This window comes from Arcobacter peruensis (assembly GCF_003711085.1).
GTDB classification, from domain to species: domain Bacteria; phylum Campylobacterota; class Campylobacteria; order Campylobacterales; family Arcobacteraceae; genus Poseidonibacter; species Poseidonibacter parvus.
Genome location: NZ_CP032363.1, coordinates 2,479,878 through 2,710,563 on the forward strand (window position 1 = coordinate 2,479,878; position 230,686 = coordinate 2,710,563).

Annotated in this window: 226 protein-coding genes, 7 tRNA genes, 3 rRNA genes and 1 other RNA gene (2 of these 237 only partly in view); 163 read left to right on the forward strand and 74 right to left on the reverse strand. The window is 28.1% G+C overall.

Going from position 1 to position 230,686, the window contains the following annotated elements:
- The 5 genes in view from rfbB to D3Z07_RS12270 are tightly spaced (each overlapping or abutting the next) and all read left to right on the forward strand, a layout consistent with a single transcriptional unit that may run on beyond the window.
- Nucleotides 1-294 carry the end of a dTDP-glucose 4,6-dehydratase gene (rfbB, locus tag D3Z07_RS12250; protein ID WP_122894021.1) on the forward strand. It extends 741 nt beyond the left edge of the window, so 294 of the gene's 1,035 nt are visible here — the last part of the coding sequence; its start codon lies off the left edge, out of view; the stop codon is at nt 292-294.
- On the forward strand, nt 284-1,117 hold the full coding sequence (locus D3Z07_RS12255) for a glycosyltransferase (RefSeq protein WP_122894022.1): 834 nt from the start codon (nt 284-286) through the stop codon (nt 1,115-1,117). The genes rfbB and D3Z07_RS12255 overlap by 11 nt, the downstream gene beginning before the upstream one ends.
- Nucleotides 1,107-2,069, forward strand: a complete 963-nt coding sequence (locus D3Z07_RS12260; RefSeq protein WP_122894023.1) for a glycosyltransferase family 2 protein — start codon at nt 1,107-1,109, stop codon at nt 2,067-2,069. Before D3Z07_RS12255 ends, D3Z07_RS12260 begins: the two co-directional genes overlap by 11 nt.
- Nucleotides 2,066-4,078: a capsular polysaccharide biosynthesis protein gene (locus D3Z07_RS12265; RefSeq protein ID WP_228200551.1), complete on the forward strand. Its 2,013-nt coding sequence runs from the start codon at nt 2,066-2,068 to the stop codon at nt 4,076-4,078. The genes D3Z07_RS12260 and D3Z07_RS12265 overlap by 4 nt, the downstream gene beginning before the upstream one ends.
- A complete protein-coding gene (locus tag D3Z07_RS12270) occupies nt 4,079-5,257 on the forward strand; it encodes a capsule biosynthesis protein (RefSeq protein ID WP_122894025.1) in 1,179 nt (392 codons plus the stop codon). It abuts the gene before it with no gap.
- On the opposite strand, the gene D3Z07_RS12275 is transcribed toward D3Z07_RS12270, so the two are convergent.
- The 3 genes from D3Z07_RS12275 to D3Z07_RS12285 are packed head-to-tail and all read right to left on the reverse strand — an operon-like array spanning nt 5,248 to nt 8,160.
- Nucleotides 5,248-5,610 carry a hypothetical protein gene (locus D3Z07_RS12275; protein WP_122894026.1) on the reverse strand — a complete coding sequence of 121 codons (363 nt, stop codon included), beginning with the start codon at nt 5,608-5,610 and terminating at the stop codon, nt 5,248-5,250. The two genes, D3Z07_RS12270 and D3Z07_RS12275, sit on opposite strands and share 10 nt — an antisense overlap.
- Complete coding sequence (locus D3Z07_RS12280; protein WP_122894027.1) at nt 5,610-6,995, reverse strand: cytochrome P450; 1,386 nt, start codon at nt 6,993-6,995, stop codon at nt 5,610-5,612. Before D3Z07_RS12280 ends, D3Z07_RS12275 begins: the two co-directional genes overlap by 1 nt.
- 1 nt (nt 6,996) lies before the next feature.
- A complete protein-coding gene (locus tag D3Z07_RS12285) occupies nt 6,997-8,160 on the reverse strand; it encodes a DUF829 domain-containing protein (RefSeq protein ID WP_122894028.1) in 1,164 nt (387 codons plus the stop codon).
- 108 nt (nt 8,161-8,268) lie between these two features.
- On the opposite strand from D3Z07_RS12285, the gene D3Z07_RS12290 reads away from it, so the two are divergent.
- From D3Z07_RS12290 to rrf, 8 genes are all read left to right on the forward strand, one after another.
- Nucleotides 8,269-8,838, forward strand: a complete 570-nt coding sequence (locus D3Z07_RS12290) for an anthranilate synthase component II (RefSeq protein WP_122894029.1) — start codon at nt 8,269-8,271, stop codon at nt 8,836-8,838.
- Nucleotides 8,835-10,025: a glycosyltransferase family 39 protein gene (locus D3Z07_RS12295; RefSeq protein WP_122894030.1), complete on the forward strand. Its 1,191-nt coding sequence runs from the start codon at nt 8,835-8,837 to the stop codon at nt 10,023-10,025. Before D3Z07_RS12290 ends, D3Z07_RS12295 begins: the two co-directional genes overlap by 4 nt.
- A gap of 5 nt (nt 10,026-10,030) precedes the next feature.
- Nucleotides 10,031-10,651, forward strand: coding sequence for a type II secretion system protein (locus D3Z07_RS12300; protein WP_076088298.1), 621 nt, complete (start codon nt 10,031-10,033; stop codon nt 10,649-10,651).
- 353 nt (nt 10,652-11,004) lie between these two features.
- Nucleotides 11,005-12,521 (forward strand): 16S ribosomal RNA (locus D3Z07_RS12305).
- A 98-nt stretch (nt 12,522-12,619) separates the two neighbouring features.
- Nucleotides 12,620-12,696: transfer RNA gene (locus tag D3Z07_RS12310), tRNA-Ile, on the forward strand.
- Nucleotides 12,697-12,737: 41 nt separating this feature from the next.
- Nucleotides 12,738-12,813 (forward strand) — tRNA-Ala (locus D3Z07_RS12315).
- Nucleotides 12,814-13,113: 300 nt separating this feature from the next.
- Nucleotides 13,114-16,029: ribosomal RNA gene (locus D3Z07_RS12320) — 23S ribosomal RNA — on the forward strand.
- 167 nt (nt 16,030-16,196) lie between these two features.
- Nucleotides 16,197-16,312, forward strand: a 5S ribosomal RNA gene (gene rrf, locus D3Z07_RS12325).
- The 16S, 23S and 5S rRNA genes sit together here with 2 tRNA genes alongside, the layout of an rRNA operon.
- Before the next feature lie 161 nt (nt 16,313-16,473).
- Here rrf and D3Z07_RS12330 read toward each other — a convergent pair.
- Nucleotides 16,474-16,974: a peptidylprolyl isomerase gene (locus D3Z07_RS12330; RefSeq protein ID WP_076088296.1), complete on the reverse strand. Its 501-nt coding sequence runs from the start codon at nt 16,972-16,974 to the stop codon at nt 16,474-16,476.
- 10 nt (nt 16,975-16,984) lie between these two features.
- Entirely contained in the window at nt 16,985-18,862 is a 1,878-nt protein-coding gene (locus tag D3Z07_RS12335) for a peptidoglycan D,D-transpeptidase FtsI family protein (protein WP_122894031.1), read from the reverse strand.
- Between the two features lie 28 nt (nt 18,863-18,890).
- On the opposite strand from D3Z07_RS12335, the gene D3Z07_RS12340 reads away from it, so the two are divergent.
- A complete protein-coding gene (locus D3Z07_RS12340) occupies nt 18,891-20,138 on the forward strand; it encodes an FtsW/RodA/SpoVE family cell cycle protein (protein ID WP_076088292.1) in 1,248 nt (415 codons plus the stop codon).
- A gap of 1 nt (nt 20,139) precedes the next feature.
- Nucleotides 20,140-21,168: a UDP-N-acetylglucosamine--N-acetylmuramyl-(pentapeptide) pyrophosphoryl-undecaprenol N-acetylglucosamine transferase gene (locus D3Z07_RS12345; protein WP_076088290.1), complete on the forward strand. Its 1,029-nt coding sequence runs from the start codon at nt 20,140-20,142 to the stop codon at nt 21,166-21,168.
- On the opposite strand, the gene D3Z07_RS12350 is transcribed toward D3Z07_RS12345, so the two are convergent.
- Entirely contained in the window at nt 21,133-21,918 is a 786-nt protein-coding gene (locus D3Z07_RS12350; RefSeq protein ID WP_076088288.1) for an undecaprenyl-diphosphate phosphatase, read from the reverse strand. The genes D3Z07_RS12345 and D3Z07_RS12350 overlap by 36 nt on opposite strands.
- A gap of 12 nt (nt 21,919-21,930) precedes the next feature.
- The gene (locus D3Z07_RS12355; protein ID WP_122894032.1) at nt 21,931-22,578 is read right to left on the reverse strand and encodes an MqnA/MqnD/SBP family protein; all 648 of its coding nucleotides are present in this window, start codon (nt 22,576-22,578) and stop codon (nt 21,931-21,933) included.
- A 70-nt stretch (nt 22,579-22,648) separates the two neighbouring features.
- On the opposite strand from D3Z07_RS12355, the gene D3Z07_RS12360 reads away from it, so the two are divergent.
- The 5 genes from D3Z07_RS12360 (at nt 22,649) to glnA (ending at nt 26,917) form a co-directional block, all read left to right on the forward strand.
- Nucleotides 22,649-22,870, forward strand: coding sequence for a MoaD/ThiS family protein (locus tag D3Z07_RS12360; protein WP_076088284.1), 222 nt, complete (start codon nt 22,649-22,651; stop codon nt 22,868-22,870).
- Between the two features lie 15 nt (nt 22,871-22,885).
- Entirely contained in the window at nt 22,886-23,329 is a 444-nt protein-coding gene (locus tag D3Z07_RS12365) for a molybdopterin synthase catalytic subunit (RefSeq protein WP_076088282.1), read from the forward strand.
- Between the two features lie 17 nt (nt 23,330-23,346).
- On the forward strand, nt 23,347-24,576 hold the full coding sequence (locus D3Z07_RS12370; protein WP_228200593.1) for a GGDEF domain-containing response regulator: 1,230 nt from the start codon (nt 23,347-23,349) through the stop codon (nt 24,574-24,576).
- Nucleotides 24,573-25,364 carry a histidinol-phosphatase HisJ gene (gene hisJ / locus D3Z07_RS12375; RefSeq protein ID WP_122894033.1) on the forward strand — a complete coding sequence of 264 codons (792 nt, stop codon included), beginning with the start codon at nt 24,573-24,575 and terminating at the stop codon, nt 25,362-25,364. Before D3Z07_RS12370 ends, hisJ begins: the two co-directional genes overlap by 4 nt.
- Before the next feature lie 125 nt (nt 25,365-25,489).
- Entirely contained in the window at nt 25,490-26,917 is a 1,428-nt protein-coding gene (glnA, locus tag D3Z07_RS12380) for a type I glutamate--ammonia ligase (RefSeq protein ID WP_076088276.1), read from the forward strand.
- Nucleotides 26,918-26,999: 82 nt separating this feature from the next.
- Here glnA and D3Z07_RS12385 read toward each other — a convergent pair whose 3' ends face one another.
- From D3Z07_RS12385 to gpmI, 3 genes are read right to left on the reverse strand one after another with little or no spacing between them, the layout of a single operon-like run.
- Entirely contained in the window at nt 27,000-28,973 is a 1,974-nt protein-coding gene (locus D3Z07_RS12385) for a transglycosylase domain-containing protein (RefSeq protein ID WP_122894034.1), read from the reverse strand.
- Between the two features lies 1 nt (nt 28,974).
- Nucleotides 28,975-29,670 carry an ATP-binding cassette domain-containing protein gene (locus D3Z07_RS12390; RefSeq protein WP_076088272.1) on the reverse strand — a complete coding sequence of 232 codons (696 nt, stop codon included), beginning with the start codon at nt 29,668-29,670 and terminating at the stop codon, nt 28,975-28,977.
- A gap of 6 nt (nt 29,671-29,676) precedes the next feature.
- On the reverse strand, nt 29,677-31,158 hold the full coding sequence (gene gpmI / locus D3Z07_RS12395; RefSeq protein WP_122894035.1) for a 2,3-bisphosphoglycerate-independent phosphoglycerate mutase: 1,482 nt from the start codon (nt 31,156-31,158) through the stop codon (nt 29,677-29,679).
- Between the two features lie 68 nt (nt 31,159-31,226).
- Between gpmI and mraY the strand changes: the two genes are divergently transcribed.
- The 23 genes from mraY (at nt 31,227) to D3Z07_RS12510 (ending at nt 50,743) form a co-directional block, all read left to right on the forward strand.
- Complete coding sequence (mraY, locus tag D3Z07_RS12400; RefSeq protein ID WP_076088268.1) at nt 31,227-32,288, forward strand: phospho-N-acetylmuramoyl-pentapeptide-transferase; 1,062 nt, start codon at nt 31,227-31,229, stop codon at nt 32,286-32,288.
- Between the two features lie 16 nt (nt 32,289-32,304).
- The gene (gene murD / locus D3Z07_RS12405) at nt 32,305-33,480 is read left to right on the forward strand and encodes a UDP-N-acetylmuramoyl-L-alanine--D-glutamate ligase (protein ID WP_122894036.1); all 1,176 of its coding nucleotides are present in this window, start codon (nt 32,305-32,307) and stop codon (nt 33,478-33,480) included.
- A 39-nt stretch (nt 33,481-33,519) separates the two neighbouring features.
- Nucleotides 33,520-33,595, forward strand: a tRNA-Phe gene (locus tag D3Z07_RS12410).
- 12 nt (nt 33,596-33,607) lie between these two features.
- Nucleotides 33,608-33,685, forward strand: a tRNA-Thr gene (locus D3Z07_RS12415).
- Between the two features lie 57 nt (nt 33,686-33,742).
- Nucleotides 33,743-33,827: transfer RNA gene (locus D3Z07_RS12420), tRNA-Tyr, on the forward strand.
- An 11-nt stretch (nt 33,828-33,838) separates the two neighbouring features.
- Nucleotides 33,839-33,915: transfer RNA gene (locus tag D3Z07_RS12425), tRNA-Gly, on the forward strand.
- A gap of 227 nt (nt 33,916-34,142) precedes the next feature.
- The gene (tuf, locus tag D3Z07_RS12430; RefSeq protein WP_076088264.1) at nt 34,143-35,351 is read left to right on the forward strand and encodes an elongation factor Tu; all 1,209 of its coding nucleotides are present in this window, start codon (nt 34,143-34,145) and stop codon (nt 35,349-35,351) included.
- Between the two features lie 10 nt (nt 35,352-35,361).
- Nucleotides 35,362-35,532 carry a 50S ribosomal protein L33 gene (gene rpmG, locus D3Z07_RS12435; protein WP_076088262.1) on the forward strand — a complete coding sequence of 57 codons (171 nt, stop codon included), beginning with the start codon at nt 35,362-35,364 and terminating at the stop codon, nt 35,530-35,532.
- 44 nt (nt 35,533-35,576) lie between these two features.
- Nucleotides 35,577-35,652: transfer RNA gene (locus D3Z07_RS12440), tRNA-Trp, on the forward strand.
- Between the two features lie 176 nt (nt 35,653-35,828).
- Nucleotides 35,829-36,011, forward strand: a complete 183-nt coding sequence (gene secE / locus D3Z07_RS12445) for a preprotein translocase subunit SecE (protein ID WP_076088260.1) — start codon at nt 35,829-35,831, stop codon at nt 36,009-36,011.
- Between the two features lie 11 nt (nt 36,012-36,022).
- Complete coding sequence (gene nusG, locus D3Z07_RS12450) at nt 36,023-36,550, forward strand: transcription termination/antitermination protein NusG (protein ID WP_076088258.1); 528 nt, start codon at nt 36,023-36,025, stop codon at nt 36,548-36,550.
- A gap of 101 nt (nt 36,551-36,651) precedes the next feature.
- Nucleotides 36,652-37,077: a 50S ribosomal protein L11 gene (rplK, locus tag D3Z07_RS12455; RefSeq protein ID WP_076088256.1), complete on the forward strand. Its 426-nt coding sequence runs from the start codon at nt 36,652-36,654 to the stop codon at nt 37,075-37,077.
- Between the two features lie 84 nt (nt 37,078-37,161).
- Nucleotides 37,162-37,851: a 50S ribosomal protein L1 gene (gene rplA, locus D3Z07_RS12460; RefSeq protein WP_076088254.1), complete on the forward strand. Its 690-nt coding sequence runs from the start codon at nt 37,162-37,164 to the stop codon at nt 37,849-37,851.
- A 156-nt stretch (nt 37,852-38,007) separates the two neighbouring features.
- A complete protein-coding gene (rplJ, locus tag D3Z07_RS12465; RefSeq protein WP_122894037.1) occupies nt 38,008-38,496 on the forward strand; it encodes a 50S ribosomal protein L10 in 489 nt (162 codons plus the stop codon).
- Nucleotides 38,497-38,545: 49 nt separating this feature from the next.
- Nucleotides 38,546-38,917 (forward strand): 50S ribosomal protein L7/L12, encoded by a 372-nt coding sequence (rplL, locus tag D3Z07_RS12470; RefSeq protein ID WP_122894038.1) that lies wholly within the window; start codon nt 38,546-38,548, stop codon nt 38,915-38,917.
- A gap of 176 nt (nt 38,918-39,093) precedes the next feature.
- The gene (rpoB, locus tag D3Z07_RS12475; RefSeq protein ID WP_122894039.1) at nt 39,094-43,239 is read left to right on the forward strand and encodes a DNA-directed RNA polymerase subunit beta; all 4,146 of its coding nucleotides are present in this window, start codon (nt 39,094-39,096) and stop codon (nt 43,237-43,239) included.
- Complete coding sequence (rpoC, locus tag D3Z07_RS12480) at nt 43,232-47,761, forward strand: DNA-directed RNA polymerase subunit beta' (protein WP_122894040.1); 4,530 nt, start codon at nt 43,232-43,234, stop codon at nt 47,759-47,761. The genes rpoB and rpoC overlap by 8 nt, the downstream gene beginning before the upstream one ends.
- A 38-nt stretch (nt 47,762-47,799) precedes the next feature.
- Complete coding sequence (locus D3Z07_RS12485; RefSeq protein WP_122894041.1) at nt 47,800-48,186, forward strand: hypothetical protein; 387 nt, start codon at nt 47,800-47,802, stop codon at nt 48,184-48,186.
- A gap of 101 nt (nt 48,187-48,287) precedes the next feature.
- Complete coding sequence (locus D3Z07_RS12490) at nt 48,288-48,575, forward strand: YciI family protein (protein WP_122894042.1); 288 nt, start codon at nt 48,288-48,290, stop codon at nt 48,573-48,575.
- A gap of 1 nt (nt 48,576) precedes the next feature.
- On the forward strand, nt 48,577-49,143 hold the full coding sequence (locus D3Z07_RS12495) for a GNAT family acetyltransferase (protein ID WP_122894043.1): 567 nt from the start codon (nt 48,577-48,579) through the stop codon (nt 49,141-49,143).
- Nucleotides 49,144-49,184: 41 nt separating this feature from the next.
- On the forward strand, nt 49,185-50,000 hold the full coding sequence (locus tag D3Z07_RS12500) for a DUF2971 domain-containing protein (RefSeq protein ID WP_122894044.1): 816 nt from the start codon (nt 49,185-49,187) through the stop codon (nt 49,998-50,000).
- A 52-nt stretch (nt 50,001-50,052) separates the two neighbouring features.
- Entirely contained in the window at nt 50,053-50,541 is a 489-nt protein-coding gene (locus D3Z07_RS12505; RefSeq protein WP_122894045.1) for a hypothetical protein, read from the forward strand.
- Between the two features lie 7 nt (nt 50,542-50,548).
- On the forward strand, nt 50,549-50,743 hold the full coding sequence (locus tag D3Z07_RS12510; protein ID WP_206423319.1) for a YwbE family protein: 195 nt from the start codon (nt 50,549-50,551) through the stop codon (nt 50,741-50,743).
- Here the strand turns inward: D3Z07_RS12510 and D3Z07_RS12515 are convergent.
- Complete coding sequence (locus D3Z07_RS12515) at nt 50,738-51,889, reverse strand: MFS transporter (protein WP_122894047.1); 1,152 nt, start codon at nt 51,887-51,889, stop codon at nt 50,738-50,740. The genes D3Z07_RS12510 and D3Z07_RS12515 overlap by 6 nt on opposite strands.
- Before the next feature lie 283 nt (nt 51,890-52,172).
- Here D3Z07_RS12515 and rpsL point away from each other — a divergent pair, with 283 nt between their 5' ends.
- The 17 genes from rpsL (at nt 52,173) to D3Z07_RS12600 (ending at nt 67,427) form a co-directional block, all read left to right on the forward strand.
- The gene (gene rpsL / locus D3Z07_RS12520; protein WP_076088232.1) at nt 52,173-52,547 is read left to right on the forward strand and encodes a 30S ribosomal protein S12; all 375 of its coding nucleotides are present in this window, start codon (nt 52,173-52,175) and stop codon (nt 52,545-52,547) included.
- Nucleotides 52,548-52,563: 16 nt separating this feature from the next.
- Nucleotides 52,564-53,031, forward strand: coding sequence for a 30S ribosomal protein S7 (gene rpsG / locus D3Z07_RS12525; protein ID WP_076088230.1), 468 nt, complete (start codon nt 52,564-52,566; stop codon nt 53,029-53,031).
- Nucleotides 53,032-53,040: 9 nt separating this feature from the next.
- A complete protein-coding gene (gene fusA / locus D3Z07_RS12530) occupies nt 53,041-55,149 on the forward strand; it encodes an elongation factor G (RefSeq protein ID WP_122894048.1) in 2,109 nt (702 codons plus the stop codon).
- Between the two features lie 235 nt (nt 55,150-55,384).
- Nucleotides 55,385-56,251: an NAD(+)/NADH kinase gene (locus tag D3Z07_RS12535; protein ID WP_122894049.1), complete on the forward strand. Its 867-nt coding sequence runs from the start codon at nt 55,385-55,387 to the stop codon at nt 56,249-56,251.
- Between the two features lie 4 nt (nt 56,252-56,255).
- Nucleotides 56,256-57,791 carry an AAA family ATPase gene (locus D3Z07_RS12540; protein ID WP_122894050.1) on the forward strand — a complete coding sequence of 512 codons (1,536 nt, stop codon included), beginning with the start codon at nt 56,256-56,258 and terminating at the stop codon, nt 57,789-57,791.
- A 297-nt stretch (nt 57,792-58,088) separates the two neighbouring features.
- Nucleotides 58,089-59,414: a sulfite dehydrogenase gene (soxC, locus tag D3Z07_RS12545; RefSeq protein WP_122894051.1), complete on the forward strand. Its 1,326-nt coding sequence runs from the start codon at nt 58,089-58,091 to the stop codon at nt 59,412-59,414.
- The gene (locus tag D3Z07_RS12550; RefSeq protein ID WP_122894052.1) at nt 59,395-60,468 is read left to right on the forward strand and encodes a c-type cytochrome; all 1,074 of its coding nucleotides are present in this window, start codon (nt 59,395-59,397) and stop codon (nt 60,466-60,468) included. Before soxC ends, D3Z07_RS12550 begins: the two co-directional genes overlap by 20 nt.
- Nucleotides 60,469-60,481: 13 nt before the next feature.
- Nucleotides 60,482-60,832, forward strand: coding sequence for a sulfur oxidation c-type cytochrome SoxX (gene soxX, locus D3Z07_RS12555; RefSeq protein WP_122894053.1), 351 nt, complete (start codon nt 60,482-60,484; stop codon nt 60,830-60,832).
- A gap of 17 nt (nt 60,833-60,849) precedes the next feature.
- Nucleotides 60,850-61,299 (forward strand): thiosulfate oxidation carrier protein SoxY, encoded by a 450-nt coding sequence (gene soxY / locus D3Z07_RS12560; protein WP_122894054.1) that lies wholly within the window; start codon nt 60,850-60,852, stop codon nt 61,297-61,299.
- A gap of 62 nt (nt 61,300-61,361) precedes the next feature.
- Nucleotides 61,362-61,667, forward strand: a complete 306-nt coding sequence (gene soxZ / locus D3Z07_RS12565; RefSeq protein ID WP_122894055.1) for a thiosulfate oxidation carrier complex protein SoxZ — start codon at nt 61,362-61,364, stop codon at nt 61,665-61,667.
- A gap of 35 nt (nt 61,668-61,702) precedes the next feature.
- Entirely contained in the window at nt 61,703-62,638 is a 936-nt protein-coding gene (gene soxA, locus D3Z07_RS12570; protein WP_122894056.1) for a sulfur oxidation c-type cytochrome SoxA, read from the forward strand.
- A 12-nt stretch (nt 62,639-62,650) separates the two neighbouring features.
- Nucleotides 62,651-63,094 (forward strand): hypothetical protein, encoded by a 444-nt coding sequence (locus D3Z07_RS12575; RefSeq protein WP_122894057.1) that lies wholly within the window; start codon nt 62,651-62,653, stop codon nt 63,092-63,094.
- Between the two features lie 80 nt (nt 63,095-63,174).
- Nucleotides 63,175-63,828 (forward strand): rhodanese-like domain-containing protein, encoded by a 654-nt coding sequence (locus tag D3Z07_RS12580; protein WP_122894058.1) that lies wholly within the window; start codon nt 63,175-63,177, stop codon nt 63,826-63,828.
- 26 nt (nt 63,829-63,854) lie between these two features.
- The gene (gene soxB, locus D3Z07_RS12585) at nt 63,855-65,633 is read left to right on the forward strand and encodes a thiosulfohydrolase SoxB (RefSeq protein WP_122894059.1); all 1,779 of its coding nucleotides are present in this window, start codon (nt 63,855-63,857) and stop codon (nt 65,631-65,633) included.
- Between the two features lie 100 nt (nt 65,634-65,733).
- Nucleotides 65,734-66,540, forward strand: coding sequence for a thioredoxin family protein (locus tag D3Z07_RS12590; protein WP_122894060.1), 807 nt, complete (start codon nt 65,734-65,736; stop codon nt 66,538-66,540).
- The gene (locus D3Z07_RS12595; protein WP_122894061.1) at nt 66,541-66,987 is read left to right on the forward strand and encodes an MOSC domain-containing protein; all 447 of its coding nucleotides are present in this window, start codon (nt 66,541-66,543) and stop codon (nt 66,985-66,987) included.
- 2 nt (nt 66,988-66,989) lie between these two features.
- Nucleotides 66,990-67,427: a DsrE family protein gene (locus tag D3Z07_RS12600; RefSeq protein ID WP_122894062.1), complete on the forward strand. Its 438-nt coding sequence runs from the start codon at nt 66,990-66,992 to the stop codon at nt 67,425-67,427.
- A 14-nt stretch (nt 67,428-67,441) separates the two neighbouring features.
- On the opposite strand, the gene D3Z07_RS12605 is transcribed toward D3Z07_RS12600, so the two are convergent.
- Nucleotides 67,442-68,755 (reverse strand): MBL fold metallo-hydrolase, encoded by a 1,314-nt coding sequence (locus tag D3Z07_RS12605; protein WP_122894063.1) that lies wholly within the window; start codon nt 68,753-68,755, stop codon nt 67,442-67,444.
- Between the two features lie 68 nt (nt 68,756-68,823).
- Here D3Z07_RS12605 and D3Z07_RS12610 point away from each other — a divergent pair, with 68 nt between their 5' ends.
- The 3 genes from D3Z07_RS12610 (at nt 68,824) to D3Z07_RS12620 (ending at nt 73,838) form a co-directional block, all read left to right on the forward strand.
- Nucleotides 68,824-69,603 (forward strand): alpha/beta hydrolase, encoded by a 780-nt coding sequence (locus D3Z07_RS12610; protein ID WP_122894064.1) that lies wholly within the window; start codon nt 68,824-68,826, stop codon nt 69,601-69,603.
- Between the two features lie 42 nt (nt 69,604-69,645).
- Nucleotides 69,646-70,809: an HD-GYP domain-containing protein gene (locus tag D3Z07_RS12615; RefSeq protein WP_122894065.1), complete on the forward strand. Its 1,164-nt coding sequence runs from the start codon at nt 69,646-69,648 to the stop codon at nt 70,807-70,809.
- A 137-nt stretch (nt 70,810-70,946) separates the two neighbouring features.
- Complete coding sequence (locus D3Z07_RS12620) at nt 70,947-73,838, forward strand: methyl-accepting chemotaxis protein (protein ID WP_122894066.1); 2,892 nt, start codon at nt 70,947-70,949, stop codon at nt 73,836-73,838.
- Between the two features lie 14 nt (nt 73,839-73,852).
- Here D3Z07_RS12620 and D3Z07_RS12625 read toward each other — a convergent pair whose 3' ends face one another.
- Entirely contained in the window at nt 73,853-74,527 is a 675-nt protein-coding gene (locus D3Z07_RS12625; protein WP_076088189.1) for a rhodanese-like domain-containing protein, read from the reverse strand.
- Nucleotides 74,528-74,665: 138 nt separating this feature from the next.
- On the opposite strand from D3Z07_RS12625, the gene D3Z07_RS12630 reads away from it, so the two are divergent.
- From D3Z07_RS12630 to rimM, 12 genes are all read left to right on the forward strand, one after another.
- Nucleotides 74,666-75,946 (forward strand): peptidase U32 family protein, encoded by a 1,281-nt coding sequence (locus D3Z07_RS12630; RefSeq protein ID WP_122894067.1) that lies wholly within the window; start codon nt 74,666-74,668, stop codon nt 75,944-75,946.
- Between the two features lie 14 nt (nt 75,947-75,960).
- A complete protein-coding gene (locus D3Z07_RS12635) occupies nt 75,961-77,265 on the forward strand; it encodes a glycosyltransferase family 9 protein (protein WP_122894068.1) in 1,305 nt (434 codons plus the stop codon).
- Nucleotides 77,266-77,302: 37 nt separating this feature from the next.
- Nucleotides 77,303-77,797, forward strand: coding sequence for a 5-(carboxyamino)imidazole ribonucleotide mutase (gene purE / locus D3Z07_RS12640; protein ID WP_076088183.1), 495 nt, complete (start codon nt 77,303-77,305; stop codon nt 77,795-77,797).
- Between the two features lie 154 nt (nt 77,798-77,951).
- A complete protein-coding gene (gene glyQ / locus D3Z07_RS12645) occupies nt 77,952-78,833 on the forward strand; it encodes a glycine--tRNA ligase subunit alpha (RefSeq protein WP_076088181.1) in 882 nt (293 codons plus the stop codon).
- A gap of 6 nt (nt 78,834-78,839) precedes the next feature.
- Entirely contained in the window at nt 78,840-79,595 is a 756-nt protein-coding gene (locus D3Z07_RS12650; protein WP_076088178.1) for a Nif3-like dinuclear metal center hexameric protein, read from the forward strand.
- Nucleotides 79,588-80,307: a zinc ribbon domain-containing protein gene (locus tag D3Z07_RS12655; protein WP_122894069.1), complete on the forward strand. Its 720-nt coding sequence runs from the start codon at nt 79,588-79,590 to the stop codon at nt 80,305-80,307. The genes D3Z07_RS12650 and D3Z07_RS12655 overlap by 8 nt, the downstream gene beginning before the upstream one ends.
- 2 nt (nt 80,308-80,309) lie before the next feature.
- A complete protein-coding gene (gene waaA, locus D3Z07_RS12660) occupies nt 80,310-81,461 on the forward strand; it encodes a lipid IV(A) 3-deoxy-D-manno-octulosonic acid transferase (RefSeq protein ID WP_228200552.1) in 1,152 nt (383 codons plus the stop codon).
- On the forward strand, nt 81,445-82,197 hold the full coding sequence (locus tag D3Z07_RS12665; protein WP_122894071.1) for a pseudouridine synthase family protein: 753 nt from the start codon (nt 81,445-81,447) through the stop codon (nt 82,195-82,197). Before waaA ends, D3Z07_RS12665 begins: the two co-directional genes overlap by 17 nt.
- 174 nt (nt 82,198-82,371) lie before the next feature.
- Complete coding sequence (locus D3Z07_RS12670; RefSeq protein ID WP_076088167.1) at nt 82,372-83,724, forward strand: signal recognition particle protein; 1,353 nt, start codon at nt 82,372-82,374, stop codon at nt 83,722-83,724.
- Nucleotides 83,725-83,817: 93 nt separating this feature from the next.
- A complete protein-coding gene (rpsP, locus tag D3Z07_RS12675; protein ID WP_076088164.1) occupies nt 83,818-84,045 on the forward strand; it encodes a 30S ribosomal protein S16 in 228 nt (75 codons plus the stop codon).
- Between the two features lie 17 nt (nt 84,046-84,062).
- Entirely contained in the window at nt 84,063-84,302 is a 240-nt protein-coding gene (locus D3Z07_RS12680) for a KH domain-containing protein (RefSeq protein ID WP_122894072.1), read from the forward strand.
- Nucleotides 84,303-84,306: 4 nt separating this feature from the next.
- Complete coding sequence (gene rimM / locus D3Z07_RS12685) at nt 84,307-84,837, forward strand: ribosome maturation factor RimM (protein ID WP_122894073.1); 531 nt, start codon at nt 84,307-84,309, stop codon at nt 84,835-84,837.
- Between the two features lie 7 nt (nt 84,838-84,844).
- Here the strand turns inward: rimM and D3Z07_RS12690 are convergent, their stop codons facing one another.
- From D3Z07_RS12690 to flgG, 3 genes are read right to left on the reverse strand one after another with little or no spacing between them, the layout of a single operon-like run.
- Nucleotides 84,845-85,795 (reverse strand): hypothetical protein, encoded by a 951-nt coding sequence (locus tag D3Z07_RS12690; protein ID WP_122894074.1) that lies wholly within the window; start codon nt 85,793-85,795, stop codon nt 84,845-84,847.
- Between the two features lie 14 nt (nt 85,796-85,809).
- On the reverse strand, nt 85,810-86,214 hold the full coding sequence (locus tag D3Z07_RS12695; RefSeq protein ID WP_076088155.1) for a hypothetical protein: 405 nt from the start codon (nt 86,212-86,214) through the stop codon (nt 85,810-85,812).
- Between the two features lie 16 nt (nt 86,215-86,230).
- Nucleotides 86,231-87,019, reverse strand: coding sequence for a flagellar basal-body rod protein FlgG (flgG, locus tag D3Z07_RS12700; RefSeq protein WP_076088154.1), 789 nt, complete (start codon nt 87,017-87,019; stop codon nt 86,231-86,233).
- A 165-nt stretch (nt 87,020-87,184) separates the two neighbouring features.
- Between flgG and D3Z07_RS12705 the strand changes: the two genes are divergently transcribed.
- From D3Z07_RS12705 to D3Z07_RS12900, 39 genes are all read left to right on the forward strand, one after another.
- Entirely contained in the window at nt 87,185-87,556 is a 372-nt protein-coding gene (locus D3Z07_RS12705; protein WP_122894075.1) for a response regulator, read from the forward strand.
- A 14-nt stretch (nt 87,557-87,570) separates the two neighbouring features.
- Nucleotides 87,571-88,596, forward strand: coding sequence for a hypothetical protein (locus D3Z07_RS12710; RefSeq protein ID WP_122894076.1), 1,026 nt, complete (start codon nt 87,571-87,573; stop codon nt 88,594-88,596).
- A 10-nt stretch (nt 88,597-88,606) separates the two neighbouring features.
- Complete coding sequence (locus D3Z07_RS12715) at nt 88,607-89,326, forward strand: flagellar hook-basal body protein (protein ID WP_076088148.1); 720 nt, start codon at nt 88,607-88,609, stop codon at nt 89,324-89,326.
- Nucleotides 89,326-89,730, forward strand: coding sequence for a flagellar basal body rod protein FlgB (gene flgB / locus D3Z07_RS12720; RefSeq protein WP_076088146.1), 405 nt, complete (start codon nt 89,326-89,328; stop codon nt 89,728-89,730). Before D3Z07_RS12715 ends, flgB begins: the two co-directional genes overlap by 1 nt.
- A gap of 16 nt (nt 89,731-89,746) precedes the next feature.
- On the forward strand, nt 89,747-91,465 hold the full coding sequence (gene fliF / locus D3Z07_RS12725) for a flagellar basal-body MS-ring/collar protein FliF (RefSeq protein WP_122894077.1): 1,719 nt from the start codon (nt 89,747-89,749) through the stop codon (nt 91,463-91,465).
- Nucleotides 91,466-91,468: 3 nt separating this feature from the next.
- Nucleotides 91,469-92,470 carry a flagellar motor switch protein FliG gene (gene fliG, locus D3Z07_RS12730; protein WP_076088140.1) on the forward strand — a complete coding sequence of 334 codons (1,002 nt, stop codon included), beginning with the start codon at nt 91,469-91,471 and terminating at the stop codon, nt 92,468-92,470.
- Nucleotides 92,470-93,138: a FliH/SctL family protein gene (locus D3Z07_RS12735; protein WP_076088138.1), complete on the forward strand. Its 669-nt coding sequence runs from the start codon at nt 92,470-92,472 to the stop codon at nt 93,136-93,138. Before fliG ends, D3Z07_RS12735 begins: the two co-directional genes overlap by 1 nt.
- Before the next feature lie 90 nt (nt 93,139-93,228).
- Nucleotides 93,229-93,516, forward strand: a complete 288-nt coding sequence (locus tag D3Z07_RS12740) for a FliM/FliN family flagellar motor switch protein (protein ID WP_076088136.1) — start codon at nt 93,229-93,231, stop codon at nt 93,514-93,516.
- Nucleotides 93,517-93,525: 9 nt separating this feature from the next.
- The gene (locus D3Z07_RS12745; RefSeq protein WP_076088134.1) at nt 93,526-94,209 is read left to right on the forward strand and encodes a flagellar hook capping FlgD N-terminal domain-containing protein; all 684 of its coding nucleotides are present in this window, start codon (nt 93,526-93,528) and stop codon (nt 94,207-94,209) included.
- Between the two features lie 8 nt (nt 94,210-94,217).
- Nucleotides 94,218-95,678, forward strand: coding sequence for a flagellar hook-basal body complex protein (locus tag D3Z07_RS12750; protein WP_122894078.1), 1,461 nt, complete (start codon nt 94,218-94,220; stop codon nt 95,676-95,678).
- Between the two features lie 81 nt (nt 95,679-95,759).
- Entirely contained in the window at nt 95,760-98,195 is a 2,436-nt protein-coding gene (locus D3Z07_RS13915) for a flagellar hook-basal body complex protein (protein WP_206423282.1), read from the forward strand.
- A 60-nt stretch (nt 98,196-98,255) separates the two neighbouring features.
- Nucleotides 98,256-98,585 (forward strand): hypothetical protein, encoded by a 330-nt coding sequence (locus tag D3Z07_RS12765; protein WP_076088128.1) that lies wholly within the window; start codon nt 98,256-98,258, stop codon nt 98,583-98,585.
- A 10-nt stretch (nt 98,586-98,595) separates the two neighbouring features.
- Nucleotides 98,596-100,599 carry a tetratricopeptide repeat protein gene (locus D3Z07_RS12770; RefSeq protein WP_228200553.1) on the forward strand — a complete coding sequence of 668 codons (2,004 nt, stop codon included), beginning with the start codon at nt 98,596-98,598 and terminating at the stop codon, nt 100,597-100,599.
- A 60-nt stretch (nt 100,600-100,659) separates the two neighbouring features.
- Complete coding sequence (locus D3Z07_RS12775) at nt 100,660-100,968, forward strand: flagellin (protein WP_122894080.1); 309 nt, start codon at nt 100,660-100,662, stop codon at nt 100,966-100,968.
- Between the two features lie 11 nt (nt 100,969-100,979).
- Nucleotides 100,980-101,852: a FliM/FliN family flagellar motor switch protein gene (locus D3Z07_RS12780; RefSeq protein ID WP_122894081.1), complete on the forward strand. Its 873-nt coding sequence runs from the start codon at nt 100,980-100,982 to the stop codon at nt 101,850-101,852.
- A gap of 3 nt (nt 101,853-101,855) precedes the next feature.
- Nucleotides 101,856-102,611: a motility protein A gene (locus D3Z07_RS12785; protein WP_076088119.1), complete on the forward strand. Its 756-nt coding sequence runs from the start codon at nt 101,856-101,858 to the stop codon at nt 102,609-102,611.
- A gap of 12 nt (nt 102,612-102,623) precedes the next feature.
- Nucleotides 102,624-103,397, forward strand: coding sequence for an OmpA/MotB family protein (locus D3Z07_RS12790; RefSeq protein ID WP_122894082.1), 774 nt, complete (start codon nt 102,624-102,626; stop codon nt 103,395-103,397).
- Complete coding sequence (locus D3Z07_RS12795; protein WP_122894083.1) at nt 103,397-103,693, forward strand: rod-binding protein; 297 nt, start codon at nt 103,397-103,399, stop codon at nt 103,691-103,693. The genes D3Z07_RS12790 and D3Z07_RS12795 overlap by 1 nt, the downstream gene beginning before the upstream one ends.
- Nucleotides 103,694-103,703: 10 nt before the next feature.
- Nucleotides 103,704-104,081 carry a hypothetical protein gene (locus D3Z07_RS12800; protein ID WP_122894084.1) on the forward strand — a complete coding sequence of 126 codons (378 nt, stop codon included), beginning with the start codon at nt 103,704-103,706 and terminating at the stop codon, nt 104,079-104,081.
- On the forward strand, nt 104,068-104,460 hold the full coding sequence (locus tag D3Z07_RS12805) for a hypothetical protein (RefSeq protein ID WP_206423283.1): 393 nt from the start codon (nt 104,068-104,070) through the stop codon (nt 104,458-104,460). The genes D3Z07_RS12800 and D3Z07_RS12805 overlap by 14 nt, the downstream gene beginning before the upstream one ends.
- Nucleotides 104,457-105,608: a flagellar biosynthesis protein FlhF gene (gene flhF, locus D3Z07_RS12810; RefSeq protein ID WP_076088107.1), complete on the forward strand. Its 1,152-nt coding sequence runs from the start codon at nt 104,457-104,459 to the stop codon at nt 105,606-105,608. Before D3Z07_RS12805 ends, flhF begins: the two co-directional genes overlap by 4 nt.
- A gap of 3 nt (nt 105,609-105,611) precedes the next feature.
- Nucleotides 105,612-106,433 (forward strand): P-loop NTPase, encoded by an 822-nt coding sequence (locus D3Z07_RS12815; protein WP_076088104.1) that lies wholly within the window; start codon nt 105,612-105,614, stop codon nt 106,431-106,433.
- A gap of 67 nt (nt 106,434-106,500) precedes the next feature.
- The gene (locus tag D3Z07_RS12820) at nt 106,501-106,833 is read left to right on the forward strand and encodes a hypothetical protein (RefSeq protein WP_076088102.1); all 333 of its coding nucleotides are present in this window, start codon (nt 106,501-106,503) and stop codon (nt 106,831-106,833) included.
- A 10-nt stretch (nt 106,834-106,843) separates the two neighbouring features.
- Complete coding sequence (gene fliE / locus D3Z07_RS12825; protein ID WP_076088100.1) at nt 106,844-107,137, forward strand: flagellar hook-basal body complex protein FliE; 294 nt, start codon at nt 106,844-106,846, stop codon at nt 107,135-107,137.
- Nucleotides 107,138-107,146: 9 nt separating this feature from the next.
- Entirely contained in the window at nt 107,147-107,608 is a 462-nt protein-coding gene (flgC, locus tag D3Z07_RS12830) for a flagellar basal body rod protein FlgC (RefSeq protein ID WP_076088098.1), read from the forward strand.
- A 3-nt stretch (nt 107,609-107,611) separates the two neighbouring features.
- Nucleotides 107,612-110,134 (forward strand): flagellar hook-length control protein FliK, encoded by a 2,523-nt coding sequence (locus D3Z07_RS12835; RefSeq protein ID WP_122894086.1) that lies wholly within the window; start codon nt 107,612-107,614, stop codon nt 110,132-110,134.
- A complete protein-coding gene (locus D3Z07_RS12840) occupies nt 110,134-110,883 on the forward strand; it encodes a flagellar biosynthetic protein FliR (RefSeq protein WP_076088094.1) in 750 nt (249 codons plus the stop codon). Before D3Z07_RS12835 ends, D3Z07_RS12840 begins: the two co-directional genes overlap by 1 nt.
- A gap of 11 nt (nt 110,884-110,894) precedes the next feature.
- Complete coding sequence (gene flhB, locus D3Z07_RS12845) at nt 110,895-111,944, forward strand: flagellar biosynthesis protein FlhB (protein WP_122894087.1); 1,050 nt, start codon at nt 110,895-110,897, stop codon at nt 111,942-111,944.
- A 3-nt stretch (nt 111,945-111,947) separates the two neighbouring features.
- Nucleotides 111,948-113,942: a tetratricopeptide repeat protein gene (locus D3Z07_RS12850; protein WP_122894088.1), complete on the forward strand. Its 1,995-nt coding sequence runs from the start codon at nt 111,948-111,950 to the stop codon at nt 113,940-113,942.
- Nucleotides 113,942-115,246 carry a flagellar protein export ATPase FliI gene (gene fliI / locus D3Z07_RS12855; protein WP_122894089.1) on the forward strand — a complete coding sequence of 435 codons (1,305 nt, stop codon included), beginning with the start codon at nt 113,942-113,944 and terminating at the stop codon, nt 115,244-115,246. Before D3Z07_RS12850 ends, fliI begins: the two co-directional genes overlap by 1 nt.
- Entirely contained in the window at nt 115,243-116,379 is a 1,137-nt protein-coding gene (locus D3Z07_RS12860) for a flagellin N-terminal helical domain-containing protein (RefSeq protein ID WP_122894090.1), read from the forward strand. Before fliI ends, D3Z07_RS12860 begins: the two co-directional genes overlap by 4 nt.
- 17 nt (nt 116,380-116,396) lie before the next feature.
- On the forward strand, nt 116,397-118,508 hold the full coding sequence (gene flhA / locus D3Z07_RS12865; protein WP_122894091.1) for a flagellar biosynthesis protein FlhA: 2,112 nt from the start codon (nt 116,397-116,399) through the stop codon (nt 118,506-118,508).
- Between the two features lie 2 nt (nt 118,509-118,510).
- Nucleotides 118,511-119,971, forward strand: coding sequence for a BatD family protein (locus D3Z07_RS12870; RefSeq protein WP_122894092.1), 1,461 nt, complete (start codon nt 118,511-118,513; stop codon nt 119,969-119,971).
- Between the two features lie 11 nt (nt 119,972-119,982).
- Nucleotides 119,983-120,690, forward strand: coding sequence for an efflux RND transporter periplasmic adaptor subunit (locus D3Z07_RS12875; protein WP_122894093.1), 708 nt, complete (start codon nt 119,983-119,985; stop codon nt 120,688-120,690).
- A complete protein-coding gene (locus D3Z07_RS12880) occupies nt 120,677-122,398 on the forward strand; it encodes a molybdopterin-dependent oxidoreductase (RefSeq protein WP_122894094.1) in 1,722 nt (573 codons plus the stop codon). The genes D3Z07_RS12875 and D3Z07_RS12880 overlap by 14 nt, the downstream gene beginning before the upstream one ends.
- Nucleotides 122,376-123,557 (forward strand): MFS transporter, encoded by a 1,182-nt coding sequence (locus tag D3Z07_RS12885; RefSeq protein WP_076088077.1) that lies wholly within the window; start codon nt 122,376-122,378, stop codon nt 123,555-123,557. The genes D3Z07_RS12880 and D3Z07_RS12885 overlap by 23 nt, the downstream gene beginning before the upstream one ends.
- A complete protein-coding gene (locus D3Z07_RS12890; RefSeq protein ID WP_076088074.1) occupies nt 123,548-123,772 on the forward strand; it encodes a hypothetical protein in 225 nt (74 codons plus the stop codon). The genes D3Z07_RS12885 and D3Z07_RS12890 overlap by 10 nt, the downstream gene beginning before the upstream one ends.
- On the forward strand, nt 123,773-125,776 hold the full coding sequence (locus D3Z07_RS12895; protein ID WP_122894095.1) for a sensor histidine kinase: 2,004 nt from the start codon (nt 123,773-123,775) through the stop codon (nt 125,774-125,776).
- Nucleotides 125,777-125,887: 111 nt separating this feature from the next.
- Nucleotides 125,888-126,454 (forward strand): flavin reductase family protein, encoded by a 567-nt coding sequence (locus D3Z07_RS12900; RefSeq protein ID WP_076088070.1) that lies wholly within the window; start codon nt 125,888-125,890, stop codon nt 126,452-126,454.
- A 38-nt stretch (nt 126,455-126,492) separates the two neighbouring features.
- Here the strand turns inward: D3Z07_RS12900 and mscL are convergent, their stop codons facing one another.
- The 8 genes from mscL to bioD form a co-directional block, all read right to left on the reverse strand.
- Nucleotides 126,493-126,930 (reverse strand): large conductance mechanosensitive channel protein MscL, encoded by a 438-nt coding sequence (gene mscL, locus D3Z07_RS12905; protein WP_076088068.1) that lies wholly within the window; start codon nt 126,928-126,930, stop codon nt 126,493-126,495.
- 79 nt (nt 126,931-127,009) lie between these two features.
- Nucleotides 127,010-127,843 (reverse strand): DUF5718 family protein, encoded by an 834-nt coding sequence (locus D3Z07_RS12910; RefSeq protein ID WP_076088066.1) that lies wholly within the window; start codon nt 127,841-127,843, stop codon nt 127,010-127,012.
- Between the two features lie 179 nt (nt 127,844-128,022).
- Nucleotides 128,023-129,516 (reverse strand): fumarate hydratase, encoded by a 1,494-nt coding sequence (locus tag D3Z07_RS12915; RefSeq protein ID WP_076088064.1) that lies wholly within the window; start codon nt 129,514-129,516, stop codon nt 128,023-128,025.
- A 203-nt stretch (nt 129,517-129,719) separates the two neighbouring features.
- Nucleotides 129,720-130,703: an HpcH/HpaI aldolase/citrate lyase family protein gene (locus D3Z07_RS12920; protein WP_076088062.1), complete on the reverse strand. Its 984-nt coding sequence runs from the start codon at nt 130,701-130,703 to the stop codon at nt 129,720-129,722.
- Nucleotides 130,704-130,754: 51 nt separating this feature from the next.
- Nucleotides 130,755-131,825 carry a MaoC family dehydratase gene (locus D3Z07_RS12925; RefSeq protein ID WP_228200554.1) on the reverse strand — a complete coding sequence of 357 codons (1,071 nt, stop codon included), beginning with the start codon at nt 131,823-131,825 and terminating at the stop codon, nt 130,755-130,757.
- A 10-nt stretch (nt 131,826-131,835) separates the two neighbouring features.
- Nucleotides 131,836-134,355: an aldolase/citrate lyase family protein gene (locus D3Z07_RS12930; protein WP_122894096.1), complete on the reverse strand. Its 2,520-nt coding sequence runs from the start codon at nt 134,353-134,355 to the stop codon at nt 131,836-131,838.
- A 15-nt stretch (nt 134,356-134,370) separates the two neighbouring features.
- Nucleotides 134,371-135,501 (reverse strand): HpcH/HpaI aldolase/citrate lyase family protein, encoded by a 1,131-nt coding sequence (locus tag D3Z07_RS12935; RefSeq protein ID WP_076088057.1) that lies wholly within the window; start codon nt 135,499-135,501, stop codon nt 134,371-134,373.
- A 308-nt stretch (nt 135,502-135,809) separates the two neighbouring features.
- A complete protein-coding gene (bioD, locus tag D3Z07_RS12940) occupies nt 135,810-136,442 on the reverse strand; it encodes a dethiobiotin synthase (RefSeq protein WP_122894097.1) in 633 nt (210 codons plus the stop codon).
- A 69-nt stretch (nt 136,443-136,511) separates the two neighbouring features.
- Here bioD and D3Z07_RS12945 point away from each other — a divergent pair, with 69 nt between their 5' ends.
- The 5 genes from D3Z07_RS12945 (at nt 136,512) to D3Z07_RS12965 (ending at nt 141,021) form a co-directional block, all read left to right on the forward strand.
- Complete coding sequence (locus D3Z07_RS12945) at nt 136,512-136,811, forward strand: ATP-dependent Clp protease adaptor ClpS (protein WP_076088053.1); 300 nt, start codon at nt 136,512-136,514, stop codon at nt 136,809-136,811.
- A 1-nt stretch (nt 136,812) separates the two neighbouring features.
- On the forward strand, nt 136,813-139,029 hold the full coding sequence (clpA, locus tag D3Z07_RS12950) for an ATP-dependent Clp protease ATP-binding subunit ClpA (RefSeq protein ID WP_076088051.1): 2,217 nt from the start codon (nt 136,813-136,815) through the stop codon (nt 139,027-139,029).
- A gap of 103 nt (nt 139,030-139,132) precedes the next feature.
- Nucleotides 139,133-139,972, forward strand: a complete 840-nt coding sequence (locus D3Z07_RS14370) for a c-type cytochrome (protein ID WP_322898827.1) — start codon at nt 139,133-139,135, stop codon at nt 139,970-139,972.
- 79 nt (nt 139,973-140,051) lie between these two features.
- Nucleotides 140,052-140,723, forward strand: a complete 672-nt coding sequence (aat, locus tag D3Z07_RS12960; protein WP_228200555.1) for a leucyl/phenylalanyl-tRNA--protein transferase — start codon at nt 140,052-140,054, stop codon at nt 140,721-140,723.
- Nucleotides 140,724-140,796: 73 nt separating this feature from the next.
- The gene (locus tag D3Z07_RS12965) at nt 140,797-141,021 is read left to right on the forward strand and encodes a restriction endonuclease (protein ID WP_076088047.1); all 225 of its coding nucleotides are present in this window, start codon (nt 140,797-140,799) and stop codon (nt 141,019-141,021) included.
- 22 nt (nt 141,022-141,043) lie between these two features.
- On the opposite strand, the gene D3Z07_RS12970 is transcribed toward D3Z07_RS12965, so the two are convergent.
- The 4 genes from D3Z07_RS12970 to D3Z07_RS12985 are packed head-to-tail and all read right to left on the reverse strand — an operon-like array spanning nt 141,044 to nt 143,451.
- Nucleotides 141,044-142,078 carry a sensor histidine kinase gene (locus D3Z07_RS12970; RefSeq protein WP_122894098.1) on the reverse strand — a complete coding sequence of 345 codons (1,035 nt, stop codon included), beginning with the start codon at nt 142,076-142,078 and terminating at the stop codon, nt 141,044-141,046.
- Entirely contained in the window at nt 142,065-142,709 is a 645-nt protein-coding gene (locus D3Z07_RS12975) for a response regulator transcription factor (protein WP_076088043.1), read from the reverse strand. Before D3Z07_RS12975 ends, D3Z07_RS12970 begins: the two co-directional genes overlap by 14 nt.
- The gene (locus D3Z07_RS12980) at nt 142,706-142,963 is read right to left on the reverse strand and encodes a hypothetical protein (RefSeq protein ID WP_076088040.1); all 258 of its coding nucleotides are present in this window, start codon (nt 142,961-142,963) and stop codon (nt 142,706-142,708) included. The genes D3Z07_RS12975 and D3Z07_RS12980 overlap by 4 nt, the downstream gene beginning before the upstream one ends.
- Nucleotides 142,960-143,451: a hypothetical protein gene (locus D3Z07_RS12985; RefSeq protein ID WP_122894099.1), complete on the reverse strand. Its 492-nt coding sequence runs from the start codon at nt 143,449-143,451 to the stop codon at nt 142,960-142,962. The genes D3Z07_RS12980 and D3Z07_RS12985 overlap by 4 nt, the downstream gene beginning before the upstream one ends.
- A 132-nt stretch (nt 143,452-143,583) precedes the next feature.
- Here D3Z07_RS12985 and D3Z07_RS12990 point away from each other — a divergent pair, with 132 nt between their 5' ends.
- Nucleotides 143,584-143,805: a VF530 family protein gene (locus D3Z07_RS12990; protein WP_076088036.1), complete on the forward strand. Its 222-nt coding sequence runs from the start codon at nt 143,584-143,586 to the stop codon at nt 143,803-143,805.
- 65 nt (nt 143,806-143,870) lie between these two features.
- Nucleotides 143,871-144,617, forward strand: coding sequence for a ferredoxin-thioredoxin reductase catalytic domain-containing protein (locus tag D3Z07_RS12995; protein ID WP_122894100.1), 747 nt, complete (start codon nt 143,871-143,873; stop codon nt 144,615-144,617).
- A gap of 30 nt (nt 144,618-144,647) precedes the next feature.
- Here the strand turns inward: D3Z07_RS12995 and D3Z07_RS13000 are convergent, their stop codons facing one another.
- The 3 genes from D3Z07_RS13000 to panB are packed head-to-tail and all read right to left on the reverse strand — an operon-like array spanning nt 144,648 to nt 147,531.
- Nucleotides 144,648-145,694, reverse strand: a complete 1,047-nt coding sequence (locus D3Z07_RS13000) for an AI-2E family transporter (RefSeq protein WP_076088021.1) — start codon at nt 145,692-145,694, stop codon at nt 144,648-144,650.
- Nucleotides 145,691-146,719 (reverse strand): Holliday junction branch migration DNA helicase RuvB, encoded by a 1,029-nt coding sequence (gene ruvB / locus D3Z07_RS13005; protein WP_122894101.1) that lies wholly within the window; start codon nt 146,717-146,719, stop codon nt 145,691-145,693. Before ruvB ends, D3Z07_RS13000 begins: the two co-directional genes overlap by 4 nt.
- 2 nt (nt 146,720-146,721) lie before the next feature.
- On the reverse strand, nt 146,722-147,531 hold the full coding sequence (gene panB / locus D3Z07_RS13010) for a 3-methyl-2-oxobutanoate hydroxymethyltransferase (RefSeq protein ID WP_076089359.1): 810 nt from the start codon (nt 147,529-147,531) through the stop codon (nt 146,722-146,724).
- 148 nt (nt 147,532-147,679) lie between these two features.
- Here panB and trpA point away from each other — a divergent pair, with 148 nt between their 5' ends.
- The 4 genes from trpA to D3Z07_RS13030 are packed head-to-tail and all read left to right on the forward strand — an operon-like array spanning nt 147,680 to nt 149,777.
- On the forward strand, nt 147,680-148,435 hold the full coding sequence (gene trpA / locus D3Z07_RS13015; protein ID WP_122894102.1) for a tryptophan synthase subunit alpha: 756 nt from the start codon (nt 147,680-147,682) through the stop codon (nt 148,433-148,435).
- A gap of 2 nt (nt 148,436-148,437) precedes the next feature.
- A complete protein-coding gene (locus tag D3Z07_RS13020) occupies nt 148,438-149,175 on the forward strand; it encodes an arginyltransferase (protein ID WP_122894103.1) in 738 nt (245 codons plus the stop codon).
- Nucleotides 149,165-149,395: a hypothetical protein gene (locus tag D3Z07_RS13025; protein ID WP_122894104.1), complete on the forward strand. Its 231-nt coding sequence runs from the start codon at nt 149,165-149,167 to the stop codon at nt 149,393-149,395. The genes D3Z07_RS13020 and D3Z07_RS13025 overlap by 11 nt, the downstream gene beginning before the upstream one ends.
- Nucleotides 149,388-149,777 (forward strand): hypothetical protein, encoded by a 390-nt coding sequence (locus D3Z07_RS13030; protein WP_076089357.1) that lies wholly within the window; start codon nt 149,388-149,390, stop codon nt 149,775-149,777. The genes D3Z07_RS13025 and D3Z07_RS13030 overlap by 8 nt, the downstream gene beginning before the upstream one ends.
- A gap of 21 nt (nt 149,778-149,798) precedes the next feature.
- On the opposite strand, the gene feoB is transcribed toward D3Z07_RS13030, so the two are convergent.
- Nucleotides 149,799-151,904, reverse strand: a complete 2,106-nt coding sequence (gene feoB / locus D3Z07_RS13035) for a ferrous iron transport protein B (RefSeq protein WP_122894105.1) — start codon at nt 151,902-151,904, stop codon at nt 149,799-149,801.
- Nucleotides 151,894-152,121, reverse strand: coding sequence for a FeoA family protein (locus D3Z07_RS13040; RefSeq protein ID WP_076088006.1), 228 nt, complete (start codon nt 152,119-152,121; stop codon nt 151,894-151,896). Before D3Z07_RS13040 ends, feoB begins: the two co-directional genes overlap by 11 nt.
- A gap of 178 nt (nt 152,122-152,299) precedes the next feature.
- Between D3Z07_RS13040 and D3Z07_RS13045 the strand changes: the two genes are divergently transcribed.
- The gene (locus tag D3Z07_RS13045) at nt 152,300-152,737 is read left to right on the forward strand and encodes a Fur family transcriptional regulator (protein ID WP_076088004.1); all 438 of its coding nucleotides are present in this window, start codon (nt 152,300-152,302) and stop codon (nt 152,735-152,737) included.
- A gap of 31 nt (nt 152,738-152,768) precedes the next feature.
- Here D3Z07_RS13045 and D3Z07_RS13050 read toward each other — a convergent pair whose 3' ends face one another.
- The 6 genes from D3Z07_RS13050 to D3Z07_RS13075 all read right to left on the reverse strand — a co-directional run bounded on the left by D3Z07_RS13050 (nt 152,769) and on the right by D3Z07_RS13075 (nt 156,688).
- Nucleotides 152,769-153,266, reverse strand: a complete 498-nt coding sequence (locus tag D3Z07_RS13050; RefSeq protein WP_122894106.1) for a flavodoxin — start codon at nt 153,264-153,266, stop codon at nt 152,769-152,771.
- 9 nt (nt 153,267-153,275) lie between these two features.
- Nucleotides 153,276-154,046, reverse strand: a complete 771-nt coding sequence (locus D3Z07_RS13055) for a hypothetical protein (protein ID WP_122894107.1) — start codon at nt 154,044-154,046, stop codon at nt 153,276-153,278.
- Nucleotides 154,046-154,375: a DUF2325 domain-containing protein gene (locus tag D3Z07_RS13060; protein WP_122894108.1), complete on the reverse strand. Its 330-nt coding sequence runs from the start codon at nt 154,373-154,375 to the stop codon at nt 154,046-154,048. Before D3Z07_RS13060 ends, D3Z07_RS13055 begins: the two co-directional genes overlap by 1 nt.
- 234 nt (nt 154,376-154,609) lie before the next feature.
- Nucleotides 154,610-155,683 (reverse strand): Opr family porin, encoded by a 1,074-nt coding sequence (locus D3Z07_RS13065; RefSeq protein WP_076087996.1) that lies wholly within the window; start codon nt 155,681-155,683, stop codon nt 154,610-154,612.
- A 188-nt stretch (nt 155,684-155,871) separates the two neighbouring features.
- Entirely contained in the window at nt 155,872-156,177 is a 306-nt protein-coding gene (locus tag D3Z07_RS13070; protein ID WP_076087994.1) for a hypothetical protein, read from the reverse strand.
- A 55-nt stretch (nt 156,178-156,232) separates the two neighbouring features.
- Nucleotides 156,233-156,688, reverse strand: coding sequence for an NUDIX hydrolase (locus D3Z07_RS13075; RefSeq protein ID WP_322898852.1), 456 nt, complete (start codon nt 156,686-156,688; stop codon nt 156,233-156,235).
- Nucleotides 156,689-156,829: 141 nt separating this feature from the next.
- On the opposite strand from D3Z07_RS13075, the gene D3Z07_RS13080 reads away from it, so the two are divergent.
- Genes D3Z07_RS13080 through D3Z07_RS13090 form a run of 3 tightly spaced genes read left to right on the forward strand, consistent with a single transcriptional unit; the run spans nt 156,830 to nt 157,908 of the window.
- Nucleotides 156,830-157,420: a ParA family protein gene (locus D3Z07_RS13080; RefSeq protein WP_076087990.1), complete on the forward strand. Its 591-nt coding sequence runs from the start codon at nt 156,830-156,832 to the stop codon at nt 157,418-157,420.
- A gap of 21 nt (nt 157,421-157,441) precedes the next feature.
- The gene (locus D3Z07_RS13085) at nt 157,442-157,702 is read left to right on the forward strand and encodes a hypothetical protein (protein ID WP_076087987.1); all 261 of its coding nucleotides are present in this window, start codon (nt 157,442-157,444) and stop codon (nt 157,700-157,702) included.
- 11 nt (nt 157,703-157,713) lie between these two features.
- On the forward strand, nt 157,714-157,908 hold the full coding sequence (locus D3Z07_RS13090) for a CPXCG motif-containing cysteine-rich protein (protein ID WP_122894109.1): 195 nt from the start codon (nt 157,714-157,716) through the stop codon (nt 157,906-157,908).
- Between the two features lies 1 nt (nt 157,909).
- On the opposite strand, the gene D3Z07_RS13095 is transcribed toward D3Z07_RS13090, so the two are convergent.
- Nucleotides 157,910-158,257 (reverse strand): hypothetical protein, encoded by a 348-nt coding sequence (locus D3Z07_RS13095; RefSeq protein WP_076087983.1) that lies wholly within the window; start codon nt 158,255-158,257, stop codon nt 157,910-157,912.
- A 110-nt stretch (nt 158,258-158,367) separates the two neighbouring features.
- Here D3Z07_RS13095 and D3Z07_RS13100 point away from each other — a divergent pair, with 110 nt between their 5' ends.
- Nucleotides 158,368-158,646, forward strand: a complete 279-nt coding sequence (locus tag D3Z07_RS13100; protein WP_076087981.1) for a hypothetical protein — start codon at nt 158,368-158,370, stop codon at nt 158,644-158,646.
- A 123-nt stretch (nt 158,647-158,769) separates the two neighbouring features.
- Here D3Z07_RS13100 and D3Z07_RS13105 read toward each other — a convergent pair whose 3' ends face one another.
- The 3 genes from D3Z07_RS13105 to D3Z07_RS14395 all read right to left on the reverse strand — a co-directional run bounded on the left by D3Z07_RS13105 (nt 158,770) and on the right by D3Z07_RS14395 (nt 160,155).
- Complete coding sequence (locus D3Z07_RS13105; RefSeq protein ID WP_122894110.1) at nt 158,770-159,531, reverse strand: hypothetical protein; 762 nt, start codon at nt 159,529-159,531, stop codon at nt 158,770-158,772.
- On the reverse strand, nt 159,521-159,877 hold the full coding sequence (locus tag D3Z07_RS13110) for an ArsR family transcriptional regulator (protein WP_122894111.1): 357 nt from the start codon (nt 159,875-159,877) through the stop codon (nt 159,521-159,523). Before D3Z07_RS13110 ends, D3Z07_RS13105 begins: the two co-directional genes overlap by 11 nt.
- A gap of 122 nt (nt 159,878-159,999) precedes the next feature.
- Entirely contained in the window at nt 160,000-160,155 is a 156-nt protein-coding gene (locus D3Z07_RS14395) for a helix-turn-helix transcriptional regulator (protein ID WP_228200556.1), read from the reverse strand.
- Nucleotides 160,156-160,724: 569 nt separating this feature from the next.
- Between D3Z07_RS14395 and D3Z07_RS13120 the strand changes: the two genes are divergently transcribed.
- The 13 genes from D3Z07_RS13120 to D3Z07_RS13180 are packed head-to-tail and all read left to right on the forward strand — an operon-like array spanning nt 160,725 to nt 180,954.
- The gene (locus D3Z07_RS13120; RefSeq protein ID WP_122894112.1) at nt 160,725-161,921 is read left to right on the forward strand and encodes an exonuclease SbcCD subunit D C-terminal domain-containing protein; all 1,197 of its coding nucleotides are present in this window, start codon (nt 160,725-160,727) and stop codon (nt 161,919-161,921) included.
- The gene (locus tag D3Z07_RS13125; RefSeq protein ID WP_122894113.1) at nt 161,918-165,505 is read left to right on the forward strand and encodes an AAA family ATPase; all 3,588 of its coding nucleotides are present in this window, start codon (nt 161,918-161,920) and stop codon (nt 165,503-165,505) included. Before D3Z07_RS13120 ends, D3Z07_RS13125 begins: the two co-directional genes overlap by 4 nt.
- 16 nt (nt 165,506-165,521) lie before the next feature.
- The gene (locus D3Z07_RS13130) at nt 165,522-166,760 is read left to right on the forward strand and encodes a hypothetical protein (RefSeq protein ID WP_122894114.1); all 1,239 of its coding nucleotides are present in this window, start codon (nt 165,522-165,524) and stop codon (nt 166,758-166,760) included.
- Nucleotide 166,761: 1 nt separating this feature from the next.
- Nucleotides 166,762-168,579: an ATP-binding protein gene (locus tag D3Z07_RS13135; protein ID WP_122894115.1), complete on the forward strand. Its 1,818-nt coding sequence runs from the start codon at nt 166,762-166,764 to the stop codon at nt 168,577-168,579.
- The gene (locus D3Z07_RS13140) at nt 168,569-169,375 is read left to right on the forward strand and encodes a potassium channel family protein (RefSeq protein WP_122894116.1); all 807 of its coding nucleotides are present in this window, start codon (nt 168,569-168,571) and stop codon (nt 169,373-169,375) included. Before D3Z07_RS13135 ends, D3Z07_RS13140 begins: the two co-directional genes overlap by 11 nt.
- A 12-nt stretch (nt 169,376-169,387) precedes the next feature.
- Nucleotides 169,388-170,275, forward strand: coding sequence for a DUF2971 domain-containing protein (locus D3Z07_RS13145; protein ID WP_122894117.1), 888 nt, complete (start codon nt 169,388-169,390; stop codon nt 170,273-170,275).
- Between the two features lie 17 nt (nt 170,276-170,292).
- Nucleotides 170,293-171,774 carry a DUF2779 domain-containing protein gene (locus D3Z07_RS13150; RefSeq protein WP_206423284.1) on the forward strand — a complete coding sequence of 494 codons (1,482 nt, stop codon included), beginning with the start codon at nt 170,293-170,295 and terminating at the stop codon, nt 171,772-171,774.
- A complete protein-coding gene (locus D3Z07_RS13155) occupies nt 171,771-172,715 on the forward strand; it encodes a hypothetical protein (RefSeq protein ID WP_122894119.1) in 945 nt (314 codons plus the stop codon). Before D3Z07_RS13150 ends, D3Z07_RS13155 begins: the two co-directional genes overlap by 4 nt.
- On the forward strand, nt 172,708-174,192 hold the full coding sequence (dgt, locus tag D3Z07_RS13160) for a dGTPase (protein WP_122894120.1): 1,485 nt from the start codon (nt 172,708-172,710) through the stop codon (nt 174,190-174,192). Before D3Z07_RS13155 ends, dgt begins: the two co-directional genes overlap by 8 nt.
- Nucleotides 174,193-174,237: 45 nt before the next feature.
- Complete coding sequence (locus D3Z07_RS13165; protein WP_122894121.1) at nt 174,238-175,596, forward strand: Wadjet anti-phage system protein JetA family protein; 1,359 nt, start codon at nt 174,238-174,240, stop codon at nt 175,594-175,596.
- Nucleotides 175,593-176,300 carry a DUF4194 domain-containing protein gene (locus tag D3Z07_RS13170; RefSeq protein WP_122894122.1) on the forward strand — a complete coding sequence of 236 codons (708 nt, stop codon included), beginning with the start codon at nt 175,593-175,595 and terminating at the stop codon, nt 176,298-176,300. Before D3Z07_RS13165 ends, D3Z07_RS13170 begins: the two co-directional genes overlap by 4 nt.
- On the forward strand, nt 176,290-179,808 hold the full coding sequence (locus D3Z07_RS13175) for an SbcC/MukB-like Walker B domain-containing protein (RefSeq protein ID WP_122894123.1): 3,519 nt from the start codon (nt 176,290-176,292) through the stop codon (nt 179,806-179,808). Before D3Z07_RS13170 ends, D3Z07_RS13175 begins: the two co-directional genes overlap by 11 nt.
- A 3-nt stretch (nt 179,809-179,811) precedes the next feature.
- Nucleotides 179,812-180,954, forward strand: a complete 1,143-nt coding sequence (locus D3Z07_RS13180) for a Wadjet anti-phage system protein JetD domain-containing protein (protein ID WP_122894124.1) — start codon at nt 179,812-179,814, stop codon at nt 180,952-180,954.
- Nucleotides 180,955-181,232: 278 nt separating this feature from the next.
- Here D3Z07_RS13180 and D3Z07_RS13190 read toward each other — a convergent pair whose 3' ends face one another.
- The 15 genes from D3Z07_RS13190 to ssrA all read right to left on the reverse strand — a co-directional run bounded on the left by D3Z07_RS13190 (nt 181,233) and on the right by ssrA (nt 191,285).
- The gene (locus tag D3Z07_RS13190) at nt 181,233-182,135 is read right to left on the reverse strand and encodes an IS3 family transposase (protein ID WP_122893061.1); all 903 of its coding nucleotides are present in this window, start codon (nt 182,133-182,135) and stop codon (nt 181,233-181,235) included.
- A complete protein-coding gene (locus tag D3Z07_RS13195) occupies nt 182,111-182,407 on the reverse strand; it encodes a transposase (protein ID WP_076083151.1) in 297 nt (98 codons plus the stop codon). Before D3Z07_RS13195 ends, D3Z07_RS13190 begins: the two co-directional genes overlap by 25 nt.
- Nucleotides 182,408-182,463: 56 nt before the next feature.
- Nucleotides 182,464-183,021 (reverse strand): tyrosine-type recombinase/integrase, encoded by a 558-nt coding sequence (locus tag D3Z07_RS13920; RefSeq protein WP_206423285.1) that lies wholly within the window; start codon nt 183,019-183,021, stop codon nt 182,464-182,466.
- Between the two features lie 3 nt (nt 183,022-183,024).
- Complete coding sequence (locus tag D3Z07_RS13925; RefSeq protein WP_206423286.1) at nt 183,025-183,447, reverse strand: integrase arm-type DNA-binding domain-containing protein; 423 nt, start codon at nt 183,445-183,447, stop codon at nt 183,025-183,027.
- A gap of 570 nt (nt 183,448-184,017) precedes the next feature.
- A complete protein-coding gene (locus D3Z07_RS13205) occupies nt 184,018-184,335 on the reverse strand; it encodes a hypothetical protein (protein WP_164707234.1) in 318 nt (105 codons plus the stop codon).
- A complete protein-coding gene (locus D3Z07_RS13210; protein WP_122894126.1) occupies nt 184,328-184,741 on the reverse strand; it encodes a hypothetical protein in 414 nt (137 codons plus the stop codon). Before D3Z07_RS13210 ends, D3Z07_RS13205 begins: the two co-directional genes overlap by 8 nt.
- Nucleotides 184,731-185,042 (reverse strand): hypothetical protein, encoded by a 312-nt coding sequence (locus D3Z07_RS13215; RefSeq protein ID WP_122894127.1) that lies wholly within the window; start codon nt 185,040-185,042, stop codon nt 184,731-184,733. The genes D3Z07_RS13210 and D3Z07_RS13215 overlap by 11 nt, the downstream gene beginning before the upstream one ends.
- A 63-nt stretch (nt 185,043-185,105) precedes the next feature.
- Nucleotides 185,106-185,702, reverse strand: coding sequence for a hypothetical protein (locus D3Z07_RS13220; protein ID WP_164707235.1), 597 nt, complete (start codon nt 185,700-185,702; stop codon nt 185,106-185,108).
- A gap of 74 nt (nt 185,703-185,776) precedes the next feature.
- Nucleotides 185,777-185,962, reverse strand: coding sequence for a hypothetical protein (locus tag D3Z07_RS13225; RefSeq protein WP_122894129.1), 186 nt, complete (start codon nt 185,960-185,962; stop codon nt 185,777-185,779).
- A 114-nt stretch (nt 185,963-186,076) separates the two neighbouring features.
- A complete protein-coding gene (locus tag D3Z07_RS13230; RefSeq protein ID WP_122894130.1) occupies nt 186,077-187,645 on the reverse strand; it encodes a DNA primase family protein in 1,569 nt (522 codons plus the stop codon).
- Nucleotides 187,638-188,666, reverse strand: a complete 1,029-nt coding sequence (locus D3Z07_RS13235) for a hypothetical protein (RefSeq protein ID WP_122894131.1) — start codon at nt 188,664-188,666, stop codon at nt 187,638-187,640. Before D3Z07_RS13235 ends, D3Z07_RS13230 begins: the two co-directional genes overlap by 8 nt.
- Entirely contained in the window at nt 188,663-188,941 is a 279-nt protein-coding gene (locus D3Z07_RS13240) for a hypothetical protein (protein WP_122894132.1), read from the reverse strand. Before D3Z07_RS13240 ends, D3Z07_RS13235 begins: the two co-directional genes overlap by 4 nt.
- A gap of 6 nt (nt 188,942-188,947) precedes the next feature.
- Nucleotides 188,948-189,139, reverse strand: coding sequence for a helix-turn-helix transcriptional regulator (locus tag D3Z07_RS13245; RefSeq protein ID WP_122894133.1), 192 nt, complete (start codon nt 189,137-189,139; stop codon nt 188,948-188,950).
- Nucleotides 189,140-189,452: 313 nt separating this feature from the next.
- Complete coding sequence (locus D3Z07_RS13250; protein ID WP_122894134.1) at nt 189,453-190,697, reverse strand: tyrosine-type recombinase/integrase; 1,245 nt, start codon at nt 190,695-190,697, stop codon at nt 189,453-189,455.
- Nucleotides 190,698-190,895: 198 nt separating this feature from the next.
- Nucleotides 190,896-191,285: a transfer-messenger RNA gene (gene ssrA, locus D3Z07_RS13255) on the reverse strand.
- A 79-nt stretch (nt 191,286-191,364) separates the two neighbouring features.
- Between ssrA and D3Z07_RS13260 the strand changes: the two genes are divergently transcribed.
- Genes D3Z07_RS13260 through ppk2 (D3Z07_RS13280) form a run of 5 tightly spaced genes read left to right on the forward strand, consistent with a single transcriptional unit; the run spans nt 191,365 to nt 195,978 of the window.
- Nucleotides 191,365-192,573 carry a saccharopine dehydrogenase family protein gene (locus tag D3Z07_RS13260; protein WP_076087954.1) on the forward strand — a complete coding sequence of 403 codons (1,209 nt, stop codon included), beginning with the start codon at nt 191,365-191,367 and terminating at the stop codon, nt 192,571-192,573.
- A gap of 33 nt (nt 192,574-192,606) precedes the next feature.
- Nucleotides 192,607-192,774, forward strand: coding sequence for a rubredoxin (rd, locus tag D3Z07_RS13265; protein WP_076087952.1), 168 nt, complete (start codon nt 192,607-192,609; stop codon nt 192,772-192,774).
- The gene (gene nspC / locus D3Z07_RS13270; RefSeq protein WP_076087950.1) at nt 192,761-193,909 is read left to right on the forward strand and encodes a carboxynorspermidine decarboxylase; all 1,149 of its coding nucleotides are present in this window, start codon (nt 192,761-192,763) and stop codon (nt 193,907-193,909) included. The genes rd and nspC overlap by 14 nt, the downstream gene beginning before the upstream one ends.
- A gap of 12 nt (nt 193,910-193,921) precedes the next feature.
- Nucleotides 193,922-194,848, forward strand: coding sequence for a polyphosphate kinase 2 (gene ppk2 / locus D3Z07_RS13275; RefSeq protein ID WP_076087948.1), 927 nt, complete (start codon nt 193,922-193,924; stop codon nt 194,846-194,848).
- Nucleotides 194,849-194,850: 2 nt separating this feature from the next.
- Nucleotides 194,851-195,978 carry a polyphosphate kinase 2 gene (gene ppk2 / locus D3Z07_RS13280; protein ID WP_076087945.1) on the forward strand — a complete coding sequence of 376 codons (1,128 nt, stop codon included), beginning with the start codon at nt 194,851-194,853 and terminating at the stop codon, nt 195,976-195,978.
- Nucleotides 195,979-196,014: 36 nt separating this feature from the next.
- Here the strand turns inward: ppk2 (D3Z07_RS13280) and D3Z07_RS13285 are convergent, their stop codons facing one another.
- Nucleotides 196,015-197,760, reverse strand: coding sequence for a vWA domain-containing protein (locus tag D3Z07_RS13285; RefSeq protein ID WP_122894135.1), 1,746 nt, complete (start codon nt 197,758-197,760; stop codon nt 196,015-196,017).
- Between the two features lie 90 nt (nt 197,761-197,850).
- Between D3Z07_RS13285 and tig the strand changes: the two genes are divergently transcribed.
- From tig to def, 3 genes are read left to right on the forward strand one after another with little or no spacing between them, the layout of a single operon-like run.
- The gene (gene tig / locus D3Z07_RS13290) at nt 197,851-199,152 is read left to right on the forward strand and encodes a trigger factor (RefSeq protein ID WP_076087941.1); all 1,302 of its coding nucleotides are present in this window, start codon (nt 197,851-197,853) and stop codon (nt 199,150-199,152) included.
- Nucleotides 199,153-199,177: 25 nt separating this feature from the next.
- Nucleotides 199,178-199,762 (forward strand): ATP-dependent Clp endopeptidase proteolytic subunit ClpP, encoded by a 585-nt coding sequence (gene clpP / locus D3Z07_RS13295; RefSeq protein WP_076087939.1) that lies wholly within the window; start codon nt 199,178-199,180, stop codon nt 199,760-199,762.
- Nucleotides 199,763-199,770: 8 nt separating this feature from the next.
- A complete protein-coding gene (def, locus tag D3Z07_RS13300) occupies nt 199,771-200,289 on the forward strand; it encodes a peptide deformylase (protein WP_122894136.1) in 519 nt (172 codons plus the stop codon).
- A gap of 29 nt (nt 200,290-200,318) precedes the next feature.
- Here def and D3Z07_RS13305 read toward each other — a convergent pair whose 3' ends face one another.
- Together D3Z07_RS13305 and D3Z07_RS13310 are read right to left on the reverse strand one after the other, a co-directional pair.
- Nucleotides 200,319-200,696 (reverse strand): hypothetical protein, encoded by a 378-nt coding sequence (locus tag D3Z07_RS13305; protein ID WP_076087935.1) that lies wholly within the window; start codon nt 200,694-200,696, stop codon nt 200,319-200,321.
- Between the two features lie 99 nt (nt 200,697-200,795).
- Nucleotides 200,796-202,085 (reverse strand): APC family permease, encoded by a 1,290-nt coding sequence (locus D3Z07_RS13310; protein ID WP_122894137.1) that lies wholly within the window; start codon nt 202,083-202,085, stop codon nt 200,796-200,798.
- Between the two features lie 118 nt (nt 202,086-202,203).
- On the opposite strand from D3Z07_RS13310, the gene D3Z07_RS13315 reads away from it, so the two are divergent.
- The 7 genes from D3Z07_RS13315 to folE all read left to right on the forward strand — a co-directional run bounded on the left by D3Z07_RS13315 (nt 202,204) and on the right by folE (nt 209,466).
- The gene (locus tag D3Z07_RS13315) at nt 202,204-203,724 is read left to right on the forward strand and encodes a YifB family Mg chelatase-like AAA ATPase (protein ID WP_076087931.1); all 1,521 of its coding nucleotides are present in this window, start codon (nt 202,204-202,206) and stop codon (nt 203,722-203,724) included.
- Between the two features lie 79 nt (nt 203,725-203,803).
- Nucleotides 203,804-204,688: a GTPase Era gene (gene era / locus D3Z07_RS13320; RefSeq protein ID WP_076087929.1), complete on the forward strand. Its 885-nt coding sequence runs from the start codon at nt 203,804-203,806 to the stop codon at nt 204,686-204,688.
- Nucleotides 204,689-204,803: 115 nt separating this feature from the next.
- A complete protein-coding gene (locus D3Z07_RS13325) occupies nt 204,804-205,691 on the forward strand; it encodes a hypothetical protein (protein WP_122894138.1) in 888 nt (295 codons plus the stop codon).
- Nucleotides 205,669-206,340: a hypothetical protein gene (locus D3Z07_RS13330; RefSeq protein WP_122894139.1), complete on the forward strand. Its 672-nt coding sequence runs from the start codon at nt 205,669-205,671 to the stop codon at nt 206,338-206,340. The genes D3Z07_RS13325 and D3Z07_RS13330 overlap by 23 nt, the downstream gene beginning before the upstream one ends.
- The gene (locus D3Z07_RS13335) at nt 206,333-207,688 is read left to right on the forward strand and encodes a GspE/PulE family protein (RefSeq protein ID WP_122894140.1); all 1,356 of its coding nucleotides are present in this window, start codon (nt 206,333-206,335) and stop codon (nt 207,686-207,688) included. The genes D3Z07_RS13330 and D3Z07_RS13335 overlap by 8 nt, the downstream gene beginning before the upstream one ends.
- On the forward strand, nt 207,688-208,881 hold the full coding sequence (locus D3Z07_RS13340) for a type II secretion system F family protein (protein WP_122894141.1): 1,194 nt from the start codon (nt 207,688-207,690) through the stop codon (nt 208,879-208,881). The genes D3Z07_RS13335 and D3Z07_RS13340 overlap by 1 nt, the downstream gene beginning before the upstream one ends.
- 12 nt (nt 208,882-208,893) lie before the next feature.
- Nucleotides 208,894-209,466, forward strand: a complete 573-nt coding sequence (folE, locus tag D3Z07_RS13345; protein ID WP_076087918.1) for a GTP cyclohydrolase I FolE — start codon at nt 208,894-208,896, stop codon at nt 209,464-209,466.
- 39 nt (nt 209,467-209,505) lie between these two features.
- Here the strand turns inward: folE and mgtE are convergent, their stop codons facing one another.
- Both mgtE and D3Z07_RS13355 read right to left on the reverse strand, forming a co-directional pair.
- Nucleotides 209,506-210,858 carry a magnesium transporter gene (gene mgtE, locus D3Z07_RS13350; protein ID WP_076087916.1) on the reverse strand — a complete coding sequence of 451 codons (1,353 nt, stop codon included), beginning with the start codon at nt 210,856-210,858 and terminating at the stop codon, nt 209,506-209,508.
- A gap of 12 nt (nt 210,859-210,870) precedes the next feature.
- Nucleotides 210,871-212,058 (reverse strand): peptidoglycan DD-metalloendopeptidase family protein, encoded by a 1,188-nt coding sequence (locus D3Z07_RS13355; protein WP_122894230.1) that lies wholly within the window; start codon nt 212,056-212,058, stop codon nt 210,871-210,873.
- A gap of 78 nt (nt 212,059-212,136) precedes the next feature.
- On the opposite strand from D3Z07_RS13355, the gene D3Z07_RS13360 reads away from it, so the two are divergent.
- Both D3Z07_RS13360 and purL read left to right on the forward strand, forming a co-directional pair.
- Nucleotides 212,137-213,099, forward strand: coding sequence for a L,D-transpeptidase family protein (locus tag D3Z07_RS13360; RefSeq protein WP_228144664.1), 963 nt, complete (start codon nt 212,137-212,139; stop codon nt 213,097-213,099).
- Between the two features lie 65 nt (nt 213,100-213,164).
- A complete protein-coding gene (purL, locus tag D3Z07_RS13365; RefSeq protein ID WP_122894142.1) occupies nt 213,165-215,378 on the forward strand; it encodes a phosphoribosylformylglycinamidine synthase subunit PurL in 2,214 nt (737 codons plus the stop codon).
- A 46-nt stretch (nt 215,379-215,424) separates the two neighbouring features.
- On the opposite strand, the gene D3Z07_RS13370 is transcribed toward purL, so the two are convergent.
- From D3Z07_RS13370 to D3Z07_RS13420, 11 genes are all read right to left on the reverse strand, one after another.
- Nucleotides 215,425-215,874, reverse strand: coding sequence for a hypothetical protein (locus tag D3Z07_RS13370; protein WP_076087912.1), 450 nt, complete (start codon nt 215,872-215,874; stop codon nt 215,425-215,427).
- 8 nt (nt 215,875-215,882) lie between these two features.
- The gene (locus D3Z07_RS13375) at nt 215,883-216,521 is read right to left on the reverse strand and encodes an ABC transporter ATP-binding protein (protein ID WP_076087909.1); all 639 of its coding nucleotides are present in this window, start codon (nt 216,519-216,521) and stop codon (nt 215,883-215,885) included.
- A 1-nt stretch (nt 216,522) separates the two neighbouring features.
- Entirely contained in the window at nt 216,523-217,428 is a 906-nt protein-coding gene (locus tag D3Z07_RS13380) for a NapH/MauN family ferredoxin-type protein (RefSeq protein ID WP_076087907.1), read from the reverse strand.
- Between the two features lie 24 nt (nt 217,429-217,452).
- Entirely contained in the window at nt 217,453-217,947 is a 495-nt protein-coding gene (locus tag D3Z07_RS13385) for a c-type cytochrome (RefSeq protein WP_076087905.1), read from the reverse strand.
- Nucleotides 217,944-218,549 carry a c-type cytochrome gene (locus D3Z07_RS13390; RefSeq protein WP_076087902.1) on the reverse strand — a complete coding sequence of 202 codons (606 nt, stop codon included), beginning with the start codon at nt 218,547-218,549 and terminating at the stop codon, nt 217,944-217,946. Before D3Z07_RS13390 ends, D3Z07_RS13385 begins: the two co-directional genes overlap by 4 nt.
- On the reverse strand, nt 218,546-219,289 hold the full coding sequence (locus D3Z07_RS13395) for a 4Fe-4S dicluster domain-containing protein (protein WP_076087900.1): 744 nt from the start codon (nt 219,287-219,289) through the stop codon (nt 218,546-218,548). The genes D3Z07_RS13390 and D3Z07_RS13395 overlap by 4 nt, the downstream gene beginning before the upstream one ends.
- A gap of 10 nt (nt 219,290-219,299) precedes the next feature.
- Nucleotides 219,300-220,511 (reverse strand): nitrous oxide reductase family maturation protein NosD, encoded by a 1,212-nt coding sequence (locus D3Z07_RS13400; protein ID WP_076087898.1) that lies wholly within the window; start codon nt 220,509-220,511, stop codon nt 219,300-219,302.
- Between the two features lie 8 nt (nt 220,512-220,519).
- A complete protein-coding gene (locus D3Z07_RS13405) occupies nt 220,520-221,305 on the reverse strand; it encodes a cytochrome C (protein ID WP_076087896.1) in 786 nt (261 codons plus the stop codon).
- Between the two features lie 176 nt (nt 221,306-221,481).
- The gene (gene nosZ / locus D3Z07_RS13410; RefSeq protein WP_076087894.1) at nt 221,482-224,079 is read right to left on the reverse strand and encodes a Sec-dependent nitrous-oxide reductase; all 2,598 of its coding nucleotides are present in this window, start codon (nt 224,077-224,079) and stop codon (nt 221,482-221,484) included.
- 206 nt (nt 224,080-224,285) lie between these two features.
- A complete protein-coding gene (locus tag D3Z07_RS13415; protein WP_076087892.1) occupies nt 224,286-224,780 on the reverse strand; it encodes a nitrous oxide reductase accessory protein NosL in 495 nt (164 codons plus the stop codon).
- Nucleotides 224,781-224,788: 8 nt separating this feature from the next.
- Nucleotides 224,789-225,616 (reverse strand): ABC transporter permease, encoded by an 828-nt coding sequence (locus D3Z07_RS13420; protein ID WP_076087889.1) that lies wholly within the window; start codon nt 225,614-225,616, stop codon nt 224,789-224,791.
- Nucleotides 225,617-225,780: 164 nt separating this feature from the next.
- Here D3Z07_RS13420 and purH point away from each other — a divergent pair, with 164 nt between their 5' ends.
- The 3 genes from purH to bioA all read left to right on the forward strand — a co-directional run.
- On the forward strand, nt 225,781-227,313 hold the full coding sequence (gene purH / locus D3Z07_RS13425; protein WP_076087887.1) for a bifunctional phosphoribosylaminoimidazolecarboxamide formyltransferase/IMP cyclohydrolase: 1,533 nt from the start codon (nt 225,781-225,783) through the stop codon (nt 227,311-227,313).
- Between the two features lie 107 nt (nt 227,314-227,420).
- The gene (locus D3Z07_RS13430) at nt 227,421-230,021 is read left to right on the forward strand and encodes an ABC transporter substrate-binding protein (RefSeq protein WP_228144663.1); all 2,601 of its coding nucleotides are present in this window, start codon (nt 227,421-227,423) and stop codon (nt 230,019-230,021) included.
- A 65-nt stretch (nt 230,022-230,086) separates the two neighbouring features.
- Nucleotides 230,087-230,686: the 5' end (the start) of an adenosylmethionine--8-amino-7-oxononanoate transaminase gene (bioA, locus tag D3Z07_RS13435; protein WP_076087885.1), read on the forward strand. It continues 669 nt past the right edge of the window; the window shows 600 of its 1,269 coding nt (coding positions 1-600); it begins with the start codon at nt 230,087-230,089; its stop codon lies beyond the right edge, outside the window.

Here is a 230,686-nt window from a genome sequence, read left to right on the forward strand (position 1 = left end):
GTTTATCATACAGGAAAAACAGCAAATACCTATAATATTGGTGGAAGAAATGAAAGAACAAATCTTCAAATAGTAGATGCAATTTGTACTATTCTTGATACAAAAGTTCCATCAAAAACTCTAACTTCTTATAAAGAACTAATTACATTTGTAGAAGATAGAGCTGGACATGATAGAAGATATGCTATTGATGCTACAAAACTAGAAGATGAGCTTGGTTGGAAAGCTGATGAGAACTTTGATACTGGGATTGTGTTGACTGTTGATTGGTATTTAGGGAAGTATGAATCTTAAGCTTTGCGGCGTAGTAATACTATATAAACCAGATTATGAAGAAGTATTGAAAAATATTTCTTCATATCTTAATAGTTTAGAAAAACTATATGTTATAAATAATTCAAAAATAGATAATTCTTTTGTATCTAAACTAAATAAATTTGATAAAATACAACTTATAAATCCAGATTCAAATATAGGTATTTCTAAAGCATTAAACTTAGCATTAAATATCTCAAATAAAGATGGTTTCTCTTGGCTTCTTACAATGGATCAAGATACATCTTTTTTTAATAATAGTTTTGATACTTTCCTAGAATCATTTAAAGAAATCGATAAAAAATCATTGATTATTTATTCTCCTATTCATAATAAAAAGTTTCTTTCAAAAGAAAAAAGTACACATATAGAAAAAGATTTTGTTATGACATCAGGTAATATTTTAAATATTGCATTTGCAAAAGAAATAGGTGGTTTTGAAGAAAAATTCTTTATTGATGAAGTTGACCATGAATTTTGCTTCAAGGCTATAAAGAATAAATATAAGATTCTTCAAAATATGAATATTTCAGTAGATCATGAACTTGGCGAAAAGATAAATAGTTTTACGATTTATAAACCTTTTAGATTGTATTATATGATACGTAATTATCTTTATTTTAGAAAAACCTATTTTTCTGCTCATGAAGCATTTTTCAAAAAAAGAGATAAATATTTATTAAAGTTTTTTTCAAGACATATTCTTTTTTCTAAAGAAAGAATAACTTGTATAAAAATGCTTTTTTTAGGTTTTACTGATTATAAAAATAAAAAATTTGGGAAGTTAAATAATGACTACTAATCCATTGGTTTCAATTGCTATGGCTACTTATAATGGAGAGAAATACTTAAAAAAACAATTAGATTCTATTTTAAACCAATCTTATAAAAATATTGAAATAATAATATGTGATGATTTATCAACTGATAATACAGTGAAAATAATAAAAGAATATATGAAAAAAAATAGTTTTATTAAATTAACTATTAATAATAAGAATTTAGGATATGCAAAGAATTTTGAACAAGCAATTAGTCATTGTAATGGAGAATTTATAGCACTATGTGATCAAGATGATATCTGGAACCTAAATAAAATAGATTTACAGCTAAATGCAGCCTTAAGTTTGTCAAATGAATTCCAAAATTTTCCAATTATGATTCATTCTGATTTAGAAATGATAGATGATAATGACAAAATCATAAATTACTCTTATTTTGATTTTAGAAAATATAAACTTAAAAAAGAAAAAGATTTAGGACATATTTTAGGTCCATGTGGAGTTATGGGTAATACACTTTTTTTTAATAAAAAATTAAAAGAAAAAATTTTACCTTTCCCTGTTGATATAGAAAATCATGATTATTGGATATCTACTATTAATGAATTATTTGGGAAAAGAGTTACTTTGGATGAAAAACTAACTAAGTATAGAATTCACTTTTCAAATTGTAGTAATAGTATAAACAAAATTAACAAGTCAAATAAAACTATTTTACTAATAAAACAAATCTTAAAAAGAGAATTTTATTTACCCTATATGAAAACTAAAAGAATAAAAGTTATTGAGCATATTAAATTAAATTATAAACTTGACACAAAAGATTTATTGATTTTAGATAAATTTACAGAATATTTGTCTCCCGAAACTTCTAAATTAAAAAAAATATACAATGCACTTAAATATTCTTTTTTTAAAAGGGATATACTGTACAGGATTATATTTTCATTAGGGATATTAATAAGAAAATGAAATTAAACAAAAACTATTATTTATATAATATTGTGCAAATATTCAAAGAAAGAAACTTTGAAGGTTGGGGAAGAAAAAGAACAGGTAATTTTGCAATTTTCTGTAAAAAAATATTTAATGGAGAAATAAAACTCTTAGAAGATGGTTTTATTAAATCCTCTATTTCAGGTAAGAGTAAACATATATTCTCTTTTGTCGAAGATAAAAAAGGTATTTACTATGATGCTACAAAAGAAAGTGATTTAGAAAATATACTAAATACTTATGATTTTAGTCAAGATGAGCTTTTGTTAAAACAGTCAAAAGAAGCCATATCTTTAATTAAAGAGTTTAATATATCTAAATATAATCATTCTTCTGATATCAAAAAAGATTATTTCAAATCAAATGAAAAAAAAATACTAGTAATTGCACAGACATTTGATGATAAATCTTTAAAATATGGATTAACAGAAGAATTTTCTACTAATGAGATTATAAATACTGCAATCATTGAGAATCCAGACTGTACAATTTACATTAAAATTCATCCAGATGTTATACTTAAAAATAAAAAATCTGATATTAATATCAATGATATTGATAAAAGATGTAAAATCATATCAGAAGATATAAATTCAATATCATTGCTTAAACATTTTGATAAGGTTTATACTAAAACATCACAAATGGGTTTTGAAGCTGTGTTGCTAGGATCTACTTGTGTATGTTTTGGAATGCCTTTTTATGCAGGATGGGGAATTACTGATGATAGAGTTAAATGTTTAAGAAGAAAGAAAAAACTAACAAAAGAAGAAGTTTTTGCAGCTTCATATATTTTATATACAAAATATTATAATCCATATACTAAAAGTCAGAGTGATATTATTGATACTATAAAATCTATTGTAAGATTTAAGGAGTTAGAAAATAAAATTGACCAAAAAATATTTTTATTTGGTTTTTCTAGATGGAAACATAACTTCGTAAAAGCTTTTTTAAAAGAATATAAAGAAGAAAATATAATATATATAAATCCAGTTAAAAGTACACATCTTGAATTAGCTTTAAAAAAAGGTCTAGATAAAACAAGTGGGATTTTTATTTGGGGGAAAAAAGACTTTTCCAAAATTGAAACTTTTGCAATTAAAAACAATATAAAAATTACTAGAGTTGAAGATGGATTTATACGTTCTGTAGGCTTAGGTTCAGATTTAACTAGACCTTACTCTTTAGTCATTGATAAAGAAGGAATTTATTTTGACCCTACAACATCAAGTTCTTTAGAAACTTTACTTAATACTTACGATTTTAAAGCAGATACCAAGTTAATTGAAGAAAGTATAATTTTACGTAAAAAAATATTAGAATCAAAAATATCTAAATACAATACTTCAAATCATAAAAACCTAGATTTACCAAAAGATAAAATAAAAATACTAGTATCAGGGCAAGTTGAAGATGATGCTTCAATTAAATTTGCTGCAGATAATATGACAAATCTAGAACTATTAAAACAAGTGAAAAAAAGCAATGATGATGCTTATATTATATATAAACCCCATCCTGATGTACTTAGTGGGAATAGAATAGGAAATGTAGAAGAAAAAGTAGCTTTAGAATATTGTGATGAAGTAATAAGTGATATAAGTATGTCTTCTATTTTAATATCAATTGATGAAGTGCATACAATGACATCTTTAACAGGTTTTGAGGGTTTACTTTATGGAAAGAAAGTTGTTACTTATGGCTTACCTTTTTATGCGGGCTGGGGATTAACATTTGATAAAAGAAAATGTGATAGACGAAATAGGAATTTAACTTTAGATGAGTTATGTGCAACAGTATTAATCTTATATCCAAGATATATTGATCCTAGAACGTTAGAATATTGTTCTCCTATTGTATTACTTAATGAATTAGAAAAAGAAAAAGAAAAGATAAATAACTCTATAATATATAAATTAAAAATTAAAATATTTACTTATATTAGTAGATCAAGTCAAAAAATAATAAGTTTGGTGAAATAAGTGCAGATAAATAAAATAATAGGAGAAGTAAAAGATAAGAATATTCTTTTACTTCAAGGTCCTATGGGAAGTTATTTTAATACCCTAGATAAAAGATTTTCTAACGATGGTGCAAATACTTATCGTATTGGTTTTAATGCAGGAGATGAATATTTTGCACAAGCAAATCACTATACTGGATATAAAGACGTTAAAGAGAATTGGAATAATTTCATTTATGAATATTTTATAAAGTATAAAATAAATAAACTTTTTGTTTTTGGAGATTGTAGGTTTTATCAAAGTACCGCAATAAAAGTTGCAAAAGAAAACAATATTGAGATATATGTATTTGAAGAAGGATATATTAGACCTAATTTTATCACATTAGAAAAACATGGAGTAAATGCAAATAGTATTCAGCCAAAAAATAGAGAATTTTATGATAATTTAGATCTTAAAGAATTTCCTCTTCACGCTGAAAAAAAGTTTCCTTCCACATTTAATAAAATGGCACGAGAAGCTATAACATATTATTGGATAGCTAATCTTTTAAGTAATAAGTATCCTTATTATGAACATCACAGATGTTTTTCATTATGGAAGGAGTATAAAGCAGGTTGCTTAAATATATTTAGAAAATATAAATATAAAGTTACAGAAAGAGGGTTCAATGATAAATTTAAAACAACTCTTTCAAAAATGTATTATCTAGTGCCTCTTCAAACACATGGAGATTTCCAAATTCTTGAACATTCTTCTTATCGTTCAATAGAGGAATTTATAAAAGAAGTCTTAACATCTTTTTCCAAAAATGCACAAAAAGATAAGTTTATTGTTTTTAAACATCATCCTGTAGATAGAGGAAGAAAGAATCATGCTAAGTATATTAAAAATATTGCTTACAATTTAGGAATAAAAGATAGAGTTATTATTACTTGGGATGTTCATCTTCCAACATGTTTAAAAAATGCAATTGGAACTATTATAATAAATAGCACCGTGGGTTTATCTTCTTTATATCATAAAACACCAACTATTTGTTTAGGTGATGCAATATATGATATTGAAGGTCTAACAACTATTTCTTCAATTGATCAGTTTTGGGAAAATTATACTGAAGTTGATGTTGAATTATTTAAAAAATACAGAAGGTATTTAATTAATACTACACAAGTAAATAGTAATTTTTATTTATGATTTTTATTTTTACCTATGGTTTGTTCATTTAGTTTTCGTGCTAAAATAAAATCTATAACAGGTTGTTCTCTTCTGTTTGAACGTTCACAATGATCTTTTTGGAACTTATTCGTAACATTTATAATGATCTTTGCCCATTTTTTATCTTTTTCTCTCCAAGCATGAGAAGATAGTGATTCCCATGCATAGCCATTAAAAAGTGTTGCATTTACAAAGTGATCAAGTGCACGAACACCTTGTCTTACTCGTGATACCTTTCCAAAAGTTCCTACAATGACTATAAAAAGATAACTAATAACTGCGAGAGGGACTATGGCACAAAGTAGAATAGTCCCTGCTAATTTTTCTTTCATTATTTATTATCTTCTCTTTTTGTTAAAATTATATTCATACCATTTGCAGATCGTACTGTTAAACGTCCTACAACATCAGGAACAAATCCCTCTTCAAGTTCTAACTTATAGTTTTTAAGAATTGAAGAAAGTATTAGTATAGATTCTTGCATAGCAAAACCTTGTCCAATACAAACTCTCTCACCCATACCAAAAGGAAGATAAGTGTCTTTTTTAATCTCTTTACCTTTTTCGTATCTTGTTGGATCAAAATCATTTGGATTATCCCAATACTCTTCATGTCTATGAATAAGCCAAGGAGCTACAACAATAGCAGCACCTCTTTTAATATCTTTACTTCTCATTACAATATGCTCTCGTTTTGATTCTCTTGCGTAAAACCCAACAGGAGGATAAAGTCGTAATGATTCTTTAAATATATTTGTAAGGTATTTCATTTTTCTAATATGTTGTATTGTAATCTCTTCATCACCAATTATATCTTGCACTTCTTTATATGCAAGTTCTTGCTCTTCTTGGAACATACTAAGTAAATATAAAGTCCAAGTAAGAGAACTCGCAGTTGTCTCATGTCCTGCTAAAAACAACATAGCAACTTGATCTAAAATTTCTTCAAAAGAAAATCTTTTATTTGTATCACAATCAACTACTTGTAATAGTGTAGATAAAATATCTTCTTCTTTAATCTCTTCATTATTTGTAATAGCATCATATCTAGGTCTTATGATATTTGCAAGAACTGTTCTTATTTCTTCTCCTGCTGCTAATCTTCTTTTTTCACCTAAAAAGTACGAAATCCATCTAGGAAAACAAAACATCTTCCTCATAGCTGCACGCGCAGTTTCTTCTTGAAAAGTAATAAATGCATTAATTACTTTTTTACCTTCTTCTCTATCTAAACGCTCAGACATAATAGTTCTAAAGATAACATCAGCTGTAGTATAAGTCATCTCTTCATCTACTTCAACAACTGAGCCGTTTTTATTTTTATCCAAATGCTCTATTAAATCATTTGCTGCATTTTTCATATGATCAAAAACTCTAGAAATTCTTGTCATCTCAAAAGATGGCTTAATCAAATCTCTTTGCTTTTCCCACTCTTTATCGTTTGTCGTAAAAATACTATTACCTAATAAAGGATTTAATAGTTCATGAAGTAGTTCACTTTTAGGAAACTCTCTTACTTCATCAACCATAATTCTTCGTACTTCCTTAGGATCATTTACAACATGCAAATCAAGTCCTGGCATTTTAACTCTACCCATCTTCATTTTATAACTTTTCTCATATAAGCCATCAAGCCATGATCTTCGTTTTAGAAATAGAGTAGTAAAAAGCGAAGCTTTATTTTTATGTGGTTTTGGGTGAAAAGGACATTGTGCCATTTTAGTTTTCCTTTTTGTAGTTTTGTATTCGGTATTCAAGTGCTTTATTCCCAGCAGTTATATCAAAATAGTCATAATTACCTGATAAATCAGTAGCTGTTAGATATAAAAAGTGAGCTTTATATTTCTCTTTTTTGATTTTTTTATAATTCTCTTTTGTAAAGAGTTTAAAAAATCTTGTAGATTGTAAAATAGGTCCACAATCTTTTTCTCTTTTTATTCCAGAAGATACAATTGGATCAACCATAGGGAAACAAGCTCCATCAATAGTAGCTGTATAATCAAGCCAAGTGAAGTTTTTTGTTTTTCCTAAAAGCGCAAGATCTTTTCTGAACTCAAAAAAATTCTTTTGATAACATACAAGGGGTAAACAATTTCCTAAAGTTAAAAGTTTAAAGTTTGAATAATCTATATTTTCTTTTATACATTTTCTAATAACATTACTTGTAATTCTAATAGCAAGAATAGTTCCAACACTATGAGTCGATAAGATAAATTCTTTTTCATTATTTGTATTATTTTTGATTTTTTTAAAAATATGATTAGAAAATAGTTCTATTCTTTCATCAATATTTTTTATCTTTTTCTCAGAAAATCTTGCACAAAAAGCATAAATTCTTGATAGCCAAAAAACAGCGACTTTATCACCAACTTTTTCTATGAGTTTAATACCTAAAAGAAAAAGAGCCGAAGCTAAAATTACGGATATCAGATTATTGATATACTCACTAAAAATTTCATAACTATAAAATGATAAATAAGCAGTAATAAATATTGTAATAAATAAATAAACCAAAGGATACGAACCCGCTATAATCTGTCGTGGTGATTCTTTTGCAACTTTTGTATATATTCCTGTAAGCATATACATCTTTATAAAATAAAGAGTATCCAAAAAGTTTTTCAAAAAACCTTCAGCCCAAGTTTGTTTTACAATATCATTCCAAGAAAAAAAGTTGTATGTAGTATGTGTATTTTTATCTGTAGTTATTTCACATGAAGAAATATAATCATTTATTATTTTTGTTTTTGATAGTTTTATATTTAAATTATTTATTTTATTTTGCTTTTTGGCATTTTTCTTATATAAAGAATAATAGTATCTATAACCTCTAGGGTCATATCCTGCTATATAAAAAACTTCTCTTTCTTGTATTTCTTTCATTTATAACTTTAATTAATAATTTATTAATATTATATAAAAAATTACCCAAAAGTTTTATGTAAAACCTAAAGTAAATAAGATATAATCTCGTAATAAGGATAAAATAAAATGATTTTAATGATTGATAACTACGATTCATTTACATACAATATTGTTCAATACTGCTTAGAATTAGGAGCAGACTTAAAAGTTATAAGAAATGATGAGTTAAGTATAGAAGAAATAGAAAAATTAAATCCAGAAAAGATTATAATCTCTCCTGGACCAGCAACACCCAATGATGCTGGAGTTTGCTTAGATGTGATAAAACATTTTTCTAACAAAATACCAATATTTGGAATTTGCTTAGGTCATCAAAGTATCGCACAAGTATTTGGTGCTGAGGTGATTCGTGCAAAAAATATGATGCATGGAAAAACTTCAAAAGTAAAAGTTTTAAAAGATACTGTTATTTTTAAAGATTTACCAAATGAATTTATAGAAACAAGGTATCATTCACTAACAGTGAACAAAGATAATTTACCGGATGTTGTAATTCCTACATCAATGAGTCTTGATGATGATGAAATCATGTCATTAGAAATAAAAGACAAACAAATATATGGAGTACAATTTCATCCAGAATCAATTATGAGTGAACATGGATATGAAATGATAGATAACTTTTTAAAATTATGATGAATACAAACAGATACAACTACTACTTTTATTTATTACTATCAATATTAGTGCTTGTACTGCTGTTTGTTTCTAACACTCTTAGTATTTCATACAAAGAAGCTTTAAATGTATTTGTAAATAACTCAGTATTAACTTATGTTACAAATACATCACTTTATATTTTTGGGCAAAATGATATAGCCTTACGTCTACCCTTTATACTCTTTTATATTTTAAGTGTTTTAATGATGTATAAAATTACAGAAAATTACTTTAATAAAGAAAGTGATAGATTTATATCTATTTGTATTTTTATGCTTTTACCCGGAGTTTTAAGTGCTTCTTTATTAGTAAATAGTGCAATTATTGTAACTTTCCTTACTTTACTATATTTGTATTATTATAAAATCACAAATAAACATTCCTATGTTCTTTTGTGTTTATTTGTCTTTATTGATAATTCTTTTGCTATATTATTTTTAGCACTATTTTTTTATTCATTAAAAGATAAAAAAAGTTTATTACCTTGGATTTCATTAATTCTTTTTTCTTTATCAATGTATATTTATGGTTTTTCAACAATAGGAAAACCAAGAGGTTTCTTTCTTGACACGTTTGCAATTTATGCATCGATTTTTTCTCCACTACTTTTTTTATACTTCTTTTATAGTATTTATAGAATTGGTTTTAAAGAAAAAGAAAAATCATTAACATGGTATATTTCTACTACTGCATTAATTTTATCTTTCTTATTTTCTTTTAGACAAAGAGTGTATATTGAAGATTTTGCACCTTACGTTGTAATATCCCTACCTTTTATGTTAAAGATATTTTTCCATTCATATAGAGTAAGATTGAAAGAATTTAGAAAAAAACATAATATTGCCGTGGTGCTAGTTCTATTTATGCTTTTTATAAATGTATTTTTTACAATTGTAAATAAACCTTTATACTTAGTGCTTCCAAATGCAAAAAAACATTTTGTTTACAAATACCATTTTATAAAAGAATTAGCAGAAGAACTCAAACGAAATAATATCGATATGATTTCTAGTAATGATGAGCAATTACTATTAAGATTGAAATTTTATGGAATAAATGAAGGGACAAAACATTATATTAGCTTAGATGAATTTGATTCATATAAATTAAAAATGACTGTAAGTTACTATAATAAAGATCTTTATAAAGTTTATATTAAATAAATTAAATGAAAAAATCTTTTACTCTTTTAGAACTAGTGTTAATAATTTCTCTATTAGGCTTTTTATATACAGCTTTTATACCAAAAACTAAAATTAGTAATATAGATGAATTGGCAAATAGACTTGTATTGTATTTAAAACAAACAAGATACCAATCTATGATAAATGACAAATTTGATAATAACAATAATCTCTGGCACAAAAAAAGATGGACTTTGAAGTTTTTTAGATGTCGAGAAAGTGTAGGCGGAATTTACTATTCAATTTATAGTGATAAAAACAATTCAGGTCATCCAAGTATTGAAGATAGTTTAAAAGATAGTCTTACTTTAAAAAATATATATAGTACAAATCATTGTAAAGAAAATATTAAAAATAGTAAATACGTATTAATCACACAAAATTTTAATATCAAGTCTGTAAATGTTTCATGTAATGAAACAAGTTCTCTAGGACAATTATCTTTTGCAAGTGATGGTAAAATATATTCAAAACTAAGTAATATCTCAAATGATTCAAATTCATATGAAATCATGAATAACTGTAAGATAGAATTAGTAGATAATTTAGATCAAAAAAGAACTATAAATCTAGAAAGTAAAACAGGATATATCTATAAAGAATAAAACCCAAAAAAACACAAATCTAAAAATTTAAACAGAATTTAAGTTATACCTCTTGACAAAGCATAAAAAATTCTCTATAATTCCCGTCCAATTTAAGTAGAGCGCAAGCGACACATAAACGGATGATCTTTAACAATGTAATGAAGTTTGTAAAGTAATCTTTATAAACTGAATATAATACTCTAATATATAATCTAAAAGAAATAGATTTAAAAAAAATAAAAAAATTATAACAAGAATTAATTCTTGTCTATAAATTTGAGTGATAATTTTGTATAACAATACAAATTTGTCAGTATCAAACTAGACGCGTTTATAAAACTTGACATTAAGTCAACTTTGTATCGCACTTCTTTATGGAGAGTTTGATCCTGGCTCAGAGTGAACGCTGGCGGCGTGCTTAACACATGCAAGTCGAACGAGAACGGATTAAAGCTTGCTTTAATTGTCAGCTAAGTGGCGCACGGGTGAGTAATATATAGGTAACGTGCCTTCAAGAAGGGGATAACAATTGGAAACGATTGCTAATACCCTATATGCCTTTAAGTCTTAAGACTGCAAGGGAAATATTTATAGCTTGAAGATCGGCCTGTACAGTATCAGTTAGTTGGTGAGGTAATGGCTCACCAAGACAATGACGCTTAACTGGTTTGAGAGGATGATCAGTCACACTGGAACTGAGACACGGTCCAGACTCCTACGGGAGGCAGCAGTGGGGAATATTGCACAATGGACGAAAGTCTGATGCAGCAACGCCGCGTGGAGGATGACACATTTCGGTGCGTAAACTCCTTTTATATAGGAAGATAATGACGGTACTATATGAATAAGCACCGGCTAACTCCGTGCCAGCAGCCGCGGTAATACGGAGGGTGCAAGCGTTACTCGGAATCACTGGGCGTAAAGAGAATGTAGGCGGATAGAAAAGTCAGAAGTGAAATCCAATAGCTCAACTATTGAACTGCTTTTGAAACTTTCTATCTAGAATATGGGAGAGGTAGATGGAATTTCTGGTGTAGGGGTAAAATCCGTAGAGATCAGAAGGAATACCGATTGCGAAGGCGATCTACTGGAACATTATTGACGCTGAGATTCGAAAGCGTGGGGAGCAAACAGGATTAGATACCCTGGTAGTCCACGCCCTAAACGATGCACACTAGTTGTTGTGAGGCTAGACCTTGCAGTAATGCAGTTAACACATTAAGTGTGCCGCCTGGGGAGTACGGTCGCAAGATTAAAACTCAAAGGAATAGACGGGGACCCGCACAAGCGGTGGAGCATGTGGTTTAATTCGACGATACGCGAAGAACCTTACCTGGACTTGACATAGATAGAATATAACAGAGATGTAATAGTGCTAGCTTGCTAGAACTATCATACAGGTGCTGCACGGCTGTCGTCAGCTCGTGTCGTGAGATGTTGGGTTAAGTCCCGCAACGAGCGCAACCCTCGTCATTAGTTGCTAACAGTTCGGCTGAGAACTCTAATGAGACTGCCTGGGTAACCAGGAGGAAGGTGAGGACGACGTCAAGTCATCATGGCCCTTACGTCCAGGGCTACACACGTGCTACAATGGGGTATACAAAGAGCAGCAATACCGCGAGGTGGAGCAAATCTCAAAAATATCTCCCAGTTCGGATAGCAGTCTGCAACTCGACTGCTTGAAGTTGGAATCGCTAGTAATCGTAGATCAGCAATGCTACGGTGAATACGTTCCCGGGTCTTGTACTCACCGCCCGTCACACCATGGGAATTGAACTCATTCGAAGCGGGAATGCTAAAGTAGCTACCCTCCACAGTGGATTCAGTAACTGGGGTGAAGTCGTAACAAGGTAACCGTAGGAGAACCTGCGGTTGGATCACCTCCTTTCAGAGATATGAACTTAGATTCGTTTCTAAGTTCGTCAAGAAAAACAATAAAGAGTATTATGTTCGGTTTATAAAGATTATTTATTTAATAGGTAATAGGGGCCTATAGCTCAGCTGGCTAGAGCGCTCGACTGATAATCGTGAGGTCCCAGGTTCAAGTCCTGGTAGGCCCACCATTCTTAAATAATCTATAACTTAATAATTAATATACTACGATGGGGAATTAGCTCAGCTGGGAGAGCGCCTGCCTTGCACGTAGGAGGTCAGCGGTTCGATCCCGCTATTCTCCACCATCATATAAACCAAATTACACTGATAAAAGTTTAGTTGCTAAACTAAATATAAGTACTTATTAAAAGTATTTATATTTGGTTTTATACCAAAATGATATTTAAAAATATAATGTTAAAGTCTTTTAATTTTTTCATTAATTAATACTAATTTATTAGTAAAGATTAATAAACAATTTTAAAAACTATCTAAGAAATTAGATAGAACACAATTTATTATTTTATGAAATATGCATTAAAGTATGTTTAATAAGATAGTAGCCAAAGAATAATTATCAAATGCGACAGATTAAATTCTGTTTATTATAAGCTATTAAGGGCTAATGGTGGATGCCTAGACTGTAAGAGGCGATGAAGGACGTACTAGACTGCGAAAAGCTACGGGGAACTGTCAAGAAGTTTTGATCCGTAGATATCCGAATGGGACAACCCAGCTAATAGAGATATTAGTTACACGAAAGTGGGCAAACCTGGTGAAGTGAAACATCTCAGTAACCAGAGGAAGAGAAATCAAAAGAGATTCCCAAAGTAGCGGCGAGCGAAATGGGATTAGGACAAACCCTATGCTTGCATAGGGGGTTGTAGGACCAAGATGTGAGACTAGAGAATATAGATGAATAACCTGGAAAGGTTAAGCGTAGAAGGTGATACTCCTGTAATCGAAATGTTCAATAGCTCTATTGGTATCCTGAGTAGGACGGAACACGTGATATTTTGTCTGAATCTAGGGGGACCACCCTCTAATCCTAAATACTACTTACAGATCGATAGTGAACAAGTACCGTGAGGGAAAGGTGAAAAGTACTCCAGCGAGGAGAGTGAAATAGAACCTGAAACCATTAGCTTACAATCATTCGGAGCCCTATGATTTATCAGGGTGACGGACTGCCTTTTGCATAATGAGCCTGCGAGTTGTGGTGTCTGGCAAGGTTAAGCCAAGTGCGAAGCCGTAGCGAAAGCGAGTCTTAATAGGGCGACTTAGTCAGATGCTGCAGACCCGAAACGAAGTGATCTATCCATGAGCAGGTTGAAGCTGGTGTAAGAGCCAGTGGAGGACCGAACCGGTGTGCGTTGAAAAGTGCTCGGATGACTTGTGGATAGGGGTGAAAGGCCAATCAAACTTCGTGATAGCTGGTTCTCTCCGAAATATATTTAGGTATAGCCTTGCGTAGTAGCATATAGGGGTAGAGCACTGAATGGGCTAGGGCTGCTTACCGCGGTACCAAACCCTATCAAACTATGAATACTATATGTGTAATCGCAGGAGTCAGGCGTAGGGTGATAAAATCCTATGTCGAGAGGGGAACAACCCAGACTAACAGCTAAGGTCCCAAAGTCATATCTAAGTGGAAAACGATGTGGAGTTACTGTGACAACCAGGAGGTTGGCTTAGAAGCAGCCATCCTTTAAAGAAAGCGTAACAGCTCACTGGTCTAGTGATTCTGCGCGGAAAATATAACGGGGCTAAGATATGCACCGAAGCTTTAGATTCAATATTTTATATTGAGTGGTAGGAGAGCGTTCTATTCAGCGTTGAAGATGTACCGGTAAGGAGCGTTGGAGCGGATAGAAGTGAGCATGCAGGCATGAGTAGCGATAATTGAGGTGAGAATCCTCAACGCCGAAAACCCAAGGTTTCCTACGCGATGCTCGTCATCGTAGGGTTAGTCGGGTCCTAAGTCGAGTCCGAAAGGGGTAGACGATGGCAAATTGATTAATATTTCAATACCAACAAACAAGCGTGATGTGGGGACGCATAGAGTTAATCGAGCTCACTGATGGAATAGTGGGTCGAAGGACGTAGGTCGTAATTTAGGCAAATCCGGATTACATGAGACCGAGATCTTACAGGCTCCTGACACTCTTCGGAGGAGATGGAGAATCGATGATACTGTCGTGCCAAGAAAAGCCACTAAGCATATTGTTTGTTGCCCGTACCGTAAACCGACACAGGTGGGTGGGATGAGTATTCTAAGGCGCGTGGAAGAACCCTGGTTAAGGAACTCTGCAAACTAGCACCGTATCTTCGGTATAAGGTGTGCCTACTTTGGTATAGGAATTTACTTCCGAAAGCTAGAGAGGTTGCAACAAAGAGTCCCTCCCGACTGTTTACCAAAAACACAGCACTTTGCTAACTCGTAAGAGGATGTATAAGGTGTGACGCCTGCCCGGTGCTCGAAGGTTAACTGATGATGTTAGATTTATCGAAGCATTTGATTGAAGCCCGAGTAAACGGCGGCCGTAACTATAACGGTCCTAAGGTAGCGAAATTCCTTGTCGGTTAAATACCGACCTGCATGAATGGCGTAACGAGATGGGAGCTGTCTCAACCAGGGATCCAGTGAAATTGTAGTGGAGGTGAAAATTCCTCCTACCCGCGGAAAGACGGAAAGACCCCGTGCACCTTTACTACAGCTTGACACTGTAGCTTGGATATTCATGTGCAGGATAGGTGGGAGGCTATGAAACTAGGATGCCAATTCTAGTGGAGCCATCCTTGAGATACCACCCTTGAATATTTGAGTTACTAACTGGGACGAGTTATCCTCGTTCAGGACAATGTCTGGTGGGTAGTTTGACTGGGGCGGTCGCCTCCTAAAAAGTAACGGAGGCTTACAAAGGTTAGTTCATGGCGGATGGAAATCGCCAGTTGAGTATAATGGCATAAACTAGCTTGACTGTGAGACATACAAGTCGAACAGAGACGAAAGTCGGTCATAGTGATCCGGTGGTTCTGTGTGGAAGGGCCATCGCTCAAAGGATAAAAGGTACGCCGGGGATAACAGGCTGATCTCCCCCAAGAGCTCACATCGACGGGGAGGTTTGGCACCTCGATGTCGGCTCATCGCATCCTGGGGCTGAAGCAGGTCCCAAGGGTATGGCTGTTCGCCATTTAAAGCGGTACGCGAGCTGGGTTCAGAACGTCGTGAGACAGTTCGGTCCCTATCTTCCGTGGGCGTAGGAAAGTTGAGGAGATTTGTCCCTAGTACGAGAGGACCGGGATGAACGTACCACTAGTGTACCAATTGTTCTGCCAAGAGCATCGTTGGGTAGCTACGTACGGATGAGATAAGCGCTGAAAGCATCTAAGCACGAAGCCAACTCCAAGATTAACTTTCCCTGAAGATCCCAGCAAGACTAGCTGGTTGATAGGCTAGATGTGTAAGCGTTGTAAGACGTTTAGCTGACTAGTACTAATAGATCGTTTGGCTTATTTATAATTCAAATTTAGTATTCTTTGGTTTACTATCTTATTAAGTGTACAGTATGTATGAATAAAAAATAAAATGTGTTGACTTTAACATTATTAATATCTTTACTCACAGATTAAGTTGAGTAATGAGTATACTAGCATTTTTGCAATGGTATATTGATTACTCAGTTTTGCTGGTGGTTATAGAGAAGAGGAAATACCCAGCTCCATTTCGAACCTGGAAGTCAAGCTCTTCATCGCTGATAATACTGCAGGGTCCCCTTGTGGAAACGTAGGCCGCTGCCAGCTCTTGAGTATTTATTTACAAGCTTTTAGCTATTTGAACTTTGTTCTTTTAGCTGAAAGCTTTTTTTTTAGCCTCTTTTTTGCTTCGTTTTTTTCTTTTAAATTTTACATAAAAAAAGGCTAACCTTTCGATTAACCTTTTTTATTTTTATATATATTAAAACTTATATTGATTCTAATATTTCAATTGAAATTATTTCATCTTTTTGCTCAATCGAGTCTAAAACAGAAAAACTATCACTATCATCTGCTTGTATTTCACCAAATACTGTATGATGTCTATCTAAATGAGGACAAGGTACAAAACAAATAAAGAATTGACTTCCACCTGTATTTGGTCCTGCATGAGCCATAGATAAGCTACCTTTATTATGTACTTGTTTCTCTTTATCTACTTCACATTCAATTGCCCAATCTGGTCCACCAGTACCAGTTTTATTTGGGCATCCACCTTGTGCCATAAATCCATCAATTACTCTATGAAAGTTAAGACCATTATAAAAATCATCATTTGCTAAAGTTGCAAAGTTAGCAACTGTATTTGGTGTTTCTTCATTGAATAATTTAATTAAAATTACTCCCTTACTTGTAGTAAATTTTGCATATTGGAATTTTGCTAATTCTTCTGCTGTATAATCATATTTTTTTAATTTTTTTCCGAACATTATATACCTTTTATTTATTTTTTGAAATTATATCGTTTTTAGGTGTAAGATAGTTTAATTTAATTAAATTTTGTACAATTTCTTTAAATACTGGTACTGCTGAAGATGAAGCATATCTATAGTACCAATATTTACCTGTTGAATTTGGATTCATCACTGTAACACCTATGGTATAAGAATTTTCGCCATCACTAACAAAACCAAAAAATGAAGAAATATATTTTTTTAGATATTTCCCACCTCTTGCAATTTGTGCTGTACCAGTTTTCCCACCAATTTCAAGACCTTCTATTTTTGCAGCTTTTCCTGTTCCTTCTTCAACAGTTTGTATTAATAGTTTTTTCATTCTAAGAGCAGTTTCTTTTGAAATCACTTTTTCAGGTTTGTTGTCATAAGCTTTATACTTACTATTGTCATGTAATAAGTGTGAAACTATTTTTGGTGTAGACATATATCCTTCGCTATTAAAAACTGTATAGGCTTTCATCATTTGCATAAATGTTGCTGTAATACCTTGTCCGTAAGAATCTGTAGCTTTAAAAATATTATCTTCTTTATCTCTATCTCCAGCTGAATATTGTCTTACACTATGAATCACTCCTTTTTTCTCATATGGCAAGTCTATTCCTGTTTTTCTAGCTAAACCAAATCTTTTATAACCTTCATAAAACTCTGGACCTGTTAATCTTTGAGCAATCTTTAATGTACCAATATTAGAAGAGTAAATTACAACATCTTTTAATGTTAAGTAGTGTTTTTTAAATCTATGATCATCACCAATCGTATATCGGCCTAATTTATATTTACCTTTTGGAAATTCACCTTTACTATTTGCTTTACCTTTTGTATTATATGCAAAAAAGAGTTCATTTTTTTTAATTCTATTTTTATCCATTACAAGTGATATCGAGATTGGTTTGACAATTGAACCTGGTTCAAATTGATATTCTATTGCATTTACATTTAATGATGGTATATCTTTTTGTCTAATTTTCTCTGGGTTAAATCTATTAGAACTTGCAAGTGTTAAAACTTCACCTGTTTTACTATTCATTATTGATACCATTATTTCATCTGCACTTAGTTTCTTTTTATGAACATCAAGTGTTAATTCATTGTTTTTTTGCAGTTTAAGTGGAATATTTAAGTTTAGAGTAGCTCCATCAATTCTTTTCCTAATTACTGAGTCTTTATCAAATGCAATATATGAAAGAACATCTCTATTTCCTTGTAAGATGCCATCTTTTGATTCATTTAAAACTTTATTGTAACTTTTTTCTAAACCTTTAATTCCTTTTACTTTTGTTGTTCCTTCTTTACTCTCAAATTTTGATATATACCCAATTACTGGAGTTAGCGTTTCTTCGTAGGAGAAAAGTCTTTTTTCTCCACTTTCTCTAATACTCAAACCTCTTAAGATTTTTCCACCTTTAACTTTTCTTGAAATAAAAACATCAAGACGTCTAAGTTTAAATGCAAGTTCTTTTAAGTTTTTAGCTGTTCTTGAATCAATACTATAAGATAATACTAAATTCCCAGGTTTATTTTTAGCTTTTTGTAGTTTCTTCTTTAATTTTTTATATGGAATTTTGCTATAAATTGAAAATAGTTGCAAAAAGAGTTCTTTTTTATCTTCTGATAAATGTCTAGTATCAATTGAGGCCTTATAAAGTTTCTTAGAAGATGCAATTTTGAAATTATCAGAACTTACAATATCACCACGCACAGATAGTTCTTTTTTTTCACTCTGAAGAGTCGGCATGTGCCTATATTCAGTTATTGTTCTAAATACTGAAATAATTAGTATTAACAAAAATAAGAAAATAATCATAAATAATATTGCTATTTTCTTTGTTTTATTTATTTTTTCGATTTTGTTTGAAGACATCTTTATCCATAATATTATATAATAAGATATGTATTCTAACAAAAATAAGATTAAAGCACTAAAAAATAATTTAAATTGTCAACAAGCTGACTATCCTTTACTTATTTTAGTATCTTTATTAATTTCATTAAGCGTTGTTTTCTCCTATTCTTTAAGTATTTATACTGTTGAATATTATGGATATAGTCAATTTCATTTTTTTATTAGACAAGCTATGGTTGCTGTTGTTGCAATACTTATAATGTGGTCTTTTTCATTAATTCATCCTGATAAATTAGTAGGAAAAGTGGGAATGAGTTTATTTTTACTATTTTTCTTTCTTATGGCAATAATGCCAGCTCTTCCAGCCTCAATGGTAACAGCATCAGGAGGTGCAAACAGATGGATAAGAATGCCTGGTTTTTCTTTGTCTCCTGTAGAGTTTTTCAAAATAGGTTTTATATATTTTCTATCATGGTCTTTTCATAGAAAAGTTATGGACCAACCTAAAAAAATTGGCTTAAAAAAAGAGTCATTACTTTTAGCACCATATTTTTTAACATTTTTTGCTGTTGTATTTATTGTGGCTTTTTTACAAAAAGATTTAGGTCAAGTTGTTCTTTTAGGAATAATATTAGTTGTTCTTTTAATTTTTGCAAATAGGTCTTTTAAAATATTTCTAGTTTTAGGAGCGGGAGCACTTTTAGGTTTAGTTGGATTGATTCTTGCGGCTCCTCATAGAATTCAGAGAATTTATTCTTGGTGGGCTATGGTTCAAGATGGTATTTTATCTGTACTACCTTCTTGGGCTGAATCATATTTAAGAATTGATGAACTACCTGAACCTTATCAGGTTTCACATTCTTTAAATGCAATGCATAATGGAAGTTTTTTAGGTCAAGGTATTTCAAATGGCGATATTAAAGTTGGATTTTTATCTGAAGTTCATACAGATTTTGTTTTAGCAGGTATTACTGAAGAAGTTGGACTTCTTGGATTAATGTGTATTATTGGAATAATGTTTTCTATAATTTGGAGAATATTTAGAATAAGTAGACGTGTTAAAAATCCTATTTATCATCTTTTTACATTAGGAATTGCTTTAATGATAATAATCGCATTTTTAATCAATTCTTATGGAATATCAGGAATGATACCAATTAAAGGTATTGCAGTACCTCTTCTTTCTTATGGTGGTTCTTCTATGCTATCCATGTCTATTGCTATTGGTTTAGTTTTATCCATAAGTAGAGTTGTAAGTGATGAAGATATAAAAATAAATGAGAAAAAGGTATAAAATGAGAGGAAGTGTTGTAGTAACTGGAGGAGGTACAGGTGGACATTTAAAAGTTGCTGATGCTTTTGTTGATGAATTTAATAAAAGAGGTATACCTGTAATATTTATTGGCTCTTCAAATGGTCAAGATAAACAATGGTTTGAGAATGATAAGAGGTTTAAAAAAACATATTTTCTAGATACAAAAGGTGTAGTAAATAAAAATGCACTTGGAAAAGTAAAATCATTATTTAATATTCTTTCTAAAACTGCTTATTGCTTAGGTTTATTTACAAAATATAATGTAAAAACTGTTATCTCTGTTGGTGGTTTTTCAGCAGCAGCTGCTACATTTGCTTCAATTGCAAAGCTGGATTGTAAGCTTTATATTCATGAACAAAACTCTGTAATGGGAAGTTTAAATAAGCTTACTTCAAAATTTGCTACTGAAGTTTTTTCTTCTTTTTTAAAAAGTTCTAAAATTAAAGATTATCCTGTTTCTCAAGAGTTCTTTGAATTAGGTAGAATTAGAGAAGAAGTTAAAACAATAGCATTTTTTGGTGGTTCTCAAGGAGCCTTAGCTATCAATGATTTTGCATTAAAAGTAGCTTTTAAATTAAATGAAATGGATATTAAAATTATTCATCAAGCAGGAAAGAATGATTTTCTAAGAGTAAAAGATGAATATGAAAAATTAAATATAAAAGCTGATGTTTTTGATTTTTCTAAAGAAATTCCTTTAAAAATGCAAGAAGCGGATTTTTGTGTAAGCAGAGCTGGGGCTTCAACTTTATGGGAACTTTGTGCTAATTGTTTACCAACATTTTTTATTCCTTACAAATATGCAGCAGGAGATCATCAGTTTTATAATGCAAAAGATTTAAAAGATAGAGGTTTATGTTTTTTACAAAGAGAAGAAGATTTGAATGAAGAAGATTTCTTTAAAGCAATAAATAGTGATATTCATACTATTAGTAAAAATCTAGCTTCATCAATTAATTCAAATGCTGTTTCTTTAATATGTAATATTATAGTTCAAAATAACAAGTAATAAAACACCAAATAAAATTCTATAGATACCAAAAGCTACAAAAGTAAAATTTTCTAAAAATTTTAAAAACAGTTTTATTGCAACAAATGCAACAAGAAAAGAGACAACAAAACCAACTGCTAAGTTCATTATATTTGCATCTGTAAATAGTTCTTTATAATGCTTTAATAAATCATAAGCAGTTGTAGCACACATAACAGGAAAAGCTAAAAGAAAAGAAAACTCAGCACTTGCTTTTCTATTTAATCCCACTAACATAGCTCCAATAATACTAGAACCTGCTCTTGAAGTTCCTGGAATTAATGCAAATATTTGAGCAAACCCAATCCATGCAGCTTGTTTATATGTAACATCTTCAACATCTAAAGTATGAGTTTCATTTTCTTTGTAGAATTTTTCTACAATTAAAAAGATAATACCCCCAACTATAAACATATATGCAACTATTTCAATTGAGAACATAGCTTTTACTTGCTTTGAAAATATAAATCCAATTATAGCTATTGGTAAAAATGCAATCATAACTTTTGTCCACAAATCTACGTGTTTAAAAGTAAATTTTGATGGATAATTTAATACTACTGCTAGAATTGCTGCAAATTGAATAATTACTTCAAAAGCTTTATTAATATTTGTTTGCTCAATTCCTAAAAATTCACTTGCTACTATTAAGTGTCCTGTTGAAGAAATTGGAAGAAATTCTGTAATTCCTTCAATTATTCCTAAGATTATAGTATCAAATATTGTCATACATCTTTCCCTTTATTTTGTTAGTTTTAAAAAAAGTTTTAAACTTCTTTTTTCTTTTATTCCAATTTTATAATCAATTTTTTTCAGATATTCCAAAATATTTTTATTTGAGATACCTGTTCTTTTAGAATATTGATTTAATATATATGTTGGAATTTTTATATGGTTTTTATTAAAGTTTTTTGTGATTTTTTCAAGTTGTTTTTTATGTGATGAATAACACAAAACTGCAAAAACAAATGGTAAATTGTATTTTTTATTCCATTCTTCTGCTAAATCAATAAATTTTTTATCTTTATCTTGATGATAAAATTTTAGTGCTTTATCTCCGATTATTACTTTTCCTTTTAAGTTTAAAACTTTTGCAAGTGCATTCGATGTGTCACTTTGAAAATCTTTTTCGTCTTTTCCTGGAATTAATAATACTGATAATACATCTTTTTTTGCAACAATTCCTAAGTTTAATTTTTTTTCATGTCTTGAAGCAATTGATGAAATAAAAGCTGAATCAACTTTTCTTTTTTTAAATTTTTTATTTATAGCAGATGGGTATGATTTTTTATATTCAATTATTGCTTTTGTTTGAGTTGATCTAATATGTTTTTTTATATATACATGAAAGGGTAATAAATTGATAAAATCTATTTTTGCGAAAACCATGAAAAGGTAATTCCTTTAACTTAAAATTCTTTTGGTATAATAATCAAAAAACAATAAATAAGGGGTTAAAGTGGTTAAAGTTGAATTCCTAGGACCAATAAATAAAGAATCAATGAATCTTGACATTTCTAATCTTTCACAACTAAGTGAAGTATTAAAAAAAGATAATGAAGTGGCAACATGGTTACAAACATGTGCAGTAGCTATAAATGATACTTTAGTTTCGAGTAAAGATGTAAAATTAAACTCTGGAGATAAAATTTCATTATTACCTCCTGTTTGTGGTGGATGAGATTAAAGGTTTAATGTGGAAAATTTAGAACTATTTGAAGGTAAATTACCTGTAGAAAAAATTACAAATGCATGGTATGATAAATACAGAAATTCAAATTATGGTGCAATAATTACATTTGTTGGTGTTGTTCGTGATGAGAATAAAATTGATGGTTTATCATTTGATATTTATGAACCTATATTAAATTCTTGGTTTAATTCTTGGGAAGAAAAAGCAAAAGAGCTTAATGCAATTGTTTTAATGGCTCATAGTCGTGGTGATGTATTAAATCATGAAAGCTCATACATTGCAGCAGTTTGTTCTCCAAAAAGAAGAGTTGCTTTAGAATTAATTGATGAGTTTGTAGAAGATTTTAAAGCTCAAGCTCCTATTTGGAAATATGATATTATTAAAGGTGATAGAGTTTATGCTGAAGATAGAAGTACTTCTATCAAAGGGTCAGGGTTATTAGCATAAAATATAAAGTATTAGTTATTGATGATAGTATATCAATAGGAAAAACCTTAAAGAATTTAATTGAAAGTAATATAAATATTGAAGTTTACATTGCTAAGACAAAAAAAGAAAGTGCACAATTAATTCTTGAGCATAAAGGAAAATTTGATGTAATCTTAGCTGATTTGGGTTTACCTGATGCTCCTAATGGTGAAGTAGTTGATTTCTTGGCTAAATTTACTACACCAATTGTAATTTTAACTGGTTCTGATAATATTGATATTGAAAATAATTTTAGAAACAAAAACATTGTCGATTATATTGTAAAAGATGGTATTTCAGCGTTACAATATGCTGCTTCTATAGTAAATAGAATTATTAAGAATCAATATATAAAAATACTTGTTGTTGATGATTCTAAAACTTTTCTAAAACAAGCAGAAGATTTTATAAATAGATATAAACTTATTCCATTACTTAGTACAAATGGTGAAGATGCTTTAAAAACTTTAAAAGAAAATAAAGATATTAAAATTGTATTAACAGATTATTTGATGCCTAAAATGGATGGGATAGAACTAACTAAAAGAATTAGAAGTAATTATTCTAAAGATGAACTTTCTATTATAGTTACATCAAATGCCTCAGATAGTAGAATTCCTTCTAAATTTTTAAAATTAGGTGCGAATGATTTTTTATATAAAGGGTTTTCTAAAGAAGAATTTTTTGTTAGAATAAATTCTAATTTAGAGATTATTGAACTTTTTGAAGATATGAAAAATAAAGTAAATAAAGATTATATGACAGGCTTATATAATAGAAGATATTTTTTTGAATTTGGTAAAAAGATATATGAAGATAATAAAAAAGCTAATAAGTCATTAGCTTTATCTATAATTGATATAGACAATTTTAAAAATATTAATGACTCTTATGGACATGATGTAGGTGATGAAGCTATAAAAGAAGTAGCAAAAATTTTAAATAAAAATATAATTTCTAATTCTTTAATTGCAAGATTAGGTGGAGAAGAATTTTGTATTCTTTTTTATAATAGAACAAAAGATGAAATTGAAAAACTTTTAGAAGTTATTAGAAGAAATTTTGAAAATAATTTTATTGAAATTAATGAGCTAAAGATTAATTATACAGTATCAATTGGATGTAGTTTTGAATATGGAAAAAATATTGATGATATGCTACAACTTGCAGATAAAGGATTATATGATGCAAAAAAAAATGGAAGAAATCAAGTGAGATATAGATGAGAGTAGACTTACACAATCATACAACATTATGTAATCACGCAAGTGGTACTACAGAAGAATATATATTAAGAGCAGTTGAATTAGGAATTGATGTTTATGGCTTCTCAGATCATGCACCTATGAATTATGATCCAAAGTATAGAATGGATATATCTTCAAAGCCTTTATATGAAAAAGAAATATTAGATTTAAAAGATAAATATAAAAAAGATATTGAAATATTATTAGCTTATGAAGTTGACTATTTAGATGGATATTTATTAGACGAAATACTAAATGCTAAAGTTGATTACTTAATAGGTTCTGTTCATTTCTTAAAAAATAAAAATGATATGTGGGGTTTCGATAATCCTGAATTTATTGGAGTATATGAATCTAAAGATATTGATACTATTTGGAGTGAATATTTTGATGCTATTGAAGCAATGGCAAAAACTAATCTTTTTGATATTGTAGGACACTTAGATTTAATTAAAGTATTTAAATTTTTACCAAAAAAAGATATTAGATTATTAGCTAAAAATGCACTTATTGCTATTAAAAAATCTAACATGGCTTTAGAAATTAATCCTGCTGGTTTAAGAAAGCCAATAAAAGAAACATATCCTTCAAGGACTTTACTTGAATTAGCTTATGAATTAGATATAAATATAACATTTGGTTCTGATGCACATGCTGTAGATCAAGTTGGTTTTAAATATGAAGAAGTAAAATCACTTGCTCAAGACATAGGCTTTACTAAATGTTTAACTTTTTCTAATAGAGATTCGAAACTAGTACAGTTTTAATTTTGGGTATATAAGGAAAAAATATACTTTTTTCTCTTACTTGTATACTTTTTATACAATTAATTTAGCTTAGTTTATTTTATTTTTGATAGAATTATTATATATAAATTCAAGGAGATATACCAATGGGTAAATTTGTTAACAATACAGAAGAGTTTTTTAAATATTGTGAAGAAAATGAAGTAAAGTTTGTAGATTTTAGATTTACAGATATGAAGGGAATGTGGCATCATATTTCTTATATGATGAGTGCAGTTACTCAAGATCAATTAAATTTTGGTATGCCTTTTGATGGTTCATCTGTTGATGCTTGGCAACCAATTAATAAATCAGATATGATTTTAAAGCCAGATGTTGGAACTTCTTTCTTAGATCCTTTTACTGCTGATTCAACTATTATTATGATTTGTGATGTTTATGATATCTATAAAGGTGAAATGTATGAAAAATGTCCAAGATCTATTGCTAAAAAAGCATTAACACACTTAAGCGAGTCTGGTATTGGTGATGCTGCATACTTTGGACCAGAAAATGAATTCTTTATTTTTGACGATGTGAAAATTGTTGATAATATTAATGAATCATACTACAAAGTAGATTCTGAAGAAGGTGAATGGGCTTCGTCAACTGATTACGAAGGTGGAAATATGGGTCACAGACCTGGAACTAAAGGTGGTTATTTCCCAGCACAACCAACTGATTCAATGGTAGATTTAAGAGCTGAAATGATGTTAGTTCTTGAGCAAGTTGGATTAGAAGTAATTTTAGGACACCATGAAGTTGCACAAGCACAAGGTGAAATTGGTATTGTATTTGGAGACTTAATTGAAGCTGCAGATAATGTACAAAAATATAAATATGTATGTAAAATGGTTGCACACTTAAATGGTAAATCTTGTACATTTATGCCTAAACCACTTTATGGTGATAATGGTAATGGTATGCATGTTCACCAATCAATTTGGAAAGATGGTAGAAACTTATTCTATACAGAAGGTGAATATGGTAACCTTTCTGAAATGGCTAGACATTATGTTGGTGGTGTATTTAAACACGCTAGAGCAGTTGCTGCATTTACTAACCCTTCAACTAACTCATACAAAAGATTAATTCCAGGATTTGAAGCACCTTCAATCTTAACTTATTCTTCTCAAAATAGATCTGCTTCTTGTAGAGTTCCTTATGGTGCTGGTGAAAAAGCAACTAGAATTGAAATGAGATTCCCAGATTCAACTGCTTGTCCTTACTTAGCATTTGCTGCTATGTTAATGGCTGGACTTGACGGAATTAAAAATAAATATGAACCAATTGGTCCAATGGATGAAGATTTATTTGAAATGTCTTTATCTGAAATTAGAGAAAGAAAAATCCCTCAAATGCCTCATACTTTAAGAGGTTCATTAGAAGCATTAATCAGAGATAATGATTTCTTACAACCAGTATTTACTAAAGAAATGGTAGATACTTACCAAGAGTACAAATTTGATACACAAGTTCTACCTGACGAAGCTAGACCAACAGCATTTGAATTTAAATCAACTTATTCTTGTTAATAACTAAGAATAAATTATAAAAAAAAGGTAAGTTCATATGAACTTACCTTTTTTTATGTCTTTTAAATTATCTTAATAGAATTTAAAACTCGATTACTTCTTCTCCTGGATTTTCAGGAGGAATAACAATTTCAATTTCGGGTAGTGGAGAAACATCAGTATAATACTCAGTTTTCCCATTTATTTTAGATGAATAAACTTTTGTTGGTTTAATAAAGGTTCTAGGAATTTCAGGATGTGATTCTAGATAGTTTTTGTAAAAGTATGAAAAGACTGGAGCTGCAATTTTTCCACCTGTTTCTGTTCTTCTCATTGGAGTATTATCATCATTACCAAACCAAATTATTGTTTGAATTGAAGGTGAATATCCTGCAAACCAAGCATCAACATTTTTATTTGTTGTACCTGTTTTTCCTGCTAATTCAATTCCTGAAACTTTTGCTCTTGTCGCTGTTCCTCTCGTAACAACATCTTTTAGTATTGATGTTATTAAAAATGTTTGCTCAGGAGTGTTTATTGGTGTAGTTTGTGGCTCAAAGGTAATTGTTTCTCCTGCTTTATTTGTAATTTGTTCAATAATATAAGGTTTTACTTTTGTTCCATTATTTGCAAATGCACTAAAGTATTCACTAAATTCTAATGGAGATACAGACATTGTTCCAAGTGTGATTGATAAATCATTTGGTAAATTACTAAATCCATACTCTTCTAAACCTTTATAAACAATTCCAACTCCTGTATCAGTAACAAGATTAATTGTAGATAGATTTCTTGAGTATACTAAAGATTCACGAAGATTAACAACTCCTTTGAAATTTCCACCATAGTTTTTTGGTTGCCATTTTTTATTTACATTATTTACTTTATAATCATAAGTTCTTGAAATATCAACAAGTTCAGAAGCTGGATTTAATCCTTCATTCAGACCTATTTGATATAAGAAAGGCTTTATTGCACTTCCTGGTTGTCTTTTTGATTGGACTGCACGATTGAACATTGATTTTTTATAATCAATACCTCCTACAAGTGCTAAAATTTTACCTGTACTACTTTCTATTGAAACTACAGCTCCATTTAAATTTTTAATATATGAATCATTATCAATCTTTTTAGTTTTCTTCCTTATTGCTAAATCTCTTTTTACAGCTTCTTTATGTGAGTTGTTTAATGCTTTTTGCGCTATTTCTTGTGCATCTAAATCAACTGTAAGTTTAATTTTATATCCACCTGATTTAATATCAGGAATATCATCTTTTAATAGTTTAAGAACATAATCAACAACATAAGGTGCTTTATTTTTTGTAAGTGTTTGTTTATGAATTGTTGGTACTTCTTTTATTGCTCTTTCATATTGTTCTTTATTAATCCAACCAAGTGTGTTTAATCTTGTAATAACTTGATTTGCTCTTGCTAGTGATATTTTTAAGTTTTTAGTAGGTGCATAAAAACTAGGAGCTCTTGGAAGTCCTACTAAAATTGCCATTTCTTTTAATGATAATTCATATAAATCTTTATTAAAATATCCTCTTGCTGCTGTTCTTACTCCATAATATCCATGACCAAAATATACATTATTTAAATATCTTTCTAATATTTCTTCCTTTGTAAGTATTGTTTCAAGTCTAATTGCAAGAAGTGCTTCTTTAATTTTTCTAATAATCTTTTTTTCACTTGATAAAACTAACATTTTTACTAATTGTTGAGTTAAAGTACTAGCTCCTTCAACAAAAGCACGTGCTTTTATATCTTTAATAATCGCTCTACTAATTGCATCAGGATTTATTCCAATATGCTCAAAGTACTGTGTATCTTCAATTGCTACTAGTCCTTCAACTATTCTTGCTGGAATATCATCATATTTAACATATTCTCTATTTTCTCCTACAAAAGTATTTGCAATTAACTTTCCATTCTTATCAAAGAATTGTGTACTTTGTTTTGGTGCATAATTTATTACTACATCAATATCATGTTTAATTTCTTCATATAAATTATATAGCCATCCTGCAATAACTAATCCTACAAGCAGGAAAAAGCCAAAAATATATTTAATCATATTATTTCCTAAAATCTTTATTTTTAAATGTTGAGTTTATTAATGTTTTTGTATAATCGTGTGTTGGATTACTTAAAACACTTTTTGTATTTCCTTGCTCTATTATAAGTCCATTTTTAATTATAACTATCTCTTCACAAATATCTTTTACTGATTCAATATCATGTGTTACAAAAAGAATTAGTATTTTTAAATCTTTTCTTAGATTATCAACTAAATTGATAATATTATTTCTATTTTCAATATCAAGAGCAGTCGTAGGTTCATCAAGTAATAAAAATTTGATTTCTTTACTTAATGCTATTGCTATTATTACTCTTTGTATTTGTCCACCACTTAATTGACTTGGGAACTTATCTAATACCCAAGTATCCAAATCAACTAATTTTAATACTTCTTCTTTTTTTTCTTTTTTGCAAAAGAATTGTTTATTAATTTTAGTCATTGGAGATAATGAAGTAAAAGGGTTTTGAGGAATAAAACCAATTGAATTAAAATCTAAGTCAAAATTTGAATTGATTTCTTTTTCGCAATCTAGTGAGCTTGGTAAAAGATTTAGTAAAGCTTTTAATGTTAAAGATTTACCGCTTCCACTTTCACCAATTAATGCAGTTGATTTTGTGATTTTAAAAGATATATCAAGCAAGATTTTTTCTTGGCTTTTTACTTTTAGTTTCTGTATTTCAATATTTAGCATCAGTAATTAACTTTTTATTAAAGTTTCATCCATTTCTTCTGGTATTTGTAAATCCATTAGTTTTAATACAGTTGGAGCAATATTATTTAGACTTCCACTTTTTACTTCTTTAACTTTTTCTGACATAATAAAACAATAAACATCACCTACCGTATGGTTTGTTAAAGTATTTCCATCTTCATCTCTCATTCTTTCACAGTTTCCATGATCAGACGTTAAAATTAGATTATACCCTTGCTCTTTAACTTTCTGAATAATAAGTCCTAGTTCAAAATCTACTGCTTCAACTGCTTTTTTACTTGCTTCAAAACTACCTGTATGACCTACCATATCACCATTTGCAAAATTAACTACTATAAAATCAGTATTATCATCCATTGCAGCTCTTACATTTTCTCCAACTTGTGGTGCTGACATTTCAGGTTGTAAATCATAAGTTGCTACATTTGGAGACGGAGTTAAAACTCTTGTTTCATTTAAGAATGGTTCTTCAACTCCACCATTAAAGAAAAAAGTTACATGTGCATACTTTTCAGTTTCTGCTGTATGAAGTTGATTTAGACCTGCATTTGATATTACTTCAGCCAGAGTGTTTTTTGGTGTTTCTTTTGGAAATAAAATAGGTATTGGAATATTTTTATCATATTGTGTCATAGTTGCAATATTTAATTTTTCAGTAAATTTTGTAAAATGTGAAAAATCATTACCTGCAAATACAGATGATATTTCTCTCATTCTATCTGATCTAAAATTACAGAAGATTATTGAATCATTATCTTTTAATCCTTCATAATCATTAAAAGCTGTTGGTATAATAAACTCATCGTAAATATCTTTTTTATATGAACTTTCAACAAAATCAATTGGAGATAATAAAGTTTTTGGATTTGCAAAGGCAATGGCATCATGACCTTTTTGTATTCTATCCCATCTATTATCTCTATCCATTGTATAATATCTACCTGCAATAGTAGCAATTTTAATATTTTCATCACAAATATTGATTATTTCTTGTATATATTTCTTTGCACTATCTGGTGCTACATCTCTTCCATCTGTTATCATATGAATGAAAACTTTTTTATTTTCTGTTTTTGCAATTTTTGCCATTGCAATAACATGGCTAATATGAGAGTGAACTCCTCCATCACTTAAGAGTGCAACTAAATGAATATTATTAGAGGCATTCATACAATCTTTAAAAACCTTATTATCTTTTAATGTGTTTTCTTCAATGGCGATATTTATTTTTACTAAATCTTGATATAAAACCCTTCCTGAACCAATTGTCATATGTCCAACTTCAGAATTACCCATTTGGCCATTAGGTAAACCAACATGTTTACCATATGTATGTATTAGTGAATATGGTGTATTTTTAAATAAATTATCATAAGTAGGAGTTTTAGCTTGCGAAAAAGCATTAAAATCTGATGATTCGTTATGTCCAATACCATCAGTAATCACAAGAATAGTTTTGTTTGTCATTGTTTAAACCTTTTAAAAAGTATAATATAATATAATCGCACACATTATATCAAAATGAAGGTTTGAGTTTGTTTTACTGGTTCTATAGACATTTAGACATAAATATTTTCCAATATATCTCAGTACGTGCTGGGATTAGTTTTATAATAGCATTTTTTTTAACAATGTTTTTATTACCAAAGTTTATTAAATGGGCTAAATCAAAAAATGCATCTCAGCCAATATATGAGCATGCACCTGAAGGTCATCAAGAAAAAGCAGGAACCCCTACAATGGGCGGAATGGTTTTTATTTTTGCAACTATAATTGCAACACTATTATCTGCAAAGTTAAATAACTTTTATATAATAGGTGGGCTTGTAACAATTGGATTGTTTTCATTAATTGGGATTCAAGATGATTATTCAAAAATAGCAAAAAATCAAAATTCTGCTGGCTTAAGTGCTCGTGCAAAACTACTATTACAGTTTGTTTGTGCAGGAATTGTAGGTTTTATTATATATTATTATAGTCATACAACTACATTATATACACCTTTTTACAAGTTGCCACTATTTGATATGGGAATTTTTGCTATTTTATTTTGGATGCTAATAATGGTAGCTGCTTCAAATGCAGTTAATCTTACGGATGGATTAGATGGTTTAGCTACAGTTCCATCAATAATGGCCTTTTTCACATTATCAGCTTTAGTGTATGTAACAGGCCATGCAATTTTTTCTTCTTATCTTTTAGTTCCAAATATTAAACTAGCAGGTGAATTAGCAATAATGGGTGCAGCAATTTCTGGTTCATTAATTGCATTTTTATGGTTTAATTCTCACCCTGCAGAAGTTTTTATGGGAGATTCTGGTTCTTTGCCATTGGGGGCTTTTATGGGTTATATGGCAATTGTGGCGAAGTCAGAAATTCTTTTAGCAGTTATTGGATTCATATTTGTATTAGAAACTGTCTCGGTTATCTTACAAGTTGGTTCTTATAAACTACGACAAAAACGTGTTTTTTTAATGGCTCCAATTCATCATCATTTTGAACAAAAAGGCTGGAAAGAGAATAAGATTATTGTAAGGTTTTGGATAATTTCTTTTATGACAAACTTACTTGCATTAATGAGCTTAAAAATCAGATAAACAAAAAAGAGTATATATGAATACAAATGAGAAAATCAGAGTCCTTGGAAAAGGACTTACTGCTCAAGCTATAAAAGAAAAGTTTCCAAATGCACTTCTTTATGATGATAATGACTTCAAAGATTATGATTTGTCTTCATGTGAAAAAACCATAGTAAGTCCTGGAATACCTCCATATAATGAAATGATTACAAAAGCTAAAAATGTTCAAAGTGATTATGATTTATTTGATGAAGTAATGCCTTTTTCTATTTGGATATCAGGTACTAATGGTAAAACTACTACTACACAAATGTGTCAACATATACTAAATGAAAGAAACTCCGTTTGTGGTGGTAATATAGGTACACCTCTTAGTAAATTAGATACTAATGCATCAATATGGATACTTGAGACATCATCTTTTACCTTGCATTATACAAATACTGCAAAACCTAATTTATATTTATTACTGCCAATTTCTGAAGATCATATTACATGGCATGGCTCATTTGAAGAGTATGAAAATGCAAAATTAAAACCTCTTTCATTGATGAAAAAAGGTGAAATTGCAATAATTCCCCAATGTTATAAAGACTACAAAAGCAATGCACATAAAATCACTTATAAAGATAGTGATGATTTATGTGAGAAATTCGGAATTGATAAAAGCAAAATAAAGTTTAAAGAACCATTTTTATTGGATGCACTTTTAGCACTTGCTAGTAAAAAGATAATATTCGATGAAATTGATTATAAGAAAATAAATACATTTACTATTGATGAACATAAAGTAGAAGAGTTTATTGATAATAAAAATAGAGTTTGGGTTAATGATTCAAAAGCTACAAATGTGGATGCTACTATAAATGCCTTAGTACCTTATAAGGACAAGAATATACATTTAATTCTGGGTGGTGATGATAAGGGTGCAAATTTACTACCTCTTTTTGAAGTAATAAAAAAATTAAATATTAAAGTTTATGCAATAGGAAGTAATAATAAAAGAGTAGAAAAGTATTGTAATGAATATAATATCGAAGTTGAAAATTGTGAAATATTAAAAAATGCAGTAATTAAAATAAATAAAAATCTAAAAGATAATTCTATTGGAATACTGTCTCCATCAGCTGCCTCTCTAGATCAATTTAAATCTTATGCACAAAGAGGAAAAACTTTTAAAGATTTAGTTTTAGATTTAAGTAAACTTTAATTATCTTATGTGTATACTTCCACTCCAATTTAAGGAAATGGCGCGATAGCTCAGTCGGTAGAGCAAAGGATTGAAAATCCTTGTGTCGACAGTTCGATTCTGTCTCGAGCCACCATTTAAATTAGGCGCTGGTGTAGCTCAGCTTGGCTAGAGCAGCTGATTTGTAATCAGCAGGTCGGGGGTTCAAGTCCCTTCACCAGCTCCATTTATATAGTGCCTAATTCTTATTAGAATAACACTAAACGAAACAATAATTTTCAACGGGAAGGTTGGAGAGTGGTCAAATCCTACGGATTGTAAATCCGTCGCCTACGGCTTCGAAGGTTCGAATCCTTCTCTTCCCACCATTATAATGAGCGCGGGAATAGCTCAGTTGGCTAGAGCCTCTGCCTTCCAAGCAGATTGTCGCGAGTTCGAGTCTCGTTTCCCGCTCCATTAATTTATTGATTATTGGGAGCTTAGTTTTAAGCACAAATTTTATAACTCTTTATAAATATTTATCCCACTAAGTTTTTTTTTAGTATTAATTTAATATAATACACGCACAAATTTTACAGATACTTAAATATTTGTAACTATAATAATAAATCCCCTCTGAATAGAGAAGCTAGTGGGCTTATCTACTCAGAGGGCAACAACCTAAAAACTAGAAGGAAAATTCTATGGCAAAAGAAAAATTCGAACGAAGTAAACCGCACGTAAATATCGGTACTATTGGTCACGTTGATCATGGTAAAACTACATTAACAGCAGCTATCTCAGCAGTTTTAACTAACGCGATGGGTGGAGAAATGATGGATTACGATCAAATCGATAATGCACCAGAAGAAAGAGAAAGAGGAATTACTATTGCTACTTCTCACATTGAGTATGAAACAGCTACTAGACACTACGCTCACGTAGATTGTCCAGGTCACGCCGATTATGTTAAGAACATGATTACTGGTGCTGCACAAATGGATGGAGCTATCTTAGTTATCGCTGCTACTGATGGACCTATGGCACAAACTAGAGAGCATATCTTATTATCTAAGCAAGTAGGTGTTCCTTACATTGTTATCTTCATGAACAAAGAAGATCAATTAGATGACGAAGATAAAGAAGAAATGTTAGAATTAGTTGAAATGGAAATTAGAGAATTACTTTCTGATTACGATTTCCCAGGTGACGATACTCCAATCATCGCTGGATCTGCATTCCAAGCATTAGAAGAAGCTAAAGCTGGAACAAATGGACCATGGTCTGCAAAAATTATGGAATTAATGGATGCTGTTGATTCTTACATCCCAACTCCAGTAAGAGATACTGATAAAGATTTCTTAATGCCTGTTGAAGATGTTTTCTCAATCTCTGGAAGAGGTACAGTTGTAACTGGTGCTATTTCTAAAGGTAGAATTAACTTAGGTGATCAAATTGAAATCGTAGGTTTAAAAGACACTCAAACTACTACTGTAACTGGTGTTGAAATGTTTAGAAAAGAAATGGAATATGCAGAAGCTGGTGATAATGCTGGTATCTTAATTAGAGGTATTAAAAAAGAAGACGTTCAAAGAGGACAAGTTCTTATTAAGCCAGGTACAATTACTCCACATACTGAATTCAGATGTGAAGTGTATATCCTTTCTAAAGAAGAGGGTGGTAGACATACTCCATTCTTCTCTGGATACAGACCACAATTCTATGTAAGAACAACTGACGTAACTGGTTCTTGTACTCTTCCTGAAGGTACTGAAATGGTTATGCCTGGTGATAACGTTGAAATGACAGTAGCATTAGTTGCTCCTATCGCTCTTGAAAAGGGAACACAGTTCGCTATTAGAGAAGGTGGAAGAACTGTTGGTGCTGGTGTTGTTGCTGAAATCCTTAAGTAAGGATTGATTTATGGCAAGCGGAACTAGAATCAAAATTGGATTAAAATGTCAAGAGTGTGGTGATATTAACTACACTACTATGAAAAACCCTAAGACTCATACTGAAAAGTTTGAGACTAAGAAATATAGTCCAAGATTAAAAAAACATACTTTACACAAAGAAGTAAAATTAAAGTCATAAGACTTTAGGAAGAAGCACTTAGCTTCTTCCATTTAAATTAAATTAGGTCAGTAGCTCCAATGGTAGAGCGCCGGATTCCAAATCCGACGGTTGTGGGTTCGAGTCCCTCCTGGCCTGCCATTTTTTTATACAAAAATCCCATCACACTTTATTTATAAAAAATATTATATAAGCTAGTTCAAAGTTTATTTAGATATAATTCCCGTCCTATTAAAGATTTAAAATTTTTTTAAAAGTAGTCTCAACTTTTTTTAAAAGAATTTAAAAGCTTATTATTATTTTATCCGGAGTCAATAGTGAATAAATTAAAAACATATTATAAAAATGCAAAAGAAGAACTGTTTAAAGTAATTTTCCCAATTAAAGAACAAATTAGATCAGCATATCTTTCAGTATTTATAGTTGTAACAGTTATATCTTTATTTTTAGCTCTTATTGATGCGGTAATGTCATTAAGCTTATCTTCTATAATGAACTAAGGAATAATATAATGGCACACAAATGGTACGCAATTCAAACTTACTCTGGTAGTGAACTAGCAGTAAAAAGAGCTTTAATTCAATTATCAGAAGAAATGGCTGATGGTAAAATAGCTGAAGTATTAGTTCCAACAGAAGATCTAATTGAAGTTAAAAAAGGTAAAAAGTCGATTGTTGAAAGACCTTTATATCCTGCTTATGCATTTGCAAAAATTGATTTAGATACTGCACTATGGCATGGAATTCAGGCAATGCCAAAAGTTGGAAGATTCATTGGCGAATCGAAAAAACCAACACCATTATCTGAAAAAGATATTACAGCTATTTTAGATAAAGTTAATAATAGAGCAGCTGCAAAACCAAAAGTTTCATTTGATGAAGGTGAAATGGTAAGAGTTAATGAAGGTCCATTTGCGAACTTCAATGGTATTGTTGAAGACTTTGACATGGCATCGGGAATATTAAAATTAAATGTTTCAATTTTCGGAAGAAATACTCCAGTTGAAATTTCATATACACAAGTTGAAAGAGTAGTATAATTATTACTCTTTAGGCATTAGGCAAAAAAACTTCGCTTCCAATAGAGTTTTTTTGCCTAATGCCTAATCATTAAAAATCATTAAAATATAAAAGGAATAGTATGGCTAAGAAAGTAGAAGGTAAACTTAAATTACAAATACCTGCTGGTGCAGCAAACCCATCACCACCTGTAGGACCTGCATTAGGTCAAAGAGGTATCAATATCATGGAATTCTGTAAAGCATTCAATGAAAAGACTAAAGATAAAGCTGGATTTAACATTCCTGTAGAAATTACAGTATATGCTGACAAAAGTTTTACATTTGAGTTAAAGCAACCACCAATGACTGATTTAATTAAAAAAGTATCTGGAATCAAAAAAGGTTCTGATAATCCTTTAAAAAATAAAATTGGTAAATTAACTAAAGATCAAATTATGGAAATCGTTGATATGAAAATCGCTGATTTAAATACTGATGATAAAGAACAAGCTGCAAAAATCGTTGCTGGTTCTGCAAGATCTATGGGAATTGACGCAGAATTATAGTATTCGCTATAAACTGAAACAAGTCTTACCAGCAGACTTCGTAAACGCTGGTAGCAAACAAATAAAATATTGCGGAGAATTAAAATGGCAAAAAGATATAAATCATTAAAAGAAAAAATTGAACAAAGAGATTACTCTCTTGCTGAGTCATGTGAATTATTAAAAGAATTAAAATCAACTAAATTTGACGAAAGTGTTGAAGTTGCACTTAACTTAAATGTTGATCCAAGACATGCTGACCAAATGATTAGAGGTGCAGTTGTACTTCCTAATGGAACTGGTAAAACTGTTAGAGTTGCAGTTTTTGCAAAAGGTGTTAAAGTTGATGAAGCTAAAGCTGCTGGTGCTGATATTGTTGGTAACGACGATTTAGTTGAAACAGTTATGGCTGGAAACATTGATTTTGATGTTTTAATTGCTACTCCTGATTGTATGGGACTAGTTGGAAAATTAGGTAGAGTTTTAGGACCAAAAGGTTTAATGCCTAATCCTAAAGTTGGAACAGTTACTATGGACGTTACTAAAGCAGTTAATGATGCTAAAGGTGGTCAAGTAGCATATAGAGTTGATAAAAAAGGTAATATGCAAGCAGCAGTTGGAAAGATTTCATTCTCAACTGAAGCAATCAAAGAAAATATTGAAGCATTTATTGCAGCTGTTAACAAGCAAAAACCAGCTTCTGCAAAAGGTAGATTTTATACTAATGCAGCAGTTTCATTAACTATGTCACCATCAATTAATGTTGATGCATCAGAATTAATGGATATTAAATAAGGAATTTTCCTTATTTAATAAAACATTCAATAGTGTTGATCATAGGTCGATATTTTTGAGTGTTCAAAGCACTGAAATAAAAACTGAAGACAGTGGGTTAAAAACTTCCCGTTTTTAATAAGTCCTACCGAAGTCGATGTTTTGAAGGGAGAAATAATGAATAAACAACAAAAACTTGAAATAATTGAAAATTTAACATCTGAATTTAAAGATTCTCAAGCTATCGTAGTATGTGGATATAATGGAGTAACTCATAAAGAGTTAGAATCATTAAGAATCGATGCTAGAGCTAATGGAACTAAAGTTCAGGTTGCTAAAAATACTCTTGTAACTGTAGCAGTTAAAAATGCTGAGTTAGGAGATGTTGCCTTAACTGGTACAAATATTTTCTTATGGTCTGAAGATCAAATTTCTGCTTGTAAAGTAGCTGATAAATTTGCAGCAACTAAAAAAGATAAATTTGAAATCAAATCAGGGATTATTGAAGGTGAGATTGCAGATCTTGCAACTGTTAATGCATTCGCTAAGTTACCATCTAGAGATGAACTTCTTGGTATGCTTGCAGCTACTTGGATGGCACCACTTACAAACTTTACTATTGGGCTTGATGCACTTAGAAAGAAAAAAGAAGAAGAAGCGGCTTAATAATATTAAGTTAACAAAAAATAAAATATAAAGAAATAAGGAATAATAAATGGCAATTTCTAAAGAAGACGTACTAGAATATATCTCTGGATTATCTGTACTTGAATTATCAGAATTAGTTAAAGAATTTGAAGAAAAGTTTGGTGTATCTGCACAACCTGTTGCAGTTGCTGGTGGAGCTGTTGCTGCTGCTGATGCTGCTGAAGAAAAAACTGAATTTGATGTAATCATCAAAGATGCTGGTGCTAAAAAAATTAACGTTATTAAAGCAATTAGAGCGTTAACTGGTTTAGGATTAAAAGAAGCAAAAGCAATGGCTGAAGAAGCTGGAGCTGTAGTTAAAGAAGGTGTTTCTAAAGAAGACGCTGAAGCTGCAAAAGCTGATTTAGAAGCTGCTGGAGCAACTGTAGAAGTTAAATAATTACACTCGTAATTTTATAAACTTGTTATACAAGGCTTTAATGCCTTGTATAAAGAATAGCATCTTTGAAGGCTAAGGTTAGAATTTGATCAAATTTTAACCCTATCCTTTACGGATGCTTTTGTGCTTTATACGCTATAAAGCTTAACTAACCAAAATTTACTACAAGGCCGATAATGTTAAACTCTTTAAAATCTGGTAATAGACTTAGAGTTGATTTTGCAAAAAATCCTCAACAAATCGAAATTCCGAACTTATTACAATTACAGCAAAACTCTTATGAAACATTTTTAAAAGTTGGTCAAGAAGATAGATCTACTGCTGGAATAGAAAAAGTATTTAAGTCAATTTTCCCAATCCATGATGCCCAAAACAGAATTACTTTAGATTACTTAGGTAGCGATGTTGGTAAACCAAAATACGATGTTAGAGAATCAATGGTAAGAGGTCTTACTTATTCGATTCCATTAAAAATTAATATTAGATTAACTTTATGGGATTTAGACGAAAAGACTGGTGAAAAAATCGGCGTTAAAGATATGAAAGAACAAGCTCTATTTATTAGAGAAATTCCTTTAATGACTGATAGAACTTCATTTATTGTAAATGGTGTTGAAAGAGTTGTTGTTAATCAACTTCACAGATCTCCAGGTGTAATTTTCAAAGAAGATGAATCAAATACAGCAGATAACAAACTTATCTATACAGGTCAAATTATTCCTGATAGAGGTTCTTGGTTATACTTTGAGTATGATGCTAAAGATATTCTTTATGTAAGAATTAATAAAAGAAGAAAAGTTCCTGTTACTATTTTATTTAGAGCACTTGGTTATTCTAAAGAAGATATTATCAAATTATTCTACCCAATATTAAATGTTAAAATTAAGAATAATAAGTTCTTAACAAAATTTAACCCAGAAGACTTTACTGGAAGAATTGAATTTGATGTTAAGGATGAAAAAGGTAATTTAATTGTTGCTGCTGGAAAAAGACTTACTGATAGAAAAGCTAAAGCTTTAGTTGAAGGTGGTCTAGAATTAGTTGAATATCCAATTGAATTATTAATGGAAAGATATACTGCAAATACTATCTTTGATCCAGAGTCTGGAGAAGTGTTATTTGACGCATTAACTAATTTAGATGAACTAAAATTAAAGAAATTATTAGATTTAGGTTTTGATTCATTTGATATTGCAAATGATTTAGCAACTGGTGTTGATGATTCTATTATTAATGCATTTAAAGCAGATGCAGAATCTTTAAAACTATTAAAACAAACAGAACAGTTAGATGATGAGAATGATTTATCAGCTATTAGAATTTATAAAGTAATGAGACCAGGTGAGCCTGTAACTAAAGAAGCTGCTAAAGAATTTGTTAAAAAATTATTCTTCGATCCAGAAAGATATGACTTAACAAAAGTTGGTAGAATGAAAATGAACCATAAACTTGGTGTTAATGTTCCTGAATATGTAACAGTTCTTACTTATGAAGATGTTATTAAAACAGTTCAATATCTTGTAAAAGTTAAGGCTGGGCATGGTCATATTGATGATAGAGATCACTTAGGAAATAGAAGAATTAGAGCAATTGGTGAATTATTATCAAATGAATTACATTCTGGTTTAATTAAGATGCAAAAAGCTATTAGAGATAAAATGACTACGTTATCTGGTACATTAGAAGATATTATGCCTCATGATTTAGTTAACTCTAAAATGATTACATCAACAATTACTGAGTTCTTTACATCTGGTCAATTATCTCAATTTATGGACCAAACTAACCCATTATCTGAAGTTACTCATAAAAGAAGACTTTCTGCACTTGGTGAAGGTGGACTTGTTAAAGAGAGAGCTGGATTTGAAGTAAGAGATGTTCACGCAACTCACTATGGAAGAATTTGTCCAGTTGAAACTCCAGAGGGTCAAAATATTGGTCTTATTAATACATTATCTACTTTCTCTAAAGTTAATGAATTAGGATTTATTGAAGCTCCATATAAAACTGTTGTTGATGGTGTTGTAAGTGATGAAATTAAGTACTATACTGCAACTCAAGAAGAGGGTTTAATTATTGCTCCAGGATCAACAAAAATTGATGATAATGGAAAGATATTAGAAGCTTTAACGGAAGCTAGAAAAGATGGTGAAATTTTATTAGTTGACAAAAATAAAATTAATTTAATTGATATCTCTTCTCAAATGGTTATGGGTGTAGCAGCTTCATTAATTCCATTCTTAGAACATGATGATGCCAACAGAGCCTTAATGGGATCGAATATGATGAGACAAGCTGTTCCATTATTAAGTCCTAATGCTCCTGTAGTTGGAACTGGTTTAGAAAAAACAGTTGCAAGAGATGCATGGGAAGCTATTAAAGCTAATAGAGCTGGGGTTGTTGAAAAAGCTGATGCAAAAAATGTATATATTAGAGGTGAAGATGAAAACGGTGCTTTCATTGATCACTATAATGTTTCTAAAAATGTTAGAACAAATAATAATACTTCATTCGGTCAAAGAATTGGTACTAAAGAAGGTTCAATTGTTGAAGCTGGGCAAGTAATTGCTGATGGTCCTTCTATGGATAATGGTGAGTTAGCTGTTGGTGTTAATGCTATGGTTGCATTCATGCCTTGGAATGGTTATAACTATGAAGATGCGATTGTTCTTTCTCAAAGATTAATTAAAGAAGATGCATTTACTTCTATTCATATTTATGAAAAAGATGTTGAATGTAGAGAGCTTAAGCATGGTAATGAAGAAATTACTAGAGATTTACCAGGTGTTAAAGAAGAATCAATTGGTCACTTAGATAATTCTGGAATTGTTAAGGTTGGAACTTATGTTAAACCTGGAATGATTTTAGTAGGTAAAGTTACACCAAAAGGTGAAATTAAACCAACTCCAGAAGAAAGACTATTAAGAGCTATCTTTGGTGAAAAAGCAGGTCACGTTATTAATAAATCATTAGTAACTCCAACTTCAATGGAAGGAACAGTTGTTGACGTTAAAGTATTCACTAAAAAAGGATATGAAAAAGACGAAAGAGCAGTTGCAGAAATTGAAGCAGAAAAAGCAGAATTAGATGTTAAGCATCATGATAAATTATTAATGCTAGATAGAGAAGAGATCTTAAAAATTAATGACTTATTATCAAAAGCTGTTTTATCAAAAGCTGTTGAATTAGATGATGTTAAATATGATAAAGGTGCAAATATACCTTTAGAAGTATTAGAATCTGTTAATAGATTTGCAATGAAAAAAGTAGTTGCTTCTTTTGGTTCTGATATTGAAAAAACATATAATGACATTAAAGAACACTTTATTAAGCAAAAATCTCAATTAAGAGATGATCATGAAGAAAAACTTCAAGTATTAGAGCATGATGATATTTTACCTTCAGGTGTTATTAAACAAGTAAAAGTTTATGTAGCAACTAAGAGAAAAATTAAAGTTGGGGATAAAATGGCAGGACGTCACGGAAACAAAGGTATTGTTTCTAATATTGTTCCTCAAGTTGATATGCCTTACTTAGAAGATGGTTCTACTGTTGATGTTATTCTTAACCCACTTGGAGTACCTTCAAGAATGAACATCGGGCAGATTCTAGAAGTTCACTTAGGTTTAGTAGGAAAAAGACTTGGAGCACAAATTCAAGATATATTTGATGCTAAGAAAGTTGATTTCATTAAAGAACTTAGAGCTAAGATGACTGATATTGCACAAGTTGCAAAACTAATGAATGGAAAAGAATTTATGGATTCTTTATCTGATGAAGAATTAGTTAAATATGGTCAAGATTGGACTAAAGGTGTTAGATTTGCAACTCAAGTATTTGATGGTGTAAAAGAAGATGAGTTTGTAAAATTATTTGAATTAGCAAAAGTTGATTTAGATGGTAAAACTACATTAACAGATGGTACAACTGGTGAAGTTATGAAAGAAAGAGTTAACGTTGGATATATGTATATGCTTAAACTTCATCACCTTGTTGATGAAAAAGTACATGCAAGATCTACTGGACCTTACTCACTTGTAACTCAACAACCAGTTGGTGGTAAAGCACTATTTGGTGGTCAGAGATTTGGGGAAATGGAAGTATGGGCTTTAGAAGCATATGGTGCAACTAATGTACTTAAAGAGATGTTAACAACAAAATCTGATGATATCGAAGGTAGAACAAAAGCATATAGAGCAATTGCTAATGGTGAAAACGTTCCAGCTTCTGGTGTTCCAGAAACATTCTTTGTATTAACTAAAGAGCTTAAAGCTCTTGGACTTGATGTAGAGATCTTTGAAGAGGTAGAAACTAATGAGTAAAACTGAAAAAATATTACAACCTATTGAAATTAAAGAATTAGAAAGACCGACAGACTTTTCGGCCTTTCAATTAAGACTTGCAAGTCCTGAAAAGATTCTTTCATGGTCATCTGGTGAAGTTAAAAAACCTGAAACTATTAACTATAGAACACTTAAACCTGAAAGAGATGGTTTATTTTGTGCTAAAATTTTTGGACCTGTAAAAGATTACGAATGTCTTTGTGGTAAATACAAAAAGATGAGATACAAAGGTGTTGTATGTGAAAAATGTGGTGTTGAAGTAACTTCTTCGAAAGTTAGACGTCACAGAATGGGTCATATTGACTTAGTTTCTCCTGTTGCGCACATTTGGATGGTATCATCACTTCCAACTAGAATTGGTACTTTATTAGGTGTTAAATTAAAAGACTTAGAAAGAGTTTTATATTATGAAGCATACATCGTATCTGATGCTGGTGATGCTTACTATGATAATGAAAAAACTAAAAAAGTTTTAAAATATGATATTTTAAATGAAGAACAATATAGAACTATTTCTGATTTATTTGAACATACAGGTTTCCATGCAAATATGGGTGGACAAGTTGTAAGAGATTTATTAGAAACTATGGATCTTTTTGAATTACTTGCAAAACTTAAAGAAGATATGAGTGCTACTAAATCAGAAGCAAAAAGAAAAACTTTAATCAAAAGATTAAAAGTTGTAGAAAACTTTATTAACTCTGGTAATAGACCAGAATGGATGATGTTAACTCAACTTCCAGTTCTTCCACCTGATTTAAGACCTCTTGTATCACTTGATGGTGGAAAATTTGCTGTTTCTGATGTTAATGATTTATATAGAAGAGTTATTAACAGAAATAACAGACTTAAAAGATTAACAGAACTTGACGCACCTGAAATCATTATCAGAAATGAAATGAGAATGCTTCAAGAAGCAGTTGATGCTTTATTTGATAATGGTAAAACTGCAAATGCAGTTAAAGGTGCTAATAAAAGACCTTTAAAATCTTTATCTGAAATTATTAAAGGTAAGCAAGGTCGATTTAGACAAAACTTACTTGGAAAAAGAGTTGACTTCTCTGGTAGATCTGTAATTGTTGTTGGACCTACATTAAACATGGACCAATGTGGTATTCCTAAGAAAATGGCTTTAGAGTTATTTAAACCACACTTAATGGCTAAATTAGAAGAAAAAGGTTACGCAACTACTTTAAAATCTGCAAAGAGATTAATTGAGTCTGAGACTAATGAAGTTTGGGAATGTTTAAATGAAATCGTTGATGAATATCCTATTTTATTAAATAGAGCACCAACATTACATAAATTATCTATTCAAGCATTTCACCCTGTTTTAATTGATGGTAAAGCTATTAGATTACATCCATTAGTATGTGCTGCATTTAATGCCGATTTTGATGGGGATCAAATGGCAGTTCACGTTCCATTATCACAAGAAGCAGTTGCAGAAGCAAAAATTCTTATGATGTCTTCTATGAATATTCTTTTACCTGCATCAGGTCGTGCAATTGCCGTACCTTCTCAGGATATGATTTTAGGGATTTACTACCTATCATTAGAAAAAGATGGTGTTAAAGGTGAGCATAAATTATTTACAGGTGTTGATGAAGCTTCAATTGCTTTAGATATGAAACAAGTAGATTTACATGCGAAAATTAGAACACAAATTGATGGAAAAGTTATTCATACTACTGTTGGTAGATTAATTATTCATGATATCTTACCTGATTTTGTTCCAGTTAATTTATGGAATAAAATTTTAAAGAAAAAAGATATTGGTATTTTAGTTGATTATATTTACAAACATGGTGGATATGAAGTAACTCCTAAATTCTTAGATAATCTTAAAAACTTAGGTTTTAAATATGCTACAAGTGCTGGTATTTCAATTTCTATTGATGATATTAATGTACCTGAATCAAAAGTTGGTCACGTTACGAAATCTAAGAAAGAAGTTATTGAAGTTCAAAAACAATTCTCTCAAGGTTTATTAACTGAGCAAGAAAGATATAATAAGATTATTGATATCTGGACTGAAGTAAATAATAAACTTGGTTCAGAAATGATGAACTTAGTTGAAGCTGATAAAGATGGATTTAATTCTATTTATATGATGGCTGATTCAGGGGCTAGAGGTTCTGCTGCTCAAATTAGACAGCTAGCAGGTATGAGGGGTCTTATGGCTAAGCCAGATGGGACTATTATTGAAACACCAATTATTTCAAACTTCCGTGAAGGTTTAAATGTACTTGAGTACTTTATTTCTACTCACGGTGCTAGAAAAGGACTTGCGGATACAGCCTTAAAAACTGCGAATGCTGGTTATTTAACAAGAAAATTAATTGATGTATCTCAAAATGTAAGAATTACAATTGAAGATTGTGGAACTCACGAAGGTATTGAAATTACTGATATTACTTCTGGTAATGAATTAATTGAAGCATTAGAAGAGAGAATTACTGGTAGAGTTATTGCTGAAGATATTATTGACCCAATTTCAAATGAAATTTTATTTACTGAGGGTACATTAATTACTGAAGAAGATGCAAAAGTTGTTGCTGAAGCTGAAGTAAAAGCTGTTACTATTAGAACTCCATTAACTTGTAAAGTTGAACATGGTTTATGTTCTAAATGTTATGGTCTTAACTTAGGTGAGCAAAGAAAAGCAACTCCAGGTGAAGCTGTTGGTGTTGTTGCTGCTCAATCTATTGGTGAGCCAGGAACACAACTTACACTTAGAACTTTCCACGTTGGGGGAACTGCAAGTGCAACTCAAACTGAAAGAGAATTAAAAGCTGATAAAGAAGGGTTCATTAGATATTACAATATCAAAAAGTACACTAATTCATCAGGTCAATCGATTGTTGCAAATAGAAGAAATGCAGGTATATTACTTGTTGAACCTAAAATTAATGCACCATTCAAAGGTAAAGTTACAGTTGAAACTTTACATGAAGATACAATCTTAACTATTACTAATGGTAAAGATAAAAAAGAATTCTACCTAAGAAAAAATGATGTTGCTAAAGCAAATGAATTAGCAGGTGTTTCTGGTAAAATTGAAGGTAAACTATACTTACCTTATAAAGATGGTGAAGAAGTAGAAGAAAACGAATCAATTGTTGAAATGATTAAAGATGGTTGGAATGTTCCAAACAGAATTCCTTTCGCATCTGAATTAAGAGTTGAAGATGGAGCACCAATTACATCTAAGATTACATCTGGAGCAAAAGGTTTCGTTAAATACTATAAATTAACTGGTGATTACTTAGAAAGAAGAGATGACATCAAATCTGGAGATAAAGTTAGTGATAAAGGTTTATTCTCTGTTATTGTTGATGGTGAAGGTAGAGAAGCTTTAAGACATTATATTGCAAGAGGTTCTATTGTTGAACTTAATGATAATGTTGAAGTTGAAAAAGATTCAGTTATTGCAGTTCCAGAAAATGCAGAGCAAGTTGTGATTGCAGAATGGGATCCATATGCGAATCCTACAATTGCTGAAAAAGCTGGTACAATTTCTTTTGAAGATATTATTCCAGGGATTACAGTTGCAGAACAATTTGATGAATTAACTGGTACTTCTAAGTTAGTTGTTAATGAGTATATTCCAAGTGGATATAAACCAACTGTTGTATTAGCAACTGAAAATGATGAAATTATTAGATATTCTTTAGATCCTAAAACATCTTTAAATATTTCTGAAGGTCAAAAAGTTCAAATTGCTGATATTATTGGTAAAACACCAAAAGCAACACAAAAATCAAAAGATATTACTGGTGGTCTTCCAAGAGTATCTGAGTTATTTGAAGCAAGACGACCAAAATCAATTGCTCTTTTATCTTCATTTGATGGTATTGTTTCTTTTGGTAAACCATTAAGAAATAAACAAAGAATTATTGTTACTGATGAAGTTGGTAATAAAGCAGAGTATTTAGCTGAGAAATCTAAGCAAATTCTAGTACATGAAGGTGAGTTTGTTCATGCTGGTGAAGCATTAACAGATGGTCAAACATCTCCTCATGATGTATTAAGAATCTTAGGTGATAAAGCACTTCACTACTTTATTGTTTCTGAAGTACAACAAGTATATAGATCTCAAGGGGTAAATATTGCTGATAAACATATTGAGGTTATTACATCTCAAATGTTAAGACAAGTATCAATCCTTGATGGTGGTGATACTAAGTTTATTATTGGTGATATGATTTCTAAGAAAAGATTTAAAATTGAGAATGAAAGAATTATTAAATTAGGTGGAGAACCTGCTATTGCTGAACCTTTATTATTAGGTATTACAAGAGCTGCTGTTACATCTGATTCTATTATCTCAGCTGCATCTTTCCAAGAGACTACTAAAGTATTAACAGAAGCTGCAATTTCGGCTAAAATGGATATGTTAGAAGACTTAAAAGAAAATGTTGTTATTGGTAGAACTATTCCTGTTGGAACTGGTTTATATAAAGACCAAAAAATTAAATTCTCTTCAAGCGAACACTAAAACAATAAGGCTTTTGCCTTATTGTTTAACTCTTTAAAATGGATTTACTCTCACTTTTATTAATTTTTATTGCAGTAGAGATTTTTGAGTCAAATTGGCAAAAAGCTGATTCTATGTATGGCTTAATTTCAAATAACTTCAAAATCTATCAGAAAAACATATTTTTATACTTTACTTTACACTTATCATTTTTTTATACTATTTTTGTATCTTTGTACTTAAATAATTTCTCTTTTTGGATGAGTTCAATTTTAGTAATCAAATTTTTAGATATTGCTTTTAAACTAAATATGATGCAAAAAATATCAAATGGCTCAAGTATTGAAGAAGTGATGCCTATTAATGTAAAAATGACTCCAATATTTAGATATATGAATGTTTTAATTTATCCTATATCTTTTGTTTTTGCTGTTGGACTAATTTAATAGTTTTACACTAAAAGTATATTTCTAAATAAAATTTCAAAATTAAATTTTATCATACTTATATTTTGCTAATATAGTAAAATAAATAAAAAGGAATATATATGCAATATTTAGTAATCGCTTACGATAATGAAAACTCACTTGATAAAAGAATGGAAGCAAGACCTGCTCACGTTGAAGCTACTCAAAAATTAATGGCAGAAGGTAAAATTGTAACAGCTTGTGCAATGATTGAAGAAGAACAAATGGTTGGATCTACTGTTATAACTAATTTTGAAAATGATGATGAATTAAATGACTGGTTAGAGAGTGAACCTTATGTAAAAGCTGGTGTTTGGAATATGGATGAAATTCAGATCGTACCTGTAAAAGTTATGCCAAAGTCTTAATATGTACGAATTTAGAAAAGGTAGAATTATTGATATTCCTGAAGTATTAACACTTCATTCAAAATATCAAATTGATTCTATTAAAGAAGAAGATAAAAAAGATGGGTTTGTTACAACTGCTTTTACTATTGAAGAATTAACTTCTTTAATTGAAAAAGAAGATGGCCTATTTTTGTGTCTAAAAGATAATATTATCGTTGCATATGTAATGTGTGCATCTTGGCAGTTTTGGTCTGTTTGGCCAATGTTTAAACATATGTTAAATGATTTAGAATCTTTATCATATAAAGGTACACAATTAACGGAATTCAATTCATATCAATATGGTCCAATTTGTATAGATAAATCTGTAAGGGGAACGGATGTTCTTCCTTTGTTATTTGATTTTGCAAGAGATGTTATGAGTTTAAAATACCCAATATTAGTTACATTTATAAATAAAAACAATCCAAGATCTTTTAATGCTCATACAAAAAAGTTAGGACTTGAAGTAATTAACGAATTTGAATTTAACAACAATAATTATTACGAGTTAGTTTATGACACTAGTGTAAGCTTGCTTAAATAAAAAAGCAATTTATAGTATAATATTTCTAATAGGAGTTTTCTATGGGAAATATTATCTATCATTACTGTAGTGTTGAAGCATTTAACGCTATTATTCAAAATAAAAGATTATGGTTAAGCTCTGTTTATAATCTAAATGACTACAAAGAAATCCATTGGATAAAAGACAAAATATTCAAAAAAATTAAAGATTCAATCAACAAAGACAATTTTCAAAAGTATAAGACTTTTGAAGAATTATACTCAACACAATTACCAAATGTTTATATTGCATCATTTTCACAAGGCTCTGATTTACTAAGTCAATGGAGAGCTTATGCAAATGATGGTTATGGGGTTGCTATTGGTTTTAATAGTGATTATTTTGAAAAAAATAAAATGGTTAAAACTTCAAAAGTACTTTATAATGAAAAATCTCAAGAAAAGCAAATAAATTTAATATTAGAGCCTCTAGCAAAATTAGATAATGATATTGATATTAACTCAAAAAAATTTGAAAAAACATGTAAGGATATAATTGTAGAAATTAATAACTTATCTGCAAAATCAAAGAATCAGCTTTTTAAAGAAGAACAAGAAGTAAGATTGATTCACAATCCTAAAATAATTAATGATAAAGAGAAAAAACAGTTTATTTTTAAAGATAATTTATCAAAAATGAAATTTAGGTCTGTATGTGGAAACCTAATTCCTTATTTTGAATTAAAATTCAAAAAAGAGATAAAAGATACTCCTGCAATTTTAGAAATAATAAAGGGTCCTAAAAATAAATTTATAGACCAGGAAGTGAAAATATTTCTTTCCTTAAATGGCTTTTATAGTGTAGATATAAAAAGTTCAAAATCCTCATACCGATAATATAATAGATTTATTTAGATATACTTGCAAATATAAAAACACTAGGAATAATATGAGATTTAATGATTTAGATTTAAATACAAAAAAACAATTAAATACACAATTAGTAGATTATGCTAAAAGTATAGGAGGAATGAACTTTTTTTTACAAATGATTGAAGATATAAGAGAAGAAAAACCAAGTTCATTATTAAATAAAACAGCAATTTATCATTACAAGCATGGAAAAATCACTTGGGGTAAATCTATATATAAAGATACTTTAACACTATTATTCTCAGCTATGAGAAAAGAAGAAAAAGATGGAGATATGTTAAATGGTTTAAGTCCTAAAGCTTATAAAGAGACTATGAATATGATGAGAGCATTAAAGCCTGTTACTATTTCTGTAACATCGAATGATGATGAAAGTGCTCATGGCTTTACATTTAATATTTTAGATTCAAGTGAAGCTAAAAAAACTAAAATTGATTTAATATTTAAAATCATTTATTTTTATAATATAGAGTTTGCAAAAGATGCATTAACTTTTAAAGCTTAAGGTAAAAATTATGGATGGAAAAAAAAGAAGTAATATCAAAGCAGGAAGTACAGTTAATATTGTTTTAAAAGAAGATCAAAGAACCGGTAGACTTACAAAAGGTGTTGTTCAAGATATCTTAACAAAATCTCCTACTCATCCTCATGGGATTAAAGTTAGAACTACTTTTGGTGAAGTTGGAAGAGTACAAGAGATTTTATAAATCATTCTTGTACCTTTTATAAAATATCATACATAAAATCATTCCAATAAATGCCATTGCGGCACCTACAAGTGACGGATAATTAAAAGCATAACCAAATAACAATGGAATACCACCTAAAAATGCTCCAAGAGAGTTTGCAACATTAAATCCTGCTTGAATAAAAGCAGCACCCAAAAGTTGTGAATGTTTAGCACTTTTTAACATAATCATATTTATAGGTGAACTAATAGAGGTAGCAAGAGCACCACATAAAAATGTAAGTATTATTGCCATTATTTTATTTTCTGAATATAAAAATACTAATATTAATGATACAACCATAAGTGCAAGAAGTATTATTGAAACTATAACTGGATCTTTTTTATCAGCTAAATACCCACCAAATATATTTCCAACAACCATTCCAAATCCAGCTACAACCATCATATAAGAAACACTTCCTACATCAAAACCTGAAATATTTATTAAAAGGGGTGCTATATAACTAAACCATGCAAATAATCCTGCAAAACCAATTGAAAGTATTGTTAGTATATGCCAAGCTTTAATTGTTTTAAAAAATTCTAATTCTTCTTTAAAAGTAATTGTTCTTAAACTATCTAGGTTTGGTAAGAAAAGATGTAAATAAAATATTGTTAATAAACCTAAAATTGTAACAACAACAAAAGCGTATCTCCAGTTTAGATTATGTCCTAAATAAGTTACAAGTGGAACCATTAATAAAATAGCTAAAGTAAGTCCTGTAAATATGGAAGCTATATCTTGAGCAGCTTTTCCTTCTTTTGCTAATTTTGAAGCAACAACAGTAGCAACGCCAAAAAAAGCACCATGAGGAAGTCCAGATAAAAATCTAGTGACTAATAAAGTAGTATAATCAGGTGCAATAATAGAAAGAGCATTAAAAACAGTAAACATAATCATTAAAGCTATTAAAATATATTTGGGTTTAAATTTTGCACTTAATGCAACTAATGTAGGAGCACCAACAACCACACCAAAAGCATATGCTGAAATTAAATAGCCAGCAATAGGAATTGATACATTAAGTGAAGTAGATATATCAGGAAGCAAGCCCATAACTGCAAATTCAGTTGTACCAATTGCTAAACCACCTAATGCCAATGGAAATAAATGTTTTTTCATATTTTTTATCTTGATTAGTTTTTTGAAATAATAGTATTTAAATTTAAATTTTTAACTTAAAACTATGAATAAATTTAAGCTAATAAATTATTAAGTTTCCTTTCAGTATAATCCGTAACTTTTTAGAAAACCTAATTGTTTCTCTAGAATGGAAGTATCGTTTCAGCAATATGCTGAAGTCAAGCGAGAAGCATGAGCATTGCTTTAATTGCTCTAACCAAATTAAATAGAGAGTCTCATATAATATTATAATAGATTACTCTACAACATACAAAGGGAAAGAATGCCAACTATCAATCAACTTGTTAGAAAAGAGCGAAAAAGAGTGATTAAGAAATCAAAATCACCAGCACTTGACAAATGTCCACAAAGAAGAGGAGTTTGTACTAGAGTATATACTACAACTCCAAAAAAACCTAACTCGGCTTTAAGAAAAGTTGCAAAAGTTAGATTAACTACTGGTTTTGAAGTTATTTCATACATCGGTGGAGAGGGTCACAACCTTCAAGAACACTCGATTGTGTTAGTAAGAGGGGGTAGAGTTAAAGATTTACCTGGTGTTAAGTATCACGTTGTTAGAGGTGCCTTAGATACAGCTGGTGTTGCAAACAGAACTGTTGCAAGATCTAAGTATGGTACTAAGAAACCAAAGAAATAAGTAGAAGGATAATAAAATGAGAAGAAGAAAAGCTCCAGTTAGAGAAGTAATGGCTGATCCTATCTACAATAGTAAAGTGATCACAAAATTTATTAATACAGTAATGTTAGACGGTAGAAAATCTACTGCACAAAAAATTATGTATGGTGCAATTGCAAACTTAGATGCTAGAGGTGAAGAATCTGGTATTGAAGTATTTGAAAAAGCTATCGAAAATGTTAAGCCACTTTTAGAAGTTAAATCTAGAAGAGTTGGTGGAGCAACATATCAAGTTCCTGTTGAAGTTAGACCTGTAAGAAGACAAACTTTAGCTCTTAGATGGTTAGTTGACGCTGCTAGAAAAAGAAATGAAAGAACTATGGTAGAAAGATTAGCAAACGAATTATTCGAATGTGCTAATGATAGAGGTGCATCATTCAAGAAGAAAGAAGATATGCATAGAATGGCAGAAGCTAATAAAGCATTTGCTCACTACAGATGGTAGGGAATTAAAATGGCAAGAAAAACACCACTTAACAGACTTAGAAACATCGGTATTGCTGCACACATTGATGCAGGTAAAACTACAACAACTGAAAGAATTTTATTCTATACAGGTGTTGAGCACAAAATTGGTGAGGTTCATGATGGAGCTGCAACTATGGACTGGATGGAGCAAGAGCAAGAAAGAGGTATTACAATTACTTCTGCTGCTACTACTTGTAACTGGACTCACCCAAAGACTAACGAAGAATTAATGATTAACATTATTGATACTCCAGGTCACGTTGACTTTACTATTGAAGTTGAAAGATCTATGAGAGTACTTGATGGTGCTGTTGCTGTATTCTGTTCAGTTGGTGGGGTTCAACCACAATCTGAAACTGTTTGGAGACAAGCAAACAAATATAGAGTTCCAAGAATGATTTTTGTTAACAAAATGGATAGAACTGGTGCTGATTTCTTTAACGTTGAATCTCAAGTTAATGAAAGATTAAAATCTAATGCTATTCCAATTCAAATTCCTATTGGTGCTGAAGAAAACTTCCAAGGTGTTGTTGATTTAGTACAAATGAAAGCTATTGTTTGGGATCAAGATGCTGCAATGGGTTCTAATTACCACGTTGAAGATATTCCTGCTGAATTACAAGAAAAAGCTGAAGAATATAGAGAAAAAATGGTTGAAGCAGCTGCTGAAGCTGACGATGCATTAATGGAAAAATATCTTGAGGGTGAAGAATTAACTGAAGATGAAATTGTTGGAGGTCTTAAAAAAGGTTGTCTTAATATGACAGTTACTCCAATGACTTGTGGTACTGCATTTAAAAACAAAGGTGTTCAAACTTTACTTGACGCAGTTGCTATGTACTTACCATCTCCATTAGAAGTTGAAGACATTAAAGGTGAAACTCAAGATGGTGAAGCTGTAATTGTACCTTCTACTGATAACGGTGAAGTTGCAGGACTTGCATTTAAAATTATGACAGATCCATTTGTTGGTCAATTAACTTTCACAAGAATCTATAGAGGTGTTCTTAAGTCTGGTACTTATGTAATGAACTCAACTAAGATGAAAAAAGAAAGAATTGGTAGACTTTTAAAAATGCATGCTATCAAAAGAGAAGAAGTTACTGAATTATATGCTGGTGAAATCGGTGCAGTTGTTGGTTTAAAATCGACAATTACAGGTGATACATTAGCTTCTGATGTAGATCCAGTTATCTTAGAAAGAATGGATTTCCCAGAACCAGTTATTTCTGTTGCAGTTGAGCCAAAAACTAAAGCTGACCAAGAAAAAATGGGTATTGCATTAGGAAAATTAGCTCAAGAAGATCCATCATTTAGAGTTGCTACTGATGAAGAATCTGGACAAACTATTATTTCAGGAATGGGTGAATTACACCTTGAAATTCTTGTTGATAGAATGAAAAGAGAATTCGCAGTTGAAGCTGAAGTTGGTGCTCCTCAAGTTGCATATAGAGAAACTATTAAAAACGCAGTTCAACAAGAGTACAAATATGCTAAACAATCTGGTGGTAAAGGTCAATACGGTCACGTATACTTAACAATTACTCCAATGGCTGCTGACTCTGAAGAGAACTACATCTTTACATCATCTATCAAAGGTGGTTCTGTACCAAAAGAGTACGTTCCTGCAGTTGATAAAGGTTGTCAAGAAGCTATGGCTGGTGGTATCTTAGCTGGTTATCCATTAGTTAATATTTCAGTTGATTTATATGATGGTTCTTACCATGATGTTGATTCATCTGAAATGGCGTTTAAATTAGCTGCTTCAATGGGATTCAAACAAGGATGTAGAAGTGCTGCTGCACAACCTGTAATTCTTGAACCAATTATGAAAGTTGAGATTGAAACTCCTGAAGATTATATGGGTGACGTTATTGGTGACGTTAACAAAAGAAGAGGACAAGTTCAATCTATGGATGACAGAGCTGGTGTTAAACTAGTTGTTGCAATGATTCCATTAGCTGAAATGTTCGGTTACTCTACAGACTTAAGATCTATGTCTCAAGGTAGAGCAACTTACTCAATGATTTTTGATAACTACATGGACGTTCCTAAAAATGTTTCTGATGAAATTATTAAAAAGAGAAATGGTTAATAGCGTTAAATAAACGAGCTTTGTCTTGTTCAATAGAAATCTTTGATTTCGTAATTGAACGACAAAGGTCTGAATAAAACAACTGTAATATTCAAATCTCTAAAAAGCTTTGCCTTTTGCAAAGCTTTTTTTTTGTTCAATTTTTAATTAAAATATAACAAATTGTAATATATACATTAATCTTAAAAGAACTTATTATATACTATTGTATAAATACATATATATAGAGGTAAACTTGAGATTAAATAAAAGCAATGAACTACTCACTTCTTTTTCAAAAGCAGGAATAATACTAAGACCTTCAAGTCCAGAATTAAAACCAATATATGAGAATATAAAATCAATATTTGAAAAATATAATATAGAAGTTTTTTTAGAAAATAATTCTGCAAAAATGATTAAAAAAAAAGGTCTTCAATTAGATGAATTATGCGAAAAAATTGATTTTTTAGTTTCTGTGGGTGGAGATGGTACTTTATTATCAGTGGTACGAAAATCTTATAATTATAAAAAACCTGTATTAGGTATAAATCTAGGTACTTTAGGTTTTTTAACAGATATTTCTATGAATGAAATTGAAAACTTTTTAAAAAATTTTACTAATAAAAATTATAGAATAGATAGTCGAATGTTAATTGAAGGTACATTAAATTTAAATAGTTTTGTTGCATTTAATGATATTGTAATTACAAGAAAATCTATTTCTTCTATGATAAAAATTGATGCAAAAATCGATGATAAACATTTTAACTCATATTATGGTGATGGGATAATTATATCTACGCCTACAGGTTCTACTGCGTATAATTTATCAGTTGGAGGTCCTATCTTATATCCTTTAACAGAGGCTTTTCTGGTAACTCCTGTTGCCCCTCATTCTCTAACACAAAGACCATTAGTAATGCCTGCAGATTTTGAGATAGAGTTTACAATTACAGATTCTCAAGGTGCTGTAGTAATTGCAGATGGTCAAGATATATATGAATTAGAGCAAAACGATTCAATAAAAATTAAAATAGCAAAACAAAATGCAAAAATGATTCACAGATGTGAAAGAAACTATTTTGATGTATTAAGTGAAAAATTAAGATGGGGAAATTAATTTTATGATTAATAGAATTTATATAAAAGATTGTTTGTCTTTTAAAGAAATAGATTTAGAATTTAATACAGGTTTAAATGTATTTACCGGTCCAAGTGGTGCAGGTAAATCTATATTAATGCAGGCAATTTTATCTTTATTTGCTCTTAGTGATGTGAAAGCCAGTTTAGGTGAAGTTTTAATCAGTGATTCAAAAATTAGCGATGAATTATATGATTTACAAAGTAATGATGATATTGTAATTAAAACTATAAAAAAAGAAAAAGTAAGATTTTTTATCAATAATCAAACTATTTCTAAAAAAAACCTAAATACTTTCTCTTCTAAATTAATTAAGCATTTAAATTTAAGAGATACTTCTGATTTTGAAAGTGTAAAACTATTAAACTTCCTTGATAAAGTGTGTTACAAAGATTATAAAGATTTTTCTTCGAAAAAAGAAAAATTTGATTTATTATTCAAAGAAGCTAGTAAGCTTCAAAAAGATTTAAATAAAATTATTGAAGATGAATTAAAAATTGAAGATTTAAAAGAGTTTAGCAAGTTTGAAATTGAAAAAATTGAAGCAATAAACCCTAGTATTGATGAGTATGAAGAATTAAATTTATTAAAAAGAAAACTATCAAAAAAAGAAAAAATTGAAGATGCAATCAAAAGTGCATCAGAAATCTTAAATTTTAGGCAAAGTGTTTCTAATAGTTTAGAGCTTTTGGAAGAAGATTCTAGTTTTTTTGATGAAACAATGAATGAACTTAATAATATATTTGAAAAATTTAATGATTCATTATATGAATTAGAAGATATCGATATAGAAACTGTTCTTACAAGAATTGAAAAGCTTTCTTCTCTACAAAAAAGATTTGGTTCAATAGCTGAAGCTTTAGAATATAAAGAAGAAAAGAAAAAAGAATTAGATTCTTATGAGAATATTACATTTGAAAAATCTATATTAGAAAAGAAAATTTCTATTATTACTTTAGAAATAAATGATTTAGCAGAAGAAATATCTAATTATAGAAAAAAAAGTTTAGTTGTACTTGAAGAAAAAATAAATAAGTATCTAAAGTTTTTATACTTATCAAATGCAAGAATTAATCTTAAAAATAAAAAATTAGATTCTCATGGTATTGATGAAGTAATTTTTGAGTTAAATGGAGTTAGTTTAAATACAATTAGTTCAGGGGAATATAATAGACTAAGACTAGCACTTCTTACATCAATGAGTGAATTTGATATTATTGATAATGGTGTTTTATTTTTAGATGAAATTGATGCTAATTTAAGTGGAAAAGAAAGTGATGCTATTGCTAATGTTTTATCCACACTATCTAAATCTTATCAAATCTTTGCAATATCTCATCAACCACAATTAACATCAGTGTCTTCTCAACATTTTTTAGTCGATAAAAATGATGGAATATCTACAATAAAACTTCTAAAAAAAGAAGAAAGAATTAATGAAATCGCTAGAATGATTAGTGGAGAAAAAATTACTACAGATGCAATAAAATTTGCAAAGAATCTTTTAATAAAAAAATAAATAAATTTGGTAAAGTATATTTTACCAAATTTATTTTTATCAATACACAAAATTATTTTATTTAAATAATCCCTTGAAATAGTCTATCTGAGAACATATCTATTTTTCATATAAGATAATCATAACTTTAAAATAAGAATACCTAATATTAGTTTTAATTATAAAAAATTAAATCAAAAATAAATTAGAAATAAGTTTTTTTAATACTAGAAATTTATTTATTATTAAGATATTAAAACTATAATTGTATGTTTTAGTTGGTATTTTTAAATATACCAGATTAAATGAGGAGGGGAAATGACGAAAATTAGTAAAAATTCTAAAAAGAGTTTAAAAGTAGATTCTATAGAAAAATCTAGTAGAAGAGACTTTTTTAAAAAGACAGCTATTTATTCAGCAAGTGCTTTAACTGCCGCTACAGTTTTAGCACCAATAAAATTAAAAGCTGATGATGAAAATATTACTCATCATGTTGATTGGGGAACAAAACTTGGTGATAAAGTTGATAAATATCCTTATGGTATACCTTCTGCTTATGAACATAATAATGTAAGAAGAGTACATGATTTATTATCTTCAGGTGACAGATATGCGACTGTATCAATGTCTCCATTGCATCAGCAAGAAGGTATTATTACACCAAATGGTTTATTTTTTACAAGAAATCATGGTGGTACTGCACAAATTGATCCTAATAAATATAGACTTATGATTCACGGTTTAGTAAAAAAACCAATTGTTTTAACATTAGAACAATTAAAAAGATATCCATCAGAGTCTAGAATTCACTTTATTGAGTGTCCTGCAAATGGATCTACTGGATGGAGAGGCCCACAATTTAATAATTTACAATTTGTAAAAGGTATGATGAGTTCTGCTGAATGGACTGGTGTTAAACTTTCTGTTCTTTTAGAAGACTTAGGCCTTAAACCTGAAGCACAATGGGCTTTAGTTGAAGGTAGTGATAACTCAGAAATGGGTAGAACACTTCCAATTGAAAAAATCTTAGATGATGCAATGCTTGTTTGGGGACAAAATGGTGAACCATTAAGACCAGAACAAGGTTATCCTGTAAGATTATTAGTTCCAGGTTGGGAAGGTAACTTAAATGTTAAATGGGTTAAAAGAATAGAGTTCTCTGATAAACCATGGCATGCAAAAGAAGAAACTTCAAAATATACAATGTTACAACCAAGTGGTAAGGCGATTAATTTCTTCTGGCCAATGGAAGTAAACTCTATTATTACTTCACCATGTCCTGAAGTTCCTTGGACTGATCTTAAAAAAGGTGATATGGTAGAAATATCTGGAATTGCATGGTCTGGACGTGGAACAATTAAAACAGTTGATATCTCTTTAGATGGTGGTAAAAACTGGGTAGAAGCTCCATTAAAAGGTTTAGTATTACCTAAATCTTGGACAAGATTCTCATATATTATTAAATGGGACGGAAAGAAAAAAGTTCTTTTATCAAGAGCAATTGATGATACAGGACACATTCAACCTTCAATTGATAAGTTAATTGAAAATGTTGGAGTAGAAGGTATTTATCATAGAAATCCAATCGTAGGTTGGGAAGTAACATCAAAAGGAGTTGTAAATAATGTTCATGTTAGATCTTAAAAAATCATTATTAGCCATTGGTGTAGTATCTGCACTTTTAGTAACAAACGCAACTGCTGCAGATAAAAAAATGAATATCGATGGTGCTGTTATATATCCTGTTAAAGATGGAATGTATACAGATTATGCTGTAAGCGAACAAAATAAAAAAGGTTTTAGTTCATACGGTAGAACACCAACTGCTAATGAAATAAAAGCTTGGGATACAGATGTAATGCCAGATGGTCATGGTTTACCAGAAGGTGAAGGTTCTGTTGAAGATGGTGATGAATTATATGAATCACAATGTGCTATGTGTCATGGTGACTTTGGTGCAGGTGGAGTAGGTGGTTATCCTACATTAGCTGGAGGACAAGGTTCTTTAAAAAATCAATTAGGTTTAGAAGGAACAGAAGGTCCTAGAAAAACTATTGGTTCTTATTGGCCATATGCAAGTACTCTTTTTTGGTACATTAAAACTGCAATGCCATTCCCACATCCAAAATCTTTAACTGATAATGAAGTTTATGCATTAACTGCTTATTTATTATCTGTAAATAATATTAAAGCTGGTGGGGAATTAATTGATGATGAGTTCGTTTTAAGTAAAGAAAATTTCAATACAGTTAAAATGAATAATCCAGACGGTTTTTATCCAGTTCATCCAGATAGAAATGATCTTAAAGAACAAAGAGGACCTCTAGCACAAGGTGTTAGATGTATGAAAGATTGTAAGCAACCAAAACCTGTAAGTATTGCTGCTGAAATTGATGTAGGATTTGATCCTGCAATTAGTACAGTAAAAGATTTGCCAAAAGTTAAAGAAACTGCTACAGTGTCAAAGAGTGCAAAAATTTATGAAGCAAGTTGTAGTGCTTGTCATGCAAATGCAGCAATTGGAGCACCAGTTCTTGGAGACAAAGAAGCTTGGGCTGAAGTTGTTTCAAAAGGAATTGATACTGTTTATGCAAATGCATTAAATGGAATAAATGCGATGCCTCCTAAAGGTGGAGCTGATATTACAGAGCAAGAGTTAAAAGAAGTAGTTGACTACATGATTAACTCAAGTAAATAAAATAGGAGAACTAATGAAATTAGCAAAAAGTTTACTAATAGCATCAGCTATTAGTGGTTTAATCGCAACAAGTAGTTTTGCAAATGGAGATTTAGTTAAACAAGGTGAAAAGATTTTTATGACTAAAAATCTTGGTAACTGTTTAGCTTGTCATTCAGCAAATGGTAAAAATGTAGATGGACCAGGAAGTATGGGACCAGCTTTACAAGCTTTACAATATTGGCCAGATGATTTATTATATCAAAAAATATATGACCCATATACAACTAACCCAATTTCAGCAATGCCTGCTTTTGGTAAAAATGGTTGGTTAAGTGATTCACAAATTAAAGCAGTAGTTGCTTATTTAAAAACAATTAAATAATTATAAAAGGAAATAAAATGAACAGAAGAAATTTTTTAAGCTTAGGATTAGGTGCATTTGCAATTTCAATGGCACCATCAACTTTAAGTGCTATTAACTTTAGAGAAACAAAACCAAAAGCATGGACTGCAACAAAAGTAGATGAAGCTATTAAAGAAGTTTTTGGTACTTCAACAGTTACTGAAGGTAAAATCAAATTAAAAGCTCCGGATATTGCAGAAAATGGTGCAGTTATTCCTATTACAGTTTCTACAAAATTAAATGCTAAAACAGTAGCAATTTTCCAAGATGCTAATCCAGAAACAGCAGTTGCAGTATTTACTGTTCCTGAAAATGGAATTATTGACTATTCAGTAAGAATTAAAATGGCTAAAACAGGTACTGTTACAGTAGTTGCAGATGTTGATGGTAAATTAGTATCAGCTTCTAAACTTGTAAAAGTTACTATTGGTGGATGTGGAGGTTGATTTAATTCAATCACTTATAAAATATAAATAAAATATGAATAGAAAATAAAAGGAAAAATATTATGGCAAAAAAAACTAGAATTAAAGCAAAATTAAAAAAAGGTATTGTAACTGTTAAAGCATTAGCATCACATGCAATGTTAAGTTACCAAGAAGCTGAAAAAGCTAAAAAAGAAGTAAACTTTATTACATATTTAACTGCAAAAGTTAATGACAAAATTGTATTTGAAGTATCAACAAGTCAATTCTTATCAAAGAATCCATACTTAAAGTTTCAATTTAAAGGCGCTGAAAAGGGTGAAAAAGTTGTAATTACATGGACTGATTTAAAAGGCGAAACACAAACAAGTTCTGCAAAAATCAAATAATTACATAATTGTAATTGAAAAACTAAGGAGAGATTATGTTATTTAAAATTGTAAAAGCTACAACTTTAGCTGCTTTATTTACTACTGCAGCTGTTGCTGCAGACTTCAATGCTCAAGCAGAAAAAGATAGAGAAGGTATTACTAAATACTTCGAAGCTAAATTTTCTGATCCAGAAAAAAATAGAAGTACTTTTTTCCCATATTCTACAACTGAAGAGTTAAAGAATAATTTTATTAAAGGAATTAAAGGTGATGAATTTTCAAAAGGTGGTTATGCATTTTCTAAAAATGGTAGACTATCTTATGATGAAATTAAAGAATTCCCACCAACTGAAGAATTTGTAGAAAAAGGTGAAGAACTTTTCAATAAACCTTTTGCAAATGGAAAGTCATTTAAAAACTGTTTCCCTGATACTACAATAGCTGGAAGTTACCCATTTTTTGATGAAAAAGCAAAAAAAGTTGTATCTTTAACACAAGCTGTTAATGAGTGTTTAGTATCTAATGGTGAAAAGAAATGGAATGAGAAAAAAGGTAAAATGGCTCACTTACAAGCTTATCTAGCTCAAGAAACTGCAGACGCAGAAAAAAGAGTTGATATTAAAATTGAAAGTAAAGAAGCTGCTGAAGCTTATGAAAGAGGTAAAGAATATTACTTCACTCAAAGAGGATATTTAAACCTTTCTTGTGCAACTTGTCATATTCAAGGTGCAGGTCAAAGAGTTAGAAATGAATCTTTATCACAAGGTTTAGGACAAACTACACATTTCCCAGTTTATAGATTAAAATGGGCAGCTGGAAATGCAGCAAATGATGGTTTAGGTACATTAGAGAGAAGAATGTCTGGATGTATTAAAGATGCAGGTCAAGTTCCTCCAAAAAACACTTCAGATGAAATGAAAGAATTATTATATTTCATGTCATACATATCAAATGGTTTACCAGTTGATGGTCCAGATATCAGAAAGTAAAAGGTGAAAATTATGAAAAAAATTACATTAAAAGTTATTACATCAGTTGCACTTTTATCTTTTGGATTTGTTAATGCTAATGCAGATCATCATGGAGAAAAAGATAAGTATTCAAAAATTGATGTAGAAAAAGTTTGTAACGTAAAAACTAATGGAATTGAAAAAGTTATTGCTACTGCAAAACAATACAATGCTATTGCTATTGAAAAAGGTTTAGAATTTAGAAGATTAACAGTTAATAACTCTGGTTTAATTGCATCAGTTGAAGAAGCAATTAAAACTAAAGCAAAAATGGTTAATCCAAAAACTTTTAAAGGTAAAGCTTCAAAAACTAAATTAGAAACTAATTTTGCAGCTCACAGATCTTGTAAATTTGCTATTAGAGCATTACAACAAGCTGAAGAAGCAAAATCTACTTGGAGATTAGCAATACCTGGAGATGGATATAAATACTAGTTTTAGTATTTATTAAATCAAAACATAAAAAAGTCAAGAGTTTCTTCTTGGCTTTTTTTTTACTAAATAAAAGGAATAAAATGAAACTTTTAAATAAATTACTTATTGCATCTGCTTTTTCTGGATTATTAGCTAGTTCAGCTTTTAGTGCAGAAGCTACATATAATTATGTTCCAATTTCAAAAGGTGTTAAATCTATTGATATGGAATTAAATGATGAAAAATTTACAATTATGAGAGATCAATCAAAAACTAGTAAGATTTCTCCATTATACGAAACAACTTTTAGAGGTGCTCCACAACCAATTAGTTTAGCTGATGGTTTAGAGACTTTAGGTGAGTTAGAGTTTATTGAGTATATGAAAAAAGCTCAAACAGATGAAAATATTGCAATTATTGATTCAAGAAAGCCAGGTTGGTTTGCTAAGTTAAGAATTCCAGGAGCAGTAAATGTTCCTTTTACAAATTTTGATGAAAAAGATACTGCTATTGAAATGATGGAAGATGAAATGGGTGTTGTTCAAAATGACGATGGTACTTTAGATTTTTCAAAAGCAAAAACATTAGCATTATATTGTAATGGTTACTGGTGTGGACAAACTCCAGGTATGGTTAAAAACGCTGAATTTTCATTATTAAAAATGGGATATCCAGTTGAAAAGATTAAATACTACAGAGGTGGTATGCAAGCTTGGACTTCATTAGGTTTTACTGTTGTAGGATCTGGGAAATAATTTAATATAAAAGAATAGGAAAAAATATGAGTAAATTAAGTAGAAGAGAATTTGTATACATGATGTCAGTACTTGGTGCTGCTCCTGTGTTTGCAAACTCTCATACTAGATCAGTAGAAACAAATAAGTTAGAAGACTATTACAAACTACAGAATTTCGGTAATGTAAGACTTCTTCATATGACAGATTCTCATGCTCAATTACTGCCAGTATACTTTAGAGAACCAAGTGTTAACTTAGGTTTTCATGGTAACTATGGAAAACCACCTCATATTGTTGGTGATAAACTATTAGATTACTATGGTATAAAAGGTAACAAAAGATTAGAATATGCATATTCTTGTGTAAACTTTGAAAAACATGCAAAAGTTATGGGTAGAGTAGGTGGTTTTGCTCAACTTAAAACAGTAATTGATCATTTAACAAATAACTTTGGAGCTGAAAAAACTCTTATGATGGATGGTGGAGATACTTGGCAAGGAAGTGCAACTGCTCTTTACACAAGAGGTAAAGATATGGTAGGTGCTATGAACTTACTTGGTGTTGATGTTGCTGTTGGTCACTGGGAATTTACATACAAAGCAGAAGAAGTTTTAGAAAATGTTAAATTACTTGATGCGGAATTCTTAGCTCAAAATGTTATGGTAAAAGAAGATGCATTAATGGAAGAAACTGAAGTTGCAATGCAAGCTTATGATGAAGATACAGGTCACGCATTTAAACCGTATACAATTAAAAAAATGGGTAACGCAAGAGTTGCTATTATTGGTCAAGCTTTCCCTTACACTACTATTGCAAATCCTCAAAGATTTATTCCAGATTGGACATTTGGTATTAATGATGATGGAATGCAAGAGATGGTTGATCAAGTAAGAGAAGAAGAAAAACCTGATGCTGTTATTGTTTTATCTCATAATGGTTTCGATGTTGATCAAAAAATGGCAGAAGTATGTACTGGTATTGACTTTATTATGGGTGGACATACTCATGATGGTGTTCCAGAAGCTGTTCCTGTTAAGAATGTAAATGGTACTACATATGTTTGTAATGCTGGTTCTAATGGTAAGTTCTTAAATGTTCTTGATTTAGATATTCAAAATGGAAAAATCAAAGACTTTAAATTTACACTTCTTCCAATCTTCTCAGATTTAGTTCCTGAAGATAAAGAAATGAAAGCTTATATTGAAAAAGTTCGATTACCATTTATTAAAGACTTAAATAGAACTGTTGCTACAACTGAAGAGACATTATTTAGACGTGGTAACTTTAATGGTTCATGGGATCAAATTATTTGTGATGCTTTAATTGATGTTAAAGGTGCAGATATTTCTCTTTCTCCAGGATTTAGATGGGGTACAACAGTTATGCCAGGTCAAGATATCACATTTGATGATTTAATGACACAAACAGCTATGACATATCCTGAAACTTATGCAAGAGATATAACAGGACAGGGAATTAAAGATATTCTTGAAGATGTTGCTGATAACTTATTTAATGCAGATCCATTCTATCAACAAGGTGGAGATATGGTAAGAACTGGTGGAATTTCTTACAAAATTGATCCAAAAGCTAAGATGGGTGAAAGAATTTCTGATATTCAACTTACTAAAAATGGAAAAAAACTTGAAGCTAGTAAATCTTATAAAGTGGCAGGTTGGTCAACTGTTGGTGCAAAATCACCAGGTGAACCAGTTTGGGAAACAGTTGAAACTTACTTAGGAAATGTAAAACATATTGCTAACTTAAGAGTTGATACTCCAGATATTGTTGGTGTTAAAAATAACCCAGGAATTGTTATTTAGTATTCAAAATGAAAAAGTATAAAGATTAAATCTTTATACTTCTTTCAATTTAATAAGTTGTTATAAAAACTATTTATTAAATTGAAAAAAGGAATACTAATTGCTTAAAAAAGCTTTACTACTAATTTTTATAATATTTATTTCATCTTTAAACGCAAACTTTAAAGATGGTGAAAAAATATTTTTACAAAAATGCTCTTCATGTCATGGAAAATTTATTGATATGAAAACATTAAAAACAAACTTTTTTGAAAAAGAAAATAAACTTTTAAATCTAAAATATCCAACTGAGAATATGCTTGCTTATGCAATAATTGATAGTCCAAAGCATATAGGTGATAATAGTGATTTAGAAATGCAACAAATTGAGATAGAAGAATATTTAAAGAGTTATCTTACAAATCCTGATTTAAATAATAGTATTTGTGAACCTTCAATTATAAAGTATTATGATAAAAAACTTTCAAATAATTATAATTTAAATGATGAAGATTTATCATCTTTAGCTATATATTTTATGAATTATAAAGAAGAAAGATTGAAAAATACTAAAAAAGAAGTAAAGATTTTATCAAAAAACTATAACGAAGATGAATTATTAAATGATGCAAGAAAAGAAAATAAAAAAATACTAGTTTATGCTACATCTAAAACTTGCCATTTTTGTAAAAAGATGGACAAAGAAGTTTTGTCTTTAAATGAAGTAAAAAATAAAATAGATGAAGATTATCTCTTTTTAAAAATTGATATTGAAGATGTTAAATTGCCTTTTAACCTTGCAAAAGGATATAGAGGTATGACACCCACTTTTTTTGCTTTAGAAAATAATGGTAAATTAAAAAACAAATATCCCGGTTCATGGAATAAAAAAGATTTTTTATTAATATTAAAGGAAAACAATAAATAAATGAAAAAAATTGGGAAAGTAATTGAAACATTTAGTGCAAAAAAAGACTCATCAGGACTACCTAGACCTAAAGTAAATGAGCTTGATATTATTAATGGTTTTGGAATTAAAGATGATAAATTTGCAGGAAAAGATGAAGATAAATCTGTGATGGTAGTAGGTTCTGTATCATACAATATTGCAGAAGAAAATAATATTGATTTACAATTAGGAAGTCTAGGAGAAAATATATTATTTGATTTTAATCCTCATGAATATAAAGTTGGTACAGTTTTTATAATAGGAAGTGTTAAATTAGAAATTACTCAAAATTGTACTATTTGTAACCACTTGAGCGTTTTTGGGAAAAAATTACCAAGTTTAGTAAAAGATCATAGAGGTTTATATTGTAAAATACTTAGCAGTGGTATAATAAAAAAAGAAAATGAAGTTTATATAAAGGAATAAGAATGAAAAATTTATTAATAGTTTTATTTTTTACAGTTTTTGTTTATGGAGAATCAACTTTTTCTAACCCACAACCTTCTTTTGATGAGCCAAGAAAAGTAGTTTTTCAAATTTATGATTCTGAACTTGATAAAGTAAACCATAATTTAGGAACTATTTATAATATTTTAAAAGAGTATCCTGAAGAATCTTTAAAAGTTGCTGTTGTTGCTTATGGAAATGGAATGAGAGCTTTAAAAAAAGATTATGATAAAGCAACGCTTGCTAGAATAAGTTCACTTATGGAATATGATGTAGAGTTTTTTGCTTGTAGAAATACTATGGAAAGTATGAAATGGACGGAAGATGATTTTATTGATGATTTAGAATATGTTCAAGCAGGAATTGTTGAATTTGTAGAAAAACAAGTTGATGGATATATTGGAGTTAATGCTTATTAAAATTTGAAGAGTTTTTACTCTTCAAATTCCATTTGTTTAAAAACTCTAGCAATATTTTGTTTGCCAAGTTCTTTATATGTATCTAAGTGTTCAAACGCAGACATATCAATATTATATGCATCATTTAATCCACCATCATCATCTAAAATTTCTTCAACTTTTTCTCTTAAATAAACTAGATAATCTTTTGTGTACTTTGTAACTGTTTGCATATTTGTAACTTCACCATGACCTGGTACTACTATTTGTGCATTTAATGTAGCAAATTTATCCCATGCTTCTAGCCATTTTTTTGTTTCTGTAATTTCAAATATTGGTAATAATCTATTATTAAATGCAATGTCACCTGCGAATGTAATTTTTTCTTTTGGAAGCCAAAGTATTATATCACTATGTTCATGTGCATATCCTAGATATTTAGCTTCTACTATTTTATTACCTAAGTCAAAAGTCATACTATCCTTAAAATATTCATCAGGCTCTACAACTTCTGTTCCTTCAAATTTATCTTTTAAAACTCTTTGCATTCTTGAAAAAATTCTTTCTCCTTTTATTGCAATTTCATCTTCAACAATTTTTTGAGCAATAATTTTTGCACCTTGCTCTTTCCAATAATTAGAACCTAAAATTGCATGTCCTTGAGAATTTTCTAAGACAACATATTTAACTGGTTTATTTGTAATTTTTTTTATCTCTTTATGAAATGATTGTGCTAAAAGATAAGAAGAACTAGCATTCCATACTAATACTGAATCATCTCCTACAATAAATCCTAAGTTGTTGTTATGTGCAGTTGATTCATATTCATAAGGTGCTGTAATTCCAATTGACGTATAAACACCTTTTGCTACTTTTTGTATTTTATTATATAAAAGTGATTGTGGATATTTATCTAAAGATGAGATTGGAAGTTTATTTTCTTTCCAAACTTTGAAACTATCTTTGTAATACAGAACATTTTTATATCCTAAATCTTTTAATCTTTTAGCTGCAAAAAGTGATTTATTTCCATTAAAACAATGAATAACAAAGGTATCATCAGTTTTTACTTCTTGAGAAATTAAAAACTCTAAATCTCCTCTTTGTATATTACTTACTTTATTGGCCTTAATATAACCACCTTGATTATTGATTTCAGCTCTAGATCTAACATCGATTATTTTAGTATTTGGTTTTTGTTCTAAAAGTTTAACTAAATCCTGTGTTGAAATTACTTTTACTTCTTTTATTGCTTCTTCTTGCATTTTTGCAATATCTAATGCGTTAAGATTACTTAATAGAACAAATAATCCAAGTACAATTGTTTTTACATATTTATTTTTTATCAAAACCTCTCCTTAAGTTATAATATTTTATTATAAAGGAATTATTTAAAATACATATTAAAGGAATCAAAATGTTAAAAAAAGTTTTATTTTTATTGTTAGTAGTTACAGCATCTTTTTCGTTTGCAAAAAATGTAAGTAAACAAGATTGTGAGCAAAAAGGTGAAGGTTTTATTTTTGCTGGAAACGAATGTATAAATTATGCAATGTTTGAAGGTGATGATAATGATAAATTAATCGTAATTGTTCATGGAACATGGGATGAAGGAAGTAATGTATTAGGAAGATATGCTCCTTTTGCTGAGAATTTAAATATGTCAAGTGATATTAGTACAATTGCTGTAGCACTTCCAGGTTATTCTGCTTCTTCATTAAATAAATTAAAATCAATTGGAAGTAAAGAGTATAATCATCAAGCAGCTACAAAAGAGTATGTTCAATTCTTAGAAAAATTAGTAATTGCTTTAAAAGATAAATATGAAAGCAAAGAAATCACTATTGTTGGTCATTCAGCTGGAGCTATGATGAGTGGATCACTGGCTGGTTTAAATCCTGAGCTTTTAAAAAATGTTGTATTAGTAGCAGGTAGATATGAAAGACCAGATTATGCAAATGAAAAACATCTTCTTGCAAATGATGTTTTATCTAAAATGAATAAAGAATCAAAATTTATTATGATTTATGGAACAAAAGATGAGATATCAAAACCAAGTGTTACAAAAGATTTTTATAAAAAAATGAAAGCTCAAGGGCTTGATGTTCAACTAGTTGAAGTAAAAGATGCAGGACATATTGATTTAGATATGACGGATAAAAGCATAGAAGCAATTTCATCATTATTTGAAGAGTAAAAACTCTTCAAATAAAATTTTAGTAAAAAAATAGGAATATTAATGGACAAGAAAAAACAATTAGCTTTTAATTTAAACAACTTTTTATTAGCAACATCTCATTTATTAGATAATATTGAATTACAACTCAATAACACTTCTGAAAATCATTCAAAAAGAGTTGCTTACTTATCTTTAAAAATGGGACAAAAATTAGGATTTAATCCACAAGAGATGTTTGATTTATGTGCTTATTCTTTATGTCATGATATTGCATTAAATGAACAAAGAGTTAAAAATAAAGATTATTATGAATTAAGTGAAGAAAAGATTAAAGATTTCCCTTTTTTATCAAAGAAATCTAACATTTTAAAATACCAAGGAGAAAGGTTTGATGGTTCAGGAATTTATGAATTAAAAGCTAATGATATCCCACTTTTTTCTCAAATACTTTTCTTCACTCAATTTATAGATGAAAAATATGATTTTTCAAATAAAAGTATTGAAAATAGAAACGAAATTATTACTTTTGTAAAGAACAATTCTAATATCTTATTTGATGAAAAAATAGTAAATTTATTTATTGAGATAAGTTCAAGTATTGAGTTTTGGATTGATATTCAAAATGAAAATGATATTGTATATTTTATTTTTAATAATTTACATGATTTTACTGCTGCTTTAGACTTTGAAAAAGTTCTAAACATAACACAGAGCTTTTGTAATATTGTAGATAATAAATCAAAGATAGTTAAATACAGCGAAAGAATGTGTGATTTTTATGAATTTGATCATAAAGATAAATATATATTTATGATTACTGCTTCATTATGCAACATTGGAAAACTTTTAATACCTGTAAATATATTAGAAAAAGATGAAAATTTAAGTATAAATGAATACGAAGAAATCAAATCTTATCCATATTTTAATAAAAAGATATTAACAAATATAATGGGGTTTAATGATATTGCATTATGCTCAAGTAAAGTCCAAGAATGTCTTGATAGTAGTGGATATCCATTTAAACTTGGAGCTAAAGATTTAAGTTTTAAAGATAGACTATTGTCAACTTTAAATAAATATACATCTTTATGTAGTAATAAAAATTACAGAAGTATTCATACTCATAATGAAGCTATTTTAATATTAAAAGATGAAGCAAATAATAAAAAACTAGATATTTCTATAATTAAAGATATTGATAAGCTATTCTTGAATATATAGTCTTTGATATAATTTATACACAATAAAAACTGTTAAAAGTAAATTTTGAAAATAAATTAATAATTAAACCTCCTTGTTAAATTAAAGAAAAAATAGTTATCATATAGATAATTAAATAATAAAAAACGGAGAGTGTCATGTTTTCAAATATCTCTATCAAAGTAAAACTTTTAGTTTTAGCACTTATTACAATAGTTTTTGTATCTTTGTCTATTGCAATTGCTTCAATATATTCAATTAATAAATTTTCAAACGAAAATATTGAAAGATATAAAGAAGAATCCTACAGTAAAAAAGAAAAAGAGTTACAAAACTATATCTCTTTAGCTATGAAAACAGTTGAAGCTTATCACAAAAGAACAGAAATAGAAAAAATAAAAATTGAAGTTCAAGATGATTTAAGAACTCAAACAAATTTTTTATTTTCTATTTTAGAAGCTGAATATGAAAAACTAAAAGATGTATTATCAGAAGATGCTCTAAAGTTTAGATTAAAAACCTTAGTTGAAGAGAGTAGATATGGTAATACTGGATATTTTTGGATAAATGATACAAATGCAGTAATTGTTATGCATCCTATAAAACCTCAATTAAATGGCAAAGATCTTATTGATTATAAAGATAAAGGTGGAAAAAAAATATTTAATGAGTTTGCAAATGTAGCAAAATCAAAAGGTGAGGGTTTTGTTGATTATGTATGGCCTAAACCAAATTTTGAAAAGCCACAAGCAAAAGTTTCATTTGTAAAATTATTTAAGCCTTATAATTGGGTAATTGGAACAGGTGAATACGTATCTGATGTATCAGCAAAAATTAAAAAAGAAGCCTTACTTACTATTAGTAAAATGAGATATGGTAAAGATGGATATTTCTGGATTAATGATTCTCATCCTAAAATGATTATGCATGCAATTAAACCTAGTTTAGATGGAAAAGACTTGTCAAATATACAAGACAAAGCCGGAAAATATCTATTTAAAGAATTTTCTGTTGTTACAAATAAAGAACCAAAAGGTGGTTTAGTTACTTATATGTGGCCAAAACCAGGGTTTGAAAATCCTGTTAAGAAATTTTCTTATGTACAAAGATTCGCTGCTTGGGATTGGATAATTGGTACAGGAGTTTATGTAGATGATATTGAAGCTGATATTTCATTAATGAAAAAAAATACTAATGATGAAATAAATGCAATTATTATGAGTATTATTATTTTCTCTTTAATTGCAATATTACTAGTTTATATCATATATTCATTCTTTATTAATAAATCAATAATAAAACCATTACTTAATTTAAATATGGCTATAAAAGAAATGAGCAATCCAGATTCAAATACTGATGAAATAGAGAAAAAATCTAATGATGAGGTAGGAAAACTAGTTGATAGTTTTAATGGCTATGTTCGAAAACTAAAAGATGGTGTTGCTGCTGATGCTATTGTAATTGATGAAGTAGATGAAGTAATTTCAAAAGTTAATAATGGATTCTATGTTTATAAAGTAGAAAAAAATTCAAATAACCCGCAAATACAAGAATTGAAAGAATCAATTAATACAATGATTGATAAAACAAATGAAAGTTTAACGGTACTAAATAATACACTTTTAAGATATGGTAGTTCTGATTTTACAGTTGACAACACTACGAATGCAAATGAAGTTAGGGGAATTGTTTCTTCTATTAACTCAAGTACAAAATTAATTGGAATTGCTGTTTCTGAATTCTTATCTATGATTGTATCAAGTGGTAAAAAACTAAATGATGATACAAATGTTTTATCAACATCTGCTGAAAAATTATCTAGTTCTGCAAATGAACAAGCTGCTTCCTTAGAAGAAACAGCAGCTGCACTAGAAGAAGTAACATCAATCGTTAAATCAAATGTTCAAAAAGTTCAACAAATGTCTTCTTTAGCAAATGACTTACAAATTTCTTCTTCTGAAGGTCAAAGTTTAGCATCTAAAACTACACAGGCTATGGAAGATATTGATACACAAGTTAATTCAATTAATGATGCAATTACAGTAATTGATCAAATTGCATTCCAAACAAATATTTTATCTTTAAATGCAGCTGTTGAAGCAGCAACTGCAGGTGAAGCTGGAAAAGGTTTTGCTGTTGTTGCACAAGAAGTGAGAAATCTTGCAAATAGATCAGCAGAAGCTGCAAAAGAGATTAAAGGAATTGTTGAAGCTGCAACTTCAAAAGCAAATGAAGGAAAAGTAATTGCCAATGATATGATTGGTGGATATACAAGTCTTAATGAAAAAATAAATCAAACAATTGAATTAATAGAAGATGTTTCAACTGCAAGTGTTGAAGAAGAAAGTGGTATTGTTCAAATAAATGATGCAATAAATGCACTTGACCAAGCAACACAAGTAAATGCAAGTTCTGCTACAACTATTAGTTCTTTAGCAAATGAAGTTTCTGGTTTATCTGAGAATTTATTAAAAATTGCAGATAGGGCAAAATTTAATGAGTCAAGTGTAAATGAAATTTCAGATATTGATTTAGTATTTAAAATTTCTAAATTAAAAAATGACCATATTAAATTTAAAAATATTAATTTCGAAAAAATAGGAACAACGACAAACGCTTGGTCTGTTACTAAACCAACAGAGTGTGATTTAGGAAAATGGATTATTGAGCAAGAACAAAACTCTAAAGAGTTTACACAAACTACAAACTGGAAAAATTTAAAAGAAAGTCATGAATTAGTTCATTCTAATGTTCAAGATTATATTGATGAAAATTGTAAGAGTGATTCAAGTAGTGAAAAATTAAATAGCTTTTCAAGTGATTTAGATAAAGCTACACAAAAAGTTTTTGCTTCTCTTGATCAAATAAAAAGAGATAATGTTATTAATGTAAATGTAGAAAATAAAATGATTACAGAGCCAAAAACTGTAACTTTACCTAAAGCGTCATCTTCTACTTCTTCTTCAGTTAAGAGAACACAAGAAGTTAAAAATAAAGTAATTGAATCAAAACCATCTAAAGATGATGATGAATGGGAAAGCTTCTAAAAAGAAGCTTTCTTTTAATTTGGTTTGATTGTAGGAAATCCTAAACTTAACCACGATTGAATACCACCTCTATACCATTTTAGTTTTTCTTCTGGGTAACCAATTGAGATTAAGTTTTTCATAGATAGAGGTGATTGACCACACCAAACTCCATTACAAAATAACAGTAATTCTTTAGCATTTGTAAAATCATATCCATCTTTTGTAACTTCCACACCTAAAGTATCAATTGCATCTAAAAAATCATCAGGGTATTGACCTTTATTTAAATAAATAAAAGGAACATTTATAGCTGATGGAATTGTTTGGTTTAAATACCAATCAGTAGTTCTTGAATCAACTAAAAGCATATTCTCATCATCTTTTGCTTTGTCAATAAATTCTAGAACTTCAACTTCCCCATATGTTTCTACTTTATCTGAGTATTTTATTGGAGATACTTTTCCTAAATATGTAATAAATGTTTTCTTACATTCAGCAGGAACTGAAGCATCAACTAAATTACCACCTAAAATAGTTTTTGGGTCAAACTTTACAGTTTTACAATTATCTGGAGTTTTTCTGATTATTGTAATGTTTTTATCTTCATCATTTGAATCTGTATAAGATACATCAACACCAATTGACTGTAAATCAGTAGCACATAATAGTGCGCTTGTTAGTATGCTTGATAATATAATCTTTTTCATTTTAATCCTTTATAATAATTATATATATTTTATTTTAAATATGACTAAAATAGTCTATATTAAATTTATATAAAATTTGGGTATAATTGCGTTTTTAAAAATACTAACAGATTATAACTTATTTACCAAGGACAAATTATGAATAATAACAAAGTAGAATTATTATCACCAGCAGGAAACTTAGAGAAGCTAAAAATCGCTATAAACTATGGTGCAGACGCAGTTTATGCAGGAGTTAGCCACTTCTCTTTAAGAATTAGAGCAGGAAAAGAATTTACTTTTGAGACGTTTAAAGAAGGAATTGATTACGCACATGCACGTGGTAAAAAAGTATATGCAACAATTAATGGTTTTCCTTTTAACTCACAGATTGATTTACTAAAAAAACACATTGAAAAAATGGCTGAGGTAAAACCTGATGGCTTTATTGTAGCAGCCCCTGGTGTTGTTAAATTATGTAGAGAAATCGCACCTGATATTGATGTACATTTATCAACACAAGCAAATGTACTTAACTATTTAGATGCACAAGTATTTTGGGATTTAGGTGTAAAAAGAATTGTTGTTGCACGTGAAATTTCATTAAAAGATGTACAGCAAATTAAAAAGCATTTACCTGATATGGAAATTGAAATTTTTGTACATGGTTCTATGTGTTTTGCATATTCTGGAAGATGTTTGATTTCAGCAGTACAAAGTGGGCGTGTTCCAAATAGAGGTTCATGTGCAAATGATTGTAGATTTGATTATACACTTTATGCTGAAAGTGAAAATCAAAATACACTATTTAGACTTGAAGAAGATCCCGGTGTTGGAACTTATATCTTTAATTCAAAAGATATGAATTTAGCTTCACATATTCAAGAAATTATGGATTCTGGTGCAGTTGATTCATTAAAAATTGAAGGAAGAACAAAATCTCCATATTATGCTGCTGTAACTGCAAATGCATATAGAGAAGCTATTGATGATTATTATGCAGATACATTTGATGCTGATAAATATCAAAGAGAACTTCATACAACAAAAAATAGAGGTTTTACTGATGCTTATTTAGTGCATAGACCATTTGAAAAAACTGATTCACAAAATCATGAATATGCAATTTCAAAAGGCTCTTATGAAGTAACAGGGCTTATAACTGAAGATGAAAAGCATTTTATGTGTAAGTACAAAGTTTACCCAAATCAAGATATTGAAATCTTCCCTCCAAGAAATAGCAATATTGTTGAATGTGATAATGAAATAGGTAAAATTTTCAAGAATGAAGATGGTGTTTATTATATTAATTTCAAAAAAATCTTAACAGAAACAAATAAGGAAATGGAATCAGTTCATAGTGGAAATACAAATAAAATCCAATTACCAGGAACATTACCTTACTTAACAATGTTAAGAACTGAAAACACTGAAATATAATTGTTTGGTAACAAATGATTTTTTTTAGGGTTACACAGAATATCAACATTAAGACTACAGATGGTACTTTAATTTTATATAATAAATTTAAAATGCCATCAAATTTAGAAAACGACACAGTCTATATTACTACGGAAAAAGATTTCGATGATTTAAAAAAAGTTTTTGAAAATGTTGATAAAGATAAATATAAAACAAGACTTTTAAAAGAAGATAAAGTTAGAGCTTTAGAAAACTTTCCAATTGAATTAGGTATCAGTAATAAAAATGAATACTTGAAATCTCTTGAGCTTGAAAATACTACAAAAAATTCTCAAACAGTTTCACCAAAGATATTAAATATGTTTGATCAATCATCAAAAGTTGATATTTTTAAACAGTTAAAAGCAAATAAAAAAGATGAAATAACAATTATAATTATAGGTGGCCTTGGAAAAAGTATTGGACAAATGATAAGTTCTTCTACTGCTTTGAGAATATTACATGAAAAATTAAGTCAAGTATGCAAAAGTGTTAAAATAGATTTATGTATTGATGCTTCGAATAATAGTTTTTATTCAAGAGATAAGCAAATATATTTAAAACAAAAATTTATAAATAATGTTTTACCTTTAAGTGTTACTAGCAAAAAACTTTGTACTTATGATTATTTTGTTGATAATAGTTCTATGCTTGAAAAATCTGTAAATTTTGAAGCTTTAAATATTGTTGATGCATGGTTATATAAATTTGGAATTGATTATGAAAAAGTTTCTGACTTTAGTAAGCATAATGAAATAGATATTAAAAAAATTGTAGTTTCTGATAAATTGAAAGAAAAAATTACAACATTAAAGACAAAAGGAAAAGTTGTTTTATTTCATCCTTTTTCTGCAAATATTAAAAAAACTATTCCTCAAAATATTGCATCATCATTATTAAAAAATATGGTATCTCAAATGGATGATTGTACAATTGTTTCAACATTAAATATTGACTCAAAATTTTCGGATGATAGATTTGTTAATCTTGCTAGAGAATCTAAAACTATAAATGATTTTATCTATATTATTTCTAATATGGACAAGGTTATAACAACAGATACATCTACCTTACATATAAGTGATGCTTTTATGATTCCAACAGTTGTATTGTCAACAGATGAAAATATAGATAGAAAAATAAAATATTATAATAATACAAAAGTAATCAAAATTAAAGACAAATCTAAGTCCTTATCAAAATTTATTTATGATAATGATTCTTTAACTTTATATAAAAATAAAGCATGGGAAAAAGTTAAAATTTCTAAGATTATAAAACTATTAGAATCTTTTTGATATAATCGTGCTTTTATAAAAAATTAAAGGAATTAAAATGAATTTTGTATCAATTATTATGGGTAGTAAATCTGACTATGAAATTATGAAGCATTGTGCAGATACTTTCGAAAAGTTTAATGTAAATTACGAGATTATAATCTCTTCAGCTCATAGGTCTCCAGTTAGAACTAAAAATTATATCAAAGAAGCTGAAGAAAAAGGTGCTAAAGTATTTATAGCAGCTGCTGGAATGGCAGCACATTTAGCAGGTGCCTTAGCAGCAACTACAACTAAACCTGTTCTTGGAGTACCAATGAAAGGTGGAGCAATGGATGGTATGGATGCAATGCTTTCAACTGTACAAATGCCTGCAGGAATGCCTGTTGGAACTGTAGCACTTGGAAGATCAGGTGCGATTAATGCAGCTTACCTTGCAATGCAAATCCTTGCGATTTCAGACAGTGAATTAGCTGTTAAATTAAAAGAAGACAGAATCGTTCAAGCTAAAAAAGTTGAAACTGATTCAAAAGAAATAGAAGTAATTTTATAATATTAAGCAGTACTATTTATGGTACTGCTTCTACTTTTTTATTAAAAAATCAGATACTTTAAAATATATTATTTCAGTATAAATTCAAGTTTTTTCTATTTTATAGAAAATACTTGAATTTATTTTGATAAAATCAAAAATAGGAATTAAATAGATGCTTACTTTTTCACAAATTCTATTAAAATTACAAGAGTTTTGGGCAAATGAAGGATGTAATATCGTACAACCTTACGATATTCCTGCAGGTGCTGGAACTTTTCATCCAGCAACTCTTTTAAGAAGTTTAGATTCAACTCCTTGGTCAACTGCTTATGTTGCGCCAAGTAGAAGACCAACTGATGGAAGATATGGAGAGAATCCAAATAGATTAGGAGCTTATTATCAGTTTCAAACACTAATCAAACCAAGTCCTGATAATATTCAAGACTTATATCTTCAATCTTTAGAATATCTAGGTTTAGATTTATCTAAACATGATATTAGATTTGTAGAGGATAATTGGGAGTCTCCAACACTAGGTGCATGGGGACTTGGATGGGAAGTTTGGCTTGATGGTATGGAAGTAACTCAGTTTACTTACTTTCAACAAGTTGGAGGACTTCCTTGTGATCCTGTTGCTGTTGAAATTACTTATGGAACTGAAAGACTTGCTATGTATTTACAAGGTGTTGATTCTGTATTTGATATTGTCTGGAATGAAAACAAACATGGTATTACAACTTATGCAGATGTTCATAAAGAAAGTGAATATGAATTTTCTAAATACAACTTTGAAGTAGCAAACACAGAAATGTTATTTAGACATTTTGATGATGCTTTTAACGAGTGTAAAGTATGTTTAGAAAATGGTCTTCCTTTACCTGCTTATGATCAATGTATGATAGCTTCTCATGCTTTTAATACTTTAGATGCAAGAAAAGCAATTTCAGTAACTGAGCGACAAAACTACATCTTGAAGGTGCGAGAATTATCTCAAGGTTGTGCTGTTTTATACAAAGAACAAGAACCTGAACGATTAAAAAGAATAGGTAGATAAACCAAAATGTTAGTACAAAATATATATGATTTTTTAGATGATTTATCACCTTTTTCTCTTCAAGAAAAATGGGATAATGCAGGTTTACTTGTAGGATCTTTTGATGATGAAATAAAAAAAATATATATTAGCATTGATTTAGATGAAGAATTAATTGATGAAATTGAAGAAAACTCTTTAATTATTACCCATCATCCTTTAATTTTTTCAGGATTAAAAAGAGTTAATTATGACTCTTATAGTACAAAGTTATTACAAAAATTAATCAAAAAAGATATATGTTTAATTTCAATGCATACAAATATAGATAAAACTCATCTAAATAAATATGTAGTTGAAAACATCCTTGGTTTTAAAATAGAAAACACAGATGAGTTTATATCTTATGCAAATGTAAATATGAGTTTTAATGATTTAGTAAAATATGTATCTAAAAAGTTAGATTTAAAAACTACAAAAGCAGTAAAGTGTAATGAGTTTATTAAAAAAGTAGCAATTGTTACAGGTTCAGGAATGTCTTTAATTACAGAAGTACAAGCTGATTGTTTCCTAACAGGTGATATAAAATATCATGATGCAATGGAAGCAAAAGCTAGAGGTATTTCATTAATTGATATAAGACATTATGAGAGTGAAAGATTCTTCAGCAACTTGCTAGAGGGACTTCTTTCAGAATATTTGAAAAAAAATGAATTAAAAGCTATAATAACAGCTTCAAAAAATCCATTTGAGTTTTTTATAGAAGGAGAAACGATTGAATAAGTATTTACAGGATTTAATCAAATTGTCAAAATTTGATACAGCAATTAGCATGTTCGAACCAAAAATCGAAAATGAGAAGGCAAAATTAGCAACATTTGTTGAAACAGCAGAAGAGATTAAAGCATCAATTAATGCTTTATATTTAGAAATTGATGATATTAAATCAAAAAGAACTAAAAACAATATTCACTTAAGTGAATTAAAATCGAAGTTAGAAGATATATCTAAGAAAAATGATAGTGTTCAAACAGAAAAAGAATTAAAAGCTTTACAATTAGAAGAAGAAATTGCTAAAGAACAAATTGCATTTGCAAATGAAGAGATCAATAGATTAGATGCTTTAGCTGAAACTAAAGAAGAATCATTAAAAGAGTTACAAGATAAATTAACTGAAGAAGAAGAATCTATTAAAGAAATTCAAGTTGCAGTTGATAATACTATTGAAGAAATTAACAAAGAAAGAAATGTTGTATATCAAGATAGAAGTGAATTATTAGAAAAATTTGATAATAAAATTTTAACTTTCTATGAAAAAATCAAAAGATGGGCAAAAGATTCTGCTGTTGTTCCTGTAAAAAAACAAGCTTGTTATGGTTGTTATATGAAAATTAATGACAAAACTTATGCTGAAGTTATTAAATCAGAAGAGATTATAAATTGTCCACATTGTGGAAGAATCCTTTATAAAGAAGACGAAACTGAAGAGGCTTAATTTTGAGCCTTTTTAGTATATTTTACTACTTACTTTTAAGTTTTGTATATATACTAGCAATACCTTATTTAATTTTTAAATCTAGAAATCCAAAATACAAAAATGCAATTCCCTCAAAGTTTTTTCTAAAAAATAATCCTTCATTTAAAGAAAATGGTATTTGGTTCCATTCATGTTCTATGGGTGAAACAAAAGCTATAAAACCTTTAATAGATTATTATAAGGATGAGGCAAATGTATCTGTTATTACAAATACAGGATATGAAGAAGCTTTAAAAAGTTCATCAAATGTTAGATATTTGCCTTTTGAGATTTTTTTACCATTTTGGATTAATAAGCAAAAAGTTTTAGTTGTAATGGAAGCTGAATTATGGTTTATGCTTTTTTTAATAGCTAAGAAAAAAGGTGCAAAGACTTTTTTAATAAATGCAAGAATTTCTGATAAATCATATAATTCATATAAAAGATTTTCTTTTCTTTATAAAAGAATATTTAAAAATATTGATAAAGTATTTGCACAAAGTAATTTAGATAAAAAAAGATTAGAAGAACTTGGTGCAAGAAATGTACAAGTAGTTGGAAATATAAAACTAGCGCAAACTCCAAAAGTTACAAAAGTTTTAGAAAAAACTGATGATGTTTTAATAACAGCAGCAAGTACACATAAAAATGAAGAAGAATTAATTTTAAATTCATATAAAAGAAGTTACGGAAAATTAGTAATAGTTCCAAGACATCCTGAAAGATTTTTAGAAGTTGATTTATTAATAAAAGAGTATGTGAAAAATAATTCTTTAACATATCATAAGTATTCGCAACAAGACAACTTTGATTCTGATATAATTCTAGTAGATAAAATGGGTATACTAAATAATATATTTGCAATTTCAGATCTTGTGATTTTAGGTGGAGCATTTGAAAAAATAGGGGGACATAATCCAATTGAACCTGCTTTTTTTAATTGTAAAATAATTAGTGGTAAAAATATATTTAATCAAAAGCCACTTTTTGAATGTATAGAAAATTACTACTTAATAGAAAATGAACAATTAGGTGATTATTTAAATAATATAGATAATTTGAAAAAACCAATTTTAAAAAAAGTTGGTTCAATTGATCCCATAATAAAGGAAATAAATGGCAGCACGAGATAAAGCGTATAAACTATTAGCAATGCAAGAAGGAATTTCTAATTCTAAAGCAAAAGAGTTAATAGATAAAGGACTTGTAAGAGTTGGTGGAAAAAAAGTAATGATTGCACGTGGAGAAATTAGTGCAGATACTAATTTTGTAGTAAAAGATATTGCTCCAATAAAAGTAATTTTCCAAGATAATGATATTTTAGTTGTTGATAAACCTGCATTTTTAACAGCAGATGAAGTTGCAAAAAAATATCCAGATGCAATATTACTTAACAGACTTGATAAAGAAACAAGTGGTGTTATGATGTTTGCAAAAAATGAAGACTTCCAGAAAAAAGCAATTAAAGAGTTTAAACAAAATAAAGTTTACAAAGAATATGTTGCAATTGTTGAAGGTAAAGTAATTGATGAAATTGAAATTGATAAACCAATTCTTACAACAAAAGATAGAGGAAGTGCTAAATCTAAAATTGATGCTAAAAAAGGTAAACCAGCTAAATCAACTGTTTACCCAATGCTAGTAGAAGGTAACAAATCTAAAATTAAGATTGTTATTGAATCTGGGCGAACACATCAAATTAGAGTACATTTAAATTCTGTTGGATTACCAATTATTGGTGATGGAATTTATGGAAGAACTGCTTCAAATGTTACTAGAGTTTTATTACATTCAAAAATCACAAAAATATTCGATTATGAATTTGAAGCAAAAGAACCAAGAGAATTCAAAGTATATGAGTTTAATTAAAATTTAAGCTAAAAACTAATTGTTTAATTTCAAGAATTCCTATAATTAGGGCTTCTTGAAAAACTAAAAAACATTGTAAACTAAAATAAATCTTAAATATTACATATTTAAACTCTTCTGAAGTATAAAAAAAGTATAATCCTCAAAATTTAAAAAAATCTAGGAGTTTTTGCTTTGTTTGATTCAATAACCGGTTCGATAAAAAATGCTGTTAATAAAATAAGACATAAAGATGATGTTGCTTCATTAAAAAAAGCAATTGTTGAATTAAAAAAATCTTTATTAAAAGCAGATGTTCATCATAAAACTACAAAAGAATTAATAACTGCAATTGAACTTGAAACAAAAAGAGTTGGTATTGGACAAGATTCATTTATCAATGCATTAAAACTTGAATTAACAAAAGTATTAACTACTGAAGGTAATCAAGGTTTTGTTTATTCAAATACACCTCCTACAACGATTTTAATGACAGGACTACAAGGTTCTGGTAAAACTACAACTACTGGTAAATTAGCTAACTATTTAAAACAAAGAAATAAAAAAGTATTAGTAGCAGCTGGCGATTTACAAAGACTTGCAGCCGTTGAGCAATTAAAACAAATTGCAGCTCAAGTTGAAGTTGATATTTATTTTGATGACAATCAAACAGATCCAATAGCAATTGCAAAAGCAGCTCAAGAAAAAGCTATAAAAGAACACTATGATGTTTTATTAGTTGATACTGCTGGTCGTTTAGCAATTGATGAAGAATTAATGACTCAATTAAAAAATGTTAGGGACGCAATTAAAGTAGATGAAATTTTCTATGTTGCAGACTCATTAACAGGTCACGATGCTACTAAAACAGCAAGTTCGTTTAAAGAACAAATTGGTATTGATGGTGTTATTCTTTCAAAATACGATGGAGATACTAAAGGTGGAGTTGCTTTATCTATTGCTTCTCAAGTTGGTGTTCCTTTAAGATTTATTGGTATTGGTGAGAAAATGCCAGACCTTGAAGTATTTATTCCTGATAGAATTGTTTCTAGATTATTAGGTCTTGGTGATATTGAAGGACTTGCTGAAAAAACATCTGCTGTAATTGATGAGAAAAAAGCAAAAGCTGTTGCTAAAAAGATTAAAAAAGGTGAATTCAACTTTAATGATTTCTTAGATCAATTAGCAATGATGAGTAAATTAGGTTCAATGAAATCTATTATTGGAATGATTCCTGGTCTTTCACAAATGGCTGGACCTTTAAAAGATATGGATTTTGAAAACTCTGATGAGATTAAAAGAATAAAAGCTTTAATTGGTTCTATGACAGAAAAAGAAAGACTTCAACCATCTTTAATAAATCCAAGTAGAAAGAAAAGAATTGCAAAAGGTTCAGGACTTTCAGAAGTTCAAATTAATAAAATTTTAAAGCAATTTAAAAATGCTTCAAAAATGGCAAAGAAATTATCATCTAAAGGTGGTATGAAAGGCCTACAAAATATGATGTCTCAAATGGGACCTGGTGGAATGCCTAACTTACCAAGATAGATAAAAACAAATAGTGTTGAGCTGTGAACTTTATTTTTATAAGAGTTTAGATCTCAATACTATAATAAAAGTATAAAACAAAAGGAAAAAAACATGACAGTAATTAGATTAACAAGAATGGGAAGAAACAAGAAACCATTTTACAGAATCGTTGTAACAGACTCAAGAAAAAGAAGAGATTCAGGTTGGATTGAATCAATTGGTTACTTTAACCCAGTAGCAGAACCAAAAGTATTAAAAATTGACCAAGAAAGATATGATTACTGGTTAAGCGTTGGTGCTAAACCTTCTGAAAAAGTAGCTAAATTAGCTGCAAAATAATTAGTTGATTAACTGCTATGATTACAGAATTTATTGAAAACTATGCAAAACTAATTGTTAGTGTACCTGAAGATGTAAGAGTTACTATTGAGTCAATTGATGATACCTTTGCTGAAATTACGGTTGAAGCAAATAGCTCTGATATTGGTAAACTTATTGGTAAAAATGGTAACATGATTAATGCTTTAAAAACTATGGCAAATGGTTGTAAAGCTAAAGATGGTATATCTTACAAGATTCAAGTAGTGGCAAAGTAAATAAATGAATAATGATGTATATGTAGCAAAATTAGGAAAAACTGTAGGACTAAAGGGGCATTTAAAGCTTCATATAGACTCAGATTTTCCTGAACAATTTAAAAAAAATGCAATCTTTATAACAAATAGAAAAATTCAATTAAAAGTTGTAGAATACAACTCTAATAGAGAAACTGTTTTATTTGAAAATTATGAAGATATAGATTTAGCTAAAAAACTTATAAATCAAGAACTTTTTGCATCAACACAACAAACTAGAGAAAACTGTGATTTAGATAAGAATGAATTCTTTTGGTTTGACTTAATTGACTGTAAAGTTTATGAAAATGATTTATTACTAGGACAAGTAAAAGATATTCATAGATATCCTATTAGTGATTATCTTGAAATAACTACATCTTCTTTGTTAGTTGAAAAAGAATTACCTAAAACTTTTTTGCTACCACATTTATTTGAACAATATATTTTAAGTGTTGATATTGATAAAAAAGAAATTAAAGTTAAAGACGCTTATGCAATTTTAGAAAACTCATAGAGTTTTCCTAATAATTACATCTTTTATCAAACTCTTCTTTTGTTAATTCTACCTCATAAGAATTAACTATTCCATTTTCTTGTAATCTTTTATAAATTTCATTTCTATAATTACTATCTGTAAAAGGACCATAGTAAATCTCAATTCTATTTAAATCATCTCTACAAAGCCTTATGTCACTGTAAATTGATGTAACCTTATCTAAATATGATTTTAATAACTCACCTTTTATTTTTGCAACATTAATTAGTGAAACAAATTTGATTTCTTCTATTATAGGTTTTTGAATTATCTCTTCATCTTTAATAGCTTCTTCTTGAACAATGAATTCTTTTTCTCTCTCCATAGTTTCTTTGTTTTCTATCATCTCTTTTCGTAAGGCAATAGCTTCATTTTTTAATAATTCAAGCTCGGCTTTTTGTTTCTCTAATTCAAGTTTTTTATTCTCTAATAATTCTTTTTCTTTTGAAAGATTTTCTTCTTCAAGAAGTAAAGCTTCTTGCTTTTTCTTTTCTTCTGCTTCTTTAATCTTTTTTTCTTCTAGTTCTTTCTCTCTTCTATTATTCTCTTCCTCTTCAACTAAATTCTTATTAGTTAATTGAAGGAGTTGTCTATTTAGTTTCTTTGAGTTTATATCTTTGATATTAAAGGTATTCTTTTCTTCAATTATTTTTTCTTTAACTACTTCATCTTTCTTTTCTTTCATTTCTTCTTCTGGATCAAAAAAGCCAATAAAATATAGCACTACTCCTGCTAGTAATATTAAAACTAAAAATCCAACTACTGAAAATAGAATTTTATTTAGAATAGGTACTTGTTTTTGTTTTGTAGATTCTTTTTTCGAGTTATCATCATTTTGAACTTCTTGAGTTTCTGTTTCATCAGGAGAATCATTTTCTACATCTTGATTGTTTGATGTCTCTTTTTCAAGTTCTTCTTTATTTTGTTCTTCTGCCATGATTTACTCTTTTTTTAGGATTTTCTTTTTTCTTTTTGTTTTGCTAATATTTTTTCTTTATTTTTTTTGTAATAGTCTCTTCTATATTGTTTAAGCTCTTCTTTTTTCTTTTCTCTATACTCTTTATCATATTCTAATCGTTGTTTTTTATTTTCAGAATAATATTCTTTTTTCTTTTTTTTATATTCATTAATTTTCTTTACAATTAATTCTTTTCTATCATCTATGTGAGCTTTTTGAGCTTTTGCAATTTCTTTTATTTTACTTGAAAAGTTTTTATTATTTAGCTCTTCTTCATAATTAATTTCTTTTCTTGGAGCTTTCTTCGCAACTTTATTTTTTAAATAATATTCTTTTTTCTTTTTTTTATGTGCTATAAAATTTTTTGCTCGAATTTTTTTTAATTCTTCTAAATCCATTTAACTAGTTATTTACCTAACTTTTTAATCTATTTACAGTATCCAACATACTATCTGTAGTAGTTATTGCTTTTGAATTAGCTTCGTAAGCTCTTTGTGCTGTAATTAAATCTACCATTTCGTTTACTAATGCAACATTCGATAACTCAATCATTCCTTGTCTTAAGCTACCAAGTTGATCTGTTGTTGGGTTTCCAGTTTGTACTGCACCTGAAGCATCTGTCTCCATATATATTGATTCGCCTTGTGGAGATAGGCCTGATGGATTAATAAAATCAGCAATTTCAATTTGACCTAATTCTTCAGATAAACCAGTTGTTGAATTTGTAGCTGAAACAATTCCATCTGTTCCAATTGTTACATCTGTTACTGTTTCAGGGACAACTATTTGTGGAGATAATTCGTATCCATTACCATTAACAATTGTTCCTTCTGAATTTAATTTAAATGCACCATTTCTTGTATAACCTGTTTCCCCACTTGGAAGTGTTATTTGAAAGAATCCATTTCCTTCAATTGCTAAATCAAGAGTATTTGAAGTAAGTTTCAAATCTCCTTCTGTAAAGTTTTTCTGAATTCCCGAAATTCTTACTCCTAAACCTGTATCAATACCTGTAGGGTTTCTTGTTGTAAGTGAAGTTTGACCTGCTGTGTAGTTTAGTGTCTCATACATTAAGTCTTGGAATTCTGCTCTATCTTGTTTAAAACCTGTAGTGTTTACATTCGCAATATTATTTGATGTTACATCAATTTGGTGTTGCATAGAATTCATACCAGTTGCTGCTGTGTAAAGTCCTCTAATCATAGTTTTTCCTTAAGAGTATTATATATTATATTATTATATTTTAACAACAATTAAAATTAGATAAATTAGAAAAGTTATTTTTCATCTTATTAAGTGAAAATTTAAAACAAATCATATATAATAGATGATATTTTAAAATTATATTAAATAATAAAGGGTTAAGAAATGAAAATTCTTATAGTTGATGACAGTTCTACAATGAGAAGAATAATCGGAAATGTAGTCATGCAATTAGGTTTTAAAAAAGAAGAATTTGATGAAGCAGAAGATGGTGTAAAAGCTTGGAAACTTCTTGAAGAATCTCAATATGATGTAATTTTGACAGATTGGAATATGCCAAATATGAATGGTTTAGAACTTGTTCAAAAAACAAGATCTGGTGGTGCTCATATGAAAACACCAATTATTATGATTACTACTGAAGGTGGTAAAGGGGAAGTTATAACAGCGCTTAAAGCAGGTGTTAATAACTATATAGTTAAGCCTTTTAATGCAGAAATTTTAAAAGAAAAGCTTGATGGAGTATTAAAAAAATAACATAAGGTTTTATTATGAGTATGAGTCAAGAAGAAATTGAAGCTTTAATGAACGGTCTAGATATAGTTGATGATGATGCTTCAAGTGCTAAAGATGATGTTCCTTCTAAAGAGGAAAATGTAAGTGTTAATACTGATGAAATCGAAGAATTAATTTCACAAAATGATGAAGTTAGTGCAGCTGATGAAAATGATAAAGAAGTTATTGAAGAAATTGAAGAGCCTTCATCCACTGAAGTTGTAAGTAGTGATGATGTTGATACTTTAATAAAAGATCTTGAACTTGAAAAAGAAAATACTGATGAAGTTGAGAGTAAAATTGATCCTTTAGATGATATGGATTTAGACCCAATTATTAACAATGATATTACAACTGATAGTTTTGATGATATTTCTGCTGATGAAGAAGGAATAGTTGAATCTACAAGTAAAATAAGTGATGACAAAATTCAAGAAAATGATAATAAAGATGAAATCGGTAAAGACTGGGCTGATTCTAAAATTAATGAAGGTGTCTTCCCTTTACCTGCTGATAGTAATACAAAAGTAGTTAATCAATTAACTCAAGTTGCAAATGATTCTGAAGAAAAAGTATCTCAAATATTTGATGTTTTAAGTTTAACTTTAGATAATAATACTGAAATTAGAAATAAGATTGAAGGTTTTGATAAATATATTAATTCTGAATTAGAATTGCTAAATTCATTAAGTGCAAAATTTCCGAATATTGAAATATTTAACACGCAAAAAGAGTTATCTAATTTAATGAAAAAAGATATCAGTGAAATATCAAATATTGTTAATTCTGAAGATATGAAAATCTTTGAAGCTATGGAATTAATGCAGTTTAATGATATTAATAGACAAAAGATTGAAAGAGTAATGTCTGTAATTAGAAAACTCTCTTCATACTTAAATAATCTTTTTGAAGATGATGGTACTTCACAAGAAATTTCTGTTGCAAAGCATATTCATGGTGATAAAGATCATGATTTAATTGGTGATGATTTAGATAAATTAATAGATGAATTTAAAAAATAAAAGGTAAATTATGAATCAAGGTACATATCCATTAGCTGCATCAATGATTAATCAATTTAATCGTTTGGATCAAATAAGTAATAATTTAGCAAATGTTAATACAAATGGTTTTAAACAAGATGGACTAACTGAGACTACCTTTAATCATTATTTACAAAGAGCTCAAAATGAAGGTTTTACTCCAAGTAAAATAAATACAGTTACTAATAATATACCAAAAATTGATGCAAAATTTATTGATGGTGAAGTTGGACCAATTGCAACTACTGGAAATAAACTAGATTTTGCACTAGAACAAGCTGATACATTTTTTAAATTACAAGATAGTAATGGTGATATCGTTTATACAAGAGATGGAGCATTTAAAAATTCAGATGGTTTTCTTGTTGATTCTAATGGAAATAATATACTTAATACAGACAATGCACCTATTGAAATTGATGACGATGTAAGAGCTCAAATTGGGGTAACTCAAATTCCTTTTTCTAATTTGGAAAAAGTTGGGAATAACAGTTTTAAGCTAAAAGATGAAAATGAAATTGCTCTTTTTGATAATAATGATGGTTTAATAATAGAAGGTGCAATTGAAAAATCAAATGTAAACTCAGTAACTGCTATGGTTGAATTAATAGATGCACATAGAAGGTTTGATCAATCTCAAAAAGCAATTAAAACAATTGATGAAATTAATGGAACTGTAATTGAAAAAATAGGGAGTAATACTAAATAATGGAAGCTAGTAATATTACAAGTACACTTTTTAATAATCTAAATTTTAGAGCGCAAAGACAAAATGTAATTTCAAGTAATATTGCAAATATTAATACTCCAGATTATAAAACAAAAGATGTAACATTTGAAAATGAATTAAAAAAAGCTCAACAACCAATTTTAAAATTAGCTCAAACTAATGGAAACCACCTTTCAAGTATTAATTCTAATTTAAATGTGTCTAAACCTTCTTTAATTGAAGTTCAAGGTTTAGAAGAACAAAATGACGGTAATAATGTAAATTTAGATGCTCAGATGAGCGAAATGTCGAAAAATAAAGTACTGTTTGATGCAGTGCAAACAGCAATTAAAAAAGATTCTTCATTATTTAGATCAGTAATTGAATCATCTGCTAAAAACTAATTAGGATAAGTAATATATGGATCAACTCTTAAAATTTGTAAATAATTTAAATGCTGCACAAAGAGCTGTAATAATTGGAGGATTTTCATTATTATTTGTTCTTTTAATTGGATTATTAGTTTATTCAAACATAAAAGCAGAAGATAAAAAATTAAATTATACAATTGCTTCAAACCTAACAAAATCACAAGTTATGCTAGCAAGTGATGAACTTGAAGCTTCTGGAATTGAATTTTCAGTAATTGGAAGTGGAAATAACCTTACTTTAAAAACGTCAAAAGAGTTTATAAATATTGCAAAAATAAAACTTGTAACAAGTGAAGCTTCAACTTCAAAACACGTTGGTTGGGAAATATTTGAGAAATCTTCTTTAGGTACTACAAATTTTGAAAATAAAGTTAAATATTTAAGAGCTTTAGAAGGTGAACTTTCTCGTTCTTTAGAATCTTTATCAGCTGTTTTGCGTGCAAGTGTAAAAATTGCAATTCCAAAAGATACGATATTTACTGAAAGAAAAGCTGATACAACTGCTTCTGCTGTTTTGTCATTAAAACCTGGAGTTTTTTTAACACAAAAACAGATTGATGGAATCAAAAATTTTATAGCTTCTGCAGTTACAAACTTAAAACAAGAAAATATAAAATTAATTGATCAAGATGGTTCTTTATTACAAAAATCCTCAGATGATATGGATAATATTAAATCATTAAATCAAAATAAATATAAAGATAAAATTGAAAAAGATTACGAAAAAAAGATTGTAGCATTACTAGAACCTTTTGTTGGACTTGGAAGAGTAGTTGCAAGAGTTAATGTTGATTTAGATTTTATTAAAAAGAATATTGAAGAAGAAATATATGATCCAGAAGGAACAATTAGAGCACAGCAAGTAATAGAAAACACTTCAAGCTCTCAAGGTACAGTTGGAAATACTGGTGGAACAGCTGGAGTTGATAATAATATTCAAGAACCAGGTGGAGCTGGTGGCGGTGGAGCTAGTAATTCTGCTAGTGAAGGTACTAACACAGTTACAAATTATGAAATATCAAAAAAGATAATTAAACAAAAAGATAATAACTATTCAAAAATAAATAGAATCAGTGCTGCTGTTACTTTTGATTCTAGTGTTTTAAAAGATGAGGAAAACAAAGAAGAATTTCTAGCATCTATTACATCAATAGTTGAAGATACAATTGGCTATGAATTAAAAAGAGGCGATAAAATTACTGTAAAAGATTTTAAATTTATTGGAGTTAAAGCCTTAGGTGAGACTGCTCAACAATTAGATGAAAACGGTAACGTAATTAGTGTAGATTCAAATAGTCCAGTTGATACTATAACAATGGTTAAATCACTGCTAAGAGAATTTAGCGAATATATACAATATTTAATTGCAGCTATTTTATTATTTGTATTTTATAAAAAATTTATTGTAAATCATGAAGTTGTAGTTTTAGGTGATTCAAATATAGCGGATAAAAGTAATGAAAAAAGTGATAGCCTTGATGATTATGATGACAACTTTGATTTAGACTCTGCACAAGGTAGATTAAAATCAAAAGTTAAAAGTCAAATCATAAATAATATTGATGGTTTGGATGAAGAACTAGCCGCAAAATATGAGGTGTTTATAGAAGAATTAGATAAAGAGATTAATAACAACCCTGAAGAAATTGCAAGAATGATTGAATTACTTCTTTCTGAAGGTGATCAGAATTTCAAGAAAGGAAAATAGACAATGGCTGAAGAGAATGATTTACTAAAAGGTATGTCAATGATGGGAAAAGTAGCCAGATTTTTTGTTTTAATTGGTGAAGAATCAACTGTTAAAATTTTCCAACATTTACCAAAAGAAATGGTAGAAGAAATTTCTACAGCAATAACTCAAATTTCATCAATTGATAAAGATATATCTTTAGCAATTTTAGAAGAATTCCATTTATATACTAGATCAAAAAGTTTTATTAGTTCTGGTGGTTATGATTTTGCTAGAGATATTTTATATAAATCTTTAGGTAAAGGTGAGGCAGATGAAGTACTAGCAAAACTTTCTCGAATGAAATTAGCTTCACAATCTTTTTCTTATTTAGATGCGATTAATCCTAAGCAATTATCAGATTTTATAAAAGATGAATCTCCTCATACGATTGCAGTTATCTTATCTCATATGGATTCTTCTAAATCAGCTGATGTTTTAATGCAATTAGAAGAAGAAACAAGAGTAAAAGTTACAATGCAAATGGCTACAATAAAAGATGTATCGCCAGATGTTGTAAGAACTATTTCTGTTGTTTTAGAGAAGAAACTTGAATCACTTCTTTCTTCAATTGTTGATGTAGGTGGAGTAAAAGTTGTTGCAGATATGTTGAATAAACTAGGACCAAAATCTCAAGACATTCTAAAAAATATTAATGGTATTGATACTACTTTAGCAACTAAGATAAAAGAAAATATGTTCGTATTTGAAGATTTATTAAATCTTGATGCTGAATATGTAATGAAGATTTTACAAAATGTTGATACTGGTGATGTTGCAATAGCAATGAAAAATGCACCAGAAGAAGATTTAGAAAAAATTACTGGTGCAATGTCTCAAAGAGCAAGAGATAGATTCTTAGAGGAATTTGAGATGCTTAATAAAGTTAAAATAAAAGATATAGAAAACTCACAAAGAAAAATGCTTGATGTTGCACAGAAAATGATTGAAGACGGTGTAATTGATAGAGATATGGATGAATAATGGCTAGTAATAATGTATATTCAAATGCAAAAGTTGTAAATAATAATACTAATGATAAAGTTGAAAAATATGAATTAGGTACATTTATAAATAATAATACTTCTAATAATCAACTATCAAATTCAAATGCTGTTTTAGATGATAGAGAAATAAATGGAAAAGTAGACCCTTTACTTACTGAAGTGCGTAATTTAAGTAATCAACTATCAGTACTTACAAATAAAGTTACAAATATTGAAAATGATGGAATATCAGGAAAAGATATTGATGCTCAAGTTGTTCAAGCTATAAAAGATTTAAAACATTATGCTGCTTTTTTTGAGCAAGCAACTTTTCAAATGGAAGCTAAGCTTTTAAAAACATCTATTTCAATTGCTCAAAAAATAATTAGTATTGAAGTTGGTGAAAACTCTGCTAATATGGCAAAACAAACAATTACACATTTATTAGAAAAAATAAAAACTGCATCAAAAGTTCAAATTCATTTAAATCCTAAAGATTATGAAATATTAAAAGATCAGCTAAATTTAGAGAAATTTATTGAACTTCGTCAAGATGCAAATGTTTCTGCAGGTGGAGTTGTAATTGCAAGTGATTTAGGAAATTTTGATGGAAATATAGAAGCAAAAGTTGCTTCGATGCTTGAAACTCTTGATATAGTTATTTAAAAAATAACTATATTATCTTACATAAAGAAATACAATTCCTTCACAATTATGATATACTATATTAAAATAATTTATTTAAAAGTGTAAAGTATGGAAATTAGCGAAAGAGATTATGATATATTAGTTGACACAGAAATTGTTGTTGACGTGATGTTAGGTAATTCAGATATCAGTATAGCTGAGTTTTTAAAACTCAGTACTGGTGATATAATTTCCTTAAGTAAAACTGCTGGTTCTGGTGGAGATATATATGTAAATTCACGAATTGTAGGAACTGGCGACATAATTGTAATTGAAGATAAACTTGCAGTAAGAGTTCAAGATGCAATGGATTCAGATAATGTTGTAAGATATTTCTTCGAAGAAAATATGAAATAGGAGTTTAAAATGGCTACAGATATAGCAGTAAGTTCAAGTACAGGATTAGATGGTAATTCATATACTACTTCAGTAAGTAATGATGAATTAACAAATGATGATTTTTTAACATTAATGATTACAGAATTAAAGTTACAAGATCCAACATCTCCAACTGATTCAGCACAAATGCTTCAAACACAAATGCAAATGTCAACTATTAGTACTAACCAAGAAATGGTTACAGCTATGCAATCATTACAACAATCTTTCTCTCAAACTGCACTTACTAATGCATCTAATGTAATTGGTAAAAATATTGAAGATGGTAATATTAGTGACACTGGTATTAATAAGGCTTATACAGTAACATCAGTTGAAAGTGTTGATGGAGTTGTTCAAGTTAGAGCTCAAGAAATACTTTATCTTGAAAGCAAAATTAAGTTAACTGACCCAGATGATAGTAGTAATGATATTTTACTAGATTACAATACAAGTGGTGAAATCATTGATGCAAATGGTGATAAAACTGGTTATAAAGTTGCTTTAAATAGCCCTGGTGATCCAATTGTTCAAGATGATTCATTGGTTATTTTAGATTCGAGTAATGAGATAGTTTCTGATCATAATTATGCATTAGCAGGACTTAGTTCTACAGTGTATTCTGATGAATTTACAGATATACCTTTTTCTCAAATAACTAAGATTTTTTAGGATTTAAAATGATTGGTGGACTTTGGAATGGATTATCAGGATTAAGCTCTTTTGAAAAAGCATTAAATGTAGAATCTAATAATATTACAAATGTTAATACAGTTGCTTATAAATCTGATGATATAAAATTTGAAGATTTAATGTATCAACAAGGTTATGGAAAAGGTTCAAGTGTTCAAACAGTTGATAAGAATGTTACACAAGGTTCATTAAATTTAACTGGAAATAATTATGATATTGGAATTGATGGTAAAGGTTACTTTATCGTAGCCAATAGAACTGATGGTGATATATCATATACAAGAGCTGGTAATTTTCAAATGGCTTCTGATGGATTATTACAAACAGCAAATGGAGAAAAAGTTTTAGGATTAACTCCTCAAACAAATACTGTTATAAGTTCTGATATTAATGAACAAGTTTTTACAAGTGATTACAATAACTTTATTGCTAGTCAATCAGTAAGTACTGATGCTTTTACTAAATCAATTAATGCAAAAGCTACAAATTATTTAGAAAGCGCAACATCTAGTGGTATTTCAGGAAGTGGATATAAAAGTGCAGATGCAAAGGTTTCTGATATTGACGCATTAATAAGCAATTATAGTGAAAGTTTGTCAACTTATTCATTATCACCTTATGCTACGTCTATAAGTTCTACTTCACAAATATCTAATGTTGATTATTCTGCTTTAACATCAAATTTAGTAGATGAAAACGATTCAATCAGTATTTTTGTTAATAATTCAAAAATATCACAGCAGTTTGATACAAATATCGAGACTACATTAAATAACTTTTCAGATCAAATATCAAATATTAAAGGCTTAACTTCTGCTATTGATACTACAAGTGGTATTCTCGAGATTACATCTTTAATACCAGGGAAAAGTATTTCCTTAGCAGATGCTTCTGTAAATGACAATTATACTTCGATTACTGATACTCAAATAGCAAGTACAGGTTCTGGTCAAGGCTTAGTTGATAGTTCACGGACTGCTTTACAAACTGCACTTGAAGCAGCAGATGCAAAATTAATTGATATAACTAGTACTATTTCTTTAATTGATGAAAATGCATTAAATGTTAATGAAATACAAATGCAATTAGGTAACTTAAATTTAGTTGAAAACTCTTTTGGTACAACTGTTATTGAAGACGGAAATATATATTTAAAAGATGGGAATAATAGTTTTTTAGTTGGAAAACTTGAAACAGCTGCTTTTAGTAATGAACAAGGTTTAATCGCTCAAGGAGATAATTTATATAAATCTTCTGAAGATTCAGGAGATGCTATTTATGCTGGAAACATGAATGAATTAGTATCTAGTTCTTTAGAATTAAGTAATGCAAGTGTTAGTACTTCACTTACTAGTTTATTGGTCTATCAAAGAGCATATGAAGCTAATTCAAAATCAATTACAACTTCAGATGAAATGTTAAGTACAGCTATGGATTTAGTTAAATAGCTGTGTTTACATATTAGTATTTGGATTCAAATATTAATATGTGAACATTAAGTTCACTATTTTATTCAAAAAGGATAAATCATGATTGGAGCACTTTGGACAGGGATCTCAGGATTATCGTCACAACAAACAGCTTTAGACAATGAGTCAAATAATATTGCAAACGTAAATACAGTAGGTTATAAATCTTCTAGAATTTCATTCGCGGATCAAATGTATCAAGATAGTATCGGTAAAGGTTCTAAAGTCTTAGATGCAGAAAAATTATATACTCAAGGTAACTTAAAATTAACAGGTGTAGATTATGATATGGCACTTAGTGGAGATGGCTTTTTTACTGTCGCTGATAAAAGTGCTAGTGGAACATCTGAAAACTTTTATACACGTGCTGGTAACTTCAGGATGGGAGATAATGGAACGCTACAAGATGCAGCTGGAAATGAAGTTCAAGGTTGGCCAATGTCAGCTATTGATTCTGATAATGATGTAACTACTACAAATCCAAATGTAAGTATTTTTACTAATGATTATACAAAACTTTTAACTTCAAAAATAGTTGAGCATTCAACTTATGTAGAAACTATTACAGCAAAAGCAACAGATTATGCAGCAACTGCAATGTCTGATTCTGAATCAGTATTTTCAGGAGCCGGACTTAAAACAAAATCTGCAAAAATATCTGATGTAGAAGCTGCAATATCTGATTATTCTTCTTGGTTACAAAAGTTAAAAGAAACGCCAGATGGAACATCAGCTACATCAGTAACACAAATGTCTGAAATTAATTTTAAATCTCAAGAAGGTACTACATCTGGAGGCTTGGTAAAAAAAGAGGGTGATCAAATTTATGTATACATAAATGGAAATAAAATATCTCAAAACTACATTTCAACAACTACTGATGATGCACTTGCAACAGCTGATTTAAATGGAAGTGGTTCAATTGATGGTGATGATCATAATATCCAAGCAAGTAGAATTGCAACATATAAAGCATTAGCAGATAAAATCTCTGAAATACCAGGTCTTGTTGCTTACATGGCAAGTGAGTCTGGGGGTATAAATGATGTACTTGAAGAATCTGATACTTTTTCTATGTCAACAAAAGATGTAGACATGGGAAAAGGTATTATTCAAATTAAATCTTTAATTCCAGGAGAAGAATTTGTTATTTCTGAAGTAGGAGAGATTTCAGGAAATTCTACAATTCAAGGTCAATTTCAAACAAGTGTAGCTGCAAGTGCTGGTAGTGGTACTGGTGCTTTAGAATCTTCAAGAGATGCTTTGGCAAAGTTAATTACAGGTAAACAACAAGATGTTTATAAGACGACAGACTTAAAATTTACATACGATCCTACTGCACAAGCGGCATTCGATGCAGCGCAAGCTACTTATGATGCTGTTGAAACAGCAGCAATTACTGCTCAAACAACATTTGATAATGCAACTACAGCTGTAACTACAGCACAAGCTGATCTTTCAGCAGCACAAGCTGATCTTGCTGCAGCACAAGCTGATCTTGCTGCAGCACAAGCAGCTGGAGATACTGCAGCAGAAAATGCAGCAAATGCAGCAATAACAGCAGCAACAAATGCAGAATCTGCAGCAACAGGAGCAGTAAGTACAGCACAAACAGCAGAAACTGCAGCACAAACAGCTTTAACTACAGCACAAACAAATTTAACTACTGCTGCTGGACCATTAGCTACTGCGCAGGCTACTTTTGATGTGACAGGTGGTGTAGATAATGATTATACATTTGGAATTACAATTTTTGATAAAGAGACGGGAGGGAATATTCCTGTACCTCATAATGGTGCTACTCCACCAGTTGCAGAAACAATTGAGATTAATGATGTTATAGATATTGATGATTTTGTTGAAAAATTTGAAACAGCAGCAGCTGCAACTAATGATCCTAAATTAACAGATTATATTGAAGTTTCTAATATTAATGGAAACTTAGTTATCAAAACATTAGATAAAAACTATGAAGTAGATTTTAGTACAGATTTGAAAAAAGCAGGAGCTCCACTAGATAAAAATAATGATTTAAGTGGAAGAGCAGGTGCGGGTGCTGAGTTTATTGAAATAGTAAATACAGTAAATCAAACTTCATCTCAAGATTCACTTCAACTAAGATTAGATACTTTAGGTATCTCTGATTCTGCATTTGGAGAGTTTTCTGTTGATAGTTCAGGTCTAATTACTATGACTCAAGATGGAGCAGAGTTTGCTATTGGGCAAGCTTCAATTGCTTTATTTAATAACAATATTGGATTAGAAGCAAGAGGTGATAATCTACTTGCAAAAACTACAGATTCAGGTGATCCAATTTATAACTTAAATAATGACAAAGCAGCAACTATTGAAGGTCAAACATTAGAGCTTAGTACTGCTGATTTAAGTGAAAGTTTAGTAAATCTTATGGTATTTCAAAGAGCTTTTGAAGCAAATGCAAAATCAATTACAACTGCTGATGAAATATTAACAACATTAATTGGTCTTAAAAGATAGAAATTAAAAATAAATAAAGTAAGAATTATCTTACTTTATTTAATATAAAATAGGATAGATTTGGAAAATTTTTTATTATTGATAATTATTGGTGTTTTATTACTTTACTTCTTTTCAAGTGCAAATGTTTATAAGTCTCTTTACAAAAAAGTAAATGAAGAAAAAAACTTACTAGAATTAGAATTAACAAAATTAGAAAGTATTATTTCTAAATATGAAAAACAAGTAAAAACAGGTGCTAGTACTTTAAAAACTAATCATGATAATCTACAAGTAGCAAGAGATGATTTACAAGAATTAAGACTTGAAAATATGAATCAAAAACATCAAATTGAAGAATTAGAAAAAAGAAATGAAGAACTTTACGCTCAAGTAAATACAATGGTTTAGGAAAATTAAATTGAAAAGTAGTTTAGTATATAAAATAATATTAGCTTTAGTTTTTTTATATAGTACTTTATATGCTAAAAAAGATTTAATTGAATCTCAACCTGAGATAATATTTCAATTTGATAAATTAAAAAAATCACAAGAAAACTTAAAATTACAAGTTGATTTTAATAAAGCAGTTTTACTGTTAAGTAAAAATGAATACCAAAAATCAATAGAAATTTTTAAAGAAACTGCAAAAATATTAGAAGTTCCATCTTTTTTGAATATTGGAATTGCTTATTATAAATTAAATTCAATTGATAATGCAATTGTATATTTAAATAAAATATATGAAAACGAAATTAATGCAAATGATCATACTTTTTCTTATATTTCTTCATGTTATTATTTATATCAAATATCAAAAGATAATAAATATTTAGACATAATTATCAAAGTAACAAGAAAGTTTAAGAACCTTTCTGAGCATTCAAAAAGAATGCTAGCTGATACTTATATAATTTTAAAAGAGTATGAAAAGTCATTGAAAGTTTTAGAATCTATGGATTATGCCTTAGATTTGAAAAAAGCATTATTACACTTGAAACTAAAAAACTATAATAAAGCTTCAATCCTTTTATCAAAAGCAAAAGATCTTACTGTAAATCCTAATAGATTAAATAAAGTTTTATGGTTTAGTGTTTTTACAAATCTAAAGTCAAATAAATTAGAACAATTAAAAGACGATCTTGAATTAATAAATGAAAAAAGAAATAATTTTAAGGCTAATTTAGAATTTCCTTTAGAAATATATTTTAATCAAAATAAATATACTCCTGCAGAATATTTAAACTCAGTTGTAAATTTTAAAAGTGATCGAAAAGAAGAATTTATATTTTATTTCGCACCATTTATTTTTTCAGATACCAAAGAAGTTATTTATGATTCAACTAAAGGGTTTATTTTTAATTCAGATGAAAATATTAACTCTTTGAGTAAAATGGTAGAATACAATGCAAAGTTCTTAGATATAGTAAAAGAAGACCCAATTTTACGTGTAGTGAAATTAAAAAAACTTTTAAATAAAGATACTAAATCTTATGTATATTATAATCTAGGTTTATCATATGCCCAGATTAACGATTTTCATAATGCTTACAAATACTTTGAAAAAGCGTTTAAGTTAAATCCTGGTAATAAATTGTACGCTAGTATGACTTTAATAACAGCAAAAACTTTAAAAATTAAAATAAAAGATAAAGAATATATTGAAAAAATAATAAAAGCAGATGGTGGTTTATATAATTATTTTGGGAAAGAAATTTATAAACTATTTATAAATCCTGAATATAAAACGTCTTATGAATTGTTTTCTTACTCAAATACTATTTTCTTTAAAGCCATAAATTTTTTACAAAAATTAAATGATGGCAAAGATATATCATCTGATCCTTTATTAAAAGAGTATGGGAAAGATCCTTTAATATATTTAATTCGATTAGTTCAACGAGATAAAAATGAAAATAATCTTTCGTATTATTCACGTCTTCAAGATAATATTCCCCTTACTTTAAATAATAACTTTTTAGAAGGTCCTTTAATTGTAACAAAATATTATGTAGATATTTTGAAAGCTTTAGGTTTATTTAAAAAGGCAGATTTTAGAATGCCAACTAAACAATCACCTTCTTATTTACGAACAAAAGCTTTAACTGATTTACACTTTAATGCTTCGGATGAGACAATTAAAATATTAGATTATCTTCGTTTAGAATATAATTTAGAAGATAAGTACTCGATGTATTTAATGGTAGCAGCCTTGTTAGAATCAGGACGATACAATGATGCTTCGGTTCAAATATCATTAATAAGAGCTATTTTAAATGATAATGGAGCTGATTTCTTAACAGCTGTTCAGTTAATTCAGGAACTAAAGATATCAACAGCAAAACAATATCTTAAAGAACCTTATTTAGATTCATTAATTGATTTTAAACTTATAGGTTTTGACCAATATCTAGAATCTCTTTAAATATTTATTTATTTTGTGCTATAATATATGTAAATAGTAACTTTTCTAAAAGGAGATATTATGGAAATAAGTAGAGTAGCAGACATTGATAATGCTCAAACAAATAATATTGAGAAAGTTCAAAAAATTAACAATGTTGATGATAAGAACAAAATAGTAGCTGATGATGAATATAAAAAAACATTAGGAAAAGAGCAAATTGTAGATAAAAATGAAGTTATTTTGGATAACGTACGTTTTGGTTACAATAAAAGCTCAAAAGATTTTTTTGTAAAAATTACAAGAGCTGAAGCTGAATATAAATATCCAACAGAGGATATGATGAAGGTAAAAGCATTCATTTTACAAGAATTAGAAAATAGAAATTAAGGTTTAAGTAATTGGCATCAGATTTATCTAACATCTTTAAAGATGAGTTATCTAATACATTAGAGCAACTATTATCAAAAAGCTCTCAGGTTGAAACAGTAAATAGTCTTAATGTCGAAAACTATATTTCTTCACAGGTAATTGAAGCAACTGTAGCATTCGATTTTAAAGATATTTCATCAACTTGGATTTTTTATATTCCAACTATTAGTGCAACAAAATTTGAATATTTGATGCTTGGAGGTTTGGGTGATCTTAAAGAACATATTGATGATGAAATTACTGATGCAGTTAATGAAATAGTTTCTAATATTAGTGGTAGTTTTTGTACATCTGTAAATGCACAAGGCTTTCCTGATGTTTCTTCAATTAAATCAGAAGTTAAAAATTCTACAATTTTAGAAGGTGAAATATTATCTTCTAAAAGTAATTTATATGAATTTACTGTTTCATTAGATGAAGATAAACTACCGGTTATTATATGTTTTGATGAGATAATATTACCTTTTATCTCTTCAATTACAGGAAATGAAGTTGTTCAAGATACTAACAATTCTTTAACACCAGCACATGTTGAACCTTCTTCTTCAATTTCAAATAATACAGCAAGCGTTCAAACACCAAAAAATTTAGAACTTTTATATAATGTAAAATTAAAACTTAGTGTTAGGTTAGGAACTAAAATAGTTTTATTAAAAGATATTTTAAGATGGGATGTTGGTGAAATAATTGAATTAGAACAAATGGTTAATGAACCTTTAGAAATTCTAGTAAATGGAATTAAAATAGGTGAAGGTGAAGCTGTTATTGTTGAAGGTAAGTTTGGCCTTAAAATTAAAAGTATTGGTAATGATAAATTCAAATTAAACCAAGTAGGATTGTAATTTATGGATAAGAGTACAGCAGGTGGATTGGGAGCAGGTTGGGGACTAGTTGCTCTAGCTATTATTTTAGGTGGTGTTGGTTTTGGACCATATATTGATATTCCTTCTGTTATTATTGTTGTTGGTGGTACTACAGCAGTTACAGCAGGGCAATTTGAAGCTTCTGATCTAAAAAGATTTACTCCTGCATTAAAAGTAGCCTTTAATGAAGTAAAGGTTGAACCTTTACCTGAATTAGTCGAAAAGATTACTTTTTATGCTACTGAAATCAAAAAACATGGTGTGATGCAAATTGAACAAAAGGTAATGGCTGAAACTAATCCTTTCTTCAAAGAAGCTTTTCAACTTTTAGTTGATGGAACAAAAGCAGAAACACTAACTCCTTTACTTGAAACAAAACTTGAACATATGGGTAAAAGACATGGAAGAATGATTGCTATGTTTGGAAACATTGGTGGAACAGCAGGAGCCATGGGTATGATTGGTACTCTTGTAGGTCTTGTTGCAATGCTTGCAAACCTTTCTGATCCAGCTGCTGTTGGTCCTGCAATGGCTGTTGCTTTATTAACTACAATGTATGGAGCTTTAGTGGGTACTTTATTTGCTGGAATTGTTGAAAGTAAATTAGCTCAAAAGAATGATAAAGAAATTGTTGCTTGTGAAGTAATTATTTTAGGAGCATCTATGATTGCCGCTGAAGAATCTATAGGTAATATTAAAATGCAGTTAAATTCAATTTTAACTGATGTTGAAGAATAAAAGTACTTAATTATGGCAAAAGATAAGTGTCCTGAATGTGAAAAATGTTTACCAGGTTGGCTAGTACAATTTGGTGACTTAATGTCATTACTTCTAACATTTTTTATTCTTTTATTATCAATGGCCGTTATGGATAAAAAGAAAGTTGAAGAGTATTTTGAAGTAATGAGAAAAGCAATGGGTTTTCTTGATAAAAATACGTCAGTAGAAGAACAAACAGAAAAAAACTCAACAGATGATAGTAGTTCAGATTCAGATGATGAAGATGATGCTGAAACTACAGCTGAAGAAGCCGCTCAAGAAGTATCTGAATTAATTGCAGAAGTTAACTCAAATAGTATAAATGAAAGTGAAGAAATTAGTATTGAAAAAGGTAAAAATGAATTTACCCTTGATATACCTTCAACTATAATGTTTGATGATGGAGAGTATAAACTAAGTAATCCTGCTGCGAAGGTGTTTATTTCAAAAATAGCAAGAGTAATTAGAACAATGCCTCAAACTTTTAATATAGAAATAATTGGACATACAGATACAAATAGAATTAAAAATACAACAATTCCTAGAGATGCTTGGGACATATCTGCTTTACGTTCAATATCAGTTGTTAAAGAGTTAATAAAAAATAAAATTGACCCAGCAGTATTAAAAGTATCCGCATATGGTTCATATCATCCTAAAAGTGATAATTCTGCTGATAATAGAAGAGTTGAAATGAGATTTTTTGCTCAGGATAATCAAGATGATATATTAGATGAAGAAAGTTTTTTTGATAGGTTGGAATAATGGAAATAAATAGTAACAATTTAGTAGATATCTCTACTTTACAAAATAAAGATTTTAAGAATTTAAATACTGAAAATTTAGAAAATAAAGAACTTAGGGAAGTTGCAAACTCTTTTGAATCCTTTTTCTTAAATCAAATAATGGATGTTTCATTAAAATCAAATAATATTGCTGGAGAAGGTCCGGGTTCTGATATTATTAAAAGTATGTATTTACAAAATATTGCTGATAATTCAGCAGGTAATTTTGGTATTAGTAATATGTTGTATGAGTTTTTAAGTAAAAATAATAAGTAAAAGGAATCTTATGGTAAATGAAATAATTCAAAGAATGTCTGAACTTGTTAAGAGTTTACAAAGCTCTATAGAACTTGATATTGTTGATATAAAAGAAGCAAAGCATGAAGCTCTTTTAAATAGAAATGATGAGAAACATAATATAATTAATGAAATTACCCAATTAAAAGCAAAATTAAATCAAGAACTTGTTTTGAAAATAGAAGAAGGTGTTGATGTTAATATATATAGACAAAAGGTTGATTCTTTAGAAGAAGAATTAAAAGAGCTCTATGAATTAAATAAAAAACTTGCATCAATTGTATTACCAGTTCAGCAAATGTATAAAGAATTAGTTGATGATATTGCAGAAGCTAATGGAGGAAATATTTTTGATGTTAAAGCTTAGTTTATTTGTTTTTCTTCTTACAACTAATGCGTTTTCAATAAGTGTTTTAGTTTCAAAGCAATCAATTGGCTTTGAACAAGTTTTAAAAACTTCAAAATTAAGATTAATGAGTGTACCAGAATTAAAAAAAGCATGTATACCATTGACATTAAAGCAAGTTCAAAATAATAAATATATCACAACTCATTATATAAATAAAAATTCAATAATTTGTCAAAAAGATGTTAAAACATATACTAAACAATCTGTAGTTTTTAAATTTGGTGGACTAGAGATTGAAAAAAAAGGAAAGATTGTTTTTGAAAATGATGAGTTTATTCGTATAAAAAAAGAAGACGGAACAATAGAAAAAATATACAAAGATGGACGTTTAAAATGAATATGCTCTCTTTTTTAGGAGAAACGCCAACAATTGCTTTACGTTTAGCTCAAGAAGAGTGTGGTGAAGAAGCGATTGTAATTTCAACAAAAAAAATATCTAATGCAAATGATAGTGGGCAAGATATGTATGAAGTTGTTGTAGCAATAGAAGAAGATACAAAGAAAAATAGCCTTACTCATACAAAACAAACTATATCAAAACCTAATACTTCTAACAAACCAATACAAGCTAATGTTTATGATTTTAGAGAAGAAATTCTTAAAATGCAAAAAGCATTAGAGCAAGTTAAGCAATCAATTTGGGAACCTAAAAGTCAATTATATGATTTGACTATTCCTCATGAGTTTATTGATATGTATACATTATTTGAAAAAAATGAATTTGATCAAGAAATGACATATACAATTATGAAAAAAACAATTAAACAATTGCCTGTTTCTTTAAAGTCTAATCCTCAAAAAATTAATGATTTCTTTAAATTAGTTCTAAGAAGAATTATTCCAATTAAATTTGAAGTTCCATTGCGAAAACATCAAAGAAAAATTATTATGATGGTGGGACCAACGGGGGTTGGAAAAACAACTACTATTTCAAAACTTGCAGCAAGATATGCATATAAATTAGGACAAAACTATAAAGTTGGTATAGTTACTTTAGATTCATTTAGAGTTGGAGCCATAGAGCAATTACAAGCATATACTAATATTATGAGACTACCTCTTGAAATAGTAAAAAAACCAGAAGATTTAGCTGAAGCTCTTTTTAGATTAAAAGATTGTAATTATATATTTATAGATACAGCAGGTTCAAGTCAATATGATGTTGATAAAATTGAGCTAATTAATGAATATCAGAAAAAAGTAGAAGAGTTGCCAATTGAAAAGATATTAGTACTTCCTGCAAATGTAAAACAAAGTGATCTAATTGATATTTATGCAAATTATTCTAGATTAAATATTGATTATTTGACTTTTACAAAATTAGATGAGACAAAAAGTTTCGGAAATTTAATATCTTTTTCTCATAAAACAAAAAAATCAATAACATATTTTTCTATTGGTCAAAATGTACCTGATGATTTGATTGTTTCTGATTCTTCTTTTTTAATTGATTGCTTTATGAATAATAAATGTACTAGGAAATAGTTATTGTTTAATAGTATTTCATCGCAAGCAAGTAAGCTAATTAATCTCACAACACGTAGAAAAAGAAATGTTGATTCTAAAACAAAACTAATTACAATTACTTCTGGAAAAGGTGGTGTTGGAAAATCAACATTTACTGCAAATATCGCATTTTTATTAGCACAAAGAGGTTTAAAAATAGCAGTACTAGATGCAGATATAGGATTGGCAAATATGCAAGTACTATTTGATATTAAGCCTAAATATACATTTTTTGACTATATAGATGGTAATAAATCTATAAATGACGTTATAAGTCAAACTTCTTATGAAAATATTTCTTTACTAGCTGGAAAAAGTGGATATCAATATTCAAATCACTCTAATTCTTTTGTATTTACAAGGGTAGTTGAAGATATTATTTCTTTGAATAAGTTTGATATTTTATTAGTTGATACAGGTGCTGGGTTGAATGATTTTGTAAAGGAATTTTTGAGTATTTCTGATAATATTATTGCTCTTACAACTACAGATCCTAGTGCTTTAACTGATGTTTACTCCTTAATAAAAATGCTCTCTATAGATAAAGATAAATTAATGTTATGCTTTAATCATACAAAAAATTATAAAATTGGAGAAACAATAGCTAACTCTTTAGTTAATTTAGCAAAAAAAAATAGGCTAAACCAAGATTTTATGGTAGAATATATAGGTAACGTTTCTACGTCTGCTAATATTTCTACAACCGGAAGGTTAAGAAAGCTGTTTACTAAAGAGTTTCTTGATGATGATTCAACTAAACAATTGCAGGACGTAATAAATTATTTACTAAAAAATATTTATTAAGGTATGGCTAAAGTGCAGGCATTTTATGTAACTAATGCTTTATTACTGTTATTAAAAGTTGAGATTCATGGTTGTTGAACGTTTTTCTCAAAATGTAATAAATAGTGGAATATTCCGTTTATTTATTGCTTCTGGTTTTTTTGCTACAGTAATATTCTTTGTTGTTAATGCTGACTTTTTTACACCTATTGAAATGATTTTTGGTATAATTGGAGTAACAATTATACTAAAGGGCATATCTAATATTATGCTTTCGATGATTATTTCATTTTTTAGTTTAGATAATAAAAAAAATGAATTAAATTTTAAATATAACGAAGAAAAAATTGATGCAATGCTCAGTGAGTTAAATATTCAAGATGTATTAGCTTCAAATAAAAAAACTAAGAGCACTAATTAAGGAATAAAGTATGAATATATCTTCTATAAGTAATTCAATAAGTCCACTTACTTTAAACAACAGTGAACAAAAAATTAATGATAATAAGTCATTTCAAAATATGCTAAATGATGCAATTGGTGAAGTGAATAATGAACAAATAGAAGGTTATAAAGCTATGGAAGGAATTGCTACAGGTAAGGTTACTAACTTGCAAGAAGCTGTTCAACAAATTGAAGAAGCTGAGCTTTCTATGAAACTTGCACTTGAAACTAAAAACAAAGCAGTTAGTGCATATAAAGAAATTATGAATATGCAAATATAAGGATAAATTATGGGTTTTTTTGATGGTTACAACGTATCTACTTCTGGAATGAGTGCACAAAGAACACGAATAAATGTTGTAAGTGCAAATATTGCAAATGCTAAAACAACGCACACTGATGAAGGTGGTCCTTATAAAAAACAACAAGTTGTTTTCGAAGATGTTTTAGTCAATCAAACAAACAAAACAAATAATAATGATATTGAAACTAACAATAATAGAAATTCAGCAAATGAATTACGTGGAGTTGGAGTTAAATCAATACTAGATTCACAAGCAAGTCCAGTATTGAGATTTGAACCAAATCATCCTGATGCAAATGAAGAAGGATATGTAGCTTATCCAGATATTAATCCTGTTGTTGAAATGGTAGATTTAATTGAGGCTATGAGATCTTATGAGGCTAATGTTGCAGCTTTTAATACTCATAAAAATATAGATTCTAAAACATTAGGTATCTTAGAGGTATAGATTATGACAAAGCAAGTAGATATATTATTAACTAATACAAATGATGCTAAAAATTTAAAAAGTACATCTGGTGGAAATAAAGAAGTAAAACAAGAAGCTTCTTTATTTGATAAATTATTAGCAAATAATCCAAAGCTTGATAATAAAAATATTGATTCAAATGAAAAACTTACTGAAAACAAAAAAACTTTTGCTGATGCTAAAAAATTAGATTCTAATTTAACATCTTCAAAAGAAGATGAAAAAAAGTCTGATAATCAACCTTTAGATAAAAATATTTCTAAAAGTAGTAATAGTTCATCTTTACTTGATAGATTAGTCTTAGAAGCAAAAAAGAACACACAAAATAATAGTGTAGAAAAAGAAATATCAGAAAATACTAAAACTACAGAAAAAGTAAAAACAAATGAAATAAGTGAAAAATCTGTAGAGAAAACTGTAGAAAAAGTAATTGATTTAGATACTAAGAATAAAGAAGTAAAAGACACTAAAACTGAAATAAAAATAGATAATAAAATTGAATCAAAAATAGATTCTAGCTTAAATAGTGATTTGCCTAAAAATAATAGTGTAGAAAAAGAAATATCAGAAAATGCAAAAACTACAGAAATAGTAAAAACAAATGAAATAAGTGAAAAATCTGTAGAGAAAACTGTAGAAAAAGAAATTGATTTAGATACTAAAAAATTAGATTCTAATTTAACATCTTCAAAAGAAGATGAAAAAAAGTCTGATAATCAACCTTTAGATAAAAATATTTCTAAAAGTAGTAATAGTTCATCTTTACTTGATAGATTAGTCTTAGAAACAAAAAAGAACACACAAAATAATAGTGTAGAAAAAGAAATATCAGAAAATGCTAAAACTACAGAAATAGTAAAAACAAATGAAATAAGTGAAAAGTCTGTAGAGAAAATTGTAGAAAAAGTAATTGATTTAGATAATAAGAATAAAGAAGTAAAAGAGACTAAAACTGAAACAAAAATAGATTCTAGCTTAAATAGTGATTTGCCTAAAAATAATAGTGTAGAAAAAGAAATATCAGAAAATGCTAAGACTACAGAAATAGTAAAAACAAATGATATAAGTGAAAAGTCTGTAGAGAAAACTGTAGAAAAAGTAATTGATTTAGATAATAAGAATAAAGAAGTAAAAGACACTAAAACTGAAACAAAAATAGATTCTAGTTTAAATAGTGATTTGCCTAAAAATAGTAGTATAGAAAAAGAAATATCAGAAAAAATTGAAACAACTCAAACAGTAAAAACTATTAATTTAATTGATGAAAATATTGACCAATCTGTACTTTTAAATAAAGACACAAACGCAGTAAAAAATGAAGTATCAGAAAAATTACAAGCTATTCAAAATAATACAGACAAAGAAATAAATAGAAGTAAGTTGTCTGAGAATGTTACAACTAGTAAAGATACTAATTCTATTAGTGAAGAGCAAGTAGAGAATAAAAACTCTAAATTAGCAAAAGATTTAAATGAATTAAGTAGTAATGCTCTTAAAAATGAGAAAATAAACATTACAAAAGATGAAATAGAATCACTACCTTTAAAACAGAAAAATGAACCAAAATCATTAATGGACAGTTTAATTGAAAAATCTAATAATATTAAGAATCAAACTACATTAGATGAAAATGAAACAACAATATTAAAAAATAATGATACTTCAAGCAAAGAATTTAACTCAAAAAGCGTAATAAGCAATATATATTTAAGCTCTCAACAAAATAGTATAAATAATAGTGCTTTATCAAATAAATCTCAAGCAATAAATGCAGTAAAAGATGCAACAACAATTGATGAAGTAGAAGTTAATGCCAATAAATTAGAATTAAATGTTAAAGATATCAAGGTAGAAACTAAAACAAATGAAATTAACAATAATAGTCTTAATTTATTAGATAGAAGAAATAGCTTAGATAAATTAGCATTAAATAATAATGCAAGACACAATGAAATGACTAATTTAGTAACAAGTTCAGTAGAAGCTAGTAAGGCTATTTTGAACAATGATACTCTAAATACTGATAATGAGGTTTCAGTAAATGTAAGTGCTACCTTAGCTCAAAATATTGAAACAAGAATTATTGCAGCAAGACAACAAATGTCAACAATGATGTCAGATATTGCAAGAAGAATGTATGAAAACTACAAGCCACCAGTTACTGCATTAAGAATAAATTTAAATCCAGCTGCACTTGGTAATATTGCAATTGTTATGAAAAGTGATAAAGATAATGGAATAAATATTAGTTTAAATATTTCAAACTCTGCAACTTTAGATGCTTTTGTTGATGGACAAAATAGTTTAAGAAGTGCTTTAAATAAAACATTTGATGAAAATACAGTATTTAATTTAGATTTTAATTCAAGCGAACAAGATAATAATAATTCAAATAATCAAGAAGATTCTAAAAATCAATTTACAAATGAATCTGATACACAAACTATTTTAGAATCAAGAGAGAAAAACTTAGAATCAGAAGATAGAAACTTAGACTATATGTAATGGAAGCATTTTTATCTTTATTAAATGAAGATATTGTATATCAATTTCTACTTTTATTAGCTCGTATTGTCTCTTTTGTGGCTTTTATGCCTGTATTTGGACACACAGCAGTTAGTACAAGAATTAGAATAGCTTTTGCTTTTTACATAACTATTTTTGTATTCCCTTTAGTTGAAATCACTACTCCTATTACAGAAGATACATTTATTCTTGGTTTGATTTCAGAAATTACTTTAGGTTTAGTTGCTTCAATGTTTGTAAATATTATATTTGCGTCTGTTAGGATTATTGGTGAGTTTGTTGGTTTTGCAACTGCTTTATCTATGGCTACAATGTTCGATCCAGCAACTGGTTCACAGGAAGGATTAGTCTCAAGACTACTTTATTGGATTGCTATAGTATTGTTCTTTCAAACAGGAATGTATGAAGTTACTTTAGTAATACTTATTAAAAGTTTTTCTATGGTTAATTTAGGAACCTTTGATATCTTTTCCTATGATGGAATTCAAATAGCAATTGATGAAATAAAAAGAATGTTTGCATTTGCCTTTGCATTTGCTTTACCATTATTTTTTATTGGTTTTATTATGGATGTCTATTATGGCTATGGAACAAAATCAATGCCTTCTTTTTCTCCATTTGTTATTACTTTTCAATTGAAGTTTGCATTGATTTTTGTTTTTCTAATTCTTGGTATGGAAGTTTTTACAGAAGCTTTTACAAATTACTTTATAACAAAATTTGAGTAGGGAGGTTTAATATGGCTGATGAAGATGAAAAAACCGAAGAACCCACCGACAAGAAAATTGAAGATGCAAAAAAAGAAGGTAACGTAAATAAATCTGCAGAAGTTACAGGTGCTGCAATTTTAACTTTAGGATCAATGTATTTATTGTTTTTCTCTTCTTATTCAATGAGTGAAATTAAAAAAATGATGATGTTCTCTTATAGCTTTATTGGTCAAGATATGGACGGTAGCGTATATTATGCAATTACATATACTACAGTAATGACTTTTTTATCAGCATTACTTCCCTTATTTGCTTTAATAATGGTATTAGTTTTTGCTACAAATTGGATGCAGTTTGGTTTTATTACTACTCCTTTAAAAATTGATTTGCAGAAATTAGATCCAATAAAAGGTTTTGGAAATATTTTTGGTTTGAAAAAAGGAATTGAGGCTTTAAAACTTACCGCAAAACTTACAATTATTGTTGTTGTAATGTTTATATTATTTATTTTAACACACAAAAAATTTCTTGCAATGATGGATCAAGAAACTTCAGCTTCAATAGCTTCTATGATTGAGTTAATATTTTTCTTTTTAGCAGCAATACTACTTATTATAATAATTTTTGCTATAATGGATTTTTATTTTACTAGACATTATTATATGAAATCTTTACGTATGAGTAAGCAAGATATTAAAGATGAATTTAAAAATATGGATGGAGATCCTCAAGTAAAAGGTCGTATTAGAAGAATACAAATGGAAATGTCACGAAAAAGAATGATGGCAGATGTTCCTGATGCTGATGTTGTAATAACTAACCCAACACATTATGCAATTGCTTTAAAATATGATAACGAAGTTGATTCTGCACCTAAAATGATTGCAAAAGGTATTGATTTTATTGCTGTAAAAATAAAAGATATTGCAAAAGAAAACAATATACCAATTATAGAAAACCCAGCACTTGCACGTGCATTACATGAACAAATAGAATTAGAACAAGAAATACCAAGTGGATTTTATAAGGCCTTAGCTGAAATATTTTCTTATGTGTATGAATTAAAAAAGAAGAGGTAAAGTTTGAGAATTTTTATACTTTTATTTATATTACTAAATACTCTTTATGCAAAAAAAGATTTCTATTATAGTTTTATAAATTCTTCAGGTGCTCAAATTTCTGAAAAAAGAAAACAAACAATTAGTGATGGCTTTGATATAATAGAAAATGCTAAGCTACTTGCTCGTGATGGTAAAATTGATGAAGCTTATTCACTCATAAAAGATTATAAAGAAAAAAATAAAATCAATGTTTTAAATTCTGATTTAATAATTCTTTACTCTGAATTGTCATTAAAAAAAGAATCAAAAAGATTTTCACTTGAAGCGTCAAAACTACTTGAAAATGCAATAAATACTTCTTCTTTAAATCAATTTGATTTAGCAAAAGCATATATGCTTTTAGTTGAATTAAAATTAAAGATTAATAAAACTAAAGATGCCAAATATTTTGCTCAAATAATTATAAATAACTTCGAAGATGAAATTACAAAGACTTATGGAAAAATTCAATTAGCAAAAGTATATAAATATCAAAGAGCTTATGATAGGTCAATAAAAATATTATATTCTATTTTAGCAAAAACTAATGATAAATTAATTGCTACAATTGTTGCGGATGAGCTTTTTGACGTATATATTGATAATAAAGATTTTGAGAAAGCAAATGACTTAATTTCAAATGTTTTAAAAAGTAATATTGAATACTATGCTAACGATTCATATTTAGCAAACCAAAAAATCACTAAATTAATAAAATCAGATATGCCAGAACATGCAGTTGAAATTTTGAAAGAGTTATTAAATAAAACTTCTAAAGAAGAATCTATTGAAGATTTCAAATATAAATTAGCAAATACTTATATGCTTATGTATGATAGAACAAATTTTTATTTAGAAAAAGCAAAAGAATTATATAAAGATATTATAAATGATTATGCTCAGGGTGCTTATGCTAAAAAATCTAAAATGTTTATTGATGAAATTCTTATGAGACAAGGAAGAGTTAAACCTTCTGTAATTGCAGCTAAATATAAATCATCTGAGGCGATGCAACAAAAGGCACTACTTCAAGAGCTTATAAATGATAAAGAAGACAAAAAATATAAACTTATATTACGTTCAAAAAAAGTTTATAATAAAATTTCAAATACAATAGCAAAAAGATTTGGGTATAAATCAATTGAATCAATATTTGATGAAGTAAATATTGAAATGATTAAAAACTTTTTAAATACTGGAAAATGTTTTGAATTAAACAAAGCATTAAAAACTTCAAGAAATGAAACTTTAGAAAAGTTAATTGAAGATGAAACTATAAAATATAAATTTTTCGAATGTCTTATAGAAGTACCTTATGAAAGAGGATATTTACAAGTAAAAGATACTTTTAACACAAGTAGAGATCCAAATATATACTTATATTTAGAAAGAATGGCTTATTCTTTAGGCTTAAATGATGAAGCACTTGATTATTCTGCAAAAGTTGAAATGGTTGATAATCAAGATGTTTTAGCAAAAGAATTTTTATACAGATATCAAATACTTAAATCAAAAGGTGATGGCTTATCTTTAGATAAGTTCTTTTCTTATGCAAATAGAAACATTAATTTTATTGAATTAAATAAAGATAATCCAATAATTGTAGATTTTTATTATGATTATTATTTATATTTACTAAAAAAAGATAATAAAAACAAGGCAAACGAAGTTTTAAATAAATTATATTTAAAACAAAAAGAACTAAAAGCAAATATTTATTCTCCTTTTGTTGAAATGGAGTTATCAAAAATTTCCAAAGATACTAATGAGTTACAAAAATCGATTAATTATTTATTAGAAGGTAAAGATAATACAAGAAGATTAAAGCCAAATGATGAAGTCAAAATTTATTATGATATTTTAAAATTATACGAGGCCTTAGGAAATAAAATAAAACAAGATGAATATATTATCAAGTGTAAAGAAGTAAAAGATACAAATGAAAGTCTTTATAAAAAAATGTGTGATGAGATGTAATGGATATTGAAAACTTAATTAATAATATTGATTCAACAAATCTTTCAATTGCATTTGGAAGAATAAAAAATATTTCAACTACAACAATTACAGCAACAGGATTAGAAGTAGCTGTTGGTGATATTGTAAAGATTGAGTCTGTTCAGCATCTTTATACAGTTTTAGGAATGGTAGCATCAATTTCTAATGATAATTTTACTATTGTTCCTTTTTCATTTATTGAAGGGTTTAGAATATATGACAAAGTCTATTTACAAAAAGAAGGGCTATCTATTAAGTGTGGTTATGGACTTCTAGGTAGAGTTGTAAATGCCTTGGGTGAACCTATTGATAATGGTGGAAAAATTAAAGATTTAGAAGAAACTTCTGCAATTAATAAACTATCAATGCCTCCACTTGAACGTGGAATTATTGGAGATAGGTTTTCAACAGGAGTTAAATCAATTGATTCAATGCTAACTTCTGGAAAAGGTCAAAAAGTTGGTATTTTTGCAGGTTCTGGTGTTGGTAAGTCTACATTAATGGGAATGATTGTAAAAGGTTGTGAGGCACAAATAAAAGTAGTTGCACTAATTGGGGAAAGAGGAAGAGAGATTCCTGAGTTTATTCATTATAACTTGGACAATAAACTAGAAAACACTGTAATAATTGCAGCAACTTCTGATGAATCAGCATTAATGAGAAAATATGGAGCTTTTACAGCTATGGCAGTTGCTGAGTTTTTTAGAGATAAAGGTCATGATGTATTACTTATGATGGATTCAGTTACAAGATTTGCAATGGCTCAAAGAGAAATAGGACTAAGTACAGGTGAACCTCCTGTAAGTCGTGGTTATCCACCTTCTGTTTTTTCTTTATTACCTCAATTAATGGAAAGAGCAGGGAATAATCAAAAAGGGTCAATTACAGCATTTTTTACTGTTTTAGTTGATGGTGATGATATGAATGATCCAATTGCAGATCAAAGTAGATCAATTCTAGATGGGCATATTGTATTAACTAGAGAATTAACAGAACAAGGTTTTTACCCTCCTATTAATTTACTTAAATCTGCATCAAGAGTAATGGACAAAGTAGTTGATAAAGAGCATTATAATGACTTTTTAAAGTTAAAAAGAGTATTATCGTTAATAAAAGAAAACGAAGTTTTAGTTCGTGTTGGAGCATACAAAGCAGGAATGGATCCTGAACTTGATAATGCAATGGCTAAAAAAGAACAAATACGAGAATTTTTGATTCAGGGAACTGATGAAAAATATGATTTTAATGAAATCGTATCAATGTTTAGAAAGGTTTTACAATGATTAATCAAACAGAACAAACACTATACAGATTATCTAATTTAAACGCAGAACAAACTAGAATATCATATCAAATGTCTACGGGAAAAGTAATAGACAAAGGTAGTGAAGATTCAACTTTATATTCTAGAGAAATATATATAGATGATAGACTTAGAACGTACGAAGGTATTCAAACTCAAATAGAAAGAACTACAGTACAAAATAATATTTCAGATTCAACTATAGGTGAAATGAAAGCACTTTTTGAATTAGCTAAAACAGAATTAATAAAAGCTAATACTGATACTACTGATGATGAAGGTAAAAAAGCAATTGCTTCAAATTTAGCAGGAATAAAAGAAAATCTATTTGATTTAGCTAATACTCAAATTGAAGGTGAATATTTATTTGCAGGTTCAGATTCATCTGTAATACCTTTTTCAAAAGATTCTGATGGAAATGTTACTTACAATGGTAATAATATAGCAAGAAAGATTTCAGTAGATGATGGTTCATATAGAGAACGTGGTGTGAATGGATATGATATTATGACTTATCCTTCTAGTACTGCACGATCTGGTGAGACATTAAGTTTTAAAGCTGAAGATACAATTATTGATGAAAATGGTGATATTTGGAAATTTAATTCTACATCTGAAACAATTGAAAAATATGATGATGAAGACAATTTAGTTAGTCCTCCTGAGTCAAAATTAGTTGACGTAACAAATGCACCACTTTACGCAGTGAATGTGGGGACTGCTGATGGAACAAAATTTGAAGCACGTTCAAATATCTTTGATTTAATAGATGATTTAGTAAATACATTAAACAAAGTAGATTCAAATGGGATTGGAATTGATGATGCAACAAGAGACCAATTATTAGGTGAAGGTCAAACTGCATTTTCTGAATCTTATGATGCTTTAAACCTTGCTCACTCACAGCTTGGTTCAAAAAATCAAATGTTTGAAATATCTCTTGAAAGAGTAACATCTAAAATAACACAATATACAATATTATCTCAAGAAGTTGGAGCTGCAGATTTAACAAAATTAGCAATTGAATCAAAATCTTTAGAGTTAACGTACACATCTTTATACTCTACAATACAAAGAACAAATGAATTATCTTTGACAAACTTTCTTAACTAATTAGACAAAAATAGTATATGAATTTAAGAAAGTTTTTAAGTAAAGATTTATTTATTGTTGCATTATTTGTATCAATATTAACAATTATTATTGTTCCTTTATCAAAGGGAATATTAGATTTCTTTCTAATAATCTCTTTGTCTTTATCTTTACTTATTTTACTAATTTCTTTATATATACAAAAACCAGCAGACTTAACTACTTTTCCTACCATTATTTTAATATTAGCGCTATTTAGGCTTTCTTTAAATATTGCAACGACAAGGTCCATTCTAAGTGAAGGACATAATGGTCCTGATGCAGTTAGCTCCATTATTTCGGCCTTTGGGGATTTTGTTGTTGGTGGAAATATGGTTATTGGTGTTATTATTTTCATCATTCTTGTACTTATTAACTTTATGGTTGTTACAAAAGGTGCTACAAGGGTTGCTGAGGTAACTGCTAGATTTACACTTGATTCTATGCCTGGTAAGCAAATGGCTATTGATGCTGATTTAAATGCAGGATTTATAGATGATAAACAAGCACAGCAAAGAAGAAAAGAGCTAATTTCTGAAGCTAACTTTTATGGAGCTATGGATGGGTCTTCTAAGTTCGTAAAAGGTGATGCTGTTGCTGGTATTATAATTACTTTAGTAAACCTTGTTGGTGGTTTACTAATTGGATTATTTCAACATGATATGACAGCTGCACAAAGTGGTGAAATTTATACAATTTTAACAATTGGTGATGGATTAGTTGCTCAAATTCCTGCACTTATTCTTTCAACTGCAACAGCTATTATTATTACTCGTTCAAATATGGATGAAGATAAGTTTGCAAATCAATCAATTAATCAATTAATCAAAGATAGTAAGTCTTTAATTTTAGTTGGTATTGGAATGGTTTTATTCTCATTAATACCTGGTTTTCCTTCTGGGATTTTGATTGTTATGGGATTATTATTAGTATTTATTGGGTACACAATTGATATGATAAATAATGAAAAAGATAATGCTGTAACTAGATTTTTCAAACCTGAAAATGCAAAAGCAAAAGTTGATGATAATATTGATGTACTGAAAGATAGAAAGAAAAAAGCTGCTGTTCCTAATGAAGAGCAAACTATTGAAACAATAATGAAACTTGAAGTTTTAGAATTAAAACTTGGAATTAGGCTTTTACAATTAGTCCAAGGTAACTCAGAACTATTAGATAAAATTAAAGCAATTAGAAAAACAATTGCTACTGAGTTAGGTTTTGTAATTCCACAAATTAGAATTTCAGATGATGCAACACTAGCACCAAATGAATATAGATTATTCTTAAAAAGAATACCACTTGTAAGTGGAAAAGTTGAAATAGAAAAGCTTCTTGCAATGGGTGGTTTAGGAAATGAAAAATTACAAGGTTTAAAGGTAAAAGAACCTGTATTTAATTTAGAAGCCACATGGATTAGTCCTAGTTTAAAAGAAGAAGCTTTAATGAAAGGTTTCACAGTTGTTGATGCACCTACAATTATTTCAACGCATATTTCTGAAATAATTAAAAAACATGCTGAAGATATTATTACAAGACAAGATATTGTTAATATTATAGATGGACTTAAAAAAGACTTCCCTATAGTAATAGAAGAAGCTATGAAAGTTACTTCTTATGGTGCTTTATTAAAAGTTTGTAAAGACTTATTACATGAGAAAATTCCAATTGTTGATATGCTTACAATTGTTGAAGCAATTGCTGATATCGCAGAATTTACAAAAGCACCAGATGTATTACTAGAACATGTAAGATCAAAACTGTTTAGATTAATTACAGATAAGTTTAAAGATGCTGATGGAGTTTTACATATTATTACTATAAAACCAGAACTTGAACAGCAATTTATTGGTAAATTACAAGAACAACATGGAGTTTCACAACTTTTACTTTCAATTGCTGAAATTAATAATCTTGTTACTAAAACAAAAGAACTAGTAGACCAAATTGAAGTAAAAGGTTTCTCAAAAGTTACTATGGTTGTAGATCCAGTATTAAGAAAAAGAATTTCCGAAATATATGAAAAATTTGGCTTACAAATTACAGTATTATCTCATGCTGAACTTGATTCAAAAGCTAACTTTGCAATTGAAGGAACACTAGACTTTTAGCCATGTTAATAATTAGATTTTTATTTTTATCATCAATATTTATCATTTCACTGTTTTCTAATGTTGAGTTAAATTTGCCAAAAGAAGTAATAAAAGGTGAGCCTTTAGTCTTTTCATTAACAATAAGTGCAAATGATATAAAAATGCCAAAACTAGATACTATTAATTCATATAGTGTTCAAGAAATATCTTCATCTACTTCTACGAATATAATTAACAATAAAATTACAAGAAGTATTAGAAAAATATATTCATTATATCCTTCAAAAGATTTTGAATTTCCAAGTTTAAAGTTTATTATTGATGGAAAAGAGTTTTTTACTAAAAGCCAAAAAATCACTTTAAAAAATTCACAAAAAACTGTTTCTCCAATATTTGACTTAAGCCTAAAAGCAAATAATAAAGATTTATATGTAAGTGAAAACTTTGTTTTAACTGTTGTTTTTAAATATAAAAAGAATTCAAATATTGTTGATTTATCTTTTGAAAAGCCAAACTTTGATAATTTTTGGTATAAACAATTACCAAACACAAAACAATATGAAGAGAATGGATTTATTGTTCAAGAATTAAACTTCTTATTATTTCCTTTAAAAGAAGGAATCTTAAAAGTAAATCCTTTAAAAATTAATGCACAAATAATTGATGCAAGTAATTCTTATTCATTATTTTCAAATACTAGCTCAAATATAAAAATATATTCTAATGAATTAGAGTTTAATGTAAAGAAATTACCATCAAATACAAATTTAATTGGTAAGTTTGATATAAAAGCTAGTGTTGATAAAAGTAAAGTAAAACAAGGTGAAGCTATATCATATAAGTTAGTAATTACTGGAAATGGTAATATTGAAGATATTAAAGATATAAAGCTAAATATCAAAAATATTACAATTTATGATAATAAACCCAAAATCAAAGCTAAATATGAAGATGGTAAATACAAAGGCACTTATACAAAAGTTTTTTCAATTATTCCAAATGATTCTATAACAATTCCTAAAATTAAAATAGAATACTTTGATAAAGATTTAGAGCAAGTTATTTCAAAATATAGTGATGAAATAAATATTGTAGTAGAAAAAAATAATGAAATTAAAAAAGTAGAACTATTACAAAAAGCTAAAAAAGAAGTAAAAGAAAAACAAGTAATAAAAATAGTAGAAAAAACTTCACAAAAAGATAGAATAATTTTCTTCACTTTGGGTATTATTGTAGGAATGTTAATACTAGGTTTATATTTCTATGTTATAAATTATAAACGAATAAATAAATCTAATGAAACATCTTTAATAAAAAAAGTAAAAAGTTCAAATACCAAAGATGAATTATTAAAAATATTAGCAGTTTATATAAAGATAAATTCTTCTTTAGATGAGTTAATCTTTAAATTAGAAGAACAAAAAGATATTAAGATAATTAAAAAAGAGATTATCAAAAAATTAAAAGAATTGAAATTATAAGGAAAAAGTACATGAAAATATTTATATTTTGTTTTATATTAGTTAATAGTTTAATTGCAGGTGAATATTATGCAAAATTAGAGCCAATTGAAAGTTACACAGTTAAATCTGCAGTTTCAGGAAAAGTTGTTTTTTCAAATACAAAAATTGAAGGTTCAAAAGCAAATAATTCTGTAATTATAGAAATTGATTCAAAAGTTAATAAGATGGATTTATCTCAATCTAGAAATAAATTAAAATACATAAATGATATGATTGCAATTGAAAATAATAATTATAAAAGATTAAATAAAGTTTCTTCAAAGTCTGCTTTTGAAAAAGATACTCAAAAATTAAAAGTTATAAACTTGAAATCTTCAAAAGCTGATATGACTATACAAATAGAGAATTTAAAAGATACAATTAAAAATAAAAAATTAATTGAAAAGTCAAATTATATTTCAAATATAGCAGTAAAACAAGGTGATTATGTAACTCCTGGAACTTTATTATATGAATCAAAAGATTTATCAAAAGCAAAATTAGAATTTTATGTTCCAATAAATGAAGTTGAAAACTTAAAAGAAAAAGCTATTTATCTTGATGGAAAAAAATCAGATGTAAAAATAAATAAGATTTATACTATTGCAGATTCACAACATATCTCTTCATATAAAATACAATTACTAGTATCTAATGTTGATACTTTTTCAAGGTTAGTAAAAATTGAATTCAAATAAAAAAGTAGCATGTCCCTTAGATTGTTATGATGCCTGTCAAGCTGAAATTATTGATGAGAATATCAAAGGTTCAAAAGAACACTTTACCACTAATTCAAAGTTATGTGTTAACTTCGCACAACTATTAAAAGAAGATTATCATCAAAGTCCTAAGTTTAATAATGAAGATATTTCATTAGAAGAATCTCTTGAAGTTTTAAGTGCAAAATTAAAAGATAATGATGCATCTAAAACACTTTTTTATGAAGGAAGTGGTAACTTAGGAAAAATGCAAGCTGCTGTTAAAAACTTTTTCACACAATATGGTTCAACTTTAACAAAAGGAAGTTTGTGTGATGGAGGAGGTGGCTTAGGAATTGAACAAGGAAGAGGAAGTATAGTAAACCCTCCAATTCAAAAGCTTATTGACTCTGATGTGATTGTTGTTTGGGGAAGAAACTTTTCTGTTACTTCATCTCATATGTATAATCTTGTAAAAGATAAAACATTTATAACAATTGATCCAATTAAAACTGATATTGCAAAGAAATCTGATATACATATGCAGATTAATCCAAAAACTGATTACGAGTTAGCACTTTTATTAACTCGTTTTGCAAATATGCAAGATATTGAAGATGAAGAATTCTTAGAAGAACACAGCGAAGGCGCAGAGTGGTTTTTTGATATTACTAGAAATAGACCTGTAGTTTCTTATGAAGCAACAACAGGAGTATCTTTAGCTTTAGTAAACCAGTTTTTTGAATTGATTGAAAACAAAAAAGTATCATTTGTTGTAGGACTTGGAGTTCAAAAGTACTTTGAAGGTGCTCAGATTATGAGATGTATTGACTCACTAGCTGCATACTTAGGTGTTCATAAAAAGCAAGCAGGTGGTGTTTGGTATTTAAGTAACTCTTCACATGGATATGAAAATCAATTTAAAGTTAAAAGCGCTACAAAAAATAAAAAAGTATCAGTTGCACAAGTTGACTTTTCTTCTTATGATTTAGTTTTCATTCAAGGAGCTAATCCTGTTGTTTCTGCACCAAATACTAAAGCTGTAATCGAAGGTTTAAAAAATAGCTTTGTAGTTTGTTTTACAACAACATACAACGATACTTGTGAGTATGCAGATTTAATAATTCCTGCTTCTTCTTTTTTATCAAAAGCTGATGTAAGATTGTCTTATGGACATGAATATAAAGCTATTTCAAATGCTATTGAAAACCCAAAAGAAAACACAATAAGTGAATATAAATTAGCAAGTGTTTTAATTGAAAAATTTGGATTCGAAGCTTTAAAAAGTGAAGAAGAAATCTTAGATTATTATACAAATAAAACTGTTGAATATGAAGAGTTTGAGACTTTTGAATTTATTGAAGAAGTAGATGTTGAGCCTTTATATAAGCATAAGAATTCAACAAATTTCTATTTAATAACTGCAAAGAGTAAAAACTCATTGAATTCTCAATTTACAATTGATAATCATGTTTACTTAAATGAATCAAGTGGTTTTAAAAATAATGATGCAGTTAAAATTTCTTCATCTTTTGGAGAAGCTAATTTTACAGTTAAATTAAGTGAAGACATAAAAAGTGAATGTGCATTTTTTTATGCAGGAAATAAAAAAGTAAACTATTTAACACCTAACAAAGAAGATGAAGAATCTTTTTCTGCTATGTTTCAAGAAGTATTAATAGAAATTGAATTATCTAGCACTCTTTAGGGAACATAAAATAATAAGAGATTTATCTCTTGTTCAATTTATAGCATATTTTGGAGCATGGTTTTCAAATGTTGCTATTTATACAATGCTTGTTAACTTTGGTTCATCTGAATTAGCAATTGCAACAGTTACAGCTATGCACTTTTTACCTGCTGTTTTAATCGCACCTTTTTCAGGTGCAATTATAGATAGATTTAAAATAAAACCTTTAATGCTTTCTTTACTTGCAATAGAGTTTATTATGACATTGCTATTTTTAACAATAGAAAATCAAAGTCAAATATGGCTTTTAATGATTTTTATATTTATTAGAATGTCTGCTGCTTCAATTTTTTTCTCAACTGAAATGTCCCTGCTCGCAAAACTTTTAAAAGGTGAAGCCTTACAAAAAGCAAATGAAATACACTCAATTATTTGGTCTTTTTGTTATGCAGCTGGAATGGCAGTTTCTGCTTTAATTGTAAATTATATTGGAATTAAAGCTGCTTTTATTGTTGACTCACTATTTTTTGTAGCTGCTTTTTTTGTTTTTGTAAGAATTGATTTTGTTGTAAAGGCAAGTGTTGTACAAGATAAAATATTTACATTAATAAAAGATGGATTTATTTATATAAAAGAAAATAAAATCATAATGCACTTAATCCTTTTACATGCTAGTGTAGGTTTAACATCTTTTGATACCTTGATTACTTTACTTGCAAAAAGCGAGTATAAATATGTTATTTCAGTTCCTCTTGCAATTGGTATATCAAATGCAACTAGAGCTGTTGCTTTGATGATTGGACCTATATTTATTTCAAAATATGTTAATAAAGATAATTTACATTATTTATTAATTTTTCAAGGAATTACAATAATTATCTGGGGATTAACACAGTTTAATTTTTATATCTCACTTATTTCAATGTTTTTCGTAGGATTATTTACAACTGTTCTTTGGTCACTAACTTATGCATTACTACAAGACAAATGTGAGGAAAAATATTTAGGTAGAGTAATATCATATAATGACATGTTTTTCATGATTTCATGCATTATAACTACACTATTTATTGGATTAATGGCAAGTTTAACTTCGCTTGCTATAATTACTGTCTTATTAGGCTTTGCATTTATTATATTTGCCTATTACTATACTAGGATTTTAAAATGGATATAAACGAAAAAATATTATTGTTAGCAATATTAAAGAAAAAAGATGATGAAACACTTATGGATATTGTAGTAACTCTAGAAAATACGCAACTATTTTCACTTAAAGAAGGAAAAAAACTTTTAAAAAAGTTAAAGACTGAAGAATATATCACAGACGGTCTACTCACATTAAAAGGCAATCTTATTGCTAAAGAAGTTGAAGCTGAATTTAAAATATAAATGTTTAAAGAAGAAAACTTATCAAAAACAATAATTGTTGTTCCGATATTATTTATAATACTAACAGCATCAATTATTACATTTATACATATAAAACAAGCAGATAGCAAATTTAAAAATGACTCAAAAAAATTAGAAAAAACTTTTTTAAACGAAGAAAAAGAACGTTTAGTAACTATTCTAGATTCAATAAATTCATATGTTAAATATAAAAAATTAACTTCATTAAATATATTAAAAGATAAAGTAAAAGATAAAATAGATTTTGCAAATACAATACTTACTGAATCATATAATAACTCAATAGGAATTGAATCCTCAGAAGCAATTCAAATAAATATATTATCATCTCTTAGTCAATTAAATTCCAAAGATAAGGGAAAGTATTTTTTATATGGATATTCAAAAAATCGTAATTCTTTTAATTCAAAAAATATATCTTTAAAAGATAATATAAATAAAGATTTTCATGTTCAAATAGATGAAGTATTACATAAGAAGAATACAAGTTTTATTTTTAATAAAGAGACTGTATTAAGAGATAAAAAGCTTGTAGAATTAAATAAAATTTCATATTTAAAGAAGTTTGAATCTTTAAATTTAGTATTAGGATATTCTGAGTATTTAGAAGATTTTGAAGTTGATACTAAAAAAGAAATTTTGAAGAGATTAAACTTGATGAAACTACAAAAAAATAGTTTTATTTTTACACTTGATGATAAACTAAATGTGATACAAGACACTTCAAATAATTTTAAAAATATTTCTTATGAAACTATTCAAACAAATAAAAATATGATTTCATCATTATTTGATTATGCAAAATTATCTAAAATTGATTTAATAGAAGATGAGTATAAATATTTCTGGAATAAAATTGATAAGAATAATTACACTCTTGATGTCTTTAGTTATATAGATACTTGGGATTGGTTAATTGGTATTAATATTAATATTAAAAATATCGATAAAAGTATAGAAGGGATTATTGGAATAAATGAATCAAAAAGAAATGAAATTATTGAATATTCAATAAAAACTGCATTAATTTTTATTTTTATTTCAAGTTTTCTATCATATTTTATTTCTATTAAAATTACTAATATGTTAAATCAATACAAAGAAAGTATTGAAAACCAAAAAAGTGCACTTAGAAATATCAATGCAACCCTTGAAGTAAAAGTAGAGGAAAAAACAAAAGAATTAGAAGTATTAAATAATAAATTAAAACAAAAATTTGACTCAGAAGTTCAAAAAAACAGACATAAAGATGAATTATTACAAGTACAATCTAAGATGGCTTCAATGGGAGAAATGATAGGTAATATTGCACATCAATGGAGACAACCTTTAAGTACAATTTCTACAATAGCTAGTGGTAACTGTGTTAAGATTGATTTTGACTTTATAAATAACAATGATATGAAAAATGATTTTACTAAAATTGTAGAATGCACAAAACACTTATCAGATACAATTGAAGATTTTAGAAACTTTTTTATGGAAAATAAAAAGATAGAAGAGTTTGATTTACGAGAACTAATTGACAAAAATTTAATCTTAGTTGGTTCTACTTTACAAAATAACTATATAAAAGTTATACAGAATTTTTCTTCTGTTAAAATTTATGGTGTTAAAAATGAACTTTTACAAGCTACAATAAATATAATAAATAATGCAAAAGATATTTTATTATTAAAAGATGAAAAACAAAGATACATTATTATAGATATTTTCCAAGATGAAAAGAATGCTTATTTAATTATAAAAGATAGTGGTGGAGGGATTCCTAAATCTATTGAAAATAAAATTTTTGAACCATACTTTTCAACAAAGGATCAAAGTATTGGTACTGGAATTGGTCTTCATATGACAAAAGAAATTATTAATAATAGTATGAAGGGCGAGATTTTTGTATCAAATGAGAAATTTTACATTGAAAACAAAACTCATTTTGGTGCATGTTTCAAGTTAGTTTTTCCTCTGGTTTTTCCCTCAAACTAACTTTTAGAAACATAAATTAAATTTATATAATAAATGATTTTTTATTCTTTTATAAGTGTATAAATTTTGCTATAATTTTGATATATTTTAAAGATAAAGTAAGGAACATTAATGATTTTAGACTATAAAGATATTAACGATTTAAACAGATATAAAATAATGTCAGATACAGTAATTCCAAGACCAATAGCTTGGATTGTTACAGAAGATGAGGGTGTATTAAATGCAGCTCCTTTTTCTTATTTTATTCCAATTTCTACTAATCCTGCATTAGTAATTGTAGCAATTGGCGAAAAAGAAGATGGAGTTCCAAAAGATACACTAGCAAATATTTTAAAGCATAAGAAAGCTACTATTTGTTTTGTTAATAAAGATAATGCCAACCAAGTTAAAAAATGTGCAATACCACTTCCAAAAGAAGATAGTGAGATTCAAAAATTTGAAATTGATGTTAACGAAGTTATGGAAAGTTTTCCTCCAATGATAAGCTCTTCTCAAAGTGCATTACTATGTGAATATTATTCTACAGTTGATATTCCAGGGGTTACAACGCCAATTATATTAGAGATTAAACATCAATATTTAGAAGAGGGAAGATTAGATGAAAAGTCACATGTAAATGTTGAAAATATTGGTAGATGTGGAGCTACATTTAAAGCTTTAGTAGATTTAGATTAAAAAATTAAAAGGTTTAGACCTTTTAATTTTAGTTTTTATTATACTTCAGTGTTTCCACAGTGAGCACATTTTTTAGCAGCAATTGGAATATCCATTGCACACTCACTACATGTTTTTGTAGTTGGTTCTTCTACAACTTCCTCTTCTTTTTTCTTCATTTTATTGTAAGTTTTAATAAACATAAACATCACAAATCCTAAGATTACAAAAGAAATTGTGTCATTCATAAATAAACCAATTTTAATAGCAGGTGCTCCTGCTTCTGTTAATTTAGCCATTGTTTCATAAGTTTTACCATCAAGTGCAATAAATAATTGAGAGAAGTCTACATTTCCAAGTAACATTCCAACAGGTGGCATAATAACATTTGCAACAAGTGATTTAATTAATGTAGCAAAAGCTGCTCCAAAAATAAATCCAACAGCCATATCAACCATATTCCCTTTAATTAGAAATTCTTTGAATTCTTTTAACATATAAGTTCCTTAAACATAATTTTTGTGATTATATTTAAAAAGTCTTATAATAAGATTAATATTAAATATATTTTTTTATTTATTCTAATATTTGATGAAGTTTAGAACATTTACTTAAGAAAGTATCCATTCCACACATATCATTGTACATATCATCAAATGAATGGAAATGTGCATCATAAATATATACAAAGATCTCATCGCCTTTTTGTAAGAAGTGATTCTTTCCGAACTCAGCATAAGCTGTAGCTCCTGCAGCTATTAAAATACCTTTTGAATCTTTTGCATATTTAGTAAATTGTGTTAATTCTTCTAATGGACCACAATCTTCTTGAGAATTTAGTTTTTCTATCATCCACTCTTTTAATTGCCCAAAAAAATATGAATATGATTTTACAGAAGATGTTGTTCCATAATCATGAACTATACCGTCTCTTTTAACAAATGAGGCAATATGATATCTTTTTAAAATACCTTCTTCCGTGAAGTTATCAATCTCTATAACTTCTTGAGAGATACCTTTAGTATTTGTTCCCCAATTCTTTTTTGTACTTAGTTTATTTCCATCTTGGAATCTAAGTGAACAGTCGTTAAAGGCTGAAAAATATTTAGGAGTGATATCTACTATCTTATCATTTTCATATACAAAGTCACATATTAAAGCAACTTCAGCTTCAACTTGCATATTATCAGCTTCTCTTCCATGTGTCTTTATAATTTCGTCACATATTGGATATGTTCCTAAAAAAGAATCATGCCCTTTTATATAAAAAGGAAACATTCCTTTAGGGGCATCTTTTTCGTCTGTTTTAATTTGTGCAAACTCATCAGCTTCTCCAGCTTCACCTAAATGATTAGCAAAGTTTCCTGCAACTCCAAAACATAAATAGTCTTTTAAATCTTCTAATAACATTTATAATTTTCCTGTATTATTATTTATAATGAAATATAACATTAATCATTTTTTCTTAACGTCAAAAATGAAACATAGTTTTTTAGTCTAAGGAGTATTTTATAGTAAGTAATTTAGTAGAGATTAGTTTTTTCAAGGGTAATAAATATAAAGACGTAGCGTCTTTATATTTTATTGTATTAAATTGTTCTCCATTTAGCAGGACCAGTAGTGTGTATAGAAACACCCTCTGTATCAACAGCAACAGTAACAGGCATATCAACTACATCAAACTCATAAATAGCTTCCATTCCCATCTCTTCAAATGCAAGAACTTTTGCATCTTTAATTGATTGAGAAATTAAATACGCTGCACCTCCTGTTGCAATTAAATACATAGATTTATACTCTTTAATTAAATCAATAGTTGGTTGCTTTCTCTCAGCTTTACCAATCATACCCATGATTCCAATTTCCATCATGTCTTTAGTAAATTTATCCATTCTTGTAGATGTTGTTGGTCCCGCAGGTCCTACTTTTTCATCTCTAACAGGATCAACTGGTCCAACATAGTAAATAAATCTATCTTTTAAATCTACTCCATTTGGAAGTGGCTTACCAGCATTTTTGTACTCAACAATTTTTTTGTGAGCAGCATCTCTTGCTGTTAAAATTTTTCCTGTTAATAATAAAGTATCACCTGATTTAAATTGAGATAAGTTCTCTTTTGTTAAATCTTCAATATTTACTTTTTTAATAGAATCTAATGGTAATTCAATATCTGGCCATATACTTAAATCTGGTTTAGCAAATTTAGCAGCACCTTCTCCACCTTTTAATTTAAAGTGAATATGTCTAGTAGCTGCACAGTTAGGAATCATAGCAACAGGTAAAGATGCAGCATGACAAGGGTAATCTAAAATCTTAACATCAACAACTGTTGTTAAACCACCAAGACCTTGTGCTCCAATACCAATTTTATTAATATCAGTATAAAGTCTTAATCTTAACTCTTCTAATGCATTTTGTGGACCTCTTGCTTGAAGTTCATGAATATCAACATGACCCATTAAAGATTCTTTTGCAAGTAGCATTGATTTTTCTGGGTTTCCACCAATACCAATACCTAAAATTCCTGGAGGACACCAACCTGCACCCATTTCTCTTACATTTGCCATAACCCAATCATAAACACTATCAGATGGATTTAATACTGCAAATTTAGATTTATTTTCAGAACCACCACCTTTAGCAGCAACAGTAATATCTATTTCATCAGAGTTATCAACACTTACATGAATAACAGCTGGTGTATTATCTTTAGTATTGGTTCTAGCACCTGCTGGATCAGAAACTACAGAGTATCTTAATGTATTATCAGGATTAGTATAACCTTTTGCAACACCTTCATTTAATACATCTACTAGTTCTTTTGTGATTTCTAAGTCAGCTTTTAATCCAACTCTTACAAAAATATTAACACTTCCTGTATCTTGACATAAAGGTCTATGTCCTAAAGCACACATTTTAGAGTTAATTAAAATTTGTCCTAGTGCATTTTTAGCAGCTTCAGATTGTTCGTTTTCATAAGCTTCAACTATAGATTTTACAAAATCTTCTGGGTGAAAATATGAAATATATTGACATGCATCAGCAATACTATCTATAATATCTTGTTCTTTTATTGCGCTCATTGTTTTCCTTTTTGCTTTTGAAATTTTATTATTATACCAATGCGCTAATGAAAAAATTCTTTTTTATTAGTTTACATTTAGTTTATTTTTAAAAGTGTTGTGTTTTAACACCTTCTTGATATAGTTTTAAGAAATTTGAAATATTGATTATGAATAGGTTAAATAGGTCAACTTAAGACCTAAAGTCTTAAGTTGTATAAAGATTAAGAGAAGAATCTGTCTTGAACTCTATCTTGTAATTTTGTTCCAGAGAAGTTTGCTCTTTGAACTAATTCCCAGAAATATCTGTAAGTTGCTCTATCGTGTAACTCACCGTCATATTGGATTGGTCCCCACTCAGCATCTTGTGCAGCAATTAAAATATTTTGCGCAGCTTCTAATTCTGTAAAGTCTGGTTTCATTGCATCAACAATAGCTTGCACTTGTGTTGGATAAATTGACCACATTCTTAAGAATCCGAACTCATTTCTTGCTTTTTCAGCATCTTTGTAAGTTTGGTATGGGTTTTTTAAATCAAGTGTAACATTGTGACAAGGAATAATGTGGTTTTGTAAAGCAGCTTGAACAACTTTTGCTTTAGCAGCACCAATTAATCTATGATCAAATTGGCCAGGGCTTCTCATATTTGAAGCTGGAATTGCACCTTGGTAACCAGAAACAAAGTCCATTAATCCAAAGTCTAAAACTTGTACCCATGGTAAAGTTGCAGTTTTTTCTACATCTTGTAATGCACCATGTGTTTCAATTAAAACGTGAATTGGAATCTCTCTAGAAATTCCAGCTTTTTTAGCTGCTTCTTGAATATACTCAACTTGAGTTTTAGCATCTTCATATGAAGTTGATTTTGGGATAGTAATGTATGCTAATTTTTCACCAGCACCAGGTACTAAAATATCAATATCTTGTCTCCAATCTGGATGATCAAAATCATGAATTCTAGTACCAGCCATTGCATATGGGTTAGCATCAGAGTTAACTACTCTAACAATCATTTCTGCATGCTCAACTTCTTTACCAGTTTCAGCTCCATCTTCACAATCACAAGTAATATCAAAAACAGGTCCAAGTTTCTTTTGCATCTCAAAACCTTTTAAGATTAGCTTTTCGCTACCAGCAAAGTGCTCACAAGATGGGATAATTGGTAAATTGTCTCCAGAACCGAATAGTGCTTCATTAGGGTGTGTCATATTATTTTCCTTTTATTAAATTTAATTTTTTGTTTATTACTTAGCTGTTTTCTACTTTTTTGTCTTTTTCTTGGGAATAACAACTGTGTAATCTAAATCAAGTACTACATTTTTTAAGTACTTTCCATCTTCACCTTTTGGATTTTCAATTTCCGAAGATTTTTGGTTTGTAACTGCAATCGTTCTTAATCTTAATAATCCTAAGTCTTCTCTTTTATGGTCAATTGTTTCTAAAACTTCTGTATAAGCATAAATTGTATCTCCTGCATAAGTAGGATTTGCATGTGCTCCAGAGTTTATAGAATAAATATTTTGTGCATTTTGTAAACCATTAAATGATAATGTTCTTGCCATTGAAATAACAATTCCACCATACATTAATCTTTGACCCATTGGTGAACTTTTCATCATATGGTCATTGAAGTGAACTTTTGCATTATTTTGGTACAACTTAGTTGCTAGTGTGTGATCACTATTATCAACTGTAATACCATCTGGATGATTTAATCTTTCACCTGCTTCATAGTCTTCAAAGAAGAATTTTCCGCCAGTAGAATCAGTGTCTACACACTTGATTTCTGGAAGATTAATTTTATCTAAAATAGGAGTAGTTTTTGCAAAAGTTGGAACTTCATTAATACCTGATGAATTTTCTTTATCTTTTTTATGAACCATAACCCATCTTTTGAAGTTTAATACTTCATCACCATTTTGGTTTACACCAATTGAGTGAACATAAACAACTCCAGATTTTCCATTTGAGTTTTCTTTTAATCCAATAACATCAGATGTCATTGAAACTGTATCTCCAATATAAACAGGATTAGGGAAGGCAATTTCTGCATAACCTAAATTTGCAATAGCATTTAAAGATACATCTTGAACAGATTTTCCAAATGTTAAGTGGAACATTAAAGTATCATCAATAGGTCTTTTATCATAACCCATTTGCTTTGCTACTTCATTTGATGAATGTAATGCAAATCTAGAACCCGTAAATGCTATGTATAAAGATACGTCACCTTCACTAATTGTTCTAGGAAGGGGATGAATTATTTTTTGACCAATAGAGAAATCTTCAAAGAAATTTCCCATATTGATTTTATTGTTAATTTTAGACAATTATTTCTCCTTATTTATTAAATAGGTTTTGACCTAATGATTTATATGTTTCATATAATGTAATCATTTTCTTAGCCCATTTAATTCTAGAACCATCAACTAATCTATCATTATGATAAATTACTTCTTTACCTTCTTTTTTAGCTGCGTCATATTTATTAATCATAGCTTCATAATCTTCAACTTCAGTTTGTTTTGGAGTAAAGATATCATTTATGTATTCAATCTGAATTGGATGGATTAAAGACTTACCATCAAATCCTAAGTTAAATGCATCTTTTGTTGAATCTTCACAAGCAAATTCATCATGAACATCAAAATGAGGTCCATCAATAACAGTTTGACCATATGCCTTTGCAGCAAGTGCAATTTGTGATAAATAGTTAAACATTGCTTTTGAACCTTTTTTGATATCAATTTGAAGTCTATTAGCAAGTTTATTAGAACCAACAACTACAACTTCAACTCTAGGTGATGCTGCACAAATTTGTTGGATATTTAAAACTGATAATGGAGTTTCAATCATAATCATTAAAGATAAATCTGGATTAACTTCTTCAATTAGTTTAACAGCTTCTAAAACTTGTTCAGCTGTTTCAATTTTTGAGAATAATAAACCATCGATTTCAATTTCTTTTGCTAAAGCTAAATCTTTTGCAATATCTTCACTTCCTAAGTTGTTAATTCTTAGAATTCTTTCAGACTCACCAAATTTTGAACCACTTTCTTTATAAACTGATTTAATTGTATCTCTAGCTGGTTCTCTTTGCTCAGATAAAATTGCTTCTAAATCAAAGATTACAGAATCAGCTAGTACTGTTTTTGCTTTTTCAACATTATGTTTGTTGTAAGCAGGAACAAATAACATTGATCTTCTTGCTTTGTATTCTTTAATCTCTTCACCTGTTTCTTTTGCATGATAAACATCATGTAAATTTTTAACAAGTTGCTTTCTTAATACTTTTCCATTTTTAGTTCTTGGATAATCTTTCATTCCAAAAATTGTTTTAGGTGCTTTGTATTTAGCAAGATTTGCTTGTGAGAATGCTAATACTTCTGCTTCTTGTTCTGCTGTTAATTCTTCATGTCCAATTACAGCAATTGCTACAATTACTTTATCTTTTCCAATTTCTAAACCAAAAGCAACACAATCAGCTACTAAATCATGAGTTTTTACAACTCTTTCAATTTCGTGTGGAGATACTCTAAATCCAAATGTATTAATAATATCATCTTTTCTACCAATGAACCAGATGTAACCATCTTCATCTCTTTTAGCGTAATCACCTGTAAAGAAGTAACCATTATGCTTAGCTTTTCTAGTCTCTTCTTCTAATTGCCAGTACTCTAAGAATAAACCTGGATCATCTTCACCAATAGAAATCATACCTTCTTCACCATCTGGAACTTCTTCTAGTGTGTCAGGGTCAAGTAATTTTACAGTATGTCCTGGTTGTACAAATCCTGCAGAACCAGGTCTAATTGGATTGTTTTTTGAATGTGAAATATAGTAAGAACACTCACTCATTCCAATTGCTTCAAAAATATCTTGCTTAAATCTATCTCTCCATAAACCAATCATTTCATCAGATAAGTGTTCACCAGCAGACATACAATATCTTAACGATGGACAATCAGCAGCTGTAAATTCAGTTTTTTGAATAATTTGTCTATAAATTGTAGGTACTCCAATAAAGATAGTACATTTATGTTTTTTAATTAATTCAATCCAAGTTCCAGCATCATTACCACCTTCGTAAGCAATAACTGTATGACCATTAAATAATGGATCCATAAGTGCAGAACCTAAAACATAAGTCCAGTTAAATTTACCAGAGTGCATGATTCTGTCATTTTCTTTAAAATCAAACCAGTATTCAGTAGCAGGAGTTCTTCCTACAAGTGATCTATGTGAGTGTAATACACCTTTTGGATAACCAGTTGTTCCTGAAGTATATACTAAATAAGCAGGCTCACCTGATTTTGATTTATAGTGATTTGCTTTTTTATCTGCAGTTTTTAAAATCTCAGAAAAAGAGTAAACATTCATTCCCTTAGGAATATTTAAACCTTCAGTTGAATCAACACCTGCAACGATAATTGTTTTTAAGTTATCAAGGTTTTCTAAGTAAGGTAATAAATTATCATACATTGTTGCAGATAATACAATAGCACTTGCTTGTGAATCTTCTGCTAAATATTTAACTTCAGAACCTGATAAAAGTGTTGAAGTTGGTACTGCAATAATACCTGCTTTAATAGCTCCAAAAAATGAAATAGGGTAAGCAAGTGAGTTTTTTAAACAAACTAAAACTCTATCTCTAGGCTCAAATCCTAATCCAGTTAAGAAGTTACAAATTTGATCTGATTTAGTAGCTAAATCTTTATATGTTATTTCATCAGTACCAAGCTTATCATCTTCAATAATCATAGCAGTACTATTTTCTTTAGCTGTTCCTACATGTTTAGATGTACAAGCAACTCCAATATTTAAGTATTCTGGTACTTCAATTGTTACATTTGAACTCATTATTATAACTCCTTATTAAATTTGACCGTAAGGCCAGTTTTCTTTAAATGTATGTATAGGCATTCTATTTAATACCGATAATGCAAATATCTCATCTTCTTTATTTAAACTTCTAAGTGCGTATGCTCTTAAAATATTTTGTAAAGCCTTACCAAACATTGGTGGATCTAACATTTCACCTTTATATCTTATTGCTCCACTTAATAAAGCATCAGTCTCAATTGCTAGTTTTAATACAGTAATATCATGCTCAAGCTCTTTTGGGCTTGGTGTAAATGCAACTTTACAAACATTAATATGATTTGGTGTAATAACTTGTTTACCAGTTAATCCCATTGCATTTTCTCTTTGTGCATGTGCATAAACATGTCTAGATGCATCATCACCATGTAAATCTAACCATCTTCTAATATCTTTTTTCTCAACACAGTGATCAGGTAGTGAGTGTGGTGTAAGCATAACTTCAACTCCACCAATAACTCCAGCACCTTTAACTCTAGCTTCCATTGTAAGCATATTAAAGAATGTTTCTAACTCATTAATCCAACCTTCTGGTGTGATTTTATAAGCCATTGCTTTAGAGAAATCATGAATACCAAAAACAACATGTTTAACTGTTGAGTGATCCATTAATCTATCAGCAATTTGAAGTGACTTTGGATGCTCAATAATTGGTTGAATTGTTAAATTACTTCCAATAGATACTAACCAAGAAGATAAATCTCTAATTTCAGCAGATCCGTAAACTTCTCCAGCTTTTGCTAATACAATTACATCAATATATTGATGAATTTGTTTTAACATTTTTAAATCTTCTTCATACTCATCTGTTCTAAATGGGTTAATTCTAACAGCTATTTGGAAATTTCTTTCAGGGAACTTTGGAAGTTCTTGAATTAATAATTCTCTTGACATAGCTTTTTGTCTACAACCATCTTCTAAATCAAATAGTACAGTATGTGCTTTTGTTTTATAAGCATGTTTTTGTAATCTTAATTTAGCTTGCTCCATACTTTCATATGTACCATCAAGTGGGTTGAATTTAATTGGTGGGTAATAAATCTGAATACCAGGCCAGTATCCACCTAAAACTGGTGTCAAATCATCGTTTGCTGTTAATTTTGATAAATCTATTGCAGAAGTCATTTTTTATCTACCTTTCTTTGTATGTTGAATTTTCTTTTCTTACTGTTTTTAACTCTATTAGTATATAGAATAAAACTGATGTGAAAGTTATACATTATTTAAAATGAATTGTTTTTATGTAAAAAAAAATAGTGTTTTTACTTAAGTTTAAATTCAAAAAACTAGAACAAATACCATGACTAAGGGAAAGAAAACTTAAAGAGAAGGGGAAAACATGCAAAAACACTAGGAAAAGTGATGTAAATTTAAGAATAATAAAGAATAAAATATTGCAAATTTACAAATTCTTTTGCAAATTTACAATATTTCTATAAATCATCTAAAAATTGAAGTGTTTTAAAATGGTCTTTTAAAAATGGTTGAGAAACTTTTTTGAAGCTATCTTTATCTTGATATAAATTAATAAAAAATTCAAAATCAATATTTCTATTTTTAAGTGCTTCAATTGAAAGTAGGGTATCATTTATACATCCAAGTTTAGAAGGTGTAATTAAAATGGTTTGACTCTCAAACTCTTTTATTAAATCAATAATAAATAAATTAGCTTCAAGTGGAACCATTAATCCTCCCGCACCTTCAATAATAAGTACATCACACATTGATTGTAAATAAGCTTTCTTTTGTTTTAATACTTCTAAAGATATTCTTGTATCTTCTTTTGCAACATAAGGTGCTGCTGGGAGTTTAAATTGATAAGGTACTACATCGTTTATATTGGCTTTAAAATCTTTGTTTAGCTCTTTTGTTAGATTTAACATCTTTGAACCATCTATTGGTTGTGTGATAACACCTGTTTCACAAGGTTTGAAGTAACCTACTTTTAAGCCTTTTCTTGAAAAGTATCTTAAAAACTTTTCACTTGCATAAGTTTTTCCTACATCTGTATTTGTAGCAGTAATGAAAATGGATTTATTTTTATAGTAGTTAATGTCTTTATTCATATAATTTCTTTTTTGGTATAATATTTTTTTAAAAATTAGAATGGTATTTTATCATAAAAAAGGTTTGAAGTGAGTAACGAGATTGAAATAGAATTAGAAGATGATTTAGATTTACAAGAACCAAAAAAATATAAAGTTTTTTTATTAAATGACGATTATTCAACAATGGATTTTGTTATTGATGTATTAGTAAAAGTATTTAGAAAAAGTTTAGATGAATCATCAAATATTATGTTAAACATACATAATAATGGACGTGAAGTATGTGGAGTTTATACACATGAAATAGCTGCTACTAAAGTAGGGCAAGTTAAAACAATGGCAAGAGAAAAAGGTTTTCCTTTAAAAGCTGTCATGGAAGAAGAATAAAATGATAAGTAAAGAATTAAGAAGTATTTTTTCACAAGCAGTTAGTTATGCAAAAACTAGTAATCATGAATATTTAACTATTGAACATATTTTTTTAATGTTATTACATGATGAATCAATTGAGAATTTGTTTATAGATTTAGGTGTTGATAATAATAAATTATTTGAAGATACAAAAAAATATATAGAAGAAAATACACCTAAGTTACCAGAAGGAATTGATGATGAACCAATTGAAACAATTTCTTTAACTTCCACAATTGAATATATGGTTGCACATACACAAACAAGTGGTAGAGGAAATGCAAATGTAGAAGATATGTTTGTTGCAATTTTAAAAGATGAAAAGTCTTATGCTTTATATTTATTAAAATCTTTAGGAATTGAAAGAATTGATATTTTAGAAGAGATATCTCATAAAGAAGTTGATGAAACATCACAGCAAGAAGAGGGTGAAGAAAAATCTAATAAAGTTTTAGATAAAAATTCTTCTGAACTTGTAAGTGTTGCAAAAAAAGGTGAAATTGATCCTGTAATTGGAAGAGAAAAAGAAATTTCAAGAGTAATTGAGATTTTAAGTAGAAGAAAAAAGAATAATCCAATTTTAGTAGGAGAACCAGGAGTTGGTAAAACTGCAATTGCTGAAGGATTAGCCTTAGAAATTGCTCAAGAAAATGTTCCTGAATTTTTACATGATGCAAAAGTTTTTTCACTTGACATGGGTTCTATGATTGCAGGAACAAAATATAGAGGTGATTTTGAGAAAAAATTAAAATCACTTTTACAAGAAGTAGTAAAAGTTCCAAATGCCATTTTATTTATTGATGAAATTCATACAATTGTAGGAGCAGGAAGTGTTGGTGGTTCAGCAATGGATGCTTCAAATATTTTAAAACCAATGCTTTCAAATGGAAAACTAAGATGTATAGGTGCAACTACATTTGCAGAGTATAGAAATGATTTTTCAAAAGATAAAGCACTTTCTAGAAGATTTGCAAAAGTTGATGTGGAAGAACCTTCAATTGAAGATTCAATATTAATTTTAGAAGGTTTAAAATCAAAATATGAAGAGTTCCATGGAATTAAATATTCAAAAACTGCAATTAGAAGCGCAGTTGAGTTAAGTAAAAAATATATTACTGATAGATTCCTACCTGATTGTGCAATTGATGTTATTGATGAGGTTGGAGCTTCGAAGAAGATTTCTTTAGTATCTACACTTAAAACAAAATCAAAGAAGAATGTAACTATTTCTCAAGTTGATGTTGAAAATACAATTGCAAAAATGGCACATATTCCTGCTAAATCTGCTACAAAATCTGATTTGACTTTATTAAAGTCTTTAGAAAAGAATATGCAAAAAAGAGTTTATGGTCAAGATAAAGCAATTACAACAATTGTTCAATCAATTAAAAGAAATAAAGCAGGATTAGGTCTTGATAAAAAACCAATTGGCTCTTTTCTTTTTACAGGACCTACAGGTGTTGGTAAAACTGAAGTTGCAAAAGAATTATCATTACAATTAGGTATTCACTTTGAAAGATTTGATATGAGTGAATACATGGAAGCTCATACAATTTCAAGACTAATTGGAGCTCCTGCTGGTTATGTTGGTTTTGAGCAAGGTGGATTATTAACAGAAGCTATTAGAAAGCATCCTCATACAGTATTACTTCTTGATGAAATTGAAAAAGCACATCCTGATTTAATGTCAGTTTTATTACAAGTTATGGATAATGCCGAACTTACAGATAATGCAGGAAATAAAGCTGATTTCCAAAATGTAATACTAGTAATGACTTCAAATTTAGGAGCAACAGAAGCAAATGTTATGGGATTTGCTAAAAATGATAACTTAAATGAAAACAAAGCTATTAGTAAATTCTTTGCACCTGAGTTTAGAAATAGACTTGATAGTGTTGTTTCATTTGATAGTTTATCAATCGATGTTGTAAGTAAAGTTGTTGCTAAATTTATTACTGATTTAGAAGAACAATTAAGCGATAAGCATATCAAAATTAATATTACTAGCAAAGCTAAAAAAGAACTTGCAAGTATTGGTTATGACAAAGCTATGGGTGCAAGACCACTTAATAGAGTTATTTCTGATAAAATCAAAGATGTGTTAACAGATGAGATTTTATTTGGAAAACTTAAAAAAGGTGGAATTGTAAATATTGATTACAAAGATGAATTTGTATTTGAATATCTTGTGTAAAACACATTTTTTATACAATTTTAATTTATTATTATTCATATTTAATTACTTCTTTAAGATAAAGAAAGTAAAATTCAAAATTATTTTAAAAGGATCGAAGCAAATGAAAAAAATTTTAATTAGTTCTGCTGTAGCAGTATTATTATTAACAGGGTGTGGTGAAGATAAAAAGGTTACTACAGAAGTAGCAAAAGCAACTGAATCTGCAACTAGTACTGTTAGTGAAGCAGCAAAAGAAGTTAAAGAAACTGTTACTAAAGCAGCAACTGAATTAAAAACTACAGTTACAGATGCAACAACTAAAGTTGTTGATAATACTACTGCTGTAGTTAAAGAAACAACACAAAATGTTGTAGATACTGCTAAAGAAGCAATGGCTAATGGTTCAACTGATACTAAAGAAATGGCAGCAACTGCAGTTGCAACTGTAAGTGAAAAAGCAGTTGTTGCTAAAGATGCAGCAAAAGAAGTTGTTGCTGAAACAATGACAAAAGCTAGTGATACAGCAACAACTGCAGTATCTCAAACAGTTGAAAAAGCTAAAGCTGTAGCATCAGATGCTACAAATGCAGTTAGCGAAAAAGTTTCAAGTGCCGTTTCAACTACAGTTGCAGCTGCAACTGCAACAAAAGAAGCAACAGCTGAAAAAGTTGAAGCTGTTAAAACTGAAGCAGTTGCAAAAGTTGCAGATGCAAAACCTTCTATTAATGCTAAAGCATTATTTGGTGCGTGTGCTGCTTGTCATGGTCAAAATGGTGAAAAAGCTGCATTAGGTAAATCTCAAATTATTAAAGGTTGGGATAAAGCTAAAACAATTGCTGCATTAAATGGTTATAAAGATGGTTCTTACGGTGGAGTTATGAAAGGCGTAATGAAAGGTCAAGTAGCTACTAAAAGTGATGCTGAAATTGATGCTTTAGCTGGATTTATTTCTAACTTATAATATTTAAATATAAAGAAGGGACATCCCTTCTTTATATAAACTTCTTTTTAGATATAATCTTAAAAAATAAGGCTTATATTTGAATATCTATCCTTTGGATAAAAACTCATATATCTTTCCAGACCCAAATTATGCAAATGATAAAGGTATCGTAGCTTATGGCGGTGATTTAAACCCAAATAGGATTATGACTGCTTACTTAAATGGTATTTTCCCTTGGTATAATGAATCTGACCCAATTCTTTGGTGGAGCCCAAATCCTAGATGTATTCTGCAATTAGATGAACTTAAAATATCTAAAAGTTTAAAAAAGACTATTAATAAAAATATTTTTGAAATTAAATTCGATACAAACTTTAGAAATATAATGATTGAATGTAAAAAAATACGCGAAGGAATAGATAAAAAAGGTACATGGATTTCAAATGAAATTATTGATGCCTATACTAAACTTCATGAAATAGGATTTGCACACTCTTTTGAAGCTTATTATGAAGGTGAATTAGTTGGTGGAGGATATGGTGTAAATATTGGTAATATCTTCTGTGGTGAATCTATGTTTGCTAAAAAAACAGATGCTTCTAAAGTTGCTTTTTTTCATTTAGTTCAAAGACTTAAAGAAAATGACTTTAAAATGATTGATTGTCAGATACCTAGTAATCATTTACAATCTTTAGGTGCAAAAACAATTACTAGAAAAGAGTTCTTAAATCTTGTAAAAGAATCTTCTCATAATTGTAAAACTTTTTAAACTTATTTAAAACTAACACTTAACTTACACTCTTATCTTATACTTCCATACATTCAAATTAAGGAGAATGAAAATGAAAGTAACAAAATTAATAGCAGCTATAGCAATCGCTGCAAGTACAAGTCTATTCGCAAATGGAATTAGTAATGTTTCAGCTTTAGTTGAAGAAATCAACAAAACAAGTGATGCAAAAGAGAAACAAGTTTTAATGAAAAAGTTAGAAATTGAACTTTCTGTTATTGATAAAAAAGATCTTAGTCAAGCAAAAGAAATTATTGATACAAAATTAAAAAAATAATTCTAATTTTACTAGGTCAAATTTATGGGAATACAAGTATAACTTGTGTTCCTTTTTTTATTTCACTTTTTATATAAATATTTATATTTAAAACCTCACATAGTTGTTTTACAATACTCATTCCAATTCCTAGTCCGGCATCAGTTTCTTTATAGTATCGTTGAAATACTTTTTTTGTATCTTTTATTCCAATTCCTGTATCTTCAATTATTACTTGATTCTCATGTATTTTAATCGATAATTGACCATTTTTCTTATTATATTTACATGCATTAGTCATTAGATTGTCTATAATTCTATCTATACCATTTTTATTACTTTGAACTATCAAGGGATTTAAGTCTTTAATAAATTTTATTTTAGGATATATTTTTTGTAGAACTTCTACTTTTTCATTGATTATTTCTTCTATAGAAATATTTTCATCTTTATTAATACTATTAGGTGTCATATATTCTAAGTTTTTATATAATGATGCAATACTTTTAGCACTTAATTCTATTCTTTCTATTTCATCAAAATCTCCACGTTTTCTTAATAGTTTAGAATTTAATAAAATTGAGGTTGCAGGAGTATTTAAATCATGAATAATATCTTTTAAAAAGTTTTCTAAGAGATAAAGTGCTTCTTTCATAGGTTTTAATGAATATATTGCAAAAGCAATTGAGAGTAAGAAAAGTAAAAACAATATAATAAAACTAAATTTAAATATATCTGTTAAGAATTCATTATAAACTTTTTTGTATTTATTTTTATCATATATAACTTTTAATAAATAAGGTCCAGTTGATGCTGTTTGGAAATATGCACATAAACCTTCTTTGCAATGATATATCTTAAATAACTGTTTTTTTTTATCATTTTCAATAATATCTAATGTAAATTTTTCTCCCTTAAAATCAAAGGTATAATCTTTCATTTGATAAAGTATATTTTGCTCAATATCATTTATTTTGTCTTGGTGATACATATATAAAACTACAGAAGAAAGTAATAATAAAGGAATAAAAAATAGATATAAGGTTGTAAAAAATGATTTTTTTTCATAATTCTTCAAGTTTATATCCTATACCTTTTGTATTTGAGATATTAATATCTAGTACTTTTTTCAATTTACTTATTAAAACACGAAGCGCACTATCACTTGGTCTATTCATGTAATCAAAAAATGTTGATTTATTTACAGTCATATTTATATTTCTAATTAAGAGTGAAAATATTTCTTTTTCTACTAAGCCTAAAGCTACTTCTTCATTATTCTTAAATACTCTGTTTTCAAGTAAATCAAAAGTTATATCAGAATATTTAATAATTGGGTTTTTCCTTTTTAAAATAGCTTTAACACGTGCAAGTAATTCATCTAAATCAAATGGTTTTTTTATATAATCATCACAACCACAATCAAAACCTTCTAATGTAGTTGTTATATCTCTTTTTGCAGTAATAAAAAAAGTTGGTGTTAAATCATCAGCTTGTCTTAAAAGTTTTAAAGTATCAAGCCCTGATAATAAAGGAACATTAATATCAAATAAATATAAATCATATTTATTTTCATAAGTGTACTCAAGGACTTCTTCTCCATCATTAACAAGTGTTACATCATAGTTTTCATCTTTTAGAATTTGAAGCATTGTTTGAGCTAGTATTTCATCATCTTCTAAGAGTAAGATTTTTGCTTGCTTAATCATTTTGATAAGGTATTTTGCTTGTAAAGTTTTTGAGGAATTTTTTTCTTTGCTTTTATAATTGCATCTGCTTCTTGTTGAGCTTTTTTATTTTCAGATGCTAATTTATCTTTTAATTCTTCAATTAGTTCTTTTTTAACTTCTGCTGTTGGCGCTTGATTAACTTTTTCTAATAATTTATTAACTTCTTTATTCTGTGCAAATGCAAAAGTTGTAAGAGATAATAAATATATTATAATTGTTTTTTTTAGTATCATTTCGCTTCTTTTTTTAATCTTTTAATTTCTAATTTCACTTTGTTTATTGGCGAAGTCTTATATTTACTTAGATTACATCTATTTCTTTTTGCTATAGTATATTCACGATTATAAGATTTTAATGCATTATTTATATTTTTAGCAAAGATACTTTGAGAATTACTTTCTATTAAAAATAATTGAGCTTCTGCACCAAGTATATCTTTTTGAATAAAATATCCCTTATTGAACTCTTTTTTGATATATAAAGAAGCATGATCCATGATTTTTCTATGTTTATTACAATATTTATAACTTTGAGTTTTCTTTTTTATTACAGCTTTTTTTATAGGAGTTTTTTTTGTTTCTTTTTTAATCTCATTTTTTACAATTGCTTTCTCAATATTTTTAGCTTCAACTTCAATATTTTTATTAGGGTTTATTACTGAACATCCAGAAAAGACTAATAAAAAAAGTATTGTAAAATATGTTTGTTTTTGATTAAACATTTTGTCCTTTCTTATTTGTATATTATTCTTAAATAATAATTCTTTAAGTAATTATTATATAAAAAAAGGGATTAAAACCTAAATAAAATAAAAAGTTAAACTGCTATAATATATAAAATGATAAGGAATAAAATGGCTGGGAATAATGAGAATAATCCATTACATGGAATTAAATTAGAAATGATATTAAATGAACTTGTTGATGAATTTGGTTGGGAAGAATTAGATAGAAGAATAAAAATTAATTGTTTTTATAATAACCCTTCAATTAAATCAAGTTTAAAGTTTTTAAGAAAAACTCCATGGGCAAGAACGAAGGTCGAAAACTTGTATATTAAGACATTTAAATCATAGAATATTGTAAAAACTAAAGTATATTATACTAAGATACATTTTTAAATTGAGAGGAATTTTATATAATGATAAAAAAAATAGATACAAATAGTGAAGAGTTTCAGACAGAGTTAGAACTTACTAAACAATTCACAGATAAAGTAGTTGAAAACTTTAAATTTGCATATAATCCAAATGATGAAGTGAATGAATCAATTCAAATGGGACTTGCACGAAATAAAATGATTTATGGTAAAAGATATTGTCCCTGTTTTATGGTTATTGGTGAAACAAAAGAAGAACAAAAAGCTGCCGATAACCGATTATGTCCATGTAAACCTGCATTAAAAGAAGAGATTCCGCAAAAAGGTAATTGTCACTGTGGGATTTTTTGTACACCAGAATTTGCACAAACAAGTGCTAAAGAAGAAGAATTACATGATGCTATTGCAACTCATTCAAGAGGTTTAACTAAAGAAGAGTGTGCAGATTTACTTTTAAAAGAAGAAGTAAATTCAAGTGAATTAGAATCTTTACTTGAAGCTAGAGAATTAGGTTTTGTAAAATTTAATTTAATTGATACAAGAGAATGGATGGAATGGGTTGGAAGAAGAATTAAAGGTACAGATTATTTAGTTCCAACTACTTCATTTTATCAAGCACTTGAAAGAGTTGATGACCAAAAAGATACTCCTGTAGTTGTTTATTGTTTAAGTGGAAGTAGATCAGCTTATTGTCAAAGAATTATGCTTGATTTAGGATATAAAAGTGTTGCTAACTTAGATTATGGAATATCTTCATTCCAAGGTGAAACACTAAGTGGAGAAGAGTAAGACTCTTTATTTATAAGATGTATCCTTTTTTTAGGATACATCCTCTTTTGATTCTTCTGAATATTTTTTTAGTAAATGCATTATTGAAATAAAGAATGTAACCATCGCAGGTCCTATAATCATTCCCCAAAAACCAAATGTTGAAAGTCCAGCTACAATAGAAAAGAATATTAATATTTCATGCACTTTTGTAGGTGTTTTTACAACTTTTTGATTTATATATTTTATAATTACAGGTTTAGCAAAAGTATCAGCAAATACTGAAATCATAAGAATTGAATACACTGCAATTACAATTGCATTTGTAATTGAACCTGTTATTGCTTCATAGATTACCAAAGGAAGCCACATAATAACTCCTCCAATTACGGGAATTAATGATGCAAAACCATATAAAACTCCTAATAATAAACCGTCATATCTATAAAATGTTAGAAAAAACCCAAATAAAAACCCTTCAAAAATTGCTGTAATTATTACAGAATATAAAACAACTGTCATTACATTCGAGGATTCATAAAAAAGTGTAATTGAATCATCTTTTTTAATTGGTAATAACTCTTTTACAAAAGTAGATATAGTTGTTGAATATAAAGTAAAGAAGAAATAGAAAATTAAAATCAAAACCATATCCATCATAAACCCTGCAGAGTTTTTACCAATAGAACCACCTACTGCTAGTGTTTTTTGTGCAATTTGACCTACATCTATTTTTGTAAGAATAAAACTTAGTTGTTCTTTTATAAATAAGAAGTCATCTGAAAGGTTTTGTACCCAAAATTTTAAATTTGAAAACTCTTTTATTAAAGTTTGTTGATTAAGGTCATTAAAGTAATTAGCGAATGCAAAAATACAATACATTACAGGAATAAAGAATATTCCAGCAAGTGTAAGAGTCATCGTAACTGTTGCTATAACTCTACTGTTTAATCTATTTTCTAAGTATAGTGTTAAAGAATTAGTAGCAACTGCTAGAAGTAGCGCTACAAATAATGCCTTTAAGAATGGACTAAATAGCTCTACCATAAAGAATATTGTAATAGCAGCTATAAATATTAAGAAATAAACGGGCTTCAAAACAGACTACCTTCGTCATCTAATTTGTCACTATTAGGATATGAAAGTCTAAACATTTCATATGTTTTTATACTTGCAATTCTTCCTCTTGCTGTTCTTTCTATAAAGCCGTTTGCTAGTAAATATGGTTCAATTGCATCTTCAATTGTTCCTTCATCTTCACTAAGAGCTGCAGCCATAGTTGAAAGACCCATTGGTTTACCTTTATTTGATACTAATAATTCAAGTAAATTAATATCCATTTCATCAAAACCACTTTCATTAACACCTAATTCATCTAAGGCATACTTACATCTTTTTAGGTGTATCTCGTCTTCATTTTCAACTTCAGCAAAATCACGTACACGTCTTAATAATCGTAAAGCAACTCTTGGAGTTCCTCTACTTCTTCTTGAAATTTCTTCTGCTGCATCATTTTGACAATATTTATTTAATTTTGTAGAGGCTATTTGAATAATTTTTGCTAATTCTTCATGATTATAAAATTGCATTCTAAAATGCATTCCAAATCTTTCTCTTAAAGGATTTGAAAGCATTCCTGCTCTTGTTGTTGCTCCAATTAATGTAAATCTTGGTAAATCAATTTTAACAGTTTGTGCAGCAGGTCCTGAGCCAATTATAATATCAAGTCTATAATCTTCCATTGCTGGATAAAGTATTTCTTCAACAGCAGGTGAGAGTCTATGGATTTCATCAATAAATAAAATATCACCTTCTTCAAGGTTTGTTAAAATCGCAGCTAAATCACCTGATTTCTCAATCATTGGACCTGCTGTAATTTTTATATTTGTATCCATTTCATTTGAAATTAAATACGAGATTGTTGTTTTCCCAAGTCCAGGAGGTCCATAAAAAAGTATATGATCTAAGGCTTCATTTCTTTTTCTTGAAGCTTCAATAAATACTTTTAAATTTCTTTTTATTTTTTCTTGACCAATATAATCGTCCCAAGAAGAAGGTCTTAAATTAACTTCATTATTATCTTCTTCAAAAGATACTGATTCAACCTCTACAATTCTTTCCATACTTAGTATTCTTCATCTTTAGAAGGGAAAGTTGAATCTTGAACATCACTTCTATACTGATTTACGGAATTTTTTACTAATTGTGCTCCATCTAAATAATGTCTTACAAACTTTGGTTTAAAATCTTCAAAAAAGCCTAACATATCAGACCAAACTAATACTTGTCCATCTGTTACATTTCCTGCTCCAATTCCAATTACAGGAATAGAAACAGCATCAGTTATTTTTTTTGCAACATGGCTTAGAACACCTTCAACTACTATAGAAAAGGCACCTGCTTTTTCTATTGCAATAGCATCTTTTATTAGTTGTTCTTCATCTTCTTTTGTTTTTCCTCTAACTTTATAGCCACCTTCACTTCTTACATATTGTGGCATTAAGCCAATATGTCCCATTACTGCAATTGAATTTGAAGTTAAGTGTTTAATTATATGTGCTCTGTCTTCGCCACCTTCAATTTTAACAGCGCTTGCGTTAGTTTGTTGGTAAACTTTTACAGCGTTTTGTAAAGCTTGATTTTCATTTATGTATGTTCCAAAAGGCATATCTAAAATGACAAAAGCCTTAGAAGCACCAGCACATACTGCATTTGTATGATAAATCATTTGCTCTAACGTTGCTGAAAGAGTATCAGGTTTTCCTGCAAAACTCATATTTAAACTATCACCTACTAAAATCATATCTGCTATTTCTTCAAAAAGTTTTGCAAATAGTGCATCATATGCTGTTATCATTGTAAGTTTTTTATTATTTTTATAATTTATAATTTTTGTAATATTCATTTTTTCAAAATCATTTTTTATAATACTCATTTTGTATTTTCCCATTTATTAATATAATAGATATTTTAGCAAAAAAATCTTTCTAATAAATAAATAAAACTTTCAAGAGTTTTTTAAAGAGAGAATAAACTTGATTTTAGATAATATATATGTTAATAATTGAATAGGATATAGTTAAATGAATGAAAATATTGATAAAAAACTTGTAGGATATATTACAGCTTCATACCCAGAAAACAACTTTACAGTTGATTTAGCATTAAGTATGAAAGAAGCTGGTGTTGATTCCTTAGAATTGGGAATTCCATTTTCAGATCCAGTTGCAGATGGTCCTGTGATTGAAAAAGCAAATTTACTAGCACTAAATAATGGGTTTAAATTAAATGACCTTTTTGAAGTTTCTTCAAAAATAGCACCACATATGGATACTTTATGGATGGGATATATGAATCCTTTTTATAGATATGGAATTGAAAAATTCTTACAAAAAGCAGATGAATATAGGATTACTGGAACTATTATTCCTGATTTACCTTTTGAAATGGCAGGTAGTTTAACACCTTTATATGAAAAATATAATAAGGCAAATATATCATTTGTAGCACCAACAGATAGTGATGAACGTATAAAAGAAATTATTACTGATAGTAAAAAGTTTATTTATATGGTTGCTTACGCAGGAATTACAGGAAGTGGACAAAGTGAAGATTTAAGTACTATTATTTCAAATGTAAGAAAATATACAAACACTCCTTTATATATCGGTTTTGGTGTGGATGAAAATACTTGTAAAGAAAAATCACAAGGTGTAGATGGAGTAATTGTTGGAAGTACTTTTGTTAAACATATAATTGATGATTCTTTATCTTATAATGAAAAAATTACTAAAATCTCTGCAATTGCAAAAGAGATAAAAGAAAAAATAAACGAATAATCATGCATATTTTAAATAAAGATATTGAATTTGTTGAAGAGCAAAGATCTTGCTCTTATTTTGAAGATAATATATCAGATATTAGATATAAATATATGTATTCATGCTCTCCAAATTCATATCAAGCTATGCTAGAACGTGGTTGGAGAAGATTTGGAAGAATGCATTTTGTACCTGAATGTAATACATGTACAAAATGTGTTTCTATGCGAATTGATGTAAAAAATTATAAATTCTCTAAATCTGAAAATAGGGTAATAAATAAAAATAAAGATACAAAACTTTATATAAGACCTCCTTCTATGACTATGGAGCATTTGGATTTATATGATAAGTATCATGAATTTATGAATAGAAAAAAAGATTGGCCTTATTCTCCTATTGAACCTAATGAATATTCAAAATCTTATGTTGAATCTAAAGAAGAGTATGCAAAAGAGTTTTTATATATGAGAGATAATAAACTTATTGGTGTTGCATTAGTTGATATGCTACCTAATGCTATTTCTTCAATTTATTGTTATTATGACCATGATTATGCAGATTTATCATTAGGAAAGTTTTCTATTTTGGCACAAATTAAAATTGCAAAAGAGATGAATATTCCTTATATTTATTTAGGTTATTGGATTAAAGACCATTATTCTATGGGATATAAAGAAGCATATACACCTTTTGAAGTATTAGTAAATAGACCTAGTTTGGATGAAGAAACAATTTGGAAGAAATATGAATTATAATGTCGTAGTAATCATAAGTATTGTTATTTGTGCTATACTATCTCTTTTATTGAGTTATTATGGAGTTTTACTAGTATTAGATGAAAAGAGTGGACTTTTTAAAGTAACCCAATTAATTATAGCAATTGTGTCAATGACGACATTTTATGCACCAATAAAACATCTATTAATTAAATATATGGATGTAGAAGAAGATGAAAGTGAGAATAAAAATGATTAAATACTTGTTTCCTTTTTTATTTTTAATAACAATACTTAATGCTGAAAATATTAATACACAAGATGATGAATTAATAGATAATGAACCTATAGATTATTCAAATGAACTTAAAATCGAACCTTCTGTTGATTGTTTGATTTTACAAGATGAGAATTCTATTATTTGTAAATTTGAAAGAAATAGAATAAATGTAGATCAAGAAATTGTTGTTCAATGGATTGACCCACAAGGGGATATTTCTAGAAGTAGAAATATGATAGTTCCTGCGGGACATGGTTCAATTTATGATTTTAGATATATAAATGGAAGACTTTCTGGAGATTGGGTTTTTAGAGTTATTGAAAATGAAAAAGTATTTGAATCTAAATTTGAACTAAAATAATTAATTGTATAAGATTAAATCTTATACAATTAACTTCGTAATATTATATGCTACAAATGCTAATACCCAAGCTGTTATAGTTGTAAATACGAATAAATAAACTAAATATTTCCATCCTCCAGCTTCTTTCGCAAATACCATTGATGCAGCTAAACAAGGTAAGTAAATCATTACAAATACTATAAATGATACTGCTGATGCAAAAGGTATATTATTTCTTATCTTCTCAATAAGTCCTTTTGAATTTTCATCATTTTCTTCCCCTAAACCATATAAGATACCTAGCGTAGAAACAACGATTTCTTTTGCAGCAAGACCAGTTTCTAAGGCTATCGTCATTTTCCAATCATATCCTAAAGGTGCAAAAAGTGGCTCTGAAAATTTACCAATAATACCTAAATATGAATTCTCTAAATTATATAAAGCAAGTTTATCTGATAAATATTGCTGTTCTTCTTCACTTACAGCTTGCTCGATTTTTACTGAATATTCATCTTCAATTAATGGATATTTAGGATAGTTTGAAGCAAACCAGATTAATATTGAAGCTGCTAAAATATATGTTCCAGCTTTCTTTAAATACATATAAGCTTGGTTTGAAACGGTATGCCATATTAGTTTTGTTGAAGGCATTCTATATTTTGGCATTTCCATTACAAAAGGTTCATCTTCACTTTTAAATACTACAATTTTTAATACCTTAGCTGCAATTAATCCTAAAATTGCACCAGAAATATATATTAGAAATATTATATTTCCAGCATTTTCAGGTGAGAAAAAAGCACCAGTAAAAAGTACATAAATAGGTAATCTTGCACCACAAGACATAAATCCAATAATAAATAATGTAAGTAATCTATCTTTTTCATTTTTTAAAGTACGTGCTGCCATGTAAGCTGGAACTGAACATCCAAAACCTGTAACTAAAGGAATAAATGACTTTCCATGAAGTCCAAATTTATGGAAAAATCCATCTAATAAAAAGGCAACTCTACTCATATATCCAGTTGTTTCAAGCAAGGTAATACCAAAGAATAAAATCACAATATTTGGTACAAATAAAATAACTGCACCTACACCTGCTATTGCACCATCTGCAATCATGGATGAAATTTGATTATCTCCTAGAACTTGTTTTGTTGCATCAATTAAACTCGCAAAAAATGAATCAATCATATCCATAGGAATATTTCCAAGTACAAAAGTTAATTGAAATATTCCCCACATTAGGAAAAGAAAAATTGGAATACCAAATATTTTATGAATTAAAATTGAATCAATTTTTTCAGTTAGTGTTTTTGCAGTTGAAATTTTTTGCTTAGTTGTTTCTGTAACTGCACCTTTTGCAAAAGCAAATTTTTCATCATTGAATATATCTTCTATATTTTTAGTATTATAGTGAATATACATATGTTCAAAAGCATGATTTAAAATAGGTTGTAATTTAACCCATATTGGTTCATCATGAAACATTTTATATGTTTGTTTATCTTCTTTTAAAAGTTTAAGTGCTAATTCTCTAAAAGTACAATGTGTTTTAAATCCAGTATCTTTAAATAGATTTGAAATGTTTTGAATCTCTTCTTCAATTACATCTGAAAATATTAATTTTGTTGGAAGTTTTTGATCTTCAAACTTTTTTACAATTGCTTCAACTAGTTCATTAATACCAATATTCTTTGCAGCACTAGTTTTAAAACAAGGTTTTCCAAGAATTTTACCTAATTGCTTCTCATCAATTTGTATTGATTCTTTTTGTGCTTCATCAATCATATTTAATGCAATAATCATTTTTTTATCTAATGCTAATAATTCTGATGTTAAGTAAAGATTTCTTTCTAGATTTGTTGAATCTAGAACATTTAATATAATATCATAAGGAGAATTATCTAAAAATTCCTTTGTAACTTTTTCTTCAAGAGTATAGTCATTTAAAGAGTAAGCACCCGGTAAATCAGTAATTTCAATTTTATAACCTTTATAATCTAAGAATACTTCTTCTTTTGTAACTGTTACACCTGAAAAGTTTCCAACTCTTAATCTCGCATTTGATATAGAGTTAATAAGCATTGATTTACCAACATTAGGCTGTCCAACTAATGCAACTTTTATTACTTTATTGTTCATTTTCTATCTCGATTTTTTTAGCTTCTGATAATCTAATTGCAACTTTTGTTGTATTAATTCTTATCTCCATAGTACTTTTTGTTAAAGTCACTTCTTCTATATATACTTTTGAACCTTTTACCATTCCAAAAGAATAGAATCTATTCTTAAGTGCATTTTCGCAGTTTACTGCTTTTATTATTGCACTTTCTCCGATATTTAGTTTATCTAGAGTCATTGTTTACCTTTGTAAAATTAATAATGATTATTATAACGAAATTAAGATTACTAATACTTGATTGATATCAACTATTATTATAAGGATTATTGTCAAGGGATAATAATTGCTGTTGTGTTTTAAAAAAACTTTAGCTATACTATTTTCAAATTAGATAACTATTAAGAGGCACATTTATATGATTAGCACAGAAGAGGCAATTGAAGAACTAAAAAAGATTGTTAAGCAAAAAGGTCTTAAATATACAGAACAAAGAGAAATCGTATTAAATATATTAATTCACGCAGAAGACCATTTAACAGCTGAAGAAGTTTATAACGAAATAAAATCACAAGATAACAACTCAAATATTGGTATTGCTACAGTATATAGAGCACTTAGTTTTCTTGAAGAAGTTGATTTAATCACATCTATTAACTTTGGAACAGATGGTAAAAAATATGAAAGTAATGCAAAATCTCATCATGATCACTTAATTTGTACAGAGTGTGGTAAAATTATTGAATTTTTAGATGATGAAATAGAAAAAAGACAAGAAAGAATTGCTAAGAAGAATAAGTTTAAAATTACAAGTCACTCAATGCAACTATATGGTGTATGTTCAGATTGTCAATAATATATTAAGAGTTTGACCTCTTAATATATTTTTATAGAATATCAGCTTTGATATTTTCAGCCCATGATGAAATTCTTTCATCAGTCAAATCATCTTGATTATCTTCATCAATAACTAAACCTACAAATTTTCCATCTACTACAGCTTTTGAATCATCAAAATCATAACCATCAATCGATGTAAAACCTACAATTTTAGCACCACTAGTACTTACTTGTTCATAAATAATTCCTAAAGCACTACAAAATTCATCAGGATAACCATCTTGATCACCTAAACCAAATAATGCTATTGTTTTATCTGTTAAATCAAGCGTTTTAAATGAATCCCAAGCTTCATCCCAATCATCATTTAATTCACCATCACCCCAAGTTGAACCACCTAAAATAACTTTATCATATTCATAGATTTTTTCAACACTAGAAGAACTTAAATCAAAAATTTCAATTCCTCCAAGTTCACTTGCAATTTTATCTGCAATCTCTTCTGAATTTCCTGTACTACTTGCATAAAATAAGGCTGTTGCCATTTTTAACTCCTATATATTTTTTCTTATAATTGACCTTAAAGAATAAGGTATTGCTTTTATTTGATATGTTTTATATTTTAATTCTTCTACATAAACTGGTATATGTCTAGTAAAATCATTATCTTTTGGATAAATTAAATATACTTGATTGTAATCTCCTTCTTTTATAACGTTTATTGCATGATTAACTTCTTTTTCAATATTTGGATCTTTTCTTTGAATATTTTTCCATGATGTATATATTTTAAGTGCACAAACATCTTTTTGTTTTATTGAAATTGAATCACCTAAGTCTAAAACTTCTTTGTCTTTATGTAGTTTTCTTAGTTTTTCAAGAACAAATTCATGAAATAAAAGATTTTTATCCATTAATAACTGCATCTTATTGTTTATAAAACAGTGTGATATTAACTTTGCTGCTGGTATTAGCTTTTTACTATTTACTATTAATCTTTGACTTGTTTTTGGATTGTAATAGTTATTTATGATTCTTGTTGAACTTGAACAAAGATTGAATTTTCTATTTTTATCAAAGTTATTTAATTTATTTAACTTGTGTAAAGGTAATAAGCTTTTAATTTTTGATTCAAATGCATTCTTTAAAGGAATTTTTGCAAAGTTTTTTTGTTCATATTTATTAAAATGACATATTGAATTTAAAACAAAATTACTAAGGTGTAAAAATAGTTGTCTTAATTTTACTTCAGAATCAAAAGTATCAAAGCCACATGGTAATAGCTCTTTTTTTCCATCAAATCCTACGAAATTAGTAAAGTCCATTATTTCTTTCCTTTACAATTGGCATAACATTGATCACAATTTTCAATTCCCATGATTTTTACATACTCTTCATATACACATGAAACTGATCTTTTTGCACAGATAAAAGGAATATTTTTCTTTTTAGCTTCATTTTTATATTTAAGCATTGTATTATGATTTAAAAATGATGTAAGCATTAAAATACAGTCAGTATCTTGTGGTACTTTCTTTTTTGGAGCTGAAGACTTTTTTCTTGCATCCCAATGATTAATTGTTTGGGCACCAAGACCTCTAAGCATTGTTGAAATTGAAGAGATCTGATCTCCTCCTATAATTAATACACTCATTTTATTTTCCCCACATACAAGTACAACCTGTAGGTTTCACTAGGTCTTTTTTATTTTTGATTACTAATTCATTCATAATTCAATCCTTATATTGATAATTGTTATTAGTATTATATATAATAAAACTTAATCTTTTATTAATACTGATAGTAATTATCATTTAAATAAAAAGATATAAAAAAAGGGAAAAGACAAAAGCCTTTTCCCTTTTAGAATGTAATTAATTAGTATTTATTAAAATTCGTATGTAAGTGTTGCAGCAACCTTTGATTGATCAACATCTGCAATTTCATAATCAACATATAAAACTTCAGCAGATAAATTTTCTACAAAACTATACCCTGCACCAACAACAAACTCTTTATCTTTATTATTTGAATATTTAGCTTGAGCATATCCTGCTGATAATTCAATATCTGCAATTGTATATCCTGCACTTGCATATATAGTTTTTGAATCTGTTGCATATACAGAGTCACCAATTTCTTCCGTAGGGTCAATATTATCTCCAGCTGTTGCAATTGAAGAAATATCTTCATCTGTTTTAATATATCCAAGAGCTAAGTCAAGATTTGCTACTGATGTTCTAGCTTCTAGATTATAAATAGAAGCATCTTTTATTGAATTATCGTCTTCATTACTCTGTGCATAATGTCCTGTAAGTCCAAACATATCATTATCAAAAGTAGCTTTTAAACCATAGTAAGAAGCTACATCTTTTGCTTCATAAAAGTAAGGGTTTAGTACTAAACCTTTTAATGCTTCAAATTTCGCATCAATTAAATATACACCATCTTCTCCGATTTTTTCAAAATCTGTACTTTCATCAACACCAGCCGCTGCTTGTCTTCTTGCAAAAGCTGCTGTTATTTCAAGGTTATCCATTGGTGTTAGTTTTGCTAAAAGTGCATCATTGTAATCACCAATCCATTCTAAATCTATCTCTTGTCTACCTGCAATTATAGTTGCAATATTATTTGAGTATTTAATATTAGCTAATGTCATTAATGCATTATTTGCAAACTCACCATTATAGTCACCATCATTTTTACTTGATAATTCATGATTTGCTCTAAATCCAGCTTGTGCAGAAAATCCATTTACACTACCTGTTTCATAATTTAAACCAAATGTTGCAGATGAAAATCCTGATTTAGATGTTCCATCATCAACTTGTTGAGTGTACGCTGATAAATCACCTGATACACTTCCATTTTTGAAAGCTTCATTTACATTTTCAGATTCTGCATATGCAAAACTAGTTGATAAAATTACCGCGCTTGTAATAATACTTAATTGTTTTTTCATTTATTTTTCCTTTTTATATTTGAATTCTTAGGAGAAGTCATTTATTTGTGTGGAATAATAATGAAAGAAAGTTAAAAGTTAGCTTATATTGATTGTAGTTATCATTATATTTTATCTGCAAGTATTAATAATAAAGTTAATAATAATTGATATCATTTAGTGATTTAAAAAAAGAAAAGACTTAAAGTCTATTTCTTTTTTGTGCTTTGAGGTGCGTATTTGAAAAATACATAAAGTACTGCAACCATCACGAATACAGTAATAACAGACATGAAGCTTAGTTCTACTTCTGGACCTGTTCCTCTTTGATAGTTCTTTGGCATAAATAAAAACATCGTTGATAATAACATAAACGATGAAGTTGCAACTGCTATTAAGTGTGCAATTACTTTATGCATTTTTGTAATATAAAAATCTTTTACCATTTTCCAAGTTACAAAACCTGCTAAAAGTACTATAACTAATACTATGATTTTTTCATATTGTGGTTCCAATATTGTATCCTTTTTTAAAAGTTTCATATTTTATTATAATGTGCTTAAAAAGCACTTATTTTTTTGTATTAAAGTTCTTAACAAAATCTCTTAAAATTTCTGCATGATCAAAAACTAGTTTTTCATAAGGAATATCTTTTATAGGATAGATATAAACTTCTTTTGCATCATCAGCTGCTTTTGGTGTTCCATAAGCTTTACATACAAAAACGCATGATGCGCAATGAAATCTTTTATCTCTTTTTGGGTTTGAATAAACACCTTGAAGTTTTTCAATACTCACATCTAAAGTTACTTCTTCTTTCATTTCTCGTATTGCTGCATCTTCTACACTTTCACCTACATCTACAAAGCCACCAGGAATTGCTATTCCTTTTGGTTCATTTAATCTTTGTATTAAAACTATTCCTTGAAATTCTTCTTTAGTATTATAGAGCTTAATTATTCCATCTGCTGCTAAATAGGGTGTTTTTAATTCAAAATTTGCGATTTTATATCCTTTTTTAAATATTTATTATTATATCAATTTTATAATTTAATATATTTAATTACCTTGTAATAAATTATATCTAAATATATTAATTTTATTTAAATTAAAAACAAGAGAAATAATTGTAATATACTATAAAATATTATATTACAAGGTATATAAATGCAAATAATTATATATAATCAAAAAGGTGGAGTTGGAAAGTCAATGCTTGCAACTCAATTAGCACTTTATTTTGATACAACTATAATCGAATTAGATCCATATGGAATGTTAAATGATACATTAGGTGATGATATTGTTTATAAAGTTGAACTAAATGAAAAAGTACCTGAAATAAAAGAGGGTGATGTTATTTATGATTTTGGTGGTTTTGATGATTTAAGATTAGATGAGATATCTAAAAGTGCTGATTTGATTATCATTCCCTTTAACCCAACTATTAATTCTCTTGGAACTACACTAAAAAGTTATAACAGAGTAAAAACTCAAAATGTACCTGTGTTATTTGTAGTGAATGCAGTTTTAAATGATAAAGATGTTGAAGAATCAATAAGTTTCATAAAAGAAAATACACAAGATGAGATTGATTTTTTCGTAATACCACATACAAGAGCTTTACAAACAGTTGAAAATGAAGGTGTTAGTATAATCGAATTTGCAAATAGTTCAGGCTTAAGAAAACACACATACAGGAAAATAAGCGGAATTATGAAAGATTTTGTAAAGAAAATAGAAGAGTATTTAGAATAATAGAATTTATTAGGAGTTATTATGGCAAGAGCAAAGTTTGATAATTTAAAAAATACACAAAGTAAAGAGAATTTTACACATAAAGATTTACAAAAACAAAAAGCAGGACGTCCTCTTGGAAGTAAAGTTAAAAAAGAACAATCGAATGCATCTTTAACAATAGCCCTAACTCCAAGTCAAAAAAAGCAGCTTGAAGAGTATGCAAATTTAGAATATCGTTCAGTTGGAAGTGTTATAAAAATGCTTTTAATTAAAAATGATATTATAAAAATAAACGAATAAAAGGAATAATCATGGAAGAAATGAATATACAATGCCCTTATTGCTTACAAGCTGTTACAGTTTTGGTTGATACTGGTGTTTATGAATACACAACATTAATTGATGATTGTGAGGTTTGTTGCAGACCAATTGAAATATCTTATAGCGTCGAAGACGGTGTAGTTTCGAGCTTATCTTATAATATTATCGAAGGAAATGAAAACTAGTCTAGAAAGTTTTTTTAATCTCTTCAATACAATGAATAAAATATTTTTTTGAACTAGAAATATAATAAAATTTAAAAGCTATTAAAAAAGCTAAAATAGCAAAAGAAACTTCAGTGCTTAAAATAGAAGGAAACTTTTCAACAAGTGACAATAGAGTTAATATAGAAATTGTGATAATTATAGGTAAAACTACTTTCCAATAAATAGAAAATACCTTTGAAATACTTATTAGCAATTTGATACTTGAATAAAAGCTATAATTGATATAGTTTAAAAGTTCATCACTGTTTTTACTAGTTTTAATATTTGAGCTAAAATCATATATCTCTTTTTTAGTTTTATTTATCATTATTACTCCTAAATTATTTTGTATTTTATCATAATTTGTAAATTGATTTGATTATAATATGAGAAATTTTTAGATAATATATTAATAGTTTAAATTTGAGGATAAATATTATGAGCTTTGAAGAACAAGGATATTTTGATAAAGTTTACCATAGAAATGGGAAGTTATATAAAAAAGTTAATAAAGAAAGTATACAAGAAATGATTGATACTGTTAATAGTAAATCTTTTACAAGTAAAGATTTATTAATAGTTGATATTACTGATGAAAAAATAAGAAATTATAAGAAAATGCAAGAAATATTAGAAGCCAATGATATTGAAGAATTGTCTATTAAATTAGATAAATTAAAGTATAAAGTTTATTTGAGGTTGAAATTAAAAGATTAGATTGTATATTGGGTGTCCGGAGATTTAAGTTTGTTAATATAAAGGCTTTTGAGATTACTATTTATAAAAAGACCCTTAAAAAGTTCCCTAAACTTTTAATTGAGTATAAAATATATTGATATCTTATTTTATATGTTTTCTAAAAAATGAATCCATTTTTGGATAATATTCATCATCTTTTTTTATTTCTAGAATTTGTCTTAGTACATAATTATCTAATAAATCATCTTTTAAATCTTCAAAATCACTTTCTTTATAAATATCAAGATACAAGTCTTTTGCTTTTGAATTAAGATATTTAATTATATCTTCACTTGAAATATTTTTTTTATTTAAAGTATTCAAATCTTCAAAAAGAATAGCTACTTTATGTATCATTTCATCATCTTCATTTTTTGCCCAATTAATAAGATCTTCTTTATCTATAATATTTAAATGCGCTACTGCAATTGCATGATTAAAACACTCTTCTCCACCATGATAAACTAATGCACATAATCTATCTTTTATACAATCAGTTGGAGTAAGTAGAGTTAATGTTCCAACATGAGTTTTTAATTGAGCAAATTCTTTTGTTAAATCATTTCCTAGTGTAACTGGACCAGTTGGAAACTCAATATAGTTTGGATTATTATGATATTTATAATACCTTGATTCAGTCTTTTCAAATCCAAGTTCAAGCATTGTTTCTTCAATTTGTCTTGAAGTAACAGATGGATTTGGAATAAAATCTATGTCCAAAGACGAAAAGTTAGATTTTGTATATATTTCCATACATGAACCACCCGATAAAACAACATCAATATTTTTATCTTTTAATTTAGTACATACATAAGATGCTGTTTCTTCTAAAGTTAATAACGTATCTAATGGATTATTTTTCATTTTTATTTCTCATTATTAAAGGTTTATTATTTGCTCTTGGTCTTGTTCTTTCTTTTCTAACTAATTTAATTCGTTCTTCATTTGAATAGGTAGTACGAGCTTTTTTTAATAGTGCTACCAGTTCTTCATAAATTGGATATCTTTTATTTAACTCATACATTCTAATATTGGCTAAATTTTTACCTACAATAATATTTGCAAGTTCAAATTTATCTAATTGCTTTTTTATAACAGATGGACTAACTTCATAAAATTGTGCAATCTCTCTAATATATCCTGATTCTTTTGACAAAAGATATTGCAATACTCTTTCTGCATTTTTACTTCCAAATAATACTTCTAACATAAATATTCCTTAATTACATACTCTTATTTAGAACGTATGTTCTACTATAGAATATATTTGTACTCTATTATAGAACATTAGTGAATAAAAGTCAAATATAAAACATTACTGTCGTAAACTATTCATCCATTGAACAACCTTATCTTCTTCCCGACAGTTATTCTTGGACTTAATTTAATAGGTTTTGGAAATTTATTCTCATTGATCCATAACCATATAGTACTTTTTGCTATACCTGTTTTCTTCATTACATCTGTGATTCTTATAAAATTATTCATTTCTCTCAATCATAAGTATAATCTGCAAAGTTTTCAATATGTTGAGTATCTGTAAAAATTCCATTTTTATTTGTATGATGAATTATTATAAAGTATTAATAATGAAAATATTTTAAAGTTATTTGTCATCTTTTTTGTCTTTGTTATCAATATTATCAAGAGCTTTATTAAATGCTAAAGCAAAAAACATAATAATTAATATCAATCCAAAAGCAACATATATAGCCATTCGATACTCCTAATTCAAAAATTTACTTTATAATTAAAACTTTAACTAAATTACCGTAAGTGAATTTATATTTTTTAAAAAGGAGTTCTTATAAAATAACATGGCATTTTTATTTTACAAATATTGAAAATATTGGATTACTAAATTGCTAAACTTGGCAATGTGATTTATTAATGCTTGTTTAGAAAATTAAAAAAAGTTTTAAATAGGTTCATATATAAATTATTTATTATAATTTTTTAATAATTTTAAGAGTATACTAATTAATAACAATATCATAGTTTATTTTATTTAAATAATTAATAGAATAAATAATCTCATAAGCTTGTTTTAGGAATGAATGAAAGTTTTACACACATCAGACTGGCATATAGGCCAAAAATTTATGGGAAAGAGCAGAGAAGAAGAACACAAAGCTTTTCTATCTTGGGTTTATGAAATAATAAAAAAAGAAAATATTGATGTACTTATAGTTGCAGGTGATATTTTTGATACTGGAAATCCACCTAATTATGCACTTGAACTTTATTATAATTTTTTAAAAAAATTATTTTCAATACCAAATTTATATGTGATTATTACTGCAGGAAATCATGATTCTATTTCTACACTAAAAGCTCCAAAACAATTACTTGAATTTATGAATGTTCATGTTATTACTTCAGGAGATGAGGATGAAAATGAACTAATACTTATATACAAAGAAGACAAACTTCAAGGTGTTGTTTGTGCTGTTCCATTTTTACGAGATAGTATTGTAAGAAAGGCTGTAAGTGGTCAAACAACAAATGAAAAAGAATCATCACTAAATACTGGAATAAAACAACATTATACTGATGTATATGAAGAAGCTATAAAACTTACTTCACAAGATAATCTTCCAATCATTGCTACAGGACACCTTACAACTGTAGGAAGTAGAACAAGTGAAAGTGAACGTGATATTTATATAGGTGGAACACTAGATATAGGAAGTGATTTTTTAGGTAAGTATTTTGATTATGTAGCTCTTGGTCATTTGCATATAAATCAAACAGTAGGAAGTAATCATGTGAGATATAGTGGTTCTCCTATCCCTCTTAGTTTTTCAGAATCAAATCAGAAAAAGAAAATAAATATTGTCGAGTTCAAAGATGATAGAGTAAATGTAGAAGAAATAGAAATACCTCTATATCGAAAACTAGAAGTTCTAAAAGGTAATTTAGAATCAGTAATAAAAAAACTAAAAACACTAAACAATCCTGAAGATAAATCAACATGGATTGAAATACATCTTAGTGATGACAATCCAATGTCTGCAAATCAAGAGATAAGAGAGTACGCAGATGAGAATGAATTAATCATCTTAGCTATTAAAATAGATAGAACTGAAAAGAAATTAGAAGCAAAAGAGTTAAAGGTAACTAGCCTAGATGAACTTACCCCTTCTGATGTATTTACAAGAAGACTTGATGTAGAAGAATTAGAAGATAAAGAGTTTGTAGAAGAACTAACACTAAACTTCAAAAAAGTTTATGAAAAGGTGTCAGTTCAATGAAAATACTAAAAGTAAAATCATTAAATATCAACTCACTAAAAGGTGAGTTTGAGATAGACTTCACCACATTTCTAAATGACAATGCCTTATTTGCAATTACTGGTCCTACTGGAGCAGGTAAAAGTACAATACTTGATATTATCACTTGTTCATTATATGGAAGAACACCAAGACTAAAAAATCCTCCAAATGAATTAATGTCTCGTCATACCTATGAATCTTTATGTGAAGTTGAATTTGAAATAAAAGGAACTATATATCGTTCTTCATGGACGCAAAAAAGAGCTTATAAAAAAGCAGATGGTAGTTTCCAAACAGCTAAAATGGAAGTTTCTAATGTTAACACTAAAGAAATTTTAGAATCTAAGCTTAGAGAAGTGCCAAAATATATAGAGTCCTTATCAGGTTTAGACTTTGATAGATTCATACAATCAATGGTTTTAGCTCAAGGTGGATTTGATGCCTTTTTAAAAGCTGATGAAAAAGAAAGATCAACTCTTTTAGAAAAAATGACTGGTACTCAAATCTATGCAAAAATATCAAAAGAGATATATGAGACTTATTCAGCTTCAAAATCTGAAATAGACTATGCTAAAAAAAGTCTAGATGATACTCAACTCCTAGAAAAAGAAGACGTAGAAGAAAAAACAAAAGCTTTAGAAGAAAACAAAAAACAAAAACTAGAACTAGATACAAAAGAGAATGAACTAATAAAAATAAAAACATGGCTTGAAACGCTAACTAAACTAGAATCAGATGATAAAAACTATAATGAGTTATTTGCAAAAGCTTCAAAAGAAAAAGAAGATAATAAAGAAGAGTTTCAAAAGCTAGAACTTGCAAACAAAGCTTTAAATATTGAAACTATATATTCTCAACAAAATAGTTTAGAGTTGGATATAAAAAAAGATAGCTCAACTCATATTAAATTAGAAGCTGATTTAAAAGAACTAAAAGAAAAATTATCATTAACTCAATCTAAATTTGAACTAAGTCAAAAAGAAACAAATAAAGCAAAAGAAACTTTTGAACTTGAGTCAAAAAAGATAAAAGAAGTAAGAACACTACAAACACAAATACTTGAAAAACAAAAAAACTTAAAAGACTTAGAAGTAAAAATATCTACGAAAAAAGAAGAGTTATTAAAACTTCAAAAAACACAAACTCTTATAAAAGAAGAATTTGAAACTATTAAAAAACAGCTAGATACTGCAAAAGAGTATTTAGAAGAAAACAAAATAGACGAAAGCTTAATAGAATCACTTCCTTTAATAGCTAAGAATATTAAAGAGTTAGAATATGAAAATAGTACTTTAAAAGAACTACTTTCAAATAAAGAATCTATAAATAAAAAAGAGTTAAAACAAAAAACTACACACGATAAACTAGCTTTAGAAACAAAAGAATTAAAAGCTAAATATGACTCTATTGAAAAAGAGTATAAAGCCCTTGAATCAAACTCTTCAGATGATACAAAAAAAGAAGAAGAGTTAAGAGCTAACTCAAAAAGAATAGAATCATTACAAACTTCTCTAAAAGAATATGAGTCTTTAATCAAAAAGATTAAAGATGAAAAACAATCACTTGAGCTAAATACAAAAGATCAAGAACATCTAACATCTAGTATAAATACAAAACAATCTTTAGCGAACGAACTACTCAAACATATAAGCACACTACGAGAAAAAAGAGAATCTGATCTACTTATCAAAAAGTATGCAGATGATAGAGCCAAACTAGAAGAGGGTGAAGAGTGTTTCTTATGTGGTTCAAAAGAACATCCGTTTGTAGAAAGTCATGTGGTTTCAAAAGTAGATGAAACAAGTACTTTAATAGATGAAAAGGATAATGAACTTAAAAAATTAGAGAGAGAACTAAAAAGCTTAAATTCAAATCTATCTAAAGCAGAAGTAAAAATACAATCATCAACTTTAGAATCAGAGTTGCTAAAAAAGCAAAAAGATACAATACTAGAAGTATTTAAAACTCAATCTGTAGAGTTAAACGATAATACAAAACTAAATCTAGAAGAAGAACTACTATCAATAAATGATAGTTTAAAATCAATAGTAAAAACAAGAGAAGAAAAAGAAAAGCTTCTTAAACAAAGAGATACTTCAAGTAGTAACTTCTCTTCAAAACAAAAAGAGTTTTTAGAGATTGAAAAAGAATTAACGCAAACTATTTCTACAAAAGAACAAATGTCTAAAGATGAATCAAAATCAAATGAAAAGATAAGTTCTCTAAAGGAACAGTTATCAAATCAATACAAATCATACAATATTACATTTGATATAGATACGTACACAGCAGAATTTAAAACACTAGAAAACAGAAAAACAACATACCAAACAAACCAATCAAAAAATAAAGAGTATGAATCAAAATTAGGTCAAATAAGTATAAATAAAAAAGAAAATGAAACAAAACTTTCGTCACTTGAAAGTGAGCTAAAAATAGACACTAAAAACAAAGATGAATATATATCAAGCATAGAAGAACTAAAAATAAAAAGTATAAAAGTTCTAAATGTAGCAGATATAAATACTTATGAATTAGAAGTAAACAATACTATAAAACAAGTACAAGAAAAAGAGCAAAAAGTAAGCCAAGAATTAACATCTTTAAAAACAAAAGATGATGAGTTAAATAAACAAGAGCAAATTTTAAAAGAAAAACTAATCTCTTCAAAACAAGAACTAGAAGAGTTAAAAACAAAAGTAAAAAATGAACTAAGAAACAATAACTTTGAATCAATTGAGTCTTTTGAAAAAGCAATACTATCAAAAGAAAAAAGAGAAGAATTATCAACTCTTTGTAAATCAATAGAAGATAAATACAATGAATACCAAACTCTTAAAACAAATACTTCAAAAGCTTTAGAAGAGCATAAAAAACAAGACATAGCTATAAAACCAATAGATGAAGTAAATACTGAACTACAAGAGTTTCAATCAAAAATAGATGAATTACAACTAAATATTGGTGCAGTATCGCAAACTTTAAAAAGAAATGAACAAGATAGACAAAAACATCAAGAAAAGATACTTCAACTTGAAAAGAAAAAAGAAGCTTTCAAAGTATGGATAAAACTAAATGAAATGATAGGTTCAGCCGATGGAAATAAGTTTGCAAAATTTGCTCAAGGTATCACATTAGACCAACTAATAAGCCTAGCAAACAATCACTTGAGTGTACTATCAAGTAGATATGAACTACAAAGAAGCCGTGAGCAAAAACAACTACTAGAAATAAAAGTAATTGATAGTTTCCAAGGAGATGTAATCAGACCTGTAAGTACTCTATCAGGTGGTGAGAGTTTTATAGTAAGTCTTTCACTTGCTCTTGGACTCTCAGAGTTAGCAAGTCAAAAGATAGCTATAGATTCACTTTTTTTAGATGAAGGGTTTGGGACATTGGATGAAGATAGTTTAGAAACAGCATTAAATGCTCTAAATCTACTTCAAAGTAGTGGAAAAATGGTAGGTGTAATTTCTCATGTGGAAGCCTTAAAAGAAAGAATACCATTGCAGATAAAAGTTGTTCCTAAAGGTGATGGGACGAGTTTTGTTGAAATAGATTAAATAGAAGGATTGTAACATGAGTGATAGAAGTGCAGAAGCATCGATAAAGGGTTATACATATCAATTTTTACATACTATTAAAGATATTATGGAAAAAGCTAACTTAACAGATGTATGTACAGTTGAAGGTGATGAAGATTTTGATATACAAAGTGATACTGAAAAAAAGTTAATTCAATATAAATATCATGAAGAACAAAAATTTATTAATTCTAGAGTTGCTAAACCTATAGGTATAATGTTCAATCATTTTTTAAATAACCAAAGCTCAAATGATAAATATAAACTTTTTATTTATTTAAATGAGAAAGAAATGCCTGAATTGACAAAGGAAAGAATTACTAACATTTTAATACTAAAAACTTCAACAGATCATTTTGATAAAGAAAAAAATATTTATGACATAAATTCGAAAAAACATAGTTATGCTGAAAATGAAGAATTTGTTAATCTTTTTATAGAAAAATTTGATTGGTTTTTAACACAAAAATATGATGATTTGGAAAGTGAATTAATCTGTATCTTAACAAATGCTTTTTCAATTCCAACTGATGAATCAAAAATACTATATTTATCTAATGCAATAAAAATTATTAGTGATTTATCAACTAAACCAGATGGACAAAGAGATATTACAAAAGAACAATTTATTTCAAAACTAAATACGTATGGGAAAATTGTATTTTCATCATTAATCTTCAGAATTAAAGGATTTAGTGAGTTAAAAAAGCTTTATAAAAAACAAAAAAAAGCATTTAATATAAATAAAAATGGGGTAAGTCACATTGTTCAAATTAATAATATTTCGAGAGGTTATGTTAATCAATTAATTGTTGAATTATCTAAAAAATTTTGTTATAAAGGAAATAAATGGGATTATCTTCCTATAACTTTTGTTGTTAATTGTCCTCCTTCTGAATATAAAGAATTTAAAAGAAGTATATTTTCATATATTACATCACAAAATGAATGTATGAAAATAAATGATGGATTGGAAGACTATAGTTTTAATATCAATATTTATAATGAAATATTAATTAAGACAAAGGATGGAAATAAATATGATATTGTAAGTTTTAATTTTAAATTTTTACATCAAGATATTTTTATAAATAAATTTTCACAAATGAATTATTCGAATATTGGATTATTTGTTCTTGATGATAGTAGTTCATCTTTATCTCACATTTCAGAAAAACAATTTTATTTAAATAATTTAACAAATGAACAAATAATAGAAATTATAGGAGAATAATATGGCAGAAAAACAAGATAAATCAAACCAGTTAAGAGTAATAAGTTTTGAACCACACTCTGTACAAATAGAAATTGTTAATTTTAAAAAATGGAAAGAAGAAAATACAAATAATGATATTAAAATAGGCTCATTTTTAAAAATTGAAGATGGAAATGAAAAAAATATTCTGGTTTTAGTTCAAAGTTTTAAAATGAAACCTAAAGAGGAAGAAAAAGGTCAGGCCTCAAGGGAAGATGACTATTTTGGTACATTTATTATAAATACACAGCCAATTGGACAATTAGAAAAACAGGCTGATGATTCTTTTAAGTTTATTAAGGGTATTAAAAATATTAGTATACCTCCAAATGGTGTGTCAATTGCTAGTGATGAAGAAATCAAAAGTATATTTACAATTAATGAATCTGCTAGATTAATTTTTTCTGAGCATTTAGTTAATCCAAAAATTAAGATTGAAGTTGATGGTGATAAGTTTTTTTCAAAACATATTGCAGTAGTAGGGTCAACTGGTTCAGGTAAATCATGTACAGTTGCAAAAATTATTCAAGAAGCTAAAAAGTTAAAAGCGAGCCAACACTTAAACAACACACATATCTTAATTTTTGATATTCATGGGGAATATGAAAAAGCATTTCCTAAATCAAATATTCTTTCTATAGAACACGATAGTTTAAAGTTGCCATATTGGTTGATGAATTCTGAAGAATTAGAAGATATGTTTGTTGAAAGTAATGAGAGTAATTCACATAATCAAGTTTCTCAGTTTAAATATGCTGTTATTGAAAATAAAAGGAAATATAATCCTTCTATTCAAATAACTTACGATAGCCCAGTGTATTTCTCTTTAGAAGAAGTATATAGTTTTATATATAATAAAAATAATTTAACTGTATATGAAAAAGATTCAAAACAGTATTTTGCATCAATTAATAACAATGAAGAATTTGATGAGCAAAAATTATGGAAGACAATAGATTTTGAACAATCTACTGGAAATGGAAAGCATGCAACTTTTGGAGCAAAGGTTACTAAAGAAGGTGGTTTTAATGGTGAGTTTAATAGATTTATATCTCGTCTTGAAACAAAAATGAATGATGAAAGATTAAATTTTATATTGCATTCTAAGAAAGAAGATTTAACTGAATATGAAACAAGTGATTTAAAGGTCTTAATAGAACAACTTTTAGGCTATATAGATGGAAATAAAAATATAACGATAGTTGATTTAAGCTCATTGCCTTTTGAGGTTGTTTCAATAGTTGTTTCTATTATTTCAAGAATAGTATTTGATTTTGCATATTATTCAAGTAAAAATGCACCTGAGGGTAGTAAAAATGAAACACCCTTTATGTTAGTTTATGAAGAAGCTCACAAGTACATACCTAAAAATGCTGAAGTAAGATATCGGAATACTAGACTTGCAGTTGAGAGAATAGCAAAGGAAGGTAGAAAATATGGAGTGTCATCGATGATTGTTTCTCAACGACCATCTGAAATATCAAGTACTGTATTTTCACAATGTAATAACTTTGTAGTAATGAGATTAAACAACCCTGACGATCAATCTTATGTAAAAAGATTATTGCCAGAAGCCGTAGTGAGTTATGGTGACGCATTATCTTCACTAGAGAAGAGAGAAGCTTTAATAGTAGGTGATGCAATTGCAACGCCTACCATTGGAAAAGTTCTAGATGCAGATCCAACACCTAGATCAGAAGACATAGATTTTTATTCAGAATGGAAAAATGACTGGAAGGGTATGGCATTTGATGAAATAATCAAGTTGATAAATAAGGAAAAACCTAATGAAAGTTAAAAAATTGTTATTAAATTTTCTAAATCAAACAATTGATTTATTTTTCTTTATTCTTCTTAAAATTCAATCTTTTATGTTTACCTTTTCTGATATACGAAAAAGTACACAAATTACAATGTTAAATATAACTAAGAAAAGAGAAGGGAATAAAATATATTTATATTTTAGGTATTTATTTATGCCAACACGCCTTTACTCAGAAATCATCAAAGAGAATGATCCTGATAATTTTTTAAATTATATGGAAAAAATGACGCGTTATTCTCTAATTACAAGTTCTTTGATATCTCTTATTCTATTATTAGGTAGTCTTTACGTTGATAAAAATATATTAATGTATTTTTATTCGGTTGATAATATTTTTGTTTATTTTATTGCTTATGCTTTATGTGTTTTTATTTTACTATGGTCAATATCTAGAATTATAGAAATTACATATGCGTTTATAAATGATGCTAGAACTCACTTAGAAATAAAAGAGCCTACATCTAATATACCTTATTTTAAGAGAATTCATTTAGCTATGATAAGTTATATTGAATTAATTATATTATTTGCAATATTATATTTTTGTATAGATTCATTATCAAGTGCCTTTAATTTATGTAATCTAAATATGATTGATTTAATATATTTTAGTGGTGTTACAATTACTACTTTGGGATATGGTGATATTCAGCCAGATTTATGGTTAACAAAGTTGCTCTCTATAATTGAAGTTATATGTGGTTTTACTTTGATTATTGTCTCTTTTACAGTTTATGTTTCTAGAGCAATAAATGATTTGAATAAATGAAGAGGAAAAAGTATGCGTATAAAAAAAGATAAAAAATATCCAAAATCAGTATTTAAATATTGTAATTTAAATAGTAATAATCACACTGACAATTTTTTTAAAAATCAAATTTGGTTATCAAATCCATTAAATTTAAATGATCCATACGATTGTTCTATTACCTATGATTCTGAGAAAATACAAAATATTATTAGTTTTAATAATGTTCAGGAAATTCTAAAAGATTTTTCTGAAGAAGAAATGTCAACTTCTATTAAGGAAAACATATTGTCAAGTGATAACCCAATTCAAAATCTTTTGGATTGGGTAGAAGAATTTATTGAAGGCTCTGTAGAGGCTGAATATATTTTTAGGGATCTGATTAAAGATATACAAGATATGAAAGCATTCATTTTAAAAGATTTTAATGAGAAATACAGAAATAAATTAAAGATTAGCTCATTCTCAGAAAATCATAAATCCTTATTAATGTGGGGACATTATGCTAATAATCATCAAGGTTTTTGTATTGAATATGATTTAAGTTCTATGAATGATAATGAAAATTTAAAAAAATATTTGTTTCCAGTTAAGTATAGTAATGAACGATTTGATATTACAGATTTTTATATAGATAATGTAATTAATAAAGAAGCAAAGGATACAAATAGATTAATACACTCAGTTTTATACAACTCAGAAGATTGGGAATATGAAAAAGAGTGGCGATTTGTTATTACTGAATCTGAATATGATAGTAAAACTGTATCAACTCCTAAACCAAAAGCTATTTATTTAGGTAGTCAAATAAAAGAAGAGCATAAAGAACAATTTATAAAAGTATGTAAAGAAAATGATATAGATGTTTATCAAATGAAACTAGATGATAAAATATATAAAGTAAATACAGAAAAAATATAAATAATGAGATATTTAATATGAACCTATCTAAATCCCTATACACAAAAGGCATCCAATGCCCAAAAGCACTTTGGCTAAAAAAGTATAATAAATCTGTGCTAACTCCACCAGATGATTCAGCCTTAGCTAGATTTGAGACTGGAAATGTAGTAGGGGATTTAGCTTGCGAGCTTTTTCCAAATGGAATAGAAATACCATATACTACAAACTTTGATGAGATGATAAAACAAACAGCCAAATATATAGATGATGGTATCAAATATATATATGAAGCTACTTTTAATTTTAATGGTATTTTAGTCTTAGTAGATGTATTAGAAATACATGAAGATGGTAGAGTATCTATATACGAAGTAAAAAGCTCATCAAGTGTAAAAGATATATATGTACATGATACTTCTATTCAATACTATGTATTAGAACAACTAGGTTTCTCAATAGTATCGGCAAATGTAGTACATATCAATAGCTCTTATGTAAGAGGTGATACTTTAGAATTAGATGAGCTTTTTACTATTGCAGATGTTAGTGAGGAAGTTCTAGCCTTACAAGAGAATATTCCTACTATTCTAAAAGAGTTTGGAACTATACTAGAAGATAAAACAAATGAACCAAATATTGATATAGGAAAACACTGTCATAATCCATACGTATGTGATGCAAAAGATTATTGTTGGAAAACTCAAAGAGCTATACCTGAATACTCTATTTTTAATATCTTTAATCTAGGAAGTAAAAAGCAAGTAGAGTTATATTCTCAAGGTATAAAAAAAATAGAAGATATACCAGATAACTTTGCTATGACTACAAATCAATCCCAAGCAGTAGAAAACTACAAATCAAAAGAGACTTTCATAAATAAAGAAAAAATCAAAGAGTTTGTAGATACTTTGACTTATCCTATCTATCATTTAGATTTTGAGACATTCCAACAAGCTATTCCTGAATTTAAAGGTATTAGCCCATATCAACAAATACCATTCCAATACTCACTTCATATAGAGTATGAAGATGGAACACTAGAACACAAAGAGTTTTTAGCCCTAGATGGTATAGACCCAAGAGAGGATATAGCTAAAAGTTTGCGTGAGCATATGCCAAGTGATGTGACAGTATTAGCATATAACATGAGTTTTGAAAAAGGTGTTATAAAAAAACTATCAGATTTATACCCAGAGCTTAGTATCCATCTTCTAAGTATAAATGAAAATATGAAAGACCTAATGATACCTTTCCAAAAGAAATACTACGTAACACCATCAATGAATGGAAGTTATTCTATCAAGTATGTATTACCTGCATTAGTTCCAGAGTTTGCAAAAACATATGAAGAGTTAGATGGCGTACAAAATGGAAGCCAAGCTATGAATGCATTTGCAAATATGACTAAGATGGAAGAGGATGAGAAGAAGAGGATGAGAACTTCACTTTTAGAGTATTGTAAGTTGGATACTTTAGCGATGGTGAAGATATTAGAAAAGTTGAAGGAAATAAATTGATAAGATATTATGGTTTTAAAGAGATTAGAGGAAGCGAGTTATATGATAAGCAGAAAATTACCAAAAATCATAAGTTTCTTTATGAAAGTGTAAATAGTGAAATTAATTATTATAAAAGTGATGATATCAAGATGAGTTATATAAATTATTTTAAAAAGATTTTTTTTGAAATTAAAGAACTAGAATCTAAATCAAAAAAAGCAGATTTTTTTGCTTATCATATATCAGGGGATAAAAAAGATATTTCTAATATGGAGATAAGTAAATTATTAAGAAACTCTGATACTTTAAAAATAAATGAGTCTAATTGTTATGATAATAAGGATATAAAAGTTGTCTTTTCAGAAAATGGTTTTGTTTTTATTGCAAAATTTGATGAACAAATAGATAAGTTTGAAAGAATTTATATATTATATTTATTGGCTCAAGCTTATAATCTATATACTGAAAAGCTTATGATGGATGTCTCTTCTTCATATAAAAATGAAAATTTTAATAAAATGTTAACTCTTAGGAAAGAGATATATAGTTTTGATTTAAGTTGTTTTTTTTCCAATCCTGTTAATTATAAAAAGCAACAGATGCATACTATTTGGTCTTTTCTACATGATATTTATTCGGTTGAAGAAAACCATAAAGAGATGAAATCCCAAGTAGAAGACTTAGTAAATTTAATAGAAATTGATATTCGAGAGAAAGAAAAAGAAGAGAGAATAAAAGAGAAAGAAAAAGAAGAAAGATTATACAGACAAAGAAAAGAAGAAAGAGTAGAAGAAAATGAAAAACAAAATAAAAAAGCTTTTAAAAGAACTATGTTATTAACTGGATTTGGAGTTTTAATTGCTATGTTTTCATTAGGAAGTGTATATGCAGATTTAGTTGAACTAGGGGCATTACCAAATATATTTGAAGTATCGGAGAATAAAGTAAAAGATGATTGATTATACAAAAAAAATTACTATAAAAAGAAAATATGAAAGAATTGATGTAACCCCTGTAGATATTAATGAAGCAACAGAAAGTAATAGAGGAAGAATTGTAAATTCTCCAGCAGTAAGAAGACTTCAACAAAAAACACAAGTTTTTCCTCTAGAAATAAATGCAGCTGTGAGAAGTAGATTAACACATTCTCTAGAAGTTCAACAAGTCTCAAGACACATAGCAAGAACTATTATTAAAATACTAAAAGAAAAGAAAAAACTTAAAAAGTATAATTTGGATGGACTAGAACATGCTTTTACTTCAACATCTGAAATGGCTAGTCTAATGCATGATATTGGGAACCCTCCTTTTGGCCATTTTGGTGAACTTGCATTAAATGAATGGATGCAAAAGAAAGGTGTGAAATGCTTTAATAAAGCACTTAATATAAAAAAAGATTCTCTTTTATCTAAGAATATGAGGTCATTTAAAAAGATGATTGAAAAAGATATTTGTTGTTTTGAAGGAAATGCACAAGGTATTAGAATTGCACATTCTTTACAAGGGTTAAACTTAACATATTCACAAACTGCTTCAATACTAAAATATACACGTGCAGCATATGAGAAGAGACCCATTAAAACTTCAAAGTTCAGTTACTTAAAAAAGAAACCAGGTTTTTATTATAGTGAAGAAGAATATGTTAAAGAAATATATACTGAGTTAGATATGAAAGAAGGGTGTAGATTTCCTTTAACATATATAATGGAAGCAGCAGATGATATTTCATATGGAATTGCTGATTTAGAAGACGCGGTTGATAAAGGGATAATGTCCTTAAAGAAATTGTATGAAACTATTATCAAGGAAGCAGATGAATATGGAGAAAAAGGTGAGTTTCTTAAAAGTATTGCAAAAGAGAAATATGAAATGGCAAAAAAGAAAAATAGGTCTCAGGTTAATAATTTTATAATATATTTTAGAACAGATATTGTAAATTATTTAGTTAAATATGCAGCTAAGGTTTTTTTAGAAAATCATAAAAAGGTTTTTAATGGTACTTACAATAAAGCTTTATTAGAAGATAACAATAGTGAATTCGATGTTATTTTAGAAGTTCTTAAAAAAGTTGCAGTAAAACATGTTTTCAAACATCCTGAAGTAGAAATCTTAGAACTAAAAGGAAATGCATCAATTAAAGGTTTACTAAATTGTTATAAGCCTTTATTGGAACTTTCAAATAAAGAATTCAACCTTTTATTGAATAATCAAAAAAACGAAACACCAATTTCCGCGAGATTATTTAATCGTTTATCAAATAAACATATAGATGCATATGATAATGCATTGCGAGATCTGAGTAAAAAAGAAGTAAAAGGATTTAAATATAGAATTTTAGAATGGTATTATAGAGCTAGACTTATACTTGATTTTATTAGTGGCATGACTGATGAATATGCCATAAAAGAATATCAAGAACTTTCTGCTATTAAATAAAAAAGTCAGAAAAACTAATAAGTTGAGATATAAATAGAGTGACTAATGATAACAAAAGATAACCCAGATTTTTTTAGTATTTTGACAGGTAAAAATAGTTCATTTTTTGAGAAACTATTAGTGACCTTATATAGTGAGATTTATAGGGGAATAATTGGAGAAGTAGTTTCAAATAAGAACTATATGAAATCAGTTATAACTAGAACTTTAAGAGAAATAAATTTTGATGATGAAAACATTAAATATTCATCAATATTAAATCGTCTAGAATCATCTGGATGGATTGAAACAAAATATGATAATGCATTAATGGAGTTTTCATATAACTTCACTAGAAGTGGGCGAAAAATGGCTCAAACACTTTACCAATTAAACAATAAAGAAACATTAACAAGACATAGAAATGTAAGAACAACATTAGGTTTACTTGATTCATATAAAAGAGATAGTGATCCATATGATTTAGTTGATGCACTTGACGCAAGTGACTATATTGTTAGTGATTTAATGGAACAAATTAATGAGATAAATGATGTTCGAAAAAAGATGATAAAAGATGCAACACAAGATGTTCAAAATGCAGGAGAAAATTTCTTAGATTATTTAGAAAAAGATTTTAAATCTACTGTTGTTGTCTATTTTCAAGAAGATAGTATTTCTCAAAATGCAAATCGAATTAATGAAATCATTTATAACATTCTAGATGATGAAAAAAGTTTAGAAATCAAAAACCAAAGAATGGTAAAAAGATATCCCAATTTTTCATTAAATGACTTTCCAGTAGAAACACAATTACAAACAATACTTGATAGAGTAGCCAATGCAAAGGATAGTAAAATGCCTGAACTTATTGAGTCAATTAGTTCATTATTTAAATTCTCAGAGATGGTCCTAAAACAAGTAAGTTCACTTATGATAAAACGTTCATCTTATATGAATAGCTTAGCATTAGAAATATTAGCTAGTAACGAAGACCGACAAGAAAAAATCATTACATCAATAGCTGAAAAAATAAATATTCAACGAGGACGATATTTAGATCCTTCTAGAATAAAAATTAAAACAACTAGTAAAAGAAGAACAAAAAGCAATACTGCAATAGTTGAAGAAGAACCATCCCGAGAACAAATACAAGAGCAAAAAATACTTGAAGCTATAAGAAAATCAAAAAGCTATATCTCAAAAGATATTCAAGATAGAATCTTAAAAGACTTAAAAGATGATGATTCAATTATAAATAGTTTAATTCCTATTAATTCTTATAAAGATCTGAGCTATTCGCTTAATCTTGTTTCTGTAGCAAAAACAAGTGGTTTATTTGATGTTGAATCAACAGGAGATAGAGTTAATAATAGATATTTTACAACAGATGAATTTATTATAAAAGATAAAGGTGATAAATGAGAATAAGTCAATATATAAAAAACCAAATTGAAGATTCAGGAATAACGGAAAAAGAGTTTGGTGACATAGTTATATATTTAATGCATAATGGAGTTATTTGTCGTCCGGATACGGGAACTCACTCAGAAGGAGACCCTACAACAGAAAAGAAACTGTACGATGACTTTTTACTAGTTAAAAATGAAATTAATGACTTCTTATCAATATTAGGGATAGATGTTTACCATAATGAAGAATTTAGATCAATAAGATTATTCCCACCTGATGCAGATTATCCAGGTTCTAATATCATTAGAGATGAGGAATCTGCTTCCAGTCTAATGAGACTTAATATAACAAAAGATTTAGCTGCTTCATTAATTGTTTTATATCTTTTATACGAACAACATAGTTCAGAAAAGGAAGAAGATTTTACTGTTGTAATTAATGAAGTTGAATTCATGAGTTCTTTTAAATCAAAACTAAATCTTGATGTAGCAGAAAAAATCAGTAAAACAGCAAAAGCAAAAGAAGAATTATTCAAAGAGCTAAAAAGATTAAGAGTTATTAAATATCATAAAAACTTTTTTAATCACAATGAAGAATATCCAATAATTATAAGACCTTTGATTTTTGATTTAGTCCCTCAAGGAATAGTAAAAGATACATTAGAAGAGTTTAGATCTAAAAAGGAAGAGAAAGAAGGACAAGAGAATGGCATATAAACTCTATAAGGCAATAGGAATAAATTTTGCTAATCTAAATAAGAGGGAGTTTTACTTCCAAGGCTCATTAACTCTACTTGTTGGAGAAAATGGCTCTGGGAAAAGTACTTTTCAAGATATGATTCAAATTATAATGACAGGAGATACTAGTAATATCATTAACTATAATGCGGGTCAAAGTGAAGATGATACAAGAAAAAGAAATGAAAGAAAGCGTTCCTTTGCAAGTTATTTATTAGGTGCAGACCAATTAAAGTTTACAAGAAATGAAGCTTTAGGAGTTGTTGCACTTGTATTTAAAAATGATATTGATGGAAAAAAGTTTACAGCTTGGATTTATGGTGAAGCAGAAGTTGAAGGAGGTAAAAATCTTCCGACTCCCAAAGGAGGTGTTCAAGAATTAGGGTTTTGTTTTAATGAAGAGCTAAATTCAAATGACTTTATGGAAAATGAAGACCCAAAAGGAAATATAAAAGATATTAAAAAACTCAAAGAATATTTAAAAAATAAAGTTAAAGGAAATCTTCTTATTTGTGATTCAAAACAAGAATATCTGATGAAGCTATATGGAAACTTTAATGGTTTAAATTCTATCTCATATAATGAAGCTAAAAAAGCTGCAAAGGCATTTGTAAAATATATATTTCCTACTAAAACTGACAATATTAATAAATTTGTAAGTCAAGAGCTTCTAGAAAAAGATGATCTAAATTCTGTAATAAATAGCCTAAAAGATGCAATTTCTAGTTTTAACAAAATTGAGCAAGAAGCAATTGCAATTGAAGAGAGTGAAAAGTCATTAGATTCAGTAATAAAATGTGGAATAGAAACAATAAATAGTTGGAAAGAGCATATTGATTTAAAATATCTTGTAGAAAAAAGAAAATCTATTAGGTTAACAAAAAAAACTATCGATGACAATAAGAAATTATCTCAATTTAAGGGAGATCTTAACACTAAAGAAAATACTATTAAAAATCTCAAAGAAAAAACAATACCTGATCTATCAAAGACAAAAGAAGATCTAGAAAAAAGTTTAGAAGGCAATGAAAATATTGTGCTAAAAGAACAATTTGATGAAAGAATGATCAAACTAAATGAAGATGAAAATACAGCTAATAATACTATTACTTCACTTTTTGAGACATATGAAGAATTACATCTAAGACTTAAAAGTACCAATGAAATAATTCAAATACATGAATATTGTAATGTTAATTTACTGGATAAATTAAATGAGGCTAGTGAATCTCATTTAAATATAAATGATCGTCTTAATTTATATTCAAATATTAATAATGAATTAGACTTCTTATTAGATGTCAATGGCGAATTTATGAAGAAACTAGATATAGAAGCAGATCTTGTTCGTAATAAATTTAAAGAATTAGATGCAGAGGTTCAATCTTTATTTAATGAAGTTGACTCTTTTGAACTTACAGGTGAAACAAGATATCCAAATCAAAGAGATATTGATATTATTAAAGAAGCTTTCCCTAGGGCAGATGCTGCTCCTTTATGTGAGTATCTAGATATAAAAAATAAAGATTGGCAAAGAGCAATAGAAGGATTTCTAGGTGGGAATAGATTTGCTATAGTAGTTGATGGTGATTATGAAGTTGAAGTAACTAATTTCTTAAAAGAGAAAAAATTAAAATCAAAAATAATTCAAGGGAATAAGGTACTTTCCGACTCAGAGAAATATCATAAAGTAATTAAACCTGACTCGATACTAAGTTTATTAGAATTTAGTAATCCCATTGCCGAAGCATATATGATATTAAACTATGGAAATGTATTACAAGTAAAAACAACTCTAGAACTGACAAGAGCTCAAAGAGGCTTAAAGTCCGATGGTTTAGCTGCAAGTGGCTACACAACCTTTGAATGTTTAGCTAAAAAAAGTGATTGTTTTATAGGTGAAGCATCAAAATATGAAAGACATGTAGTTCTAACTGAAGAATTACGAGAAAAACAAAAAGTTCTTACACCTCTAAGAGCAAAAAAAGATAAATTAGTAAGTTTAGAAAAATGGCTTAATAAAGTTACATTAGAAGATTTAAATCCACTTCAATTAAAAAAAGAGGATATTTCTAAAGAGATTAAATCAATTAATGAAAAATTAAAACTTATTGATATTAGTAAAGAGCAAGAAAAAATAAATGAAATAAAAAAACTAGACAAAAGAATAAATGAACTTGAAGAGGAACAAGGTCAGGCAAGAGAAGATATTGGATTTTTAAAAAATGAAATAGGGAATAAAATAAAAGTTATTGAAGATGATATGATAACTTCAAATTCTATAACTAAAAGAATTGATAACTTAGAAGAAGAAATAAGAGTTGCAATAGCAAATGATTCTAACAATATTCTAGAAAAGATTGAAAAATTAGATATCCAAGCAAGAGAGAGTTATAAAAATACAGAATTAGCTCCTATGTTTGATAGTACAATTAAAAATAACCTAATTGAATATGAAAGAATTTCAAATGAACATAATATGAAATCTGTTGAACTTGCGCTAATTCCCGATGCTAAACTTTATAACTCTGTATCAGATAATATTGAATCATATAAAAAAATCTATGCTTATTTTACTGAACAAAAAACTGTTCATAGACGATTATCAAGTAATGTATTAAAAAATAAAAGAATACAACTTGAAAATGCAAGAGATGATTTTAATAAATCATTTAAAGATGAGTTTTGTAACAGGGTATATAATTCTATTGCGGAAGGAAAAGAAAAAGTAAGAAGATTAAATTTAATGCTAAAGAAGCATAAATTTGCTAATGAGAAGTTCGTAATAAAAGAACCATTTTTCCCTAAATACAAAGAATATTATGACTATTTTGAATATGTTGTACTGTCTAATAGAGATGCTTTAGGATATGAAAAAAATGTACTACCTGAAGAATTTATAGAAACAAAAGAGATAATTGATAGTCTTCTTTTAGAATCAGATGATACAGAAGCTAAAAAAGAATTAAAAAATATTTCAGATTATAGAAATTATAAAGAGTATGATATTCATAAAGTATTTGATGATAATGAAGAAAACTCTATCTCATTAAGCGATTTGGCAACAGATAGTGGAGGACAAGCAACAACTAGTTATTACATAATCAGGTCTATTGCCGCATACTCTTCATTTGATAAAGATAATAAAAGATGTAAAACTGGAGGGCTAGGTTTCCTACTTATTGATGAAGCATTTAATAGAGTTGATGATAAAAGAACAGGAGATATGATTAATTACTTAAAAGATTCACTAGGCTTTCAATTGATTGCTGCCATGCCAACTAAAGATGAATCTATTTTAATGCCATTTGCAACTGATAGATATAATCTATATAAAGAGATTAGAGATAATTCTTATGAAAACTATCAAATAAAACAGTTTGCAACTTATGAAGAGTTGGATCAAGATGAAATTAGAAAATTATTTAAAAAAGATGAAGATAGAATTAGAGAAAAAATGTCTTTATTTGACGTTCCTGGAGAATAATTTATGTTAAGAAAAGAGGAGATTGAGAAAGTACTGAGTTCTACTATATGTAAAGAGATAATCATATATTTTCTTAATATCATAAATAAAAGAGATCGTAATATAACTACCCCAGCTAAACTAAGTCTTAATCCAAATACACAAACAATAAAAAAATGCTTAACTTTGCTTTATTGTCCTGAAAATATAAATGAAGAAATTGAAGCAGAGAAACAAATAGAACAATGTATAAATTTAAATATATTTACAATTAATTACAAAGATAAAAGACATACATTCCCTCTTTACAAAAGAAAAGCAATGCTTATTTTTAATGATGACTTTGAATATCAATTCCGTGAAGTTTTAAATATGACAATATCATTATATAAGAATGAATGGATTGAAGCCATAGATTCATCTCAAATTCCCACACAAAAAAAAGATATTTTTAAAAACTTAACTCCTATTGTATATAAAGGGAAAACTGCAAAGGAGATTATTAATAGAGTTGAAGGATATCTCTTACTTAATAGACAAGATGACTTTATTAGAGAAGCTAGTGCTTTTATTTTTTTTGGACACTCGAAAATACTTGATTCAAGAAATGAATACTGGGATATTCTTAATATTGTTCAACAACCTATCCAAATATTAGTTTTTGCATCAAAAGAAAACTTAACAAATATTCTATTTATTGAGAATAAACAAACATTTGAATCATTAAAAAATAAAAAGTCAGTTACAGAAAAAAATATACTTATTTTTCTATCTGGCTTTATGGGAACAGCTGAAAGGTTAAAAGATGAAAAATACAGATCTTTTTATTTTCAAGGTACGAATAATATAAACTATAAAGAAAAGTCACTTCATAAAATATTTGATGAGCAGGAATCATTTAAATTTTATCTTTGGGGTGATCTAGACTATGAAGGGATTAATATATATCTTGCACTAAAAAAAACATTTCTAAAAGTAAAACCTTGGAAATATGCATATGATATTATGATTAAACAGCTACTAGGAGCAAATGGACATGATGCGTTCAGCGCAGAAAAAGAAAATCAAAAAAAACCAAGCTTAACAGGAGATGATTATATTGATTGTATTCTTATACCAACTATGGATCAATATGGTTTTTTTGATCAAGAAGGTGTATTGCTTTAATTCATTTAATATAAAATACACTTTCTTAATTTATACTTAAAGTAATTTCTTCTTTATCCAATATAGTAATATTATTTTATATTTTTATTTTGTCTAAATAATTAGCATACCATTTAATTAAATTTCTCATACCTTCTTTATAGTTAGCTCTATTATATGCTTCTTTAATTTTATTAGACTCTTTGTGTGCTAAAAGTGCTTCAATAACTTCTCCTGAAGAGTCATGACCGTTAGCTATTGGAGAGGTAACTAAAATTCATACACTTTTTTGCTTATCCCTAAGCCACCATTTCACTTTGTAACGCATTTTGTTTTTCTTCAAATTTAACAGGAGATAAATTTCCTACATAACTATGACTTCTAACTCTATTATAATAAAATTCAATATATTCAAATATCTCTTTTTTAGCTTGTTTCTTTGTATAAAAATATGTGTTATAAACTAATTCTTGTTTCAATGATTTAAAAAAACTCTCAGCAACAGAATTGTCCCAGCAATTGCCTTTTCGACTCATACTTTGTGTAATATTGTTTTTTAATAATAAATCTTTATGGCTATAAGAAGCATATTGTGAGCCTCTATCTGTGTGCCAAATGAGTCCAGAAGGTGGATTCCTATGAAGTATTGCCATACTTAATGCATCATTTACCAATGATACTTTCATCGTATCATCCATGCTCCAGCCAACTACTTTTCTTGAGTATAGGTCAATTACCGTTGCTAAATATAACCAGCCTTCACCTGTTGGAATGTAAGTAATATCCCCTACATATTTTTGATCTGGACTTGAAGCATAAAAGTCTCTATTTAAGATATTAGGTGCAATTGGCAGATTATGATTAGAATCAGTTGTATTTTTATATCTTCTTTTCATTTTAACTTTTAGATTTAAATCTTTCATGATATTTGAAATACGTCTTCTTGAAATAATTAATCCATATAATTCTTTTAGTTTATCTCTAATCCTACGAGTACCGTAGTTATTCCTACCTTGAAGAAAAATAATCTCAATTAATTCATTAAGTTTTTTATCTACTTTTTTTACAACAGACCCTGTTTTTATCCAATGGTAATAAGAAGATAAATCTACTTTAACAACTTTACACATAAGCTTAATGCTAAAACTCTTTTTATTCTCAAATATCCAAGCATACCTTATAGAGTTTCTTTTGCGAAGTATGCTGCTGCCTTTTTTAAAATGTCTCTTTCTTGTTTTAGTATTTTATTCTCACGTCTCAGTCGTTTTAGTTCTTCATTATCACTTTCTTTAGAAGAAGAATTTATATCTCGTATTGGTATATTATGAGCTTTTTTATATATAGTAACCCAATGATATAATGTCTTTGTATTTAAACCTAAATCTTTTGCTACTTTTACAACGCTTTCACCATCATTTAAAATTAATTGTACTGTGGAATCTTTGAACTCTTTACTGTATTTACTCTTTCTCATTTGTAACCTTTATTCATTTTATTTTATCTCAGAATTGTTAAATTCCGAGTATGAATTCATGTTACCACTCCATTATCACTCATTGGTTTATCTTTTGCTCTAAAGCTTGGAAATACATATTGACCATTTCCGGTAAATTGTTTTACTTCCTCTAGTATTTCTATTACTTGATTTGGAAGTGGAAGAATAAATTCTGTTTTTGTTTTCATTTTTGAAGCTGGTATTATCCATTCTTTTGTTTTGAAGTCTATTTCAGACCATTCACAATATCTAATATTATAACTTCGTACTAATACATAAGGAAGCATTTTTAATGACATCTTAGTAGTATAATCTCCTGAGTATCCATCAATAGCTAATAGTAAACCTTTTATATCTTTTTCTTTTGTGAAAGTAGGGTAGTGTTTCTTTTCTCTTTTTCCTAAGATATTTTTTGATTCTATATCTGCTACTATATTATGAGATACATATTCTAAAGTTACTGCATACTTATATATTTTGTTTATAATCATAAATACTCTACTAGCAGTATCTTGTAAATCTCTTTCTTTTAATACTTTCAGTATTTCAATTAAATCTAATCTTGTTACCTCTTCTATTGGTTTATTTTTCATGTATCAATAGACATAATTTTCTAATGCACGTCCTAATTTTATATGATAGTTTTCTGATACTTCACTCTTATAATTTTCATGCCATTCTTGAGAAACTTTGTAAAAAGTGTTTTCTCTTTTTTTCTCAATTATCTCTGCTTCTTTTTTTACTTGTTTTTTTAATTCATTTGGATCAATACCTTTTGCAACTAACGATTTATATTCATCTCTAATTGCTCTTACATCTTTTAGACTAAAGTTTGGATATGTTCCTAATGCAATTACTTTTTCTTTATTATTGAATCTATATTTTAATCTCCATCTCTTCCCACCAGTTTTTGCAACTAATAAAAAAAGTCCTCCACCATCAAAAAGCTTGTAATCTTTTTCTTTAGCTTTTGCAGTTTTAATTTGTGTAGCTGTTAGTGGTAGAGTAGTTCTTGCCATAAGGTAATCCTTTTTAGGGTATTGGAATTATTTGATACCCTAAATTATAACAAAAGTACCCTATGAGTACCCCTAAATATTTTAGATTTGATAGTATTATCTTAGACTATATTGGATTATAAAGTGGTTAAAGTTTCGATAAAATGGTGTCTTTGTGGACTTTGTAAGATTTCTTTAGATTATATATTGGTGGAGATGTCCTGCTTCTAACATATTGCAACTAATACCTATAATAAAGGGTTTAAATAAATACAAATCAAAATAAGGGAACATTAAAGGGAACATAAAATCAAAGTAACTAACTAAAATCTAAATAAAAGACTTGGGTTCAATCTCCATTATATTATATTTATACTAAATCTTTATTATATTAAAAAACTGTTCTGCTGTCCTACTCTTAAAAGCCTTTTCTCCCTATAGGATATAAACTAAATTATAATCGTGCTTTGTAGCTCAAATATAGAACGCTTTTTTTTATATCTTCTTTTATTGGTAAAGAAATAGTTTCTTTTAGTTTCCTAAATAACATACTTTTAACAATTTTTAACAAATTTTTAACATTTATTAACATCATTTATACAAACTATTTAATTTAAAATCTTTTCTTATTTTCTTTACTTCTGCATTAGTTAGATATTTATTTTCATAATCATTTAGTATTTCATTTAGTTTCATAGCTTGATTAATATAATCTCTTGCATTTAAATTTGTTGTTCTTGCTTTTCCTTCTAATATTAAATGAGATTGATACAAAAGATTAGTTGACAATAGTATCAGCTCTATTTGTGAGGGTATATTTAAAATAGATACCTTTCTTTCTATTAATGGTTTTAAAGTTGGAATAGAACTTACTGTTGCAAGTGGTTTTAATGATTGTAAATTATTCAACTTCATTTAGTTTAAATAGTAAAGCTTCTGTATATCCTAACTCATTAGTTTTTGTTAATCTTGGATTAGTTTCAACTTTCTTTTCAATAGATTCTATTTGAAAAAGTATATTGTTTTTAACCGTGAATAAATCTTTTAATGAAGTTTGAGTTAAATCAGCTTTTAAAATTCCTGCATCTATTTTTTCCAGTTGTTCAAGTAGTGTTTCATATTTCTTTTTTGTATTCCAACTGTAAGCTTCTTTTATTTTTATAAAGGCTGCAAATTGTAGTTCTTTAATTTCATCTTCATATAATTTACTCCATTGTATCAAAGTAGGTTTTGAAGTTTTTAATTTATTAGAAATTTTATCAAAACTAATTCCATCAGCTCTTAATATTATAAATTCTTGTTGTTTAGTGTTCATTGTTCACCTCTTTTAAAATGTCATCATAGTATTTATTGATTGTTACATAAGCTATATTTGTAAGTTTATTTACTTTGTACTTTGTAGGGTTTATATCTTGGCTATATAGGCTTATAATTGTTTCTTTGATAGATTGCTTGATTCTCTTAGTTTTTGTATCTCTTGCCGTTTGTAGTGAGTTGTTTTTCAAAGAAGAATCAAGAGGTTTTATCTCTGCAAGTTGTTTATATAGATTGATGTTTTTATCTTTTATTAGTTCTTTTACCTCTAAGAATAAATCATCATTTATTTCTATTATCATTGATAACCTTTTATAGTATAACTTAGTTAGTATTATACTATAAATTAGGCTGTTTTGTATTAGTTAAAATTCTCCATAAAAATTATTACCACATTTTCGATAGTTAAATTTTTTATTGAATAGTTTTATTAAATCATTATCTTTAAAAACTATTTTTGTATTATCCATTAAAATTATTTCTACATCTTCTATTTTTACGCATTTTATACTTTGATTGTACCAAATATTTTTCCATAATCCTTTTTGTGTATAATTTTTATTAAATTTCAATGGACCAACTGTACTTAATATTTTGTATGATTTATAATTGGTTTTTGAAGAAACTTTATCTCCAACATTATTATAAGGAACAACCCCAACATTTAAATATTTTATATCTTTTTTAGATAAATTAAGATATTCAAAAAATACATTTACTCCACCAACTGAATTTGGAATTGTTGCACCTATACTTTTAATTGAGAGAGGTATATTATTTTTTATCGCATCAGTTACTCCACTTTCTTTTTCTTCTTTATCAAATTTTAATTGATATTCTTGAACTCTTTGCTTAAAAAGAAGGTCTTTTTCTTCTTGTGTCATAAATGTACCCTTATCATACAGACAACCGTTAAAAATAAATATTACAATAGTAAATATAAATATTTTTCTTAAAAACATAATTTTCCTTTTAATAATATAATTAAATAATATTATATTAGATAAATATTAAATTTAACTTTTTTCTTGGCATATTAATATAGCTCCTCAAATTCAATAGGTTCTATTTCAAAATCTTCTAAATCTAAATCGTGAAGATCTTCTAATCCTTCAACCTCAAAATCTTCTAAATCTTCTATAAATAATATGTCTTTTAGTTCATCTTCATAACCTGAATATATTAATATTTTTTTTATATGTTCTATTGTTTCTTTTGTCATTGTTTTATACCTCTTGAAAAATTGTTTGTTTTTATAGTAACTTGGTAACCTAGTAACTATTTTTTATTTTTCAAGGTTACTAGGTTACTAGGTTACTTTATTTTAAAACTTTTTTTAGGCTGCTTTTATTAGATAGCCTTTTTTTGTCTTTCCGTTTATTTTCTTTGTATATGGGATAAATCCTAAGTTTTTTAACCTTTTAGAAAAGTTTATTTTGCTTAATGGGTTTTTTCCAGCTTCTCTCGTGCTTATTCTGTACGCTTCATATAAATCAGCTATTGACTCAAAATAATCTTCTATAACTGTTTTTGAGTATTCATTTTCCTCTACAAATAACGCTACGCTGTCCGACTCTTTCTTATATTCTGCTAATGCTTCATTTGTCTTTTTTGAATCGGAAAATTTCTTATTTTTTAGCAGTCTTTCAAGTCCTTCTAATATCCAATTCAAAACACCGCTTAACTCATTTTCGATTATTTTTGAGTGTAACTCTGTATCCCTTTTTTCTATTGGTATTGTCTTATCAAAAGGAATAATTATAAATCTTCTAAATACTGCTTCATTATGTTCATTTATACTTGGCAACTCATTTGCATTAAATATTAGTTTTGTATTACCTTCTAAATAAAAGGGGTTTCCATATTTAAGCCTAGCTTGAACGGGTTCACCACTTACCAACCTTTTAAAAGTATCAATATCTATATTTTTTCCTTTTATTTCACTTCCATAATTTACAAGTTTGTCTTTTAATAATGCTCTGTTTGCTTCTCCATTGTTTTTATCTGTTAAATCTCCTAAACTCATCATTGATATATTTGTATCACCTAATAAAGATTTTATAACCTCAAAAAATACACTCTTACCATTTGCTCCACTTCCATATAATATAAGTGCCTTTTCTAATTTTAAATGATTAATAAAAATATAACCTGCGTACTCTTGTAAAATAGTTTGGGTTTCTTTATCAAGTACATCATCTAAGTATTGTTTAAATATAGGTGCAATTGCTTTTTTATTATAATTAAAAGTTAAAACATATTTTAGAAAATCTTCTTTTTTATGGGGTCTTAAATTTACTTTATTTTCTGTAACTTCTAAAGTTCCATTTAAACAATTTAATAAAACTGTATTCTCTTTTTTTATTGGTGCATAAAATCCCGAACTTGCGATAAATTGCTTATACAAATCATCTTTAAACTTATGAGTTTCAGCTTGTGCGGGGCTGTAATAATTCATTTTTTTTGATATACGATTAAAGAACTTATACAAATCATCTTTTATACATTGAATCCAAAAAACGCCATTATAAAGATAGATAAAATCATATTCTCTCGCTATATCCCAACCTTTAGTTTCTGCTACTTCTAACAATTTATAAACTATTGCTACTATGTAAAGAGTAGCGGGTACTTTAGATATTTCTATTTCTCCATTTTTTTGGTACTTAACTAAAGGATCTTTTATTTCTCGGTTTAATACACTTATTAACTGTATGTTACTTGGAATACTTTCCACCATTAAAGATAATAACTCTCCAGGTGTTAGCGTTAAACTGCTTTTTTTTGGTATAATATTATTATCATTCTTATTTGTAATTACCTCATCTTTTGGCTTAATCTGTTCATTTGATGAGGTATCTTTATTTACTTGCATGTCTTTTTTAAATTCATTTTTATTAAACATTATCAACCTTTTTAATTATATAATCTGTAAAATCTGTTCCACTATCAAAAGAAAATAAGTTATCAATCTTAATTACATTTTGACAAAATCTCTTATATGCTGCTTGTCCTGCTTCATCACCATCAAACGCTCCCAAAAGCTCCACGCCTTCCAGTTTTAAGTTATTGATATAAGATATTAATTTATCACTAAAACTATTTGACACGCTCTCTATTGATAAATAAGGTATTGAATACAAAAGGGCATTAATACTATTCTTTAAACCTTCACCTATAAAGATATAATCATTCTTTTTAAGTAGTTCTTCATTTTCATATTGAAATGGGTATAAAAAATAATCACCTCTTTTTATTGGTTTTTTGCTGTTGGGTAGTTGGTAATATTTAATAGGTTTTTCTTTGTTACTTTTTGGTCTGTAATTAATCATATCAACTATATTTTTCTTTGAATCTCTTAATATAATTTTAGTACATTGATACTTTTCATCATAAGCCAAAATATACTTATTTAGATAAATCAATTTCCAATAAAAAGATAAATCAATAGTATCTCTTTGAAATAATTTTGTATCATTTAGCTTTAAAAGTTTTGTACCAGGATAACCACGAAAACAACCCTTTTTTAAATGCTGTTTTAACTCTTGTTCTAATCGTTTGCTTTTTTGTAATTGCAGCTCATAGGGTTCTTTATCAACTTTCTTTTTTATAGGTTGTGTATAAACTCGTGGGGCAGTTGTTTCATCATTTGAAATATTAAGTTTATTTGCTATAAATTCAATAGCATTAGGTAGTGAAATATTATCTTTAAACATAAGATAATCAAGAACATCACCACCCCCAAAACCGCTACCGTTTCCAAAATCTTTTAAATATCCATTTGGTGCAATTGAAAAGCTTTTATCATCTTCAAAAGTGTACTTGCTTGTAATTCCATAACCAATAGAAGATAAAAAGTCTGCTACTGCTTCCCTGCTGCTTAATATCTCTTTTATTTGGTTCTTTAGATATTTGTTAACACTCATTTTAAAGCCTTTTTCTTTGGCTTGTATCTAAGTCTTTTATCCAGGGGCGGATTGTCCTTTAATATAATATTTCTATATCTTCTTACTTTCTCACTGTCTTTTATTGCTTGGGGTGGTAGGTTGTTTGTTGTAACTCCTGGATACATAATCCTCATATACTTTAATACAATTTGTATACTACCTTCATCTTTACAAAATAAAAGATTGTTAACCAACGCTTTATGCGTCCATATTTTAATATCATTATTGATTGATTTTATATATTTTTTCTTCATAATGAACTACTTAGCAGCTGTTTTAATAAAATTGTCTAATTCTTCTACACTGTAAATCGTCATTGAATCAGATATTTTAATGGGTCTTATTTTTCCATCAGCTATAAGGTTATAAACCGAACTTCTTGAAATACCATACATTTTTACTAAGTCTTTTATTCTTATGTATTTTGGGGTAAAGGGTTGTGTATTTGTCATTTTCTACCTTTTTGAAATGAGTAAAAAATAAAAATGTTCTTTTGAAGCTGCAATATTTTAAATTTGTTAAATAAACTATTGACTTTCTTTAAATAATATAATATTATTATACTAATAGATATATAATACTATAAATAAGAACTAAATTTTTATTTATAAATTAGCTTTGAAAAAAGCAACAAAATAAAGGGTCTTTAGTTATTGGCGTAACTAAGAATCTTTTATTTAACTATGTACTATAATGTACAACTGCAATTTTAACTAAAATTTAAACTAAATGGAAGATATAATAATATTATACTATATATAATACTTACAATAAATCCATAATATAGTTGCTCCACCACTCTAATAATGGTCTTTGTTGAGGTAAATAATTTACTTTATTTTTATAAGCACTTTCAATTTTTGTATCTTTGCTGTGGTCTAATATGCTCTCCATAATTTTATCATTTGCTTTGTGTTCTTCTTGGTGTTCTTCTGCAATTGTACGAAACGACCCCCTAAAACCATGTAAAGATTGTTTTTTATTTGCTGTAAATCCTAATCTTATTAATGCTTGGTTTGGGCTTTCTTTACAAATAGGCTTTTTATTGTCATTACCTATAAAGATAAATTCTTTTAGTTCTGCATATTTAGTTGAATATTCTTTTTGTTCATTTAATATATTTATAACCTCATCAGTTAAAGGTAATATAAAATCATTTAAATTATGGTTCTTAACTTTCATTTGGTTTCTTGGAATCGTAAGCAGCTTATTATTAAAATCTATATTATCCCATTTGAGGTTACATAAATTATTTGCTCTTAATGGTATATGTAAGACAAGTTTTAAAGCATTAACAATTGATGGAGTTCCTTTATATTTATAAATACTATTTACTAATTCTTTAAATGTTTCTTTATCTGTGATTTTTGGATAATTGTTTACTATTCTCTTTTTTGTAAGTACATCATTTTTATTTATGTTCCCTAAATAGTTATAAGAACAATAATCTTTTAATACTGCATAAGCCCATAATTTAGATAAATAATTAAAAAGCCTTGATGCTGTTTCTGTTGCTGTTTCTTGTTTCTTTTCTAATACTTCCAATAATTCAAGTTTTGTAATATCTTTTATATGTTTATCTTTAAAAAATGGTAATACCGAACTTACAAAAATTTGATATTTCTTTTTATATGTTACGGCTGTAATATTTGGTTTTTGAATTTCAAACCATTCATTCATAACATTTATAAATAATCCTCTATCTTTGTTCTTTTCTTTTACTGCAATTTCTTTTACTGTTTCTATGGGGTCTTTTCCCTCTTCAAGTAACATAATGTTGTTCCCTCTATGTTCCCTCGCTTTTTCTAAAGTAACACCAGGATAACTACCTAATGATTTTTTTCTTCTTTTATTTGTAATTGGTGAAATATATCTAAATCTCCATATCTTGCTGCCGTTTGGTTTTATAATTAAAGATAAGCCTTTTCCATCGTTAAGCTCGTATTCTTTTAATTTTGCTTTTGCTTTTGATATTTTTGTATCACTTAATGGAGTAGGAATTTTAGGCATTGTAGAACTTCCTTTTTATGCTTTTTGTACCCTCAAAATATCAAGGGAACATAAAATTATACTAAAGGGAACATTAAAGGGAACATAAAAAAGTGGATTGTATTAAATAGTATAGTACGGTATTGTATAGATAATTAGCTATAAAGCCCTTAATTAAGGGGTTAAATAAATAACATTGAATTGTTTTGGATTGGTTAATGGTGGAGATGTCCGGGATTGAACCGGAGTCTTAAAACATATCCGCATAGCGTCTACATGTTTAGAAGAGGTCGATCAATTTCACTTATCATAAGCTCAACCTGCAAGGCTTATGAAAGATAAGATTAGGAATGTCTCTTTAAAGTTAAATCAACTCTTTAAAGATAAGCTATTAGGGTGAGCCCATTTAAATCTACCTATATAGCATCAGTAGAATGAGCCTCCTAGTCTCGACCCACTTAAGGGGAGTCTAAATTAAAACTTACGCTGCTGCGTAAGCTGGAGAATAATTAGTATTATTTGCGTTTAAAAAAAATGAACCGTATAACGGCGTGTTCAGGCCGACATGCAACTAGACTTCAATGCTCTAATCGAAGCCAAATCATCCCCATATATAATTCGCAACTTTAACAAATATTTACTTAAAATATAATATAATAATAGTTAATATAAATTAAAAGAGGTAAAGATGGCAAATACTAATACAGGTATTTTAATTATCGGAGCTGGTGGCGTTAGCCGTGTTGCAACAACTAAGTGTGCAATGAACATAAATACATTTGAAAAGATTACTTTAGCATCAAGAACCATATCAAAATGTGAAGCAATTGCAAGTGATATCAAAAAAAATCAAAACGTAGTTATAAATGTTGCATCAGTAGATGCAGATAATGTTCCTTCTTTAGTAAAATTAATCGAGGAAGTAAAACCACGTGTTGTTTTAAATGTTGCTTTACCTTATCAAGATTTAACAATTATGGATGCATGTACGCAAACAGGTGTTGATTATGTAGATACTGCAAACTACGAACATCCAGATGAAGCAAAATTTGAATACAAAGAACAATGGGCAAAGCAAGAGCAATTTGAAAAAGCAAATGTAAAAGCTCTTTTAGGTTCTGGTTTTGATCCTGGAGTTACAGGTGTATTTTGTGCTTATGCTCAACAAAACCTTTTTGATGAGATAAACTATATTGACATCATGGATTGTAATGCAGGTGATCACGGTTACCCATTTGCAACAAACTTTAACCCTGAAATTAACTTAAGAGAAGTTTCTTCAAATGGTAGATATTGGGAAGAGGGTAAGTGGATTGAAACTAAACCTTTAGAAATTAGAGTTGAGCATGACTATCCAGAAGTTGGTGTAAAACCTTCTTATCTTTTATATCACGAAGAATTAGAATCATTATGTAAAAATATCAAAGGTTTAAAAAGAATTAGATTCTTTATGACATTTGGTGATGCTTATATTCAACACATGAATTGCCTTCAAAATGTAGGGATGTTAGGTATTAAAGAAGTAGAGCACAAGGGACAAAAAATTATTCCTATTGAGTTTTTAGCTACACTTTTACCAGATCCTGCATCACTAGGACCAAGAACTGTTGGAAAAACTAATATTGGTTGTATTATCGAAGGTATAAAAGACGGTAAAAAGAAAAAAGTATATATTTATAATATATGTGACCATCAAGAGTGTTATAAAGAAACGGGAGCTCAAGCAGTTTCTTATACTACAGGAGTTCCAGCGATGATTGGAACTAAAATGATTTATCAGGGTATTTGGGATGGAAAAGGTGTCTTTAATATAGAAGAGTTTGATGCAAAACCATTTATGGATGAACTTATGACTCAAGGTTTACCTTGGACAATTTTAGATTTACCAGTAGACTAATAAAAAAATATAAAAAAATAAAAAGGAATTAAAATGAAAAAGTATATTTGTACAGTATGTGATTATATTTATGACCCAGCTCTTGGAGATCCAGATTCAGGAATAGAAGCAGGAACTGCATTTGAAGACATTCCAGAAGATTGGGAATGTCCTGATTGTGGTGTAACAAAAGAGGACTTTGAGCCTTTTGAAGAAGATTAATCAAACAGTAGATAGTTTTGAAAAACTTCCAAGTCCTAGTTTTGTATGTGAACAAGACTTACTTGAAAAGAATTTAAAACTATTAAAAAAAGTGCAAGATGAAGCTGATGTAAATATTCTTTTAGCTTTAAAAGGTTTTTCTTTATACTCAACTTTTGAGTTGTGTAAAAAATATTTAAAAGGCTGTTGTGCTTCAGGATTACATGAAGCACTTCTTGCTAAAAATGAGTTTGGTGGAGAAGTTCATACTTACTCTCCTGCTTTTAAAGATGAAGAAATTGAAGAAATAATTGATCTTTCAAACCACTTAGTTTTTAACTCTTTTAACCAATTAAATAGATACAGACAAAAAGCAATAAATAAAACTTCAATAGGTTTACGTATAAATCCTGAGTATTCATCTGTTGAGGTAGATTTATACAATCCCTGTGCTGTTAATTCAAGATTAGGTATTACAAAAGCAAACTTTGAAGAAAATAATCTTGAAGGTGTTGAAGGTCTTCATTTTCACGCACTTTGTGAGCAAAATGTTGATGCTCTTGAAGGTGTACTTGAAGCATTTGAAAAAAACTTTTCACAATATTTCTCACAATTAAAATGGGTAAATTTTGGAGGAGGACATCATATTACTAGAGCTGATTATGATGTTGTTGGTTTAATTAAATTATTAAAAGAGTTTAAATTAAGATATCCACACCTTGAAGTATATCTAGAACCAGGTGAAGCTGTTGGATGGCAAACTGGTTATTTAGTTGCAACTGTTTTGGATGTAGTTAAAAATGGAATGAATTTAGCAATTTTAGATACATCAGCAGAAGCACATATGCCAGATACTCTTGCAATGCCATATCGTGCAGATATTAGAAATAGTGCACTTGCAAATGAAAAAGAGTTTACTTATAGACTTGGTGGAAATACTTGTTTAGCTGGAGATATAATCGGAGATTACTCTTTTGATAAGCCCTTAAAAATTGGTGATAAAATAATCTTAGAAGACATGATACATTACACAATGGTAAAAACTACCACATTTAATGGAATAAAGTTACCATCAATTGTAATTAAAGTATCAGATTCATGTTATCAAATTGTAAACAATTTTGGATATAATGAGTATATAAGCAGACTTTCATAAAGGATTAAATTAATGGGAAAAGATAGAGATATTATTCATAACGAAATAAAAGATTTAGAAGATTTAAACTCTTCACTAGAAAAAGAGAATAAAGAAGATAAAGATTCAAATTCGAAAAATAAGAAAAAGAAAAAATCAAAGAAAGTCCAAATTTGGGTTAAAAAAGATACTTTAGAGTATGAAAAAGAACTAACTAAACTTCAAATTGAATTATTAAAATTCCAAAATCATGTAAAAGAGCAGGGATTAAAAGTTCTTATGATTTTTGAAGGTAGAGACGCTGCTGGTAAGGGTGGAACTATCAAAAGAATTACTGAACATTTAAACCCAAGAGGTGCTAGAGTTATTGCTCTAGAGAAACCAAGTGATAGAGAAACCTCTCAATGGTATTTTCAAAGATACACTCAATATCTTCCAAGTGCGGGAGAAATAGTGTTATTTGATAGGTCATGGTATAACAGAGCTGGAGTTGAACCTGTAATGGGATTTTGTTCAACAACAGAACATCATGAATTTTTAAAAGAAGTTCCTGAATTTGAGCAAATGCTTGTAAAATCAGGAATTATTTTAATGAAATTCTATTTTTCAGTTTCTAAAAAAGAACAAGCAAAAAGATTCAAAAAAAGAGAAGTAGATCCATTAAAACAATATAAGCTTTCACCTGTAGATAAAGAGTCTCAAAAACTTTGGGATAAATATACAATTGCTAAGTTTTCAATGTTAATGGCTTCAAATACTGACGTTTCACCATGGACTGTTATTAAAAGTGATGATAAAAAACAAGCTAGAATAAATTGTATAAAATATATTTTAGATCATGTTGAGTATCCTAATAAAATAGATGATGAACATATAAAAACTGATGATAATATCTTAATTTCAGGTACAGAAGAGATAGGAAATATGGAACAAGAAAATAAATTTGCAAGGTCTGTATAATTATGAATTTAAGTGATTTTGAAAAAACAAACCATAGTGGATTATATATTTCTAAAGCTGCCCATCCTACTTTTGGAAAAAAATATATTGCAAGATTTCAATATGAAAGAAAAAGATACGTAAAAGTACTAGGATATACTAGAAAAGATGGTCTAACAAAAAAAACAGCTTTAGATTTGATGCTTAAATTTAAAGATTCAATAATCGTAAAAGAGGATACTATAGAACCAACTGTTATTAAAAATGAAGAAAAAAATAATAGTTTTGAAAATGAACAGTTATCAAAATTAATAAAAGAAAATGAAGAATTAATTGCAATTTTAGGTAATTATAAAAAGCTTAATCCTGAAATTTTAGCTGAAGGTATACAAAAAATATACGATCTTGAAGAATTAAAAAAATATCAAATTGAATTAATTAAACTTCAAAATCATTTAGAATCAAATTCGCAAAGAATGATTATTATCTTTGAAGGAAGAGATGCTTCTGGAAAAGGTGGTGCAATTAGACGTATGACTAGATATATGAATAATAAGCATTACAGAATTGTAGCCCTTGGTAAGCCAACAGAAACTCAAAGAACACAATGGTTCTTTCAAAGATATGTTGAACGTTTCCCAACAGGTGGTGAAATAGTACTATTTGATAGGTCTTGGTACAATAGAGCAATGGTAGAGCCTATTTTTGGATTTTGTACAAAAGAAGAACATGAAATTTTTATGGAAGATGTTGTTAATTTTGAGCAAGATTTAGTAAGACAAGGAATGATATTAATCAAACTTTATTTCTCAGTTTCAAAAGAAGAACAAAAAAGAAGATTTGATAGAAGAATTCAAGATCCATTAAGACAATGGAAATTCTCTGAAGTTGATATGCAAGCGCAAGATTTATGGGATGAGTTTTCTGAAAAGAAATATGAGATGTTAAGACGTACGACTTCAAGATCAGCACCTTGGCATATAGTTAGATCAGATGATAAACATAAAGCTAGACTTGAAGCTATTAAAGTAATTTTAAATTCTGTTGATTATGATGGAAGAAATTATTCACTTGATTATGAACCAAATGAAGATGTAAATATTTCTGTTCAAAGAGAGTTACTTCAAATGAGAAAATCTAAAAACTACTAATATTTAGTTTTCCTCTTATTTTAAATTCGCAAAATTCTACCAAGGATTTTGCGAGTTACTATTCTGTATTTTAGATTCCATTTTTTTCATTAAAGAGTTTGTTTTTTGATTATCTAATTGTTTTAACCATTTTTGCTCTTCTAAATCTGATATTTCATTTTGTTTTTTTACTTGTGTATCTTTTTTATTTTCATCTTTATTCTTTTTCTTGTCTTTATTTTCTTCTTTTTTATTCTGTGTATCTTTTTTATCTTTGTTTTTATCTTGCTTTTGGTCTTTATCTTTTTTATCTGAATTCTCTTTTTCTGAATCTTTATTCTTCTTCTTATCTTTATTTTCTTTCTTGTCTTTATTCTTATCTTTTTTGTTTTTATTTCCTTTATTCTTTTGCTCTTGTTTTTTTAATGCTTTATTAACTAAATCTAGGTTTTCTTTTGTTTGTTTGTCATTCTTTAATTTTAGTGCTTCTTCATAAGTTTTTTTTGCTTCTTGTAAGTTTTTTGCTTTTACATAAGAGTTTCCAAGATTATGAAGTTTTTGATAGTTTAAATCTTTATCATCACTTTCTATACTTTTATACTCATTTATAGCTTCTTTAAATTTACCTTCTTTATAAAGTGAATTTGCAAGATTATATTTAGCTTGGGAGCTTTGTTTTATACTTGAAAACTCTTTTGCAGCTTTTCCATAATCTTGAGTCTTATAAGCGTTTTTTGCATCATTGATTGTTTGGAAATCAAAAGTAGCTGCCTTTGTATTTTGTAAATTAAAACATAAAGATAATAGAAAAATTGAAGTTATGTTTTTTTTATTTTTAAAGCTTAATTTTGGCAATGATGAAAAAGCAATTAGTATTAAAAATATAGCCAAGCCAAGAGGATAATAGAAAAGTTCAGTATAAGTTTTAAATCTTTTTTCTTCAAACTTTTGTTTTTGTGATTTTGAATTAATCTCATTTAAAACCTGAGTTATATCATTTGAATCTAATGAATAGTTAATATATGCACCATTTGTTTTTAAGCTTAATTCTTTGATATTCTCATTTAATCTTACATTTACAATATTGCCTTTAGTATCAACTAAATAGTTTCCATCTTTAAGTTTAATAGCTGAGCCTTTTTTACTTGCAGTTGCAATTGTGTAAATATTTATGTTGTTTTGTTTTGCAAACTCTATTTCTTCTTCAAAGCTTTTTTTATCTGCTCCATCACTTAATAAGATTAGATTTTTATGTTTAAAGTCTTTTAATAATTTATTTGTTGTTTCTAATGTTGAATAGATATTAGTTCCATTATCAAAATTGATTCCTGTATCTAAGTTTTCAATTAATATTTTTAAAGATGTAAAATCTTGAGTTACTGGTGAGAGGATAAATGAGGACTTTGCGAATAAAATAACTCCTAATGCATTTGTTTTTGAAATTTCTATAATATCAAGTAATTTTTTCTTTGCAAACTCTAATCTATTTGGATAAATATCATTTGCTAGCATGGATTTTGAAACATCAATTGCAACTATAACTGCATTTAGCTCTTGTTTTGATTCGTGTGTTTTTTCATTTGCAACTGGACGTGCGAGTGCTATTATCATAAATAGTAATGAAATAAATAAAGTTATATTTCTAGCTTTATTTGAGAAATATTGGTTTGAAACAGAAAGTTTCTCTAATATATCTTTTGAAAAATATTGTTCAAATGAATTCTTTTTTGTGATTATAAAAAACATTAAAATAAAAGCTGGTATTAGCATTAAGTAAATCACATTTATGTATAAAAATTGCAAGGTAAAACTCCTTTAAAAATGTATTTTATAAAAGGCTTAGTAATATTTAGATAAAATCACGGTTAAATTATAACAATCGGAGTAAATTTGATGGAATTCAAAGCAAATAAAGTAGACGAAGCAAACGCAGTAGTATCTGCAACAATTACAAAAGAAACAATTGACACTAACTTAGATAAAGTAGCTAAACAAGCTGCTAAAACTATGGATATTCAAGGTTTTAGAAAAGGTAAAGTTCCTGTTGCTGTTGTAAAACAAAGATATGCAGATAAATTAACTGAAGACGCTGAAGGTGAAGCATTAAGAGCAATCTTAGCAGATGGTTTAAAAGAATTAAACATTACTAATGAAGATTTAGTAGGTGAGCCTTCAATTACTAAATTTGATAAAAAAGAAGATGGTTCAATTGATGTTGAAGTATCAGTTGCTTGTAAACCAGCAGTAGAATTAGGTGATTATAAATCATTCTTACCAGAAGTTGAAGACAAAGCAATAGATGCAAAAGAAATTGATGCTAAATTAGAAGAAATGGCTGCACAATCTGCACCATTAACTAAAATTGCTAGAAAAAGAATGGTTAAAGACCAAGATCACGCTTTAATTGATTTTGAAGGTTTTGTTGATGGTGTTGCATTTGATGGCGGAAAAGCTGAGAAATTTGCATTACACATCGGTTCTGGTTCATTTATTCCAGGATTTGAAGATCAAGTAATTGGTATGAAATATGATGAAGAAAAAGATATCACTGTTACTTTCCCAGCAGAATACCAATCAGCTGATTTAGCTGGTAAAGAAGCTGTATTTAAAGTAAAATTACATGAAATTCAAGAAAAAGCTGCTGGTGAAATTAATGACGAATTCGCTGCTAAAATGCTTCCAGGTGAAGAAAATGTAACTGTTGATACATTAAAAGAAAAACTTGAAGAGCAAATGAAAGCTGAAGCAAAAAATAAATACTACAGAGAAGAATTAAAACCTGCATATTTAGAAACTTTAGTTGAAAAATTAACTTTCGCATTACCATCAACTGTTGTTGATCAAGAAGTTAATCAAGCATTAAACAACAAAGTAAGATCTATGAGTGAAGACGAAATTAAAGCTTTACAAGAAGATGCTGCTAAAGTTGAAGAAATGAGAGAAGAATTAAAAGAAGATGCACAAAATTCTGTTAAAGCTACATTCATCGTTGATGCATTAGCAAAAGCTGAGAGTGTTGATGTTACAGATCAAGAAGTTTCTCAAGTATTATACTACGAAGCAATGCAAATGGGACAAAATCCTCAAGATGTATTAAAACAATATCAAGAAGCAGGATACCTTCCAGCAATTAAAATGTCTATGATTGAAGAAAAAGTAATTACTAAATTATTAGACGAAAAATTAGCAAAATAAAACCTTTTAGGTTATAGGATAAAAAATGAGTTATATACCATATGTAGTTGAACAAACTGGAAGAGGAGAAAGAAGTTACGATATTTATTCAAGACTTCTTAAAGATAGAATCATCATGTTAAGTGGTGAAGTAAATGATCAAGTAGCATCAACTATTGTTGCTCAATTATTATTCTTAGAAGCTGAAGATCCAGATAAAGATATCTATTTATACATAAACTCTCCAGGTGGAGTAATTACTAGTGGAATGTCTATTTATGACACTATGAATTATATTAAACCTGATGTTTGTACTATTTGTATTGGTCAAGCTGCATCTATGGGTGCATTTTTATTATCAGCTGGAGTAAAAGGAAAGAGATATTCTCTTCCTAACTCAAGAATCATGATTCACCAACCAAGTGGTGGTGCTCAAGGTCAATCAACTGATATTCAAATTCAAGCAAAAGAAATTCAAAGAATGAAAGACGATTTAAATGCAATGATTGCAGAACAAACTGGTCAAAAAGTTGAAAAAATTGCAGAAGATACTGAAAGAGATAACTTTATGAGTGCACCTCAAGCTTGTGAGTATGGTCTTATTGACGAAGTTATCGCTAAACATAAGTAGTAAATCTAATGATTAGAGAAGTTATAACTTATCCAAATAAATTACTTCGATTAAAGTCTGAAGATGTTGTGAAGTTCGATTCTGAACTTCACACACTTTTGGATGATATGTATGAAACTATGATTGATCATGCTGGCGTTGGACTTGCTGCAATTCAAGTTGCTATTCCTTTAAATATTTTAATAATTTGTTTACCAGATGAAGAAGATATTCAAAGTAAAGAAAATTTAATTGAAGCTATTAATCCAGTAATTACTCATAAAGATGGTGAGCAAGTTTTTACAGAAGGTTGTTTAAGTGTACCTGGGTTTACTGAAGATGTTACAAGAGCTGAACATATTGTAGTTGAATACTATAATCGTGAAGGCGAAAAACAAATAATGGAAACTGAAGGTTTTTTAGCTGTTGCATGGCAACATGAAATGGAACATTTATCAGGACACTTATTTATTGAAAATTTATCTTTTTTAAAAAGAAAGAAGTTTGAAAAAGAGTGGAAGAAAAAACTAAAAGAAGAGAAAAAATAAATTAATATTTTTTCTTTTTCTTTAACTTATTAAACTAACTGCAGTTTATGAACTACATTATATATCATAGATAAAAGCAAACTATTTACTAATATCCAAACTAACCAAAAGAATATTTTTTCAAATTTTGTGATAAATAAATTCCTATAAAAATATGGAAAAGATTTATATGCAGAAAATAAAAAAACAATAACTCCAAATATAAAACTTATAGTATTTATTGATGTAAAAATGATAGTTATAAACGTTATAAAAGGTAAAAACACGCTAAGTGCAAAAAACTTTGCATACTTTGGTCTTTTATTTGTTTCATTAAAATATCCAACTGTATATCCACATTTAGGACAAACTGTTCCTAACTGTTCTTTAATTTCACTTTGACATTCTGGACATGACATTAATTTCATAAAGTATTTTCCTTTAAATTTATTAAATTATATAAGATATATTTATACCAATTTATAGTTTGTATTGATATTAAAAATTAAAAAGTACAAGACATTTACTTAACATTGTTCTTTTATTTCTCTTTTATTTAATTTCCGAAGTAATATTTCAATAATAAATGCAATAATAAAAGTAATTAGAATATAAATGAAAAAGTAATTAATTTCTTTAGATGTATAATATATAGCAAACCCTGCAGCTAAAAAAGTACCTAATATGCTTAAGATAATTATAAAAATATTAGCTTTTGTTTCTTTTATTACAAATAAATGGCCAATATGTGTTAATCCTTGTATTAATAAAACTATGATAGCAGCAATTGATGCAATTGTTCCTAAATCCAAAAATAGTATCATTGGAACTACAATTAAAGCTGAAATAATAAGCCCTTCTGTATTATGATAAATATGTCTTTGATAAACATTAGGCAAATCACCTTCTTTTGCTAAAGTATAGCCTATTTGTGTTGCTGCATAAAGTGTTGCATTAATTGCAGAGGCTGTTGCTAATAATGCAGTTGCTGCTATTAGTTTAAATCCTAATATGCCAAATATAGGTAGTGCAGCTTTAGCTAGTGCAAAGTCTTCACTTTTAATAATTTGTTCCAAACTTAAATTCCCAAAAACAGCGATACTCACACTTATATATAAAATTGCTACTAAAATTATTGTGATTACCATAGATTTTAACATTGTATCAGAAGGATTATCCATATCTTCAACACTATTTGTAATAACACTAAAACCTTGAAAAGCAAAAAAAGTTAATCCCAATGAGTATAAAATTGTCAAAGAACTGGGACTATTTTTAAAACTAAAATGTGAAGGTTCAATATAAAGTATTGCAGCAAAGGTAAAAATGATTAAAGCAATTAACTTAATAATGACAATTGATGATTCTATTTTAGAAATAAAAGCAGCCCCTAGTAGATTTATAATTACAAATACTCCTAATACTATTAAGGCAAACATATTAATATTAAAGTCATTTATTCCTGATTTTAAATATGTACTAGCATAGGTACCAAAAGATTTTGCTACAGCTGCAATTGATATAAGTTGAGCAAAATAAAAAAGTATTCCTAATGATCCAGAAAATAAACCTTTTCCATATGCTTGGACTAAATACTCAATAATCCCTCCACGACTTGGATAGGTAACTGAAAGTTTACTAAGTGAGTATCCACATAATAAAGCAATAATTCCTGCAATAAGAAAAGAAGCTATTACAAAATTTCCAGCAATTGCTCCTGCTTGTCCAATTACTATAAATATTCCAGCTCCAACCATTGAACCAATTCCTAAAAATATTGCGTTCCATAGTCCAAAAGATTTTTTATTTGATGTCATTATTTTCCTATTGTTGTATTATTTAATTAATTGCATTATAACAATTTTGATTGATAGTATAAGTAAAAAGAGTAAATAATAAGCTATAATAATTTTAAATATTATTAAAGGATATTCTTTGAAAATTATAAATTCTGCTTCTTTAGATGGAATTGACGCTTTAAATATTAATGTTGAATCAACATTTACAAAAGGTTTGCCATCATTTACTATTGTTGGATTAATTTCAACAAGTATTCAAGAATCAAAAGATAGAGTTAAATCTGCACTTTTAATGAATGAATACAAATTCCCTCCACTAAAAATTACAATTAATCTATCCCCTTCAGATGTTAAAAAGAAAGGTACACATTTTGATTTAGCAATTGCATTACAAATTGCTTTATATGATTTAAAAAAAGATGTATTCTGCGATTTTCATGTTTTTGGGGAGCTTAGTTTAAATGGTGATATTAAAGATACAAGCACAATCTTTCCTCTTGTTTTATCTTTAGCTAAAAATAAAAGAATTAAAAAACTTTTAGTTTGTGAAGAAAGTGCAAAATATATATCTAATATACCTAATTTAGAAATATATGTTGTAAATAATCTAAAAAATGCAATAGAATTTTTTAATTTAAAGAATAATGATGATAAAGAAAAATACAAATATAAATCAACTACTTTAGAATATGAAACAATAGATATTAATGATGAGAAATTCTATTATGATAAAAAATATGAAGAAGATTTTTCTGATGTAATAGGACAAGAAAATGCAAAATTTGCAGCATTAATTAGTGCTGCAGGAAATCATAATTTGATTTTTGAAGGTTCCCCTGGATGTGGAAAATCAATGATTAGTAAAAGAATTAAAAATATACTTCCACCAATGAGTCTTGAAGAAATACTTGAAAAAGCAAAACTGCAAGCTTTAGATTATAAAGAAATCGATTTTGTACCTATTAGAACTTTTAGAAATCCTCATCACAGTTCTACAAAATCTTCAATTTTTGGAGGAGGAAGTACAAATGCAAAAATAGGAGAAATTGCACTTAGCAACAACGGTATTTTGTTCTTTGACGAATTGCCACATTTCTCGAAATCAGTTTTAGAAGCTATGAGAGAGCCTTTAGAAGATAATAAAATATTAATCTCACGAGTAAATAGTAAAACAGAATATTTAACAAAGTTTATTTTTGTTGCATCTATGAACCCATGTCCTTGTGGAAATTTACTTTCAAGCATTAAACAATGCAGATGTAATGAAGCAGAAATTCAAAGATATAAGAACCGATTATCAGACCCATTCTTAGACAGAATTGATTTATATGTTGTTATGAATGATACTTCAAATGATTCTAAAAATACAGTAAGTTCAGAAGAGTTACACCAAAATGTAATAAATGCTTTTATTGCTCAAAAAAATAGAGGACAAAGTGAATTAAATGGTAAGTTGAAAGATGAAGATATAAAAAAATATTGTATTTTAGATGAGGAATCTTCTTTTCTTTTCCAAAAAGCTATTATTTCTTATGAGCTAACTTTTAGAAGTATAAACAAAGTATTAAAAGTAGCAAGAACTATTGCTGATTTAAATAATAATAAAGATATTACAAAAGCAGATTTACTAAAAAGTTTAAGTTTTAGACGACGATAAAAACTGCTTTACCCCTCTATAATCACAAAGATGCTAATATTGCAGAATATTAGAGCAATAAATTGCTTAAGGAGAAAAAATGACTAAATGTGGTTATGTATCAGTAGTAGGACGTCCAAATGCAGGTAAAAGTTCACTATTAAACTGGCTAGTTGGTGAAAAAATTGCAATGGTTTCACATAAAGCCAATGCTACAAGAAAAAGATCAAATATAATTGTAATGCATGAAGATGATCAAATTGTATTTGTAGATACTCCAGGTATCCATGAAACAGAAAAACTTATAAATAAATTCATGTTAGATGAAGCATTAAAAGCAATGGGTGATTGTGATTTAATTCTATTTTTAGCACCTGTTACAGATAAACTAACTCATTACGAAGATTTTTTAGTTAAAAACAAAAAAAATGTAAAACATATTTTATTACTTACAAAAGTTGATAATGTTACTAACGAAGAAGTATTAGAAAAAATGAAAGAGTATCAAGTTCATTCTGACAAATATGAATCAATTATTCCAGTATCAATTAAAAAGGGTACAACGCATGGAAATATTTTAGATGATGTTGTTAAGCACTTACCAGAACATCCATATTTATTTGACCCTGAAATCATGACAACTGAACATATGAGAGATATTTTTAAAGAGTTTATTAGAGAATCAATTTTTGAGAATATTTCTGATGAAATTCCATATGAAACAGATGTACTTATTAATAAAGTAGAAGAAAAACCAAAAATCGATGTAATCAAAGCTACTATTATTGTTCAAAAAGGAACACAAAAGGGAATGATTATTGGTAAGAATGCAGAAGCTATTAAAAGAATAGGAAAAGACGCAAGACTAAAAATTGAGAAATTAACTGGAAGAAAATGTTTCCTAGAACTATTTGTTTCAATTAAAAAAGGCTGGACAAAAGATAAGCAAGGTCTTAGAGAGCTTGGTTATGATGTAACATTCTAAACAGATATTTCTGTTTAGAATTAATTTTTAAATAAAAATATTAATTATTATTTTTAATTAAAATATAATTTTTTTATTATAAAGTAACTTATAAAATTATTTTAAGTTGGTTTATATGGAAAATATTGCAAAAGATTCTGATATAAGAAGTATCATAATTGATGTTTCACAAAAAATATTAGAAAAAAATATTAAAAAATTTGTATATACTTCTTTAGAGTTAAATAATATAAATTACAATTCTTCAAATACTATTTATTATATTTTCCTTGAATATTCAAATCAATACCAAATCTTCATTTTTGATAATAAATTTAAATATATGATATTTGAATTGTTGCATACAAAAAAAGAAGTATCAACTGAATTTACTCTTTATATAACAAAAGATTCTTTTGTTATATTTCAAAAAAACAAAATTTATACCTACCAAAAAATTAATCAAGAATATTCTCAAAATGAACTCTTAAAGTATATAAATAAAAATTTTAATATCACAATTAAAAATGTTGTTCACTTGGATGATTTTGAAATTGAAAAGATAATAGAAAAGAATTTAATATCTTCAAATATTTCGAATTTAAAGAATATTAATGAAAAAAGTAAAAAAGTTTTTCTTTTGTATTTGTCTTATATATTTGTATGTATTGGTGCCTCAGTAGGTTATAAAAACTATGAAGAGCTTTCCTATACAAAAGATATTCAAAAGAAACAAGAGATCATAAAAAATGAATACTTAAAAACTTTAAAAACTCTAAAATTTAAACCTTATGAAGAAGAGTACAATAAACTAATAAATACTGTTAGTAAATATGGATTAGAATTAATTTCATTAAATTATACAAGTACTCTTATGAAGATAAAAGTACAGTCAAAAGATAAAAATAATATATATTTATTTTTAAAGTATTACCAAAAAAATTTAGTATCTAATAGTATTAGTGAAGTAAGTTCAAAAAAAATATTTACAAGTATTTTAAATGTTAAAATCAATAATAAATAGTTACTGTAAAAGTAGTAATAAAGTTAAATTACAATTATTTATATTACCTCTATTTTTTGTTTATTTCTACCTTTATTTTTATGTAGAATACAATACTAAACTAATAAGATCAAATGAATATAATTTAGAATCTCTTAAAAATAAAAAGTTTAATAAATCATATCTTAAAATTATAAATGATCTACAGAAGTATCTAGCTTCTAGCAAAATAAAAATAGACTTTATTGATTATAAGAATAATAATTTACTTATTAAAGGTAAAACTTCTATTTTAAAAATCAAAGATCTTATAAATAAACTAGAAAATCTAAATAATTATTCAAATATTAGTTTATTAAATATTTCAAAAACGAAAAATCTAAATATTTATAATTTTGAGATTAATACTGAATTTAAAAAATATTATTTGAAAAAGAAACAAAAGAAAGTAAGTTCTGAAATTAAGCCAAAAAAGGTTGAAAAAGAAATTAGAAAAACTAATAATAAACTTGAATTAAAAGCAATTGTTGCAAATCATATTTTAATAAATAGTACTTGGTATAGCCTAAATGATGAAGTTTTAGATTATAAAATCACAGAGGTTCAAAAGAATAGGGTTCTTTTAACTAATAAAGATAAAAAAATAAATTTAAGGTTACATCATGAATAATATTCTTATAGATTACAAACTATTTAAAACTTATGATAAGGAATATTTTCTAAAAAATAAAATTGTTCCTATTTGTGAAAATGATATTTCATTAGACTTCTTCGTTTGTAAAGAATCAAAGCTATTAAACATAAATAATGATTTTAATAAAGTATTAAAATTCAAACAAATATCTACTAATGAATTACTATTTTTATTAAGTTTTCTTGATATAAAAATGACTTTATTTGAACTCTCATGTAAAGCAATAGATAAAATTAATAGTAATGATAAACATATAGAAAACTTTATAGAATGCTTAATAAACTTTTCAATTATCACACGAGCAAGTGATATTCATATTGAAGAGTTTAATGATCTTGTATTATTTAGATTTAGAGTTGATGGAAAGTTAAAGATTTTTTTCTCTTTTAATATTGAACTATTAAAAATAATTTCTTCTTATATAAAACTTATTGCAAACTTAGATATCACGCAAACAAGACTACCTCAAGATGGACGTTTTTCAATAAAAGTAGAAAGTGAGGTTTTTGACTTTAGACTCTCAACTATGCCTACAAGTCAATCTGAATCACTAGTAATAAGAATACTTGATAAGAAAAATATAAATAAATCCATTGAAGATTTAGGCCTATCTTCAGATGTATTTTTAACTTTGAAAAAAGCTTTAAAATTAACGCAAGGTTTATTACTAATTACAGGACCTACCGGTGCTGGTAAAACAACAACTTTATATTCAATCTTACAAGAATTAAATTCAGATGAAAAGAAGATAATAACAGTTGAAGATCCTATTGAATATAAAATTGATTCAATTTCGCAAATAGCTGTAAATACAAAAGTAGGTTTGAGTTTTGAAGTTATATTAAGAAATATTTTAAGACAAGACCCTGATATTATTTTCATTGGAGAAATTAGAGATAAGTTTTCATTAGATATAGCACTGCAAGCTTCTTTAACTGGACATTTAGTTCTAGCTAGTATTCATTCAAATAATGCAGTTGAAACTATTTCAAGGCTTATGGATTTAAATGCCGATCCTTTTTTAATCTCAAGTACCTTAAAACTAATACTTGCTCAAAGATTAGTATTAAATTATTGTAAATATTGTGAAGCAAAAGGCTGTGAAAAGTGTAATTATACAAAGTATTATGATAGGTCATGTATAGCAGAAGTTTTAAATATAGAGGAAAATATATCTTCAATGATTTTTAAGAAAGAAGATATTAATAAAATTAAACAATATCTAAAAACTATAAATTTTAAAACAATTATGGATGATGGGAAAATGAAGGTATCTTTAAATATTACATCAATGGATGAAGTTTTTAAAGTTGTGAACTACTAATGAGAAAATATAGATTAACCTTTGAAAATAGTAAAGGAATACAAAGAAAAGATATTAATACTAATGACATTTCTAAAGAAGAATTACCTTCAAATATAATTAGTATTAAAGAAATTAAAAATTTAGATTTTCAAAATTTGTTTGATAATAAAAAGCAAATAAAAGACAAGCATTTAATAAATGTTTTTTATGAATTAAACCTTATGCTTTCATCAAATATGACTCTTCTTGATAGTTTGAATATTTTGATTAAAAATAGAAAAGATAAAACAATTTTATCTTTTTTAAATACATTAAAAAACTCACTAACAAGTAATAGTAAAATCTCTAAAGAATTAGAAATTTACAAAATAAATTATTTAGTAGGTTCTTTTTTTGATATTTCCCAAGACAATGGTAATATTAATGAAAATATTAAAGCTTTGTATGAACTTTTAAAAGAATCCAATGAAATAAAAAAGAATTTTATAAAAGCTATTACTTATCCTATAATTTTACTAATAAGTTTTTTCTTTTCTTTAATATCAATTTTTTATTTTGTAATTCCAAAATTTAAATTAATATTTGAACAATCAACTACAGAACTTCCTCTTGCTACAAAAGTGTTATTGCAAGTTCAGTATTTATTTGAAAACTACATAGTTTTAATTCTTAGTATATTTCCTTTAGCATATTTTATATGTTATTTGTTTTATAAAAAAGATGAAAGATTTAAATATTTTATTCACAAACTACTAGTGAAAAAAATATTTCTAGTAAAAGATATTTATTTGAATATGCAGTTATACAAGTTCTTTTTACTTTTAGATATTATGCTTAAATCTAAGTATGAATTTCACAAATCTTTTATCTCATCAAAAGTTTTAATTAAAAATAAATACCTTTTAGATAAAATGTCGCTTATTGACAATTTACTACAAAATGGTAAAGGAATAAGTCATTCTTTTAAAAAAGCTGATATTTTTAATGATATTGCTTTAAACCTGATTAATACAGGGGAATTATCTAATTCTTTAGACATTACAGTAGCTGAAATAAAGAAGATATATAAAAATAGATTTAATGAAAAAATCAATTTATTAACATCTATTATTGAGCCATTTTTTTTACTTGGTATTATGAGTTTAATTCTGTGGATTGTTCTTGCAGTTTTTGTACCAATTTGGGATATGGGGAATATGATAAAAGGTTAAAGGAAATATTTTATGGATAAAAATGAAGAGTTCGAAAATTCTATTAAAAAGATATTAGAACATGTTGGAGAAGACCCAAGTAGAGAAGGGTTATTAGATACTCCAAGTAGAGTAAGAAAATCACTAGAGTTTTTATGTAGTGGGTATAAAGAAGATCCAAAAGAAATCTTACAAAAAGCACTTTTTACTTCAACAAATGATGAAATGGTTGTAGTAAAAGATATAGAATTTTATTCTCAATGTGAACATCATATGCTTCCAATTATTGGTAAAGCACATGTTGCATATATTCCAAATGGAAAAGTTGTTGGACTTTCTAAGATTCCTAGAGTTATTGATGTTTTTGCAAGACGATTACAAATTCAAGAGCAATTAACAGAGCAAATTTGTGATGCTTTAAATGAGCATTTACAACCAAAAGGTGTAGCAGTTATGATTGATGCAAGACATATGTGTATGGAAATGAGAGGTGTTCAGAAAATTCGTTCTACTACAGTTACTTCAGCACTTAGAGGTTTATTTAAATCTAATAAAAAAACTAAAGATGAGTTCTTATCTATTGTTTCATCTTCATTAACAAAATAAAAATATTTATAACAAAGAATTAAAATTCTTTGTTATTTTTTATAATAAAATCACTTTTGCAAGCATTAAAAAAGAGAAGAAACCAACAATATCTGTTACAGTTGTAAGTAAAACTGTACTTCCAATAGCTGGGTCTATATCAAACTTTTTAAGAATTAAAGGTATTGATGCTCCAAAGAAACCAGCAGAGAATAAGTTTAAAATCATTGACAGACCTATTACAAGACCTAAAAGTTTTTCATCAAACCAAACCCAAGCAATCACACCCATAATAATAGCAAATAGTAAACCATTAAATAAAGCTATTATTACTTCTTTTTTAACGGCATCTCTTGCGTGTTCAAGTTCAATATTACCTAATGCTAACTGTCTAACCATAACTGCTAAGGTTTGTGTTCCTGCATTTCCACCCATTGATGCAACAATTGGCATTAAAATTGCAAGTGCTACATAAGCTTGAATTGTTTCATCAAAAATACCTATGACTAATGAAGCTAAAATTGCAGTTCCAAGATTTAAACATAACCACATTGCTCTTTTTTTAGCAGTTGCGAAAAGATTATCTTCATGCTCAAAGTCATCATCAACTCCAGCTAGTTGGTACATTTGTTCTGTCGCGTTTTCTTCAATTACATCTAAAATATCATCAGATGTAATTCTTCCCATTAGCATATCTTGATATCCTACAACTGCAACTACATTTAAATCATATTTCTCAAACTTTTTTGCAACATCATCAATATCATCTTTATCTTGAACAACAAAAGGACTAAACCTATTTTCATCATATTCACTTAAAACTTCTGCATAAGTTTTTTTAAAATCAATAATAATTAAATCTTCAAGTAAGATTGAAGCAATTAGTTTTTTATCATCATTTACTATAAATACCTGATGGATATTTTCTAGTTCATCTCGTGCTTTTCCTTCTGTTAGTCTATCTAGTGAAGCTTTTATTGTTTCATTTAAGTTTGCAGAAAAAAGCTCAGTCTGCATATACGAACCAGCTTGATCTTCTTCATAAGTTTTAAGCCAGTCAATTTCTTTTTGATCTTCTGCTTCTAATCCATCATAAATTTCTTTTGCTTTTTCTTCATCGAACTCTTCAAGCTCTTGGATAATATCAGTTTGATCATCAGATTCAAGCTCATCAACAGCTTCTGTTAATTGTTCAATTGTAAGTTCAGAGTAAGCATTTTCTCTTAAGTTTTCAGGTAACTCAAGTAGTACCTCTCCTAAGATGTCATCTGGAAGTTTTTTTAAAACGAAGAAAAAGTCATCTTCGCTATGTTTTTCAATTTTCTTTAGACTATTTGCAATATCACTTGGATGTAAGTTCTCAAGTTCTTCTAAAAGTTTACTAGGGTCTTTTATAATTTGATCTTGAGGCATGAACTTTTATCCTTATATTTTTTTTACATCACTTTTATATGTAAGTCTATCTAATCTTGTAGCTTTTTGTCTATTTTCGCTTTGCATTTCTGATTTAAATTTATCAGTTATCTTTTTTGAATTAGCTAAGAATGTAGCTTTATGTTTTCCACTTAAACCATTTGTTTTAGGTCTTCTTATTACTTTTAAAGGATCAACAGCTTTACCATTTTTATAAACACCTAAATGTAAATGTGGTCCAGAACTAAGTCCTGTACTTCCAACATATCCAATATGTTGACCTTTTTTAACATTTGCACCTCTTTTTAGACCTTTTCTAAATCCATTTTGGTGGGCATATAGAGTTTTATAGCCATTTCTGTGTTTTATAATAATAGTATTACCATATCCACCTCTACGACCTTTAAATTCAATTCTACCATCACCTGCTGCGTATATTTTTCTTCCTCTAGGCGCTGCAAAATCTGTACCTAAGTGAGCTCTATATCTCTTTAAAACAGGATGCCATCTTTTTTTAGTAAAAACACTTGAAATTCTTTTGTAAGTTAAAGGTATTTTGAAAAAGTATGTTTTTGTAAAACCTTTTCCTTTTTCATCATAATATTTATCATCTTTATTATTTTTTATTCTATAATATTTTTTACCTCTAATTTCAACCATTGCCGCATCTAACTCAGGCAATCCATGTGGACGTCCAAGAAGACTTTTCTTTGTATATTTTAATGCAATAAAATCACCTTTTTGCATTTTTCTAAAGTCTACTACACCTTTAAACAATGCTTTTAATTGAAGTGCAAGAGCTACATCTCCTGTAGCTTTTTGGATATCATGTGAAACTGAAACTGTTACAGGAATTGCAACTGTTTCATTATATTCTACATAATTTATTGGTAAAGTTTGAAATTTAAAAGTTCCATCACTTTCTTTATAAATATGTAATTGAATATCTTCTGATACTGGTATTAAAACTTGATTAAAACTTTCGTCATCATTTAAATAAAGATAAAATCTTTTTTCTGCAACAATTTCTGAACATAATTCTTTATCTTCTTTTTCAAGATCGAAATATAATTTTTGAGGAATAGCATATTTTTCTAAAAATGTTAGAAAGCTTTCTCCTGAAGGCCATGGAATCTCTTTAACTTCTGCAGAGTGCAAAAGGTTAAAAAATATAATAATAGATAAGATGATTTTTTTCACTGTTAATTCACTTTTTATTAAAAAATTAGAACAAGTATTATACAATTGCGCAACTTAAAAAATAATATGGAGATACAATTGAATAAAATCATAATTTTATTATGTATGGTTATTAATATTTTTGCAAATGATTTAGTAAATTTATATAGACTACAAGGGCTTTCAGCTGTAGAAAAACAACTTGAAGATAGCTTAAAAGATAAAAAATATTGGGATAATTACTTAGAAAATAAAAATGTAGATTTAGGTTATTATGAAACAAAAAAATATGTAATATTAACACACAAAGAAAAATCTGAATTAGAACTTTATGAAATCAATGATAATCAGTCTAGTTTAATAACTAGAAATAGTGTAATTGTTGGTGAAAAAGAAGGTGATAAATATTTAGAAGGTGATAAAAAGACTCCTGAAGGTGTATATGAATTAACAAGTAAAAAAACTAATTTAGACCAGTTTTATGGACCTCTTGCTTTAGTTACATCATATCCTAATAGGTTTGATAGAACTCTAGATAAAAAAGGTTATGGTATTTGGATTCATGGAATGCCTTTAAAAAATGAAGAAAGAGAGAAATATACAAGAGGATGTATCGCTTTAGATAATCCTGAACTTGAAAAACTTGATAAAAATATAGATTTAGATAACGCACTTTTATTAACTAGTGACAAAGAATTTGAAAAAGCTAAAAAAGAAGAAATTTCATTAATTCTTTCTTCTATTTTTAAATGGAAAGATTCTTGGAAAAAATCTGATATAAAAAGTTATTTGAAATATTACTCGCCTGAATTTAAAAAAGATGATGGAAGTGATTTTCAAAAATTTTCAAGATATAAAAAAAGAATTTTTTCTAAAAGAGAAAGAAAAAAAATTAGATTTTCAAATATAAGTATCACACCTTATCCAAACTCTCTAAATAAGCGTATGTTTAAGATACTAATGGATCAAAAATATGTAAGTCCAACTGTAAATTTTAACGGTAAAAAAGAACTATTTTTAGAAATAGTTAATAATGAAGTTAAAATTTTAGTAGAAGGTTAAAAGTAAATTTAACCCTTTTTTAGATATACTCGCCTTAATTATAACTACCATATTTAAGGCTAAAGATGCAAAACAAAGACATGAATTTAGAAGAGTTAGCACTTGCTCACTCTTTAACACTTGAAGAATTAGATAATATCAAAGAAATTTTAGGAAGAGAACCAAACTATGTAGAAATTGGTATCTTCTCTGCTATGTGGAGCGAGCATTGTTCGTATAAATCAAGTAAAAAATACTTAAATGGTTTCCCAACTAAAGCCCCATGGGTTATTCAAGGTCCAGGTGAAAATGCTGGTGTTATTGACATTGGTGATGGCTATGCTGCTGTGTTTAAAATGGAATCACATAATCATCCTTCGTTTATTGAACCTTACCAAGGTGCTGCAACTGGTGTTGGTGGAATTTTAAGAGATGTATTTACAATGGGTGCACGTCCTATTGCTAATATGAACTCAATTAGATTTGCTGGAATTGAAGGTGATTCAGAAATTGCACAAAAACATAGATTTTTATTAAGAGGTGTTGTTTCTGGTATTGGTGGATACGGTAACTGTATGGGAGTTCCTACTATTGGTGGTGAAACTACATTTGAAGAGTGTTATGCTGGAAATAATCTTGTAAATGCCTTTACTTTAGGACTTGCAAAAGCTGATGAGATTTTCTTAGGTCTTGCAGAAGGTGTTGGAAATCCAGTTATGTATGTAGGTTCAAAAACAGGTCGTGATGGATTAGGTGGAGCTGTTATGAGTTCTGCATCATTTACAGAAGATAATGAATCAAAAAGACCAACTGTTCAAGTTGGTGATCCTTTTACTGAAAAACTTCTTTTAGAAGCTTGTTTAGAATTATTTAAAGCTGATTTAATTATTGGTATTCAAGATATGGGTGCTGCTGGACTTACTTCATCTTCATTTGAAATGGCAGGAAGAAGTGAATCTGGAATGATTATGCATTTAGATAAAGTTCCAGCACGTGAAGAAGGAATGACTCCTTATGATTTTATGCTTTCTGAATCTCAAGAGAGAATGCTTATTTGTGCAAAAAAAGGTAGCGAACAAGCTATTATTGATATTTTTGAAAAATGGGAATTAGATGTTGCTGTAATTGGTGAAGTTACAAATACTGGAAATATGGAATTATTCTGGCATGGTGAAAAATGTGCAGAAGTTCCAGTTCAACCAGTATCTGAACAAGCTCCTATTTTAGATAGACCAGTTGCAAAACCAGCATATTTAGATGGACTTGATGAAATTAAACTTGATAGAGAAATTTCAAATCAAGCTGCATTTGATGATTTATTCTCTGATATGGAAGTAGTTGACAAGTCTTGGGTTTATTCTCAATATGATTCAATGGTTCAAACAAATACAATCAAAGGACCTGGTTCGTTAGATGGTTCATCTATTAGAATTAAAGAAACAGGTAAAGCTTTAGCTATGTCTGCTGATTGTAATACAAGATTATGTTATATTGACCCTGAATTAGGAGCAGCAGCAGCTGTTATGGAATCAGGAAGAAATGTAGCTATGAGTGGTGCAACACCAAAAGCAATTACAGATTGTCTTAACTTTGGTAATCCAGAAAATCCTGAAGTAATGTGGCAATTTGCTGCTTCTTGTGAAGGAATTAAAACAGCTTGTAAAGAGCTTGATACTCCAGTAATTGGTGGAAATGTTTCATTATACAATGAAACAAATGGTGTTGGTGTTTTCCCAACTCCTTCAATTGCAATGGTTGGTGTTAATGATGATGCAAACAAAGTTTTACCTTCTTGTGTTCAAAATGAAGGAAATGTTTTATATATTTTAGGAGATACTAAATCTGAGTTTGGTGGATCTTTATATATGAAAAAAATGTATTCAGTAGTAGCTGGTTCTCATCCTGAAGTAAATTATACAAATGAATTAAAACTTTGGGATACAGTAATTGAAGCAAATAAATCTTCATTATTAGAAGCTGCAAAAGATGTTAATGTTGGTGGTATTGCAATTGCATTAGCTAAAATGGCAGTAGTTGGAAAACTTGGAGTTGAAGCTAGTATTTCTTTAGATGATTCAAAAGATATTTTCTCTGAATCTTTAAGTAGAGCTATTGTTGAAGTAAAACCTGAAAACTGCGCAGCATTTGAAAAATTAGCTGATAGTAAAAATATTGATTGCTCTAGACTTGGTTTAGTGCAAGGTGATAAAATTTCTATCAATGATATTTATAAAGAGTTGGATGCTGCATCTGATACTTACTTTAATAAATTTAAAAGAGTAATTGAACAAGATTTATAGTTCTAATCTCTTTTAAAGTAGTAGCATTTTAAGTATGCTACTACTTTTATCTTCCTATTTTTAATACTCTTTTTTCAACTTCTTCAAAATCAATAATTTCTAGACCTTCTTGAATTGTATCTTTACTTTCATGAGCTCCAAAACCATATGCCATTGGTGTTACGTTCATAGTGTCATAAAAAGCTGTTCTTGCATTTATCCATTTTGATGTTTTAATATCATTTATCCAAATAATTGCTTGATCTTTCCATTTTATATCTTGGTCTTTAAACCATAATATAGTACAACCAATATCATCAAAGACATGGTGTTCAGATGTGTTTGGATTTTCTATTTGAACCGTTTGATTTCTATCACTTACAACCATTATACATCTAGCACACATATCTCTATCCCAATGAATTTCATGTACGCCTGTATGAACTTTTTTTTCACAAGAAGTTAATGAGAGTAAAAGAGTAAAGATAAACAAAGCTTTTAATAATTTTTTATTCATATTGGTTCCTATACAATTTCATCAGATACAATTTTCCCTAAGTCCATATATATCTGTCTATTTACAATTTCTTTAACTTCATCAAGCCTATGAGTTACAAAAAGAAGAATCTTTTCATCTTCATTTTGTTTTAAAAGTCTATAAAAATCATCACGTGCTACTGGATCTAAGTTTGCCGTTGGTTCATCGTAAATTATAATATTGCTTTTTTTAGCAAGGGAAATTGCAATTAACATTTTTTGTTTCATTCCACCTGATAGTTTAAAAAATGATTTATTTAAGTTTGCTTTTAAATCTAATTTCATCTCATTTGCATAATGCATAATTAATTCTTTATCAACGTTTGAACTAGCTTCTATATACTGAATTAATTCATTAAGATTTAATTTAATTGGAGGTGGAAGTTGAGGCACAAAAGAAATTTTGTCTAATACTTCAATTCTTTGTTTAATTGGGTCCATACCATTTATTGATACATTCCCTGAATTTGGATGATAGTATCCTAAAATAGATCTAATAAGTGTAGTTTTACCTGCACCATTTGGTCCCATTAATGCTATATATTCATTTTTATTAAATTCAATACTTACATCATCTAATGAAATATGAGATGCAAACTTTTTTGTTAGATTTGAAACTTTTATCATTTTATACTAAACCTTTTAATCTAAAATCGAATTTTAATGCATCTGCATGACATACATCGATACATCTACCACATAAAGTACAATCAGCACCTGTTACATATTGAGTTTTTATACCTTTTTCTTCTCTTTGTTTATCATATTTTGCTTTTGTTAAATCTAATACTTGATTTTCAAAGCATACATCATGACAAACCATACAATGGTCACAATTATCATTCCATTGAACTCTAAGTGCACTTACTTTTCCAATATAGCCATAAGTTGTTCCAATTGGACATACATATGTACACCAAGCACGACGAGAGAAAAATACTTCAATTAAAAATACTACTAATACCCAGCCTAAAGCTAAAGACCAACCATAAGTAATAAATCTACTTAATATTCCTACAACATTAAAAGTTTCAAATACTAAATAACCACTTGTAGCTGCCATAATCAAAAACATAAACCAAAAAACATGTCTAATTCTATGATCAAATTTTCTTTCTTTAATTATCTTCTTATTTATTAAAGTATTATGAATTTTTTCGCCAATCTCACTAATAATTCCATAAGGACAAACCCATGAACAATAAGTCTTTCCTCCTATAAAAATGTAAAAAAGTACAATTGTAGACGTCCCTATAATTACATTTATAGGCATATGATAAGTAGATAAAAAAACTTGTATAGTTGTAAAAGGATCAATTAAATGAAATCCTAAAAACCTTGAACCATTGAGTGTTCCTTCTAAAGCTTGTATATCTATTGCAAATGATAAGAAAAACAATAAATGAATTGATATAACTACAATCCATCTTTTCATTCTATATGAGAGAAATGTTTTTCCTTCTTTTGTTTTATCAAAAAATGTTGAGAAGAATGTTGTATTTTTTATTGTTGCTCTTGTATTCCATTTATCCATTTTTAATTTCCTAACAGCAAATTGCTATTTTTCTAAAGCATCTCTTCTTGCTTTGAATTGAGAGATTTCTTTTGCATACTCTTTTAAATCTTCCTCTGATAAGTTTATTAGTAAACCTTTCATAATAAGATTCTCTTTTCTACCTGCTTTAAAATCAACTAAATCTTTGTATAACGTTTCTTCAGATTGTCCAATAAGTTTTGGACCCATCAACTTCTTGCCATTTTGTAATCCTGAGCCATCACGCCCATGACATGAAGCACATTTACTTTTATAGTTATTACTTACTGTAAACATTGAATTACTCCCAGCTTTATCTCTTAAGGCCTTAATTTTGTCTTCTTCAATATTTTCATTTTCTTTTGGAAGTGATGCTTTTACTGAATTATTATCTAAATATTTCATATCTTCAATAATTTTTCCAGCTTCTCCACCTTGAAAAGCTCTTCCATTAGTATATGTATAGGCCATTAGTCCTAAAACTATTATTGTTGAAATTACGGCTATTATATTTTTCATTTTAACTCCCTAATTTGTTTGTTAAATTCATAAATTTCATCTGCTATTTTTCTAATCTCTTCCTTTGACATTTGATTAACTAATCCTGTCATTAGCACATTTGCATTTTTATCATTTTTAAATTTACTAATGCTTTGAAAAATTGAATCTGCGTCTTTTTCTAATAATGAAGGTCCTATTATTCCATTTGCATAATCGTTGTGACAAGCTGAACATTTTACGATAAAATCTTTACTAAGACTTTTTACTAAAAGTGAAACTTTTATCTTTTCATAAGGACTTCTAACATGCATATTCGCATCTAGTTCAGTTCTTGGTTTAACTCTTATTTTTGCATCTTCATTTGCAGGTTTTGAATTTGGGTCGTAAGCTGTCTTTACACCATTATAATTAAAGTAATAAGTTTCATTTTTATTGTTTTCTTGTTTCTTTTCTTCAACTTTTATTTCTTTAATATTTTTATTTTCTTCAACTTCAATTTTCAATGGTGTTTGTGCTATTGCTTCTTTTTTATTTGAAGTCTCTTTTTCTTCTTCTTTTTTTTCTGAACAACCTAAAATAAGTATAATAATGGCTGTAGTAAATAGTATTTTTTTAATCACGCTTTTATTCCTTTAACATAATAATCTTCATAAGTTAATCTAGGTTTGACTACAATAGCAGGCTCATTTGCTGGACATAACTCTTCACAAACTCCACATCCAATGCATCCTTCATAAACTTCAGGTTTCTTTCCATTACCACTGCCTATCATAGAAATAGCACTTAGTGGATTAGGTATTGGACACATATCTGCACAAATAGTACATTGTTTGCCTTCAAACCCATCTAGCTTTTCTAGCATATCTTTTTCAAGTTGGGTTACATTTCTTTGGCTATTTGTAAAATCATGAATCTTTTTACTATGACCTTTTGGAACAGGTGTATTTGTAATTGCGATACATTTATTGGGAAATTCTAATACGGCAATTCCCATTTTTATATCTTCAGGTTTTTCACAACTATGGTCAAGTGCACCACTTGGACATGCTAACACACAAGGTACTGCTGTACAAGCATAACAACCACGCTCTAAAGCATCTATATACGGAGTACCAACACCATGCCCTTTTGCCATATCAGCAAGCTTAATTGAATGATATGGACATACTTGTAAACATTGACCACATTTAATACAAAGAGCTAAAAACTCTTTTTCTGAAACTGCACCAGGTGGTCTTAGTTTCATTTGTGCTTCTAATGCGTAGGGGCTTATTATAATTCCTCCACCTAGTGCAACTCCTAATATTCCTAAAGTAGAAAACTTAATAAAATCTCTTCTGTCTTTTTTTATTTCTGCCATAATTAAATCCTTACATCTTTAATTTTGGTTTTGGGTCTTGCATTAAAAATGCAGGCTGTGAAAAAGGTGCTAGTTTTGCTAAAAAATTTAATAGTGTAATTACAGGTGAACCATAAAAAAACTTTACGTCTTTATTATACATCCAAAGTTGGTCTGCATATTGATAGACTTTATGGGGAGTATCTCCTATATTATCTGCATTTTTATCAAAACCTTCATAGTTATCCCAGTAATTACCCTCTATATCATTCTCATCTGTTTTTGCACCTCTACTATCATTGATAATATCTTCGATATTACCTAAGATAGTATTTCCTTTAATTACATTATTTTCACTAAGTGAGTGAAAATGTATAGCTTCTGAGTTATATAGAATTTTGTTATTTTCAACCCAGTTTTTAGAATCAGGTTCAAATGGCGATCTATCTATATAAATACCTTGTGCATTGTAAATAACTGTATTATCTTTTAATGTAAAATTTGATACATCTTTTAAGCCAATACCCATTCCCGTTGCTCCTAAAGAACTCTTTATTATATTTCCTGTTGCAATTGTGTCTTTACTATACATAAAGAAAATCCCAACTGAATTGTATTGATAAGTATTATTTCTAACAAAATTTTTACCTGCATACATAAAATGAAGTGAGTATCTATTATATTCTCCAAAATTATCAGAAATGTCATTACCATGAGAATACCAGACTACCATATCTCTTGATTTAATAACTTTATTATTTTTTACAATATTGTCATTTGAATACCAAAGTCTTAATCCATCACCTCTTAAACCTAATTCTAGATCTTTTGAAGTAATGTAGTTATTTGAAATAATAGAATTATTTGTCATTGCAACATCTATTCCAAATAGTGAATCTTTTATAATACAATTTGAAATTTCTGATTGTTTAGAGTTTGATAATTTGATTGCTGCATCAATTTTATCGTGTCTATTTCCACTATTAACAATTGTTAGATTTTTTAATGTCACATAAGGGCTTTTTATTTCAACTACTGTGCCTGTACCTTCACCATTTATAATAACTCCGTCTTCTTTTCCTATAATTGAAATAGGTTTATTAATAATAATTGAACCATTATAAACTCCCTTAGGTAACTTTAGTATTGAGCCTTCTGCTGCTTTATCTATAGCATCTTGCAAAATACCTGCTATTAGGAAATTAAATGATAATAGACATAGAGTTAGAATTATTTTATACATAAAAAACCTTAGTTATTATCTGTTTCTCTTATAGCTTTGTTTTTAGCTAAAATTGCTAAAAGACTAAAAATACCAATTGCAAGTAAAAGATAAAACCCAATACTAGGATAAGAATGTGTTGTAAACTGTGCAATTTTCCCATCACCAAAAACAGTAGGCATAAAAGGTTTAATTTTAAATGCACCCCAATCATGAAGATTGTGACCAAACCAATATAACCAATATGAGTAATCAGCTATAAAAAGTAATGGTAGTGCTGCTGGAATTATCATGATTTTTGTTAAAATCTTTTTGTCATAAATAATAAAGAATATCATTAATAATGATAATCCTAAAAGCGCATAAATACCAATTTCTCGTTCAAATTGGCCACCTCTCCACATTGGATCCATTCCAACATAGTGATTAATTGTATTCATTTCATGAACTTCACCTGAAAAACCATCAAAGTGGAAATATACAGGAATACCTTCTGGAAATGCTTTCTTAGGATAGTTTGGGGCTTCTAATGAACAAGACCAAATAGGAAGAGAAGCTACACCTATTTCTGAAGATGTATCAATCATTTTTAATAAATCATTATGAGCTTCTTTTGGAGTTGTTGTACTTTTGTATTTACCTTGATTGTAAAGGTTCCATATCTTTATTGCCATTGGTGATATCTCATCTATTTTTTCATCATGTATTTTGTTTAATGTTCCGTGAAAAGCTATCATTGGAAATGTAAATGAAATAGTCATAATAATAAGAGCAAGACTAGCAAATATTTTTGCTTTTATAAAACTTGGATGCATTTGATTATCCTTTCTTTTTAAGTTCTAATATATAAGCTATATTTATAAATCATAAATTAGAACTAAGTATAAATATAGATTATCGTAAATGTAAATTTTTGGTATTGATACTTATCAATAAAAAAAGGAAGAATATGATAATTCTTCCTTTTTAATCACTCTAATAAGTTGAAATCCTAGAAAAGGTTTGCATTTTCATCAATCCATTTTAAGTATTCAATAATATCTTTTGTTTCTTTTTCACTCATATTTTGATTAGGCATTTTCATTTTGAAATAATCAATCATTCCTTCAATGTATGGATCTTCATACATACTTTCTGGATCCATAATAAATTTACTAACCCATGTCTCACCATTTTCATGTCTTTGTAAAACTCCTGTTAAATCAGGACCTGAAGAAACTTTTCCAATTACGTGACAACCATTACAACCACCTTCAGCAAATGCAGTTGCACCTCTTGCTGCTGCGGCACTTTGTTCAGTTGCAATTTTTGTAACTAATGTATCTTTTGCTCTAATACCAACATCAGCAGTTTTAACCATTAATTGCCAAATCATACCTTCATGTAAAACAGCTTTTTCCATATTTCCAGCTTTAACTGCTTCATCAGATTTTTTCTTTTCAGCAGGAATTTGTCCATATTGGTCAAAAGCATCTGTAACTAAATCAGCAACAATTTTATGATCACCAAATTTATTATCTTTTAGGAATTTAACTACTGATTGGATAACTGTATCTGTTGCTGCATTTACTGCAACAGCTTTATCATATTCAGCTTTTAATTCTTCTGGACTCATAGTTTTCATTTTCATTTTTTGAGCACTTACATATTTTTTGTTAGGATCTTTAACCATCATATATCCCATCATTTCTAAGTGAAGTGCAGAACAAAATTCTGTACAATAGTAAGGGAAAACACCCTCAATATCTGCAACAAATTCCATTGTTGTAGTTTCACCTGGTTCTAATGATGCATGTTGATCAAAGCCACCAATTGTAAATCCATGTGTTTCATCTTGAGCTCGTTCTAGATTTGTCATATGGAAAGTAACTAAATCGCCTTTATTAACTGTAACTCTTTCTGGGTTAATATGTGATCTTACTAATGTAGAGTAAACTGTTACATGGTTTCCATCTCTTTCAATTCTTTCTTGACCTGCTAATGTTTTACCAATATGTTGTTTACCAGTTTTACTATTTGTACCCATTTTATATCTTACATGTGGGTGTAGTTTTTCTGCTCTAATACCAACTGCTTGATGTGGTTCACCTAAAGGTAAAGGCATATCTACAAGTAAATCCATTGTTTTCCCAGAAATATCAATTAACTGGTGATTTTGTGGATGTAAAGGACCAACATTTTGGAATCTATCAATTGCAAGTTTATTAAGTGCAATGATGTACTCACCTTGAGGATCAGCAGTTTTACCTTCCATACCTGCTAAGTGACCAATGTTGTAGTGAACATTCTCTTTATCTAAAACTTTTAAATCTTTAAAATTCCATTTAACAACTTGTGAATCAACATATAATGAAGTATACACTTCTCCATCTACTGGCGAATATTGATTATGTAAAGGGCCAAGTCCTAATTCAGCTTGTCCATGTAAAGATTTTTTCATATCTAAGATTGGAATACCATATGGATCTTTACCAATATATTCTTTGTTATCAATTTGTTTTTTAATTTTTGTGAAATCATAAACTGATGCATGAGTATCTAATTTCCCACATACAATTAAATATTGACCTGTTGGATCAACATCAACACCATGCGGTGATTTTGGTTCAGGAATTAAAAATAAGGCATCATTTTTAACTGCAATATCCATAGGAATAATATTATGTCCATTTACTACTTTTACATTTTTTGGATCTTTAGCAACTTCTGCTAGTTTTTGCCAGTTATACACATGTAAGAAGTCTGTATCATTTCTAGACATACCCGCTTCATTTGGTGGATTACCTACTTCAATCCCACCTGTATACATTTCTGTATTAAAAGAGTTTGTAAATCCCCAACCGTAACTAATACCTTTACCAGCATCAGATAAATCTTGATGGTAAGGAGGCATTTCGATTGTATAAGAATCTTTTGGTTTAATTCTACCAATCTTATGGTCGAATTTCCACATTGTAACACCACCTCTATATGACTCTTTATAGTCATCTATTGCATGGTAGTTGTTATCATAAGGTGCTGCGTATTGCGATGCTTCAATAATATATTCAGAATTTGGAGTAAAGAATGCTCCTCCATGATTTGATTTAAAAACAGGATTAGGAACTATCTGTTTTGTTTCAAAATCTTCTAAGTCAATTACAGCAATTCTTGGATTAGCTTTATCATTAATAGCTAACCATTTACCATCATATTTTCCATCAATTTCTGAAAGTGCAGGGTGATGAGTATCTCCCCAATTGATTTCTCTACCTCTTATGTTTCCTTGTCTTAATACAGCTAATGAATCTTTATCATAACCATATCCTTGCCAAGGTTCAGGTGTAAATACACCAATATATTTTAAAATCCTCATTGAAGGAACACCATAAACAATTACTTGTCCACTTTGTCCACCTGAAGAAAAAATTACATATTTATCTTTAACCCCTGTTGGATTATATGTTTTCGCTGCACGAATAACATCTTGTTCTGATAAACCTCTATCTTTCATTACTTTTGAAAGTTCACCCTCAGCTGCATTAATTGCAGTTACAGCTAAAGCTGAACCTATAAGTAAAGAAGAAATTTTACTAAGCATTGGTTTCATCTTAAAACTCCTTTCCATGTGTATTAGGTTCTTTAATAATTTCTATTAAAAATCTTTACTAATTTTAACTGTAAGAGTTGTTTTGAAAAATGATATAGGTCAAGAAAGTGTTAATTAAGTGTTAATTTTTATAAATTTAGAAAGAAATTTATAAATTTAATGTTTCAAAGAGTAACAAAATATAACCTTTAGTAAGAAACTAAAGTTTATATTCTACCATTTAGAAGTCTAATTAGTGCATTTGAGACTTCACTAAACCTAAATATTCTTCTTCCATTATTTGAAACTTTAAAGTTTTTGGCATCTTCAATGCTACTAAATGAAACTAAATCATCACCGGCAGGTGATATTTTATTTGAACCATATATAAAATATGCTTTTTTTGCATCAATTATTTTATGTGATTTAAAATCAGTAACAAGTATATCTTCCATATCATCAACTGTTTTTACATTAAATTTTTTCCATTTATTTTTATTAAAATAAAACTCAAACATAGATTTAGGAGAGCTGAAAAAAGCTTCCTTTTTATTTGAAAAATTAATTTTTGATGCCCAAGCAGGATTTTTATATATTTTTAATTTTCTTATTTCACCACTTGTTTCTTTTGTAAAGTTAATTGTAAGTTTATCACTTGCAAAACTTGAACTTGTAAGTAGTATGCTTGATATTAATAATGTTTTTAATAGTTTTTTCTTCATAGTTTCCCTTATACTAAATCTTTTTTTGAAAATATTCTAAATCCTAACATTGCAAAACCAATTCCTAATAATATAGGATAAAGAATAGAAAATAAAACAAATGTCGACTGCTTAAATGTATCTAAGATATAAAAAGCAACAGGTCCCATAACAGTTAATTCAGGATCAAAAAGTGAAATTGCAGCAACTCTAAATATTTCCATAGGATTAGCTAGTGCAATTGCAATTATCATTGACTCTTCAAATCTGTTTTGCATCATTAAAGATATTAAAGCTATATCAATAAATGCAAGTAAAAATATCCAAATAAAAAATGAAATCCCAAGTGCTACTTCACTTGATTTAACGAAAGAGGATATAAAAAATGCAATTCCTAGAAAAGCAGAAGATAATGCAAACAATAAACCTGTATATAAAAAGAATATTTCCCAAGGAATTGAAGCTCCAATTAATGCTCCATAGATAATTGCAATAAGCATTGCAAAAAATACTGGTAAAAAAACAGTAATAAACCTACCTAAAATCTTACCCCAATAATATTGTTTTAAGGAAATTGGAAAAGATAACATATATTCTAAGATATGATTATCTCTATCTCCTGAAATAGACCTTACAGTTGTTATTAGAATAAAAATAGGGAGTATTACAATAGTAACTTGAATATACATAAGTAATAATCTGCTTAATCCACTAAAACCCATAACCTGTGATTGTGTTACACCTGCTATAAAAAACAGTGCAATCATTCCACCAAATACTAAAGAATAAACTACAAACCATTTTGCTCGTAAGGACTCTTTTAAATCTAAATATGCGATAAGTGATAAATTTTTCATGTTAACCTTTTTCTTAAAAAAGATTTTAACATAGAACAATAATTAATAATGTTGATATATATCAATAGCAATAGTTTATTGTAAAAGCTAGTACTAACTAATTATTTTATATAATCGCATCAACAAAGATAAGTATTTAAAATATATCAAAGGGATAGATGTAAATGAGAGCATTAATTAGTGTAAGTGATAAAAGTGGTGTTGAAAATTTTGCAAAAGAATTAGTAACACTTGGGTATGAAATTATTTCAACTGGTGGAACATATAATAAGTTAAAAGAAGCTGGTATTGCTGTAATTGAAGCAAATGAAGTTACAAAGTTTCCAGAGTGTTTTGAAGGAAGAGTTAAAACTTTAAATCCATATATTCATGGTGGAATTTTACACAGACGTGATAAGCAATCACATTTAGACCAAGCAAAAGAATTAGGTGTTGAAGGTATTGATTTAGTATGTGTAAATCTTTATCCATTTAAAGCAACAATTGAAAAAACTGATGATTTTGAAGAGATTATCGAAAACATTGATATTGGTGGACCAGCAATGGTTAGATCAGCTGCTAAAAACCATGACTCTGTAATTATTGTTACTGATGTTATTGATTATGATGTAGTTTTAAACAATCTTAAAAATGACACTAACACTGCTGAATTCAGACGTGATATGATGATTAAAGCATATGAGCATACTGCTGCATATGATTCAATGATTGCAAATTATATGAACAAAAGATTTAATAACGGTATGGGTGCTAAACAATTTATCACGGGTGTTAAAGTATTTGATACTAGATATGGTGAAAACCCACATCAAAAAGGTGCATTATACGAATTTGATAATCACTTATCAAATAAATTTATCACTCTAAAAGGTGAAGCATCATTTAATAATATGGGTGATATCTCAGGTGCATCAAAAATTGCATCTGCTTTTGGTGATGACAATGCTGTTTGTATTGTAAAACATGGTAATCCATGTGGTTTTGCTATTAAAGATACTCTATTAGAATCTTATGAGCAAGCACTTAGATGTGACCCAATTTCTGCATTTGGTGGAGTTGTTGCTGTTAATGGTGTAGTTGATTTAGACTTAGCCATTAAAATGAATGAGATTTTCTTAGAAGTTGTGTTTGCAGCTGATTTTACAGCAGAAGCTGAAGCAGAGTTAAATAAAAAGAAAAGAATCAAATTATTTAAACAAGGTACAGCAAAATTAGAAATGGCAAATGATGCTTTTAACTTTAAAATTGTTGATGGTGGGTTTGTATATCAAGATGCTGACAAAGTTGAAGATGATGAAGTTAAAAATTCTGAGTTAAAATCAACTAGAACGGCAACAGAACAAGAACAAAAAGATATGGAAATTGCTTATAAAGTAGCTTCATTAACTAAATCTAACTGTGTTGTATATGTAAAAGATTCTGCAATGGTTGCTGTTGGTATGGGTATGACTTCAAGAGTTGATGCTGCAAAAGCTGCTTTAAGAAAAGCAGAAGACTTAGGTATTGATGTATCTGGTTCTGTATTAGCATCTGAAGCTTTTTTCCCATTTAGAGATAGTATTGATGCAGCGCAAGAAGCTGGTGTTAAATGTGTAATTGAACCAGGTGGTTCAATTAGAGATGACGAAATTATTGAAGCTGCTAATGAATTTGGTATGGCTTTATACTTCTCAGGGAAAAGACACTTCTTACACTAACAAATACAAAAAAAGATATCTTAAATAATTTTAAGATATCTGCTATATTTTAAATATAAATAAATATAACAAATGCTAAAGTATAAACTCACTATAAAGGATTATACTTGTTTATAAATTACCTAAAATCTTTATTTATCATTACTATATTTTTACCATTTACTTTACTTGCAAAAGATTTAAAACCTGTTACTATTCAACTTTCTTGGTTTAACCAGTTTCAATTTGCGGGTTACTATATAGCAAAAGAAAAAGGTTTTTATGAAGATTTGGGCCTTGATGTAACAATAAAACCTTTTGAATTTGGAATTAATATTCCAAAAGAAGTAAGCTTAGGTAATCTTGATTTTGCTGTAGGTAGAGAAACTTTATTATTAGAAAGAACAAGTAAACAAAAAATTGTTGCTCTTTATGCCCTTTTCCAAGCTACACCTTTAGTTTTATTAACTACAAAAGAATCGAAAATAGAGGTAGTAGAAGATTTTAAAGGTAAAACTATCATGACTACAATTGATGATGCTAGTGAAGTATCATTAAAATCTATGATTAGCTCTAATAGTATTAAATTTGATGATTTGAATTTTATAAAACACACTCATGATATTAATGATTTAATTAATAAAAAAACAGATGTTATTTCAGCATATTTATCGAAATCTCCTTTTGATTTAAAACAAAAAGGAATTGAATATAATGTTTTTGACCCTAAAATGTATGGTTTTGATATGTATAGTGATTTTTTATTTACAAGCGAAAAATTAATAAATGATGATATTGAAACTGTAGATAACTTTAAAAAAGCTTCTATAAAAGGGTGGAACTACGCTTTTTCAAATATGGATGAGGCTGCAGATTTAATTATTGAAAAATATAATGTTTCAAATTTAAGTAAAGAAGCCTTACTTTATGAAGCAAGAGAGCTAAAAAAATTAGCATATTTTAAAACTAGTCATTTAGGAGAAGTAAAAAAAGAAAAAATACAAAGAATATATGACTTATATAATGTAATGGGATTAACTACAGAAGCAATTGATATTGATGATTTTGTTTATTATGATAAAAAAATAGAGAACTTAAAGTTTACAGAAAAAGAAAAAAAGTATTTAGCAGATAAAAAAGAAATAAGAATATGTGCAGTTAAAAATTTTATGCCATATAGTAATTTTAAAGATAATAAGATAGAAGGTCTTATTTCTGATTATATGAAATTAATAGAAGAGAAAATAGGTTTACCTGTTTTTAGTGTTGCGACTAACTCTTTTGAAGAGAGTATAGAATTTATTAAAGATAAAAAATGTGAAGTAATACCTGCTTTAAGTAAAACTAAATATAGAGAAGAATTACTCAATTTTACGCAAACTTATGCTTATGTACCTCATGTATTAATTACTAAAAACTTTGTACCTTTTATCTCTAATATCAGAGATATAGAACAGAAGAAAATTGCAATAATTAAAGATTATTCAATTTTAGAAATAGTAAAAAATAAATATAAAAATATTCAAATAATTCCTGTTAAAGATTTAGATGAAGGATTAAGAAAAGTTCAGAATGGAGAAGTCTTTGGATTTATCGGTACTAATGCTACAACTTGGTATAAATTACAAACTGAATTTATTGATAATTTAAAAATTTCTGGAAAAATTGATGACGTAACTCGTATTAGAATGGCAATACAAAAAGAAGATGTGCAATTACAAAAAATATTAAATAAAATAGTAATTAATTTAGATGAAGAAACAAAAAATAGTATTCTAAATAAATGGCTAACAATAGAATATAAAAAAGAGTTTGATTTTACAGTTATATGGCAAGTAATTGCTGTACTTTCTATTCTTATTCTAGCTATTTTATACAAACAAAGACTATTAAAACAAATGAATAAATCATTAAGTTTAAAAGTCGAAGAGAAAACAAAAGAATTAATTTTAATTAATAATGAATTAGAACAAAGAATTAAAAAAGCTGTTGATGAAAATCTTAAAAAAGATAGGATATTATCTCAACAATCTAAAATGGCTGCAATTGGTGAAATGATGGAAAATATTGCACATCAATGGAGACAACCATTATCTTTAATTACTACTGGTTCAAGTGGCTTAAAAATAAAAAAAGAGTTAGATATTTTAGAAGATAAATTTATGATTGAAACTCTAGATTCTATCATACTTTCTGCCACAAGTTTATCTAGTACAATTGATGAATTTAGAGACTTTTTTAAGCCAACAAAAGAGAAAACAGAATTTTCTTTATTTGAATGCTGTAATAAAACATTAGATTTATTAAATTCAAAATTAAAAAATAAAAAAATAAAAGTACTTAAGGATATTGAATCAATTGATATAAAAGCATTTGAAAGTGAATTAATTCAAGTTATAATGAGTATTTTAAATAATTCAAGAGATGCATTTTGTGATGAAAAAGATGGAAAAAGATTAATATTTATTGATGTTTTAAAAGAAGGAAACGAGGTGTTAATTAAAATAAAAGATAATGCAGGTGGAGTAGGAAAAGATATTCTAGAAAAAATATATGAACCGTATTTTACAACTAAGCATAAATCTCAAGGTACAGGAATTGGGCTTTATATGTCAAAAGAGATTATTGATAAACATATGAATGGTAAAATTGAATCTGATAATAAAAAATATATTTATGATGATATTGAATATAAAGGTTTAGAAACAGTAATTACTTTACCTTTATAAATTAAAAGTTTGTCAAATATGTTTTAGCTATAATATAAGAATATATATTTAAAATAGGAACGTCTTTGAATTGGATTGATTTAGATAAACAACACGTTTGGCACCCTTATAATGCATTACCTTCAAAAAGTAGCTTGCTTGCTGTAAAAAAGACTGATAAAACATCAATATTTTTAGAAAATGGTGAAGAATTAATTGATGGAATGAGTTCTTGGTGGAGTTGTATTCATGGTTATAATCATCCTAAATTAACAAATGCATTAAAAGAACAAGCTGATATTATGCCTCATATTATGTTTGGTGGAATTGCTCATGAAAAAGCCTCTATACTTTGTGAAAAGTTAGCAAAGCTTAGTGGTTTAAATAGTGTATTTTTATGTGATTCAGGTTCGGTTTCTGTTGAAGTTGCATTAAAAACTACTATTCAATATCAAGAAGCAAAAGGCTTGAAGAAATTTAAGTTTATTGCTTTAGAACATGCTTATCATGGAGATACACTTGCAGCAATGAGTGTTTGTGATCCTAATAATTCAATGCATAGTATTTATGGTTCTTACTTACCAAAACATATTTTTACAAAAGCTCCAGAACTTGGTTTTAATGTAGATTGTTCTGCTTCAATAAAAGCACTAGAAGAAACTTTTATAAAACATGAAAAGGAAGTT

Excerpts from the sequence above, each read along its gene's own strand:
- D3Z07_RS13335 (WP_122894140.1), top strand. The coding sequence starts at position 206,333 with ATGAATAATATTCTTATAGATTACAAACTATTTAAAACTTATGATAAG.
- D3Z07_RS12710 (WP_122894076.1), top strand. The coding sequence starts at position 87,571 with ATGAGTATGAGTCAAGAAGAAATTGAAGCTTTAATGAACGGTCTAGAT.
- rplK (WP_076088256.1), top strand. The coding sequence starts at position 36,652 with ATGGCTAAGAAAGTAGAAGGTAAACTTAAATTACAAATACCTGCTGGT.
- D3Z07_RS13085 (WP_076087987.1), top strand. The coding sequence starts at position 157,442 with ATGGCAAGAGCAAAGTTTGATAATTTAAAAAATACACAAAGTAAAGAG.
- flgG (WP_076088154.1), bottom strand. The coding sequence starts at position 87,019 with ATGATTAGAGGACTTTACACAGCAGCAACTGGTATGAATTCTATGCAA.
- D3Z07_RS12615 (WP_122894065.1), top strand. The coding sequence starts at position 69,646 with ATGGACAAGAAAAAACAATTAGCTTTTAATTTAAACAACTTTTTATTA.
- D3Z07_RS12635 (WP_122894068.1), top strand. The coding sequence starts at position 75,961 with ATGATTTTTTTTAGGGTTACACAGAATATCAACATTAAGACTACAGAT.
- D3Z07_RS12620 (WP_122894066.1), top strand. The coding sequence starts at position 70,947 with ATGTTTTCAAATATCTCTATCAAAGTAAAACTTTTAGTTTTAGCACTT.
- D3Z07_RS12975 (WP_076088043.1), bottom strand. The coding sequence starts at position 142,709 with ATGATTAAGCAAGCAAAAATCTTACTCTTAGAAGATGATGAAATACTA.
- fliE (WP_076088100.1), top strand. The coding sequence starts at position 106,844 with ATGAATATATCTTCTATAAGTAATTCAATAAGTCCACTTACTTTAAAC.
- dgt (WP_122894120.1), top strand. The coding sequence starts at position 172,708 with ATGATTGATTATACAAAAAAAATTACTATAAAAAGAAAATATGAAAGA.
- D3Z07_RS12695 (WP_076088155.1), bottom strand. The coding sequence starts at position 86,214 with ATGGATTTAGAAGAATTAAAAAAAATTCGAGCAAAAAATTTTATAGCA.
- D3Z07_RS13240 (WP_122894132.1), bottom strand. The coding sequence starts at position 188,941 with ATGAAGAAAAAATATATAAAATCAATCAATAATGATATTAAAATATGG.
- D3Z07_RS13245 (WP_122894133.1), bottom strand. The coding sequence starts at position 189,139 with ATGACAAATACACAACCCTTTACCCCAAAATACATAAGAATAAAAGAC.
- D3Z07_RS13305 (WP_076087935.1), bottom strand. The coding sequence starts at position 200,696 with ATGAAATTAATGTCATGTCCAGAATGTCAAAGTGAAATTAAAGAACAG.
- D3Z07_RS13145 (WP_122894117.1), top strand. The coding sequence starts at position 169,388 with ATGCGTATAAAAAAAGATAAAAAATATCCAAAATCAGTATTTAAATAT.
- hisJ (WP_122894033.1), top strand. The coding sequence starts at position 24,573 with ATGAGAGTAGACTTACACAATCATACAACATTATGTAATCACGCAAGT.
- D3Z07_RS12540 (WP_122894050.1), top strand. The coding sequence starts at position 56,256 with ATGATTAATAGAATTTATATAAAAGATTGTTTGTCTTTTAAAGAAATA.
- bioD (WP_122894097.1), bottom strand. The coding sequence starts at position 136,442 with ATGAATAAAGACATTAACTACTATAAAAATAAATCCATTTTCATTACT.
- soxC (WP_122894051.1), top strand. The coding sequence starts at position 58,089 with ATGACGAAAATTAGTAAAAATTCTAAAAAGAGTTTAAAAGTAGATTCT.
- tig (WP_076087941.1), top strand. The coding sequence starts at position 197,851 with ATGGAATTCAAAGCAAATAAAGTAGACGAAGCAAACGCAGTAGTATCT.
- feoB (WP_122894105.1), bottom strand. The coding sequence starts at position 151,904 with ATGAACAATAAAGTAATAAAAGTTGCATTAGTTGGACAGCCTAATGTT.
- D3Z07_RS12665 (WP_122894071.1), top strand. The coding sequence starts at position 81,445 with ATGGCAGCACGAGATAAAGCGTATAAACTATTAGCAATGCAAGAAGGA.
- rimM (WP_122894073.1), top strand. The coding sequence starts at position 84,307 with ATGAATAATGATGTATATGTAGCAAAATTAGGAAAAACTGTAGGACTA.
- D3Z07_RS12790 (WP_122894082.1), top strand. The coding sequence starts at position 102,624 with ATGGCAAAAGATAAGTGTCCTGAATGTGAAAAATGTTTACCAGGTTGG.
- ppk2 (WP_076087948.1), top strand. The coding sequence starts at position 193,922 with ATGGGAAAAGATAGAGATATTATTCATAACGAAATAAAAGATTTAGAA.
- D3Z07_RS13225 (WP_122894129.1), bottom strand. The coding sequence starts at position 185,962 with ATGACAAAAGAAACAATAGAACATATAAAAAAAATATTAATATATTCA.
- D3Z07_RS12715 (WP_076088148.1), top strand. The coding sequence starts at position 88,607 with ATGAATCAAGGTACATATCCATTAGCTGCATCAATGATTAATCAATTT.
- D3Z07_RS13925 (WP_206423286.1), bottom strand. The coding sequence starts at position 183,447 with ATGGCAAGAACTACTCTACCACTAACAGCTACACAAATTAAAACTGCA.
- rplA (WP_076088254.1), top strand. The coding sequence starts at position 37,162 with ATGGCAAAAAGATATAAATCATTAAAAGAAAAAATTGAACAAAGAGAT.
- D3Z07_RS13195 (WP_076083151.1), bottom strand. The coding sequence starts at position 182,407 with ATGAGAAAGAGTAAATACAGTAAAGAGTTCAAAGATTCCACAGTACAA.
- D3Z07_RS13175 (WP_122894123.1), top strand. The coding sequence starts at position 176,290 with ATGGCATATAAACTCTATAAGGCAATAGGAATAAATTTTGCTAATCTA.
- nusG (WP_076088258.1), top strand. The coding sequence starts at position 36,023 with ATGGCACACAAATGGTACGCAATTCAAACTTACTCTGGTAGTGAACTA.
- D3Z07_RS12340 (WP_076088292.1), top strand. The coding sequence starts at position 18,891 with ATGTATTCTAACAAAAATAAGATTAAAGCACTAAAAAATAATTTAAAT.
- D3Z07_RS12935 (WP_076088057.1), bottom strand. The coding sequence starts at position 135,501 with ATGACTTCTGCAATAGATTTATCAAAATTAACAGCAAACGATGATTTG.
- D3Z07_RS12820 (WP_076088102.1), top strand. The coding sequence starts at position 106,501 with ATGGTTGTTGAACGTTTTTCTCAAAATGTAATAAATAGTGGAATATTC.
- D3Z07_RS12290 (WP_122894029.1), top strand. The coding sequence starts at position 8,269 with ATGATTTTAATGATTGATAACTACGATTCATTTACATACAATATTGTT.
- D3Z07_RS12965 (WP_076088047.1), top strand. The coding sequence starts at position 140,797 with ATGAAAGTAACAAAATTAATAGCAGCTATAGCAATCGCTGCAAGTACA.
- D3Z07_RS13215 (WP_122894127.1), bottom strand. The coding sequence starts at position 185,042 with ATGATAATAGAAATAAATGATGATTTATTCTTAGAGGTAAAAGAACTA.
- D3Z07_RS12985 (WP_122894099.1), bottom strand. The coding sequence starts at position 143,451 with ATGTTTAATCAAAAACAAACATATTTTACAATACTTTTTTTATTAGTC.
- D3Z07_RS13330 (WP_122894139.1), top strand. The coding sequence starts at position 205,669 with ATGTTAAAATCAATAATAAATAGTTACTGTAAAAGTAGTAATAAAGTT.
- D3Z07_RS13080 (WP_076087990.1), top strand. The coding sequence starts at position 156,830 with ATGCAAATAATTATATATAATCAAAAAGGTGGAGTTGGAAAGTCAATG.
- fliF (WP_122894077.1), top strand. The coding sequence starts at position 89,747 with ATGGATCAACTCTTAAAATTTGTAAATAATTTAAATGCTGCACAAAGA.
- D3Z07_RS13120 (WP_122894112.1), top strand. The coding sequence starts at position 160,725 with ATGAAAGTTTTACACACATCAGACTGGCATATAGGCCAAAAATTTATG.
- D3Z07_RS12255 (WP_122894022.1), top strand. The coding sequence starts at position 284 with ATGAATCTTAAGCTTTGCGGCGTAGTAATACTATATAAACCAGATTAT.
- D3Z07_RS12515 (WP_122894047.1), bottom strand. The coding sequence starts at position 51,889 with ATGAAAAAACATTTATTTCCATTGGCATTAGGTGGTTTAGCAATTGGT.
- D3Z07_RS13170 (WP_122894122.1), top strand. The coding sequence starts at position 175,593 with ATGAGAATAAGTCAATATATAAAAAACCAAATTGAAGATTCAGGAATA.
- flhA (WP_122894091.1), top strand. The coding sequence starts at position 116,397 with ATGAATTTAAGAAAGTTTTTAAGTAAAGATTTATTTATTGTTGCATTA.
- D3Z07_RS12485 (WP_122894041.1), top strand. The coding sequence starts at position 47,800 with ATGGATTTACTCTCACTTTTATTAATTTTTATTGCAGTAGAGATTTTT.
- D3Z07_RS12335 (WP_122894031.1), bottom strand. The coding sequence starts at position 18,862 with ATGTCTTCAAACAAAATCGAAAAAATAAATAAAACAAAGAAAATAGCA.
- D3Z07_RS13140 (WP_122894116.1), top strand. The coding sequence starts at position 168,569 with ATGAAAGTTAAAAAATTGTTATTAAATTTTCTAAATCAAACAATTGAT.
- D3Z07_RS12550 (WP_122894052.1), top strand. The coding sequence starts at position 59,395 with ATGTTCATGTTAGATCTTAAAAAATCATTATTAGCCATTGGTGTAGTA.
- D3Z07_RS13105 (WP_122894110.1), bottom strand. The coding sequence starts at position 159,531 with ATGAAAAATAATCCATTAGATACGTTATTAACTTTAGAAGAAACAGCA.
- rpmG (WP_076088262.1), top strand. The coding sequence starts at position 35,362 with ATGGCAAGCGGAACTAGAATCAAAATTGGATTAAAATGTCAAGAGTGT.
- D3Z07_RS12800 (WP_122894084.1), top strand. The coding sequence starts at position 103,704 with ATGGTAAATGAAATAATTCAAAGAATGTCTGAACTTGTTAAGAGTTTA.
- clpA (WP_076088051.1), top strand. The coding sequence starts at position 136,813 with ATGATAAGTAAAGAATTAAGAAGTATTTTTTCACAAGCAGTTAGTTAT.
- D3Z07_RS13020 (WP_122894103.1), top strand. The coding sequence starts at position 148,438 with ATGCATATTTTAAATAAAGATATTGAATTTGTTGAAGAGCAAAGATCT.
- rpoC (WP_122894040.1), top strand. The coding sequence starts at position 43,232 with ATGAGTAAAACTGAAAAAATATTACAACCTATTGAAATTAAAGAATTA.
- D3Z07_RS12390 (WP_076088272.1), bottom strand. The coding sequence starts at position 29,670 with ATGCTAAATATTGAAATACAGAAACTAAAAGTAAAAAGCCAAGAAAAA.
- soxA (WP_122894056.1), top strand. The coding sequence starts at position 61,703 with ATGTTATTTAAAATTGTAAAAGCTACAACTTTAGCTGCTTTATTTACT.
- D3Z07_RS13235 (WP_122894131.1), bottom strand. The coding sequence starts at position 188,666 with ATGAGTGTTAACAAATATCTAAAGAACCAAATAAAAGAGATATTAAGC.
- D3Z07_RS12275 (WP_122894026.1), bottom strand. The coding sequence starts at position 5,610 with ATGAAAGAAAAATTAGCAGGGACTATTCTACTTTGTGCCATAGTCCCT.
- fusA (WP_122894048.1), top strand. The coding sequence starts at position 53,041 with ATGGCAAGAAAAACACCACTTAACAGACTTAGAAACATCGGTATTGCT.
- D3Z07_RS13395 (WP_076087900.1), bottom strand. The coding sequence starts at position 219,289 with ATGGCAGAAATAAAAAAAGACAGAAGAGATTTTATTAAGTTTTCTACT.
- D3Z07_RS13165 (WP_122894121.1), top strand. The coding sequence starts at position 174,238 with ATGATAACAAAAGATAACCCAGATTTTTTTAGTATTTTGACAGGTAAA.
- ruvB (WP_122894101.1), bottom strand. The coding sequence starts at position 146,719 with ATGGAAAGAATTGTAGAGGTTGAATCAGTATCTTTTGAAGAAGATAAT.
- soxZ (WP_122894055.1), top strand. The coding sequence starts at position 61,362 with ATGGCAAAAAAAACTAGAATTAAAGCAAAATTAAAAAAAGGTATTGTA.
- D3Z07_RS13310 (WP_122894137.1), bottom strand. The coding sequence starts at position 202,085 with ATGACATCAAATAAAAAATCTTTTGGACTATGGAACGCAATATTTTTA.
- D3Z07_RS13065 (WP_076087996.1), bottom strand. The coding sequence starts at position 155,683 with ATGAAAAAACAATTAAGTATTATTACAAGCGCGGTAATTTTATCAACT.
- D3Z07_RS13055 (WP_122894107.1), bottom strand. The coding sequence starts at position 154,046 with ATGGACTTTACTAATTTCGTAGGATTTGATGGAAAAAAAGAGCTATTA.
- D3Z07_RS13040 (WP_076088006.1), bottom strand. The coding sequence starts at position 152,121 with ATGACTCTAGATAAACTAAATATCGGAGAAAGTGCAATAATAAAAGCA.
- panB (WP_076089359.1), bottom strand. The coding sequence starts at position 147,531 with ATGAGTATTATAAAAAATGATTTTGAAAAAATGAATATTACAAAAATT.
- D3Z07_RS12490 (WP_122894042.1), top strand. The coding sequence starts at position 48,288 with ATGCAATATTTAGTAATCGCTTACGATAATGAAAACTCACTTGATAAA.
- D3Z07_RS12795 (WP_122894083.1), top strand. The coding sequence starts at position 103,397 with ATGGAAATAAATAGTAACAATTTAGTAGATATCTCTACTTTACAAAAT.
- D3Z07_RS12265 (WP_228200551.1), top strand. The coding sequence starts at position 2,066 with ATGAAATTAAACAAAAACTATTATTTATATAATATTGTGCAAATATTC.
- D3Z07_RS12580 (WP_122894058.1), top strand. The coding sequence starts at position 63,175 with ATGAAACTTTTAAATAAATTACTTATTGCATCTGCTTTTTCTGGATTA.
- D3Z07_RS12870 (WP_122894092.1), top strand. The coding sequence starts at position 118,511 with ATGTTAATAATTAGATTTTTATTTTTATCATCAATATTTATCATTTCA.
- D3Z07_RS12280 (WP_122894027.1), bottom strand. The coding sequence starts at position 6,995 with ATGGCACAATGTCCTTTTCACCCAAAACCACATAAAAATAAAGCTTCG.
- mgtE (WP_076087916.1), bottom strand. The coding sequence starts at position 210,858 with ATGCCTCAAGATCAAATTATAAAAGACCCTAGTAAACTTTTAGAAGAA.
- ppk2 (WP_076087945.1), top strand. The coding sequence starts at position 194,851 with ATGAATTTAAGTGATTTTGAAAAAACAAACCATAGTGGATTATATATT.
- D3Z07_RS13210 (WP_122894126.1), bottom strand. The coding sequence starts at position 184,741 with ATGAACACTAAACAACAAGAATTTATAATATTAAGAGCTGATGGAATT.
- D3Z07_RS12505 (WP_122894045.1), top strand. The coding sequence starts at position 50,053 with ATGAGATTTAATGATTTAGATTTAAATACAAAAAAACAATTAAATACA.
- D3Z07_RS12875 (WP_122894093.1), top strand. The coding sequence starts at position 119,983 with ATGAAAATATTTATATTTTGTTTTATATTAGTTAATAGTTTAATTGCA.
- D3Z07_RS12285 (WP_122894028.1), bottom strand. The coding sequence starts at position 8,160 with ATGAAAGAAATACAAGAAAGAGAAGTTTTTTATATAGCAGGATATGAC.
- fliI (WP_122894089.1), top strand. The coding sequence starts at position 113,942 with ATGGATATTGAAAACTTAATTAATAATATTGATTCAACAAATCTTTCA.
- clpP (WP_076087939.1), top strand. The coding sequence starts at position 199,178 with ATGAGTTATATACCATATGTAGTTGAACAAACTGGAAGAGGAGAAAGA.
- rd (WP_076087952.1), top strand. The coding sequence starts at position 192,607 with ATGAAAAAGTATATTTGTACAGTATGTGATTATATTTATGACCCAGCT.
- flhF (WP_076088107.1), top strand. The coding sequence starts at position 104,457 with ATGAATATGCTCTCTTTTTTAGGAGAAACGCCAACAATTGCTTTACGT.
- D3Z07_RS12260 (WP_122894023.1), top strand. The coding sequence starts at position 1,107 with ATGACTACTAATCCATTGGTTTCAATTGCTATGGCTACTTATAATGGA.
- D3Z07_RS13400 (WP_076087898.1), bottom strand. The coding sequence starts at position 220,511 with ATGTATAAAATAATTCTAACTCTATGTCTATTATCATTTAATTTCCTA.
- D3Z07_RS13220 (WP_164707235.1), bottom strand. The coding sequence starts at position 185,702 with ATGTTTTTAAGAAAAATATTTATATTTACTATTGTAATATTTATTTTT.
- glnA (WP_076088276.1), top strand. The coding sequence starts at position 25,490 with ATGGGTAAATTTGTTAACAATACAGAAGAGTTTTTTAAATATTGTGAA.
- D3Z07_RS13060 (WP_122894108.1), bottom strand. The coding sequence starts at position 154,375 with ATGAGTGTATTAATTATAGGAGGAGATCAGATCTCTTCAATTTCAACA.
- D3Z07_RS12745 (WP_076088134.1), top strand. The coding sequence starts at position 93,526 with ATGGCTACAGATATAGCAGTAAGTTCAAGTACAGGATTAGATGGTAAT.
- D3Z07_RS12295 (WP_122894030.1), top strand. The coding sequence starts at position 8,835 with ATGATGAATACAAACAGATACAACTACTACTTTTATTTATTACTATCA.
- D3Z07_RS12750 (WP_122894078.1), top strand. The coding sequence starts at position 94,218 with ATGATTGGTGGACTTTGGAATGGATTATCAGGATTAAGCTCTTTTGAA.
- murD (WP_122894036.1), top strand. The coding sequence starts at position 32,305 with ATGAATACAAATGAGAAAATCAGAGTCCTTGGAAAAGGACTTACTGCT.
- D3Z07_RS13130 (WP_122894114.1), top strand. The coding sequence starts at position 165,522 with ATGAGTGATAGAAGTGCAGAAGCATCGATAAAGGGTTATACATATCAA.
- D3Z07_RS12890 (WP_076088074.1), top strand. The coding sequence starts at position 123,548 with ATGGATATAAACGAAAAAATATTATTGTTAGCAATATTAAAGAAAAAA.
- D3Z07_RS12990 (WP_076088036.1), top strand. The coding sequence starts at position 143,584 with ATGGCTGGGAATAATGAGAATAATCCATTACATGGAATTAAATTAGAA.
- D3Z07_RS13125 (WP_122894113.1), top strand. The coding sequence starts at position 161,918 with ATGAAAATACTAAAAGTAAAATCATTAAATATCAACTCACTAAAAGGT.
- D3Z07_RS12495 (WP_122894043.1), top strand. The coding sequence starts at position 48,577 with ATGTACGAATTTAGAAAAGGTAGAATTATTGATATTCCTGAAGTATTA.
- D3Z07_RS13415 (WP_076087892.1), bottom strand. The coding sequence starts at position 224,780 with ATGAAGAAAAAACTATTAAAAACATTATTAATATCAAGCATACTACTT.
- fliG (WP_076088140.1), top strand. The coding sequence starts at position 91,469 with ATGGCTGAAGAGAATGATTTACTAAAAGGTATGTCAATGATGGGAAAA.
- D3Z07_RS13100 (WP_076087981.1), top strand. The coding sequence starts at position 158,368 with ATGAGCTTTGAAGAACAAGGATATTTTGATAAAGTTTACCATAGAAAT.
- D3Z07_RS12740 (WP_076088136.1), top strand. The coding sequence starts at position 93,229 with ATGGAAATTAGCGAAAGAGATTATGATATATTAGTTGACACAGAAATT.
- rpsP (WP_076088164.1), top strand. The coding sequence starts at position 83,818 with ATGACAGTAATTAGATTAACAAGAATGGGAAGAAACAAGAAACCATTT.
- D3Z07_RS12900 (WP_076088070.1), top strand. The coding sequence starts at position 125,888 with ATGATTTTAGACTATAAAGATATTAACGATTTAAACAGATATAAAATA.
- D3Z07_RS12630 (WP_122894067.1), top strand. The coding sequence starts at position 74,666 with ATGAATAATAACAAAGTAGAATTATTATCACCAGCAGGAAACTTAGAG.
- D3Z07_RS13095 (WP_076087983.1), bottom strand. The coding sequence starts at position 158,257 with ATGATAAATAAAACTAAAAAAGAGATATATGATTTTAGCTCAAATATT.
- D3Z07_RS12860 (WP_122894090.1), top strand. The coding sequence starts at position 115,243 with ATGATTAATCAAACAGAACAAACACTATACAGATTATCTAATTTAAAC.
- D3Z07_RS12735 (WP_076088138.1), top strand. The coding sequence starts at position 92,470 with ATGGCTAGTAATAATGTATATTCAAATGCAAAAGTTGTAAATAATAAT.
- tuf (WP_076088264.1), top strand. The coding sequence starts at position 34,143 with ATGGCAAAAGAAAAATTCGAACGAAGTAAACCGCACGTAAATATCGGT.
- D3Z07_RS12995 (WP_122894100.1), top strand. The coding sequence starts at position 143,871 with ATGATAAAAAAAATAGATACAAATAGTGAAGAGTTTCAGACAGAGTTA.
- D3Z07_RS12650 (WP_076088178.1), top strand. The coding sequence starts at position 78,840 with ATGTTAGTACAAAATATATATGATTTTTTAGATGATTTATCACCTTTT.
- D3Z07_RS12775 (WP_122894080.1), top strand. The coding sequence starts at position 100,660 with ATGGAAATAAGTAGAGTAGCAGACATTGATAATGCTCAAACAAATAAT.
- gpmI (WP_122894035.1), bottom strand. The coding sequence starts at position 31,158 with ATGACAAACAAAACTATTCTTGTGATTACTGATGGTATTGGACATAAC.
- D3Z07_RS13920 (WP_206423285.1), bottom strand. The coding sequence starts at position 183,021 with ATGAAAAATAAACCAATAGAAGAGGTAACAAGATTAGATTTAATTGAA.
- D3Z07_RS12610 (WP_122894064.1), top strand. The coding sequence starts at position 68,824 with ATGTTAAAAAAAGTTTTATTTTTATTGTTAGTAGTTACAGCATCTTTT.
- D3Z07_RS13150 (WP_206423284.1), top strand. The coding sequence starts at position 170,293 with ATGAACCTATCTAAATCCCTATACACAAAAGGCATCCAATGCCCAAAA.
- rplL (WP_122894038.1), top strand. The coding sequence starts at position 38,546 with ATGGCAATTTCTAAAGAAGACGTACTAGAATATATCTCTGGATTATCT.
- trpA (WP_122894102.1), top strand. The coding sequence starts at position 147,680 with ATGAATGAAAATATTGATAAAAAACTTGTAGGATATATTACAGCTTCA.
- D3Z07_RS13380 (WP_076087907.1), bottom strand. The coding sequence starts at position 217,428 with ATGGATAAATGGAATACAAGAGCAACAATAAAAAATACAACATTCTTC.
- D3Z07_RS12785 (WP_076088119.1), top strand. The coding sequence starts at position 101,856 with ATGGATAAGAGTACAGCAGGTGGATTGGGAGCAGGTTGGGGACTAGTT.
- D3Z07_RS12350 (WP_076088288.1), bottom strand. The coding sequence starts at position 21,918 with ATGACAATATTTGATACTATAATCTTAGGAATAATTGAAGGAATTACA.
- D3Z07_RS12345 (WP_076088290.1), top strand. The coding sequence starts at position 20,140 with ATGAGAGGAAGTGTTGTAGTAACTGGAGGAGGTACAGGTGGACATTTA.
- D3Z07_RS12980 (WP_076088040.1), bottom strand. The coding sequence starts at position 142,963 with ATGATACTAAAAAAAACAATTATAATATATTTATTATCTCTTACAACT.
- D3Z07_RS13250 (WP_122894134.1), bottom strand. The coding sequence starts at position 190,697 with ATGCCTAAAATTCCTACTCCATTAAGTGATACAAAAATATCAAAAGCA.
- D3Z07_RS12595 (WP_122894061.1), top strand. The coding sequence starts at position 66,541 with ATGAAAAAAATTGGGAAAGTAATTGAAACATTTAGTGCAAAAAAAGAC.
- D3Z07_RS13030 (WP_076089357.1), top strand. The coding sequence starts at position 149,388 with ATGATTAAATACTTGTTTCCTTTTTTATTTTTAATAACAATACTTAAT.
- D3Z07_RS12805 (WP_206423283.1), top strand. The coding sequence starts at position 104,068 with ATGTTAAAGCTTAGTTTATTTGTTTTTCTTCTTACAACTAATGCGTTT.
- D3Z07_RS14395 (WP_228200556.1), bottom strand. The coding sequence starts at position 160,155 with ATGAATAATTTTATAAGAATCACAGATGTAATGAAGAAAACAGGTATA.
- D3Z07_RS13370 (WP_076087912.1), bottom strand. The coding sequence starts at position 215,874 with ATGAATAAAAAATTATTAAAAGCTTTGTTTATCTTTACTCTTTTACTC.
- D3Z07_RS13405 (WP_076087896.1), bottom strand. The coding sequence starts at position 221,305 with ATGCATCCAAGTTTTATAAAAGCAAAAATATTTGCTAGTCTTGCTCTT.
- D3Z07_RS13915 (WP_206423282.1), top strand. The coding sequence starts at position 95,760 with ATGATTGGAGCACTTTGGACAGGGATCTCAGGATTATCGTCACAACAA.
- D3Z07_RS13110 (WP_122894111.1), bottom strand. The coding sequence starts at position 159,877 with ATGTTAGAAGTATTATTTGGAAGTAAAAATGCAGAAAGAGTATTGCAA.
- flgC (WP_076088098.1), top strand. The coding sequence starts at position 107,147 with ATGGGTTTTTTTGATGGTTACAACGTATCTACTTCTGGAATGAGTGCA.
- D3Z07_RS13050 (WP_122894106.1), bottom strand. The coding sequence starts at position 153,266 with ATGGCAACAGCCTTATTTTATGCAAGTAGTACAGGAAATTCAGAAGAG.
- D3Z07_RS12600 (WP_122894062.1), top strand. The coding sequence starts at position 66,990 with ATGAAAAATTTATTAATAGTTTTATTTTTTACAGTTTTTGTTTATGGA.
- D3Z07_RS12385 (WP_122894034.1), bottom strand. The coding sequence starts at position 28,973 with ATGATTAAATATATTTTTGGCTTTTTCCTGCTTGTAGGATTAGTTATT.
- D3Z07_RS13260 (WP_076087954.1), top strand. The coding sequence starts at position 191,365 with ATGGCAAATACTAATACAGGTATTTTAATTATCGGAGCTGGTGGCGTT.
- D3Z07_RS12500 (WP_122894044.1), top strand. The coding sequence starts at position 49,185 with ATGGGAAATATTATCTATCATTACTGTAGTGTTGAAGCATTTAACGCT.
- flhB (WP_122894087.1), top strand. The coding sequence starts at position 110,895 with ATGGCTGATGAAGATGAAAAAACCGAAGAACCCACCGACAAGAAAATT.
- D3Z07_RS13135 (WP_122894115.1), top strand. The coding sequence starts at position 166,762 with ATGGCAGAAAAACAAGATAAATCAAACCAGTTAAGAGTAATAAGTTTT.
- D3Z07_RS12300 (WP_076088298.1), top strand. The coding sequence starts at position 10,031 with ATGAAAAAATCTTTTACTCTTTTAGAACTAGTGTTAATAATTTCTCTA.
- D3Z07_RS12920 (WP_076088062.1), bottom strand. The coding sequence starts at position 130,703 with ATGACACACCCTAATGAAGCACTATTCGGTTCTGGAGACAATTTACCA.
- D3Z07_RS12840 (WP_076088094.1), top strand. The coding sequence starts at position 110,134 with ATGGAAGCATTTTTATCTTTATTAAATGAAGATATTGTATATCAATTT.
- D3Z07_RS13230 (WP_122894130.1), bottom strand. The coding sequence starts at position 187,645 with ATGTTTAATAAAAATGAATTTAAAAAAGACATGCAAGTAAATAAAGAT.
- D3Z07_RS12625 (WP_076088189.1), bottom strand. The coding sequence starts at position 74,527 with ATGAAAAAGATTATATTATCAAGCATACTAACAAGCGCACTATTATGT.
- glyQ (WP_076088181.1), top strand. The coding sequence starts at position 77,952 with ATGCTTACTTTTTCACAAATTCTATTAAAATTACAAGAGTTTTGGGCA.
- mscL (WP_076088068.1), bottom strand. The coding sequence starts at position 126,930 with ATGTTAAAAGAATTCAAAGAATTTCTAATTAAAGGGAATATGGTTGAT.
- D3Z07_RS13385 (WP_076087905.1), bottom strand. The coding sequence starts at position 217,947 with ATGAAAAATATAATAGCCGTAATTTCAACAATAATAGTTTTAGGACTA.
- D3Z07_RS14370 (WP_322898827.1), top strand. The coding sequence starts at position 139,133 with ATGAAAAAAATTTTAATTAGTTCTGCTGTAGCAGTATTATTATTAACA.
- D3Z07_RS12835 (WP_122894086.1), top strand. The coding sequence starts at position 107,612 with ATGACAAAGCAAGTAGATATATTATTAACTAATACAAATGATGCTAAA.
- D3Z07_RS13340 (WP_122894141.1), top strand. The coding sequence starts at position 207,688 with ATGAGAAAATATAGATTAACCTTTGAAAATAGTAAAGGAATACAAAGA.
- D3Z07_RS13375 (WP_076087909.1), bottom strand. The coding sequence starts at position 216,521 with ATGATAAAAGTTTCAAATCTAACAAAAAAGTTTGCATCTCATATTTCA.
- purE (WP_076088183.1), top strand. The coding sequence starts at position 77,303 with ATGAATTTTGTATCAATTATTATGGGTAGTAAATCTGACTATGAAATT.
- D3Z07_RS12575 (WP_122894057.1), top strand. The coding sequence starts at position 62,651 with ATGAAAAAAATTACATTAAAAGTTATTACATCAGTTGCACTTTTATCT.
- era (WP_076087929.1), top strand. The coding sequence starts at position 203,804 with ATGACTAAATGTGGTTATGTATCAGTAGTAGGACGTCCAAATGCAGGT.
- D3Z07_RS12680 (WP_122894072.1), top strand. The coding sequence starts at position 84,063 with ATGATTACAGAATTTATTGAAAACTATGCAAAACTAATTGTTAGTGTA.
- D3Z07_RS13025 (WP_122894104.1), top strand. The coding sequence starts at position 149,165 with ATGAATTATAATGTCGTAGTAATCATAAGTATTGTTATTTGTGCTATA.
- D3Z07_RS13420 (WP_076087889.1), bottom strand. The coding sequence starts at position 225,616 with ATGAAAAATTTATCACTTATCGCATATTTAGATTTAAAAGAGTCCTTA.
- D3Z07_RS12690 (WP_122894074.1), bottom strand. The coding sequence starts at position 85,795 with ATGGCAGAAGAACAAAATAAAGAAGAACTTGAAAAAGAGACATCAAAC.
- D3Z07_RS13045 (WP_076088004.1), top strand. The coding sequence starts at position 152,300 with ATGATTAGCACAGAAGAGGCAATTGAAGAACTAAAAAAGATTGTTAAG.
- def (WP_122894136.1), top strand. The coding sequence starts at position 199,771 with ATGATTAGAGAAGTTATAACTTATCCAAATAAATTACTTCGATTAAAG.
- purL (WP_122894142.1), top strand. The coding sequence starts at position 213,165 with ATGCAAAACAAAGACATGAATTTAGAAGAGTTAGCACTTGCTCACTCT.
- purH (WP_076087887.1), top strand. The coding sequence starts at position 225,781 with ATGAGAGCATTAATTAGTGTAAGTGATAAAAGTGGTGTTGAAAATTTT.
- D3Z07_RS12355 (WP_122894032.1), bottom strand. The coding sequence starts at position 22,578 with ATGGTTTTCGCAAAAATAGATTTTATCAATTTATTACCCTTTCATGTA.
- soxB (WP_122894059.1), top strand. The coding sequence starts at position 63,855 with ATGAGTAAATTAAGTAGAAGAGAATTTGTATACATGATGTCAGTACTT.
- flgB (WP_076088146.1), top strand. The coding sequence starts at position 89,326 with ATGGAAGCTAGTAATATTACAAGTACACTTTTTAATAATCTAAATTTT.
- D3Z07_RS12895 (WP_122894095.1), top strand. The coding sequence starts at position 123,773 with ATGTTTAAAGAAGAAAACTTATCAAAAACAATAATTGTTGTTCCGATA.
- rplJ (WP_122894037.1), top strand. The coding sequence starts at position 38,008 with ATGAATAAACAACAAAAACTTGAAATAATTGAAAATTTAACATCTGAA.
- soxY (WP_122894054.1), top strand. The coding sequence starts at position 60,850 with ATGAACAGAAGAAATTTTTTAAGCTTAGGATTAGGTGCATTTGCAATT.
- D3Z07_RS13180 (WP_122894124.1), top strand. The coding sequence starts at position 179,812 with ATGTTAAGAAAAGAGGAGATTGAGAAAGTACTGAGTTCTACTATATGT.
- D3Z07_RS12705 (WP_122894075.1), top strand. The coding sequence starts at position 87,185 with ATGAAAATTCTTATAGTTGATGACAGTTCTACAATGAGAAGAATAATC.
- folE (WP_076087918.1), top strand. The coding sequence starts at position 208,894 with ATGGATAAAAATGAAGAGTTCGAAAATTCTATTAAAAAGATATTAGAA.
- D3Z07_RS12330 (WP_076088296.1), bottom strand. The coding sequence starts at position 16,974 with ATGTTCGGAAAAAAATTAAAAAAATATGATTATACAGCAGAAGAATTA.
- rpoB (WP_122894039.1), top strand. The coding sequence starts at position 39,094 with ATGTTAAACTCTTTAAAATCTGGTAATAGACTTAGAGTTGATTTTGCA.
- rpsG (WP_076088230.1), top strand. The coding sequence starts at position 52,564 with ATGAGAAGAAGAAAAGCTCCAGTTAGAGAAGTAATGGCTGATCCTATC.
- D3Z07_RS12930 (WP_122894096.1), bottom strand. The coding sequence starts at position 134,355 with ATGAGTTCAAATGTAACAATTGAAGTACCAGAATACTTAAATATTGGA.
- rpsL (WP_076088232.1), top strand. The coding sequence starts at position 52,173 with ATGCCAACTATCAATCAACTTGTTAGAAAAGAGCGAAAAAGAGTGATT.
- D3Z07_RS12910 (WP_076088066.1), bottom strand. The coding sequence starts at position 127,843 with ATGTTATTAGAAGATTTAAAAGACTATTTATGTTTTGGAGTTGCAGGA.
- nosZ (WP_076087894.1), bottom strand. The coding sequence starts at position 224,079 with ATGAAACCAATGCTTAGTAAAATTTCTTCTTTACTTATAGGTTCAGCT.
- D3Z07_RS13325 (WP_122894138.1), top strand. The coding sequence starts at position 204,804 with ATGGAAAATATTGCAAAAGATTCTGATATAAGAAGTATCATAATTGAT.
- D3Z07_RS12915 (WP_076088064.1), bottom strand. The coding sequence starts at position 129,516 with ATGAGCGCAATAAAAGAACAAGATATTATAGATAGTATTGCTGATGCA.
- soxX (WP_122894053.1), top strand. The coding sequence starts at position 60,482 with ATGAAATTAGCAAAAAGTTTACTAATAGCATCAGCTATTAGTGGTTTA.
- D3Z07_RS13090 (WP_122894109.1), top strand. The coding sequence starts at position 157,714 with ATGGAAGAAATGAATATACAATGCCCTTATTGCTTACAAGCTGTTACA.